Source organism: Vibrio sp. Y10_XG_PY6 (assembly GCF_024181795.1).
GTDB lineage: Bacteria > Pseudomonadota > Gammaproteobacteria > Enterobacterales > Vibrionaceae > Vibrio > Vibrio diabolicus.
Map to the genome: position 1 here is coordinate 230,687 of NZ_JAMZAQ010000001.1, position 198,316 is coordinate 429,002.

The 198,316-nt window shown below is 45.4% G+C and carries 172 protein-coding genes, 2 pseudogenes and 1 riboswitch (1 of these 175 only partly in view); of the genes and pseudogenes, 89 read left to right on the plus strand and 85 right to left on the minus strand.

Annotated features, from left to right (window positions below; genetic code table 11):
• The 5 genes from NL644_RS01040 to NL644_RS01060 all read left to right on the plus strand — a co-directional run.
• Positions 1 to 177, plus strand: the 3' portion of a protein-coding gene (locus NL644_RS01040; protein WP_006740823.1) for a maltoporin. The gene continues 1,095 nt to the left of window position 1, outside the view; the window shows 177 of its 1,272 coding nt (coding positions 1,096-1,272); its start codon lies beyond the left edge, outside the window; the stop codon is at positions 175 to 177.
• 100 nt (positions 178 to 277) lie between these two features.
• Entirely contained in the window at positions 278 to 1,087 is an 810-nt protein-coding gene (locus tag NL644_RS01045) for a MalM family protein (RefSeq protein WP_005398230.1), read from the plus strand.
• A 317-nt stretch (positions 1,088 to 1,404) separates the two neighbouring features.
• On the plus strand, positions 1,405 to 1,911 hold the full coding sequence (locus tag NL644_RS01050; protein ID WP_006740821.1) for a hypothetical protein: 507 nt from the start codon (positions 1,405 to 1,407) through the stop codon (positions 1,909 to 1,911).
• 120 nt (positions 1,912 to 2,031) lie between these two features.
• Entirely contained in the window at positions 2,032 to 3,645 is a 1,614-nt protein-coding gene (locus NL644_RS01055) for an alpha-amylase family glycosyl hydrolase (protein ID WP_253657874.1), read from the plus strand.
• Positions 3,646 to 3,977: 332 nt separating this feature from the next.
• Positions 3,978 to 5,594 (plus strand): endonuclease, encoded by a 1,617-nt coding sequence (locus NL644_RS01060; RefSeq protein ID WP_253657875.1) that lies wholly within the window; start codon positions 3,978 to 3,980, stop codon positions 5,592 to 5,594.
• Between the two features lie 99 nt (positions 5,595 to 5,693).
• On the opposite strand, the gene pulA is transcribed toward NL644_RS01060, so the two are convergent.
• On the minus strand, positions 5,694 to 9,683 hold the full coding sequence (gene pulA, locus NL644_RS01065) for a pullulanase-type alpha-1,6-glucosidase (RefSeq protein WP_253657876.1): 3,990 nt from the start codon (positions 9,681 to 9,683) through the stop codon (positions 5,694 to 5,696).
• Between the two features lie 546 nt (positions 9,684 to 10,229).
• On the opposite strand from pulA, the gene NL644_RS01070 reads away from it, so the two are divergent.
• The 6 genes from NL644_RS01070 to pdxY all read left to right on the plus strand — a co-directional run bounded on the left by NL644_RS01070 (position 10,230) and on the right by pdxY (position 17,681).
• The gene (locus NL644_RS01070; protein ID WP_253657877.1) at positions 10,230 to 11,426 is read left to right on the plus strand and encodes a tetratricopeptide repeat protein; all 1,197 of its coding nucleotides are present in this window, start codon (positions 10,230 to 10,232) and stop codon (positions 11,424 to 11,426) included.
• Positions 11,427 to 11,966: 540 nt separating this feature from the next.
• Positions 11,967 to 12,413: a helix-turn-helix transcriptional regulator gene (locus NL644_RS01075; protein WP_031780583.1), complete on the plus strand. Its 447-nt coding sequence runs from the start codon at positions 11,967 to 11,969 to the stop codon at positions 12,411 to 12,413.
• 408 nt (positions 12,414 to 12,821) lie between these two features.
• Positions 12,822 to 15,002, plus strand: coding sequence for an ornithine decarboxylase SpeF (gene speF, locus NL644_RS01080; protein WP_031780582.1), 2,181 nt, complete (start codon positions 12,822 to 12,824; stop codon positions 15,000 to 15,002).
• Between the two features lie 61 nt (positions 15,003 to 15,063).
• Positions 15,064 to 16,374: a putrescine-ornithine antiporter gene (gene potE, locus NL644_RS01085; protein WP_253657878.1), complete on the plus strand. Its 1,311-nt coding sequence runs from the start codon at positions 15,064 to 15,066 to the stop codon at positions 16,372 to 16,374.
• 147 nt (positions 16,375 to 16,521) lie between these two features.
• Positions 16,522 to 16,710, plus strand: a complete 189-nt coding sequence (locus NL644_RS01090; RefSeq protein ID WP_005396772.1) for an AbrB/MazE/SpoVT family DNA-binding domain-containing protein — start codon at positions 16,522 to 16,524, stop codon at positions 16,708 to 16,710.
• 101 nt (positions 16,711 to 16,811) lie between these two features.
• Positions 16,812 to 17,681 carry a pyridoxal kinase PdxY gene (gene pdxY, locus NL644_RS01095; protein ID WP_114322735.1) on the plus strand — a complete coding sequence of 290 codons (870 nt, stop codon included), beginning with the start codon at positions 16,812 to 16,814 and terminating at the stop codon, positions 17,679 to 17,681.
• A gap of 76 nt (positions 17,682 to 17,757) precedes the next feature.
• On the opposite strand, the gene sstT is transcribed toward pdxY, so the two are convergent.
• The 7 genes from sstT to malT all read right to left on the minus strand — a co-directional run bounded on the left by sstT (position 17,758) and on the right by malT (position 26,489).
• Positions 17,758 to 18,975, minus strand: a complete 1,218-nt coding sequence (gene sstT / locus NL644_RS01100; protein ID WP_005396770.1) for a serine/threonine transporter SstT — start codon at positions 18,973 to 18,975, stop codon at positions 17,758 to 17,760.
• 357 nt (positions 18,976 to 19,332) lie between these two features.
• The gene (gene rsgA / locus NL644_RS01105; RefSeq protein ID WP_114322736.1) at positions 19,333 to 20,409 is read right to left on the minus strand and encodes a ribosome small subunit-dependent GTPase A; all 1,077 of its coding nucleotides are present in this window, start codon (positions 20,407 to 20,409) and stop codon (positions 19,333 to 19,335) included.
• A 275-nt stretch (positions 20,410 to 20,684) separates the two neighbouring features.
• Positions 20,685 to 20,993: a PTS transporter subunit EIIB gene (locus NL644_RS01110; protein WP_046875700.1), complete on the minus strand. Its 309-nt coding sequence runs from the start codon at positions 20,991 to 20,993 to the stop codon at positions 20,685 to 20,687.
• Positions 20,983 to 21,597 carry an SCO family protein gene (locus NL644_RS01115; protein ID WP_114322737.1) on the minus strand — a complete coding sequence of 205 codons (615 nt, stop codon included), beginning with the start codon at positions 21,595 to 21,597 and terminating at the stop codon, positions 20,983 to 20,985. The genes NL644_RS01110 and NL644_RS01115 overlap by 11 nt, the downstream gene beginning before the upstream one ends.
• Before the next feature lie 9 nt (positions 21,598 to 21,606).
• The gene (locus tag NL644_RS01120) at positions 21,607 to 22,032 is read right to left on the minus strand and encodes a hypothetical protein (protein WP_053808243.1); all 426 of its coding nucleotides are present in this window, start codon (positions 22,030 to 22,032) and stop codon (positions 21,607 to 21,609) included.
• Positions 22,033 to 22,283: 251 nt separating this feature from the next.
• The gene (locus tag NL644_RS01125; protein ID WP_041853110.1) at positions 22,284 to 23,201 is read right to left on the minus strand and encodes a DUF368 domain-containing protein; all 918 of its coding nucleotides are present in this window, start codon (positions 23,199 to 23,201) and stop codon (positions 22,284 to 22,286) included.
• Positions 23,202 to 23,780: 579 nt separating this feature from the next.
• Positions 23,781 to 26,489, minus strand: a complete 2,709-nt coding sequence (gene malT / locus NL644_RS01130) for an HTH-type transcriptional regulator MalT (RefSeq protein WP_114322738.1) — start codon at positions 26,487 to 26,489, stop codon at positions 23,781 to 23,783.
• Positions 26,490 to 27,224: 735 nt separating this feature from the next.
• Between malT and NL644_RS01135 the strand changes: the two genes are divergently transcribed.
• From NL644_RS01135 to NL644_RS01155, 5 genes are all read left to right on the plus strand, one after another.
• Positions 27,225 to 29,678, plus strand: coding sequence for a glycogen/starch/alpha-glucan phosphorylase (locus NL644_RS01135; RefSeq protein ID WP_150917514.1), 2,454 nt, complete (start codon positions 27,225 to 27,227; stop codon positions 29,676 to 29,678).
• 117 nt (positions 29,679 to 29,795) lie between these two features.
• Positions 29,796 to 31,976 (plus strand): 4-alpha-glucanotransferase, encoded by a 2,181-nt coding sequence (malQ, locus tag NL644_RS01140; RefSeq protein WP_253657879.1) that lies wholly within the window; start codon positions 29,796 to 29,798, stop codon positions 31,974 to 31,976.
• Between the two features lie 231 nt (positions 31,977 to 32,207).
• Positions 32,208 to 34,454, plus strand: coding sequence for a 1,4-alpha-glucan branching protein GlgB (gene glgB / locus NL644_RS01145; RefSeq protein ID WP_181869470.1), 2,247 nt, complete (start codon positions 32,208 to 32,210; stop codon positions 34,452 to 34,454).
• Between the two features lie 151 nt (positions 34,455 to 34,605).
• Entirely contained in the window at positions 34,606 to 35,283 is a 678-nt protein-coding gene (mtgA, locus tag NL644_RS01150; protein WP_005396756.1) for a monofunctional biosynthetic peptidoglycan transglycosylase, read from the plus strand.
• Between the two features lie 180 nt (positions 35,284 to 35,463).
• A complete protein-coding gene (locus NL644_RS01155) occupies positions 35,464 to 37,524 on the plus strand; it encodes an alpha-amylase (protein WP_253657880.1) in 2,061 nt (686 codons plus the stop codon).
• Positions 37,525 to 37,591: 67 nt separating this feature from the next.
• On the opposite strand, the gene NL644_RS01160 is transcribed toward NL644_RS01155, so the two are convergent.
• The gene (locus tag NL644_RS01160; protein WP_253657881.1) at positions 37,592 to 38,308 is read right to left on the minus strand and encodes a DsbA family protein; all 717 of its coding nucleotides are present in this window, start codon (positions 38,306 to 38,308) and stop codon (positions 37,592 to 37,594) included.
• 96 nt (positions 38,309 to 38,404) lie between these two features.
• The gene (locus NL644_RS01165) at positions 38,405 to 38,692 is read right to left on the minus strand and encodes a hypothetical protein (RefSeq protein ID WP_164666039.1); all 288 of its coding nucleotides are present in this window, start codon (positions 38,690 to 38,692) and stop codon (positions 38,405 to 38,407) included.
• A 448-nt stretch (positions 38,693 to 39,140) separates the two neighbouring features.
• Here NL644_RS01165 and NL644_RS01170 point away from each other — a divergent pair, with 448 nt between their 5' ends.
• The 4 genes from NL644_RS01170 (at position 39,141) to NL644_RS01185 (ending at position 42,019) form a co-directional block, all read left to right on the plus strand.
• Positions 39,141 to 39,878 carry a nucleoside recognition domain-containing protein gene (locus NL644_RS01170; protein WP_104970429.1) on the plus strand — a complete coding sequence of 246 codons (738 nt, stop codon included), beginning with the start codon at positions 39,141 to 39,143 and terminating at the stop codon, positions 39,876 to 39,878.
• Positions 39,878 to 40,345 (plus strand): YjiG family protein, encoded by a 468-nt coding sequence (locus NL644_RS01175; protein WP_005458317.1) that lies wholly within the window; start codon positions 39,878 to 39,880, stop codon positions 40,343 to 40,345. The genes NL644_RS01170 and NL644_RS01175 overlap by 1 nt, the downstream gene beginning before the upstream one ends.
• A gap of 9 nt (positions 40,346 to 40,354) precedes the next feature.
• Positions 40,355 to 41,479 carry a M20 family metallopeptidase gene (locus NL644_RS01180; RefSeq protein WP_253657882.1) on the plus strand — a complete coding sequence of 375 codons (1,125 nt, stop codon included), beginning with the start codon at positions 40,355 to 40,357 and terminating at the stop codon, positions 41,477 to 41,479.
• A gap of 165 nt (positions 41,480 to 41,644) precedes the next feature.
• Positions 41,645 to 42,019: a YkvA family protein gene (locus NL644_RS01185; protein WP_074190348.1), complete on the plus strand. Its 375-nt coding sequence runs from the start codon at positions 41,645 to 41,647 to the stop codon at positions 42,017 to 42,019.
• Between the two features lie 104 nt (positions 42,020 to 42,123).
• Here the strand turns inward: NL644_RS01185 and NL644_RS01190 are convergent, their stop codons facing one another.
• The 5 genes from NL644_RS01190 to NL644_RS01210 form a co-directional block, all read right to left on the minus strand.
• Positions 42,124 to 43,428: a dicarboxylate/amino acid:cation symporter gene (locus tag NL644_RS01190; RefSeq protein WP_005397791.1), complete on the minus strand. Its 1,305-nt coding sequence runs from the start codon at positions 43,426 to 43,428 to the stop codon at positions 42,124 to 42,126.
• Between the two features lie 402 nt (positions 43,429 to 43,830).
• A complete protein-coding gene (locus tag NL644_RS01195; RefSeq protein WP_253657883.1) occupies positions 43,831 to 45,096 on the minus strand; it encodes a DUF1835 domain-containing protein in 1,266 nt (421 codons plus the stop codon).
• Between the two features lie 366 nt (positions 45,097 to 45,462).
• Positions 45,463 to 47,628, minus strand: coding sequence for a polysaccharide biosynthesis tyrosine autokinase (locus NL644_RS01200; protein WP_134646152.1), 2,166 nt, complete (start codon positions 47,626 to 47,628; stop codon positions 45,463 to 45,465).
• 55 nt (positions 47,629 to 47,683) lie between these two features.
• Positions 47,684 to 48,124, minus strand: a complete 441-nt coding sequence (locus NL644_RS01205) for a phosphotyrosine protein phosphatase (protein ID WP_047009636.1) — start codon at positions 48,122 to 48,124, stop codon at positions 47,684 to 47,686.
• 130 nt (positions 48,125 to 48,254) lie between these two features.
• The gene (locus tag NL644_RS01210; protein ID WP_006740798.1) at positions 48,255 to 49,373 is read right to left on the minus strand and encodes a polysaccharide export protein; all 1,119 of its coding nucleotides are present in this window, start codon (positions 49,371 to 49,373) and stop codon (positions 48,255 to 48,257) included.
• A gap of 458 nt (positions 49,374 to 49,831) precedes the next feature.
• Between NL644_RS01210 and NL644_RS01215 the strand changes: the two genes are divergently transcribed.
• Positions 49,832 to 50,731, plus strand: a complete 900-nt coding sequence (locus tag NL644_RS01215; protein WP_048625431.1) for a hypothetical protein — start codon at positions 49,832 to 49,834, stop codon at positions 50,729 to 50,731.
• Between the two features lie 68 nt (positions 50,732 to 50,799).
• Here the strand turns inward: NL644_RS01215 and nfsA are convergent, their stop codons facing one another.
• Positions 50,800 to 51,522, minus strand: coding sequence for an oxygen-insensitive NADPH nitroreductase (nfsA, locus tag NL644_RS01220; protein WP_006740796.1), 723 nt, complete (start codon positions 51,520 to 51,522; stop codon positions 50,800 to 50,802).
• Between the two features lie 195 nt (positions 51,523 to 51,717).
• Here nfsA and NL644_RS01225 point away from each other — a divergent pair, with 195 nt between their 5' ends.
• Together NL644_RS01225 and NL644_RS01230 are read left to right on the plus strand one after the other, a co-directional pair.
• Positions 51,718 to 52,359 carry a MarC family protein gene (locus NL644_RS01225; RefSeq protein WP_046875716.1) on the plus strand — a complete coding sequence of 214 codons (642 nt, stop codon included), beginning with the start codon at positions 51,718 to 51,720 and terminating at the stop codon, positions 52,357 to 52,359.
• A 178-nt stretch (positions 52,360 to 52,537) separates the two neighbouring features.
• Positions 52,538 to 53,410 (plus strand): patatin family protein, encoded by an 873-nt coding sequence (locus NL644_RS01230; RefSeq protein WP_253657884.1) that lies wholly within the window; start codon positions 52,538 to 52,540, stop codon positions 53,408 to 53,410.
• A gap of 53 nt (positions 53,411 to 53,463) precedes the next feature.
• Here the strand turns inward: NL644_RS01230 and gbpA are convergent, their stop codons facing one another.
• From gbpA to NL644_RS01245, 3 genes are all read right to left on the minus strand, one after another.
• Positions 53,464 to 54,927: an N-acetylglucosamine-binding protein GbpA gene (gene gbpA / locus NL644_RS01235; protein WP_253657885.1), complete on the minus strand. Its 1,464-nt coding sequence runs from the start codon at positions 54,925 to 54,927 to the stop codon at positions 53,464 to 53,466.
• A gap of 105 nt (positions 54,928 to 55,032) precedes the next feature.
• Positions 55,033 to 55,133, minus strand: a riboswitch (cyclic di-GMP riboswitch).
• Between the two features lie 273 nt (positions 55,134 to 55,406).
• Entirely contained in the window at positions 55,407 to 55,907 is a 501-nt protein-coding gene (locus NL644_RS01240; protein ID WP_253657886.1) for a fasciclin domain-containing protein, read from the minus strand.
• A gap of 80 nt (positions 55,908 to 55,987) precedes the next feature.
• Complete coding sequence (locus NL644_RS01245) at positions 55,988 to 57,469, minus strand: cryptochrome/deoxyribodipyrimidine photo-lyase family protein (protein ID WP_253657887.1); 1,482 nt, start codon at positions 57,467 to 57,469, stop codon at positions 55,988 to 55,990.
• A 108-nt stretch (positions 57,470 to 57,577) separates the two neighbouring features.
• On the opposite strand from NL644_RS01245, the gene NL644_RS01250 reads away from it, so the two are divergent.
• Positions 57,578 to 57,883: a DUF6482 family protein gene (locus NL644_RS01250; protein WP_134646142.1), complete on the plus strand. Its 306-nt coding sequence runs from the start codon at positions 57,578 to 57,580 to the stop codon at positions 57,881 to 57,883.
• Between the two features lie 70 nt (positions 57,884 to 57,953).
• Here NL644_RS01250 and NL644_RS01255 read toward each other — a convergent pair whose 3' ends face one another.
• Positions 57,954 to 58,934 (minus strand): rhodanese-related sulfurtransferase, encoded by a 981-nt coding sequence (locus tag NL644_RS01255; RefSeq protein WP_253657888.1) that lies wholly within the window; start codon positions 58,932 to 58,934, stop codon positions 57,954 to 57,956.
• 323 nt (positions 58,935 to 59,257) lie between these two features.
• Here NL644_RS01255 and NL644_RS01260 point away from each other — a divergent pair, with 323 nt between their 5' ends.
• Positions 59,258 to 59,749 carry a GNAT family N-acetyltransferase gene (locus tag NL644_RS01260; protein WP_253657889.1) on the plus strand — a complete coding sequence of 164 codons (492 nt, stop codon included), beginning with the start codon at positions 59,258 to 59,260 and terminating at the stop codon, positions 59,747 to 59,749.
• Positions 59,750 to 59,807: 58 nt separating this feature from the next.
• Here NL644_RS01260 and NL644_RS01265 read toward each other — a convergent pair whose 3' ends face one another.
• Positions 59,808 to 61,103: an alpha/beta fold hydrolase gene (locus NL644_RS01265; RefSeq protein WP_253657890.1), complete on the minus strand. Its 1,296-nt coding sequence runs from the start codon at positions 61,101 to 61,103 to the stop codon at positions 59,808 to 59,810.
• Positions 61,104 to 61,313: 210 nt separating this feature from the next.
• Here NL644_RS01265 and NL644_RS01270 point away from each other — a divergent pair, with 210 nt between their 5' ends.
• A complete protein-coding gene (locus NL644_RS01270; protein ID WP_164665922.1) occupies positions 61,314 to 62,471 on the plus strand; it encodes a D-alanyl-D-alanine carboxypeptidase family protein in 1,158 nt (385 codons plus the stop codon).
• A gap of 84 nt (positions 62,472 to 62,555) precedes the next feature.
• On the opposite strand, the gene NL644_RS01275 is transcribed toward NL644_RS01270, so the two are convergent.
• Both NL644_RS01275 and NL644_RS01280 read right to left on the minus strand, forming a co-directional pair.
• Complete coding sequence (locus NL644_RS01275; protein WP_253657891.1) at positions 62,556 to 65,213, minus strand: alpha-amylase family glycosyl hydrolase; 2,658 nt, start codon at positions 65,211 to 65,213, stop codon at positions 62,556 to 62,558.
• A 129-nt stretch (positions 65,214 to 65,342) separates the two neighbouring features.
• Complete coding sequence (locus tag NL644_RS01280; RefSeq protein WP_253658293.1) at positions 65,343 to 66,779, minus strand: AraC family transcriptional regulator; 1,437 nt, start codon at positions 66,777 to 66,779, stop codon at positions 65,343 to 65,345.
• 194 nt (positions 66,780 to 66,973) lie between these two features.
• Between NL644_RS01280 and NL644_RS01285 the strand changes: the two genes are divergently transcribed.
• Both NL644_RS01285 and NL644_RS01290 read left to right on the plus strand, forming a co-directional pair.
• Positions 66,974 to 67,627 carry an oxygen-insensitive NAD(P)H-dependent nitroreductase NfsB gene (locus NL644_RS01285; RefSeq protein WP_005480118.1) on the plus strand — a complete coding sequence of 218 codons (654 nt, stop codon included), beginning with the start codon at positions 66,974 to 66,976 and terminating at the stop codon, positions 67,625 to 67,627.
• 69 nt (positions 67,628 to 67,696) lie between these two features.
• Entirely contained in the window at positions 67,697 to 67,987 is a 291-nt protein-coding gene (locus NL644_RS01290) for a putative quinol monooxygenase (protein WP_017634435.1), read from the plus strand.
• Here the strand turns inward: NL644_RS01290 and NL644_RS01295 are convergent.
• On the minus strand, positions 67,984 to 68,907 hold the full coding sequence (locus NL644_RS01295) for a LysR family transcriptional regulator (protein ID WP_020838235.1): 924 nt from the start codon (positions 68,905 to 68,907) through the stop codon (positions 67,984 to 67,986). The genes NL644_RS01290 and NL644_RS01295 overlap by 4 nt on opposite strands.
• A 150-nt stretch (positions 68,908 to 69,057) precedes the next feature.
• On the opposite strand from NL644_RS01295, the gene NL644_RS01300 reads away from it, so the two are divergent.
• A complete protein-coding gene (locus NL644_RS01300) occupies positions 69,058 to 69,276 on the plus strand; it encodes a VF530 family DNA-binding protein (protein WP_005396617.1) in 219 nt (72 codons plus the stop codon).
• 436 nt (positions 69,277 to 69,712) lie between these two features.
• Here NL644_RS01300 and NL644_RS01305 read toward each other — a convergent pair whose 3' ends face one another.
• A complete protein-coding gene (locus tag NL644_RS01305; protein ID WP_005374933.1) occupies positions 69,713 to 70,165 on the minus strand; it encodes a thioesterase family protein in 453 nt (150 codons plus the stop codon).
• 210 nt (positions 70,166 to 70,375) lie between these two features.
• Between NL644_RS01305 and NL644_RS01310 the strand changes: the two genes are divergently transcribed.
• Entirely contained in the window at positions 70,376 to 71,140 is a 765-nt protein-coding gene (locus NL644_RS01310; protein ID WP_114322757.1) for a ferredoxin--NADP reductase, read from the plus strand.
• Between the two features lie 134 nt (positions 71,141 to 71,274).
• Here the strand turns inward: NL644_RS01310 and NL644_RS01315 are convergent, their stop codons facing one another.
• The 10 genes and pseudogenes from NL644_RS01315 to NL644_RS01360 form a co-directional block, all read right to left on the minus strand.
• A complete protein-coding gene (locus NL644_RS01315; RefSeq protein WP_114322758.1) occupies positions 71,275 to 71,946 on the minus strand; it encodes a DUF2057 domain-containing protein in 672 nt (223 codons plus the stop codon).
• Positions 71,947 to 72,162: 216 nt separating this feature from the next.
• Entirely contained in the window at positions 72,163 to 73,311 is a 1,149-nt protein-coding gene (locus tag NL644_RS01320) for an AI-2E family transporter (RefSeq protein ID WP_005396613.1), read from the minus strand.
• Positions 73,304 to 73,989, minus strand: a pseudogene (locus NL644_RS01325) (potassium channel family protein). The gene NL644_RS01320 and the pseudogene NL644_RS01325 overlap by 8 nt, the downstream one beginning before the upstream one ends.
• A gap of 16 nt (positions 73,990 to 74,005) precedes the next feature.
• The gene (locus NL644_RS01330; protein ID WP_006740779.1) at positions 74,006 to 74,896 is read right to left on the minus strand and encodes an HlyD family secretion protein; all 891 of its coding nucleotides are present in this window, start codon (positions 74,894 to 74,896) and stop codon (positions 74,006 to 74,008) included.
• A 12-nt stretch (positions 74,897 to 74,908) separates the two neighbouring features.
• Positions 74,909 to 75,112 carry a DUF1656 domain-containing protein gene (locus tag NL644_RS01335; protein WP_085342527.1) on the minus strand — a complete coding sequence of 68 codons (204 nt, stop codon included), beginning with the start codon at positions 75,110 to 75,112 and terminating at the stop codon, positions 74,909 to 74,911.
• Entirely contained in the window at positions 75,112 to 76,755 is a 1,644-nt protein-coding gene (locus tag NL644_RS01340) for a TolC family protein (RefSeq protein WP_114322759.1), read from the minus strand. The genes NL644_RS01335 and NL644_RS01340 overlap by 1 nt, the downstream gene beginning before the upstream one ends.
• Positions 76,756 to 76,765: 10 nt before the next feature.
• On the minus strand, positions 76,766 to 78,940 hold the full coding sequence (locus tag NL644_RS01345; RefSeq protein WP_114322760.1) for an FUSC family protein: 2,175 nt from the start codon (positions 78,938 to 78,940) through the stop codon (positions 76,766 to 76,768).
• A gap of 388 nt (positions 78,941 to 79,328) precedes the next feature.
• The gene (locus tag NL644_RS01350; protein ID WP_114322761.1) at positions 79,329 to 80,198 is read right to left on the minus strand and encodes a DMT family transporter; all 870 of its coding nucleotides are present in this window, start codon (positions 80,196 to 80,198) and stop codon (positions 79,329 to 79,331) included.
• A gap of 141 nt (positions 80,199 to 80,339) precedes the next feature.
• The gene (yidZ, locus tag NL644_RS01355; RefSeq protein ID WP_114322762.1) at positions 80,340 to 81,308 is read right to left on the minus strand and encodes an HTH-type transcriptional regulator YidZ; all 969 of its coding nucleotides are present in this window, start codon (positions 81,306 to 81,308) and stop codon (positions 80,340 to 80,342) included.
• Positions 81,283 to 82,473, minus strand: a complete 1,191-nt coding sequence (locus NL644_RS01360) for an MFS transporter (RefSeq protein WP_253657892.1) — start codon at positions 82,471 to 82,473, stop codon at positions 81,283 to 81,285. The genes yidZ and NL644_RS01360 overlap by 26 nt, the downstream gene beginning before the upstream one ends.
• 132 nt (positions 82,474 to 82,605) lie before the next feature.
• Between NL644_RS01360 and NL644_RS01365 the strand changes: the two genes are divergently transcribed.
• Complete coding sequence (locus NL644_RS01365) at positions 82,606 to 83,076, plus strand: GNAT family N-acetyltransferase (protein ID WP_253657893.1); 471 nt, start codon at positions 82,606 to 82,608, stop codon at positions 83,074 to 83,076.
• Between the two features lie 25 nt (positions 83,077 to 83,101).
• Positions 83,102 to 83,557, plus strand: coding sequence for a GNAT family N-acetyltransferase (locus NL644_RS01370; RefSeq protein WP_253657894.1), 456 nt, complete (start codon positions 83,102 to 83,104; stop codon positions 83,555 to 83,557).
• A 10-nt stretch (positions 83,558 to 83,567) separates the two neighbouring features.
• Here NL644_RS01370 and NL644_RS01375 read toward each other — a convergent pair whose 3' ends face one another.
• Both NL644_RS01375 and NL644_RS01380 read right to left on the minus strand, forming a co-directional pair.
• Positions 83,568 to 84,080: a DUF2799 domain-containing protein gene (locus tag NL644_RS01375; RefSeq protein WP_053808269.1), complete on the minus strand. Its 513-nt coding sequence runs from the start codon at positions 84,078 to 84,080 to the stop codon at positions 83,568 to 83,570.
• A gap of 343 nt (positions 84,081 to 84,423) precedes the next feature.
• Complete coding sequence (locus NL644_RS01380) at positions 84,424 to 85,098, minus strand: fructose-6-phosphate aldolase (protein ID WP_065770889.1); 675 nt, start codon at positions 85,096 to 85,098, stop codon at positions 84,424 to 84,426.
• 214 nt (positions 85,099 to 85,312) lie between these two features.
• Here NL644_RS01380 and NL644_RS01385 point away from each other — a divergent pair, with 214 nt between their 5' ends.
• A complete protein-coding gene (locus NL644_RS01385) occupies positions 85,313 to 86,242 on the plus strand; it encodes a glycyl-radical enzyme activating protein (RefSeq protein WP_048625408.1) in 930 nt (309 codons plus the stop codon).
• A gap of 2 nt (positions 86,243 to 86,244) precedes the next feature.
• Positions 86,245 to 88,668, plus strand: coding sequence for a formate C-acetyltransferase/glycerol dehydratase family glycyl radical enzyme (locus tag NL644_RS01390; protein ID WP_253657895.1), 2,424 nt, complete (start codon positions 86,245 to 86,247; stop codon positions 88,666 to 88,668).
• Between the two features lie 49 nt (positions 88,669 to 88,717).
• On the opposite strand, the gene NL644_RS01395 is transcribed toward NL644_RS01390, so the two are convergent.
• The 4 genes from NL644_RS01395 to NL644_RS01410 form a co-directional block, all read right to left on the minus strand.
• Complete coding sequence (locus NL644_RS01395; RefSeq protein ID WP_114322767.1) at positions 88,718 to 89,800, minus strand: trans-acting enoyl reductase family protein; 1,083 nt, start codon at positions 89,798 to 89,800, stop codon at positions 88,718 to 88,720.
• 24 nt (positions 89,801 to 89,824) lie between these two features.
• Positions 89,825 to 90,769 (minus strand): SDR family oxidoreductase, encoded by a 945-nt coding sequence (locus NL644_RS01400; RefSeq protein ID WP_253657896.1) that lies wholly within the window; start codon positions 90,767 to 90,769, stop codon positions 89,825 to 89,827.
• 253 nt (positions 90,770 to 91,022) lie between these two features.
• On the minus strand, positions 91,023 to 91,460 hold the full coding sequence (locus NL644_RS01405) for a MerR family DNA-binding transcriptional regulator (RefSeq protein ID WP_006741992.1): 438 nt from the start codon (positions 91,458 to 91,460) through the stop codon (positions 91,023 to 91,025).
• Positions 91,461 to 91,558: 98 nt separating this feature from the next.
• Complete coding sequence (locus tag NL644_RS01410) at positions 91,559 to 92,104, minus strand: TetR/AcrR family transcriptional regulator (protein ID WP_114322769.1); 546 nt, start codon at positions 92,102 to 92,104, stop codon at positions 91,559 to 91,561.
• Positions 92,105 to 92,202: 98 nt separating this feature from the next.
• Between NL644_RS01410 and NL644_RS01415 the strand changes: the two genes are divergently transcribed.
• From NL644_RS01415 to NL644_RS01430, 4 genes are all read left to right on the plus strand, one after another.
• A complete protein-coding gene (locus NL644_RS01415) occupies positions 92,203 to 92,676 on the plus strand; it encodes an HPP family protein (protein ID WP_005462762.1) in 474 nt (157 codons plus the stop codon).
• A gap of 139 nt (positions 92,677 to 92,815) precedes the next feature.
• On the plus strand, positions 92,816 to 93,031 hold the full coding sequence (locus tag NL644_RS01420; RefSeq protein ID WP_046875742.1) for a TIGR02450 family Trp-rich protein: 216 nt from the start codon (positions 92,816 to 92,818) through the stop codon (positions 93,029 to 93,031).
• Positions 93,032 to 93,149: 118 nt separating this feature from the next.
• Positions 93,150 to 93,527 carry a PH domain-containing protein gene (locus tag NL644_RS01425; protein WP_005396583.1) on the plus strand — a complete coding sequence of 126 codons (378 nt, stop codon included), beginning with the start codon at positions 93,150 to 93,152 and terminating at the stop codon, positions 93,525 to 93,527.
• A gap of 10 nt (positions 93,528 to 93,537) precedes the next feature.
• Positions 93,538 to 93,756 (plus strand): DUF6500 family protein, encoded by a 219-nt coding sequence (locus NL644_RS01430; protein WP_085342540.1) that lies wholly within the window; start codon positions 93,538 to 93,540, stop codon positions 93,754 to 93,756.
• Here NL644_RS01430 and NL644_RS01435 read toward each other — a convergent pair.
• From NL644_RS01435 to fliD, 9 genes are all read right to left on the minus strand, one after another.
• Positions 93,753 to 94,040 carry a hypothetical protein gene (locus tag NL644_RS01435; RefSeq protein ID WP_046875744.1) on the minus strand — a complete coding sequence of 96 codons (288 nt, stop codon included), beginning with the start codon at positions 94,038 to 94,040 and terminating at the stop codon, positions 93,753 to 93,755. The two genes, NL644_RS01430 and NL644_RS01435, sit on opposite strands and share 4 nt — an antisense overlap.
• Positions 94,041 to 94,118: 78 nt before the next feature.
• The gene (locus NL644_RS01440; protein WP_005396581.1) at positions 94,119 to 95,111 is read right to left on the minus strand and encodes a flagellar motor protein MotB; all 993 of its coding nucleotides are present in this window, start codon (positions 95,109 to 95,111) and stop codon (positions 94,119 to 94,121) included.
• On the minus strand, positions 95,111 to 95,968 hold the full coding sequence (gene motA / locus NL644_RS01445) for a flagellar motor stator protein MotA (RefSeq protein ID WP_005396580.1): 858 nt from the start codon (positions 95,966 to 95,968) through the stop codon (positions 95,111 to 95,113). The genes NL644_RS01440 and motA overlap by 1 nt, the downstream gene beginning before the upstream one ends.
• Before the next feature lie 10 nt (positions 95,969 to 95,978).
• A complete protein-coding gene (locus tag NL644_RS01450; RefSeq protein WP_005396579.1) occupies positions 95,979 to 96,707 on the minus strand; it encodes a FliA/WhiG family RNA polymerase sigma factor in 729 nt (242 codons plus the stop codon).
• A gap of 12 nt (positions 96,708 to 96,719) precedes the next feature.
• Positions 96,720 to 97,220 carry a flagellar basal body-associated protein FliL gene (fliL, locus tag NL644_RS01455; protein ID WP_253657897.1) on the minus strand — a complete coding sequence of 167 codons (501 nt, stop codon included), beginning with the start codon at positions 97,218 to 97,220 and terminating at the stop codon, positions 96,720 to 96,722.
• A gap of 22 nt (positions 97,221 to 97,242) precedes the next feature.
• Positions 97,243 to 98,316: a flagellar hook-length control protein FliK gene (locus NL644_RS01460; protein ID WP_253657898.1), complete on the minus strand. Its 1,074-nt coding sequence runs from the start codon at positions 98,314 to 98,316 to the stop codon at positions 97,243 to 97,245.
• Positions 98,313 to 98,633 carry a hypothetical protein gene (locus tag NL644_RS01465; protein ID WP_005398525.1) on the minus strand — a complete coding sequence of 107 codons (321 nt, stop codon included), beginning with the start codon at positions 98,631 to 98,633 and terminating at the stop codon, positions 98,313 to 98,315. Before NL644_RS01465 ends, NL644_RS01460 begins: the two co-directional genes overlap by 4 nt.
• Positions 98,617 to 99,003 carry a flagellar export chaperone FliS gene (gene fliS, locus NL644_RS01470; RefSeq protein ID WP_005375014.1) on the minus strand — a complete coding sequence of 129 codons (387 nt, stop codon included), beginning with the start codon at positions 99,001 to 99,003 and terminating at the stop codon, positions 98,617 to 98,619. The genes NL644_RS01465 and fliS overlap by 17 nt, the downstream gene beginning before the upstream one ends.
• A 19-nt stretch (positions 99,004 to 99,022) precedes the next feature.
• Complete coding sequence (gene fliD / locus NL644_RS01475; protein ID WP_104970451.1) at positions 99,023 to 100,360, minus strand: flagellar filament capping protein FliD; 1,338 nt, start codon at positions 100,358 to 100,360, stop codon at positions 99,023 to 99,025.
• Between the two features lie 414 nt (positions 100,361 to 100,774).
• Here fliD and NL644_RS01480 point away from each other — a divergent pair, with 414 nt between their 5' ends.
• Positions 100,775 to 101,062, plus strand: coding sequence for a hypothetical protein (locus tag NL644_RS01480; RefSeq protein WP_053807552.1), 288 nt, complete (start codon positions 100,775 to 100,777; stop codon positions 101,060 to 101,062).
• A 59-nt stretch (positions 101,063 to 101,121) separates the two neighbouring features.
• On the opposite strand, the gene lafA is transcribed toward NL644_RS01480, so the two are convergent.
• From lafA to NL644_RS01525, 9 genes are all read right to left on the minus strand, one after another.
• A complete protein-coding gene (gene lafA, locus NL644_RS01485) occupies positions 101,122 to 101,976 on the minus strand; it encodes a lateral flagellin LafA (RefSeq protein ID WP_053807553.1) in 855 nt (284 codons plus the stop codon).
• A gap of 304 nt (positions 101,977 to 102,280) precedes the next feature.
• Positions 102,281 to 103,051 carry an EAL domain-containing protein gene (locus NL644_RS01490; protein WP_181869489.1) on the minus strand — a complete coding sequence of 257 codons (771 nt, stop codon included), beginning with the start codon at positions 103,049 to 103,051 and terminating at the stop codon, positions 102,281 to 102,283.
• Positions 103,052 to 103,070: 19 nt separating this feature from the next.
• Positions 103,071 to 105,161, minus strand: a complete 2,091-nt coding sequence (gene flhA / locus NL644_RS01495) for a flagellar biosynthesis protein FlhA (protein WP_006741984.1) — start codon at positions 105,159 to 105,161, stop codon at positions 103,071 to 103,073.
• Positions 105,162 to 105,192: 31 nt separating this feature from the next.
• Positions 105,193 to 106,320 carry a flagellar biosynthesis protein FlhB gene (gene flhB, locus NL644_RS01500; RefSeq protein WP_006741983.1) on the minus strand — a complete coding sequence of 376 codons (1,128 nt, stop codon included), beginning with the start codon at positions 106,318 to 106,320 and terminating at the stop codon, positions 105,193 to 105,195.
• Positions 106,317 to 107,093 (minus strand): flagellar biosynthetic protein FliR, encoded by a 777-nt coding sequence (fliR, locus tag NL644_RS01505; protein ID WP_006741982.1) that lies wholly within the window; start codon positions 107,091 to 107,093, stop codon positions 106,317 to 106,319. Before fliR ends, flhB begins: the two co-directional genes overlap by 4 nt.
• A complete protein-coding gene (fliQ, locus tag NL644_RS01510; protein ID WP_005375036.1) occupies positions 107,093 to 107,362 on the minus strand; it encodes a flagellar biosynthesis protein FliQ in 270 nt (89 codons plus the stop codon). The genes fliR and fliQ overlap by 1 nt, the downstream gene beginning before the upstream one ends.
• Positions 107,363 to 107,375: 13 nt before the next feature.
• The gene (gene fliP / locus NL644_RS01515; RefSeq protein WP_253657899.1) at positions 107,376 to 108,134 is read right to left on the minus strand and encodes a flagellar type III secretion system pore protein FliP; all 759 of its coding nucleotides are present in this window, start codon (positions 108,132 to 108,134) and stop codon (positions 107,376 to 107,378) included.
• Between the two features lie 18 nt (positions 108,135 to 108,152).
• Complete coding sequence (fliN, locus tag NL644_RS01520) at positions 108,153 to 108,524, minus strand: flagellar motor switch protein FliN (RefSeq protein WP_005398044.1); 372 nt, start codon at positions 108,522 to 108,524, stop codon at positions 108,153 to 108,155.
• Positions 108,521 to 109,339 (minus strand): FliM/FliN family flagellar motor switch protein, encoded by an 819-nt coding sequence (locus tag NL644_RS01525; RefSeq protein WP_114322776.1) that lies wholly within the window; start codon positions 109,337 to 109,339, stop codon positions 108,521 to 108,523. The genes fliN and NL644_RS01525 overlap by 4 nt, the downstream gene beginning before the upstream one ends.
• Before the next feature lie 384 nt (positions 109,340 to 109,723).
• On the opposite strand from NL644_RS01525, the gene NL644_RS01530 reads away from it, so the two are divergent.
• The 8 genes from NL644_RS01530 to fliJ are packed head-to-tail and all read left to right on the plus strand — an operon-like array spanning position 109,724 to position 117,744.
• A complete protein-coding gene (locus NL644_RS01530; RefSeq protein ID WP_114322777.1) occupies positions 109,724 to 110,743 on the plus strand; it encodes an OmpA family protein in 1,020 nt (339 codons plus the stop codon).
• On the plus strand, positions 110,743 to 112,074 hold the full coding sequence (locus NL644_RS01535) for a sigma-54-dependent Fis family transcriptional regulator (RefSeq protein WP_253657900.1): 1,332 nt from the start codon (positions 110,743 to 110,745) through the stop codon (positions 112,072 to 112,074). The genes NL644_RS01530 and NL644_RS01535 overlap by 1 nt, the downstream gene beginning before the upstream one ends.
• A gap of 15 nt (positions 112,075 to 112,089) precedes the next feature.
• Positions 112,090 to 112,446 carry a flagellar hook-basal body complex protein FliE gene (fliE, locus tag NL644_RS01540; protein ID WP_005375045.1) on the plus strand — a complete coding sequence of 119 codons (357 nt, stop codon included), beginning with the start codon at positions 112,090 to 112,092 and terminating at the stop codon, positions 112,444 to 112,446.
• Between the two features lie 3 nt (positions 112,447 to 112,449).
• Positions 112,450 to 114,198 (plus strand): flagellar basal-body MS-ring/collar protein FliF, encoded by a 1,749-nt coding sequence (gene fliF, locus NL644_RS01545; RefSeq protein WP_031780427.1) that lies wholly within the window; start codon positions 112,450 to 112,452, stop codon positions 114,196 to 114,198.
• Positions 114,167 to 115,180: a flagellar motor switch protein FliG gene (locus NL644_RS01550; RefSeq protein ID WP_005394839.1), complete on the plus strand. Its 1,014-nt coding sequence runs from the start codon at positions 114,167 to 114,169 to the stop codon at positions 115,178 to 115,180. The genes fliF and NL644_RS01550 overlap by 32 nt, the downstream gene beginning before the upstream one ends.
• 4 nt (positions 115,181 to 115,184) lie before the next feature.
• Positions 115,185 to 115,940, plus strand: a complete 756-nt coding sequence (gene fliH, locus NL644_RS01555) for a flagellar assembly protein FliH (protein WP_005394841.1) — start codon at positions 115,185 to 115,187, stop codon at positions 115,938 to 115,940.
• Positions 115,933 to 117,279 carry a flagellar protein export ATPase FliI gene (gene fliI / locus NL644_RS01560; RefSeq protein ID WP_005394843.1) on the plus strand — a complete coding sequence of 449 codons (1,347 nt, stop codon included), beginning with the start codon at positions 115,933 to 115,935 and terminating at the stop codon, positions 117,277 to 117,279. Before fliH ends, fliI begins: the two co-directional genes overlap by 8 nt.
• A 24-nt stretch (positions 117,280 to 117,303) precedes the next feature.
• A complete protein-coding gene (fliJ, locus tag NL644_RS01565) occupies positions 117,304 to 117,744 on the plus strand; it encodes a flagellar export protein FliJ (protein ID WP_005394844.1) in 441 nt (146 codons plus the stop codon).
• Between the two features lie 4 nt (positions 117,745 to 117,748).
• Here the strand turns inward: fliJ and NL644_RS01570 are convergent, their stop codons facing one another.
• Together NL644_RS01570 and NL644_RS01575 are read right to left on the minus strand one after the other, a co-directional pair.
• Positions 117,749 to 118,762: a trypsin-like serine protease gene (locus NL644_RS01570; RefSeq protein WP_253657901.1), complete on the minus strand. Its 1,014-nt coding sequence runs from the start codon at positions 118,760 to 118,762 to the stop codon at positions 117,749 to 117,751.
• A 125-nt stretch (positions 118,763 to 118,887) separates the two neighbouring features.
• The gene (locus NL644_RS01575; RefSeq protein WP_006741976.1) at positions 118,888 to 119,778 is read right to left on the minus strand and encodes a LysR substrate-binding domain-containing protein; all 891 of its coding nucleotides are present in this window, start codon (positions 119,776 to 119,778) and stop codon (positions 118,888 to 118,890) included.
• A 129-nt stretch (positions 119,779 to 119,907) separates the two neighbouring features.
• On the opposite strand from NL644_RS01575, the gene NL644_RS01580 reads away from it, so the two are divergent.
• The 5 genes from NL644_RS01580 (at position 119,908) to NL644_RS01600 (ending at position 123,300) form a co-directional block, all read left to right on the plus strand.
• Positions 119,908 to 120,831 (plus strand): DMT family transporter, encoded by a 924-nt coding sequence (locus tag NL644_RS01580; RefSeq protein WP_114322781.1) that lies wholly within the window; start codon positions 119,908 to 119,910, stop codon positions 120,829 to 120,831.
• Between the two features lie 99 nt (positions 120,832 to 120,930).
• The gene (locus tag NL644_RS01585) at positions 120,931 to 121,377 is read left to right on the plus strand and encodes an SRPBCC domain-containing protein (RefSeq protein ID WP_114322782.1); all 447 of its coding nucleotides are present in this window, start codon (positions 120,931 to 120,933) and stop codon (positions 121,375 to 121,377) included.
• 83 nt (positions 121,378 to 121,460) lie between these two features.
• The gene (locus NL644_RS01590; protein WP_181869490.1) at positions 121,461 to 122,213 is read left to right on the plus strand and encodes a phosphatase; all 753 of its coding nucleotides are present in this window, start codon (positions 121,461 to 121,463) and stop codon (positions 122,211 to 122,213) included.
• 155 nt (positions 122,214 to 122,368) lie between these two features.
• Positions 122,369 to 122,758: a cytochrome b562 gene (locus tag NL644_RS01595; RefSeq protein ID WP_005394852.1), complete on the plus strand. Its 390-nt coding sequence runs from the start codon at positions 122,369 to 122,371 to the stop codon at positions 122,756 to 122,758.
• Positions 122,759 to 122,934: 176 nt separating this feature from the next.
• On the plus strand, positions 122,935 to 123,300 hold the full coding sequence (locus tag NL644_RS01600) for a hypothetical protein (RefSeq protein ID WP_104972915.1): 366 nt from the start codon (positions 122,935 to 122,937) through the stop codon (positions 123,298 to 123,300).
• On the opposite strand, the gene NL644_RS01605 is transcribed toward NL644_RS01600, so the two are convergent.
• The 3 genes from NL644_RS01605 to NL644_RS01615 form a co-directional block, all read right to left on the minus strand.
• Positions 123,280 to 123,663: a VOC family protein gene (locus tag NL644_RS01605; RefSeq protein WP_114322783.1), complete on the minus strand. Its 384-nt coding sequence runs from the start codon at positions 123,661 to 123,663 to the stop codon at positions 123,280 to 123,282. The genes NL644_RS01600 and NL644_RS01605 overlap by 21 nt on opposite strands.
• A 30-nt stretch (positions 123,664 to 123,693) precedes the next feature.
• Positions 123,694 to 124,623 (minus strand): LysR family transcriptional regulator, encoded by a 930-nt coding sequence (locus NL644_RS01610; protein WP_033906703.1) that lies wholly within the window; start codon positions 124,621 to 124,623, stop codon positions 123,694 to 123,696.
• A 77-nt stretch (positions 124,624 to 124,700) separates the two neighbouring features.
• Positions 124,701 to 125,174 carry a hypothetical protein gene (locus NL644_RS01615; protein WP_074190386.1) on the minus strand — a complete coding sequence of 158 codons (474 nt, stop codon included), beginning with the start codon at positions 125,172 to 125,174 and terminating at the stop codon, positions 124,701 to 124,703.
• A 288-nt stretch (positions 125,175 to 125,462) separates the two neighbouring features.
• On the opposite strand from NL644_RS01615, the gene NL644_RS01620 reads away from it, so the two are divergent.
• From NL644_RS01620 to NL644_RS01635, 4 genes are all read left to right on the plus strand, one after another.
• Positions 125,463 to 126,146 carry a spondin domain-containing protein gene (locus tag NL644_RS01620; RefSeq protein WP_085342552.1) on the plus strand — a complete coding sequence of 228 codons (684 nt, stop codon included), beginning with the start codon at positions 125,463 to 125,465 and terminating at the stop codon, positions 126,144 to 126,146.
• Between the two features lie 9 nt (positions 126,147 to 126,155).
• Complete coding sequence (locus NL644_RS01625) at positions 126,156 to 126,851, plus strand: spondin domain-containing protein (protein WP_114322784.1); 696 nt, start codon at positions 126,156 to 126,158, stop codon at positions 126,849 to 126,851.
• A gap of 142 nt (positions 126,852 to 126,993) precedes the next feature.
• Positions 126,994 to 127,725: a response regulator transcription factor gene (locus NL644_RS01630; RefSeq protein ID WP_171058453.1), complete on the plus strand. Its 732-nt coding sequence runs from the start codon at positions 126,994 to 126,996 to the stop codon at positions 127,723 to 127,725.
• A 115-nt stretch (positions 127,726 to 127,840) separates the two neighbouring features.
• The gene (locus NL644_RS01635; protein ID WP_114322785.1) at positions 127,841 to 129,214 is read left to right on the plus strand and encodes a sensor histidine kinase KdpD; all 1,374 of its coding nucleotides are present in this window, start codon (positions 127,841 to 127,843) and stop codon (positions 129,212 to 129,214) included.
• A 30-nt stretch (positions 129,215 to 129,244) separates the two neighbouring features.
• On the opposite strand, the gene NL644_RS01640 is transcribed toward NL644_RS01635, so the two are convergent.
• On the minus strand, positions 129,245 to 129,760 hold the full coding sequence (locus NL644_RS01640; RefSeq protein WP_114322786.1) for a superoxide dismutase family protein: 516 nt from the start codon (positions 129,758 to 129,760) through the stop codon (positions 129,245 to 129,247).
• Positions 129,761 to 130,301: 541 nt separating this feature from the next.
• On the opposite strand from NL644_RS01640, the gene NL644_RS01645 reads away from it, so the two are divergent.
• The 6 genes from NL644_RS01645 to NL644_RS01670 all read left to right on the plus strand — a co-directional run bounded on the left by NL644_RS01645 (position 130,302) and on the right by NL644_RS01670 (position 138,630).
• Complete coding sequence (locus NL644_RS01645) at positions 130,302 to 131,711, plus strand: aminotransferase class V-fold PLP-dependent enzyme (RefSeq protein ID WP_006741963.1); 1,410 nt, start codon at positions 130,302 to 130,304, stop codon at positions 131,709 to 131,711.
• A gap of 62 nt (positions 131,712 to 131,773) precedes the next feature.
• Positions 131,774 to 132,706, plus strand: a complete 933-nt coding sequence (locus NL644_RS01650) for a transporter substrate-binding domain-containing protein (RefSeq protein ID WP_046875760.1) — start codon at positions 131,774 to 131,776, stop codon at positions 132,704 to 132,706.
• Positions 132,703 to 135,033 (plus strand): bifunctional diguanylate cyclase/phosphodiesterase, encoded by a 2,331-nt coding sequence (locus NL644_RS01655; RefSeq protein ID WP_065646219.1) that lies wholly within the window; start codon positions 132,703 to 132,705, stop codon positions 135,031 to 135,033. The genes NL644_RS01650 and NL644_RS01655 overlap by 4 nt, the downstream gene beginning before the upstream one ends.
• Positions 135,034 to 135,245: 212 nt before the next feature.
• Complete coding sequence (locus NL644_RS01660) at positions 135,246 to 136,439, plus strand: glycine C-acetyltransferase (protein WP_114322788.1); 1,194 nt, start codon at positions 135,246 to 135,248, stop codon at positions 136,437 to 136,439.
• A 44-nt stretch (positions 136,440 to 136,483) separates the two neighbouring features.
• Positions 136,484 to 137,515 (plus strand): L-threonine 3-dehydrogenase, encoded by a 1,032-nt coding sequence (tdh, locus tag NL644_RS01665; RefSeq protein WP_005394871.1) that lies wholly within the window; start codon positions 136,484 to 136,486, stop codon positions 137,513 to 137,515.
• A 395-nt stretch (positions 137,516 to 137,910) separates the two neighbouring features.
• Positions 137,911 to 138,630: a carbonic anhydrase gene (locus NL644_RS01670; protein ID WP_114322789.1), complete on the plus strand. Its 720-nt coding sequence runs from the start codon at positions 137,911 to 137,913 to the stop codon at positions 138,628 to 138,630.
• A 71-nt stretch (positions 138,631 to 138,701) separates the two neighbouring features.
• Here NL644_RS01670 and NL644_RS01675 read toward each other — a convergent pair whose 3' ends face one another.
• On the minus strand, positions 138,702 to 139,805 hold the full coding sequence (locus NL644_RS01675) for a mechanosensitive ion channel family protein (protein WP_046875767.1): 1,104 nt from the start codon (positions 139,803 to 139,805) through the stop codon (positions 138,702 to 138,704).
• A 300-nt stretch (positions 139,806 to 140,105) separates the two neighbouring features.
• Here NL644_RS01675 and NL644_RS01680 point away from each other — a divergent pair, with 300 nt between their 5' ends.
• Positions 140,106 to 140,453, plus strand: coding sequence for a helix-turn-helix transcriptional regulator (locus NL644_RS01680; RefSeq protein ID WP_005375109.1), 348 nt, complete (start codon positions 140,106 to 140,108; stop codon positions 140,451 to 140,453).
• Positions 140,454 to 140,543: 90 nt separating this feature from the next.
• Here the strand turns inward: NL644_RS01680 and lldD are convergent, their stop codons facing one another.
• Positions 140,544 to 141,683, minus strand: a complete 1,140-nt coding sequence (gene lldD, locus NL644_RS01685) for an FMN-dependent L-lactate dehydrogenase LldD (protein WP_005383962.1) — start codon at positions 141,681 to 141,683, stop codon at positions 140,544 to 140,546.
• A 315-nt stretch (positions 141,684 to 141,998) separates the two neighbouring features.
• Entirely contained in the window at positions 141,999 to 143,690 is a 1,692-nt protein-coding gene (locus NL644_RS01690) for an L-lactate permease (RefSeq protein ID WP_253657902.1), read from the minus strand.
• A gap of 162 nt (positions 143,691 to 143,852) precedes the next feature.
• Here NL644_RS01690 and NL644_RS01695 point away from each other — a divergent pair, with 162 nt between their 5' ends.
• The gene (locus NL644_RS01695; protein WP_005375112.1) at positions 143,853 to 144,752 is read left to right on the plus strand and encodes a LysR family transcriptional regulator; all 900 of its coding nucleotides are present in this window, start codon (positions 143,853 to 143,855) and stop codon (positions 144,750 to 144,752) included.
• 121 nt (positions 144,753 to 144,873) lie between these two features.
• A complete protein-coding gene (locus NL644_RS01700) occupies positions 144,874 to 146,907 on the plus strand; it encodes a prolyl oligopeptidase family protein (RefSeq protein ID WP_047009584.1) in 2,034 nt (677 codons plus the stop codon).
• 241 nt (positions 146,908 to 147,148) lie between these two features.
• Here the strand turns inward: NL644_RS01700 and NL644_RS01705 are convergent, their stop codons facing one another.
• Both NL644_RS01705 and NL644_RS01710 read right to left on the minus strand, forming a co-directional pair.
• Positions 147,149 to 148,780, minus strand: coding sequence for an ABC transporter ATP-binding protein (locus NL644_RS01705; protein ID WP_253657903.1), 1,632 nt, complete (start codon positions 148,778 to 148,780; stop codon positions 147,149 to 147,151).
• An 85-nt stretch (positions 148,781 to 148,865) separates the two neighbouring features.
• Positions 148,866 to 149,363, minus strand: coding sequence for a hypothetical protein (locus tag NL644_RS01710; RefSeq protein WP_054866850.1), 498 nt, complete (start codon positions 149,361 to 149,363; stop codon positions 148,866 to 148,868).
• A 187-nt stretch (positions 149,364 to 149,550) separates the two neighbouring features.
• Here NL644_RS01710 and NL644_RS01715 point away from each other — a divergent pair, with 187 nt between their 5' ends.
• From NL644_RS01715 to NL644_RS01725, 3 genes are all read left to right on the plus strand, one after another.
• Positions 149,551 to 151,911 (plus strand): Lon protease family protein, encoded by a 2,361-nt coding sequence (locus NL644_RS01715; RefSeq protein ID WP_005394880.1) that lies wholly within the window; start codon positions 149,551 to 149,553, stop codon positions 151,909 to 151,911.
• Between the two features lie 294 nt (positions 151,912 to 152,205).
• Positions 152,206 to 153,834, plus strand: coding sequence for a methyl-accepting chemotaxis protein (locus NL644_RS01720; RefSeq protein ID WP_005394881.1), 1,629 nt, complete (start codon positions 152,206 to 152,208; stop codon positions 153,832 to 153,834).
• Positions 153,835 to 154,232: 398 nt separating this feature from the next.
• The gene (locus NL644_RS01725) at positions 154,233 to 155,192 is read left to right on the plus strand and encodes a porin (protein WP_005394882.1); all 960 of its coding nucleotides are present in this window, start codon (positions 154,233 to 154,235) and stop codon (positions 155,190 to 155,192) included.
• Positions 155,193 to 155,314: 122 nt separating this feature from the next.
• Here NL644_RS01725 and NL644_RS01730 read toward each other — a convergent pair whose 3' ends face one another.
• Positions 155,315 to 156,052, minus strand: coding sequence for a flagellar brake protein (locus NL644_RS01730; protein ID WP_041853113.1), 738 nt, complete (start codon positions 156,050 to 156,052; stop codon positions 155,315 to 155,317).
• 136 nt (positions 156,053 to 156,188) lie between these two features.
• Between NL644_RS01730 and NL644_RS01735 the strand changes: the two genes are divergently transcribed.
• A complete protein-coding gene (locus NL644_RS01735) occupies positions 156,189 to 156,464 on the plus strand; it encodes a GNAT family N-acetyltransferase (protein WP_006741945.1) in 276 nt (91 codons plus the stop codon).
• Positions 156,464 to 157,441 (plus strand): ecdysteroid 22-kinase family protein, encoded by a 978-nt coding sequence (locus NL644_RS01740; protein WP_253658294.1) that lies wholly within the window; start codon positions 156,464 to 156,466, stop codon positions 157,439 to 157,441. The genes NL644_RS01735 and NL644_RS01740 overlap by 1 nt, the downstream gene beginning before the upstream one ends.
• Positions 157,442 to 157,484: 43 nt before the next feature.
• Here the strand turns inward: NL644_RS01740 and NL644_RS01745 are convergent, their stop codons facing one another.
• A complete protein-coding gene (locus tag NL644_RS01745) occupies positions 157,485 to 157,985 on the minus strand; it encodes a GNAT family N-acetyltransferase (protein ID WP_006741943.1) in 501 nt (166 codons plus the stop codon).
• Between the two features lie 395 nt (positions 157,986 to 158,380).
• On the opposite strand from NL644_RS01745, the gene napG reads away from it, so the two are divergent.
• From napG to NL644_RS01765, 4 genes are all read left to right on the plus strand, one after another.
• A complete protein-coding gene (gene napG / locus NL644_RS01750) occupies positions 158,381 to 159,151 on the plus strand; it encodes a ferredoxin-type protein NapG (protein WP_253657904.1) in 771 nt (256 codons plus the stop codon).
• Positions 159,151 to 160,005 (plus strand): quinol dehydrogenase ferredoxin subunit NapH, encoded by an 855-nt coding sequence (gene napH, locus NL644_RS01755; RefSeq protein WP_114322793.1) that lies wholly within the window; start codon positions 159,151 to 159,153, stop codon positions 160,003 to 160,005. Before napG ends, napH begins: the two co-directional genes overlap by 1 nt.
• 204 nt (positions 160,006 to 160,209) lie before the next feature.
• Positions 160,210 to 161,391, plus strand: a complete 1,182-nt coding sequence (locus NL644_RS01760) for an MFS transporter (protein ID WP_005394895.1) — start codon at positions 160,210 to 160,212, stop codon at positions 161,389 to 161,391.
• 171 nt (positions 161,392 to 161,562) lie between these two features.
• Positions 161,563 to 161,874, plus strand: a complete 312-nt coding sequence (locus NL644_RS01765; protein ID WP_043884592.1) for a YrhK family protein — start codon at positions 161,563 to 161,565, stop codon at positions 161,872 to 161,874.
• 124 nt (positions 161,875 to 161,998) lie between these two features.
• Here NL644_RS01765 and NL644_RS01770 read toward each other — a convergent pair whose 3' ends face one another.
• The 9 genes from NL644_RS01770 to deoD form a co-directional block, all read right to left on the minus strand.
• Positions 161,999 to 162,838 carry an energy-coupling factor transporter transmembrane protein EcfT gene (locus NL644_RS01770; protein ID WP_114322794.1) on the minus strand — a complete coding sequence of 280 codons (840 nt, stop codon included), beginning with the start codon at positions 162,836 to 162,838 and terminating at the stop codon, positions 161,999 to 162,001.
• Positions 162,835 to 164,574 (minus strand): ABC transporter ATP-binding protein, encoded by a 1,740-nt coding sequence (locus NL644_RS01775; RefSeq protein ID WP_114322795.1) that lies wholly within the window; start codon positions 164,572 to 164,574, stop codon positions 162,835 to 162,837. The genes NL644_RS01770 and NL644_RS01775 overlap by 4 nt, the downstream gene beginning before the upstream one ends.
• 6 nt (positions 164,575 to 164,580) lie before the next feature.
• A complete protein-coding gene (locus NL644_RS01780; protein ID WP_005375133.1) occupies positions 164,581 to 165,129 on the minus strand; it encodes an ECF-type riboflavin transporter substrate-binding protein in 549 nt (182 codons plus the stop codon).
• Positions 165,130 to 165,466: 337 nt separating this feature from the next.
• Entirely contained in the window at positions 165,467 to 166,597 is a 1,131-nt protein-coding gene (locus NL644_RS01785; RefSeq protein WP_253657905.1) for an HlyD family secretion protein, read from the minus strand.
• A complete protein-coding gene (locus tag NL644_RS01790; protein ID WP_253657906.1) occupies positions 166,597 to 166,977 on the minus strand; it encodes a DUF3302 domain-containing protein in 381 nt (126 codons plus the stop codon). Before NL644_RS01790 ends, NL644_RS01785 begins: the two co-directional genes overlap by 1 nt.
• A 243-nt stretch (positions 166,978 to 167,220) precedes the next feature.
• Positions 167,221 to 168,804, minus strand: a complete 1,584-nt coding sequence (locus NL644_RS01795) for a diguanylate cyclase (RefSeq protein ID WP_006741935.1) — start codon at positions 168,802 to 168,804, stop codon at positions 167,221 to 167,223.
• Entirely contained in the window at positions 168,788 to 170,272 is a 1,485-nt protein-coding gene (locus tag NL644_RS01800) for a lipopolysaccharide assembly protein LapB (protein ID WP_253657907.1), read from the minus strand. The genes NL644_RS01795 and NL644_RS01800 overlap by 17 nt, the downstream gene beginning before the upstream one ends.
• 160 nt (positions 170,273 to 170,432) lie before the next feature.
• Positions 170,433 to 171,902: a hypothetical protein gene (locus NL644_RS01805; RefSeq protein WP_005394913.1), complete on the minus strand. Its 1,470-nt coding sequence runs from the start codon at positions 171,900 to 171,902 to the stop codon at positions 170,433 to 170,435.
• Between the two features lie 71 nt (positions 171,903 to 171,973).
• Positions 171,974 to 172,684 carry a purine-nucleoside phosphorylase gene (gene deoD, locus NL644_RS01810; protein ID WP_005394915.1) on the minus strand — a complete coding sequence of 237 codons (711 nt, stop codon included), beginning with the start codon at positions 172,682 to 172,684 and terminating at the stop codon, positions 171,974 to 171,976.
• Between the two features lie 397 nt (positions 172,685 to 173,081).
• Between deoD and NL644_RS01815 the strand changes: the two genes are divergently transcribed.
• From NL644_RS01815 to NL644_RS01830, 4 genes are read left to right on the plus strand one after another with little or no spacing between them, the layout of a single operon-like run.
• Positions 173,082 to 174,032, plus strand: a complete 951-nt coding sequence (locus NL644_RS01815; protein ID WP_046875782.1) for a DUF523 and DUF1722 domain-containing protein — start codon at positions 173,082 to 173,084, stop codon at positions 174,030 to 174,032.
• Positions 174,022 to 174,825, plus strand: a complete 804-nt coding sequence (locus NL644_RS01820) for a MerR family transcriptional regulator (RefSeq protein ID WP_047009571.1) — start codon at positions 174,022 to 174,024, stop codon at positions 174,823 to 174,825. Before NL644_RS01815 ends, NL644_RS01820 begins: the two co-directional genes overlap by 11 nt.
• Positions 174,826 to 174,844: 19 nt before the next feature.
• Complete coding sequence (gene phrB, locus NL644_RS01825) at positions 174,845 to 176,260, plus strand: deoxyribodipyrimidine photo-lyase (RefSeq protein ID WP_253657908.1); 1,416 nt, start codon at positions 174,845 to 174,847, stop codon at positions 176,258 to 176,260.
• Positions 176,261 to 176,266: 6 nt separating this feature from the next.
• The gene (locus NL644_RS01830; RefSeq protein ID WP_005394922.1) at positions 176,267 to 177,193 is read left to right on the plus strand and encodes a L,D-transpeptidase family protein; all 927 of its coding nucleotides are present in this window, start codon (positions 176,267 to 176,269) and stop codon (positions 177,191 to 177,193) included.
• 26 nt (positions 177,194 to 177,219) lie between these two features.
• Here the strand turns inward: NL644_RS01830 and NL644_RS01835 are convergent, their stop codons facing one another.
• Positions 177,220 to 177,474, minus strand: coding sequence for an Lpp/OprI family alanine-zipper lipoprotein (locus tag NL644_RS01835; RefSeq protein ID WP_005375145.1), 255 nt, complete (start codon positions 177,472 to 177,474; stop codon positions 177,220 to 177,222).
• A 552-nt stretch (positions 177,475 to 178,026) separates the two neighbouring features.
• On the opposite strand from NL644_RS01835, the gene NL644_RS01840 reads away from it, so the two are divergent.
• The 6 genes from NL644_RS01840 (at position 178,027) to NL644_RS01865 (ending at position 188,152) form a co-directional block, all read left to right on the plus strand.
• On the plus strand, positions 178,027 to 179,370 hold the full coding sequence (locus tag NL644_RS01840) for a DEAD/DEAH box helicase (RefSeq protein ID WP_047009779.1): 1,344 nt from the start codon (positions 178,027 to 178,029) through the stop codon (positions 179,368 to 179,370).
• A gap of 326 nt (positions 179,371 to 179,696) precedes the next feature.
• The gene (locus NL644_RS01845) at positions 179,697 to 181,694 is read left to right on the plus strand and encodes a prolyl oligopeptidase family serine peptidase (RefSeq protein WP_253657909.1); all 1,998 of its coding nucleotides are present in this window, start codon (positions 179,697 to 179,699) and stop codon (positions 181,692 to 181,694) included.
• On the plus strand, positions 181,695 to 183,833 hold the full coding sequence (locus NL644_RS01850; RefSeq protein ID WP_104973085.1) for a TonB-dependent hemoglobin/transferrin/lactoferrin family receptor: 2,139 nt from the start codon (positions 181,695 to 181,697) through the stop codon (positions 183,831 to 183,833).
• 12 nt (positions 183,834 to 183,845) lie between these two features.
• Positions 183,846 to 186,098, plus strand: coding sequence for a proprotein convertase P-domain-containing protein (locus tag NL644_RS01855; RefSeq protein WP_253657910.1), 2,253 nt, complete (start codon positions 183,846 to 183,848; stop codon positions 186,096 to 186,098).
• Between the two features lie 25 nt (positions 186,099 to 186,123).
• Entirely contained in the window at positions 186,124 to 187,575 is a 1,452-nt protein-coding gene (locus NL644_RS01860) for a DUF1566 domain-containing protein (protein WP_109169202.1), read from the plus strand.
• 1 nt (position 187,576) lies between these two features.
• On the plus strand, positions 187,577 to 188,152 hold the full coding sequence (locus NL644_RS01865) for a DUF1566 domain-containing protein (RefSeq protein ID WP_114322802.1): 576 nt from the start codon (positions 187,577 to 187,579) through the stop codon (positions 188,150 to 188,152).
• A 109-nt stretch (positions 188,153 to 188,261) separates the two neighbouring features.
• On the opposite strand, the gene NL644_RS01870 is transcribed toward NL644_RS01865, so the two are convergent.
• Positions 188,262 to 189,905: a methyl-accepting chemotaxis protein gene (locus tag NL644_RS01870; RefSeq protein WP_114323003.1), complete on the minus strand. Its 1,644-nt coding sequence runs from the start codon at positions 189,903 to 189,905 to the stop codon at positions 188,262 to 188,264.
• Between the two features lie 328 nt (positions 189,906 to 190,233).
• Between NL644_RS01870 and NL644_RS01875 the strand changes: the two genes are divergently transcribed.
• From NL644_RS01875 to NL644_RS01895, 5 genes are all read left to right on the plus strand, one after another.
• Complete coding sequence (locus tag NL644_RS01875; RefSeq protein ID WP_005397879.1) at positions 190,234 to 191,055, plus strand: phosphate ABC transporter substrate-binding protein; 822 nt, start codon at positions 190,234 to 190,236, stop codon at positions 191,053 to 191,055.
• Between the two features lie 103 nt (positions 191,056 to 191,158).
• Positions 191,159 to 192,091: a phosphate ABC transporter permease subunit PstC gene (gene pstC, locus NL644_RS01880; protein WP_006741921.1), complete on the plus strand. Its 933-nt coding sequence runs from the start codon at positions 191,159 to 191,161 to the stop codon at positions 192,089 to 192,091.
• A gap of 22 nt (positions 192,092 to 192,113) precedes the next feature.
• Positions 192,114 to 192,977, plus strand: coding sequence for a phosphate ABC transporter permease PstA (gene pstA, locus NL644_RS01885; protein WP_005397882.1), 864 nt, complete (start codon positions 192,114 to 192,116; stop codon positions 192,975 to 192,977).
• A 60-nt stretch (positions 192,978 to 193,037) separates the two neighbouring features.
• Positions 193,038 to 193,787 (plus strand): phosphate ABC transporter ATP-binding protein PstB, encoded by a 750-nt coding sequence (gene pstB / locus NL644_RS01890; RefSeq protein WP_005397884.1) that lies wholly within the window; start codon positions 193,038 to 193,040, stop codon positions 193,785 to 193,787.
• Positions 193,788 to 194,113: 326 nt separating this feature from the next.
• Entirely contained in the window at positions 194,114 to 196,237 is a 2,124-nt protein-coding gene (locus NL644_RS01895) for a GGDEF domain-containing protein (protein ID WP_114322803.1), read from the plus strand.
• Between the two features lie 116 nt (positions 196,238 to 196,353).
• On the opposite strand, the gene NL644_RS01900 is transcribed toward NL644_RS01895, so the two are convergent.
• Together NL644_RS01900 and NL644_RS01905 are read right to left on the minus strand one after the other, a co-directional pair.
• Positions 196,354 to 198,000 carry a BatD family protein gene (locus tag NL644_RS01900; RefSeq protein ID WP_181869473.1) on the minus strand — a complete coding sequence of 549 codons (1,647 nt, stop codon included), beginning with the start codon at positions 197,998 to 198,000 and terminating at the stop codon, positions 196,354 to 196,356.
• Between the two features lie 4 nt (positions 198,001 to 198,004).
• Positions 198,005 to 198,316, minus strand: a pseudogene (locus tag NL644_RS01905) (hypothetical protein); the annotation flags it as partial.

Below are 198,316 nucleotides of genomic sequence, written 5' to 3' on the forward strand. Positions count from 1 at the left end.
GGTAAGCTAACTGTTGCTCAAGCATGGTCTGCTGGTTCTAGCTTCTGGGCTCGTCCTGAAATCCGTGTTTACGCTTCTTACCTAACGGCTGACAAAGAAGACAACTCTAACACATTTGACAACGGTCGTTCAGACGATACGTTCCAATTCGGTGTACAAGCTGAAGCTTGGTGGTAATCATCTAACCACTAAGTCCTAAATTGTCCTAGAATGATACAGCCAGAACTTATCTGGCTGTATTTATTTAAAAAACAATAAAGAGTCGAGGTAGACAGTAATGAAAAAATGGCTTGCTCCCGTACTGCTGGGCATGTTGGCTACTGGTTGTGCGTCTGTAGAACAAGTAGAGATGAGTCCAAAAGGTCAGCAACAAGTGATCACTCAATCGGGTGATATTCAATGGGTAACGGTTGATGTACCTGTGGTTACTGAATTCGCTTTGACTGATAAAAGCCAAATGCTGTTGGATGGTAACAGTGCTGGCGCTATTGCAGCGTTTGCTCTTCCGGGCAACCGTGGCAGTCTCGATATCAAATTAGAGACATTCGTAAGTAAAGAACTTCAATTTTATGCTCCTAATGTCGCAGTGATGAACTCGGCAGGAGAAACCATTTACCAAGCAGATTTCTCAAAGTTTAAGTACGAACCAGCAAAACTGTTGGACAACGATAAATTCGTACTTGATCTCAATGTGATTCCAGACATGACAGGTAACGATCTGCATGTATTGGTGTACACGACTTCCGCTGATCTAAAAGGCAGTACGCAAGTTCTGCATCCTGCAAAAGCCTTCGCCATGGCGCGCCACACTCAGCCGCCAGATATTGCAGACCCTTTAGCGAAACACAGCCCACTGGGTCAGTTCCGTTTGTCGGTATCCGCAAATGATATCGTGAATACCAAGATTGTTGCGAAAAACGACAACATTCCTCAAGGTACGGATCTCACTAGCTACTATCACAGCTCAATTGAAGCGGCAGTCGCAGCGAACGATATTCCTAAAGCACTCACCTTGCTCGATGAAGCAAAAGAACTGGGTATTGAAGGTGCGCAACAAGTGTTTGTGAAAGCCGTAAATAAAAAATAATTGAATATAAAAGGCCAGCAAAATGCTGGCCTTTTTTCATAGAATATAAACCAATAAAAATACCCCTACATAGAGTTATCTTATTCACATAATTATTTTTATTGTTTTGTTTTTTATATTGGTTAGATCAATAATTATTGACAGTTCCTAACTTATTTTTTGTACTTAGGAAATAAATTAACTTCTCGAAGTAATTTAAATTCGCAATCCGACGCTATTTATTTAGCGTTTGATATTTCCATTTTAATAACGATTAATATTTCTTTTAAACGTTGAGTTTATTTTGCTTTGGATATACTAAAAAGGAATTACGTGAAATGAACATGATGAAGACCTCTCTTGCTGCTGCCCTACTTGTTGCCTTAGTGGGTTGTCAATCGACAGCAGAACCAGAAGCAGCCGCAGAGCCTGTTGTGAATATGTCTCAAGACGAAGTGGTTGCTTTCATGAAAGCGTGTGACAACCCAGATAGCACGGCGAAAGGACCAATTTCTAAACCATTGTTTGTGGTGGGTACGTTTGCGGATTCCGACTGGAAACACGTGCCTCAACGTCAATACACCTACAAAGGAAATAACTTCTACCAAGCTGTGGTTCAGGAAAAAGTAGGTTCCTACAAAATGCAGTATGCGACCGAATTGTGGTTCCCACAATTTACCGCAAAAGGCAATCGAATGAACGTTGGAGAATTAACACCATTAACATTTGGTGGTTACGGTACAGATACTTCAGTTGATATTAAAGAAGACGGGAAATATGTTTGGAGCCTTCAATTTGAAGGAAAAGGCAAACCTCTTCATGTTATGGTAAATAAGTGTCAATAATATTCCATTCAGTTATTTAAAATCTATTTTTATTTATTAACCTCTACATGGGAAGCATGTTGGGGTTAATTTTATTACTCAAATGTTTTTATTTAATTTGAGTAAGTTAGGGAGAGTAAAATGCGTAACGTCCGACGTAACCATCGCCTGTATCGATCGCTGCTTGCGTTAAGTGTGATTGGTGCTTTATCTGCGTGTAATTCTTCTGGTGGTGGCGATACTAATAGCAGCACTCCGCTACCGGATACCAGTTATGCTTGCCAAGCCAATGTCATGGCGCAAAGTAACCAACTTCGTACTTATCAAATCATGGTCGAGAGTTTTGTGGATGGCGATGCGAGCATTGGTCACGGTACGGGCTATGGCACCAGTCATCATAATGGCGATTTGCAAGGGGTGATTGATTCACTCGATTACATCCAAGATTTAGGGATGAACGCGATTTGGTTGACGCCAGTTTTTGAGTCTGAAGCGATAGCAGGACAAGATCACTGGGCCGATCGTTTGGATGCCACGGGCTATTTTGCGACAGATTACTTTAAGATCGACCCAAAATTTGGTGATTTAGCGACCGCGAAAACCCTAGTTGAAGAAGCACACAAACGTGGTTTGTACGTATTTTTTGATGGCGTATTTGGTCATCACAAAGATGGCTTGATCAAACCCTCACCTTCCGGTTTGCTGCCATCTGGATCAAGCAACCCCGTTGATTATCCGGCCAGTCTCGATTTCTACAAAGAAGTGGCGACGTATTGGATCAAAGAGCTCAAGATTGACGGCTGGCGTTTAGATCAAGCCTATCAAGTTCCGACAGACGCTTGGACACAACTTCGTAAAGCTGTCGATGAAGCCTCACAAAGTGTGACGTACACCAATAGCAAAGGTGAACAAGTGAATCCGTTGGGTTACATGGTGGCAGAGATTTGGAAAGGGGAGTCTGAGATCGCGAATGAGGCGTATGGATCGAACAGCGATCCAGCATTGTGCTCTGCATTTGACTTCCCGATGCGCTATCGCATCGTAGAAACTTTGGCCGTGAATGAGAGCGGCGTGGGTGGTCGCGGTGTGGATTGGCTAGACAACGGCTACAGTACACACCACCAATATCCAACGCATGCGCAGCCGAATTTGATGATCGGCAACCATGATTTAGTGCGCTTTGGTGACTTGTTGCAACGTGGAAACTTGGCGGATGTGAATGATGCAGAATATTGGTTACGCCATAAAGCCGCGTTTGCCTTCCAAGCTGCGTACACCGGGCCAATCACGTTGTTCTACGGTGATGAAATCGGGGATCAAGTGGATGGTTTTGCCGCAAAAGAAGACAACAACATCTGCGCCATTCAAGGTTTGTGCGATGATCACGTTGCGCGCAGCAGTGCGAAAATTGAAGGTGTGACGGCGACGCTTGATGCAAACCAAGCCGATCTCAAAGCTTACGTGAAATCGCTGATGACGATGCGCAGTGCGCACCCAGCATTGTATCAGGGGTCACGCACGAATTTAGTTGCGAGTAACGGCAGTTATGTGGACTTGAAACAAGCTGGTTCGGACAAAGTATTGTTTGCGCTAAATACCTTAGAGAGCGCTAAAAGCGTCACTCTTGCTCAGGAGAATGTTGGCACAGGTGAGTTGGTGGATTTGCTCACGAATGAAAAAATTACGCCAAGCAATGGTCAATATCAAATTCCGATGTCGCCATTACAAGGTCGATTCTTTGCGGTTACACCCTAAGGAAATATCCGGAATCACCGCTCATCAGTTGAGCTGACCAGAAGGTTTTCTCATACACAAGCCAAGTGTTGTTGCTGACCCCCATAGGCGCACACTTGGCTTTTTTCCGTCCGTTTTACTTTTCCCTTAATGGTTTTCCAACGATGTAGCCAACAGGTTGCTTCGCTTTTTGCATTGGCGTTTGTTTTCGGCAGGTAGATATTTGTGAGATAAGCTGCACATTAAAAAGTAAATTAACACTTGTGCAACGTAAAAGTGTGACCGAAGGATTACTTATGCCTTACTAATATGTTTATCGTGTTTGGGATTTACATAACTAATGGAAAATTATAATGAAATCCATAACGAAACCCCTCTGTCTTCTTGCTGTTATTAGCTCTCCGCTTGCATATAGCCAAATTCTCAATGGTGACTTTGAACAGTGGAATGGCAGTGCGCCTACGCAGTGGTCAGTGATTGACGCTGGCATCGCGGTGTCGCCAAGCAGCGAACAAATCAAATCGGGCGGCCTGGCTGCTCAAGTCGTCGTGAATACAGGTACCCAAAGCAACACTGACCTTTTGCAAACCATTAATGTGGAGCAAGGGAAAACCTATCCGTTTTCTGTCTCGGTTTATCACACCGAAGGAAATGTAAAAGCACGTCTGGTGGTTGATGGTTATCACAATTACTCAGATCCGCAGCAGGTAAACCAGTGGCAAGAGCTGGCGCATAACTATACTGCGAGTTCGAACAAGACCATCAATGTCGGGTTGCGTTTTTATGATGAGGCCGGGTTTGACGGCTCAGAAGTTGTCTACATCGATAATTTTCAACCGACCGAGACAAGTACACAACCTCCTGTAGAAAGTTGTAGTGATCATGAAGTGCTTCTTACACTCACGACGGACAACTATGGCTCAGAAACTAGCTGGGAGTTGAAAAATAGCCAAGCGCAAGTGCTTTTCTCTGGTCAGGGGTATGAGTCGTCAACCACTGTTGAAAAGACCATGTGTTTAGCCGATGGTAACTACCAATTTACGATTCAAGACAGCTATGGCGACGGCATTTGCTGTGGCAATGGTTCGGGGTCTTACGCGTTGAAGGTGGGAGATAAGACCCTTGCTTCTGGCGCTGAATTCTCGAAAAGCGAAACCACCGACTTTACGTTAGGTGACTCAACCTCAACCCCACCAGTGGTTGATGGTTACTACCAAGCGGCGTCTGGCAAGACGGGCTACGCTCTAAAAACGGCGCTGTTTAACATCATCAACAACCACACTAGCCGAGGTTATTCTGCGGTGTGGACCTTGGTAAAAGATGCCGATATTGATCGTTATTACGAAAATGATGGCTCTATTCTCGATATGTATTCAGAGAAACCTGCGGGCAGTGATGCTATCAGCTTCACGAAAGTGACAGACCAATGTGGTCAATATAGCCAAGAAGGGGATTGCTACAACCGTGAACACTCGTTCCCGAAAAGCTGGTTTGGCGGCAAAGTTGAGCCGATGAACTCAGACGGTCATCATTTGTTTGCAACCGATGGTTATGTAAACGCCAAACGTAGCAACTGGCCATTTGGTGAAGTGGGCACCGCGACCTACGTGTCTAGTAATGGCTCTAAACTTGGTCAAGCAAGCACAGGCCTAGGTTATTCCGGTACGGTGTTTGAGCCGATCGATGAGTTTAAAGGCGATTTTGCTCGTGCCTATTTCTACATGGCAACCCGCTATGAAAATGTTGTAGGTAACTGGGAAGGCAATTCAAGCAATGCGGATGCTGTCCTTGATGGTTCAAGTTCAACGGTTTTTGAACCTTGGATGTTAAACATGCTGAAACGTTGGCACAAAAATGATCCCGTTAGTGAAAAAGAACAAAACCGCAATCAACAAGTGTTTGAGTTTCAGGGCAATCGTAATCCATTCATTGATCATCCTGAGTTTGTTGAACAGATTTGGGGAAACTAATACCTTCTTGATTTTGGTATCCACCATTTAGTGACGCCAACAAAACAAAGGGGAAGCGTGATGCTTCCCCTTTTTCATTACGGATGTTTTTAAATGAAACTAGTTTTTCGTTACCGTCACGATTGGCGCCGACTTGTTAGCCGCGTTGAAGTGGAAGTTGTAATTTCCTGCTTCTGCAATCGCAATTTTCAGGTTTGCACTACCGCCACCGACTTCCATCGTTAGCGCTTTACCAAGCTCAACACTGCCTTCGCCACCGAAGTTGGTGTCTGCTGCCCAGTCTGCGCTCGCAACTTTCATCTCGTAGTTGCCCGCCGCTAGGTCAATGTCTAGCGAGTAAACGTCATTTGCTACATAGCTGAACTTCGCAGTTGAGTCTTGCGCTGGAGTGTCCCATGTGGTGATAGTGCCACGTAGGTAAAGTGCTGTTTCACCGAACGTTGGTGCATCTGCTGACTTCGTCACTGAAACGACAGGTTTTTCTACGCTTTCATCTTGAGCATGTAACGCGTTCAGAGTGAAGTTGTACTTACCAGTTTCAGCGACAGACAACGTACAGTTCCCCGCAGAGCCTAAGTCTAGTGAGCCAGAAGCCAAATCCGCAGCATCACAACCGATGTTTGGATTTGCCCATCCTGAGTCCGCAAATTTGAACTCGTGTTCACCTGCTTCAAGAACGCCTGTTACAGAGTACATGCCGTTGCCAATAAAGGTCATCGCCCAGTCACTGCTATCTGACCACTCGTTCATGGTGCCTTTGACGTAAACCACAGTTTCGCCGTAAGGAGGAATGCTCGATACGTCTTTATCGTCCGTGTTTACTGGTAGGCCTGCACCTTGCGCGCCGTCTTGTGGCTGTACGAATACCGCTGTTGTCAGTGCTGGTACTGTGAACGTTTCATTGGCGAAGCTTGCACCTTTCACGATGTCATCCGCAGAGTTTTGTTGAACTTCATGCAGCTCGAAACCAGTTGCGCCAGCAACTTTGAAAGATTTCTCAGTTGATGTTGAGTTCACAACGGCCACGATTGCATCGTAGTTCGAATCCAAATCGGCACCTGCTGATGTGCCATCGTCGATAGACATCACAATCAAGCCTTCTACTTGGTCTTGGCCCACGTTGCGGAAATCAACACGATTCATCACTTCTTGCGCGGTGTCTAAGCGGAACAGTTCGCTTGTACTACGGATTTTTAGTAGCTCTAGGAATTGTTGCTTCGTCAGCTCGATGTCTGTTGAGTCTGGTTTCGCCGTGCTGTCACCGACGATGTTTTTGATCAACTCCCAGTTTGCACCGTCTTTGTCTTCACGTGGTAGACCAACGTTCCAGTTATTGTCGCTTCCATCGAAGAATACACGGTTGAACCAGTCACCAGAATCGTACGAGTCACGCTGCATTGACTTAGAGCGCAATAGCTCAGAACCCATGTGAATGAACGGAATACCTTGACCTAGCATCACCGTTGATAGTGATACAGACTGCATTCGTGCGCGCTCAGCAGATGAAGTACCTGTCGCAATCTTGTAAGCGTTGTTGTCCCACAACGTTTGGTTATCGTGCTTAGACACGTAGGAAATGTTCTCTGATGGCACTTTTGTGTAGCCTGCTGGAGCACCATTGTAATCAACATTCTTACCAAGTTTGGTTTCGCCTTTGTAATCCAGAAGGACGTAGTCAGCTAAGTTGCCTGCCATACCTAGACGGACCAGATCTTGGTTGTGTAGGCGGCCATTCACAGATTCTGCATCAGTTTTAGTTTCTTCGTTCGCGTAAGCGGCGTTACCAAAGCCTTGGTTGAAGCGAAGTGGGTGCTTACCTTCTGAATCTACACCGCCATCAAACGGGCTTCCGCCACGAACTGCGTCACGCAGACGGTCAGAGAAAGTACCGATTTCTGTCCCCGCCATGTTGACTTGTGTCGCTTGATCGAAGCGAGCGTTTTGCGCGACTTCACCGAAGTCCCAGCCTTCGCCGTAGAATAAAGTATTCGGATCAATTTCACGGACTTTTTCAAGTGCGTAAACCATGACATCTTTCGGCTGGTGGCCCATAAGGTCAAAACGGAAACCATCGACTTTATAGTCATCCGCCCACACCATCAATGAGTCAACCATCAGTTTACCCATCATTAGGTTTTCGGTGGCGGTGTTATCACAACAGGTTGAGTTTTCTACGCCGCCAGTGTTGACGTTTAGGCGGTGGTAGTACCCAGGGACAATTTTATCCAGTACTGATTTTTCGTTCACACCAGATGCATTCGTGTGGTTGTACACGACGTCCATGACCAGTTTCAGATCCATTTTATGCGTCGCTTGCACCATTTCGCGGAACTCAAGGATACGTTTAGACCCGTTAGGATCGGTCGCATAACTGCCTTCTGGTACAGTGTAGTGGTATGGGTCGTAACCCCAGTTGAAGCTGTCTAGCATGCGAAGATCGTTCATCAACGCTTGTGCTTTGCCCGTTGTTGGGTCGTAGCTATTTAATACCTCTTCAATCACTTTGCCGTCATCTTCGGTCTCACAAATGGAGGCTTCTGGCTTGATGCCACAAAGTTTACCCACGGTGTCGGTGATATCGACTCGCTGGTCAGCGTCTTCATCCACGGTTGCAATATCAAATGCTGGCAGGATATGTAGCGTTGTTAGGCCAGCATCTTTTAAAGCTTGTAAGTGAGATACAGACTCACGCTCAGGTTCTGTAAGCGCCAGATATTTGCCATCAAGACTTGGTGTGCCTTTGCTGTCGTTAAAGCTGAAATCACGAATGTGTGACTCGTAAAGGACGTGGTCTTCGTCTTTTTTAACCGTTGGGCGTGCGTAGTTTTTCCAATCTTGAGGCATTAAGCTTGGATCATCTAAATCAACCACTTGCGAGTATCGTGAGTTCTTAGACAAGCTCATTGAATATGGGTCTGTTACCAAACGCGTTTCAACGACGCCAGTTGTTGGGTGGTATACCTTAACTTGGTAGCGATAGTATTTGTTGACAACGTTGCTTTGTGCCTCAGAAGCCCAGATACCTGTTGCTGGATCTTCTGTCATTGCAACGGTAGCTTCTTCCGCTAAGTTTTCATCGTAGATAATAAGATCAACATCTTGAGCAGTTGGTGCCCATAGCTTGAAGGTTGCAGCACCGCCTTCCACAATCGCGCCGAGCTCTTGACCAATCGCGTTACCTGCCTTGGAATCGGCAAATACTGCATCAAGAACCCCCGGCTTTTGCACTTCAGTTGCAGAAATGACGTCACCATTTGCGTTGTAAGCTACCATAACGATTTGTGACTTCAGGATCGTGCGTAGGGTCGCGTCATCGACATCAATGCCTGCAGCTTGGAGGCTAGCAAGGTGACGGAAGCGTGATTTCAGACCATCAGATAAATCACCTGCTTTCGTCAACTCAACCGCCGTGCCACCAGAGATTTGCTTGTCTTCATCCATTTTAATGTCGTTGCTGAGGCTGTAGAACAGCTTCATGGAATCCGCATTGGCCGCCGCTTCCCACGCGATGGTGTTGGCATCTAGCCAATGCGCTTTTTGACCATCAATATCAACAGGGCGTTCTTCGATTGGCTCGTAGTAAAGCTCACTGCTGCCGTGGAAGCCAAACAACCCTTTAGATTCGCCGATTTTCGTCAGCTCCACTTTTGAGTTTGCACTGCCGAATGCTTTCTCATCACCTTTGTGCAGAATGAAGTTCATGCATTCGTGTGGGTCAGAGGCATCTGGGTTCACTTTCAGTACGTAGTAAGCACCGTAGGTGTCGTTGATGCCATCGAATGGATGCGGTGCCGACCAATCCGTTCCTGTGCCAGGAATGCCCATTGCGTCTAAATCTGTGCTGGTACAGCCTTCACCGTTCCACAGGTGCAAGCCCCAACCTTCGTAGTCGCTGGCCGTTGAAGCGGACGCCACATCGCGTTTGTAATAAATGACGACCTCGTTCTCTCCCGCAGGGTACAAGCTTGAGCCTGGGTTCGTCGTATCTTCGTTCGTGCTATCACTACCACAACCGCTGATGACTGCGACGGAAATCAAAGGCAGTACGGTTTTGGCAATTGTTGATAATTTAAATGTCTTATTGTCCACGTTTACAAATCCATTGTTATTGAATTGATATTGAGCTGCGCGCTGCCTTCGCTGACTCAGTCATCAAGAAGGTTTCGCACACGCTAGAAAGGCAGATGCCGAAAAAGGAAATGTTCAACTAGATGCTAATACACTGAATCATCAGCAAAATGTGAGAGCAGGCAGTTAAGTTTTTTACAAGTGAAAATTTTCTGTCACAGTCGATTTTGTTCACAAATTAAATAATAAAACAGACGCATAGTGAGAGCTTCTGCACATCATTAAAATGTAAATTTTTATAGGAGGAGTAAGGGGGGATGATAGGGGAGGAGAATATCTCAGCCCCAAAACCGTGATTAAGTTCTATAAAAATCACAGTGATATTTTTCAATTAAAAATAAGTTGCAGTGATATTGCATAAAATACCGCCATTAAGTCTTGGCAAGCTTCAGATTTTCGCTAAGTGGTCGTTATATAATGAAGGTAGTCGGCGTTATGTCGGCGCGTAATCTTAAGATTTCCCTGAGAGGGAGATGAATTGGGCCCTGAAACCAAAAGAGGCTATTTATGAGTAGTATGGGCATTGCCATTGCGGCAACTGGCCTTTCACTCGTCCTGATATTTGTGTGGATGATCTCGTTGTCGATGCGGAAACAGAGACTCGAGGCAGAGAGGAAAGCTCGCGAAGCCGCTTATCGAAAGGCGATGCAAAAAGCGCGAGAGCAAGAGCGTAAAGAGCGTGAGTTCAAAGCAGAAACCGGACATATCCCCACCATTTTATTTCTAGCGAAAGAAGCTGAGAAGGACAACATTCGTCAAGCGCTTTATTGGTATGATAAAGCCGCTAAGTTGGACAATGTGACGGGAATGTACGGTATTGTTCGCTTGAGTGAGCGCATGCGTGAAGATGTGATTTTAAAAGAGCAGGCAAACTTTTGGCGTACCGCCATTGCCGGAATGGAAGGGGATACCGAAGCGAAATTTGCGACAGGCAAAGCGTTGGTTTTTGGCCGCGGAACGGAAAAAAATATTCCCAAAGGTAACCAACTGATTGAAACTGCAGCCGAAGAAGGCTGCATTGATGCCATGCTTTACATGGGTGAATGGCAACTTTCACCAGACAATAGTGCAGGACGCAGTGCAGATGCGCTTTATTGGTTTATGAAAGCGGCTGAAAAAGACAGCGCGGACGGAAAGATCCAAGTTGGCTTATGTTACCTAAATGGTGTTGGTACAGAAAAAAGCATGGTCAAAGGCTGCTATTGGCTTGAAAGAGCCGCAGAAGGTGGTAGCGCCGAGGCGATGTATCATGCTGGCGAAGCGTGGAAGGACAAAGGTAAAACAGGCAATGCGATTGCTTATGTTTGGTTGTTTCTTGCTGCCAATATGGGGTATCAGCCAGCGCGTACGTTGCGTGACGAAGTGGCGACCAATATTGGTGTTGACGTCGTCGTTGGATTGCAATCTATAGCGAAACCGTTGCAAAGGAAGCTGGCGTCAGGGATGGTAAGAAAGCATTCCATTATTCGGGCGCTGAACAAGGTGTACAAACGCGAAGCGTATTTTCCTGCAGAGGAGGAACTTAACGCGGTGTTGAGTGACGAAAATAAAGACGATGCTAACGCATGGGATGAAGCATCGGCGCCGAACTTCCAGCCTGACATGACGACCTCAACGACGGAAGGGCAGACAACCACATCGTCTACCGAAAAAAAGCTCTCTAAAGAGGCGCTCGATTTCACGCAGAATTTCCTTCAACCATAATTTATCTTATCCATAAGCCTCATAATTGAGGCTTTTCTTTTGCCTTTCTGTCTCAGTATCTCTGTCGATCACAATTACAGACTGTAAACTTATCTAAGCGATTTATTTACTTGATTGCATACTATTTATTCGATTTTTCAACACATTTTTAGTACTTCGCTAAGGCGGGATATGTTTATCTTCAAATAGAGGGATTTCCCTCTTTATCTACTTCTCCTGTTGGGCTCAAATCAAGTCTCTTCAATTGATAGTAATAATGATTGAAGATCAATACTTGATGCCCAGAGTAATAGATGAATAGTATTCATTACTTTATCTAATAATGTAAATTAAAAATTGTATTATAAATCTTAAATTGTGTTTTTATATTTAGGCATGGATTATTGATTTTATAATTAATTAGGCGCAAGATGACGTACAAAATAAAATAGCATAGATAATATGCAGAATTACACTAGGAAGTAACTTTTTCATTACATGTTTCAGCAGAAATGGAGCGAATTAGTTTGCTCTGTTTTTATTTCTATTAGAGATTTGTGTATGTTGAGAATCATTAGTGCAGATAAATTCATCTCTTCAAGATTTATCTTAGAGTACAGTAAGGCTGAGTTCGCTTCTTTATTAGGCGTTTCCGTTGCTAAGATAAGTAATATTGAAAGTGGAAAATCTTCAATCCCCCCGGTGTACGATTACGCCATTAATTATTTACTTAGTGAGCATCCTTTTAAAGATAGTGCTGTTGACGCTTTATGCTCTCACGAAACGTTAAACTTTGCTCGGCGTATTGACGTCAACACCAAAGTAAAGCGCCTGTCCTGCAAGCGCTGCGATAGCCGAAGGCTGCACGTTATGGCAGGAATGAGTGGGTTGTATTTTGTTGAGTGTATGGATTGTAAACATACCATGTACTCGTCAGGCATGTCTGTAAAGCGTTATCAGCAATGGTCGAATGGTGGAGTCAAGCTAGATAGTCATTTATTCAATTAAGTTGTTTTTTCTTTATATCCAAAGTAAAGAGCCATCAATACATGTGTTGATGGCTCTTTTATTATGTGTTTAAATTTGGTTAAAAGTGGAGTGTTTTAAACTGCAATAATATAATTTAACTTATTATATAGTGATGAAAATCTCAAAACTTTATTTTCTTATAATAACCTTCTTTTTAATAATGGTCGTTGTCACATAATTATTGAAGGTTCTTTCCTTTTAGGTGCGTTTCAATATCATTGAGATAGAAACTGGAAAGTGATGAAAGTCTCTAAATTTTAATTCGATAAAATAAGTCTTTTAAATATGAAAATTTAATCACGAAATTTGTAATTTGAATTTTAAATAAATATTTCGTTTGTAATATCTGTCCTTGTCATTTTTAAAGAACAAAAAGAGATATTTCAAATGAAACGTTTAATTATAGGTGTTAGTAATTACATGCCTGAAGACTTTAGCTTATTAGCTGAATCTTTAGATGAACAATTTAATCGTCACTTACTGCCTTTAGAACAAGTTGAATTAACCGACGTTGGTGCGGCTATTATTACGTCAGCAGACATTAAAGCGGGTCTGCACAGAATGATTTCGGAAACAGGGTACGGAATTCCTGTTTTCTTAGTGACCGATGAAACTCCAGTTTCGGCAGAAGATTACGTTTGGTTAACGGGTGTTATTGATTTAGAAAGACAATCTATCGATTACTACTGCCGTCAAATTAATGAAGCCGTGACTAAATATGAGTGTCGTCTGCTCCCTCCTTTCTTCAAGCAATTAACGCACTACGTTGAGATGGGTAACTCGGCGTTTGACTGTCCAGGGCACCAAGGTGGTCAGTTCTTCAAAAAACACCCTGCTGGTAAACAATTCTACGATTTCTTTGGCGAAAACCTATTCCGTAGCGACTTGTGTAACGCGGACGTGGACTTAGGTGACTTACTGATCCACGAAGGTTCTGCACACCAAGCGCAAGCACACGCTGCAAAAGTATTTAACGCTGACAAAACTTACTTCGTACTTAACGGTACTTCTGCTTCAAATAAAGTGGTGTGTAATGCGCTAGTAACTGAAGGTGATTTGGTATTGTTCGACCGCAATAACCACAAGTCGAATCACCACGGCGCGCTAATCCAAGCGGGTGGTATGCCAGTTTATCTAGAAACGGCGCGTAACCCTTGGGGCTTCATTGGTGGTATGGATGAGCACTGTTTCGATGAAGAGTATATTCGTGCTCAAATCGCGAAAGTATCTCCAGAGCGTGCACGAGATGAACGTCCGTTCCGCCTGGCCATCATCCAGTTGGGGACTTACGACGGTACAATTTATAACGCTCGTTACGTCATGGATAAGATCGGCCACCTTTGTGACTACATCTTGTTTGACTCGGCATGGGTAGGCTATGAGCAGTTCATCCCTATGATGAAAGATTGTTCGCCACTGCTACTGGATCTGAAACCAGAAGATGCGGGTGTGATCGTGACTCAGTCTGTTCACAAACAACAAGCTGGTTTCTCTCAAACGTCGCAAATCCACAAAAAAGACCGCCATATCAAAGGCCAAGCTCGTTACTGCAATCACAAACGCTTTAACAACGCGTTTATGATGCACGCATCGACATCTCCTTTCTATGCGTTGTTTGCTGCATTGGATGTGAACGCGAAGATCCACGATGGTGAAGCAGGCTTACGTTTATGGAGCGACGCGGTTAAGACAGGTATTGAAGCGCGTAAAGAAATTCTCAAAAGTTGTGAGTTAATTCGTCCGTTCATTCCAAATGAAATTGAAGGTCAACCTTGGGGCAGTTACGACACGGATGTGATCGCGACCAACAAGAAGTTCTTCATGTTCGAGCCAGATGCAAACTGGCACAAGTTTGAAGGTTATGGCGAAGGTCAATACTTTGTTGACCCATGTAAATTGTTGCTAACCACGGCAGGCATTGCCGAAGACGGCAGCTACGCAGATTTCGGTATTCCGGCAACACTATTGGCGAACTTCCTTCGCGAAAACGGCATCATCCCTGAGAAGTGTGACTTGAACTCCATCTTGTTCCTACTCACTCCAGCGGAAGATATGGGTAAGATCCGTCACCTTGTCGCGCAAATCAACCGATTTGAAAAATTCATTCGTGATGATGCACCTCTCAGTATCGTGCTACCAGGCGTCTACGAAGCGAACAAAGAGCGCTACCGTGGTTACACCATCCGTCAGCTATGTCAGGAAATGCATGACATGTACAAAGAGCTGAACGTGAAACAGCTACAAAAAGCGATGTTCCGCAGTGAATACTTCCCACAAATGGTTCACAAACCAGACGTGGCAACACGTAAATACTTCCGCGGTGAATGCGATTATCTACCACTTAAAGAGGCCGTCGGCCGCGTAGCCGCCGAAGGTGCACTGCCTTACCCTCCAGGCATTATCTGTGTGATCACTGGTGAAATCTGGACTCAACAGGTGGTGGATTACTTCTTATCTCTAGAAGAAGGCATCAACCGATTCCCAGGCTTCGCGCCAGAAATTCAAGGTGTGTACCTTGAAGATGTCGACGGTCGCACTACCGCACATTGCTATGTCCTAAAAGATTAATCTACCCGTTCGCACCACGCTCCGGCGTCGGTGCGAACCGCTTATTCGTGGAGAATAATTTATGAGTACTGAAACTAAAAAAATGTCGGTGGTGCAGTTAACCATTCTGACGTTCATCAACATGGCTGGCTCCGGTATCATTATGCTGCCAAGTAAACTGGCGCAAGTGGGCACCATTTCTGTGTTATCTTGGCTGATCACGGCAGCGGGCTCTTTGGCGTTGGCTTATGTGTTTGCAAAATGTGGTCGCTTTAGTAAACGTGACGGCGGTATGAACGGTTACGCGTCTTACGCATTCGGTAAATCGGGTGCGTTTATGGCGGGCTGGACTTACGGTTTGTCGCTCCTTATTGCGAATATTGCGATAGCGATTACCTGTGTGGGTTACGGCTCCGCATTTTTTGAAGTGACCCTATCTCCGGTCGAAACCTGTTTGTACACCATCGCCATTCTTTGGATTTGTACTTTCGCTAACTTCGGTGGTGCGAAAATTACAGGTCAAATCGGCACCTTCACGGTATGGGGTGTGATCCTACCGGTATGTTCGCTAGGTATTGTTGGTTGGTTCTGGTTTAACCCAACCATGTACATCGAAGCTTGGAACCCACACCACCTGCCATTTGGTGAAGCTGTGAGCGCTTCTATTGCCATGACACTATGGGCGTTTCTTGGTCTTGAATCAGCTTGTGCGAACTCTGAAGCAGTAGAAAACCCAGAGAAGAACGTACCAATCGCAGTATTGGGCGGTACGTTGATTGCTGCGGTGGTTTACATTGTATCGACAAACATCTGTTCTGGTATCGTTGCAAACTCTGAGCTTGCCGCTTCTACCGCGCCATTCTCAACCGTATGGTCTGTGATGCTTGGCTCAGCAGCAGGTAAAGCGGTTGCTGGTATGGCGGTATTGGCTTGTGCGGGTTCTCTATTAGGTTGGCAGTTCACTATCGCGTCAGTGTTCAAATCATCTTCTGATGCGGGCTTCTTCCCTAAATTGTTCTCTCAAGTGGACAAACGTGGTACGCCAACCAAAGGTATGGTGGCCATCACGGTTATCCAATCGGTGCTGTCTTTAATGACTATTTCTCCAACGCTGAACGAGCAGTTCGAAGCGCTGGTTAACCTAGCGGTAGTAACGAACGTAATTCCTTACATCCTATGTATGGGCGCAATTTTCATCATGCAGCAAGTGGCGCACGTGCCAGAGCGCGAGATGAAAACCACCAACATTATCGCTCTGATTGGTTCCCTATACAGCTTCTACGCGCTATATGGTTCCGGCTACGAAGCGATGATGTGGGGCTCAATCGTAACCTTCCTAGGTTGGAGTGCTTACGGTCTGATTGCTGCCAAGCATGAGCCTTTAGCAAATTAAAAAATAATAATGAAAGAGCCTTCCCAAACGCGGTGTGGAAGGCTCTTTGTTTTTAGGCGCTTATGCCAAGCCCAAGTCAGAACAAGGCTCTTGGGAATAAATATCCAATGATGTGAAAACTCATTTTCGACATTTGGAGGACGAAAGATGATAAGTCAACCTGTTAAAATCGGTGACGATACCGCCGTAGTCATTCCAAGCGTAATCCTGACTCAACTCGGGATAAGGGAAGGAGATACCCTAGAAATCGCACTGAATAAAGACAAAATGGAAATCAAGAAGATGGTGTTGAAAACCAGCGCTCCAACTTACTCTGAAGAAGTTAACGAGAATTGAGTTAGAGAATCTTGGTTTGTCGGATACACTACTGGTTTCGCAAAACTGGCGCTTGCCGCTGTCTTTGAACTATCGATAACAACAATAAGAGGTAAGGTACTATGCAAGGTATCCTCTCTATACAATCTCATGTTTCTTTTGGTCATGCTGGTAACAGCAGTGCCGTTTTCCCAATGCAACGCATGGGCTTCGAAGTATGGCCGATTCATACCGTTCAATTTTCTAACCACACGCAGTATCAAGAAGGTTGGACTGGGCGAGCGTTTGCGGCTGAAGACATTAGCGAGTTAGTGCGTGGTCTTAGTAACATCGGTGCATTGGAAAAGTGCCAAGCGGTGTTGACGGGCTACCAAGGCAGCGCAGAGCAGTGCCTTGCTGTTGAAGATACCGTGACGAAAGTGAAGCAAGCGAATCCGAAGGCACTTTATGTTTGCGACCCTGTGATGGGCGCGCCAGACAAAGGCTGTATTGTGGCGCCGGGTATTGCAGAAAACTTGTTAAACCGTCTGATGCCAATGGCAGATGTGATCGTGCCTAACCAGTTCGAGCTAAGCCAATTTGCAGAGATGGAAATCCACTCGTTAGACGATGCGATCACGGCATGCCAACGTGCACTAGCGAAAGGTCCAAAAATAGTGCTAGTGAAGCACCTTTACTGCCTAGAGAATGGCAGCTTCAACATGTTACTGGCAACGCAAGAAGGCATTTACTTAGCGAAGCGTCCTCAGTTTGAGTTTGCCAAACAGCCTGTGGGTGTGGGTGATCTTATTTCGGCTATCTTCACCGCTGGATTATTGAAGGGGTGGTCTCCTAAGCAAGCTTTCCAACACTGCCATGACGCGTGCTACGGGGTATTAAGCGCCACTTACCATGCTGGGGAGTGGGAGCTGCAAACTATCGCGGCACAGCAAGAATTTGTTGAGCCAAGTAAGCATTTCTCAATTGAAGAGGTGGCTCTGGCCACCGCGTAATTGAGCGCAAAGCATCCGTACTTAAACAAAAAAGGGGAGCCATCATCGGCTCCCCTTTCTATTTGTTCTGTCAGTCTTACTGAGCTTTTTGCTGTTCTGACTTACAAACTGCTGCAGTGAAGACAACGTCTGTTGAACTGTTTAGTGCAGTTTCAGCAGAGTCTTGAATCACGCCGATGATGAAGCCAACCGCTACAACCTGCATTGCTACGTCGTTTGAGATACCAAACAGACCACACGCAAGTGGGATAAGTAGTAGCGAGCCACCTGCAACACCTGATGCGCCACATGCAGAAACCGCAGCCACAATACTTAGCAGTAGTGCAGTCAGTAGATCAACTTCAATACCCATAGTGTGCACAGCTGCAAGCGTTAGCGTTGTGATAGTGATTGCAGCACCAGCCATGTTAATGGTCGCACCTAGAGGGATAGATACTGAGTATGTATCTTCGTCCAGTTTTAGCTTCTCACATAGTGCCATGTTTACTGGGATATTCGCCGCACTTGAACGAGTGAAGAACGCGGTTACACCACTTTCACGTAGGCAACGGAATACAAGTGGGTAAGGGTTTTGCTTAGTTTTAACGAACACGATCGCCGGGTTTACAACGAGTGCGATGATCATCATAGCGCCAAGAAGAACCGCCAGAAGGTGTGCGTAGCTTGCTAGTGCGCTAAAGCCTGTTGTTGCGAACGTTGAAGCAACTAGGCCAAAGATACCAAATGGTGCAAGACGAATGATAAAGCGAACAATGTGAGACACGCTGTGGCTGAGATCTTCAAACACGGCTTTCGTTGTTGCAGATGCGTGGTGTAGCGCAAGACCCAGACCCACACCCCAAGCAAGAATGCCGATGTAGTTTGCTTCTACTAGTGCATTTACTGGGTTGTCGACCAGTTTAAACAACAGTGTGCGTAGAATTTCAGCAATACCTTGAGGCGGCGTTGCACCTTCAGCGCCGGTGACAAGCGTTAAATTGGTCGGGAAAAGGAAGCTTAGAACCACTGCTGATAGCGCCGCGAAGAACGTACCCATCAGGTACAGTACAACGATTGGACGCATGTACGTGTGCTGGTTTTTCTTTTGGTTCGCAATTGAAGCGGCAACCAAAATAAACACAAGGATTGGCGCGATCGCTTTAAGAGCACCAACAAAAAGGCTACCAATTAATCCTGCACTTTCGGCATGGCTTGGGGAAATTGTGGCGAGCAAAATACCAAAGACAATACCGACAAGGATCTGGACGACGAGGTTACCACGAGCAAATCGGGCAACGAGGCTGTTGTGTTGCATACATCATTCCTGCAATTTTATGCCAGAGCGAGCAGGGCAATAGTCCATCATTACACGGCGATAATGCCCTTGTATTGCAAGGGGTGAGCATTGCTTCTGGTCACTAAGACACATGATTATCAATTATCCTGTTTTTATAAATTCAGCCATTTTCTTGCTGAATATCACATATCTTAGCTTGGTAATATTTTGTGTCTAGTTTTAGTTTGTTTTTGGATTAAATGTTTGCTCAATGTTATTTAAATAAGACTTTTATGTTGAAAATTATCATTAGTTATGAGTAATGGTTTTTAATAAAGTTGTTAAAAAGGAGACTTTCGTCTCCTTTGATTTTATTGACAACTCAAACGTAACAAATCAATAACTTTGTTGGCGCCTGCGCTTATCACTCATGGCATTTCGAGTGAGTTTCCCGAACTGTCGACTTTGAGCTCGTTGTTCTGCCAAAGTCGCGCCGTTAAAGGCTTGTTCTCGCAATAGTTTTTGATAGTTATTGAAACGACGAACCTCCAGTGTGCCATTTTCAATCGCAGCTTGAACTGCGCAACCCGGCTCAGTTTGATGCTGGCAATCACCAAAGCGACAACGTTGAGCGAGACCCTCAATGTCAGAAAATGCTTCACTGACGCCCACTTCGCAGTCTGCTAGTTGAAGCTCGCGCATTCCCGGAGTATCAATCAAGATGCCGCCATCAGGTAATAGATGGATAGAGCGCGATGTGGTTGTATGTCGCCCTTTGCTATCGTCTTCACGAATATGCCCAGTCGCCTGTTCTTGCTGCCCGAGTAATGCATTCACAAGAGTTGATTTGCCAACGCCTGAAGAACCGATAAAAGCGACGGATTGTCCTTCTTCGCACCAGCTCATGAGTTTAGAAGCACTCTCTGTTTCTAAGCCGTTGACTGTCTCTATGACTAATAGAGGGTCGAGCTTCTGTACTTGGCTTTTTAGTTCATCAATGTTGCCACACAAATCGGCTTTGGAAAGCACGATGACGGGTTCGACTTCGGCTTCATGAGCCAAGGCGAGATAGCGTTCAATACGACTTAAATTGAAGTCGTCGTTAAGGGAACAGACGATAAAAACGGTATCCACATTTGCGGCGATGAGCTGCTCTGCCACTTTGCTGCCTGCTGCTTTGCGGCTAAAGAGGCTCAAGCGATCCAGTAAGCGAACAAATTGCTGATCGTCATTTAAGATAACCCAGTCTCCGACGGTCATATTGGGTAGAGATTGATGGGCATTGAGGTGAACTTGCCCCATTTCTGTCGCCAATAGGTAACCACTTCGGTGATGCGCAATCACACGTGCAAAGATAGTGTTGTCGTAATCGTCTAGTGTCAGTTGTTGCTGAAAAAATGGTTTCCAACCCAATCGTTTTAGTGGGTTTGAAGTTGAAATTAATGTGTCACAAAAAGTATGTGTTTGATTCATTGTTGAATTATCCCAGACGCAAAAAAGCGCCTTAATACAAATCGCATTAGGGTCTAATTCGGATAGAGTTGACCCCGGTGAAGACCGGGCAGAGAAGGGGAGTTGTGGCTATGCCACGCAATTGGTGCGGTTAGGGTTACCCTTGCGATGCCCAGTTAGTGTTATTCAATACAATCATCATGTGTCCTCTTCGTTGGTTAATAAATAAGTGAATTAATTAAGCCAAGAGAGTATAGCCGCCCTTTTTCTTAGAGGGTAGCTATACTGCGAAAATATTAGCTTTGTTTGTTGATGCGCTCTTCCATTATCTGCGAATACGTGTTGGCTTTTAAGCCGTATATGATTTGGACATGACGCTCATCCAATATCACGACGCCATGTGCGCCATGATTTTTGAGTGCATTTTTATCTATGATGGACGTCGTTCTGAGGGTAAGACGCAGCCGAGTCGCGCATGCTCCGGTTTCTAGCAGGTTTTCTATCCCCCCAATGGCGTCAATGATCGTATCGACGTCTTGTTCGACATTGGGGTTGGTTTGAGTTAGGAAACTGAAAAACTGTTTCAGCACTGACTTAACTGTCATTTGAGGAGCCTTCAGTCGTCAGTTTTGAAATGGCTTCAACAATCGGTGCCGGCGAGAGTGTATGCGGTACCTTGGTTATTAACGTGCCATCCGGCTTCAAGAAGTAAAAGTAAGAGCTGTGATCAAGCGTGTATTTGAGCTCCGAGCCTTCCAATTCGGTTTTTCGGAAAATAACACCATAGTTGTGTGCCAAAGGTGTGGTTACATCAAGCGGTGCCGATAGGCCTTCAATCATTGGATGGAAGTAATGGGCATATTTCGCCGAGGCATCGGCCTCATCACGCTCTGGATCTAAAGAAATGAACATTGGGCGCAGTTGTGCTTTTTGCGTTTCATCGATTTGATTCAGGGCTCCTGCCAGCATAGCAAGCGAAGTTGGGCAAACATCTGGGCAGCGAGTAAAACCAAAATAGACGACTCGAATGCGAGGGTCATTCACATCGAAGATATTGACGGCTTGGTTATTTTCCCCAAACAATACCGTTTGTTGAGAGGTGGAACTATCCACTTGCTCTGGCTTCGTTTTCTGATTATCTAAATAGCTCTTTACGCCAAACCCGAGGGCGAAAGCAACTACGAGAAATAGGGACCAATTGCGGCTCATAATGATTCCTTATCTTTGCATTTTTATAGCAGGGTAAACGGTATTCTCTCCATCACTGAGTTCACCAACCCAGGTCATGGCGTCTTGAGTGCAAACCGGCAGAATGATGTCACCTTGATATTGACCGGGAGTGACTTGCTTCAGTAAAAACTTGGGTTCTCCCATCTCCATTTCTCTTCCTGAAAGGCTTAGGACGAGTTGCTCAGCATCGCTTGTGTGCCACTCAACATTCAGAGTAGTGGGTACCAAGGGTTGAGCAGTATCTGCGTTGAGCGTCATCGTAACATTCTCTTGAACGCACGAGACAGTAGAGAGAAAGCAATACTCATCTATCGGTTTGATCGGAGTGGATGAAGAAAAGCTTTTTAGTAACGTCGGGGCATAAAATCCCGCAACCAGTGCGGCTGAAACAGCGGCGATTTGTAACACTTTCATTAAGGTTCAGCATTTATCACTTAACATTATCTGCATCGTAGCACAGAAGCGTCATTCGCCAACTCGTGGCCTAGATAAATTGTGCGTTGTGCCTCGATGACAGAGATCAAAATAACCGCGCGGCTTAGGGGCTGTTGAATCAAGCCCATAAAGATTTTCAATTGCGATGATTTTCTCTTAGCCAACAAACAAAAACGAAGCCAATTGGCTCCGTTATTGTTTGTTGATTCCGTATTGATTTGATACCGCAGTTACTTGTCTGAATCTGCGAATTTTTCGAGACTCAAAACCAGCGCAATGGCAGCAAGCATCATCACAACGGCAAGCACTAACTGAGAAGGTTGTGACGTCACGTGTTCAAATTCAAATGGTGATAGGTTGTGCTGTAGCAAGGGCACTTGCTCACCCTTTGAATTGGTGCGCCAAGTGATGGTTTCTTTCCAAGGCCAAATCTTTGGTAACGTACCAATCATTAAGCCTGTCAAAAACATCAGAGTGAAATCGCGGAACTTGCGTAGTAACCACGACAATAGATGCGAAAAGGACAGCAAACCAATCACACAACCTGACAAAAACAGCGCCAATGTATCGACTTGGAAACCTTTCACGGCGGCTAATACAGGTGCATACATCCCAATCAATAACAAGATAAAGCTGCCAGAGATGCCCGGTAAGATCATCGCGCAAATCGCGATAGCACCAGCGAACAATGTGTTAATAGCCGTTGGTTCCATGTGCAGAGGTTTAAGCACGGTGATGCTGTACGCAAATCCGACACCAACGAGTAAAGTCACGAAGCGGATAAGATCACGTTGTTCAACCTGACGAATAATGTGATAGACCGATACCAAAATCAGACCAAAGAAAAATGACCAAAGTGGGATCGGGTGTGTGTCAAGAAGCCAAGTGATCAACTTTGCTAGCGTAGCAATGCTGGTGAAAATACCGGCAAACAGAGCGATAAGGAAGAAACCGTTGATGTGATTAAAGGCGGCTTTAACCCCTTTTTTTCGCCAAATAGAGAAAAGTGATGGGTTAATGCGTCGAATGCTCTCAAGCAGAGTATCGTAAATGCCGGTGATAAACGCGATGGTGCCGCCTGATACGCCAGGAACAACATCTGCTGCGCCCATGGCGATTCCTTTGAAGAAAGTAATTAAGTAGTTCATTGCTCTAATGCTAAGTCGTTTCGATGGCACAGAGTATACAAACATTGCGACGAAAAAAGTATGAAATAGTGCTGTAGCTACTGGGTTTTATATCCAAGTAATTGCTTATTTTTGTTACAGGTTATGAGGTGATTCTAATACAACGATCTCTTAATATTTGGTTTACATTATTGAGATGATTAACTGTACTATCAATGGCTACGTTTGTTGCATTATGCAAATGCAATTTGATAATTTAATTTGCGTTTTGCTATATTTTATATAGGCAAATTCACTTTATATGAGATCCTGTACCCAAAAATAAGTCTTTGCATTTTGGCATGATTAATGCATAATACTGCTCGACCCTTCTTAAGCCGAGGGTCACCTAGCCAACTGACGTTGTTAGTGAATACAATTTGTTCACACTAAATATAAGCCAATCGCGATTATTGCGGTTGGCTATTTTTTTATATGAACAACGTTACTTACGTGCTTTGCAAATTGCACCTCCCTCGTTCTAGACTCATAAAAAGGGCTGACGCATCACGCCAACCCCTTGTATTTCACTTTAGGTTTTAATCTGTTTTCTTGAGCTGATCAGTACCCCATCAACTGGAGTAAATTTTCAGCTGTCACAATGGCCTCTTTACGATTGGCGATATTGAGCTTTTGGTACAAGTTGCGAATGTGGGTTTTAATCGTGGTGCCTGCCACATCAAGCTCTTGCGCGATTTGCTCATTACTGAAACCAGAATAAATCAAACCAAGCACCTGCCACTCACGTTGAGTCAGTGGGCTTGTGCGAACCAGTTCCGGTACGTTAGGGTGGTTTACCAGCTTCTCAATGAAGTCTTCATCAAAGTGAATAGAGCGGCTGCGCTGATTGGAGGAAATATCCTTCATCAATTGTTGAGCGCGGTGACGTTCTAGATCGCCTAGCTCATGGCGTAGGCTTAACTTCTCCAGTAGCCCGCCAATGGTGGCGCCATCAATGAGGAAATTACCTACCATCCCCGTCTGGTTTGTCATCACTAACGCTTCTTTTAGCAAAGCTTTTGCTTGCTCTTCGTCTTTTTGACGAGCAGCAAACACCGCTTCGACCACTAAGTTGCGATTAGTATCTGTGATCAGGTTGGTTCGACGAGCTTCACTTTGGAGGAAATCCAATGCTGCGCGCGCTTCGGTATATTGACCTAAGTTGATGTGCGCGCGTGCAATGTTGCGCCATTGCAATTGTGAAAAGTGGTTGCATGCCGATTCAGGACGAACTGCAGTGTTGAGCCATTCTTGCATTGCATCGGTATTCCCGCGCGCTTGCCAAAACAGGATCAACGATAGTGAGGCGTTTGCTGTCCAATCTACGTGGTAAGTCGACTGCTTCATCAAATGTTGAATGTGCTCAATGAATTTACCGGCTTTGTCTAGCTCGCCACGGCCAACCGCAATACGCGCCAGCATCGAGTAGCTGTGTAAGTGCTTACTTGGCGAATGGTTTTCGAGAATTTGTAGACCTCGGTAGGCACATTCTTCTGCTTCATCAAGTCGGTTCCAGCACCAAAGCACTTGCGCTCGAATACGCAGCAAAAACTCGTGCAGAGGAACATGTTGAAGTTGCTGATCTTCAATCAGGCGGAATGCGGAATCTTGCAGCTCAAAGGCGGCTTGTACGTAACCTTGCGCAATCAAAATCTCGCTTTGTTGTAAAATCGCCCATAACGCTTGGTGGTAAACTTGGTACTGACGCGCCAATTTTTCGGTTTGTTGCATCATCGGTAACGCGCGGTCGAGTTTACCTAGCACGTGGTTAACTTCGCCAACAACCGAAGTTGCCACAATGCGGCTACGGTAAATCGTGTTATCAAGTTGGCTAAGTGCTAGCTCCGCTAATTCGAGTGCTTTCTCTGGTTGGTTGCTGTTGATAGCTACTTGAGCAAGCAGCGCGTTTGCTTGACCTTGATAATGAATATCTAACTCGATGTTACGCTTTTTATGCTCCTCTTCCGCTTCTTCAAGCAGGTGGCCTACTTGGTTATAACGGTGCTGACTTTGAGCCAACCAAGCTCGGAGCATCGTAAGTTTTGGGTGGCTGAACAGAAGCTCAGCATCCAACTTATTAATTGAGCTTTCCAGTGTGCTGAGCTCGCCTTGGTTAAACATCTTCCAGCCGAATTCGTTTAGAATTTCTACCACCAAGTCTTTATCGTTCGACTTTTGTGCATGGTGAATCGCTTGGTGCGGTGCTTTTTGTTGTAACCAGGCAACAGCTGCATTGCGGTGAAGATCTTTTTCTTGCTGAGGAATACGCGCTTGGCGCTCATGAGACAAAAACTCGCCAAATAAGTTATGGAATCGGAACCAGTTTTGCTCCCCTTCGAGTGGGTAGATGAATAAGCCGTAGCGGTTTAATGATTCGATCAAACCAAGCGCATCTTCGCGTTGGGTGAGGGCAAACACCAACTCATCATTGAAGTGGTCAAGCACGGAAACTTGCATCAAGAAATGACGAGTTTCGTGATCGAGTAGGTCAAATACTTCTTCGACCAGATAATCCCACAAATGCGCGTGATTGAACTGTGATACTGACTCTACGGTTTGCGCCAATGTGCGGTTTTGATGTTGCGCTTGCAATGCGATCAACTGCATCGCCGATGGCCAACCTTCCACATAGGTTCTGAGGCTGTTTGCCATGTCTTCGTCGATGCCATCGGCAATACGCTGATTAAAGAAGCGAGTTGTTTCTTCGGTATCGAACGCCAACATCTCGTTACCGATTTCGATCATTAAATCACGAACACGTAAGTTTGCAGTACCCAGAGGCGGCGCTGCACGACTTGTTACCACAACGGTGAGGTTGTCTGGCATGTGTTTTAAGAAGAAACGCATGGATTCATGGATTTCATCGTTGGTGATCAAGTGATAGTCATCCAGCACTACGTAGCACTCTTGATGAAAATCAGCCATTTCCGAGAACACTTCGCTGAATAAAGAACGTAGAGAAGAGATCTGGCGTTTTTCCGCCAGTTTTTGTGCGTTAGAGCAACTGAAGTTGGTGGCTTTGTTTAATGCTTGAAGCAGGTAGTTCACAAAACGAAAGCCGTCGTTATCGCTGTCATCAATGCTGTACCAACCGACGTTTGGTTTATCGGATAGCCACTGCGCTGCCATGGTGGTTTTTCCGTAACCTGCAGGGGAGCGGAATAAAACCAATTTGTAGTAAGGCGCTTGCTGTAGTAAGTCCAACACTCGTGGGCGCACGATGGCATTGTGCAGGCGTCCTGGTCGAGTAAGCTTAGATGGAATCCACATTAGTAATTATGTCCTTATTTATGTATACCCAAGTGATTGCGACATCATCATTTCAGTAAGGCCCCCTCGAAAGCTTCGTCTTACTGAATGATGTCATCAGCATCAAAAACTGCTTGAATGCCGGTTGATGTCGCCTCTTGTTGGGGCTTGCATCCGTCTGAAAAACCATTCCATACGGTCACTTAGATATAAAAGCTAGCGAAAACTAGAAATAACTCACACCGCCTAATTCTAGTTTGTATAAAAAGCGTACAATCCTGTGAGCCGTGTGGGATGTTACGACATCAGAAATGTCCGTTACTTTGATCCACTTCCTAATTCTCAAGGGTTGATGGATTTACCATCAACTACGCCCTTTATTTGTGATTCTTGTCACTTAAATATCTTTTGTGTCGAGTGTATTAAGATCTCGTTGCACATCGATTATGAAAAATCTTTCCATGTTAACCAAGTTAATGTGACCAATATTACAATTTTCACATCATCAGATGAGTGGGCTATAAAAAGAGTCATGAGCGGGTTTTAACCTTTCTCATATTCCATTGTGATCAAAATCACTAAGAACTGGAGCAAAGCTCACTTTGTTGAGATTTGGATCACTAACCTAGCAATGGTACCCCCTCTACGCCCTCAGCCCTCCTCCTTCAAAGGATGAGAATTAGGAGGATGTTTATTCACAGAGGTAAATGCACGATGTATGGCAGATGAATTACCAAAAGACGTGAGAATTTCGTAATGAAACCTACTCAACAAAAACAATTTGACAAGAAGTCGTTCCAAGAAAGCGTAAAGAAACACCTATCTGTAACTTACGCTCACACGATTGAAAACGCAGACAGCCGCGCTTGGTACCTAGCAATGGGTCATGCACTGGCTGAGTTCACTACTCTAGATTTGCTTGCTACTGAAGAAGATCCGCGCATTAAAAGTGCGAAGAGCGTTAACTACCTTTCGCTAGAGTTCCTTATCGGTCGTTTGACGGGTAACAACCTAATCAGCATGGGTCTGTACGAACAAGTAACAGAAGCAATGGCTGAACTGGGTTACAACCTAACTGACCTGCTAGAAGAAGAACGTGACCCATCATTGGGTAACGGTGGTCTTGGTCGTCTAGCGGCATGTTTCATGGATTCATGTGCGGCACAAGAATTCCCAACCGTCGGTTACGGCTTGCACTACGAATACGGTTTGTTCAAACAGTCTTTCAAAGATGGTCGCCAGCAAGAAGCACCTGACGCATGGCGTGGTGTAGAAGGCTACCCTTGGGAAATTGCTCGTCCAGAACTTGCACAAGAGATCGGTTTCTACGGTCACGTTGAAGTGGTTAACGAGAACGGTAAAGAAGTTCGCAAATGGGTTCCTGGCATGTCTGTAAGAGCAATGCCTTGGGATCTACCAATCGTGGGTTACGAATCAGACACGGTTTACCCGCTACGACTTTGGGAATGTCAGGCAATTGCACCATTCTCGCTAGCAAGTTTTAACAACGGTGACTACTTCGAAGCGCAGCACGCACTGATCGACGCGGGCAACATCACTAAAGTGCTTTACCCGAACGACAACCACGAGAAAGGTAAAACACTTCGTCTAATGCAACAGTACTTCCACTCAGCTGCGTCTGTACGTGACATCCTACGTCGCCACGAAGCAGCTGGCTACTCGCTAGCGGATCTACCGAAGCAAGAGACTATTCAGCTTAACGATACGCACCCAACGATTGCGATTCCTGAGCTAATGCGCATCCTGATGGACGAAAAAGGTCTAACTTGGGAAGCGGCTTGGGAAATCAGCTCTCAAACATTCGCGTACACAAACCACACGCTACTTCCAGAAGCACTAGAGACATGGCCAGAGTCGCTAATTCAGCACCTACTACCACGTCACATGGAGATCATTTACGAGATCAACCACCGCTTCCTACAAGACGTACGTGCAATGTGGCCGGGTGATGTCGCGAAACAACAGAAGCTTTCTATCATCGAAGAAGGTTTCCATCGCATGGTTCGCATGGCAAACCTATGTGTAATTGGCTCTTACGCAGTAAACGGTGTAGCGGCGCTTCACTCTGAATTGGTTAAGAAAGACCTATTCCCAGAGTTCCACGAAATGTACCCAACACGTCTACACAACGTAACGAACGGTATTACGCCACGTCGTTGGTTGAAGTTCTGTAACCCAGGTCTTTCTAAGCTAATCACAGAGAAAGTCGGTCCAGAATGGCCTGCGAAACTAGAGCAACTAGAAGGCATCGCTAAGTACGCCACTGACGAGAAATTCCAGAAAGAATTCATGGCAGTGAAGAAAGAGAACAAAGAACGCCTAGCTAACTGGGTGAAAGAGAACATGGGTATCGAACTCGATACTAATGCGATCTTCGATGTTCAAATCAAGCGTCTGCACGAGTACAAGCGCCAGCATCTAGACTTGCTACACGTACTGTCTCTGTACCATCGCATTATTAGCGAACCAGGCTTCGAATGTGTGCCTCGCGTTGTGTTCTTCGCAGCGAAAGCGGCACCGGGTTACCACCTAGCGAAAGAAATCATTTTCGCTATTAACAAGATTGCTGAGAAAGTGAACAACGACCCTCGCATCGGCAACAAGCTGAAAGTGGTCTTCATTCCTGATTACCGTGTGAGCATGGCTGAAATTATTATTCCTGCGGCGGACGTATCACAACAAATTTCACTTGCGGGTAAAGAAGCATCAGGTACTGGTAACATGAAGATGGCGCTTAACGGTGCCCTAACGATCGGTACGATGGATGGTGCTAACGTTGAGATTCGTGAAGAAGTAGGCGATGAGAACATCTACATCTTCGGTCTAGACGTTGAAGGTGTGAAAGCGCTGAAAGCTCAAGGTTACAACCCATTTGATTACTACAATGCGGATCACCTACTCAAAGCGTCTATGGACCTGCTACTGGGTGAAGAATTCACTCCAGGTCAACCAGGCTTACTGCGTGCAACGTACGACAGCCTACTAGACGGCGGTGACCCGTACTTATGTCTGGCGGACTTCGCATCTTACGTGAAAGCGCACGAAGACATGAGCGAACAATACAAAGACCAAGCTGGCTGGGCGAAGAAAGCCATTCTTAATACCGCCCTTGTCGGCAAGTTCACCTCAGATCGCTCAATTCGCGACTATGTGAACAACATCTGGAAACTAAAAGCGGTTCACCGTTAATAGAACAGAGTTAAGACCAAGGTAGCCAAGCGCTACCTTTGGTCATTTTCCAAAAGAAGTTATTGATAACAATAAAACCCTACATGGAAGGTGTTGGTATTACCTTCGGAGAAAGCGATGAAAGAACAAACAGCATTAAAGAAAGTCGCGGAAATGGCGAGATTGGCTGATAGCTATGTCAGTGCTTGGGGAGATGAGGCAAAAGTGTCTGAGGAGACGCTACGCCGCTTGCTCGCTTCGCTTGGCTACGATACTAGCAGCGATGAAAAACTATTGGCTTCTGCTGAAAAGAAACATAAAAAAGACGTACTAGCCCCTGTTCTTGTTTTACGCGACGGCGAACCAGTCGAAGTGGAACTAAACCTAGGTACGAGTGCTCGTGAGAGTGAATTCAGCTGGCGTTTAGAAACAGAACAAGGAGAGGTACTTGAAGGCTATCTTCAGTCCCAAATTGTTCGTGATGAGCGTGCTGAGGGTGGCCCTCTAGTGTTTGCATTGCCAAAGAACTTGGCTTGGGGTTATCACAAATTGATTGTCAGCCGTAAGCGTCGTAAAACGCCTTACGAGATGTCATTGATCATCACGCCGAAAGCGTGTTTCAAACAAGACGATCTAAACCAACATAAAAAGCTATGGGGTCCTAGTATCCAGCTTTACACACTGCGTACTCAGCACAACTGGGGTATCGGTGATTTTGGTGACCTAAAACAGTTGGTGAGCGATATCGCTTCTCGTGGCGGTGACTTCATTGGTTTGAACCCGATTCACTCACTGTTCCCAGCGAACCCAGAAGGCGCGAGCCCATACAGCCCGTCTTCTCGTCGTTGGTTGAATATCATGTACATCGACGTAAGTTCTGTACCTGAATTCGCACTGAGTGCTGAAGCTCAGCAACGTGTTGGCAGTGCAGAGTTTCAACAGCGTCTACAAAAAGCACGTGACTCTCATTGGGTGAACTACACAGAAGTTTCGCAACTGAAAATGAGCGTTCTTCCGCTGCTGTTTCGTGAGTTTAAAGCTCGCCATTTAGACAAAAACACCGACCGCGCTCGTGCATTCTTGGATTTTGTAGAAAAAGGCGGCGATAGCTTGTTACACCAAGCTGCATTCGATGCTCTTCATGCGGATTTACACGCAGAAGATTCAAACATGTGGGGTTGGCCTGTATTCCCTGAGAAATACCGCACATTCGACGCAGCCGGCACTCAGAAATACATCAAAGACAATCAAGACCGCGTTCACTTGTACATGTACCTACAGTGGATCGCAGACGATCAAATCAAAGAAGCGCAGTCACTGGCAGAAGAAAAAGGCATGGCTGTGGGCTTGTACCGTGACCTTGCTGTCGGTGTTGCCGACTCAGGTAGTGAAACTTGGGCCGACGACGGTAACTTAGTGTTAGACGCCAGCATCGGTGCGCCGCCGGATGTACTTGGTCCTCTGGGTCAAAACTGGGGTCTGCCTCCGCTTAACCCTCAAGTTTTAGAAGCGACTGGCTACGACGCGTACATCAAGTTGCTACGTGCCAACATGAAGCACTGTGGTGCATTGCGTATCGACCACGTACTTGGCCTACTTCGCCTTTGGTGGATTCCAAAAGGCGAGAAAGCGACAGAAGGCGCTTACTTGTACTACCCAGTGGAAGATATGCTCGCAATCCTAGCGCTTGAGTCGCACCGTCATCAGTGCTCTGTGATTGGTGAAGACTTAGGTACTGTGCCAGATGAAATCGTCGATATCCTACGCGATGCAGGTGTGCACTCATACAAAGTGTTCTTCTTCGAAACTTCGAAAGAAGACGGTGGGTTCATTTCTCCGAAGCACTACGCAGAGCAATCGATGGCGGCACTGTGTACGCATGACATGCCAACCCTGCGTGGTTTCTGGCACTGCGATGATTTGAAAATGGGTCGTGAGATTGGCCTTTACCCAGATGAAAAACAGTTGGAAGGCTTATTTGCTGATCGCTTGAAGTGCAAGCAAGGTATCTTAGACAGCGTTCGCTGGCACGGCTATTTGCCAGAAGGCATTGGTCATGATGCTCAGTACGTACCGATGGACTCGTACCTAAGCGAAGCGCTGCAACTGCACGTAGCTGCGGGTGACTCTGCACTGCTTAGCGTTCAGCTTGAAGACTGGCTAGAAATGGATCAACCGGTCAACATTCCTGGCACGGTGGATGAGTATCCAAACTGGCGTCGTAAGTTGTCGATGAACCTAGATGAAATCTTCAGCCGTGAAGATGTGAATCGCATTTCCAAACGCCTCACTGAAGTTCGCGCACAGGCGAGCAAATAAGATGCGTAGAGTGACGTAGATGAATGAGCGGATTACCAATTTTGTTAGCTCAGAGGTACGAAAGTTCCGTCTAGGTCACTCATTCCGAAAACACAATCCGTTAGGATGAAGTACCGTTATTATGCCCGCGACAATAGCGGGCATTTTTTGTTTTTGACATCGCTTGATGCATACATGTTTTAAGCGAAGTCTTTTGTGAGTTCACAACGTTGGCTGTGGAGAAACCGATGTTTGATTCAGATTTCTGGTCTTGAAAAGGATATTGGCTCTAGGGAGAAAGATTTGAAAACCACCAAAACCAAGAAAATAAAGAAACAACACGAACGCGCATATGAACTGCTTGCTGAGGCGGCTTACTCAGACCCATTTTCGGCGTTGGGGCCATTCATTGATGATGGCGAAGGATCGCTGCGAGTGTGGATGCCGGGCGCAAACAAGGTTGAACTGCTTGTTAATGGCGAACCTCGCGTGGCGCTTGAGCGTGATGGTGACAGCGGTTTTATCTTAAAAGAACAACGCGATTTACACCTGACCCACTACCTTTTGGCGGTCGATTGGAATGGTGTTGAACAAATTATTGATGACCCGTACCAGTACCACAATATTTACCAAGAGTACGAGCATCTGCATACGCCCAAAGACATGTATCACTATATGGGCGCACACTTTGTCACGCTAGAACGTGGCGGTGAAAACATCTCCGGTGTTCGCTTCCTTGTCTACGCACCGCATGCATCGGCTGTTAGCCTTGTGGGTTGCTTCAACCAATGGGACGGTCGTCGTCACCCAATGCAACGTTTAGATTATGGCATTTGGGGCTTGTTCATTCCTGGCTTAGAAGAAGGCGTTCAGTACAAATTTGAGCTCAAAGGGCCAAATGGGGAAGGGCTGCCACACAAACAAGACCCTTGGGGCTTTTACTCTGAGCAGTACCCATCGTTCGCATCCATTACTTACGATCACAAGCGTTACCAATGGCAAGATGCGAAATGGCAAAATCGCGCAGTGACACAAAAGCGTGATGAAGCGTTATCGTTTTATGAGCTGCATGCTGGGTCATGGAAGCGCAACGAGAAAGGCGATTTCCTCAACTACCGCGAACTCGCGGAGCAGTTGGTGCCATACCTTGTGGATATGGGCTACACCCACGTTGAGCTGATGCCTGTGTCTGAGCATCCATTCTACGGTTCATGGGGCTATCAACCCGTTGGCTTGTTTGCGCCAACCAGCCGTTTTGGCTCACCTGATGATTTCAAATTCTTCGTGGATACATGTCACCAAGCTGGTATCGGTGTGGTGCTGGATTGGGTTCCGGCGCACTTCCCATCGGATGACCACGGTTTAGCAAACTTTGACGGCACACCGCTGTTCCACGACCCGGATCCGCGTCGCGGTTGGCACCAAGATTGGAACTCATACATCTATGATTTAGGCCGTGAGCATGTGCGTCGCTTCCTTGTATCGAATGCGCTGTATTGGTTTGAACAATTCCATATTGATGGCATTCGCGTGGACGCAGTCGCATCGATGCTCTATCTCGATTATTCACGTAGCCACGATCAGTGGGTACCGAACGTCGACGGTGGCAACGAAAACTACGACGCAATCGCAACCTTAAAATGGATGAACGAAGAAGTGTACAAGCACTTCCCGAATGCGATGACGATTGCGGAAGAGTCAACGGCGTTTCCGGGGGTGTCTGCGCCAACCTTTATGGGTGGTTTAGGTTTTGGCTTCAAGTGGAATATGGGGTGGATGCACGACAGTCTTTCATACATCAAAGAAGATCCTGTTCACCGCAAATACCACCACAATACCATCACATTCCCGCTGGTTTATGCGCACAGCGAAAACTACGTCTTGTCTCTCTCTCACGATGAGGTGGTGTACGGAAAAGGCTCTATCCATAACAAGATGCCAGGTGATGAATGGCAGCAAACCGCAAACCTACGTGCATACTACGGTTATATGTATGGTCAACCGGGCAAAAAGCTGAACTTCATGGGCGCGGAAATCGGCCAAACGGCGGAGTGGAACCACGATGATCAGTTGCAATGGTTCTTGCTGGAATATGAGCGTCATCAAGGTGTCCAAAAGCTGATGCGAGATTTGAACCACTTGTACCGAAATGAAGCGGCGATGCACGATCAAGATTGTGTTCCTGCTGGTTTTGAGTGGCGTCTACAAGACGAAGCAGATGCGAGTATCCTAGCGCACGAGCGTATCAGTAAAGATGGTGAGCGCATTCTTATCATCACTAACTTTACGCCCGTACCACACGAGCGTTTCCGTTTAGGTGTTCCAAATGCAGGTCAATACGAACTACTGCTGAACACGGACGACAGCAAATACGGCGGTAGCGATTTTAAAGTGCTGACCAGTGTGAAAACGGAAAAAGTCGAAAGTGAATCACTGCCTCAATCACTTGAGCTTCGTTTGCCTCCACTTTCAACCGTGTTCTACAAGCTGAATAAATAATTCAGTCTAATCAAATTCTAAGCCCGTTTTACATTGTAAATCGGGCTTTTTTTGACCTATTTTTTACCTCAAAAACTTGTTGTTCCTGATTGAATCAGGCAAGCTCGCTGGTTTGTTTATCATCAATCGCTAATGCATTGGGGAACCACACATGTTGAAAAGGCTTAAGTCATTTCTATTTAAAATGGTGTTGATATTGCTGATCGCCCCAGTCGTTTTGGTTGGTGTGGTGAAATATGTCGATCCGCCAATATGGGGATGGAAGCTAAGCCGCATTGTTGTGCCACCAAAGAACTATCCAGACAGCAGCCAACACGAATGGGTACCCTTGTCGCGTATTTCAAAAAATATGCAGTTAGCGGTGATTGCGACCGAAGACCAAAAATTCCCTCATCACTATGGATTGGACTTCGAATCGCTATTCGACGTGATTGCCGAGGCAGGTGACAATGGCCCGTCGAGAGGCGCGAGCACGATTACCCAACAAGCCGCGAAAAATGTGTTTTTGTTTCCTTCTCACTCCTACGCTCGCAAGGCTTACGAGCTTTACTTTGCTTTGCTGATGGAGCTGATGTGGAGTAAAGAGCGCATTCTCGAAGTGTATCTAAATGTGGTTGAATTTGGTCCCGGTATTTACGGTGCAGAAGCGGCGGCGCAGAATTATTTTGGTGTCAGTGCAAAGCAACTCTCGAAGTGGCAAGCAGCGCGTTTAGCCGTGGTGTTGCCAAACCCATATCGAATCAAAGTCTATCCGCAAAGTGATTACACCGCTCGCCGCACAAGATGGGCGATGAACCAAATGAGCAATCTTGGCAGCGTGCAACTTTAAGTCCCTCAATACATTGCGCTTAAATAGAACTACGCCCCTATATCAATAAAATGTGAAGCGTCACAACCTTTGGGGCGTAGGCAATTAGAATGATGTGTTCAGTTTCTTATCTAGGCACAATTAGTGTGAATAAAACTAATAAATGTGCATGGTTACCATGTGCTGCCAATGGACTGAACGATGAAACTGAACCTGATTACCACTACTTTACTGCTTGCGTCGGCAAGTGCCATCGCCGAGCCTAACATCACCATTTCTACCACGACCAACAGCCGTGACTTCCCGCTAAGTGCAGAGCAGCCTTTGGTTGTGCCTCTAACCAAAGACGGATACACGCTTAAAATCACGGGCGTTGAAGGTGATTGCGTTGCACCCGATGGTCAGAAAGTGAAGTTCAACAAACCTCTTGCGCTGAACTGCGGAAAACCAACGGAACTGCCGTTAAAAATCCGCTTTACCGGCGATTACTCTTTTGCTTTTGATGCGGAAGCCAAAACACTGCGTTTTAAGCGTGAACCTAAGAAAGCCGCCAAAACTGAATTCAAACGCCCAATCCCACAAGTGCAATGTGAGGTTTACCAAGGCGGTGAAGTGACGATCGATCTGGGGGATAGCTTTCCTGAAGGCACCAAGTTACGAGATGCTTATTCAGGTCAAATGGTTGAAGTGAAAGAACAGAAAGTATCACTGACGCCAAGTAAAGACTCTGGCGGCCTAGTGCTGCTAGAGCCTGTACAGAAAACCAAAGAAGCGGTGCCATTTGATTACCGAAACGCGAACATTTACTTCGTGATGGTTGACCGTTTCAACAATGCCGATACGAGCAATGACAACAGCTATGGACGCAAGAAAGACGGCAAAGAAGAGATCGGTACTTTCCACGGCGGTGACCTTAAAGGCGTGATTGAAAAACTGGATTACATTAAGAGCCTAGGTACAGACGCGATTTGGTTGTCGCCAATCGTTGAGCAAGTGCACGGCTTTGTCGGTGGTGGCGATAGTGGTTCATTTCCGTTTTATGCATACCACGGCTACTGGACGCGCGATTTCACCAAGATTGATGAGAACTTCGGTAACGAAGAAGATTTAAAAACGCTGGTGGAAGAGGCGCACAAACGAGGCCTCAAAGTCTTGATGGATGCGGTTATCAACCATTCTGGTTACTCAACGTTAACCGATTTGCAATTTGACGGTATTGAGGTGTTAAAGCCTAATGCCGATCTGCCCAAGAAATGGGGCGACTGGCAACCAAAAGCGGGTGAAAGTTGGCATAGCTATCACCAGAATATTGATTATCAGAGTCCGAACTGGGCGAAATGGTGGGGCGGTGACTGGGTAAGAACAGGTCTACCGGGATACCCAGCTCCGGGTAGCAGTGATATCACTATGTCATTGGCGGGTTTGCCTGACTTTATCACCGAATCAGACAAAACCGTGAAGCCAGCGCAATGGTTATTGGATAACCCTGGTACTCGCGTAAAGGCGCGTGACAATTACACCGTCTCGGATTATCTAATTGAGTGGCAAACTGATTGGGTGAAACGCTTTGGCATTGATGGCTATCGCGTCGATACGGTGAAGCACGTTGAAGGTGATGTGTGGAAACGCTTGAAAGAAGAGGCATCAAGCAGTCTTGAACAGTGGCGTAAAGAAAATGGCAAATCAGGTCAGCCGTTCTGGATGATGGGCGAAGTCTGGGGACACACCGCGTATCGCAGCCCTTATTTCGATGATGGTTTTGACGCGTTGATCAACTTCGATATGCAGAAGAAGCTAGACAAAGGCGCGGCGTGCTTTAGCCAAATGGCAGAAACTTACCAAAGCTATGCGGAAACTATCGCGAACGAGAAAGACTTCAACCCAGTCAGTTACATGTCTTCTCACGATACGGAGTTGTTCTTCTCTCGCTTCAAAGACTACGGCATGCAGCGTAACGCCGCGAATGCACTGCTTCTGAGCCCAGGTGCGGTTCAGGTTTATTATGGTGATGAAGTAGGTCGTAACATTGGTCCTTACGCGGATGATTTCCACCAAGGCACACGTTCAGACATGGTTTGGAAACTATCGGATGAGAAGCAAGCGCTGCTCAAACATTGGCAAACCCTTGGTCAGTTCCGTCAAGCACACCCTGCCATTGGCGCAGGTCAGCATCGAGTGATTGAACAGGAAGGTGCGTACGTTTTCTCTCGTTCGCTTGGCAATGACAAAGTCGTCGTGGCGTTTGTAGGACGTGATAAGTAACTAAACGCTCTTTATGTCGATAAATAAAAAGCCCTTCCTTGAGTTATCAAGGAAGGGCTTTGTTGTTTTAGTTCGCCAGTTCTTGGTCGATGACTTTTTCTAGCTCGTCAAACGGCACATAGCCAGGAATAACTTGATCATTAATGATCAACGCAGGCGTGCCGCGTAAACCAAGTTGCGTGAAATACTGATAGTTCTTATCAAGCAGTGCTTTGGTCTCTTTGTCGTCGACAAGCTGCGCTTCTGTCCCCGTTTTTTTCGCGATTTGTTTTAACGAACGTGCATCATGTGCGCCCGGTTTTTTCACCAGTAACTCATGCACTTGTTCGTACTTATCTCGCTGGTTTTGCCAAACATTTAATGCGTAACTTGCCGAGTTGTAGCCGTTTTTCTCGTATTGTTCTTTAAAAGAGACATTGAGGTTAAGCACTTTTATCTGCGGATATTCTTTGCCAACTTTGACCAGTTCTCCTTCTAAACGTTTACAAAAAGGGCAACTGTAGTCCGTTACGTTAATAATGGTTAACTCAGGGTTTTCAGCTCCAAAAGAGGAATGTTTGCCATCACTTAGATAGTTACGAACCTCCTTCAAGGTATCTCCAAATGACTGTTGATACGCAATGTACTCTTGAAGGTTTTGGTGTAATGAATCAAGAATTTGAGGATTCTCTTTTAGTATCTGAGTAACTTCCTCTAGCTTTTGTTCTGCGGTCTTTTCTGATGCGAAAGATACGGCAGGTACGATAGCCATCATTAACGTCAAAAGTGTACGAGTGAATGTCATAATATTTCCTAAAACTTTTAGATTTCGTTGTTTGTTATGTGAAGTGAATAAAATACGTACAAAAGTCAGGCGAGAAGGTCTCTCGCCTTGCTAGGTTTATTCTCTAAACACACAAAGTTTTAGGTGAACCCGACACTTTTCCGGTATCGGTTCTGTGTATTCCAGATAACGAATTGCTGTGGATGCCATCGGCAGCGCCACAATCAAAGCAAACAGAAAAAATGGAATAAGAATATGATCAAACTGGTGTTGGTACGCTTGAACCAGCTTCTCTGAAAGGTCGCAAGATGGTGATAAATTCACGCTTTCATCTTGCTGACTCTGTATTTGGTGAGCCTTAGGGCAGCTTTTCGAGAAGCCGGAGTTTTGGCTTAAACATACCATCACCACCCAAAACACGAGGGCGAGTGTCCACTTGGCTATTTTAGGTTGTGAGCGTAACAATGGGCTGCCTAGTCCTGTTGATTCTGGTTTATGCCGTTTGCATATGACCGGACAATCCTAACCTAAATTTCATTATGGAATGTTACTTTCGAGTTAATCGATATCGCCTCAATGCCAAAGTATGAAGTACGTCATGAATGTTGTAGAAAGCAATATTCGTCAGAATCATTGGTCGGGTTGATGAAGAAGTCCTGAGGTATCGATATAGATTAATATACCTAATTGTTAGCACAAATTTTTATTATCTTTCAAATGTGATTAAAATCATAAAACAAAACTTCATAACTGAGTCGCTAGAATGTTCGGCAGGCGGATTGATTTTGATCATCTCTCTAGCACATTATTCGAGTGAACATATGTGTCCTGTCCCACATGTGTAGGTAATGTTATGAAAAATCCTGTTCAAACCGAGCGCAAGGTTACGCTGGGGTGCTACGTTGCACTGGCGTTTGCGGTCGTCTTCTTTTCTGGTCTCATGCAATCGAATGAATGGTATGGCGTATTTGATTTCACCACGTTGAATGGCTCTTTCGGCAAGGTGGCTTATGGCGTCACCGAAACGGCTGACGGTGTGCAAGTTGCAACAACGTCGCTTCGTGGTACTGGTGGTAGCGGTGCACGTGACGGTTTCATTTTTGCACTTACTTTGATTCCTACCGTTATGTTCGCACTGGGTATGATCAATGTACTTGAGCACTATGGTGCGCTTGAAGCAGCTCGTAAGCTTCTTACTCCTCTTCTACGTCCTCTAATGGGCATCCCAGGTAACTCTGGTTTGGCTCTTATCGCTTCGCTGCAAAGTACCGACGCAGGTGCGGCGATGACTCGTCAGCTTAAAGATGAAGGTCACCTCACCAAACGCGAAACCGATGTGTTCACTATGTTCCAGTTCACCGCTGGTGCCACCATTGTTAATTTTTTTTCCTCAGGTGCGGTGCTGTTTACGCTGACGATGGCGGATGGTTCGCTTGCCGTAACGTCTTCTATTGGTTTGGCGGTTGTGGTGATGTTCTTGTTTAAAATTGTGGGCGCGAACTTATTCCGTATCTACCTAAACATCACAGAAGGTAAAGAAGACAAGCAAGAGCAAAACAAATCTGAGAACTTAAAAGAGGAGACGGCGTAATGAGTGATGTAAAAGTAAGTAAGCCGATGGTGACGGATATTTTCGTTGAAGGCGCTAAAAAAGGCTGGGTTATTGCGACAACATCAACCGTGCCTAACGTTCTTATGGCGTTTGTCATCATTAAAGCGTTGCAGATTACTGGCGCGTTGGATTTGATGGGCTCGGTATTTTCTCCAGTAATGGCGGTTTTTGGTTTGCCAGGTGAAGCGGCTGCGGTGCTGATTGGTGCTTGGATGTCGATGGGCGGCGCAGTTGGCGTGGTTATCACATTGTTTGACCAAGGCATCTTGAACGGTACGCACATTGCGATTCTTGCACCTGCAATTTACCTAATGGGCTCACAGGTTCAGTACATGGGGCGAATTATGGGACCTATCGGTACTGAAGGTCGTTATATCCCAATTATGATTGCGATTTCCGTATTGAACGCATTTGGCGCAATGCTAGTCATGAACTTGTTTGTTTAGGGGGCAATCATGCAGTTTTCTCTCAATGAATATCTCGAAGAACTTCGTCCTCTCATCAATGTCGATTGTGGCACGTACACCACTGATGGCATTGAGTTCATCGCTTCTCAATTTGAAGGGAAGTACCAAGCGATGTCAGGTTGGAGCGTAAAACGCATCGACTGTGGCAGAGCGGGTATCGGTCTTGAAGTTCGAAACAAGCCTGAGGCTGAGCAAGTTGACGTGATGCTGATTGGTCACATGGACACAGTGTTCCCTGTCGGTACCGCTGGATTACGTCCTATGTCTCAAGACCCTGACAAAGCGTACGGTCCGGGTGTGTCGGACATGAAATCTGGCTTGCTGAATATTGTGTACGCGATGCGTAACCTCGACCAAGCGGTGTTGGATAAACTGTCTATTTGTATCTGCATGAACCCAGACGAAGAAACCGGTTCGTTAGATTCGGTCGACTGGATTCAATCTGTTGCAAAAAATGCGAAGAACGTATTGGTGGCAGAAGCAGCACGTGCAGACGGCGGTTTAGTCAAAGCGCGCAAAGGCATGGCGCGTTACAAAATCACGTTTAATGGCATTGCAGCCCACGCTGGCAACGAGCCAGAAAATGGCCGCAGTGCAATTACCGAGATGGCGAACTGGATTCTCGCAATCAATGCCATGACGAACTTCGAATCTGGCACCACATTAAACGTGGGTATTGTGTCTGGCGGTAACGGCGCAAACATCGTCCCTGAGCACGCTGAAGCGATCGTGGATGTGCGTTTCTGGAGTAATGAAGAATACGATGATGTCGATAGCAAGCTAAACGGCATGCTGGAAACACCATTCGTTGATGGCGTTAGCATCGAGTTGGTTCGTGAAGCTTACAAACCTTCTATGGTGCCAAGCGCGCAAACCGAAAGCCTGATGGCATTAGTTGAAGACGCAGCAAGTGAACTGGCTATCGACATCAACTGGAAAGAAGTGGGTGGCGGCTCTGATGCAAACAATACGGCAATTCTTGGCGTTCCAACTTTGGATGGTCTAGGACCTATCGGTGCAGGTTTCCACAGTGACCAAGAGTACTTGTTGCTTGAGTCTATCGAACCACGTATCAAAATGCTGATGCGTGTACTGGAGAAGATAGCTCAGTAGCGAACTCGACAACTTAGTTCCCAACATCACGATCCCCAGACTTCGGTTTGGGGATTTTTCTATCTGTGTTTTTGTTTCACTTTACTATCATTTCTTGTTATTAATCTTGCGTTCAGGTTCGATTTATTAATATGTTGGCCACAGTCATAAATTTCGGAGGCAACGATGAGCACAACAATGTCTGTAAAATCGGCGCCGAAAGACGCCAAAGATCAAACGATGCAAGCGCCAGATGAGAAAACATTCTGGCGCAAAATGAAAGGGTCGGTTAAGAAAGCGGGTGAAGAAATTGCCGTAATGGGCATAAAATCATGGCTCGCGATGACAGATTCCAACACCGCCGTTCGCCATAAGGCGATTTTAGGTGGCGCATTGGCTTACTTCGTATTACCCACCGATATGGTGCCAGATGTGTTAGCAGGCGTCGGCTTTACCGATGACATGGCAGCGCTTACCTTAGCCGCTAACTCAGTCGGCAATGCTATTACTGAAGAACACGAAGAACGAGCCAGAGAAAAATTGAATTCGATGGCGGATTAGAAAGAGCGTTTCTAGACGCGGAGAAAATAAAAGCCCCGATGTTTCCATCGGGGCTTTCTTTTAGACAGGACTATATAATTTCAGAATGGTAATCGTAGAACGATTTAGGCGTCAGCGCGTTTAAGATGCACTTCTTCTTCGGCAACGCCTGCCATTGGGTCGTTGAAGCGAGCTTCATCCAATGCACCTTCTGATTTTGCGACAATGACGGTAACTGCACTGTCACCAGTAATGTTTACCGCAGTACGAATCATATCAAGTAGACGGTCAACGCCCATGATGAGCGCGATACCTTCAAGCGGCAGACCAACTTGGTTCAATACCATGGCTAGCATTACAAGGCCAACACCAGGGACACCCGCAGTACCGATAGATGCCAATGTAGCTGTCATGATTACCATGAGGTAATCGCCCATAGTTAAATCAATATTGAAGGCTTGAGCAATAAAGGCGGTTGCGACACCTTGCATGATCGCCGTACCGTCCATGTTCACGGTTGCACCAAGTGGTACTGTGAACGATGATACGCGGTTCTCAACCCCCATACGGTGCTTAGCCGTTTCCATTGTCACTGGAATCGTCGCGTTTGATGATGCGGTCGAGAAAGCAAACATGATCGCGTCTTCCATCTTACGTAGGAACGTAATTGGATTTAGACCAGTGAAACCTTTTAACATTAAGCTGTAAGTGACTAGGCCGTGCAGGACAAGCGTACCCGCCAGTACTAAGAAGTACTCTGCCAGATTGACGATCGCGCCCAGACCAAGGCCTGTAAATAGCTTCGCCATTAAGAAGAACACACCATAAGGCGCCAAGTTCATCAAAATCGCAACCAGTTTCATGATCACTTCATTCAGATCAGAGAAGAACGCTGCAATACGTTCACCAGGTTTGCCTGCTGCGCTGATCGCGATACCAAATAGCACCGCAAACACAATAACTTGCAGGGTTTTACCTTCAGCCATCGCACTGATAGGGTTGGTTGGGAACATATCGATGATCACCTGACCCAAAGATGGTGCTTCTGCTGATTTGAATGAACTTGCTGCGGTTAGGTCAGCGCCAGCACCTGGCTGGAACAGAGTACCCATAGTTAGAGCAAGCGTAATCGCGATAGCCGTTGTCGTAACGTAGAAAGCGAGGGTTTTACCACCCATGCGACCCAGTGTAGAAAGGTCTTTGAGGGAGCTAGTACCACAAACTAGTGAAACAAACACTAGAGGGACTACGAGCATTTTTAAGCTGGCGACGAAGATCTGTCCACCAACTTCAAATAATCCATTAACAATGTATGCGTCGACAAATCCGTTGCCGGCAAAAAGTGTGCGAATTGCAAATCCTGTCAAGATACCCGCTACCATACCCAAAATTACGCGGCTGGTTAGCGACATCGGTTTCTTGGTATTCATGAGAACACTCCTTATAGTTATGCACCTTGAGTTCACTTCAAAGCGGCGAGCAGAGTAGCAGTGGAGTGAGAAAATACGAAAGAATAATCCTCTAAATGGTTAATAGATGTGAACTTTATCACTAATAAAAATAGAGTTTTAACCAAATCTTAACTATTTGACTGGTCGAAAAATTTGTATTTTAACACTTTTATCGAACATACAACCGATAAGAAGGAGTGTTTACATTTATTTTTGGTAGTAAATGGAGTGCATATTACCTTTAAGGAGTGTTGCTCTTGCATAACTATCTAGATTTTATTCAGGCTAGAAGCCGTCTCTTTTTGACTGTTTTTGTATTGGGCTGAACACAAGGGGCTAACGAGCCGTCTATGCCCCTGCTTATGTTACCTATCCGCTGAATCAATGATGGTTGGTCAATGTAGATAATTGGAGGTGATCCCAACTCCAATAATTCTGATTGGTATTGCTAATACCCCCAACCCAATAGCATTGCTTCGCTAGCATGAAGCCTTCCAAACAATGCTGACCAGCCTCAGTGATATGGACGCTCTGTTCCCACCAGTCCCTTTCACGTGACTCAATCGTGATTAAAGGCGTTTGACATTGTGCTAGAGGGAGGAGTAAGGCGTAAAACATCACATCGCCCAAGTAAGGTAGAGGTTCACGTTGTTGATATTGCTCAAACCAATCTTTGATGAGAATTGAACGATTTTGAGAACTTAGGACCTCTAATGCAATCTGCTGAGTCAAGCTTAATCCTGTTTGTGAATGAGGTAACTCTTGCATATGGCGTATTAGCACGTTGAGCATATTGGGTAAGCAATCTAGATCATGCTGCTCGATCAAATTAACCATAGAGATGGGGGTCGGTGATGTGACAGCGTGCCAGGAATGTTTAGCCTGACTGAATAATTTGGCTGTCACGGGTTTACGGTATTGCCAACAAGCGCGAATAGCCTCTTTAGGCAACTGCCCTAAACCGATGAATCGCTCAGTGCCAGGGAACTGGTTCAATTCAATGATCTCTATCACCTTGTTTTCTACATTCTCTAACAACGTTAGGGCACGAATCAGCATTAATTGGTCATAGCTGTCATGCTCGACCCAAAAGACGATTCGTTCAAATGTATCACTGAGTAGCGTATCAATATTAGCTTGCTCAAATTTGACAATATCTTGCACTGAGTCTTCACGCTTCATCACGGGCAGCAGAGTCTCTAAGACATATTGGGCACGAATGGCAAGGAAGTTTTGTGGTGTTGCTGGTATGGGGCCAATACAAAGCGGATCTATTAGGGCTAAAAATGTCCCCTCGAATCCGCTGTCTTTATGCCGTTGCTGAATATCATGCCCACAGCGGACATGGAGCGTTTTTAGTTCGCTATCAAGAGGAGGGAAGTGATTTTTGATGGCGTCTTTGTGAGCTTCTAACTCTTCGACATGCGCTTTTAATTTACTCCAACTTGGTAAACCTAATTCTCTGGCTAGCGAATGTTGAACGTCAGCTAATTGAATTGTATTGGGAGCTAATGATTCTGGTTTGGAGTGAAATCGCTTAACTCGATCCAACATCTCATCATCGTGTTGACGTATAGCTTTGAGCCTTTTTTTAGCAACGGATTTTTGTTGGTTAATGTTGATTAAGAAGCTATTTGTAGAGTTCATTTTTCACCTTTCTTATCTCTTCCACACTCGCCTAAATAGAAGCTAAAAAGAAGGTAAAAACAGGTTGTTCCTGCTATACAGAGCAGGGTGGAAGAGTTGCCGTGAACCAAGTTCTTTCCGCGAGTGTTGGGGGCTTTAGGCGTGAGCAGACTGATAGTAGGGTTTCACAATCCATCATGCAACTATTCATGAGAGAACCGCATCACAAAATATCAGCCCCATTAAAGAAGTGCTGAATAGTTTGACAGCCAATGCCTATGTAGATGTTAAAGACCATCCGTTTTCTAGTAGATATGCATTACAGGATCCAGTAATAAAAAAGCCCTGCTAGGTCTAGCAGGGCTTTGTAATACATGTAGATATTAATTACTCGCTCTTGTAAGCGTAGTTATAGTAACCGTAACCATATCCGTATGAGTTTGACGCTTTCTTCTCTACGGCGTTTAGAATCACGCCTTTTACTTCCACGCCGGATTGTTCAAAGCGGCCTTGTGCGACTTCAATTTCCTTCAAAGTCGTTTGATCAAAACGAGCTACCATCAGTGTTGTTCCTGCGATTGCACCAACAATGCTTGGGTCGGTAACCGCGAGTACAGGCGGCGTATCGATGATCACAAGATCGTACTGCGCCGACATTTCGTCAACAAAGCTCTTAAAGCGAGGATGCATCAAAAGCTCTGACGGGTTTGGTGGTACTTGGCCACGAGTAACCACATCTAGATTGTCGATGGATGTTGATTTAATAATATTGCTATGGGATGTCTTGCCGCTCAAATAATCAGAAAGGCCGTTATCCCAACGTAAACCAAAACATTGCTGCAAATAACCTTTACGCATATCCGCATCGATAAGCAGTACTTTCTGACCTGTTTTCGCAGCGACGGCTGCAAAGTTTGTCGATACGAACGTTTTACCGATAGATGGTGCTGGACCTGAAATCATAAGAACATTGTTCTTCGCTTCCATCATCGCAAAGTGCAGGCTAGTACGAAGACTACGCAGGGCCTCGATGGAAAGATCGGCCGGGTTAGCTTCAGCAAGAAGGACTAGCTCATCGTTGCTGCCTTTGTTTCGTTTAAGCTTGTTTGCAAATTCCAGTTGTTGAATAGATTTTGGAACGCTAGCGTAAACAGGCATACCAATCTGCTCAATTTGATCTGGTGTTTCTACACCACGGTGGAATGCCGCACGAATTAATACGAAAGCCACGCCTGCCATGCCGCCAAGCAGTGTTGCTAGCACAACGATAAGCGCTTTTTTCGGCTTGATTGGCTTCGAGAACGATTGAGCGTTATCTAAGATTCGAACGTTGCCAACGGTTCCTGCTTTAATGATGTTGAGCTCTTGAACCTTGTTCAATAGCTGGATGTAGATTTGTTGGTTTACTTCTACATCGCGCGTCATGCGTAGAACTTCACGCTGTGTTTTCGGTAACTTTTGAACTTGTTTATTAAGACGCTCTTTCTCTTTGAGTAGCGTCTCACGTTTATCAAGCAGAGACTTATAAGCCGGGTGATCTTGTGTAAAGCGCTGGCTGATTTCACTCTCTTTGAATGTCAGCTCATTTAACTGCGCTTCTAATTCAACCATCACTTTCAGCGTTGATTGAGCTTCAAGGCCTAAGTCGATAGATTCATTTTCTTGACGGAATCGATTTAAAACGTCTTCAGAAGCGGTCAGTTTTGTTTTGATGTCAGGAAGGTGGCCTTTCAAGAACTCGAGACTTTGTTCTGCCTCTGCTGAGTTTCTTTGAACGTTTTGCAAGAAGTAGTTCTGGCTAATGTCGTTCAAGATAGCTTGAATCTTAGCGCGATCTTCACCAGAGAAGCTTAAAGAAATAATCCCGGTTTGCTTACCACGTTCGCTAATCGATAAGTTTTGTTGCAGTGCATTGATTGCATCTAATTTGCTGATTTTACTCACGGTAAACGAAGCGCCTTCCTGCGCTATCATTTCTGTAGCTAAGAATTGATAGCCGTTCTTTTCAATGAGCTCGCCAACCTTACCTTCTAAAATGACGTTATTGTTATCTTCTATAAGTTTGAACGTCTGTTTTTCAGAATCAATAACTTCGAGAGTTAGAGGAATTCCAACTGCGTAAGAAGGGGTATTAAATCGTGAAACGCTCAGACTGATTTGTTCGCCTTGCAGTCGAGCTAAGCCCTTACCGATGATAGGCATGTAATTCGGAGAGACGACCGTGGTTAAGTTGAACTTATCAACTGTACCACCCAAAATCATACGAGATTTAATGATCTCAATTTCTGTTGTCGCTGATGACTCTGCTGAAAACAGCTCTCCCATATCACCAACCATCGCTGAAATACCACCGGAGCTCTTACTTTCAATTTGGATAAGAGCGTCAGCTTTGTAGATAGGTGTTGATAGAATGGCAACGCCGACGCCTATAATTGAAAATAGGACTACGGTACATAGAATGAGCCATTTGGCATCAAGAATGATCCCAAATAACTTTCCCAAATCGATCTCATCGTCGGCTTGACGTGATTGCTTAATAGTTTGTGTTGTCATTACTTTAACTTCTTAAATACCTTGCCATTGGCGTTTATTTATTTAGCCTTGCGGCTTATAGTTTTTGAGACCACGCTTTTGCTGCTTTTTCTATAAGCGTATAAGCATGTTCGAAGGCTTCTCTACTTTGTCTGTATGGATCAGGGATGTTTTTTTCATTTATCCATTGTCCAAACAGCATCGTTTTGCCTCGTGCCTCAGGAGCGACTTTGGTTAAGGCTTCTAAATGACCTTTTTCCATAACCAATATCAGATCGTATTGAGCGCAAAGCTCAGGTGTTAATTGTCGTGCTTCGTGTCCATCTAAGCTTACGCCATGTTCGTTCGCGATGGTGGTTGCCATATCATCAGCAGCTTTTCCTGTTAAATGACTTTTATCCACCGCGATTCCCGCTGACGCGACATGTTTGTTTGGTAGTAAAGACTGCAAAAGCCGCTCTCCTGTTGGAGAGCGGCAAATATTACCTACACAGACGACAAGAATATTAGAAAACAAATGCTTACCCTATTTTAAATTGTATGCCTATGATCCCAACTGAATTGCTTGCTTCTTTATATTGCACAATTGAGCTACGTAACTATTGAATGCGTACCGCAAGAGATAACTTTCTTGCTGCATGTCGTTTTTACGGCCAAGTGCGTACTCGTAGTACACCTTCGGTTAATTCGTTAAAGCCGGAAATGGTTGGAACAAGTTGAGCAATAACGCGGTTCCAACGGCTAACAGGCGCGGCTGTTACATAGACTATGTCGTATGGGTTGAGATCAAACTCTGTTCCAATCACCAAAGCAGAAGCATCAGAAACATCTAACTGATAGATGTCCGCCATTTTAGCTTCTTCTTTTGAACGTCTGATGACGAAAACGCCAGTAGCATCGGCGGAGATTTCATTAATACCACCAACGCTACTTAGAGCCTCAGTAAGGCTCATACCGCTGCGATCAATTTTGAGTAGTTTTGGATCGTTAACTTCGCCCATAACAAATACTTTTTGTGCATCGTTACGGGGAATATGAACAATATCACCGGGCTTTAGAAGACGGTTTTGAGTTAAGTCGCCTTGTTGCATCAGAGCGTATAAAGATACATTTTCAACCACACCGTTTCGCGTCAGTGTTGCATTACGCCAATCGGCTTCGGCTGCCAGTCCGCCTGCTCTATTTACGGCATCAAGAAGTGTAAGAGGAATGTTTGTGATTGGTTGTTGCCCAGGCTTGTTCACTTCGCCAGTCACATAAGTCTTTTTAGAACGAAAAGCTGCAACGCTTACATCGACTTGCGGGCTCTCAATGTATTTTGCAAGACGGTTGGCAATGTCTGCACGAATTTGGCGAACGTTTTTACCTTCAACGTGTACAACGCCAATGTAAGGGTAGAAGATCGTGCCATCCGAATGCACCCAGTTACCTGCTTCGGCTGAACTACGATATGAGCCAGCTGGGATCGTGAGCTCTGGGTGGTCCCAAATAGTAATATTTAAGATATCGCCAGGTCCTACTTCGTATTCATACTTGGCGATTTCAATATCTAACTCTGGATTTGGCTTTGAAAAAGGATCTATTGAATTTAAAGAGGTCACTCGCTCCAAAGTTAAAGGATAAACCGTAACCTGCGATTCTATATCACTCGATTCAGTGCTCATTACTGTTTTGTCACTGACCGAAAGGTGGCTACCAGGCAGAGTACACCCTGTAAGAAGGATAGGAAGTACTGATATCCCCAAAAATTTATTAAATGTGTTCATTGGTTTATAACTACCGAAAGAAAGTTTGCCGACTGAAATTGGTTCATTCTAATTGAACTGCATTTCATCAATGTTGACGATTTACTGCAGTTTTAAGCCTTTAGAAAGCGAGTCCATTCAGAATTATTTGTGTAATAAACACTCCAAATGGCTGCTAGCGACTTAGAGCTCTTAGTTTCATTAATGAAGGTGTAAAAATCTGACCCACAAAAAATAGTCAACTATTATCCATCTGGTTGCAATAAAGGCAACAAGATACTTAAAAAAATACTGACGAATACATGACAAAATTGTGTCTATTTAACGTTATTGAGATGAATGCATGATTTTGCACAAGTAAACAGGCGGGAATGTGAAAAAACTCATGCCAAAGTTGTATGTATACTATTTACACCATATGCAACTGCCGTTATGCTTCCTGTTGCGGTCGGATATAACAACAAATATTGGAGCTAATTTTGAAAATCAAACTTTTAACGGCAAGTGTGGCAGCAGTCCTACTAGCAGGTTGTGGTAGTGACAGCGATCCTGAGGTAAAAACATACTCAGTACAGGCTTATGACCCAGCTGTTATCGGCATGAAGGTTCAAGCTGTATGTGGTGGTGAAACATACGACGCGATTGAAAATACAACAAACTATGAAGGTATGGTTGGTGAAGCGCGTTTTGAAAATATCAATGTCGTAAATGCGCCAGGTGACTGTGCTTTCGTATTGACGCATACTGATGAGAGTAAAGACGCATCAAATGGCAAACCTATTACATCTGACTACAAAATCCCTCAAGGCTTAGCGCAGGCGGATTCATTAGTAACAGGCTCTCCATTTACGACTTTGGTTTCTAACTCTTTGAAAGAAGGTGAGGTTTACTCTTCTGATATCGCCGAAAAAGTATTCGAGAACTTAGGTATTGATATCAATGCAAGTGGTAAAACGGTTGATGAAATCCTTCGTGATACAGAGTCAGTAGTTGAAGATCTTCAAGGTGAAGGCGGTAATAGTGAACTTGCTACGAAGTTAGTTGCTACAGCGAACGTTGTATCGGATATCATTAAAGCAACCCCAACAGCTGCACCTGAAGCTGTAGCAGTTGCTGCAAAATCGATTACCGAAGAAGTGATTGCGAAGAATCCACATTACCCTAAAGCTAGCGCGGGTTCTGATGAAGTGATTTACGTAGAGATTTCTGAAGAAGATACAAAGAACGTTGTTGAGCAGGTTGAAAAAGATATCGCTGAAGGTAAACCTGTAGATCAAATTAAACCAACTGTTCCTACCATTCCTGAAGCGAAACCTGGTAAGCCAATTAAACCAGAACCACAACCTGGAGATGGCACTGGCGCGACAGGCGGTAACTAAGCGAGTTTTTGCTGATAAATTCTAAAGGCCTCTCAGAGGCCTTTTTTGATCCTATTGTACTGTGTTCATCACCTTTTAGTGAGCCCTTTACTGTTTAAGTAAGGCAGGATGTGCGGACGTGATTCGCCAGCTAGTTTACTGGTGACTTCTTGTGACCAAGTGCTTTGTTTTTGATTGCTCGAACGGTTTGCATAGTAGTTTTGCATGGTTTGGTCATAAGCCTGAATATCATCCAAATTTAGGTCTTGATACTGATTTTCATGCACCACGACATGAGCAGGTAGACGTGGCTTAACTTCAGGGGCTTGATCTGGATGACCAAGACACATACCAAATAAAATGGCTGTATTTTTAGGTAAGCCTAGTAACTCGTCGACTTTTTGAGCATTGTTTCGTAAGCCACCAATATACACGCCTCCTAGTCCCATAGACTCTGCCGCAAGTAAGCAGTTTTGTGCCATGATGCCAGAATCAACAGCACCGATAAGTGTTAACTCGGTGAAATCAGCTTGCACATCAGGATTGATACTGGCGTGGCGCTGGTAATCAATGCAAAACACCAAAAACTCAGCAGCGCTTTCAACGTACCCTTGATTCCCCGCATATTGTGCCAATAGCGTACGCTTTTCTTTATCGGTCACGCGGATAATTGAGACGACTTGCAACATACTTGATGAAGACGCCGCAAGGCCAGCTTGTAGAATCGTTTCTAATTGTTCGCTTTCAATAGGTTGCGAGGTGAACTTTCGAATTGAGCGGTGATTGAGAATTGTTTGTATCGTACTGTTCATGGTGACTTAACATCCCCTGTTACATGTAAAGGCTGAAGCCTCACCTTAGCGATATTTGATGAGTCGGTAAACTATCTCAAAAGAAAAACAATGCTTAGCGCATAAGTGTGAAGATGAATAGAGAATACATCACTCGTTCTGCTTGAGAGCGTATATACTGTTTTTAGAATCAACAATTTAACTGCAGTGGAAAATATGAAAGAACTCATCGTTCATACAGTCACGGTGTTTATGGGCTTCTTTGCGATCATGAACCCCATCGCCAATATTCCTATCTTTTTGAGTTTAACGGCTGATGAGGATAGGGAAACCGTACGTTCCATGGCGCTTCGTTCGGTTTTTATTGCATTTGTCATCATTGCGATATTTTCGATCGCCGGTAAATTAATTTTTGATTTGTTTGGTATCACGCTGTACGCCTTGCGAATAACGGGCGGTATCTTGGTGTTTTTGATCGGTTTTAATATGCTTCAAGGTGATTCGACGCATCAGAAAACTAAAGAGAAAGCGTATTCTCCAGCGCAGCAGCAGGCGGCGTTGAGCATTGCCGTTTCTCCACTTGCAATGCCGATATTAGCAGGGCCTGGAACGATTGCTACCGCGATGAACTTTGCTACGGCGGGTGGTTTTGATCAAACCATTATTACCATCGTTTCTTTTGCTGTGTTGTGTGTTATTACCTATATACTGTTTTTATTTGGAGACAAATTGGTCAAAGCAGTTGGACCGAGTGCTCTGAACGTCGTGACGAAAATGATGGGCTTAATCCTAGCGGTTATCGGTACTCAAATGTTTATTGATGGCGCGGGCGAAGCCTATAAAACTGTTTTCTCATAGGCGTCTCCATCTCTCTAAATCCACACCTACATTTCTAGCTGGTGTGGATTTTTTGAACTTTAGTTTTCACTTTCTAAGAAAGAAATAAATAGACTTCACCTATTTCAATAATAAGAATATTCAATTGTTTTGATTGCACGAATTTCATTACTCTTTTGGCAAGAATAATGGGGGAAATATGGCAACAAAAGCAATTGTAGTGGAAGGTGGCGCGATGCGAGGTGTCTTCGCAAGCGGAGTGCTAGATGCGTTTTTAGAGCAGAGTTATAAACCGTTTGATTTTGCCATTGGTGTATCTGCTGGCGCATCAAACTTGATTGGTTATTTGACCGACTATCCACATCGCAGCATTAATGTCATTACTAAGCTGGCAACGAGTAAACGCTTTTTTGATCCGACTCGATTCGTTAAAGGTGGGGATCTCATTGATGTGAAGTGGCTGTTTGAAGAGTCTAATCGTTTGTATCCCGTCGATGAAAATAAACTGTTTAATGGTATTCCTTTTCTGGCAGCGACGACGAATGTAGATACAGGACAGGCAGACTATTATCGCGTGACGCGTGATAATTTTCATCATGCGATTGAAGCGACAACAGCGTTACCCATTGCATACAAGCACACCCCTTGCTTTTCTGGAGGCTGCTATACCGATGGTGGGGTTGCAGATTCTATCCCGGTGCGTGAGGCTTATCGTCGCGGAGCTCGCGACATAACCGTTGTGCTTTCTCACGCGCTAAATTATGCCAAGAAGCCAGTAAAAACCACATGGCTGATGAAGAAGTTATTTGCCGAACATCCTAAAATGGCGGACGCGATGTTAAGACGTGCAGATAACTACAATCAATCGTTGGAATTTATTCGTAACCCTCCACCGGGAACGCATGTCAGAGTGATTGCACCACCAGATAATTTTCCTGTTCAGCGCTTATCAATGCGGCAAACCGTTCTATTGGAAGGTTATGAAATGGGGCTGATAGAAGGGCGGGCTCATTTGGCTAATTTGTCAGGTGTTCATGGTTTAGATCGGGAAAACTGCCATTTTTGCGTTTGATAATGAAAGAGCCTCATAGCGAGGCTCTTTTTACTTAACGTTCAAAGGGCGATTTAGTTGACTTTATCCCAAGCCATTTCCCAGTGCGAACCTGTTCCTGGTTCGTATTGGTTTGCGCTTTCTTTCCACTGTACACAGTAACCAGAGTATGGGAAGGGTTTACATTGGTAAATGGCACCGTCGCTTGCAAGCACTTTTGTGCCCGCCGTGTAGCTAGATAGCCCTTCAGGGAAGACAAAATCGTACTCGCCAGATGGTGGTGGCGTTACTGACTCTTCTTTTAAGTGAAAGTCGAGCGTTTGCTGATCCACCAAGTTGCCATCTTTGTCTTTAATACGAGTCACGAGCATATGGTGGCCAGGCTCTGATTTGCTTAAAGCGAGCGATACAGCCTCCACCGAGCCGTCTTTCATTTCGTCTGCCCAGCTTGAAAGTGGCTCACGGTGGTGATTGTACACGGTGAGTTCTGCGTTTAAATCGCCTTCAGCAGTTAGTGTCAGATCCAAAGTTGTCGTTGTTGACTCAATGATATACTCGTCTGCTAAGCCATCTACTGTGAGTGAGTACTCTGGAGCGGGAGTTTCTATCTTGTAGCCGACTTCTACACGCTCAAGGCCGCTATTAGCTTGCAGGTACACCGGGTTAGTACCATAAACAGGAGTGAATTTATCCTCGGCATACTGTCCAGCTTGCAGTTTAGTTTGCTCTTGGTTGATCTTCGTTGCTAGAGCGTAAGACCAGTTTTTCGCTTTGCCCATGACTGCATCGGTAATTTCTAGCTCGGTTCGATAAGCTATGTTTTCACCCGCCTGATCAAATACGCGTGTATAAACCGAATCTCCAACATTTAAATCCATCGTCGGAATAATTTGACCGCCTTGCGTCCAATCTGGAATGACTGGACTGTCACCATCAAATTTCACATCGATCACGTTATAAAATGAAGCCGCTGTGTCACCAACATCCCATACCGCCAGAATGACGTGATACCCCTCTCGCGTAGGCACATTACATTGATGGCTCACCTGTTTTGGAGGTTGAACCATATTGCCGTCGACTACACAGAAAGGAGTCAGATCAAACGAGTCGCGTGATAGTGAGGCATTTGGGTTCCAATCAGGTTTGGTGATGTAATATTTCCAGTCACGCGTCACATGGTTAGCTGTAAATGTCCATTCAAAAGTCTGTGTACCTGATTGAATAGGACGTTTAACCCAGCGGTCGGCAGTTTGTTCATCAAGAGCGGCAGCTAGAGCGGTTTCGGCACTTGCTATTTTTCCATCGCGAGGCCCTGTTTGTGGAAAACCATCAGGACCTTCAACACTTTGTGGCTCGTATTGAATGGCACCGCAGTTATTATTTTTTTCGTTGGTATCAGGTGTTGGATACTTACATAGTGCCGCGCGACTTGCAGCGACACCATCATTGGTTTCTGATACGTAGCCGTGAGCCGCAGCACTTGAGCTAATGCTTGCAAGTGCTAATGCAAGTACGGATTTGGTTGGGAAGGATTTCATCACATGTCCTCTGTTATGGCTGACAAATTAATGTCACACCTCGGCGCATGCTGAGCATGAAGCAACGCTGCATGAATCCATACTTTGGATAATGTAGTGTTGCAACATGGCAACCCCGCTATCATGAGCATTACTTTTGATGATGGAATGCTGACAGACCGGAAGCTTTGCGTCCCACCCTTTCGAATGGTTTGCCGAAATGTGATTGAGCAGCCAAAATTTAGCTCAAGAATTTACATGTGGAAAAGTAAACGACACTGACATGGAATCATGTTCTCAAATTGAAAGGTAACGGTACGCCAACCTCATTGATATTGTGCTTTTTTGTTTCTAAGGTATTGGTTTTGATGTTGTTTTTGTCTTTTTAATAGTTGGAGTGAATGAGTGATTGGTTGTTGGGTCGAAGGTAGGGAAGGGGCAGTATTAAGGATAGAAGAAGCACCGTTTAAAGGGCGGAATATACCGCCCTCTGAATCATGTTATTTAGGCATAATGACGGTATCAATAACATGAATGACGTCGTTTTTAGCTTTCACATCGGTTGCCATTACATTTGCATCGTTGACCATGACTTTGTCGCCCATGGTTTTAATCATCACGTCTTGCCCCTGAACCGTAGTTGCTTTGTCTAGCTTAACAACATCGGCAGCCATTACTTTCCCTGGGACGACGTGATAAGTCAAAATGGATACTAACTTGTCTTTGTTTTCCGGCATTAAGAGCATATCGATTGTACCGTCAGGCAGTTTTGCAAAAGCGTCATCCGTTGGTGCAAAAACAGTAAATGGGCCTTCTCCTTTGAGTGTATCGACTAGATCAGCCGCTTTCACTGCAGCGACAAGTGTATTGAAAGAGCCGTTTTCTGTGGCAACGTCGACAATATCAGCCTTCATCATGCCATGCTCATGAGCCTTGACGGGAAGCATAAAAGATAAAGTCGCCATCAATGTAGCCGTGATAACCAAGATACGTTTAAACATAATGTGTTCCTTACGAGTTGAGGGTACAACGGTTTCCCTAGAGAATGTCTTCGTTTGTACGCATCTAAATGAAGAGATGATCAACGAGCCCTGCTTTCTTTCGATGGCCTCACGTGTCGCGTTAAAATCCGTTTGCCTTCTTGTTTTACATCGGCCCGTTTCCGCCATGCCCATAGACGCTCCCTTGCGTCTTTAGCTGCGCTATTTAGGTCGACAATAGGCGCTAGGTAACGGCTATCCGGTTTCAAGTGGTACATGACGGTTTCCATCTGTGTCATTGTCCAGGGCTCGAACAATAGTGGGGTGGGGACCATTTGCAATTCAGGCACCCATTTATAGATGAACGCGCCATCAGGGTCATGTTCTTGGGCTTGCTTAACCGGGTTGTAAATCCGGATTGTATTGGTCCCAGTTACCCCGGCTTGCATTTGGAATTGTGGGTAATGAATACCAGGCTCAAAGTCGAGGAATAGTTGCGCTAAATGCGTCACGCCAGTTCGCCAATCCATGTTCATGTGATGAGTGAGAAAACTAACCAGCATGGCACGCATGCGAAAGTTTATATAGCCAGTCTGATGCAAACAGCGCATACAGGCATCGATCAAAGGTATGCCTGTATATCCAGATTTCCATGCTGCTAACTTTTCTTCATCGAAAGTGCTACTTTGTTTAATCAACGATTCGTAAGCCCGGTTAACACAGTAAAACTCCATGTCGTATTCCGACTCGAATTTCTGTATGAAATGGCAGTGCCAATGCAGCCGTGAAGACAACGCAATTAAGCTGCGACGAAACCCAGCAACTTGCCAGTGTTTCAATAGGTACTGATAAACTTCACGCAAGGATATATTACCCCAAGCGAGGTATGGAGAAAGGCGAGTACAGGCTGTACGTGAGGCCTTAGGATTAGAGATGCTTCGATAATAATCGCGACCTCGTCGATTGAAAAAGTCCTCCAGTGTTTTCCAAGCGAGTTGGCTTCCTCCCGTTTGCATTCCTTTGCATTTTGATAGCCAGGATGAAGGTGGCGAAAACGCGCAGCCGAGTGATTCTGCATCCAATGAATGCAACAAGTTGGTTTGCAGCTCAAGAGGGCTTATGGAGGATCTCATGACCAAATCCCAATGTTTGTCCCAACCCTGCCGGTCTTTTGCTCCTCTAATAACAGCACCGTGCTCGAACTCAAACCACGTGATGTTCTGCTCATGCAGCCAGTCGGCAATTTGCTTATCGCGCTCAAAGGTGCAGTTGAGCCCTATTTCCTGATGAGAAAACACAGCGTTGATTTGATATTGCATTTGAATTGATTGAAAACATGCTAAGGCATCGCCAAACAGAACCGTGATGCGGTGTCCATAGGCTTTGAGCGTCTCATTCATGTCTTGCAATGATTGCCAAACAAATCGCCAGTGACGCTCAGAATAGTGAGGGTTGTTTAACAGCAACGGTTCAACAATATATAAAAGTACCGTTGGGTGCTTTGACGACAATGCTTGTGTTAAGGGCTGGTGGTCAGTCAGTCTTAAATCTCGTTTTAACCACACGACATTGATTGTTTGCATCGGAATCCTCTTTGTTTCCGATGTTGTACGCAAATGACCCGAAGAGATCTCACCTAATGATCGGTTTTGTTCATTAAAACGTAGAGGTTGCTCACAAGGAGGTGAGACATGTCGATACCACTGAGTAAGTTAGAAAAGTTCTTCTACGTAGATAAATTGATCATTCACTCGCTTGATCTCGCATTGTATCAAGCATCTGTCGTAGTTGATGGAAAAGCGCAATTCATCACTGACGACAACGGTATCTTTTTGAGGGCTCATTCCCTTATCGAGATGCAAAAGAAGTGCAAGAATATCAAAGCAAATAAGCAGGTTTTAGTACATCAAAGTGCTTATGATGAGATGGTGGGGCTACCCGAAGGCAAAAGAGACAATCAACTAGAGGTTTTGGTGAAGGATACAAAATTGTATTGAAAGAGTGTTGGTGCATAGTAAAAGCGAACCACCTTACGGCAGCTCGCTTAAAATAGAATTAGAGTCGAGCTTAGTCTTGTTTACGCTGAGCTTCTTTTTGTGCGTACTTAGCGGCACGTCGAGCTTCTCTTTGCTTGGCACTTTCGCCACCAACATGCTGCTCGCCTCGTTGTTCTGCAAGAACAATTTGTTTTTCACGTTCGCGGAATCGAGCAATTTGTTCTTCTGAGTGTGTGCCGTGACATTTCGGGCAGCTCACGCCTTGCTCGAACAAATCAGACTGTTTGTCTTCTTCAGTGATCGGTAGACGACAAGCGTTACATAAGTCGTAATCTGCTTTTTCTAGCTGGTGGTTTACTGCAACACGACCGTCAAACACGTAACAATCGCCTTCCCACATGCTCTCTTCTTGAGGAACTTCTTCAAGATACTTTAGAATGCCGCCTTCTAAGTGGTAGACCTCATCAAAGCCCTGTTCTTTCATGTAAGCGGTAGATTTCTCACAGCGGATGCCACCGGTACAGAACATCGCGACTTTCTTGTGTTTTGTCGGATCCATGTTTTCTTTTACATAGTCTGGGAATTCACGAAAGGTTTCAGTATTTGGGTTTACAGCGCCTTTGAATGTGCCGATCTCGATTTCGTAATCATTACGTGTATCGACAACAAACACTTCAGGATCAGCAATAAGATCGTTCCACTCTTGAGGTTTCACGTAAGTACCCACTACGTGGCGAGGGTCTATGCCTTCAACACCTAATGTTACGATCTCTTTTTTCAGTTTCACTTTGGTGCGATTGAATGGCTGGGTCTCAGAGTACGACTCTTTGTATACGGTGCCTGTCAAACGAGGCTCGTTGTTTAGCCACTCCAGTAGCGTATCAATACCTGCACGATCAGAGGCAACAGTGCCGTTGATGCCTTCACTTGCCAGCAGTAATGTCCCGCGAATATGGTGTTTTTCCATCAACGCAAGTAATGGCTCGCGTAGTTCTTGATAGTTATTCAGCTCAACAAACTTGTACAGCGCACAAACTACATACTGACTCATGAGGTTTCCTTTAAAAATACAGGTGGTCAACGACCTTAAAATTTTAGCGGCACGAAGTATACCTGACTAAATTAGTCGGAAATACGGACAAATTATGCGGATATTATGGCTAGGCAGGATGTAGCGGTGTTTTGATGCGGCATAGCGTCACGCGGGTAAAATCGCTATGTGTTCAAATTATAAGCATAAACTGTAGAGAACAAGGTAAGTTGAACTCGACACTCTTGGTTTAAATTTGTACTGTGATTCCTTCTTCGGTCCTTCATTAAAGTTGTGCGCAAGAGCTACAAAATAATAATCGGATCAGTTGGCAAGGAAAGGACATGCAGCAGTTTTATATCAGGCGGCTGAGGGAAGAAGATGTTCCCTTGCTCAAACAATTACTCGTTGAACTCGATACATCGCACTATGAAGCTGAACCGAACTTCTATCGTCCACCCAAGGAATTGGCGCAACTAAGAGAATCATATGGGACCTTCGAAAAGTATTTTGACGGGAGCGTGAGCGCTTTTATTGCTTGTTCGCAAAGAAAGGTCGTCGGTTTTATCTCTGGTTCGGTTCGTAACGTTCAGTCGCTGATTTCACCAGAAAAACGCGTTGGCTTTATTCATGAGCTTATTGTTTCAGAGAACCATCGAAACTTAGGAATAGGTTTATCGCTGATGGATAAGATGGAAAGTGATTTGTGTGCTCAAGGAATAGAAGAAATCGGCTTAACCGTGGCGTCATTTAACCATGAAGGTGAGGAGTTCTATCATAAAATGGGCTACCGGGTGATGACGAAACGTATGACCAAGCGCGTAAGAGATTCGTAAAAACAAGATGGTAGGAATGAAACGCCTCTTACCTCTAGAAGAGGCGTTTTTATAGTATTTATTTCAAATTAGCGGCGGTTTGATTCCCCATCGCAATTAACTTATCTAAAACGCGCTCACCGTCGGCACGTAAACCGTTGTGCTCGTACTCGTTAGTGATCCACGCTTTTGAGTTTGGGATTAGCGCGAGCGTTTCTCGGCTGATATCCATTTCCACAAACATATCATCGGCGTAAACGGCGCAACTGACAGGCACTTTGTTTTGAGCCAGTTGTGTTTGATCGTACAGCGCAGTCCAATCTTCTTTCGCGGCCAATATTTCAGCGGCATCTTTTAGTGGCTTGAGGTTGACGTATTGATCGAACATCCATGGGAAGACCATTTCCCCCGTAAAGTAAAATGGCTTGCCAGGTCCATAATTAAACTCTGAACGGCTTTGGCGAACACGGTGAGCGCTCCAATTCGACGCAAAACCTTGGCAATAAATCGATTCATGCAAAATGGCGTAAATCGGGTTGGTTTGGAAGTTTTGTTGCGCCAACATATCGTTCAAGAACTCATAGCGAAGTTGTGGTTTGCCGTTCACTTCAATCAATGCACTTTCTAGCCAATAGTAAGTTGGCAAGAAAGTATCACTCACACCAAAGTTGATGCCGATTTGTTGAAATTGTTCCACCGTGAAGCGTTGACCATTTGGTAGATACTCTTCATTTTCCAGCAAGTGATTCGCAATGTTTTGGCAAAGTTGTTGCGCACTTGGAAATTGTTGGAAGAACGCTTGGTTTTTCTCCATGGTGCGTTTGAAGGTGGCTTCATACACATCGTCGGCATGACGCGAGACTGATGGCACGCCACCCGTGATGTAGCTTTGCAGCAAGCTGTCTGGGAACAAAGACAAATAGGTGAGGGAGCAAAACCCCCCAAAGCTTTGACCTAAGATCGCCCATTTTTCGACGCCAAATTGCTCACGAATGTACTCCGCGTCGCGCACGATGTTATCCGCTCGGAAGTGGCTTAAGTACTCGGCCTGTTGTTGCGGCGTGAAATGAGCCAGAGTCTGATGATTAACCATCGAACTATTGCCCGTACCGCGCTGGTCGAGAAGCAAAACTCGGTACTCTTGCAGCGCGCGTTTTACCCAGCCGTTATTGCCGTTTTGACGCGGAGAGGGAAAGCCCGGTCCGCCCTGAAAGTAAACCAACCAAGGTTTGGTCGATTCTTCATCGCCAACTAGGCAAACCGCACGGGCGAAGACTTCAATGGTGCCTTTGCTCGCGTCTTGGTAATCCAGAGGAACGGTAAAACTGTGGGGAGTGTAATGCAATCCTGCGTCGATAAATGATTGAGCGTTCATTGTTATCTTTATTTCCTTATTGAGGGGTAGCGCTACTTTACTGCGAATGGCGTGAAGAACCAATGCTATTTCCAAATCGCTTCGTCAGTTCTATACCTTGGTCAAATCAATGTAAGTTCAAGAAAATGAAACGATTAGCGACTGGTGCAACTGGTTGAGTGAGCTATGCTCAATAGAGTTGCGACAAAGTGAGAGCATGGAGGAAGTCGGATGAAAGTGTCACTGGCTCGATGGATTATTGTGACTTGTTTAATAAGCGTACCTACTTTTGCCGTTGTTACGCCCAACCCACCTCAATTAAAGGCGAAAGGTTACGTATTAATGGACTTTCAATCCGGTGCCATTATTGCCGAGCATAACGGGCGAGCAGGCCTTGCTCCGGCTAGTTTAACCAAGTTGATGACCGCTTACGTCGTTGGACAAGAAATCAAAGCGGGGCGTTTGAAATGGGATGATGTTGTCACCGTGAGCGAAAACGCGTGGTCGGCCAAGTTTCCCGGATCTTCTAAAATGTTCATCAAACCGAAAGATGAAATTAGTGTTGCGAACTTAATGCGCGGTGTGATCATCCAATCGGGTAATGACGCGTGCGTTGCACTGGCTGAGCACGTTGCTGGCAGTGAACGCGGCTTTGTCGCATTGATGAATGGTTGGGCGGAGAAGTTAGGGCTGCAAGACACTTATTTTGTAAACTCCCATGGTCTCGATAGTGAAGGCATCCAAACCTCACCCACCGATATGGCAAAACTCATGCAGTCGATCATCAACGATGTTCCCGCTGTGTATGCGCTATATAGTGAGAAAGTCTTCAAGTGGAACGACATTACGCAGTACAACCGCAATAAATTACTGTGGGACAATTCCATTGACGTCGACGGGGGCAAAACCGGTTACACCAGCAATGCGGGATACAGTTTGGTGAGCTCCGCCAAAGAAGGGAAAATGCGGTTGATTTCGGTAGTGATGGGCACGCCAAGTAAACAGGCTCGAACGAGCCAATCCAAGAATTTGCTCAGTTATGGTTTTCGTTTTTATGACACCAAACAAGTTGCCAAACAAGGGCAGGTTGAGTCTAAAGTTCGCGTTTGGAAGGGAAATGACAATCAAGTTGAGGCGATCTTCGCCAAAGATGCCTATCTCACTCTGCCTCGTTCTATGACGGCTGGGCTTGATAAGAGTGTGGTGTTAAATGAACCGTTGATTGCGCCGCTCGCGCAAGGAGATGAAATTGGTAAGGTCGTTTGGAAAAGCGATGACAGTACCGTGGCGAGTTATCCCCTGGTCAGCAGCCAAGCGGTAGAAGAGGGCTCGTGGTTCGGTCAGCTTTGGGACAGTCTGGTGCTGTGGGTGAAATCGTTCTTTAACTAGAATAAAAACGAGCAGAAGTGTCTTTCTGCATTCTTTTGTTGATGGCCGCCCAGCTAAACGCTGGACGGTGTCTTATTTAACGGTTTATTCAGACAAGGTGATGATTGGTAAGTCATCCCAAATCTTGCTCTCATCCGATGCGCCACCGGAGAAGTTCCAAGGGCCTTTGTTTTGTTCCAGTGGACGGTAAGTGGCAGACAATCCATCCAAGTCCCAAGTTGTCACATAGAATCGAATGCCATCCAGTGAATCAGGTCGACCCAGCGCGTCACTCGCAAAGTCCATCGAAATAGTGTTATTGGCTTTGTCTACTGTCACTGTTGGTGCTGGCGTGACCGCTTCTCCCCATGTCGTCGCATTTGCTCCTTTGGTGTTGTAAATCGAGCTTTGCCAGCCAAAAACAACCGCATTACGACTCCAGGTTCCGCTTGGCATAGAAGCGTTGATCTTCGGTAGCTCAGACAAGTTAGTTGCGGCTTCTTCAGGTAAATCAATAAAGATGGTGAAACCCACGTGGTCGAAGCCGTTTGGTGGCAACCAAGTGTCGGTGATTTTGTCCATGGTGAAGGTCAAACGTACGTTACTGCCAACGGTAAACACCTCTGTTTTGTTGATTGCGAGTTGGCTGTTGTCTTTGTCGAACGTTGGATCGGTTGGTAATGAGTAGTTACCGTTAGGACCCCCAGTGCCGTCTTGCGCATCACCTGCATCATCAATGGTGTCATCCGGTGTGTTTGACCAGTTTAGGTTCGAGACAAAATTCACGTCCTCGATGCCTGCTTTTTTCTCGGTGGAATAAATCGCGAAGCGGTGCTGTTGCTCGCCAATCGCAAAATGACGAGTTGACAGCGTGACGCTAAACTGACCATCAGCGCCAACCTCGATTGCTTGCGCTGTTTCCAAGTTACCGTCGACGACAAGGTTCAACTTTTCGTTTGCATTAGCAGTACCAGCAATCACGATGTCATCTGTGATGGTTTGCCCTTCCCAATCCTGCGCTAGTTGGATGTTGAGGTCTGGTGTATCTACCGATTGGGTGTCGTTAGTTTTCGAGTAAATCACGGCAGATTTGGCTGGTAGCTCAAGGGTTACGTGACCGTTTTCATCTGCGATTAGCTTCTCCGGAGCGTCTGCCCAGTTCGACATGATTTGTTGTTGGAAAACAGTGCCGCCCGCTTGCTCTACATCGAGTTGGTTCATCAACATCGGGGAATTCGATGTGTTCATTACCACTAAGACTTCGTCGTTATCCAACGTTCGGGTAAAAGCGAACACACCGGCGCCGGCTTTATCGCTGCCAATCACTTTCATTTCGCCGCGTGTCATGACTTTGTTTTCGGTACGTAACTTAGCAAGCTCTTGGATGAACAAGTACATCTCGCTGTTTTGGTCGAATGAGTCTACGTAGTCGCCGTCTTCACGGTAGCCGCCAGCAAACATCGCATCGCGCGCTGCTGACATCGCCTGTTCAGTACCTTGGTAAATTACAGGGATGCCCGGCACTGCCATCATTGTGATCAGCGCTTGCTTCATATCGTTGACACTGCCTTGCGATAGAAAACGTGGCATATCGTGGTTATCAATGAAGTTCGGCATGATGTATGGATTCGGGAACATCTCCATCATCTTCTCAAGACGGAAGCGTAAGTAATCGGTCGGTTGCCCTGATGCAAATACGCGCGTCATGGTCGCTTGCAATGGGAAGTTCAGTACCGAGGTTAGCTGTTTCGGCGAGCCACTTTCACCGATGTAAGTCAGCATCTTCTTTTCGCCTTCAGTGTTGTATGGCGTAGATGTTTCGAATACTTCACCAAAAGTGAGGAAGTTGTTACGACCGGTATCAACCGCTTGCGTCATCACACCATCGTTGGCGTGTAGGAAGTCGTTCCAGAAATCGTGTTCAACAAACTTCACCGTATCGATACGGAATCCGTCGACGCCGACTTCGCGAATCCATTTTCGGTAGCTCTCTTTTAGATAAGCGCGTACTTCAGGATCGGACGTATTGAGGTCATCCAAATCAGAGAGCTGCCAGGTTTTTTCTTGTACCGGATCGTTGTGGTCGGTGATGGTTGGCGTCCAGTGGTAGCTGCCTGTGCCGTCTGTTTTACACTCGTTCATGTTGAGTGGGTACGGCAGCTCTTGTCCGGCGGGTAGTGCATTTTTAATCAAACGGAAGCCTTGGCAAGGTAGGCTTGGATCATAACTGTAAGGATCATCGTATGTGAAGAAGTTGCCTACATGGTTGGTCACGATGTCCTGAATTAAGAACATGTTACGCGCATGCACTTCGCGTGCTAACGCTTGGTAGCTTTCCATGTCACCAAAGTGTTCATCCACTTTTTGAAAATCGCGCTCCCAGTACCCGTGGTAGCCGCCGTAGTTTTGCTCTGCATCCCACCATTGGTTAGCAACTGGCGGAGTAATCCAGATCGATGTGGCACCGAGATCTTCGATGTAGCTTAACTTATCACTCACGCCAACGAGGTCGCCGCCGCTGAATTTTTTATCCGACGTCGGATCGAATTCGTTTTGCCCTTGATCATTGAGAGCGCTGTCGCCGTCGTTAAAACGGTCAATCATCAGGAAGTAAATGATTTGATCTTGCCAATCAGGAGATGCCACGTGGCTGCCTGTATCGATTGGTGTGGTTTCGTCGCTTCCACAGCCAGAAAGAGCAAGTGCGATCGCTAAAGGAAGTATTTTTATTTTATTCATTGAGTTAGGTAGAGTTTCAAACACGGTCTTTGCCTCCGTTATGCAGCAATGCAGAAACGATAAAGCAAAGGTTTGAAATTGAGAGTGTCATTTCACGCCAAAAAAGACGTGAAATGATGTCACGAAGAGACGATTTTGATCTGACCGACAGTTTTAATTGAGCGGTTGCACAATAGGATATTGTATCGGGTAATGCTCTTTCGCGAGCTCGTTGTCGGATTCATCATAAAGGCGGAAACGGCACTGCTTTGCAGTTTGAGTGAGCGATAATTGCAGCACCCAACAAGCATAATGTAGCGAGTGTTGGGTCAAGCGCATTGCGTGAGGTGTGGGGTCATCATCGACGTAACAGTCAATCCTCGCAACGTTTTCAAGTCGGCATGCCAGTTCGATAAAGAGCGTGTATTGCGCCCCAATATTAATAAGCTGCCGAGTCGGGACAATGTATTCCGTTGCGCCAATTAAAAGCCCTTTAGAAACCACATAGTCACGCTGGTGGTTATTCTCAATGTAACGTTCCCCATCGACTTCATAACACAGGCGAAAGGTAAGGGGATGCGCTACCGGAAGTTCGGTCGTTGCCCAGAGTTCGGTGCCATGACTTAAAAAACGCTCGAAGAAGGCGGGGTAGCGCCGCCATGCGCCATCACGGTCACGGCATTCTACCGAGACCACTTTCTCAAACGCAATATTGTCCACTTCCATCCAGATTTTGCCGACAGGTTGGTCGATGTGGTTATCGTCGAAGGTATTGGCTTTGGCGTAGTACAAGCGGATCGGTTGCTGATTTAGCTGAGTTCGGTTATCCAAACATTGTTGGCGATACTGCATGGGTGAAAACGGATACCAACGACGAAAAGTGCGGTGAAAGTTCGATGGTTCTTCGTAACCAAGTTGATAGGCGATTTGCTGCGTCGTGAGTTGGGTGTCGGCGAGCAAAGTGAGTGCTTGCTTTCTTTTAGCGAAATCAACGCATTGAGAGTAGCTCATTTGTTTTTCTTGTAGTCGACGTTGCAAGGTGCGTTTGGAGACGCCCAGTTGCCTTGCCGCTTGCTCTAACTTGAGCGCGTAATTGCTGTTTTTGATGAACAAGGCGTTCAAAACACTCAGCAATTCTGGTTGTTCAATTGGCTGGTGAGAAAGCAGCAAATAAACATGTTTCACCAAGTCAAACACGCTTGAACTCGTTTTAGAATCTCGCGTTTCCCCTAGAAAAATATCGGCCGCGAGTGGATTGTTGGCGTGAACCTGTACCTGTATTGATTCGCTTAGCTCAAGCATTTCCAACTGCATTTTGAGCAAGCCAAACACCGACTCCGCCCAATTTGGCATATCGGCCGTTCTGCATTCTACTTGCAGATGGATTTGGGCATCACCATGTTGAAATGTGACGTACAAACGGCGGTCGAATAATGAAACACTTTTACTCCACCACAGCAGGCCTTCTTGGAGGTCAGGCGCTTCCTTCAACATCATGCATTGCAAGGCAACCAACTTCTCAATGTGCCAATATTCGCCGGCAATTCTCAGGTGATTGTGACCGAGCTTTTTACACAGAAAGGATGTAATAACGTTATCTTGAGGCTGCATGAGTTGAGTTTGGTTGCGAGCAAACAAGCATTATTGCCGAAAAGATGAAGAAGTTCAGTGAGAACGCTCAAAGCCTTTCTTATCGTTTTATTTTCAAATTTATTTTGAAAATGTTTTTAATCGAAATCGGTTTTTCCCTTTATCTCATGAGGTTATGCTGTTACACAGCTTAAATTCATTAATTGGAGAACCTCATGGATATCGTACAAGCTGCAAAATCTCGTTACTCAACGAAAGTGTTTGACCCAACGCGCAAGCTACCTCAAGAAAAAATCGACGCAGTTAAAGAGCTGATTCGTTTTAGTCCATCGAGTGTGAACTCCCAGCCTTGGCATTTCATTCTGGCAAGCACAGAAGAAGGCAAACAGCGCATCGCTAAAGCGGCGCAAGAGAACTACGCGTTTAACGCGGCGAAGATTCTCAACGCTTCTCACGTATTGGTGTTTTGTGCGAAAACAGGCATTGATAACGACTACATTGAAGCGCTAATGGCGCAAGAAGAAAAAGATGGCCGATTCCCAACCGAAGAAGCGAAAGCGGCTGTGCGTGGTGGTCGTAGCTACTTTGTGAACATGCACCGCTTTGATCTGAAAGATGCGAATCATTGGATGGAGAAACAAGTTTACCTCAACGTGGGTACGTTGTTGTTGGGTGCTTCGACGCTAGAAATTGATGCAGTGCCAATTGAAGGGTTTGATCCCAAAGTGCTGGATGAAGAATTTGGCTTGCGTGAAAAAGGTTACACCAGCGTTGTGATCGTGCCGCTGGGCTACCACGCGGAAGATGACTTCAACGCGAAAACGCCAAAGTCTCGCTGGGACGCAGAAACCGTATTCACCGAGATCTAATTCGAGCTTACTTGCTGGTTACGTAGAACCCTGTAATCAATATATAAATCGCAAAAGGGTGATAAAACGATGATCCACTTAGTTGCAGAAGTGAAAGCCTATCCAGACAGCAAGGATCAGGTGGTGAATTTGCTTGCTGGTTTACTAGAGCCAACTCGTCAAGAAGAAGGCTGTTGCCAATACGAGTTGTATCTCGACGAAAAAGTTGATGGCCTATTTATGTTCCAAGAAATTTGGGCATCGCAAGAGGCCTTGGATAAGCATTTGCAAAGCCCACACATGGCGACGTTTCTTGAAACATTGGAAGAGAACGATTGGGTTGAGTATACCCAGATTCGTCCTCTACGATTTATCGCCTAATGACAGAAGGTTGCCAGCACGTTGGCGCGTTGCTGGCAGCATTTTTGTTGGATAAAGTCGCGGAAAGTCCGAATCGTTGGCGTTAGTAACCGACGATCGGCGCACACCATGTAGAGCGGTACTGGGCCGCAATCCCACTCTGGTAACACTCGCACCAATCTTCCCTCGATTAAGTCTCGGCTGATGTCCATCAACGATTTATTCGCAATGCCTTTGCCTTTGATCGCTAACCGATGTGGCAAGTCACTATCGTTGCTCATCAAGTTACCGCTGACCACGACTTGTTCTTTCTCACCGTCACGCGTGAGCGTCCATTTGTTGTAGACCGAATCCGCGACCATATAGCACAAACAGTTGTGTTGCGTTAAATCGGCAGGAGAGGTGAGTTCTGGATGTGTAGCTACGTACTCTGGCGATGCACATAAGATCCGCTCGTTTGCCCCACACAAAGCCAACACGACCAGATTGGAGTCGGCCGGCTCGCCGTAGCGAATCGCAATATCGACAGGCTTGGTGTACATATCCGTCAAGCTATCGGACAGCTCTAGTTTGATGGAAACATTTGGGTAGAGATCGATGAACTCATCCACCCAATCGAGCAACATATTGCGACCAAAATCGGAGGGCGCAGTAATGTGCAGTTGACCAGATAACTCACCACGCGCACTTGAGATCTGATCCAACCCCTCTTGCAATGTTGCCAACGCTTGCGTGGTTTTGTCTAAAAACAGTTCGCCCTCTGAGGTTAAACGCAGGCTTCGGGTGGAACGCACAAACAGCGGGAAACCGATTTGCCCTTCAAGACGCTTAATCGATGCGCTAATGGCGGCAGGTGTCATGTCCATGCTGTTAGCGGCTTTTGAAAAGCTGCCTTGGCGCGCTGTTTCGACAAAAATATTGAGGTCGTTGAGGGCTTTCATCGTGAAAAGGATGTTTGTGAAGTTTGAGCTACTATAGGGGAGATGAGCAAAGTAATTCAAGCTAAACGCCTTTGAAGGTGAAAACATTAGGTTAAGTGGTCACTTTGAGTTAGATTAGCCCGCCACTTACATCGTTACTGGATCAACAACATGAGCAACGAACAGCCGAATAACCCTCTGCATGGGTTGAGTTTAGAAAAAATCGTCACCCGACTAGTTGAACACTTTGGTTGGAATGGCCTGTATGAGCGCGTTCGAGTGAACTGTTTTAAGAAAGATCCGTCGATCAAATCTTCTCTGAAGTTTTTGCGTAAAACGCAATGGGCAAGAGACAAAGTCGAAGCGCTGTATATCGAGACGTTTTGCTAATCGCTCTATGGCCTGCAGCTAGCCGTAAGTAGATTCTTAGTCTCGCTATGGCTCGCTAGAATGACGCAGTTTTTCTTATCGCGTAGGCTAGAAGAGTAGCCCTGCTATCAAGTCTAAAGCGAGATTCCGGATGACTCGCTTGTGCTCGTCCGGGATGGTTTTCTTAGATAGTGTTATAGAGTCAGAACCTAAACGAGGTTCGTCATTCTGAACCGCCAGGAACGAGCGTGATTCAGAATCTACTCTCAGATTGTATTGAGTAGATTCATCGCTCTAGGGTCTGCAGCAAGCGGTAAGTAGATTCTTAGTCTCGCTATGGCTTGCTAGAATGACGCAGCTTTTCTTATCGCGTAGGCTGGAATGGTATCTCAGCATCATTCCCGATAGCGATGAAGAAGCGCTGTAGGGAACCTCGCCTTTGATCTCTCGTTTCTTGCTACTCTAAATGATGCGTGCTACCCACAGTTCCTTCCAAGTCTAAAATCGACTGGCGAACGTGGTCTGGAATCGCCGCTTTTACGTTGTTCTTAAAATCAAACATCACACCAGTGGCGGTCGCGATGGTCGCAATCTTACCCCACTTCTTACTCAGCACTTGGTATTCCATCGTGATTCGATCTTCTTGCATGTCGATTACGCGCGAGCCGACTAATAACGTGTCTGGGTAAGTGACAGGAAGCTTGTAGCGGCATTGCGTCTCGCTCAGTACTGGCCCAATTTGCGAGGTTTGCAGGTCGACTAGCAGATTAATTTTGTTGAAGTAATCTAAACGCGCCGTCTCAAAGTAGCGAAAATAGACCACGTTATTGACGTGTTGCAGAGCATCCATCTCACCCCATGCGACTTTGATCTCTGTGATAACGGGAAAGTCCTTTAACAGTGTGTCCATTTTTAGTGCTCCTTTTTCATCTGCATTGCCACGAATTGCGACGCGACTTATCACTTTGAGCATTTATTCTAGATGTAATCATTTAATATGTAATAAAATTGTTTTTAAAATGTGAAATGAAATAGTGGTTTGATTATGTAAACTAGAAACTTTACATAATCGAGTTGAAGGCGTAAGTTTAACTAAGAGTAACCAGGTAGGAGGTGTCTCATGATTGAACTCAAAGGTTTCAACCTCGCAAGAGTTGAGAAACGCATTGATTGGACAGGTGAGTTGTTCAGTTTGAGAATATCTGGCGCGCCTCTTTCCTTCAAAGCTGGTCAGTTCACCAAGCTTGCTTTGCTTGATGATGAAGGCAAGCTGATAAGTCGTGCTTACTCTGTGGTTAATGCACCAAGTGAACAGTTCGATTGGTTGGAGTTCCTAATAGTAGCGGACCCTCAAGGACAACTTTCCCCAAGGCTCCAAAAGCTTAAATCTGGTGATAGTATTTATGTTGGTGAGACCGCACATGGTGACTTAATCCACGATTCTATTCCTAAACAGGCTCATGATCTGTGGCTGCTATCTACAGGTACAGGTATTGGACCGTTTTTATCGCTACTGGATGATATAAACTTACCACCTCATAATGAGCGAATTGTGCTTGTTCATGCGGTTCGCTACGAAAAAGATCTGGTCTACAAATATCTGATTGAGCAACTACAGCAACGATATGAAGGCAGATTAAAGTACATCCCGATAGTCAGTAGGGAAGTGGTGGATGGTCAGTTACAAGGTCGAATTCCCGAACTCATCGAATCGGGTAGACTGTCCAACGCTGCTGATGTGCCATTCTCTGCTCAAAGTAGTTTTGTCATGATGTGTGGGAACCCGCAGATGATCAAAGATACCTTGCCAGTCTTACAAGGGCTTGGGTTGGAAAAGTATCGTCCTAAAACAGGAGGCAATATCATCTATGAGCGTTACTGGTAGCGTTTGGTTAAATTGATATAACCATATTGAACACATGATGATCACCAATACCAAAGTCGTTCAAACGTCCTAGCTTGTTCGATCAAAAAAGCCACATGAAGTGGCTTTTTTAATATCGATAGAGTTAATCAGACTTATTGTTGATTAACGTACGCTTTAAAGCGAGCTTTGGTTTCTGCGTCTGCTTTTTGGTACCAGAAGTGCAGCATCTCTTCTGCTGTCGAATCTGATTTAACCGCAGTCGCTCTCGCTTGTTTCATATCTTCAGGAATCTTTGCTGGTAGTGTGACTGGTTGAGCAACGGCTGCACCAGCAACAGCGATAGCAGCAACGCCGCCTGTTTTGTTGTAGCTTTCCACTTCACGCACGTAATCACGACCGATTTGCATACCCGGTTTGATCAATTTGTCTTGCTCAACAGTGACGGTGTTGCCTGAATCATCAACCAGTTTCCAATCTAAGTCCTTGATCTTTTCTTCCGCGTCGCGAAGGTTGCGGTATTCTGGCATTTGTAGCGTCAGCTCGGCATTGGCAGCGTCAAATCGTGTAACGATAACATCGCTTTCAACACTTAAACGGTCATTGCCTTGGTTAAAGTAAGGGGCGAAGCGAAATACGACTTGGTTAACGCCATCAGGTAACGTTAGTGTTCTTTCCGAGGCGAAAAAACCACCCGAAAGGTCTGCTTTTTCACCGTTAGCCGCTAATACTGAAACGTTGTCAGGAACACTCACGGTTACATCTGCGAATGCCATGCCACTCATTGCGAGAGCAAGCGCACAAGTTAAAGGCTTGATCAATTTCATTGTTTTTATCCTAAGCAAATTAGTGGTCATCGAGAGTGCATCGTTCATTGCCCGATTGCAACTCCCAAGTGTAAGAAGTATGAAAATTTAACAAGAACGTCATTTTTATCGCATTTATTACGGGGAAACTGTGATCCAAATAGAATCAAACCGCTGCAATAGAGCGGTTTGATATCATAAGTTATAGATTAAATTTCTTTCTAACCTATTGATTTATTAAATGCCTGCACCGTGTCCAGGCTCTGATTGGTCATCAGAAGCGTCTTGTTGTTCTGCCATTTCTTCTTGCTGTTGTGCTTTCTCAATGCTCAACCACCAAACAAATAACTCATACCAAATCGCCAGGATAACAGCACCTAAGAACAGACCAACGATGCCGTAGAAAAGCATACCACCGATGGCACCGAGCAGAATCACAGGCATTGGTACGTCGACACCACGTCCCATTAACATTGGTTTGAACAGGTTTTCAGAAAGAGCTGCAACTACTACCCAGACAGTAAACATGGTGGCTGTCGTTGTATCTTGAGTCATGTACATAAAGCCGATCACTGGTAGTACGGCAAGCAGCGCTGGTAGCTGAGCGATACACAAGATCATCAGAATCAGAGTGAGCAAACCAGCTGCTGGAACGCCAAATACAAAGAAACCAGCACCGATCAATAGGGCTTGAATCGCCGCCACACCGACTACGCCAAGCAGTACGCTTTTAATGGTTGCTGCGATAAGCGTGGTCCAGCTTTTAGCGTTTTCACCAGCGGTACGAATAGCGATGGTTCTTAGCCCTGATGCTGCAGATTCAGAGTACGTCATAAAACCTGCTGCAATCGCAAGTGACAAGATTGAAAGCAGTAAACTGCCCAATACACCGCCAAGTGTGCCTAGCAAAGAAGTGAGCGCGGACTTTATCTGCGGCATAAAGGTTTGAATCGCTTGTTCAAGGTTAGTCGCGAATAGGGTCCACACCTCATAGAGCTTATCACCTACGACAGGCCAATCCGCAACGGAAGGTTTTGGACCTGGGATCTTCACTTGCCCGTTTTGCAATACTTCAAGCGCATGCGTTGCACCATCCACAATGGAACCTGACACCATAACAAGTGGTGTGACTAAGAGTGCAATACCAAGTAAAGCAATCGTCGTGGCTGCCAGGCCTCTGCGACCGCCATATGCACGCTCCAGCTTTTTTGTAAGTGGCATTAAAGCGACGGCTATAATTGCACCCCAAATAACGGGAAGAATGAAGGGTTTGATGATGTCGTACGTAAACATCAGCAAGACGAAGATCAAGCCAATGCGTATTGCTGACTCCACCATATTACTGATGAAAAGCTTACTGTCGATTTTTACCGATTGTTTATCCATTTTTGTTTACCTGATGATCAATGTTAGAACTGACGAGACTTGAAACAACAATCGCCATATAGAAAACACCTGTAATGGCCTCTAAATACACCACGACTTGAGCCAATGGCGTTAGAGGGCTGATATCGCCATAACCAAGCGTGGTTAAGGTGACGAAACTAAAATACGCCGCATTAGAGAAATTCTGCCCCAAGAAATGGCTTCCATCCCAGTGAATGAGGTTGGCGAGAACTCTAGAAGAATGAGATAGGCAATTGCCCACATCAGACCAAGCAGTAAGAAAAGCGCGACTGAGCCAATGACTTTGTTGCTATTGACGTGGCCAGTGAAAAGAATCTGCCTTGCGATGGATTTAAAAGTGCCGAAAAAGAATGCGAAGGTGAGGGCAAGCATCACTACATTCATCTCTCGGATGTTGAAAACGGTCTTGATAACAATCACAAGAACCCAAACGCCAAACAGGGTATAGAGGAAACGAGACCACATTTTGTCAAAGCGAAGGCTGGCAAAACAGACAATGAACGTGAGAACCGTGAATGCCTGCAGTATGTGTTCAATCGTCCCTTCGCCCACCACTTGTGCCATCGCACTCCCTAGCAACAAAATCACCAGCGCTAAAGTTAGATAGAAGAAGTTGTTTTCTTCATTAATGTTTTTGAGTTTTTTACCAATGACCATGGTTCTTCTCACTTAGTTACTGTTCATTTTCTGCTGATGAATCTTTCATCACCATGATGGACGCAGAAAGCCCGAATCGAAGATCAACATCTTCTGGAAGTTCTTGGATTGAGATTCGCACCGGAATACGTTGTGCCAAGCGAATCCATTGAAAAACAGGGTTTACGTTTGGAAGAAGGTTGTAGCCGACCGTGCCGTCTTTCGGCGCAATACCCCAACCGATAGAGTCAACCGTTGCGTCAATTGGCGTGTCTGGGTGAGACATCAAAGTGACACGTGCTTGGCTACCCGGTTCGATTTGCGCGAGTTGGTTTTCACGGAAGAAACCAAACACCCAGAAACTGTTCTTGTCGATCAGCGCCAGCAGTGGCTGGTTTGCGACCGCTTGCGTACCGTTTCGGATATCGAGGTTAGACACAAAACCATCGACGGTCGCATAAACTTTGGTGAAGCTGAGGTTAAGGCGCGCTGACTTTAATTGCTCTTCTGCAGATTTGATTTGCAGTAGCGATTCTTCGTAAGCGATTTCACGACGAATCAGATCCTTGTGAGAAACTGCGCCGCGGTCTTTCGCGCGAATATCTTTAAGGCGGTCGTATTCGATTTTTTTACCGCGAGAGCTAACAATGGCGCGTTCTAGTGCCACTTCGGCTTGAGACAAAGCAACTTCGTAAGTCGCTGGGTCGATTTCAAACAGTAAATCGCCTGTTTTCACTTCTTGGTTGTCTTGCACCGCGACATTTACAATTGGGCCTGATACACGAGGAGCTACTTTGATGACGTTCGCGCGCACTTGGCCGTCGCGTGTCCAAGGGTTATTAAAATACTCTTCAAATTTTTGATAGCCGAGCCAAGCTGCGCCACCAAGAATGACAAGATTGAGTGCGATTACGAATAGTTTTTTCATCTTGTTTGGCACCTAAAATTGAATATAAAAGCTGTCGATGGCCACCACATAACCGACCATGATGGCAATAAACGTCAGAGACGGAAAAGCAATGAAGCGAGACAGACGTGTCTTGTTCAATATCATCACCGTTATCCACGTTGCCGTGACGGCGAGAAAGAGCACCAGTAACGTGGGAGAAAAGTAAATGTCTCCCAAAGAAAGTTCATGAGGCATTAGAGATCCTCCGTTTTGTTTTCATCACTGGTCTCATCCGGAGTTTCGAGGCGCAAAGGCGGCAATACACGGTTTTCTTCATTTAAATAACCATCCCAGTCAGTTCGTTCTGTCATTTGCTTGGCAATAGATTCACTGAGGAAGGGTTTGCCTGTTTGGGTTTGCCAGCCTCCACCTAGGGCTTTGTAGAGCGCTACAACTTGGTTCGCGACGTTCCCTTTGATCGTTGCGTAGCTGTCTTCCGCACGGGTCATTTTCTCTACCGAGTTGAGCAGACGTTCAAAAGAAATTTGGCCGTTTTCGTACTGCGTCATGGAGATGTTGAATGCACGAATGGAAGAGTTGACTGATTGCAAACGTAAATCTTTTTGCTGTAAATACAGGTCATACGCTTCGATCGCATTGGTGACTTCATTAACGGCTTGCAGCACTTTTTTGTTGTAGTTGGTCAGCGTTTCTTGGAAGCGAGCATCTTCGAAACGAATGTTATTTTTCACGCGTCCGTATTGGAAAATATTCCAACTGAACGTTGGGCCAACCACCATGGTGAGCGAATCGCTAAAACTGAAACTGCTGCCATCGGGAACCGTACTGTCGATACCGATGGAACCGAATAGTGAAAAGCTTGGGTAAAGAGCGGTTTCCGCCACGCCAATTTGCGCACTCTGCGCGCGAGCTTGCATCTCAGAGACTTGCAAATCCGGACGTCGCATCACTAAGTTTGCGTCCACTTGGGTATCCAACAGAGGTGGACGCGGCACAATGGAGCGCTCGTCGGTGCCCGATAACGCCGATTTTCTGCCTGTCGATTTGAACTGTTTTTCGTAGTCAGCAATTTGCTTATGCATTCCATCTGATTGCAGCAGCTCGTCTACTTCTTCCGGTAATGCACCTAGTAATAACGCCAACGCGGTACGTGATTGTTTCATCGCAACTTCGAGACTCGGTAATGCCGCTTTGGTAGTATAGAGTTGGTTTTTCGCCTGCTGAACGTCCAATTCTGTAACGTTGCCAGAGTCGAACTGCACCTGTGTAATGCGGACGACACGCTCTTGAATTTCGATGTTGCGACGAGACAGCAAAATGCGCTCTTGGAACGTGCGATAGTTAATGTAGTTACGCGCCACTTCTGCGGTGATGGTGACCATTATGTCGTGATACGACGCGATGGATGCGTAATAACCGGCTTCTGCCGACTCAATACCGCGAGCATACTTGCCCCAAATATCCATTTCCCACGCAGCATCAAACGACAGAGCGGCGTTGTTTACACCCTGATCATTCACGTAGGCACGCGCTAGATTTCCTGACACGGTTTGAACTTGCGGGTATTGCAAGCCAGTCGAAATGCCAAGCAATGAACGAGCTTGGACAATGCGCAGTCCCGCGGCTTCTAAATCGAGGTTTTGTTTGCTCGCCAACTCAACCAGCTGATTGAGAGTGGAGTCATTAAATTGCTGCCACCATTGTTGTAGCTGTTGCTTTGATTGCTGCGTATCTTTGGCTGCTTTTTGCACCGACCAGTCACTTGGCATTGGCGCCTGCTTTGGATGAACATAGTCTGGCCCCACAGTGGTACACGCACTGAGCCCGAGCAGGGAAAGTATGGCGAGGCTTGGTTTGGTTAGTTTTGGAAGCATCATATCCCCACCTTTAAAACCGCTTTTGTTGTAAGTTCACCCAATCGATATCCTCGTAGGTTTGCTTGCAATGCTTGATTGCTTCGAACACGTTCCGTTTTAAATTCAGCAAGATATAAAAACCGGCTATCTCAGAATAAGCGTAGTCAGATAAATCCAACTCACTAAAAAAATCTTCCAGTTTATCTTCGAATGATTGGTAATCCTGACTGTATTGGTCGAATACGGAATCGAGTTCTTGTGTTGCTTGATGGCTGGCTAAAGCGCCCGCCATCAAAGGAATGATGGAATCGCGGTGTTGTTGACGAAGTTGAGTGATCAGCGGATTGGTCAGCAACTTTTTCTCGGCGGCCATTAAGATGTTGATGTGATTACTGAGTACATCACACGCTTTGCTAAACGCGCCAATCGCTTCTGGCGTGGTTTTGTCAAAGTGTTTGTGGTTGATTTTCGAACCCCACACCTTGAGCTTTTTCGATGAGACATTGAGCGTCACCAAGTGCAAGGCCCGTTTGAGCGGCGTAATAACCGAGCTAGACTGCTGTTGATAGGTAGTGAACAGCTCTCGGGTATGTCGGAAGTAGCGTTCTTTTATGGTCAAAAAGAGGTGTTCTGGTCGTGAGCTAAACGGGAAGTAGTGCGCGAAAATAATCATGAACACCACCATGTAGAACAACAGCATGATCGTCATGAGGATCCCGAAATGATAAAACATGTTGTTGTCTAAACCGAGAACAAACAAGCCAATCATATAGAAAATCGTCACTGGCCCGTTAAACAGATAAAAGCCGATAAAGGTGTAGATAAAGATAAACAGGCCAAGTTCTAATCCGAGATCCAATTGCGGAAGAATGAAGACGTAAGAAGGCACCGCGAACAAGAAGCCGAAAGTGAACAGCACAAGCAACAAAATCGGGTGCACAGGCACGAACGACAGCAAAGACATAAACATGGTCGAGAAGACCACGAACGAGTAGCCGCCTGGTGGATTGAAATAAATCCAAATCAGTCCTGCAACCCAATAGGTGACAAAGGTCTTGACCGCGGTTTTAAAGTTTTCTGCGTCCCACCATAGAAACTTGCCTTTCGGTTTCGGCAGTGGCACGTCAAAGGAGACATTGTTCGTCACAGAGTCAATGCAGCTAATGCTCTCCGCCAAACGCGACAAGTTTTGATGCATGAGCCCCAAGAGGTGCCCCAGCATAAGCGCAGAGCCTTTCTCTAGGTGAGCTGCGTCTTCAAGCAACGCTTGGTTGTATTCGACTTTGAACTCTTGAGCACGAAAAGCGGGCTCTTTTTCGTCCCAGACTTGTTGGCAGGTATCAAATAGCGCGTCAATTTCCGCAACGGCTTGATCAAAGTTGCTGATGCTTTCACGGTCTTGCTGGTGGCTAAAGTGGCTGTGCGCCGCAACGGTCAATTGTTGCGTTACCTGTTTGTTCAAATGAACCGCCAAGCGCCACTCTTTCATGTAGGCCGACACGTCGCTGCATTCCACACTGACTGTGGCAAAACGCTGTTCGAGCGCATTTTGGGCGGCAAACATCTGTTCGATAAGAGAATCCACGCTAGGTTGTGGCTCTCCTGCTTCTAGATTTTCTTCTCCCTCTTGTTGAGGAGAGACTTGCCCTGCCGATTTTTGCTCGAAATTTTGCAAGATAGCGGTGAACAACGCGCGTTGTGCTTGGTTGAGTTTTTCGATGAGCTGTCTTAGATTTTGTTCTGTTTTGGTCGGGAATAAGAAAGTCCCCACGAGCGTGTAAACCACTACCCCAAACACCGTCATATAAGCGCGGTCAACGCCATAAAGAAACGCACCTTCTGCGTCACCGCCATTGGACATCATCAGCGTCATCACACCGGTCAGCATGAGTAACGTTGGATCTTTTTGATAGGCATTACGGAAGTAAAAAATGAAAGAGACCACAACCGACACGCTCAGCATGTACAGCAAGCGGTCTTGAGCAAACAATCCCACCAGTAACAAGCCAACGACGGCGCCAACCAACGTACCGAACACGCGTAAGGTACCTTTGGCGAGTGATTCACGACGACTGCCTGTGGATGCAATCAGCATCACTGTGGTTGCGGCCGTCGATGCTTGCGGCCAACCCATGGCAAACGGGATCAGATAAGCCAGAGTCAGGCTAAGCGATACTTTAATAGCGAATTTTATTTTGTCGTTCATAGTGTCAAAGTTTGCTCAGGCTTATCGTTATAAGTTGATGAATTTCTTATGTGAATAATCAGAATCTTGTTCTGAATAAATTCGGGGGGCGGAATATAGCGGGTGAAAAAGTGTGCTTTGTAAACCCTTTGTCAAAACACAAAGTGCGTATTTGGCTCGATCTCGCGCTAGCCCTTGGCGTTATTGACGAAACGGCTAAAACGAGCAAAATCTCGATCTGTGACGATTCTCACTTTTGAAACAAAATCGTTGTGTTGTGTGAGCCAATTCTCACCTTATATCCTTCGCCTGATACTAAAGCAGGCCACTCGTACCATCTGCAATGAGCTTTGCTGCTTTAAAAAGCATAGATGATGAATGGGTATTTGAGAGGGAAAGTTATTATTTTCTATCGGCTTGCCGATTGTTCGCTTGCTTTTTTGGATCGAGATAAAAAAACCAAAGCGATGCCACCAAGAATGATGCCACTGGTTAAAAGTGTGTGTAGTGAAAGAGGCTCGTGGAGTACGACGGTACCTAGCAGCAAAGCAATGGCTGGTACGGAAAGTTGACTGACTGCGGCTTGAAGTAAAGAGAGCTTACGCATGACTTGATACCAAAGCGTATAACCAAGGCCAGATGCAATGGCGCCAGACGTGATAGCGAGCAAGATTCCACTCAGAGAGAGATGGATTGAGGACAGCATCAACGGCGATAGCAGTATGCCAATCATAGATGCAGCGATAAATCCCCACGTGATGCCACTACTTGGAGAAGGGGCTTGTTTACCGAGCGCAGTAAACGCAGCCCAACAAACGCCAGAAATCAACATGAGAAGTGCAGAACTGATATCGGGGCGCGTGGCAGATGGCAACATTAACCAAACAAAGCCAACAATCGAAAGGCCGATACCGATGATTTCGAGAAACTGAAAGCGCTCACCTTGCCACCAATAGATTGCCAGTAATGTAAGTTGCACGGCACCAAACAAAAGCAAAGCACCAGTTCCTGTCGCCAGTTGTAAGTACGCGAAAGAAAAAAGGGCAGCATAACCAAATAACGCCACGCCAGCAAAAAAGCGAAAGCGAGAAGTTGGCCGATCGGCTTTCCACTGACCTCTCACGACAAGCAATGCGATTAAGGTAATCGCGCCAGATATCAATCGGACGAGAGTGAAGCTTCCTGCATCAATTAACCCTTCGGCCAATGCAAGTCGGCACAATAATGAATTGGCGGCGAACGCCAGCATCGTAATAGCAGTGAGTAAAAAGGTCGACATCCTTGGCCCTTAACGCAGAAATATGGATTGAGTGTAGCGTCAAACGACCTTTTTCATTAGTTGATAAAGTGATTAGTTATAGCAGTCAGAGCGAGAAAACCATCAAAAATCACCAAAGAAAACCTGACCTTAGCCTGAGTGTTACTGTGGTAGGGATGGTTGTTCATACAATGACTTGATGGTGTTTTTCAACCATAGCAATTTGGGATTGTACGCATTGCGTTTATGCCAAATCATAGTAAATGGAATCAGTAACTTGTCTTGTTGAGCTTGGTCTAACGGAATTGGCAAGCACACCAAATCGAGATGCAGCTTTTCTGTGTAGCTTTTGCAATAGTGCGGCGCGGTGGTGATCATGCCATGAGTCGGCTGCGCTGCCATAAAAAGGGATTGCTCAAAGTTGGACATCGTCAGCCCGATAGAGCGCTGTAGCCCTAGTTCCGTTAACACTTCATCCAACGCCCAAGTTTCACTTTTTTCCCAAACAATATTGATGTGTTGGTAGCTCAGAAAGGTCTCGAGATTCCACTCTTGCTGTAATGCCGGATGATTTTTATGTAAATACACCATCGGCAGGTCATAAAATAGAATCTCAAAATCCAAGAAATATGGCAGAAGATCCAACGACTCTTTCGATCTCGGGTGACTTTCTCGGCCGGTAAAACCGATATCCGCCTCGCCTCGAATGATGGCGTCGAGTGAATCGTAATCCCAGTTACTGGTTTTTACTTTCGCTTCAGGGTATCGCTGGTGGATAGCGATGATGAGTCTGTCCAGCACCGTGAGCACTAATGGCGACTCAATCGTGATATCAAAACGCACTCCTTTAGGCGTAATATCGCTGCGTTTTTCTGCAATCTGGCTGCCAATTTGCAGCCATTCTGCAAGATCTTGCTCCATGCTTTGTGCCAAAGGCGTTGGCGCAAGACCTTTAGGTGTTTTGACAAACAAAGGATCATCGAACCAATGACGAAGTTTGTTGAGCGACTTACTTACGGTAGAGGGCGTAACGTTCAGCTTTTTCGAGGCTCTCGAGACGCTTTGCTCTTGCAGCAATAATTGCAGAGTGAACAGTAAGTTTAAATCAAGTCGCGCTAGGGATTTCTTCATAATGGGTATCGTGAACAGGCTTTGGAATCAATAGTATTAGAGCAAGGCTGATTACGCTACCTAACACTAAGATAAACACCAACATATTCAGAGCACTAACGCCGATGAAACCCATAAACCAAATATAGAACGCGGAACTACAAACTTGAGCAATGCCCAGTAACGAGCTTGCCACGCCAGCTTGTTGAGAGAATGGGCTGAGCGCTTGGCTCATGGCCACGCCAAAGCCACAAGCGAAGCCAGCGCAAATCAGCCCAAGTCCGAATACATAGTAAAGAGATTGTCCATCATGGAAATGGGCAGCACTGAGTACTATGGCTGCACAAGCGAGCAATACTTGAGAGGTGATCATTAAGGTTCGCTGCTTAAAAATCCCCAATGCCAATGGCGCCGAGAACGAAATCAACATGCTGATCGTCGCAGTCCCTGCCATGATGGAAGAATAGCCGCCGCGATCAAAACCAAGCATGCTCATCACGACAATTGGTGAAGCGTTAACAAAGGTCAGAATGGTGGTCACTCCAAGTGCAGTAATGATCAGCCTACTGATAAAAAATCGCTCGAAGAAAGTCTCTTGATGGCTCTCTGGCGTTGTCTGTTCTTCACCTTGTTGGCTGGGTAGTGATTCCTTGAGAACAAAAATGGCCAATACACTGACGAGAATGCCCATTCCTGCCATTGTGGTAAACAAACTCGGCCAAGGAAATTTCAGCATAATCAAGTGACCAATCACGGGTGCGATCACTGGAATGATACAGGTGATGCCATTGAGCATCGACAATACTTTCGCGCGGCGTTCATCGTCTAACGTGTCGCGTAAAATCGCGAATGCGACGACATAGCAAGATCCAGCTCCGATGCCTTGGCAAAAGCGAGCAATCAAGAAAGTGTTTGGTTGCTCAGCCATCCCGCCGAGAAAAGACGCGAGCACGAAGATCATCGCGCCGACGACGGCAACAGGCTTTCGTCCCACAGAGTCTGCAACTTTCCCCGCGAATAACATGGTGGTAGCCATGCCAGCTAAATAGATCGAAAACGCAATATGCAACTGAGATTCACTGGCGTTGATATCTGACGCAATTTGAGGCAAACCAACAAGATACAAATCAATGGCAGTAGGGTAGAGTAAAACGAGTGCAAAACTACAAAGTAAAAAACGGGACATGGAAACCTCTCTATCGAATGGCGAGGATAATAGAGTGCTAAACGTTTGCCTGCGAGTGGGAAATACGACACTAGGTATTTCTATTTACGACATACCCTGTATGAATTGAGCATAAAAACAACAAGGAAGATTATGATTACCATTGAAAAGTATTCGCCTGAGCGACATGAACAAACTTGCGAACTTAGCGTGCTAGAAGAGCAATCGCAGTTTACGGTCGCGGATGTGGGTGAAATGCTGACACGTCTTAAACCTACAGAACTTCCGCATCTGATTTTGGCAGACGATGACGTTGTTGGTTTTTTTCTGTTCGATGCTGCTTACAGCGAGAAATACGATTTTTGCCCGAAAAACAGCTTAGGCGTACGTGCTTTGCTGGTGGATCACCGTCATCAAGGCAAAGGCATCGCCAAGCAAGCCATTCAACAGTTTGCCGATTTCGCCAAACGCCATTATCCCGAGTTTGATGCGCTTTATCTCACCGTGAATTGCCGCAACATACCTGCTTATCAGTGCTATTTAAAATCAGGGTTTGAAGATACCAATGAGCTTCACCACGGCGGCCCCGTTGGACCGCAGCACATTATGAGACAGCCGCTTTAACTAGGAAAACACCAAGGATGGAAATATGAGAATTGAAATTGACGATTTAGAACGGCCGCAGGTGATTGCGTTGTTGGAAGAGCATTTACAGGACATGTACGCTACATCGCCACCAGAGAGCGTGCATGTGTTAGATGTAAGCGAGTTGAAGTTGCCTTCAATCACGTTTTGGACGGGGTGGGATGGTGAGCAGCTATTGGGATGTGTGGCAATGAGCCAACTAGAAGATGGTCACGCAGAGTTGAAATCGATGCGTACGACGCCGTCGGCGAGAAAACAGGGTGTGGCATCCCGTTTACTCAATCACGTGATTGAGCAAGCGAAACATCAGGGGATACAACATCTAAGTTTGGAAACTGGGTCGATGGCATTTTTTGAACCCGCGCATCGCCTGTATGAAAAACATGGCTTCGCGTACTGCGAGCCGTTTGGCGACTATCAACCTGATCCAAACAGCCGCTTTATGACCCTAGCGTTGTAGCCCGTTGCGACTAAAAGTTAAAGTAGTAATTAGCTCCTGGCGAAATGAGTGATGCACGCTCACGCGCCAGTTGTTTTCTTCTCTCTCTAATACGCTTCGCGTTGTCTTTATCTAAGTTTGCATCCAATTGATGATCAAGGCGTGATATCTCCGCATCTAACGCATTAATGCGTTGTTGACGCTGATATTCTTGATGGCCTAACTGATAGTTTTTAAGGAAAAGATCGTTAGAGCAAACGCCATAGTAGGTTTTTCCTTCTACACCCACCGTGTAACCATTGTCTGGCGAACAGTAAAGAATGGTGCCTTTATCAAAACCGTCTTGCCACTCAACGTGATTTGGCGTTACGCCTGCTTCGCGACAGTCTTTAATGTATTCGTACAAAATGTTTGGGTTGTTGCCTGATCGGCCATCTTGGTAGCCGACGCGATACCAGTCTGCGGTTTGGCATTGTTCTGGCGACATGCTGCTACAACCAGAAAGTAATGCAAATATGGCAAAGAGAAGCGCAATGCGTTTCATGAAGTGGATTCCTTGTTACTGCGTTAGGTTCGCTGATTATAAATGAACAGTGTTCATTTCCAATAGATAAAATTAATAATTACCGAGTTATTGATGCGTTTCGCTTGTGAGTTTGTCGGCTTGAAGCAAAAATTTTTTGCTTGTGGAACGAGCGTTGTTCGTCAGTAGTGATGTTACGAATAGAGTAGTTTGCGTGAAGGTAGAGGCGAGATTAGTGAGGTGGGAATCTCTTCGTAAGCCGCATCTATAAACAGTTGCCTGCGCGAATGTTACTTTCTCTCAGAGATTCCCATATCAAAAGCCCCTCGATCGAGGAGGAACGGGACTTTCGATAATTTTATGCTTAACTTTCAAATGAAAGTTTGTTGCCAAATGCGGATTTCCAGTCTTTATCAAATTGATCGACAGCCGGCTGAACTGCTGGATGAGAAAACATCTGCGCGGCCACATCGACAGGCAAGGTGATCGCTTCAATGCCTAACTTCATCACTTCCATCGCTTGTTGGGTATTTTTAAAACTCGCTGCCAAAATTTTTGTAGGAAGTTGGTTTTGATCCAGTAGCAATTGCAGGTCTGCGACCACTTCTACACCGTTTCCGTTCATCGCATCAATACGGTTCACATAAGGCGCAAGATAGTCAGCGCCGCACAATGCCGCAAGGAAACCTTGCTGAGCAGAGTAAATAGCAGTGGCGAGTACTTGAATTCCCTCTTTTTTCATTAACTTAATTGCCGATAAGCCCGTTTCGGTTGCTGGCACTTTGACGACCATATCATAAGGTAATTCATGGATTTGGCGCGCTTCTTCTACCATGCCTTCTACAGTTGTGCTCACCACTTGAGCATGGAAACGGGGTGTGCCCCCTAACGCTTCTTGCATGCCAGCTAAGGTTTGGTTCAAGCCTTGTTTTGACTTCGCCAAAATACTTGGATTTGTGGTTACCCCTTTCAGAGGTAGGCATTGGTTAAAGCGTTTTACTTCTGCCACGTCAGCTGTATCTAAATAGAGTTCGATCATGGGTTCTACCTTATACAAAATCTTCGTTTTGATGATGGGATCACTATAGATCTGACAATCCGATGAGATCTTGATTTTGATCAATTGTAATTTCAATTGAAACTATAATAATTTCACAAATCGAAAGTTAAGTGCCAATATTTCATTATCAAATGAAGCTTTCAGAAAAAGAAAAGCGTGAAAAGTAGAAGAGCAAACCAAGAGGCGGACAGTAATGTATTTCAATATTCAGAGGTTCTCGACCCACGATGGTGATGGTATTCGCACCATTCTGTTTCTGAAGGGATGCAGTCTGTCCTGTCCTTGGTGCCAAAACCCAGAAAGCCGCAGTGAAAAGCACTCTCTGCTGTTTGATGAGCGCAGTTGTATGGCGGACTGCCAGCTTTGTGTGTCGGCTTATAAACAAACCGTAAACGGCGACATGGCGAGCGATGGTATCCGACGCATTGACGATCAAATCATCATCAATCGAAAAGCCATGAGCGAAGCGCAGATCATAGCGCTGCGAAACGTATGTCCAACACAAGCGCTCAGCATATGTGGAGAAGCGGCGAAATCAGACGACTTGTTTGAAGTGTTGATGAAAGACAAGCCTTTTTACGATCAAAGCCAAGGTGGCGTGACGTTCTCTGGTGGCGAGCCGCTGATGCAGCCAAGTCTTGTGGCAGAACTTGCCGAACGTTTGCATCAAAACCATGTGTCTACGGCGGTGGAGTCGTGCATGCATGTTCCGTGGAAAAACGTAGAAAAAGTCGCGCCGTATATTGATTGCTGGTTAGCGGATCTTAAACATACCGACGAAGAAAAGTTTCTCCGCTGGGCGAAGGGATCGTTAAAACGCGTCAAAGACAATTTTAGAAAATTGGCACCGATTGCCAAACGCATTGTGATTCGCGTGCCGGTTGTGCCGGGCTTCAATGACACCATTGATGAGCTCAAAGCGATCATTGATTTCGCTGCTTCTTTAGAAAGCTGTCAAGAACTCCACTTGTTGCCGTACCACACCCTCGGCATCAATAAATACCGTTTGCTCGATATGCCTTACGAGTGTTCTGACAAACCATTAAATAATCCAGAACTGCTAGAAAACGCAATGCAATACGCAAGCGAACATACTCAACTTAACGTGATTGTTAGAGGTTAACCATGGACCTACATACCCTTCCAGAGCGAATCAAAGCCCATAAATCGGCACTGGTCAACATCGTAACGCCGCCTATCTGTACCGAGCGCGCAGAGGCTTACACTCGGGCGTATCAGGCAAATGAAGACAAACCTGTGATTGTGCAACGAGCACTGGCGTTACAAGAACACTTACGCACTCGTACCATTTGGATTAAGCACGACGAGCTGATTGTCGGTAACCAAGCGAGCAAAGTACGCGCTGCGCCGATCTTCCCTGAATACACGGTGCGTTGGATTGAAGCGGAAATCGACGAACTGGCCGACCGACCTGGGGCTGGTTTTGCGGTAAGTGAAGAAGACAAACAAATCATTCACGCCATTACGCCATACTGGCGTGGTAAAACGGTTCAAGATCGCTGCTATGGACTTTTTACCGACGAGCAACAAGAGATCCTAGCCAGCACTATCATTAAAGCCGAGGGCAACATGACTTCGGGCGACGCGCACCTTGCGGTGGATAACGAAAAAATCCTGAAGATCGGTATGAACGGTCTGCTGGATGAGGTTCGTCAGCATCGCGCTAATAACGACGTGTCGACGTATGAAGGGTTGAAGAAAGAGCAGTTTTATAAGTCCGTCGAAATTGTCTTGCTTGCGATTCAGGAGCACATGGTGAGTTACGCCGATCTCGCTCTGGAAATGGCACAAAACGAAACTCGACCAGAGAGGAAAGCAGAACTGGAGACAATCGCAGAAAACTGTCGTCATGTGGCTTTCCATGCGCCAACCAACTTCTGGCAAGCTCTGCAACTGAGCTATTTTGTGCAGTTGATGCTGCAAATAGAATCGAATGGCCACTCTGTTTCATTCGGTCGGATGGACCAGTTCCTAAACGACTACTACGTGCGTGATCTTGAAAGTGGCACGATGAACAAAGCGTTCGCCCTTGAGTTATTGCAAAGCTGTTGGTTGAAATTGCTTGAAGTAAACAAGATTCGCTCTGGTGCGCACTCAAAAGCATCGGCAGGTTCTCCGTTGTATCAAAACGTCTGTATCGGTGGACAAAAGCTGAATGAGAATGGAGAACCTGAAGACGCCGTAAATCCGCTATCTTGGGCGATTTTAGAGTCTTGTGGTCAGCTACGTTCCACGCAACCGAACTTGAGTGTTCGCTATCATGAAGGTCTGAATCAAGAGTTCTTGATGGGCTGTATTGAAGTGATCAAATGCGGATTCGGTATGCCTGCATTCAACAACGATGAAATCGTCATTCCAGAATTCATCAAGCTAGGTGTCGAGAAAGAAGACGCTTACAACTACGCGTCTATTGGCTGTATTGAAACCGCTGTTCCAGGCAAGTGGGGTTACCGTTGCACGGGCATGAGCTTCATTAACTTTGCGCGTATTTTACTGGCTGCGCTTAACGAAGGTGTGGATGCAACCACGGGCAAAGCCTTCTTGCCGCATGATAAGTCGTTGTCAAAAGGCAACTTCGAGAGTTTTGATCAAGTCACCGCTTCTTGGGCGGAGCAAATTCGCTACTACACACGTAAATCGATTGAGATCGATACCGTAGTCGACAGCGTGCTTGAGCAGCAAGCGCAAGATATTTTCTGCTCATCGCTGGTGGATGACTGTTTGGCGAGTGGTAAAACCGTAAAAGAAGGCGGAGCGAAATACGATTGGGTATCTGGCCTGCAAGTGGGCATCGCCAATTTAGGTAACAGTTTGGCGGCGATCAAACATTTGGTGTTTGAAGAAGCGCAAATCAGCCAAACGGAACTGGCAAAAGCATTAGAAGAAGACTTCGATGGTATTGAGAACGAACAACTTCGCCAACGTTTAATCAACTTCGCGCCAAAATACGGCAATGACGACGATTATGTCGACCAATTGCTGGCTGATGCTTACCAAGTTTATATCGATGAGTTGGCGCAATTTGTCAACACACGTCATGGGCGCGGACCAATTGGTGGTGGCTACTACGCGGGAACATCGAGCATCTCTGCCAACGTGCCATTTGGCGCATCCACGATGGCAACACCAGATGGTCGAAAAGCGAAAACGCCACTGGCGGAAGGCGCAAGTCCAGCATCGGGCTCTGACCGTTTGGGACCAACGGCGGTGTACAACTCAGTCGGTAAAATTCAAGCCAATAAAATCTTGGGTGGTGTGCTGCTTAACCAGAAGTTAAGCCCAGCGGCTGTCGCTTCAGAAGGGGATAAGCTCAAGCTTTCAATGCTGATTCGTACCTTCTTTAATCACCACAAAGGTTGGCACGTGCAGTACAACATCGTCTCTCGTAAAACCTTGCTGGCAGCGAAGAAGAACCCTGAGCAATATCGTGACCTTGTCGTACGAGTCGCGGGCTATTCAGCTTTCTTTACCGCGCTATCACCAGACGCGCAGGATGACATCATCGCCCGTACCGAACACGAGTTGTGATGGTCTCAACCCCTGTAAATGCAGAAGGCACCGATTGGTGCCTTTTGGTTTACTCTTCAATGGTTATGCCACTAGAGCCGGGAAGCTGCGACACAAAATTGGAGCCCATGAGCTTAGAGGGTGTGTATACACCGGCTTCAGGCTTTGTATGTAGCAGGTGTTCTACAATCGCCAGAGACCCCGTTACGGTTAAGCTGTAGCCATTGGCCGTTTGTACTCGTGCTGTTTTGCTTTGTCCGAGTTTGTTGCTTGCTTTACCCCACACATATGTGGGTAATTGGTTTCTTTGCTCCTCATTTGGTCCTTTTACGGTTCTTTCAATACGGCTTTTTATGAGGCTTTGTACCCAGGTTATGCCGAGAAGGGGGCGAACCCAATTCGCTCGTTTAGCGTTTTTTATCATGTTCGGCGATCCGGGAATAAAAACATCAATATTCTCAATCCCCGTGGTGTAATAGGCGGTTGAAACATCGCCCCACGGAATGGTCATAGCAAGTTTTTCGCCGTCACCAAAATCAATGTTGCGAACTTTATACGCTAGCGGAACGGTGGTGATTTTTCCGTTAAGTCGCACTTTTCCGCCTTGAGCCAAACCTTCGACAGACGTTTTCGCCGTGCCCGGAGAAAAACCAGAGCGAGAGTCAAAACCGAGAGACAAGTGTGTTGCATCTGGTAGCGCAGCTTTCAATGTGGCTGCAATGCAATCCGTTGGAATAACATCAAAACCAACACCGGAGCACAATACGACACTAGCTTCCTTTGCTTGTGATTGCAGCGTTTGTGCAAACTCAAACACAGAGATCTCACCTGTAATATCGAGGTAATGTGCGCCTGCTTCTAGGCACGCTTTCATCATCGGTTTGGCCGTCGAAGAAAAGGGGCCTGCGCAGTTTAATACCAGTGATGAACCCGAAATATGTTGGACCGCGCTGCTTTTATCCTCAAGAGAAAAAGCAAGACTTTGCAGCCCTAGTTCAGCCGCTAAGCTTTGTACTTTCTCTAAACTTCTACCTGCAAGGATTGGGTGGTGACCCCGTTTTACGGCCTCTCTCGCAATCAGCTCGCCTGTATAACCATTGGCTCCGTAGATGATCCAACGATCTGGGGATGGTGCCGGTGTGTTATCTTTCATCAAAAAGCTCCTATCAATGCCTGCTTAAAGAGGTTTCTGGTCATTGGCTTTTTCTTGTTGAATTGTGGTCAAGCCTTGTTCGAATGTGGTGATTTTAAAATCTGGAAAACGAGTCTGAAACTTATCCGAAACAAAAAGGTTGTCAGATTCGTAGCGAGGCAAAAGCTCGGCTGCATCTCGAATGGTTTGATTAAATCGCCCAGCTAGCCACAATTGCCAGCGCTTGATGACTTTGTATTTCGGTTGAACGTTAAAAACCTTTGCTGCAACAGCGATAAACTCCCGATACGTCAGTCGACGATCATCGCAAGGCAAATGCCAAGTTTGTCCGTAAGCATCGGGCGTATTCCCAATTCGCGCCATGGCTCGGCTTGCGTCTGGCGTATAAATTAAGCTGCGTTTGGTGTCATCACGTAAAAACACCTTTGCGCTCTTTTGGTTAAGTAGATTATCGATAATGGCGGAATTAGTGATGCTTTGCGTTTTCCCCGGGCCGTAAAACTCCGGAGCACGACAGATAACGGCTTCGATTTCTCCTTTATTCATCGATTCTAGCAGCATGTCAGTAATGACCGCACGAATTCGACCTTTTTCTCCATTGGGCTGAAATGGTGCATCTTCTTGTTGAGGCGTATCCGTTTGCGGGTACATGTAGGTATTATCAAAGTAAACAAGCTTTGCTTGATGAGTTTTACATGCGGCGATGACATTACGCATCATTGTTGGCCACTGTTCCACCCACAGTTGAGTATCCATTGGTAGCCCTGCAGTAAGGTAAACGATACTAGAACCTTTTACGGCATCTGATGTTTGTTTCGCGTCGAGCAAGTCCGCTTTTACCAGTTGATCCATCTCGTTGACTCGATGCGGATTGCGGCTCACCAATCGGATGTCGCTCATAAAGTCTCGTTTTAGGCTTAATGCCAGCTCACGGCCAATTTGCCCACTTGCACCCAATATCGTTTGCATTCACCAATCTCCTGCTGTGTTGCTTTGATATTCATCCTAACGTTAAAGTTAGGTTTAAGGTCAACCCACATTTTGAAGATAAATTGGATTGATTTTTTATTGATTATAGAAACAAGGAGGCGGTACACCTGAGCTAAGAGCGAATGGTTTTTACAGACTCAATTTAGTGGCTAGCAGGGGAATTGGCGAATCTCTAACCCAACATCAAGAGTAAAGCTTCGCTTGTTAACATTGCTTTGATTTGCTGACGGCTTTACTTTTTATTTGACGGGTTTTCTTTGGTCAGAATCGTTTGACCAAGTTGAGACATGACGCGTTTTGCATTCATTGCACAGTCCATGTCATCTGGCTTAGCTTCAATCTCTTTAAGTACTTCTTTTAACTTGCTTTTACTCTGCGCGATTTTTCGCTCAAGCTCGTCGAGCTCTTGGACTTTTTGCTGCAAGGTCGTCAATAACTGGTGATGATCCCAGTTAGAAAGGTCGGATGGCAGTAACGCACTTAGTTCATCCAAACTGAATCCAGCTTGCTGACCCGTTGTGATCATGTCCAGAATCATTAATGCTTCTTGCGGATACTCGCGGTACCCGTTGGCTTTACGGGTCACGGTTTTTAGCAGCCCGATGCGCTCGTAAAATCGAATACGCGAGGGAGCAAGGCCAGTTTTTTGCGCCAGTTCGCCAATTTTCATATCAAGCGTGTCTCATTAGGTGGATAAAATAACCTTACCATTTCTGAATATTCTCGCCAGTTTGGTGCTCGGTCGATTCGTTTCTTGCTTTCTTACCGTTACAGCTTATGCAAAATTTCCACGCATTTCTTTGTGACGTCGTCGTACTCTTTTGTCATGTAAGCGGTGGTGATGGCACCTTCTTTCATGATGCAAATGGCATCGAGTAATGATGTGTTGTCTGATTTGAGATAGCGTTGAATTAGCTCACGAACCTGTTGTTTATGGTGGCGGCAATACGTTGCAATCTCGCCGCGGTCGTCACTGAATTCGGCGGACGTGTTGATGAAAAAACAGCCGCGAAACTCGCCCAATTTTTCCTCAGAACCATGAAACCAGCCGTTAAGCGCGGTAAACAACTGGTCGATCACGTCTGTGCTCGATTGTGCTGGTGATAGTTTCTCCTCTAGCCACGCCATGAAGATTTGGTGGCGTTGTTCTAGTGCGGCAAGGATGAGCGCTTCTTTGCTTTCAAAATGGCTGTACAGCGTGCGTTTAGCCACGCCAGATACTTTAAGGACTTCATTGATGCCAATGGAGTTGATGCCCTGTTTGTAAAACAGCGACAACGCGGTGTCGATCAATAACTGTTTCTTTTTGTTCATAACTACGTCCTCAAAAAGTTCTACAAACACATATTGACAAAGGTAGACAGGTTTGTCTATTTTAATTTGTAGACAATTCGGTCTACTTTGAGGTGTTTATGAATAATTTAATTTTATCTTTGGTCGCGGGGCTTGGTGCGACATTGGCTATTGGTGTGTTGTCTTACGCCGAGGTATCTCTTACTGAGGTTGTACTTCTTATGGCGCCATTTGGTGCTACTGCGGTGTTGGTGTTTGGGGTGCCTAGCAGCCCTCTCGCTCAACCAAAAAACGTGATCATTGGTCACTTCATTACGGCATCTATCGGTATTGCGTTTAGCCAATATGTTGAGATCACGCCAATCACCCTCGCGATTGCGACTGGGTTAGGAGTGTCAGCAATGCTGATTACGAAGACAACGCATCCACCTGCGGGCGCAAATCCAATCTTGATCATGGCATCTGGGCAGGGGTGGAGTTTTCTGTTCACGCCAGTACTGATCGGCGCGGTGGTGATTGTGCTGGTTGGTAAGGCGTTGCAGTTGCTACAGAGTCAGTACTTAAACCCTCGTTTGAACGGTCAAAAGACCTAATTGGGTTGCAAGTAAGGCCGCATTAGGGGATGACCTCTTTTGCGGCTTTTTCTTTTCGTGGATGCTTAAAAATAAAATCTGATTCTCTCTTGGTATTCAGTCGTATACATAAAGATGCTAGTTAAATTGGTATACCACTATGAATAAAATTCACCCCAAGAAGCTATTGCACAGCAAATGGACGGCGACGTCACCTAAAAATAAAGAGAAGCACTTTGTCGTAACTGAAATGGAACTGGATGAAGACGGCAATGTTGTGAAATGTGTCATTGAGGCGGTTATGAGTAAACGTGAGCAAGAGATGAACTGGCAAGAGCTGAAAGACCCAGAGCTATGGCGGCAGGGCTGGAAGTAATGCACTTTGTTGAATTTTTTCCTAGGTTTGAAATCGAAAGATGGTACTTAGCTGATAGGCAACGGTCTGTGTATCTGCTACGTTGAGTTTGTTCGCTATCAACTAAAAAGGAATGACTATGATCGATTTCGACAATTCATCAGTGTTTAAGCTTAAACCCATTGAGGTATCAAAAGTTAGGGAAGATTTTCACAAGTTTCTTATTGATGGCGAGTCGGTATTTGCGGGCTTTAAAACGGTTCGCGACCAAGTTGTGTTTACCAACAAGCGAGTGATTGCGGCGAATGTGCAAGGGATTACGGGCTCAAAAGTGGATTACACGTCGCTGCCTTATAGCAAGATCAATGCATTTTCTATCGAGACGTCTGGTACTTTTGACTTAGATTGTGAAATTGAGTTCTTCATGAGTGAGGTGGGAAGAGTACGTTTTGAAATTAAAGGTTCGTTTGATCTGATTTCTTTCAACCGTATGGTTAGCGAGTATGTACTAGCGTAAGGGAATAGAAATGAGAGCTTCATTGAGAGACAAAATAATAGAGGTCTGTGACAAAAAGATCGAAAGCAAAGGTGAGCAGGTTGGGCTCTCATTTTATGCGTTTTTCGCCAACAAAAATGATGATCCTGAACAGTTGATGGAGGCAGCTACGTGGTGGATTCAGACCCATCGGCTCGACCACTTCGAAAAAGCATTAAAAATCAAATCAATGGTGGAGTCTGGTATCTAAATTAAAAAAAAGAAATAAAGAAAGCAGACAAATGCCAACAACGTCGCGGATAAAACAGGGTAGATAATATAAGAGTCCTGTTTATTGGTTCTTTGAAAGCACAGAGAAACGAGTAAGACGTTGTAGACGACGAGCAGCATACTAATCATGGTCCCACTGTTAAGCGTTAAACTGGACAGCTGAGTTAAGAAAAACGCCAATAAAAGGTAGTCGAAGATAATTAACCATAAAAAGGCTTTCTTCAACAGATCGCGTTTTTTGTTTTCGGAAGGTGTTATGTGCATATAGAACTCAACTAAAAAGTCACAGTAACAGAGGTTTCAGTTAGAAAGGTCACCATCAGGCGAGGTGACCTTTTGAGGTTATAATTCTTGAATATTTACTTCGTTGGTGGCCGTATCACCCGAGTAATTGATGACTTCTTGTCGAATGACTGGTTGGTTAAATTCGGCTTTATCTTTCGCTTTTTGCAGTTCACTTTCTTGGTGGTTACCAAAAAGAGTTTCGAGTACTTTGGCTGCTGGCGTCGTTAAAACGAACAGCTCGATACGGCGGTTTTCGCTTGAATCTGGTTCATCAGGGTTAAGCAGTGCTCTATCCGACATGCCTGTGACTTGCATGACGCGATCATCCGGCATGCCACCTTCAACCAGCGTATTTCTTGCGACATCAGCTCGAGATGCAGATAACGCCCAGTTTGATTGACGACCAAAGCGTTTTTTAAATGGAATCGCATCCGTATGTCCGCTGATGATCAGTGGGTTGTTCACACGCTGAAATACAGGCGCAAGTGCAAGTAATAAGTCTTCGAAGAAAGGGGTCAGCTCTGCGCCACCACGACTGAACATATGCTGTTTGTAATCATCTTGAAGGACGATACGTAAGCCTTGTGGGGTCACGGTGACGTTGACATTTCCTTGTGCGTTAATCTGAGCGGTCATTCGTTCAATGACTTTCGCCAGCGCTGCAAGTTGCTCCTGAGTATCGAAGTTACCAGGAATCAACGAGTCGATTTCTGGCCCATCGCCGTCACCTCGAAAGTATGAGCTTACCACGTGGTTGGAATTGTGTTTACTTGGCACAGAAGAGTCCTGTGCCAAGTCAATAGGAGAGATACTTTGTGAAGTATCAAATGGATTACCGTAACTCTTGTCGAATACGCTTGAGCTATGTAAGTGGGCAACAATTGCTTTACGCTCTTCTTTGTCTACCACCTGCATAACCCAAAGCACAAGAAACAGCGCCATTAGGGCGATCATGAAGTCAGCAAACGCGACTTTCCACGCGCCGCCATGAGGTTCATCATGGCTGTGTGCTTTGGCACGTTTGAACACTACATGCTCTTGTTTTTGCATTATCCCTCCTGTTCAGCTAACCACTTCTCCATTTGGTTGAATGTTGGTTTGATGTCTAGCTGAATATGTTTACGACCAGCGTCAATGGCGAGCAATGTCGGCTTCTTCGCTACGTAGGCAACCAAGGTTGCGCGTACGCATTCAAAAGCAGTCATATTACGTTTTACTCGCTGAGCCATGGCGTTACTTAGTGGGTCTAAACCACAGTAACAACCGAAAATACCAATGAATGTACCTACGAGAGCTGCTGCAACGTGATAACCAATCATAGCGATTGAGCCATCAATGGCCTGCATGGTGATAATGATGCCACCAACTGCTGCAAGAATACCGAAGCCAGGTAGTGCTTCTGCTGTACGCTGTAGTGAGCGTGAAGGCAAAAGCATTTCGTTTTGGATAGCTTCAATTTCTTGCTCTAGCAGTCCCTCTAATTCATGAGGCGACATTTGTCCCATTGCCATTAAACGTAAATTATCAGTAATGAAAGAAATTAGGCGATGATCCTCAGCAATCGTCGGGTAAGCGAGAAACATAGAGCTCTGTTCTGGCGACTCAATGTGAGAGTCGAGAAACTTATAACCACGGTTGCGCGCTGTCTCAAGCAAGTTATTGAGTAGCGCCATTAACTCCATGTAGTACTCATGCTCTTCTGTCGGGCCTTTAATGGTCGCAGGCACTTGGCGACGCATTTCTTTCAGTACGTGAGGTGGGTTACCGATGATCAAAGAACCAGCAGCAGCGCCAATGATGATAAGGAATTCGGCTGGTTGCCAGATAGCGCCTAAGTTACCGCCGGCCCACATGTATCCACCGAAGACGCACACCAGGATAGTGAGGACTCCAAAAAACTTTTGCATCTTGTGACTCCTAAGAGGACATTAATTGGTTGAGTTGTTTCAGCGCTTGTTTGTGAAGCTGACATATACGAGGTGGTGTCAGATCCAATACCAGAGCTATTTCGTGTAAGTTGAGTTCATGTTGATAGAACAGAGTAAGCAGCAATTGATCACGCTTCGGCAATTTGCCTAAAGCGCTATCTAAACTACGACGAATATGCTCATGTTCCATGCCATCATATTGCCCGCCAATATAGCTATCACCACTGCTTTCCATCAGTTGGTCAAGGCTTTGCATCTCTCCCGCAAGGGCGGCATTTTGGCGGTTGTAATAGTCCTGCTCATTCGTCCCCAAGGCTTGGATGATTTCTGCATCCGTAGGCATCCGACCTAAAGAGCGTGTGAGATCTCGAGTCACGTCGTTGAGTTCGTGAGCCTGTTGGCGAGTTTTACGTGAGCGCCAATCTAACCGGCGTAATTCGTCTAAAATTGCACCTCGAACGCGACACACGGCAAAGGCAGGGAAATGAGGATCGTCAACATCGCCGTATCGGCGTCCAGCTTCAACTAGAGCGATAAGGCCAATTTGCTGCATATCTTCAATACTACAGTGAGAAGTGGCATGAACACGTAGCTGGTTAACGACGCGTTTCACCATAACTTGATGACGTTGCAGCAGTGCATTTTCGTCAATTGGGCGTGATGGCGTCGTCACTTCCTCTTCTGTGGTATAGGTGTCTTGTATATTCATGTCTAACATGGTTGTGCTCCGTTATTGCACAACATATTTAGTCAACAAAACATCGTCGATTTCGCGAACGATGTCTGTCTTAGCAAAAGCCAGTAAAAGCGTTTGTTTTACTTCGTTTTGCAGAATATCAATGGCACCCGCTTGCTGTAACTCATCAAATGTTTTCTCGCTAAACAATTTTAATAATGAGTTTTGTACCATTGGCATGTATTCATCAATGTCTTTGATACGCTCAGGACGGCGTGTTTCAATTGCTAGTTCTAGCATGACAAAGTGAGTTTGCTTTTTACCTTTTACGGTTAAAACGACTTTGTCTAAAGGATGGAAGCTAGGACCTTTGCTTGTCGGTTCTTCTGTGACTAAAAATGACAATGGAGAATCATCGATCAAGGAACCAGAGTCAGGTGACTCTTGAGCGTGTTTGTTTAAGTACCAGATTCCACCCATAATCGTGGCGGCCGAAACGAGGGCGCTGGTGATGATCATGGCGATAAACAGGGCGATCATTTGTTGTTTGGTCATAACCTTTTTCCTCGAGGATTAACTAGGCTTGAGTGTTCAGCCAGTGTTCTGAATAGTTTGTTGTTGTAGTTTGGAATGCACCAGATTCTCGTGCTGCGAAAATAGTGGCGTCTTCTTCATTTGTATGTTGGTCATTGCGACTCTGACTTTGATCAGAGCCCACGTTGACATCGACATGGACGAAGTTCTGCTCTTGCAGTTCTGTGCGTAGACGCTCAGACACTTGCATTAAAGCTTCTCGTGTTGCGGCTGCATTGGCATTGATGTGCACGCTTAGTCGGTCGCCTTCAACGCGTACAAGTAAATCCAGCTTACCTAAATCCGGTGGGTCGAGGCGGATTTTGGCTTCTTGTACATTTTGTTGCGCTTGAAGAGTCACACGGTCATGCAGAACTTGCATCATTTGCTCTCCCCATTTCCCAGCACTGGTGTCAACGCGCACAGCTGCCCATTCAGAGCCTTGAGTTTGAATATGACTCGTGGCAACGGCGGTGTTCGGGGCTTGTGGCGTTGGTGTTTGTCCTTGGAGTGGTGAGGCCGTTGGTTGCCCTTGAGCTGGTTGACTCAATAGGGTCTGAAAGTCGGCACTGGAGATTGATAGACGCGAGTTCGATGACATCGGTTGGCTTTGTTGCACCTCTTGTTGCTTTGGAGAGGTGTTTAGCAAGGCGTTATTTGAGTCTTGTGTTGCAGACTTAACGTCGTTAGCTACCGCTAAAGGCGGAGTTTTTCCGAACTGACCCGGCTGCTTTTCGGCCATAGTGAGCATACTCTGGGTTAGAGCCTGAGCTTGCATAGCAAGATCAGGTGATTCTGTTGAACCCAGTGTACTTGTCAGGTGAGCATCTGCTTCAGAAGCCGAGTGTTCGTCAGTATCCGAACCACGATCATACGCCTTTTCTTCGCTGTCCAAAGCTGGAGCGGTAAGATGAAAACTCGGCACGGTTGCAGCTGAGGCGAAACCTTGGCCGTCATACTGGCTATGTTCAGACATAGGGTTATGAGAAAAACCGTGTACAGCTCTTGCTTGTTTTATGTTGCCTTCATGGCCAGGTGATGAATTGCCGGGTATTTGAGTTGAAGGAGATACGATCATTGAGTTAGCTCCATGGTCATCGCTAATTGATAGGCCATAGCGCGCTCTTGATGGTCATTGACCATATTCATCTCTTTTTCTAACTCGTTCTTCGACTTTTCTAATCTAGCGAATGCATCTGCATGAACGGTTTTGGCACGTTGAATTTCAGGTGCAAGCTTAGGATCCTTCAAAAAAGGTTTGTGACTGATCAATAGCTCTCGCAACTGCAAGTCATAGCGCTTAAGCGCATGCCAATCTGCTGTTTTTGTAGCGAATTGGATGAGCTGAGATAAATGACGAAATCGCTCTGGCGACACTTTATGCTTGTTGTCCAAAATTCATCCAACCTTCACGAATGTTACCCATTACACGCTCGACATTAACCAAGCGATTCGCATCGTTCTGCACGCTGGCGTAATAAAGCTCAACTTGGCAGAAGTCATACAGCTGGCGTAAGTTTTCAGCAATTTCGCCACCATTCTCATCATCTAGAGCGCTTGTGAGCCCAATCAAGATGTTCATGCATTTGTTGATTCCGTTACCTTTCTCAGCCAAGCGATTCGCAGCCAAATGGCCACGAATACGTTCAACTTCATCAAGTAAGCCATCGATCAACATAATGACTAATTGGTGTGGGTTTGCTGCTGCCGCTTGCGCGTCGAGATCGACTTGTTGGTACGAGTCATAGCCAGAGTCCATAAGCATGAGATATTCTCCTAAAGCCTTAGCCAAACATTGACATGGTTTGGTTCATTTGGGTCATTAATGTATTCATTTGAGTGAACTGTTTTAGGTAACGCTTGTACGACATGTCGTATTTACGCTCTAAAGTAGTTTGTTTATCTGAGATGCGATCAATGTTTGCTTGTAGCGATTCTTTACGAGATTTGAACGCTCCAGAAGAGAATTTGAGGAATGGTTCGACCATAGCATCAATAGAGTCGAGTAAAGCGCCGTCGCCATTGAACATCGCTTCCAAGCCCGCACCGTTGTTTTTTTGTGCCTCGGCAAACTTTTCTTGGTCCACTTTCATTTTGCCATTGCGGTCCAATGTCACACCGATTTCGCTCAAGCGCATGCCGCCGTGCTCACCTCGAACCAGGCTGGTTAACTGGCTTTCAATCGAACGCATAGTTGGATCGCTTGCCAAAGCGCCTCGCTTTTTATCTTCGCCGCCGATTTGCGTGTGCTCATCAATCGCAGATATCAATGTGTTGTAGGCTTCTACGAACTTATTGAGCTGCTCTTTTGTTGCTTCGTCGTCAGCTCCGATACCTAAACCAATAGCGGTTTCTCCTGAGGTTTGAGCCTTGGTAACGGTAATATCTACGCCATCGATAACACCTTCAAACGTATTGCTTGAGTTTGTTAGTTTTAGCCCTGTTCCTTCTGCTCCTAACCAAATCACAGCATCCTGTGGAGCACTTATCTGATTGAGGTTTGTGAATGCATCTTCAAACCAGGCTTGGCCAGTACCAGACGCCGATACGTTGATTTGGTTAGCAACACCAGTTTCAGTGCTTGAAAGCATAAAGTGAGTCTGGCCGTTTGAGCGCACTAAGGTTGCATTTACACCTGGGTTATCGCTGTCGTTATTAATTGCAGTCGCTAAGTCACTTATTGTTGCTGTACCATCACCGTCGGTATCGACTGTTGATAGATCAAGTGTCATCGTTTCACCGTTGATGGTGAATTCGAGAGTTCCTGAAGTCGGAACCTCTGTAGTGGCGTCAAGGTCTGCAGGCATGCCTGTAGAGACTTGATGTGATGTTGCAACTTGTTCAACGAAAATCTGGTAGCTACCGGATAGCGCTTTTGCGTCAGCATTAGCTGTAAAGTAACCTTCTTGAGAAATGCTTGTTGAGTTTTTAATGATGCTGCTAGTACTGCTGTTCATCTCTTTGAGAGCAGTTCGGAACTCACGCATTGCACTTTCAACTTTGCCCAAGGCAGATAACTGAGATTGGTATTTATCGGCTTGTAGCTGATAGCGCTGTTTAAATGGTTGAACGTCGTACGTAGCCAACTTAGTTGCCATGGATATTGGATCTAATGAACTCACGAGCTTATTCCCTCTCTCATCGGTAATTGGCGTAACTCTATGCCTGGAATATATGTCTTATCGCAAGATACGTGCCCAATTGAAATGAGCTTTTAAAACATAAGCTTACGATGTTATCTGGATTTGAGAGGAAGTAGATTTTCCACCTAGTGTGTTCCGCCTTCCTCTAGAAAACATCTAGTGTTTCCTTATAAGACAAGGCGACTAAAAAACTAAATTATTTAATCCACTTTAGGGGGGAGGGGATTTAAGTAAACTATCAATAGTGCGGTATTTTAGGTTCTTCCTGCTATTTTATTGGGACTATTCCTACATAGTGGGATGTCGCTTTTTGGTATCTTTAACTTGGTATGTATTTGGTGTTTGAAGATATTTTTCCAACGTTAGTTTAACACTTAGATAAGAACGGCAGAAATGAATGAATTTGTTTTGCGACTGATGAAATGTGCTCGATCTTACGAAACGTTTATTAGTGCTAAGTTACTGAGCAAACAAAATATTAATTCAGATGAACTAGCAAGTATCCTACAAGAAGCGATATCCAAGTTCCCTGAGTTGAAAACATATCAGCAAGGACAGGGAAGCGAGACAGTTGAGTTGGAGCTATTTAATAAAGTGCTTCATAATATAATGCGGAAAATAGGTTTTAGAGTACCGGAAGAGCAACGTGGGAATAAAAGCTATATTTATATTCGCAGGTGATAAAAAAGCCTCCCATAGGGAGGCTTTTTATTTTGGTATATTTTATTTCTAGTTCGTTATTAACGAAGTAGAGACATTGCCATACCAGGTAGCTGGTTAGTTTGAGACAGAACTGTCGTACCAGCTTGCATTAGCATTTGGTTCTTAGTCATGTTTGAAGATTCTACAGCGAAATCTGCGTCCATGATACGGCCTTTAGCAGCAGAAGTATTCTCAACCATGTTACCCAGGTTAGTCATAGTGTGCTCAAGACGGTTGATGTTCGCACCAAATTGAGCACGAGTAGCACCGATATCTTCCACTAGACCAGCTGCGCCACTGATTTTATCAAGAGCTGCTTTCGCTTTAGTTGTATCACCGATACCGTCTGTGATTGCTGCGTCAGCAAGAGTCGCTGCAACTTTCTGGATGCTTGCAGATGCGTCAACATCTAGAGTTTCAGCAGAAGAAGCACCGATTTGGAAGGTAACTGCACCAGCTTCAAAACCACCACCAGTTGCTAGTAGTTTTTGGCCACCAAAAGAGGTGTTGTCCACGATGTTCTTTAGTTCAGCTGTAAGCTGTTTAAATTCTGCGTCCATTGCCGCGCGGTCTTTATCGCTGTTTGAACCGTTCAAAGACTGTGTTGCTAGGTCGTTCATACGGTATGTGATGTTAGTCATCTCATCCATTGCGCCTTCAGCTGTTTGCATCATAGAGATGCCGTCTTGAGCGTTACGCATTGCTACTGACATACCACGCGTTTGTGCTTCTAGACGGTTAGCAATTTGAAGACCAGCAGCGTCATCTGCAGCTGAGTTTACACGGTAGCCTGTGCTTAGACGTTCCATTGCGGTGTTTAGAAGACCGCTTGTGTTGTTCAGAGTGTTTTGAGTTACAAGCGATGCGTAGTTAGTGTGCATTGATAAAGCCATCTTAGTCTCCTTAGTTAGTCACTATATCTTTCAGGCCTCGGGATATTCCCTAGTCACTAACTAGAGGCGGTCGGTCAGCTTTAATGATTAATTTGAAAATTAAAAAATTCCTAAAAAAGATCAAAATTGATGATTTTTAGTGACTTGTATTCCATGAAAATACAGATATAACATCAAATAACCTGAATAAGCCTGACTTAATCAGGGAAGCAGTCATCTATCAATATTGTCGTTCTTCGTTATAAATAAAAAAACAGCGCGAATAATTCGCGCTGTTTTATAAAGATTAATAGTTAGGATTCTGTCATTCCTCACCAAAAGATTGAAAAGAGAGGGAGGTCGGGATGTCACTGAAATAACCAAAGTAATAATTAGCCCCTAACAAGCGGTAGCGGTTTAGCTCTGTTTGGCTCGCTACCCGCCCGGCTACCCAAGGGTATTTGTGCTTTCTTAAGAACTTAGCAATCGGTAGGAAAGCATGTCTTTCTTCTTTATCCTCTAATGTGACCGATAGTTTGATCATATCGGGGCTAAAGTCAGCGACTCGTTCGAAGTTCACTTGTGATGTCGCGACTTCAAACCAAAGTGAGTAGGCGTTTTCTTTTAACTTCTCTATCAGCGCTGAGACTTTATCATAGGCGCATAGCGTTTTGTCTGCTTGAAGAGAAGGAATCACATGTTGAAAAGCGGAAGAGTGAAACTGAATCATCTGTTCGAGAAAGTATATACCTGGTTCCCAGAGTAATGCGTCAATTCTTATCGGCACGACGACGTTACTGATTAAGTCGGGGTGAAAGGCTTCTAACTGAAACTGTGTTTGTCGCAATGCGAGATAAAGACTGAACAAATCTAGGCAGTACTGCATTTGTTCAGAGAGTTCGAATTGATAGACGCTTTGTTCTCCACGCGTGCCAAATCTCAACGTCAGGTGTTGGAATTCTACCTCTCCTGATTGAGTCTCGCGAATGGCTTGGCACGCGTGTTGAATGTCATTGTGCTTTAAAGCATCAAATACTAATTGATCGTCATCCGTGACGATATGTTGTACTGCGAGACCAACCAAATGTTCGTACATCGCATGTGTTGAAATAAGATTAACCAAGGTTTCCTACCACATTGATTTGTTTGTTTTCTGGAATTTCGTTGTAAGACAATACTGCCAGTCCTTGCGTAAATGTGCGTGCGTAACGAGCCAAAAGTGGACGTAACTGAGGCATAACGAGAAGAATCGGAGGTAATCCCTGTTGTTTGAGCTGTTGTCTTATCAGTGGCAAGTTTTGTTGGAACTGACCAAGAATATTCGGCTCAATTGGGAAGCTGTCTAACATTACTGTACCAGAAGATTGTGCTTGTTGTAGCGAAGTCAGTAGCATTTGTTCTAGTTCATCAGAGAGAGCATAGACATTTAATTCGTTTTTCTGTCCCGCAATCAGGTTTACGAGCGTGCGTTTTAGTGCGCAACGCACATCAGATGCCAGTAAAATCGGGTCTTTAGTGTTTTCCGCGGATTCCAACATTGTGTTAGCAATCGTACGAATATCTTTTAGTGGCACTTGGTCTAGTAACAACTGGCGATATACTTTGAGTTGCTGCGCAGGGTTAAGTGCTGCGGCTAGGGCTTCGGCTAACTTCGGTGCTTGCTGTGTCAAACGTTGCGTCATGGCTTCAACATCGTCGTGCGTAAACAACTCAGCAAGGTTTGTTTTCATTATCTTGCTAATATGAGTCGCGATGACCGTGCCATCATCGACCACTTGATAACCCATGTTCAGCGCTTTCGCTTTGTCTTGATGTTCAATCCACACTGCTGGTAATTGGTAAGCAGGATCACTGCCCAAAATACCATCTACTTCACCGTACGTTTCGCCGACTGCAATCGCCATCAAACGTTCTGGCTCGATAAAGCCTTGTTCGATCACTTCGCCATTGAGAGAAATTGTATACTGATTCGGCTTAAGGCTTAGGTTGTCTCGAATGCGCACCTCTGGTAATAAAAAGCCGACTTGTTCAGATAGGTTACGGCGCACACCGCGAATACGCTGTGATAAAGGTGCACCTTGTTCTTTGTTGACTAGGTGGACGAGACGGTAACCCAGGGAAAGCGACAACGTTTGAACATGAGGAATGTCTTCCCACGTAAGTGGTGTATCGTCCTCTTGCATGGCTTGTGAAAGTGCTTCGACCTCCTCGATTTGGGAGTCTTGCACGGGCTTTTTCGTTTGACGCCAACCCGCGAAAGCTAAAGCACCCGCGAAAGCAAAAAAGGCCAAATGTGGCATGCCTGGTACCATGCCTATCACAGCCATGATGCCTGCGACGGTAAACAGTGTCGCCGGGGTTGCCAGCAATTGTTTTTGCATGGTTTCCGACATGCCATTATCGCTATCATTAATTCGCGTAACGATAATCGCTGCAGCCGTTGCCAATAGAAGTGACGGAATTTGAGCTACTAAGCCATCACCGATTGTAAGTAGTGCGTATGTTTTAAAGGCGTCAGATGCTGCGAGTCCATGCTCAAAGACGCCGATGCTGATACCACCAATGATGTTGATAAACAGAATCAGCAAACCAGCGATAGCATCGCCTCGCACAAACTTTGAGGCACCGTCCATCGAGCCATGGAAATCGGCTTCGTTAGCGACTTCTTTACGACGCAATCGAGCGGTTTCCTGATCGATAAGACCGGCATTTAAGTCGGCGTCAATCGCCATCTGTTTGCCCGGTAAGGCATCCAAAGTAAAGCGCGCTGACACCTCAGAGATACGTTCGCCCCCTTTGGTAATTACGACGAAGTTGATGATCATCAAGATAACAAACACCACCATACCAACGACGTAGTTACCGCCAATAACGACTTCACCGAACGCTTGGATGACTTTACCTGCCGCATCCCCCCCATTATGTCCTTCTAGGAGTACGATTCGTGTGGAAGCGACGTTCAGTGTAAGACGTAATAATGTCGCGACTAACAAAATCGTTGGAAAAACTGAGAAGTCTAATGGTCGCTTTGCGGTAGTACTGACCAGCAATACTAGGATTGCCAAGACGATATTGAAGGTAAACAACGCATCCAATAGCAGGGGAGGCAAAGGTAAAATCACCATTGCCAAAATCATTAGCAAGACAATTGGAATGCCAATGTAGCCTTTGGTTGATGTTTGAAGTTGTTTTAACCGGTTAAGCATACTTTCGTGTCCTTGGATAAACGCGGGTTAATCAGTGCTGCAAATGTTTTGGAATCGAAAAATGAGGCAAAGGAGTTGGCTCTTTTCCTTCACCTTTACGGAAGGCTTTCAATTGCAAAACGTAAGTAAGAATATGTGCCACGGCAATGTACAGTTGGCTTGGGATTGCTTGTTCAATCGCCGTGGTGTGATAGATCGAACGAGTCAACGGTGGTGAGTTGATGATCTCCACCTTGTTTTCTCGGGCGATTCGTTGAATGTGCATGGCTGTTTCGTCTACGCCTTTTGCAACCACAAATGGAGCATCAGAAAGTGAAGGTTCGTACTTCAGAGCGACAGCGTAGTGAGTTGGGTTAGTGATGATTACGTCAGCCGTTGGTACCATCTTATCGATTTTACGGCGTGCAAACTGCTGTTGAATTTGACGGATTCGCTGCTTTACTTCTGGGCGGCCCTCGTTGTTCTTGAATTCCTCCTTCAGCTCTTGTTTGGTCATACGCAGCTCTTTTAGGTGCTCCCAACGTTGGTAGGGAATGTCTACAACACCAAATAACAACAACGCAAACCCCATCAACAATAAGCCTTCAAAGAGAATAGACATCACGAGGGAAAAGCCTTGGCTTAAAGGTAAGTTTTGCATACCTAGCAGAGGCTGTAAGTGGTTGTCTAAATAGCCATATAAGATGCCGAAAATAACGGCTACTTTGAATGTGGACTTTAAGAGCTCAACCACTGAGCGTGTCGAAAAAATGCGCTTTATCCCACTTAAAGGATTAATTTTGCTCAGCTTTGGCATCACGTTCGCCGGACGGAACATCCAACCGCCTAGTACAAGGCTGCTACCACAGGTCACGATAATAATGACGGTAAACAACGGTAATAACATGTCGATGATTACCGCTAAACTTTGTCCTAATTGCTCGACAAGCTGTTTAGGGTTTTCTAGGTCGGCTCGCGTCAGCATCATGTTGTAGCGAAAAATACCTGACATACTTTCCCAAATGCTATTGAGCTGAGAGTAAAAGTAGAGCGCTACCGCTAGAAATATCACCGCAGTAGTAAACTCTTTTGCTCGAGGAATTTGTCCTTCCTGACGTGCTTTTTTTACTTTCTGCGGCGAGGCTTTTTCAGTTTTGTCCTGAGACGATTGATCGCTCATGCGCCCCCCAACATAAAGTTACTCAAGTGTCTGATGGTGTCGTGCACAAGCGCGGTGTAGCGACCCGGCACACCAGATACTGAAATTAATACGCTGAACAGGCCAAGAAGCATCGTCATTGGAAAGCCTAACGCATACACGTTGAGTGAGGGGGCGGCGCGATTCATCACACCAAAACTGATGTTGGCTAAGAGCATTGAAACAATAGCAGGCAACGCTAGTGCTAAAGCAGAGGCAAACATCCAACCGAAAATATTTACAACGCCTTGCAGAGAAAGCGATGTGATGCCAGAACCGACCGGCCACACGACAAAACTTTGAATCACGATATCAATGACGAGCAAGTGTCCTTCTAGCGCGAGAAATAACAAGGTTGAAAATATAAGAAATATGCGGCCCAAAATGGCGACAGAAAGTCCGTTGATAGGATCATTCATCATTGCCATACCCAATCCCATTTGCAGAGAAACGACCTGACCAAGCATGGTGAAAACGTTAAAGAGCATGTGCAAAATTAGCCCAAACATCACGCCCCAAATCGCTTGCTCAAAAGCAAGGAATAGAGACGTCATGGAGAATAATTCGACTTGTGGCATTGGTGGCATCAATGGTGCGGTAATCACGACGATCGAAAGTGCCAGTAAGGTACGGATCCAAACGGGAATGATTGCATCACCAAAGAAGGGCATCGAAATAAATACGGCTCCCACACGAAAAAACGGCCACCAGAGTTGACCGAGTATCGCTGAGAGCTCTGCAAATGTGATGGCCATTAGCCAATCATCCCTGGTATGTTGTGGAATAAGAAATCAAACAGTTCCATGATTTTTCGGAGCATCCAATGACCCGCAAAAATCACCATCAATAGCGTAACGAGCAAACGTGGTAAAAAGCTGAGTGTTTGCTCGTTGATTTGTGTGGCGGCCTGGAAAACGGCGATACACAAACCGACAATTAGGCCAGGAACAACCAGTACCGCAACCATCAGAATGATCAGCCATACTGCATCGGAAAATAACGTTACGGTTAGTTCAGGGGTCATAGCATGCTCCTATTTAACCGAAACTGGCAGATAACGTGCCAACCGTCATTGCCCAGCCATCCACGAGTACAAACACCACCAGTTTAAAAGGGAGTGAAACAATCAAAGGTGATAGCATCATCATACCCATTGCCATGAGCACACTGGCGACAACTAAGTCGATAACCAAGAAGGGGATGAAGAGCATAAAGCCAATTTGAAAGGCGGTTTTTAGTTCACTGATGACAAACGCAGGCAAGACAACCGCAAACGAAATATCTTCAACCTTTTGGTCGAGCGGTTCATTGGCAATACGCAGCATTTGCTCAAGAGAGCTTTGATGAGTTTGTGCCAGCATGAACTCTCTCACTGGTTTCTCTGCTACAGAGAATGCTTGTATTAGCGTGATTTCACCATTGTCATACGGTTGAAATGCATTTTCATGAATATCGCTCCAAACAGGTCGCATGATCAGCAAGGTCAATGTCAAAGCAATCCCAACCAATACGCGGTTAGGAGGACTTTGTTGAAGACCAAGGGCTTGGCGCAAAATCGCGAGGACGACGATAATCCGAGTAAAGCTCGTTGCCATCAGAATGAATGCTGGAAGAAAACTGAGCGCCGTCATCAACAACAGAATTTGCAATTTAACGCTGTATTCTTGCTGTGTGTCGCCATCAGAAACGGACAAGATAGTTAAGCCGTTGTCTGCCGCCATGGTTGGGAAAGCAAACAAAAGTGACACCAGTACCAAAAGAGGTAACCAACGGTGCCAAGCGCTCAGATTTTTCATTGTGATGCCTACCTAAGATTATTGACCAACGCCACTCAATGCAGAGTCATGTACATCGATCAGACGAAGTCCGTACTTATCATTAACGACGACGACTTCAGCGTGACCCATTAGAGAGCCGTTTACCTTTACGTCTAAAGGCTCACCATTGAGCTTTTCAAGTTCGATAACCGTGCCTTCTCCGGCTTTCATTAAGTCCCCAAGTGGGATTTCTTTGCTTGCAACTTCCAGCGTGACAGTGACGGGAATACTTTTGAAAAAGCTAAGATCACGTTCCGCAGTTGCTGGTTCTTGTTGGAGCGTACTTTCAGCTTCAAAGTCTTCTAATTGAAAGTCGTCAAAGTTCAATTCTTCTGCGTCGAATGCATTCGTTTCTGGCGCTTCGCTCATCGCTGCGGTTCCTTATCAGGGTTAAAGATCAAAACAAGTTGGCCGTCTTGCTCAGCAATACGACCTGTAAATAAAGATTGGTTACCAATGCTGACTGGAACCGTATTAAGAAGCTCAATTGGTAAAATATCGTTAGGTTGTAAGCCAACAACGTCGCTCAACGGCATCTTCTTTTTACTTAAAACAACATTCAGTCGAACAGGCGTTGTCTCTAAAGAGCGACAGAATGGTTGGTGCAAATCCGTATCGGGCTGCAGTTCAAGCTGCTCGATCAGTGTTTGAATAAGGTGGCTATCTAGTTTGAGATGAATTGAGCCTTGGTGATCGTCAAACGCGATGTTTAATTGCACGTTAATTCCAATCCCTCGGGGCGCTTCGTACTCACCCATTTCCCACATCTCACCTGGTGCAAGCCAACCAATAATGATACGACTGATTCGCTCTTGTAAGCGGAGGTCACTTGCTGTCAGTGTTGTTGCTGAACGCTCAGTGCTGGCACCATAGAACCGATCCGCCAGTTTTATTAACGTGTGAGCATCTCCATGAACAAATACCATGCCGCCCTCTTGGTGTTGATAGGTTGACGTTTGGTCTTTATCCATTTTTATCGGTGTAAAGCGATGCAAGTCTACAGAGGTTAAGCTAGCTTCCACTTTACTCGTACTGAGCCAATTTTGTAATTCAATCGTAAGGCTGGAACAAGACTCTGAAATCAAGCCTTCAAGCTTTTCACGAATGATATGAATAGGTTTGCCTAATAATTCTACATCAAGTAGTTGAATATCAGAAATAGGCTCGCTAACTCTATTTTCCATTTATATTTTACCGTGCGTTAACAATCGAAACTGTTTTAACTTAATGGCGTGTAGTCTACACAGAAATTTTAATGATCTTTTAGTTTCAAACTCTAAGATTGTGACTTTAGTTCACATGTTGCCTTGAGCATATAGTCTTAATCTTTTAATAAAATTTAAAAAGGGTTAGTTTCCTTTATAAATTGCTTAATAAGAAAATATAAAAATATTAAGCGTTTTTAGTTGTTATTAACTTTTTAAAACCATCTTCATGGTGTAACGGCTAATTTAGATAATTAAAATATAAGACATTGTTTTTAAAGCTTAAATCTTGATTTTAAAGATTTGGCTATGCTCTTGTGAGTATTTTGTAACCAGTTTCAATATTCAGAATAGGTAATTAACATGATTAGCTATGCCAGTTATCACGGCTTAGTGGCATATTTAATTAAATTGATAAGGTCATGGAATTGTAAGATATACATGAGCCCTAACGGTTTAATAAATTGTAAAATATTTATTTTTGTCAGTTTGCTAGTGTCTAAGGTGACATATTCAGGTGAGGTTGTGACCATCCCCATGGACCTTTCAAAGTGGACATATAAAGGAAACAACTTTGAATGCAACTTATTGCACTCAAGAACGCCGTATGGGAAGTTTTATTTCCGTTCGGAACCTAACAATAAAACTTATTTTATTTCCGATATACATTATGAAAATAATAAATGGAAAACGATTGCTCTAATAAGTCAAAGTGCCCCATGGTCTAGTGAGCTTTATAGAAAAGAGTTTGCCACCCTTGATTTTACTAAGCCATCCCAACGATTTGTCTTCAGCAAAGGTGCTGATGAACTCATGGATTCAATTGCTACTGGTAATTGGGTGACGTTGTCACTAAAGGGAAGTAATGCTTCCTCTTTGTCGGAGGTTGTGATTCCGACTATTCAAATTCAAAACGCGCTCAAGTCATTTAATGCCTGTCGAGCGCGTTTGCCTAAGCTTTCGTTTTCAGAGGCACGAAATCTTGTTCTGTCTTTTGACTTTGGTCAGAAGGCGCTAAGTCGTAAGCAGCAAGAAACGCTCGCAGCGTTAAATAGCTATGTATCTGTTGATGATCGTGTGACCAAGATTTTAATTGATGGCCACACCGATAACGTTGGTTCTAGTTTGGCGAACCTTTCAGTATCACGTACTAGAGCAGAGCAAGTTGCCGAGGCCTTAGTTGAACTTGGTATTGATAAATCGATGCTCGAAACAAGAGCGCATGGTTCTCGTTACCCAATTGCCAGCAATAGTTCGACGAAGGGCCAAGCGAAAAATCGACGTGTAACGTTGCGCCTAGTTAGAGATAACGAGCGAACGGCAGTGAAACACCACCCTGATGTACAACAACAAAATCAACAAACGAAAGTTAAGGTTCAATGATGACGAAAACGAAAATTTTGTTGGTTGAGCCGAATGAAGCTCTTGCTCAACCAGTATTGGATGTGTTGAAAAATGCAGGTTACACCGCAAAACACACTCGTACTGGCCGAGGCGCATTACTTGAAGAGCGAGCAGAAATCACTCTTGTGAGCTCTACTTTACCGGACATGTGTGTCCGCGAGTTTGTTGCTTGCCACCAAAAGCAACGTAACTCTGGTGTTGTTATCGCTATTGTCGATCAAGAGCAGGGAATCTTGGCGGCTGAGACGATGAAATCGGGAGCAACCGATTATCTATTACGCCCATTTGAAGCGAATCAGCTGCTTAATTTACTGAAGCGCGTTGAAGCGTTAGGTAAGCCAATGGCCAACATTGTTGCGGAATCTTGGCGAAGCAAGCAGGTACTGCAATTGGCGCATCGTGCCGCTTGCACCAGCGCCAGTGTGTTAATTACAGGCGAATCGGGAACGGGTAAAGAAGTGCTGGCTCGATATGTGCATGAGCACTCTCCACGTATTGATGGTCCATTTGTGGCGGTTAACTGCGCCGCCATTCCAGAGTCGATGCTAGAAGCGGTTCTATTTGGTCATGTCAAAGGTGCCTTCACAGGAGCGACTAACTCTCAAAGCGGTAAGTTTGAAGAAGCGAATGGCGGGACGATTTTGCTAGATGAAATCGGTGAAATGTCCCCTGCAGTTCAAGCCAAGTTATTACGCGTTCTTCAAGAGCGTGAAGTGGAACGCGTAGGCAGCCACAAGGCGGTGAAGCTTGATATTCGTGTTATTGCGGCAACCAATAAAGACTTACGTGAAGAAGTTCAAAAAGGCGCATTCCGTGAAGACCTTTATTATCGATTGGATGTTTTGCCTCTGCACTGGCCGCCTTTGCGTGAAAGAAAAGAAGACATTTTACCGATCAGCCAATTCTTTATTGAAAAGTATCAAGATAGCAGTCGCTGTCATCTATCCCAAGATGCGATCAGTGCACTGAGTCAGTATCACTGGCCAGGCAATATTCGCGAGTTGGAAAATGTCATTCAGCGTGCATTGGTCATGCGTCATGGTGACTACATTACTGCCCATGATCTGATGCTACCTATTGAACTTGTTGCGCCAGTTCCATCCGCTGAGCCAGCTTCAAGCTTTGGTCATGTAGAAGCGAAGAAGCAGGCCGAATATCAATTTATTTTAGAAAAATTACGTCAGTTTGGTGGAAACCGAACGAAAACCGCAAACGCGCTTGGAGTCTCTACTCGAGCGCTACGCTACAAGCTCGCAGCCATGCGAGAACATGGTATTGATTTACAGTCGGCACTAGGCTCGGCTGCCTAATAGGAGAAAAAATAGATGGCAAGTCAACCTACTCATGCGGTCTCGGCAGAGCAACTTATGTTGTCAAAAATGCAGGCGATGCAGGCACAAGTGCAGCCGCCAGAGTTTATCGTGAGTGCAAATCCTTTAGATCAACAATCACTAAACGCACCATTATCGTTCTCACAAGCGATGACAAATGTGTTGGATACAGTGAATCAACATCAATCAGTGGCTAGTCAAAAAATGACGGCCGTAGAAACAGGAAAAAGTGATGACCTAGTTGGTGCGATGGTCGCTAGCCAAAAAGCCAGCTTATCATTTAATGCTTTGATGCAAGTGCGCAACAAAGTCGTGACCTCATTTGAAGATATTATGAAGATGCCGGTGTAATTCATGTCAGAACTAACCCCCCAAGTCGCCGGAAATACAGCCATGACCTCCGGCTCAGCACAGACATTTTCTACTGCGAATAGCATGGACGATGTAACAACGAAGCTGAAGCAAATCTGGTCGAGTAGCCAGAGAAACCTAGTGTTATCTGCCGTACTCGCTGCGATTGTTGCGGCAATCATTGTGGTCGCTCTTTGGAGTTCCTCACAAAGCTTCCGTCCACTGTATAGCCAACAAGAACGTTTTGATATCGGAGAGATTGTCTCGGTATTAGAAAGTGAAGGTGTGAGCTACCGTATGCAAGAGCAAAATGGCCAAGTTCTTGTGCCAGAAGGCGAAGTTGCGAAAGTTCGCATGTTGCTTGCGTCAAAAGGTGTTAAAGCCAAACTGCCGACAGGTTTGGATTCGCTTAAAGAAGACAGCTCTCTCGGTACAAGCCAATTTATGGAAACGGCGCGTTACCGTCATGGTTTAGAAGGTGAGTTAGTACGCACTATCATGTCTCTGAATTCAGTGGCGAATGCGCGTGTTCACTTAGCTATTCCTCGTCAAACCTTATTTGTTCGTCAAAACAGCGAGAACCCTTCAGCGTCAGTGATGCTTGAGCTGAAACCTGGCGAAGACCTCAAGTCTGAGCAAGTTGAAGCAATCATCAACTTAGTGGTTGGTAGCGTGACGGCGATGAAGCCTGAATTTGTATCTGTTATCGACCAATATGGCCGTTTACTCAGTGCTGATGTTGCTTCGGCGGAAGCAGGTAAAGTCAACGCAAAATATCTTGAATATCAAAAGAACGTTGAGAAGCAGATCATTCAACGCGCAGCAGACATGCTTACGCCAATTGTGGGTCCGAGTAACTTCCGTGTGCAAGTCGCTGCTGATATGGACTTTAGCCAAGTTGAAGAAACGCAAGAGATTTTGGATAACGCACCTGTCGTACGTAACGAGCACACCATTCACAACAACTCAGTTGACCAAATTGCGCTAGGCGTACCAGGTTCTCTAAGCAACCAACCGCCGGTAACTGGTGAAGAAGTAGAAACGAACGACAGCCAAAACACCAACGCACGCTCTGAAGTAAACCGTCAGTATGCAGTGGGGAGTAGTGTTCGTCGTACTCAATACCAACAAGGTCAAATTGAGAAAATGAGCGTGTCGGTACTGTTGAACTCGAAAGCCTCTCCGGATGGTGTTGCTTGGAGTGAAGCAGATAAAGAGCAGATTTCAAATATGATCATGGATGCTGTCGGTATTTCTGCGGCACGAGGCGACAGCTTAAGCTTGATGAGTTTCAACTTTACTCCAATTGAAATTGATGCGCCTCCTGCGCTGCCGTGGTGGCAAGACCCCACAGTACAGCAGCCAATACGTTACGTTATCGGTGGTTTGTTAGGCTTGGCGATGATCTTCTTCGTACTACGCCCATTGATCATGCACCTCACAGGCGTTGATAAGCCAGTACCAGAGTTAGACTTTGCAGAGCCGCAAGAAGAGCCTGATTACGACAACCTGCAAACGCGTGAAGAGCGTGAGCATGAAGAAGTGCTTGATCGCCGTCTATCAGAAAAAGGTATCTCAGCCTCTTCCGGTTTAGATGTAAACAGCGACATGCTGCCTCCAGCCGGTTCGCCACTAGAGATTCAATTGAAACACCTACAGCTTATTGCCAATGAAGAGCCAGAGCGCGTAGCCGAAATACTGAAACAATGGGTAAACATCAATGAACACAGTTCCATCAAAGCAGACGCTTAGTTATGTAGAACAAACCGCGCTCGTGCTATTAGGCATGGGCGAGGATGCCGCTGCGAAGGTTTTACAGCACTTTAGCCGTGATGAAACCCAGCGGGTGACTCGTGCAATGGCGAAGTTGAATGGCATTAAGAGCGATTCCGCTCGCGGCGTTATTCAAACTTTCTTTGAAGACTTTCGTGAGCACAGTGGCATTCGTGGAGCTTCTAAAGAATATTTGTCCAATACACTACGTAAAGCATTGGGTAATGATTTGGCAAAAGGGCTGCTGAATACGCTGTATGGTGATGAAATTCGCAACAATATGCAGCGCTTACAGTGGGTGGAAGCAGAAACGCTTGCTCGTTTCATTGTGAATGAGCACCCGCAAATGCAAGCGATTTTTCTTGCCTATTTGCCAGCCGATAGCTCTTCAGCGGTGTTGAAGCACCTGCCACAAGATTACCATGACGAAATCTTGTTCCGAATTGCTCAGCTGCAAGACATCGATCATCAAGTTGCTATTGATTTGCACGAGCTCGTTGAGCGCTGCATTGAAAAAGTATCTGCGAGCCAAAGCACACCGCTATCTGGTGTCAAGCAAGCTGCTGACATCATTAACCGCTTTGAAGGTGATCGCGGGTCGTTGATGGAAATGCTGAAGTTGCATGATGAAGATGTCGTTAATGCCATTGAAGAGAATATGTTCGACTTTATGGTTCTTGGTCGTCAGCGTGAAGAAACCATGGACATGCTGGTGCAGCAGATCCCACTAGAATTGTGGGCAGTTGCACTTAAAGGTTCAGAAATTACGTTACAGCAAGCCATTAAACGTTCTATGCCTCAGCGTATGGTGAAAGCACTGGAAGACGATATGGAAGCGCGCGGGGCTGTTGCGCTAAGTCGTGTTCAAAAAGCGCGTCAAGACATCATGCAAATGGTGCGTGAATTGGATGAATCTGGTGAAGTTCAGTTGCTTCTTTATGAAGAGCCAACGGTGGAGTAACGTCATGGTAGAGACAAAATCAAGTACGATGCGACTGCCGCCGAGTGGATACCGTTTGCACCGTTTTCCGCCTTTGGCGCAGCCTAAGGCTATAGAAGACGAATTCGGGCTAGATAACCAAGGTTGGCAAGAGCCGCAAGTTGATATTCAACAGCAGCTTGAAGCCGGTTTTCAACAAGGTTTACAACAAGGGCATGAGGAAGGCTTACGTCAAGGTATCGAGCAGGGTAAGCAACAAGGTCTACTAGATGGGCAAAAAGAAGGCTTCCAAAAAGGCTTTGTGTCTGGTGAGCAGTCAGGAAAACAGAGTTTTCTAGAGGCGGCGAAACCCGTGAACGAGCTCTTTCATGCGCTGTCTCGCTGGCAAGACGAAAAAGAGCAACAGCAACGCCATATGATTTGTGAGCTGGTACAAAAAGTGGCTCAGCAAGTGATTCGTGCTGAGCTCACTTTAATGCCTCAACAGATCCTTGCCTTGGTGGATGAGACATTGTCTGCCATGCCAGGCAAAGCGGAAACCGTAACCGTGCATTTAAATCCGCAGGATTTAGAACGAATTACTCACATTAATGCTGATCTGCCACAATCTTGGAAGCTGGTGGCTAATACGGAACTTCCGATTGGTGGCTGCCAACTAGTGACCGATGATGCAGAGGCGGATGCAAGTTGCGACTCTCGTTTAGAAGCCTGTATGGACAATGTAAAACAACACCTTTTGGATGAAGTTAGTATTCCGCAGGTAGAATCAGAGCATGAGTAATACCTTAAGCCATGAGCTATTGAGTGAGCGTTTGAGCGAAGCATTGGCTTCGCTCGATTCAATCCCTGTTGCTCGCGTGACAGGGCGCTTGATTAAAGTAAACGGCTTAATGTTACAAGCCGTTGGGTGCCGGTTTAAACTGGAGCAGCGCTGTCTCGTAGAAACCGCAGAAGGCGACATGATCGAAGCGCAAGTGGTGGGCTTTGAGCACACTATTGCTTACCTAATGCCTATTCGGCGCTTAGGTGGCTTATTTGCTGGTGCGAAAGTTATTCCTCTGGACGGTGACAGTACCGTGCAGTTAAGTGCTCAGTGGTTAGGGCGAGTGCTGAATGGTTTAGGTGAGCCGTTGGATGACGGGGCACCGCTTAAAGGGGGAGATCGTGTTTCACTTGAACCAAAACCGATTAACCCATTGAAGCGACGTCCTGTTGATACCCCACTCAACGTTGGGGTGCGCGCAATCAATGGACTCTTGACCGTCGGAAAAGGTCAACGCATTGGCTTAATGGCGGGCAGTGGTGTCGGTAAAAGTGTTTTAATGGGGATGATCACCAAAAACACCGAAGCCGATGTGATTGTGGTCGGTCTTATTGGTGAGCGAGGCCGAGAGGTACGCGAGTTCATCGAACGAAACTTAACCCCAGAGGCGCGCAAGAAGGCGATTATCATCGCAGCTCCTGCTGATGAATCCCCGCTGATGAGGTTAAGAGCCACACTGCTTTGTCATCGCGTTTCCGAGTATTTTCGAGACCAAGGCAAAGATGTTCTGTTGTTGATGGACTCTCTCACTCGATACGCCATGGCACAGCGTGAAATCGCTCTTTCGCTTGGCGAGCCTCCGGCATCTCGCGGTTATCCGCCCTCTGTCTTCAGCGTGTTACCGCAACTCCTTGAGCGTGCGGGCAACAGTGAAAATCAGCACGGTAGCCTAACCGCAATTTATACCGTGTTGGCGGAAGGGGACGACCAGCAAGATCCTGTCGTGGATTCTGCGCGTGCTATCTTAGATGGGCACGTTGTATTATCGCGTCAACTTGCCGAGCAAGGGCACTATCCTGCCATTGATATTAATGCGTCTATCAGCCGTTGTATGAGTACCTGTACACAGGAGGCGCATAGCACGATCGCGAATAATTTCCGCCAGATGTACTCCAACTATCTTCAGGTGAAAGAACTGCTGCCGTTAGGAGGCTATCAACCGGGGCAAGATCCTGAATTAGATCAATCTGTTGCTATGTATCCAAACTTACGTGCGTATTTACAACAAGCAGCCAATGAGTCAGTGGATTACCCAACCAGTTTGACCGAGCTCGCGCAGCTTTTTCAAAGTGCTTAACCAAATGGGAGTGGTATCGTTGAGATGAAATCCAAGTTAAAAGCAGTGGGTAAGCTGCAACAAATGGAAGAAAAGCAACGTGATCGTGTGGGTCAACAACTTGATGCCATGCGTCAACGTCACTCCCATCTTTCAATGCAGTTGGAACAATTGTCAGCATTGAAAGGCCATGCGGGACAATCAACCAGAACTGTTCCAACACTGACAAGCGCAGCGCTGATGAACTTTAATCGTGTCGATCAAATGCTGCAAAAAATGCTTCGCCACCATGAGCATGAACAAGCCGTCATGCAAGCGGAATGCGCGTCTGTACAAAAAACGCTGGAGCACAAACACGCTCGTGTTCAAGGGTTAGAAAAAGTGCTCGAACGATGGCGTACTAAGCAAAATTATGAAAAAGCGAAAAAAGAGCAAAAAATAATAGAAGACATCATCAACTCTCGTGTTAAGCGCAAGATATTATGATGTCTTATCGAAGCTCTTTGGAGCGCGAATAATTTCTGCGGCGTCTTAGCCAACCAAACCAGCCTCCAAGTATGATCATCCCTGCGCCAAGTGCGCCACCACTACTGCCATTATCCTCAAAGCCAGATGTGTTGGTATCTTCTGGTTCAAAGCCGGAATCACCTTCACTATGATAATCTTCTGTGCTTGCTAAGAGAGCATTGTAACGCGTTTTCACTCCCGAGCTGGTTTGGGCTTCAATCCATGTTGTGTAATTTAGAACCTCAGTAAACACACTCGGAATCGCAGCGGATTCACAAACAGAAGAACCATAGCTTACAATACCGATTTGTTGATACATTCCGTTGTTGTCTTGATAGGTGAGAGGGCCACCAGAGTCACCGCTGCAAATACCGGTATAACTGCGCTCAGGAAACCCATTGGCACATAAGCTTTCTTGAGCATTAAACCCCGTCACTAAAGAAGCACATTGCGCATCGGTGAGTGGTTTTACTTCCGCCCATCGCAAATAGTTTGGTCCATTTTCATCGTTGGTCGAGGTTTGCCCTAAACCGAATATCTGATAAACCGATTGGCTGCTGTAATCACCAAAATCTTGCGGCAACGTAATGGATTGAACGTTGTCGGTGATCGGGTGGGTAAGTTCAAGTACGGCGATATCATTAATCCATAAATCACTAGGCTCGTAATTTGGATGAATAGTGATAGAGCGAACATCTTTGAATTCCTCAACAAACACATCGTTCATTGTCGGGTTTTTTACTAAGACTCGCAGATCATTGATTGTCCATCCGTCAGAAAAAACACTCGGCTCTACACAGTGAGCGGCGGTTAAAATGAAGCGGTCATTAACAATCGTGCCGCCACAGATGTTGGCAAATTGATTAGCGCCAGTTTTGTGTAGAATGAGTCGTGCGAAAAAGGGCAATTGATTTTGAGTGGCTTGCTGGCCGCCTATGATTGCCGTTGAGATGCCTTGCTCTGAATGAGCGTCTTCACTTTCAGCGACTGCACTCATGGGTACTGCGAGGCAGAGTACGCTTAACCATATTTGATACCGCTTCATAAACCATCCTTGGATGAAAAGTGCTCTTTCTAACTTTATACTAATTTTTCAATGAATGTGCTTAACAAAAGGTTTCTTTAATTGAATGATTGTTGCAACCACGAGCGCAGAAGGTGAAACGATTCCAGCTTTAGCTTGTGTGGTGGGCAAACAAAGTAAAACTGTTGGTTAGGATTAATGACGGGTTTACCCAGCTCGATTAACTGGCCATATTTGATGTCATCTTTCACAAACAAGCGATGAGTCACCAATAAGCCTAAACGACGAGTCGTCGCCTGCACGGCTTGTATCGACATATTAAAAGTGATTGGTTTTTTGCTTTTAGGTCGCAGGATGCCAGTCGCATTCTGCCACACGTTCCAGTCATTTTTTCTTCGTTCGTTAGTGACTTCAATGATGGGATACTGCTTTAACAGTTGAGCGATATTTGAGTCATTCGTCTTAGCTATCAATTCAGGGCTACACACCAAAACCAGTTCATCTTCACTGAGCTTTTCACAGTAATAATCTTGCCATTCCTCGGTGTTTCCATGCACGAGTGCTGCGTCGATGCCTTCTTGTTCTAGATTAAACCTGCCAGACAGGTTGGATAAACGAACGTCTAATTGCGGAGCAAAGTCCTGTAAACTCGACATTCGCGGAATCCACCAATGCAGCGCCAAGGAATTCACCATATTAAGCGTAATACGTTGCAAGTTTTGGTCTTGGATTAGCGCTTCTGTGGCATCGACAATTTGTTCTAAAGCTGGCGCAACCTTTCGATAATATTTTTTACCGTCAGCATTAAGTTGAACTTGTCTGCCTACGCGATCAAACAGAGGTTTGTTGACCTGAGTCTCCAGTGATTTTATCGCCTGACTCACCGCCGAATGACTCACACTTAATATCTGCGCTGCTTCTGTCATGCTGCCAGATTCCGCCACAGCGACAAATGCATAGATGGATTTTAGAGGGACTAATTTACGCATATTTTAGAAACCATAACATGATGAGAGATAAGTTAGCCTGTAAGTTTTTCTTACATTAATGGTTAATATTACTCGCTATTTACAATAAGTGATATCTCATAAAATACTCCATATATTAAGGAGTATCGAATGAATGCAGTAAATAAATCTATTCTTTTCATGCTGATGTCTACGTTAAGCTTATCTGTTACTGGGTTGTTAGCAAAGCAGTTGACAGGTGAACTTTCCGTCACACTGTTTAGTTTCTTACGCTTTTTGGCTCCTGCACTTATTTTGCTTGTCTTACTTCGTTTCAAAAATCTTACCTTTCCTAAAGCGGGGACGTTAAAACCGATTTTGCTTCGCGCCTTCTGTATCGGCTTATCACAGTTGTGTTTCATCGCGTCACTACAAACGTTAACGCTGGTAGAAGGGGTGGTATTGTTTGCCACTGGCCCATTATTTATTCCTTTGGTTGAAAAGCTGTTTATGGGAGGCCACATTCGCGTTTCAACATTGGCGGCTTTAGTAATGGCGTTTACTGGAGTGGTTATGTTGGCGGGAGTTGGTGGGGAGTTTACTTGGCGCTCGGATTTATTACTCGGTCTAGCTGGTGGACTCTTCAATTCCGGCTCTCAGCTTACGCTATATAAAGTGAGTAAAACTGATATGTCGCCATTAGAAATCAACTTTTGGGCGTTTGGGTTTGCTGCCGTATTTCTGTTACCGCTAACGTTGTTTAACGACATCGATGTTTTCCTCAAAGCCAATGTGATGGAATCTACTGTTTCTTCTAATATGCTGTGGCTCGGTGTGATGTCCCTGATGATCATTAACACCCAAGTTTTCCGCTCCAAAGCGTATCAACTGGCAAGCAGCGGCTCTCAACTTGCACCACTTATTTTTACTAACCTACTGTTCACCGCGGTTTGGCAGAGTGCGTTTTTCGATGACCGAATGAGTCAAAGCCAAATTATCGGGATGAGTTTAATCGTGCTCGCAACCATACTGAACACATGTTGGGTTCGCTTTACGGCGCATCGTGGTGGTAGGTTACAAGCGAGAACTTCTTAGCCTGTCGGAAAATAGAGGATTAAGTAAGGCAAATCAGAGGTGAGGTTTGATTTTTTCTGACAATGAACTAGCGTCAAGAAAGGTTCAGGGAGAGAAATAATGCTTACGCTAAATTATTACGTTGAGATTTCAGCTACACCGCAACGGGTGTGGGAAGTGCTAACCGATGCTGAGTTATACAAACGCTGGGCACAGGCTTTCTCACCCCAGTCTCAATTTGATGGGATATGGGAAGAAGGGCAAGACATCACTTTTTTTGATCCCGATATGGGCGGAACGCGAGCGACTATCGATATCGTGCAACCGCAACAGCATCTTGAATTTCATCACATTGCCATTTTTAATCCGGATAATAGGCAGCAATTGGATGGAGATTTAGCATCTAAATGGATTGGATCACGAGAGATCTATCAGATCGACACCAACAGTGATCGTTTGTTACTCAATGTCACCATTTATACGCACAGCGACTTTGTTTCTATGTTTAATCACGGATGGGAAAAAGCGTTGCCCCTAATAAAAGCCATCAGTGAGGAGCAAGCTTAAGTCTGATACTCATCTTGGGCTGACGGTACGTCACGTGTAGGTATACAATAGCACGCAAGATAGCGCACCTAAGAGAGTGGATGATGGAATTTAAAGTTGATACCCATACACATACGTACGCCAGTGGTCATGCGTACAGCACCTTGATTGAAAATGCAAAATTGGCGAAAGAGAACGGCTTGGATATGTTCTGTACGACCGATCACGCAGAATCAATGCCGGGCGCGCCGCATTACTGGTTTTTCTCCAACCAAAAAATCCTGCCTCGATTTTTAGACGGTATCGCGATCATTCGGGGTGTGGAATCCAACATTCTTAATACCGAAGGCGACATCGATATTCCGCTGAGTGTCGATCGTAACCTAGATTGGGTTATTGCAAGTTTCCATGAACCTGTTTTTCGTCCTGCAAACAAAGAAACTCATACGGAAGCGCTCATTAATGTGATTCAAAGCGGTCGTATTGATGCGCTTGGCCATCTTGGGAATCCAAATTTCGACTTTGATTTTCAGGCCGTTTTAACGTGCGCGAAAGAGCATAATGTTGCGATTGAAATCAATAACACCACGCTAAAAGGGAATAGCCGAGTGGGTAGCGTAGACCGTTGCCACGAGATTGCACAAATCGGTAAAGATCTCGGTGTCTTCTTCACAACGGGAAGTGATGCGCATTTCTGTCATGATGTTGGTAATCTGGATTTGGTTGGAGAGCTAATGGATAAAGTGGGTATCGATAGCAAAAAAGTGATTACTCACACCGCTCAGCAGTTTTTGTCTTTCTTAGCTCTGAGAGGCCGTAAGCCAATTCCAGAGTATGACGACATTCGCAACGCATAAACTTGATTACATTTTAGGTATGCACCTGGCGTAAGATTGCTTTACACTGAGACCCGGAAATACTCAACTAAGCTAGTTTGTCGCCTTTTATGGCGTGGGTTACTTGGGTAAATAAAGCCGACACAGAATTCGGCACTATAAATGGAGAAGTGAAAATGTTACGTCCTTTAGTCCTAGGGTGTGCGATTGCGTTTGGCTCAACATACGCAATGGCAGAAGCGGTTGACTTAAAACAAAACATGAAGCAGATGAAGATGGAATTCAAACAGGCGGCAGAAGCGTCGGATGTTGAAACCATGAAGTCTGCAATTGATAGCTTGCAAGCAATCGTCGAGCAATCTAAGCGCGGCAACTATCCACCAGAGAAATTCGATACCTACTTAGAAGGCTTTAATAAACTAACGGTAACGTTAGACAAGATTGAGGCAGACTTAGACGCTGGTAACCTGCAAGACGCGAAAGCACAATTACGTGAAATTGATAGCCTACGTGAAGAATACCACGACAAGCGTAACCCAAGTATTTGGAGTAAGCTGTTCGGCTAATCGCGATAAAAGCTGACAATAGAATATGAAAATAGCCTGCCGTTTTGGTGGGCTTTTTTGTGTCTGTCAATTGCGTTATTGAAGAAAAGCTGTGAGGTGGCAACCACTTATTGATCCTGTTTTTGAGCTAGCACTCAGAATTAGTTACGCTGAATTAAATTTGTTAAGTCACCGTTATGCGTAGATTAATTCCTTTTTATCGCTCCATGCTATTTGCTAGTGCTCTAAGTTGGGTGCTAGTGACGCTGATGCCTGTTATCAATGCTCATGGTAACAGCATGGGCGTGTGGGCGACGCTATGTACGCTTAATGGTTTTGAATTGGTTCAAATCGAAGAAAGTGACAATGCCGTCAGCCATAAAGGCAAACCTTGTCCTTTTAGCCACTTTTCGACTTTTCATCATGATTCACTTCCAACTACACCAATACTTCCACAACTGAGCTTGGTCATTTCTGAAAGCTACACTTTTTTGGCTCTAAGTGTACGATTTGAAACGCCAGTTCCTCGTGCCCCACCAAAGTTAGCGTTGATAAACCTCTAGCGGCAAGCCATCTGGATCTTTGAAAAAGGTAAACGCTTTGCCTGTAAATTCATCGATGCGAATGGGCTCTACCTCAATTTCTCTCGCCTCTAAATATTCTTTAACATGCTCGACATCATCCACTTGAAAAGCAAGGTGGCGTAACCCCTGAGCTTCAGGAAAGCTCGGTCTCTCTGGTGCGTCCGGAAAGCTAAATAGTTCAACTTGGCTACCGTCAGGCAGAGCAAGGTCAAGTTTGTACGAGTCTTTGGCTTTACGATAATTTTCAGCAATGACTTTTAGCCCTAACAATTCGGTGTAAAAGCGTTTTGACCTTGGATAATCACTGCAAATGATCGCGACGTGATGAATGGCATTAAACATGGTTAGCCTCTTCAAACATGGTTAGTATCCTCAAGCATGGTTAGTGTCCTCGGAGACTAAATGCTCCTTAACGAAGTCGATAAACACGCGCAGACGAGCAGGCATGTATTTGGTTTGCGCATACTGCATCGCGATAGCGCCGTGGTAGTTACTCTTTATCATCCAATCCGGTAGCACCTCTACCACTTCTCCTTGCTCTAACGCGTCTTTGATCACGAAGTCATGGAAGATCCCAATTCCCAAGCCAGACTTAACCCCGTTCAAGCGCATTTGAGAATGGTTGACGGCGTAACGCCCGCTCACTGCAATGGAGTGGAATGCTTCCTCTTTAAAGAACGACCAGATGTTGTCTTTGTCGTTCTCGGCAAGGTAAATACAGTCGTGTTGCTCAAGCTCGGTTGGGTGCTCAGGCATACCGTGTTTGGCAAGGTAATCTGGAGAGGCACACAAAACAAGATTGGTCTTGCTGATCTCTTTGAGTACCAGATTCTCATCGGGTTTGTCGGTGAGCTTAAATGCGACATCAATACCTTGGCGGAAAAGATCAATCTCACCATCTGCTGCACGCAGCTTAAGCTGAATATTTGGATAACGCTCTAGGAATGGCAACACAAATGGTTGAAGCACCGAGTTAAGAAACGCTTCGGGTGCAGCCACTGTGAGTGCACCCGTGGGCTCGGCATGATCTTCAGCCGATAATTCAACCGCTTGCTGCGCCGCATTCACCATGGCGATGCTTTGGTCGTAAACCTTTTGCCCGGCTTGAGTGATGATCAACTTGCGAGTCGTTCGCTCGAACAGTTTCACTGAGAGGGCTTGTTCTAACCGTGTGATCAACTTACTTAAAGCCGATGGCGTCACGCCAAGCTGTTTGGCTGCAGCGGTAAAACTGCCCTCGTTTACCACTAAGATAAACGAAGCAAGATCAGGAAGTAAGGCAATGAGTTTTGGATTAACCATAATTGTTCAGTTCTGCGCAGCGGAATAACGATATTGTCTGGTACGGTTTCACGAGGTTCAAGTGTCACCGTCTCGCTTTAACGATATTTTGCCAAAAATGCATTGAGTGCAGGCAAGCCAGATTCACCAGTATGGTATTGCTGCCAACAGTGATAAATGGCCGTTTCGTGGTCTGCAATCAACTCGATAGCTTCTCGTTCAGCGATTGAATACTGCTGTGAAGCTTTCACTTCTTCATGCCACTCTCGATACTTGACCTCATAAGGTTCTACCCATTTCAGAAGAGTCGCCACCAACTCTTGCCATGGCAAACCAATCCACTTGGTTGCATCTGCCAAGCCTTTATCCAGCATCTCTTGGTGTCGACTTTCGATATCCATGCCATTTGTCAGCAGTACAGGTTTGAGCTTTTCTGCGGTGAGCTTTTCCACTTCAATCAAGGTTTGCCACAGCGTTTGTTGTTCACTTTGGGCGTAATGGTTCAAGTAGTGGTTGAAAAAAGCGATGCCGTAGATTTCGCCATAGTAGGCAGACAGAACGTTATGAATCATGGTGAGAATCGTGATTTAAACAGGGAATACCGCATTGTAGGAGGGGAAAGCGCGAAGTGTAAACTCCTGATTAAGAGTAAAAAAGTGCTGCTGACAGAATTCGTACAGAACTTGTGAGAATTTTATGAGAATTCGATGAAGTTGCTGATAGATTTGCTCGTCATTCTTAGAGGCAAGAACGCAAAACGTTCGAAACGTAATGCTTAACCTACTCAAGTCACGAACAAAGAAGTAAAGCCGTACACATGGGCTTGGGTAGTTCAACCCTCATTAAAGGATGGAATCACAATGAAAAAACGTACCCAACTCGGACTCGTCATGACTTCAGTCGCTATGGCGCTAGGCTCTGCATCAGTGAATGCGGCGGAATTGGAAATCACCGTGACAAACGCAACCAAAGGCATCTACTTTACGCCTCTTATTGTTGCCGCACATGGTTCTGAGCTTCAAATGTTCAGAACGGGTCAAGCAGCAACGCCAGAACTAGAAGCAATGGCAGAAGGCGGTGATATCTCTGGTCTTGCTAGTGTGATTGGTAACGCAGGTGGTGCGGTGGTTGAGAATCCTGCTGGTGGCATTTTGAATCCGGGTGTTGCAACCACCTTCACCTTGGACAGTGGCGACCACGGTTATCTTTCTCTGAGCGCTATGTTGCTGCCAACCAATGACGGTTTCGTCGGTCTAGATAGCTGGAAGATTCCAACGGAAGCGGGTACATACCGAGCAACGCTAAGAAGTTACGATGCTGGTACAGAAGCGAACGATGAGCTTGCGTCTAGCATGCCAAACCCACCTTTCATTACCTTTGGTACTGGCGGCACAGGCGTTGAAGCAACGGTAACTAACGATAAAGTCCACGTGCATCCGGGTAACCTTGGTGATAGCGACCCAACTGGCGGCATCAGTGACCTAGACAGCAGCAGCCATCGTTGGTTAAACCCAGTCGCAACCATCACAATCGTTGTGAAGTAAGGGGGATGTATGAAAGTCAGAATCTTACTAGTAGCAGCTTCAGTCGGCTTGCTCGCCGGTTGTCCAAGCGATGATGATAACGACGTAGTGAAATCGTACCGCTACACTGTCAACGTGGCGAACTTGACTGCGAATCAACCAATGTCTCCGCTCGCTGTACTCACTCACAATGGTGACTACCAACTGTTTGAAATTGGCCAAGCCGCATCTGTTGAACTTGAGCACCTTGCCGAAGGCGGTAGTAACGCTGAGCTGATTGAGTTGATGAACAGCAATGACAGTGTTTACCAAGGTATTTCGGGCAATGGATTGGTGTTGCCGGGTGCATCGGACGAAGTCACCATCACGGTTGACCCAAGTCGTTACGGTTACTTGTCTGTGGCGTCTATGTTCGTGAATACCAACGATGCCTTTGTTGGCGAAACGGGGCTATCGCTCAAATCGCTCGCAGTGGGTGAAAGCTATGAAATGAGCATGAACGTTTGGGATTCTGGCACGGAACTGAACGATGAACTTGCCGCAACCATTCCGGGCCCAGCAGGTGGCGGTGAGGGCTTCAATGCCGCTCGTAATGACAGCAGTGACGTTGTTGCATTCCATGCCGGTGTTGTTAGCCACGATGATGGATTAGCAAACTCAGCACTTTCTGCGAACCATCGCTTCTTGAACCCTGGTGCGAAAGTCACCATCACTCGAGTCGAATAAAACAGGCTCCGATGACGTCTCCTTTCCAAAGTGCTTGTACTAAGCGCATCCCTCATGGCGTCATCGGAACCTTTTTTGAAAGGATTTCTGACCTGTTCCGGTCATGTGCAAAGTGAGGATACTTGAAGGCAAGGAAAGGACCATGGAACAACAGGCAATCAATTTAGTCGCGAACATCTTGCTGGTGGAAGATGACGATGATTTGGCAGAACTGGTTCAGATGCATCTCAAGTTTCAAGGACACCAAGTATCGCGAGCCACAAATGTCGCCGATGCTAAAACGCAATATCAGCAACACCCCTTTGATTTATTGATCCTTGACCGAGGTTTGCCAGATGGTGATGGCCTAGACATCTGCCATTATTTGCGTCAGCAACAAGATTGGAGCCCAGTGCTTATGTTGACAGCAAGAGACGGCGAAATGGACAAGGTTGACGGTTTAGAAGCGGGCGTTGATGACTACATCACTAAGCCATTTAGCGTATTAGAGTTCCAAGCGCGAGTACGTAACGTGCTGCGCCGAGTCAGTCAAACCGCAGAGGCCAAAGTAGCAAATGAAGTCCTCGACGAAGCGATGGATTTTGGTCCGCTAAGAATCATTCCGGAGTTGCACCAAGTATCCCTAAACGACAAGGATGTCACTCTTACCGCGACAGAGTTTACTTTGCTGCAGTTTCTCGCGACTCGTCCGGGCAGAGTCTACAGTAAAGATGAATTGCTCGATCACGTATGGAACACCAGTCATTCTGGTTATCACCACACGGTGTGTAGCACCATTAACCGTTTACGCAGCAAATTGTCTTTGTCTGATTCAGATCATCACTTCATCCAAACCGTGTGGGGCGTTGGGTATAAGTTTCAACCAAGACACTAATGCAAAAAAGCAAGTCAAAACATCAAGCCAAGACAGTAAGTCGGCAGTTGTTTCACCATCATTGTTCAATCATTACGGTTGTTTCAAAAACATCGCTGTTTAAGGAGGCGATAGGATGAGCTTCAAATCTCGCTTAGTGGTATTTACCAGCTTGTGGTTTTGCCTCGCGGCGGTGGTGATTGCACTGACTTACAATTGGCAAAAAGAGACCATTGAGTTACGCACTAAGCAAAGCCTGCATAAAGAACTAGCCAGCCACATGCGTGACGATAATCCGCTGATGATCGGGACGGATTACAACCCTAAAGCGCTTAAGTCGATCTTTCATACGCTCATGTTGATCGGCCCTGATTTTGAAATCTATTTCCTCGATAGCCAAGGCAATATTACCACCCATGCTGCGCCAGATGGTGCAAAGCTTATGGACTCGGTGGATCTGAACCCCATTCAGCAATTCTTAACCAACGAACCGCTTCCCATATTAGGCGAAGATCCTCGTAATCGCGGTGAACACAAAGTGTTTTCTGTTGCGGCGATAGAGGAATTAGGCTCTACGGTCGGTTATCTCTATGTGGTGATTGGCAGTACCCGACATGACGCCATTGCCAATGCGCAAGTCGATACCCCTTACATCGCGCTGGCAGGATTGGTCTTAGTGTCCATTTTAGGCTTTGCTCTCGGGGCTTATGTGCTGGTCAAACGTAGCCTCTTGAACCCGATTGAGCGTGTGACCAAGCAACTTCAACAGCAAGCCGAACATGATTTTCACCTGCAACCTGACTTTACTGACCAAGTGCCGGAGCTCGTGCCGATTGCGCACTCTTATCAGATGATGGCGAAGCACATTCAGCAGCAGTTTTTACAGTTGGAGTATCAGTCTTCTCATCGCCGTCAAAGCTTATTGCAGCTCAGTCATGATTTAAAAACGCCGTTATCGAGCGTGCTTGGCTATCTGGAAACGTGGCGTTTGCAGCATCCGGGATCCGATCCGCTGATTGATATCGCGTTCCGAAATTGTGAGAAGCTCTCAACTCAATTGCACTCTTTATTAGACGCCGCGCGTAAAGAGGAACCAATGCCAAACTATGAGTACCGCCCCATAGATCTTGGCGCGTTGATGGCAGAATGTGCCGAGACGATGCAGAGCCAGTTTTCTCGTAAAGAAGTGGTGTTGAAAGTGGATATGGATAGCAAGATCCAAACTGTGGGTGACAAAGGACTCTTAGAGCGGTTGGTATTGAACCTGCTTGAAAATGCGTTGCGTCACAGCCCAATCGGCTCGGAAGTGCATTGCCAAGCGCATTTGAGTGAGGATAAGTCGCGAATCCTGTTCACTTTTGTCAATCGAATTGATAAAGATGCCGTCGGGGGCGCATTAGGAATTGGTACAAAGATAGTGCAGTCAATTTTAATGTTGCACCACAGCTACTTAGAGACGTGCGAGACGGACACTGAGTATCAACAAAAATTCGCACTTCTCGCTACTTGAGGAGAAGCGCGAATTTGGCTTATCGAATGACTACTTAATAACGCCACATACAACGCGCGCACCGCCGCCGCCTAATTTAGCAGGATGGTCGGAATGATTGTCACCACCAGCATGAATCATTAATGCTCGGCCTTTTAAATCTGATAATTTTAGGCGAGGCGCGACAACGGGCTGATTAGCATTGCCATGCATGTCCACGTAGAGTGGAGGCAGGTCGCCTAAATGATTGTCATCGGTCCAAGGGTAGCCATGTTTCCCTGTGTTGCTGGGGTCATAGTGACCACCTGCTGCACCGCCAAGGACGGTTTTGCCATTCTTCTCCGCGCTATCGCACGATGGATTGGTGTGAACATGGAAACCGTGCACCCCTGATGACAAACCTGATAACTGAGGCATAAATACCACGCCATAGTCACTTTGTGAAATCTCAATGGTGCCAGCGCTCTTCTTGCTGTTGAGATCGGTCATCGCGACAGTCTGCGCAAGTACATTAGGAGCGGCTACGAGAGTGGCAGCAACTGAAATGCATAGCAATCCTTTTAACATGGGACTTCCTTCTTTTTGGTTGTACGCTCAAGCACATATTAGTGAAAACTTCTCTTCCTTATGTCTGTTGAGCGGTGGGTTTATGTCAGAGAGTGATGTGTCTCACTCTATGGTCTTAAACTGGTATCTATCTGCGAAACCAGTTCTCCTTTATTAAGACTTAACATATTGAGATTGTTCAGATATAAAAAGAATAGACGTCAATCAAAAAATAGCCTGAATATTTTTAAATTAACGCAAAGTTAAATTTTTAATGACTTTATAACAAAGCTCATAATTGTTTTATAAAGAAGTTGTCGGAATTGTCTTCTATAAAAAATAATCAATTTAATGAATATTTTAATGTGAATATGGTTGTTTATAGGTTTGTGGTCAAACTGTTGCTTATATCATCAAATAAGATAAAAAATTGGAACTAAAGTCACTTAATGGCAGAGGAAAAAATTAAACTCTGGTTTTAATGGGTAATAATGTTTTAGTAACAGATAGTTACGCACTTAAAATTAATAATATGGCTAATTTCCGACAAGGATTGAAAAAGATGAAAGACAAGGAATCTATTCAGACTAATAGCAGCCGCCGTAATTTTCTGAAAGGCGCAACAGGAGCTGTTGTTGCTGGTGTGAGTGCTTCCGCTTTCTCGGGCGCAGTTCAAGCACGAGAACAGAAAATTGATTGGAGCAGCCGCGGGCTAGGTAGAAAACACGATAAGCGCTTTTGGCGTAAAGTGCAACGACAGTTCGTTTTGGATAAACGTACGACTTACATGAACATTGGCACAACGGGTTCTATGCCAAGACAAGTTCTTCAAGATTACGAGCATAACAACAAGTTGGTGGCTAAGTATCCTTGGGATATGAAGGGCAAGTTTGGCTCTTGGCCTTATGTCTCTGAGATGGTTCAAGAAGTAGCGCCTGGCTTTGGTGCTAACCCAGAAGAAATCATTCTCAGCCGCAATACTACTGATGGTCTATGTTCGATCATTAACGGCTTACACTTTGAACCAGGTGATGTGATTTTAACGACGCACCATGAGCATATGGCAGCGACATCACCGATGAACGTCGCAAAACATCGTTTTGGCGTCGATGTTGTTGAAATTCAACTACCAGTATTTACCGGTACTGAAGACGTTTCTGAACAAGATTACATCCAAGCTTTCCGCGACGCGCTTGATGCGCATCAAAACGTTCGCCTCATCATGTTCTCTCATATCACCTATAAAACGGGAACGGCGTTACCAGCCAAAGCCATTTGTGCTTTAGCGAAAGAATATGGTGTGCCTACGCTTGTAGATGGAGCGCATACTGTCGGTATGTTTGACCTCGATTTCCATGATATGGATTGTGATTTCTATGCAGGTTCTGGTCACAAATGGCAGTGTGGTCCTGGCGCAACCGGTATTTTGTACGTACGTGATAACGCCAATCGCTTGAATGAGTATTGGAGTGATCGTGAAAACCCGTTGTGGTTGATCAACTCTTCACTTTCTCATGCTGATTACTTAGGCAAACAATTACAGATGCAGTACATCGGGAACGACAACTATCCTGCGAAACAAGCGTTAGTTGATAGCTGCAAAATGTGGGATGAGATTGGTCGTGACCGCATTGAGGAACGTGTTCTAAGTCTTGGTAGTTTGTGTAAAACCTTACTACAAGAGTACTTGCCACAAGCCCAAATGTACTCGCCAAACGTGGAAGGTTTAACGAGTGGCTTAACCACAGTTAACCCATTCTCTGATGTGACGAATGAAGACATATTGACTGAATTCAGAGATCGTCTGCGTGAAGAATATGGCTACATCATTCGAACAACCAGCTTTAAGCTGCATAAAGATGATGACTTTGATACTTACGCACTCCGTATCTCCACGCACTTGTTCCATGACGAGCAGGATGTTGAAGGGCTCGTGGTGGCGATGACGAATTTGTATTACTCGTCGTTCTAACATCGTTGTTTATCACTCAAGCGCCCGTTATTGGGCGCTTTGTGAAAGGTAAGGATATTATTATGTCAGTCAAAACATTCAAAAGAACTTTAGCGGCGATGGCGCTTATGGCGGCCTCTGTTATGTCCTCTTCCGCTTGGTCAGACGACTTACAACAGATTCGTGATCGCGGAGTGTTGCGCCATATTGGTGTGCCGTACGCTAACTTCGTTTCTTATATTGAACAAGGTGAAGTGGAAACCTTGACTGGCTTAGATGTAGAGATAGTAAAAGGCTTTGCCAAGTCGTTGGGCGTTAAGTACCAATATGTTCCAGCTCAGTGGAGCGATATGGTCGGTAAGCTGACGGGCCAAGATGTTCAATACCATAATAAGCAAGCCGTCGTGGGAGAAAGTGTTCCAATCGAGGGGGACTTGATCGCAAATGGCGTTACCATTCTTGACTGGCGTTCTGAAGTTTTAGACTTTTCACAAGATTACTTCCCGTCAGGCGTTTGGTTAGTTTCCAGAACAGATTCCACGCTGAGTCCGATTAAACCCAGTGGTTCGGTTGATGAAGATGTAAAAACCGTCAAGCAGCTTATTCATGGTCGCGAAGTGTTAGCGTTGGAGCACTCTTGCTTGGACCCTAACCTTTATGACTTATATGACACGGGCGCAAAAGTCATACTGCCTGATGGGGCTCGTCTTCTTAATGAGATGGTGCCAGCGATAATGAAAAATGATGCGGAAAGCACATTACTAGACGTCGCCGATACGTTAATTGCATTAGAAAAATGGCCAGGTGAAATAAAAGTCATTGGTCCAGTATCCGAAAATCAGAAAATGGCTGTTGCATTCCGGAAAAACTCGCCGGAATTACGCAAAGCATTTGATCGTTATTTAGATTCAATAAAGAAAGATGGAACCTACGAAAAATTAGTAAAAAAATACTATCCATCTATTTACTACTTTTATAACGATTACTTCATAGAAGATAGTAAGAAAATCCGATGAAAAAGGCCGTTAAAAAAATATCCAGTAAAAAATTTATTGCAATAAGCGCAATATTAGTCTCTATTTATTTAGCTATGCTTATTGTTGTGACAAGTTTGGGACAAAATAAATTAAAAGAATCCCAGCATAGGGAACTCGGTTTAAAAGTAAAAAGTTACGCAAGCACACTCGATAATTTATTTACCATTGCCAGTGAGGATGTTGATAATTTATCTACAGATAAAACAGTACAAACATTCTTTGCTAATTTAGCCTCTGGCATGTCGATGGAGTACGGATTAGGAGCGAGTTTAATTAACTTGAAGCGTCGTTTCGATGAAAAGATAGATGGTAAGTTAATTAATAGCAGCCAAATCTATAAAAAGCTCACACTGGTAGGCAGTGATGGCACAACGATTGTCACGACAGGCTATGAAGACAACACAGAGCAGAAGGTGGATATCCAAACCTTAATGACTCAACATGGGCATCCCGAAGAGGTTTGTGCAACTCGATATAACGACGACGTGCGTATTCAAGTCATCAAGCAAGTTAAGTTTTCTGGAAAGCCAGTTGCCTTTCTAATTGCAGATCTCAATAAAAACATTGTTATTGATCAGCTCACTAATCAAGAGCACGAAGACAGTTATAGCCGGATGGTGCTCAAAATAAAAGACGTTGAGATGGTCGTATGGGATACAATAAATAAAACGTCTTCTCATAATAAAGATGAGAATTATTTAATATCTGAAGCCGTTGATGGAAAGATATATTTTGAAGTGCCTGTTGAAAAGCATCACTTCAAACTTATGGCTTGGTTTGAGCCTTTGAGTGAGCGAGATATTTTTACATCACGGATCTTCATTCTCGGTTTGAGTATTCTTGCTGTTATGGTTGTTATTGCGCTGTGTTATGCGTTCATCACAAACAATAATAGAATTGAGTTGAAAATTAAACTTGAAGAAGAGAAAAAGCGAAAAGACATACTTTCTCAACAGAACCGAAAACTAACTAACGAAATTGAACGCCGAAAAGCGTCTGAAAAAGAACTCGCCTTCCAAGCTAAATACGATACGTTGACTAACTTGCCTAATCGCAGCTACGGTTCTGAGAGACTGGCTTTGGAGTTGATTAGAGCGTCACGTAGTGGCTCAAAAGTATTGGTCATGTTTATTGATTTAGACCACTTTAAGCAGATTAACGATTCAATGGGTCACTTTGTTGGCGACGAGATCCTTAAACTTAGTGCTCAACGACTGCATCAAGTCGCGAGAAAAACAGACTTACTGGCGAGAATTGGTGGGGATGAGTTTTTATTAGTGATTCCTGACTTGCCTGATAATGACACCGCGAAGCGCGTTGCTTCAAGCGTGCTTTCGGCGTTTAACGATCCATTTGTATGGAACAACCATGAATTCTTCTTGAGTAGCAGCGTCGGAATGTCTGTATTTCCGGATGATGGAGATAATGCCGAGCAGCTCCTCGCCTGTGCTGACATGGCGATGTATCGCGTGAAGCAAGATGGACGCGATGCCTTCTGCTTTTATAACCACAATATGAACCAAGACTTGCAACGCTATTTGGATTTGGAAAATCGACTAAGAAATGCCATCTCCAGCCAATTACTAGAGTTGTATTATCAACCTATTATTGATCTGAGCAGTGGTAAAATTGTTGGCGCAGAAGCGTTAATGCGTTGGAATGATGAGAAGTACGGATTCGTAAATCCTGAAGAGTTTATCTCTATTGCTGAGAAAAATGGCTTGATTCATCAAATTGGTGAATTCGCTATCCAGCAAGCGTGCCGCCAAGCGGCGCAATGGCAAAGTCTGACGCCGCTGTTTGTTTCTGTGAATTTCTCCAGTGTTCAATTTAGGTATTGTGATCGCTTACTTGCGTTTATTAAGAAGAGCCTTGAGGAATCTGGTCTTCCATCAGATAAGTTCGATATTGAGGTGACAGAGAGCCTTCTCTTTAACCACGACTCAGAGCTATTAGACATGCTCAATAACTTAAGAGCGTTAGGCACTAAGCTTACCATCGATGACTTTGGTACTGGCTATTCTGCGTTGAGTTACTTACAGAAATTTCCGTTCGATCGCCTTAAGATTGATCGCAGCTTTATGCAAAATATGTTCGAAAACGACTCCGATCGTGAGCTCGTCAACGTGATCATTGCAATGGCGAAAGCGCTGAACCTTAAGATTGTTGCTGAAGGCATTGAAGAACAGCGTCATGTCGATTATCTAAAAGACTTAAACTGTGAGTTCGGGCAAGGTTTCCACTATAGCCGCCCGTTACCAGCCAAAGACTTTGAAGCACTACTTAAACAACCAACTGGGCTATAACTCCTTTTATTACAATATCATAGGAAAGCATTAATTAAATTCGTGCCTTGGATTCATTAATGCTTTTCCACCTTAAGGGATAATCCTTCTTCCTTCCTTGAATTACACTACAATTAATTGATGAGTGATAGCCCGTGATGCCCGTCACATAAAGGCTCAACCTAATTCTAAACGAGTAAATACTCGCCAAAATAACCAGGAAGGAATTTCAAATGTCTTCTGCATTCTACCAACAGATTCAGCAGCAAATTGAAGATGTGAAGACTGAAGGTCTTTACAAATCAGAGCGCGTAATCACGTCTCAGCAGCAAGCGGCTGTTAAAATCTCTACCGGTGAAGAAGTATTAAACTTCTGTGCAAACAACTACCTTGGTCTTGCTAACCATCCTGCGCTAATTGAAGCGGGTAAAGCGGGCATGGACGAGCACGGCTTTGGTATGGCTTCAGTACGTTTCATCTGTGGTACTCAAGACATCCACAAAGAGCTTGAACAGAAGTTGTCTAAGTTCCTAGGTAAAGAAGATACGATTCTTTACACCTCTTGCTTCGATGCAAACGCAGGTCTGTTTGAAACCATTCTCGGTAAAGAAGACGCAATTATTTCAGACGCACTAAACCACGCGTCAATCATCGACGGTGTTCGTCTATGTAAAGCAATGCGCTTCCGTTACTCAAACAACAACATGGAAGAGCTAGAGCAACAACTGATTGCTGCGAAAGAAGCAGGCGCACGCCACATTCTTATCGTTACTGACGGTGTGTTCTCAATGGATGGCGTAGTGGCGAACCTTCCGGCTATTTGTGACCTAGCTGAAAAATACGGCGCACTGACCATGGTTGATGACTCTCACGCGGTTGGCTTCATGGGTAAAACGGGTGCAGGTACGCACGAATACCACAACGTGGTTGACCGTATCGACATCATTACAGGTACGCTAGGTAAAGCAATGGGTGGCGCTTCAGGCGGTTACACGTCTGGTAAAGCGGAAGTGATCGACTGGTTACGTCAGCGCTCTCGTCCATACCTATTCTCTAACTCTGTTGCACCAGCAATCGTAAGCGCTTCTATCCGAGTTCTAGATCTACTAGAAGAGAGCGGTGACCTACGTGACCGTCTATGGGAAAACGCAGCACACTTCCGCGCACGTATGGAAGCTGCTGGTTTCACAATGGGCGGCGCTGACCATGCGATCATTCCAATCATGCTAGGTGATGCGAAAGTGGCAGCAGAATTTGCTGAACGAGCACTAGAGAAAGGCATCTACGTAATCGGCTTCTCATTCCCTGTGGTACCAAAAGGCCAAGCGCGTATCCGTACTCAAATGTCAGCTGCGCATTCTCGTGAGCAGCTAGATCGTGCAATTGATGCGTTCATCGAAGTTGGTAAGGACATGGGTCTTATTTAAGACTCTAGGTCCTAGATAATAGGGCCTTTAATTAAGGTTACATTATGAAAATTAAAGCATTATCAAAGCTAAAGCCTGAAGAAGGCATCTGGATGACTGAGGTTGATAAACCTGAAGTTGGCCATAACGATATTCTGATCAAAATTAAGAAAACCGCTATCTGTGGTACTGACGTACACATCTACAACTGGGACGAATGGTCACAAAAGACAATTCCAGTGCCTATGGTTGTCGGTCACGAATACGTGGGTGAAGTGGTTGCGATTGGTCAGGAAGTTCGTGGCTTTGAAATCGGTGACCGCGTATCTGGTGAAGGTCACATCACTTGTGGTCACTGCCGTAACTGTCGTGGCGGTCGTACTCACTTGTGTCGCAACACGATCGGTGTGGGTGTAAACCGTGAAGGCGCATTTGCAGAATACCTAGTGATTCCTGCATTTAACGCGTTTAAGATCCCTGACGAGATTTCTGACGATCTAGCATCGATCTTCGACCCGTTCGGTAACGCGGTACACACTGCGCTTTCTTTCGATCTAGTCGGTGAAGACGTGCTCATCACTGGTGCTGGCCCAATCGGCATCATGGCCGCTGCAGTTGCGAAACACGTCGGCGCTCGTCATGTGGTTATCACAGACGTAAACGAGTACCGTTTAGAGCTAGCTCGTAAAATGGGTGTAACACGCGCAGTAAATGTTGCTGAAGAGAAGCTTGAAGATGTAATGGCTGAACTAGGCATGACAGAAGGCTTTGACGTAGGCCTAGAAATGTCTGGTAACCCAGCGGCATTCAACTCAATGCTAACCACAATGAACCACGGTGGTCGTATTGCATTACTCGGTATTCCACCATCAGATATGGGCATTGATTGGAACCAAGTGATCTTCAAAGGCCTAGTTATCAAAGGCATCTATGGTCGTGAAATGTTCGAAACATGGTACAAGATGGCTTCACTGATTCAATCTGGTTTGGATCTATCACCAATTATCACGCACCACTACAAGATTGATGACTTCCAAGAAGGCTTCGATGTCATGCGTTCAGGCATGTCTGGCAAAGTTATCCTTGATTGGGAATAATCTGCTCAAATAAGAAAGCGCTCCGAAAGGGGCGTTTTTTTTTAGCGATATGTTGTAAACATAAGCGGTAACATAGAACACATAGCCCTCATTTTACAAATGTCCATAGTCTTTTTTCTAGATCATGCACAGCAACATTTCCAGCCTGAAGTTCCAAGTGATTTAGGGCAATACCACAAATCTTTCTTGTACAAAAAAACACCCCACCAGCTGGCACTTATACCGACTCGATAATCGTTGATGTTCAATTTTGAGCATCATATCAATTGCATAACTAGAGGCATCTATTCCAAAAAACTTTTGTAATCATAGTTTTCACTCTATTCCCGCTTAATTCTGTGCGATTAGTATGGTTTTGTTTTCACAACATTTAACTTGAAGGAATAAGGAAAACTATGAAGAAGTCACTGGCAGCTCTAGGTTTGGCGTTGGTATTTACAGGAACAGCTTACGCAGCAAGCTGGGGTTACGAGGGGAGTCACGGGCCTGAGCATTGGGGCGAGTTTGCGTCTGAATGTTCCAAAGGTCAAAACCAAAGCCCAATTAATATTGTCTCCGCAGCAGAAGCGAAGTTAGACAAATTGCAGTTCGACTACCATGGCAAAGCAATCTCATTGCTCAATAACGGCCACACATTACAAACCAGCCTAGAGGGTGACAACACACTGTTGATTGATGGTAATGTATTCACGTTAAAGCAGTTCCACTTCCATACCCCGTCAGAAAACCATGTGGATGGCAAAGAATACCCATTAGAAGCGCATTTTGTGCATGCTGATACAACTGGCCATTTGGCGGTTGTGGCTGTGTTTTTTCAATCCGGAAAAGCGAACCCAGATTTAGCGAAGTTACTGGCAAACATACCAAGTAAAGATCAAGGTGTAGAGATTAAATTGCCATTTGAAGCTGATGCGTTGCTTCCAAAAGACAAAGCGTATTATCGCTTTAATGGCTCACTAACGACACCACCATGCTCTGAAGGGGTACGTTGGTTAGTGATGAAAGAAGCACAAACCATTTCCCCTGAGCAGATTAAAGCGTTTACGAAAGTGATGGGGAAAAACAATCGTCCTATCCAACCATTGAATGCTCGTATGGTGTTAATGCAACACTAACCAATCCAAGCAAATAAAAATGAAAAAGCCCGCTTGAATAAAGCGGGCTTTGTTATTGGTATTAATGGAAATTAGAAGCCGTGATCTTCTTGCTCCTCAGCTTTTATCATTTGAACTGGGTCGAGCTTGAGTGTTTGAGTTGGGAAGGCGATATCTGCTTCGTGTTCTTTAATGATGTTAATTACTTGAAGAAGAACATCCTGTTTAACCTCATGGTATCTCACCCAATTCACGGTTTTTGTGAAGGTATAAATGAAGAAATGCAGTGACGATGGACCGAACGTATCGAAGTTGACGATAAGCGTTTGGCGTGCATCAATATCTTTGTGATTCTTAAGCATCTCTTTCACCGCTGTAATGATTTGCGGCATTTTTTCGGCGTCGTCGTAACGAAGTCCAATTTTTTCGTAGATGCGTCGGTTTAGCATGCGAGATGGGTTTTCTACGACTATGTTGCTAAACACAGAGTTTGGCACATAAAGAGGGCGCTTGTCGAAAGTTCGTATGATGGTCATTCTCCAGCCAATTCGCTCTACCGTACCTTCAATTTGGCGATCTGGAGAGCGGATCCAGTCGCCAACTTTAAACGGACGATCGAAGTAGATCATAAGGCCACCAAAGAAGTTCGACAGCAGATCTTTCGCCGCTAAACCAACGATTAAACCACCGACACCACCAAAGGTGAGCAATCCTGACAGTGACAAGCCAAACGCCTGCATCACAGTGAGAATTCCGACGGTAATAAAGAACAAGCGCGCGACTTTAGCTATCGCTTGCACTGTGGTTTCATCTCGGTTTTTTTGTTCTAGGACGTACTCTTCAACATTGGTGATGAGTCGCATAACGGTCCAGACGAAGATACTGATCACCAAAATCAGTTTCAGCGTGCTTAACCAGTTTATTTTATCGTTGAGCTCGCTCTCTAATATGATGCCGATAGAGACGGTTGCAGGCCAACACCAAATGAGTGTACTGACTGGCGCTTTTAGCGCGTCAAGCAGCATGTCATCCCAGTGGAAAGGGGTTTTCTCTACTAGTACTGCGAGACGAGAGCGGATCAGTCGCCAAGCTATCCAAGCAATAAAGCTGGCGAGTGTAATGAAAAGGACACTCCCACTCCAATCTTGATGAGATGTTTCAATATAGCTTTGCAAATCGGTAAACCACTGTGACATATGTAACTTCTTTCTAGTGAACCATGGAAGGAAAGGTAGCAGATATTACTCCTTCACCCCAGTGATTTCCTTTAAATCATTTACTTATGTTTAAATCGCCTGAGGTAGGCTAGTTCGTGAGGTGAAAAGTGAGTGGTCGAAACTGGGTGATGAGCCGCCGTTCCATTCGTGCGCGGAGCTTCATCATCTCCGATATGCGTTGATATTTGAACGATCAATTATAACTTCTCTGACTTATCGCTAACATTTATCTTAAGTAAGTGTGAGAGTGTATTGGCTCTTGAATTAGCGGAGGCAGATATGGAATTTACAGAGCTGGATCGAAACGCGCTCTACGACATCTGGATGTCACAAAAAGCCAAAATGCACATCACTCAAATGGAAATGGCGAAGCGCCTTGGTTTGAGTCTACACGAGTTTTCTGGCTTGTTACGTGGTAATTCTCCACTGACGCTAGGTTTTGTAAAACAGCTATGCGAGCAGCTACATGTACGTCCTGGTCAGGTGATTCCGTCTTTGACGGAGCGTGATCTATCTGCATCTGGTACGGTTTATTTACAAAATCGTGTAACGGTGGATGGTGATATCAGTAACGTGTTTATCGACGGCAACCAAGTCGTGATTGAGTACGTTCACCAAGTCAGCTAGCTTGCTCGTCAAATTATCGGGTTGAAGAGCAATAAAAAACGAGCCAATTTTGGCTCGTTTTTTCGTTTCTGTTTTGCTCGCTTGCAAAGATTATGGGATTTTCACCAAGGAATCGCGAGAAAGATCCGCGATAGACTTCGCGCCTGTAAGCGTCATAGCTACACGCATTTCTTTGTCGTACAGATCCAGTAGGTTTTCAACGCCTGCGCCGCCTTGTGCAGCCAATGCGTACACAAATGAACGACCAAGCAGTGTGCAGTCAGCACCCAGCGCGAGCATACGAACCACATCAAGACCAGTACGGATACCAGAGTCAACAAAGATCTTAAGATCGCCTTTTACCGCATCTGCAATGCTTGGTAGTGCTTTAGCACTTGAAAGCACGCCATCTAACTGACGACCACCATGGTTAGATACTACAATGCCATCCGCGCCGAAACGTACCGCATCTTTTGCATCTTCTTCGTCGAGGATGCCTTTGATGACCATAGGGCCATCCCAAAAGTCACGAATCCACTCAAGATCTTTCCAGGAGATAGACGGGTCGAAGTTTGCGCCTAACCAGCCGATGTAATCTTCTAGTTTTGTTGGTTCGCCGCGATACGTTGAGATGTTACCTAAGTCGTGCGGCTTACCAAGTAGACCCACATCCAGTGCCCAGCTTGGGTGGCGCATCGCCTGGAACACACGACGCATGGCTGCGTTAGGGCCACTCATGCCTGAGTGCATGTCACGGTAACGCGCGCCAGGAACTGGCATATCAACGGTAAACACCAGCGTTGTGACGCCCGCAGCTTTTGCACGCTCAAGCACGTTCTTCATAAAGCCACGGTCTTTAAGCACGTAAAGCTGGAACCACATTGGACGTTCAATTGCAGGTGCGACTTCTTCAATAGGACAAACCGAAACGGTCGACATAGTAAACGGGATGCCTTTCTTCTCGGCCGCTTTTGCTGCTTGAACTTCGCCTCGGCGCGCGTACATACCAGTTAGACCAACAGGAGCTAGCGCGATTGGCATTGCCAGTTTCTCACCGAAGATCTCGGTTTCTAGGCTCAAATCTGTCATATCGCGTAGGACGCGTTGGCGAAGAGCGACATCACCTAAATCGTCAGTATTACGCTTCAGCGTGCGTTCGTCGTAAGAACCGCCATCAATATAATGGAATAGAAACGGAGGAAGCTTGGCTTTCGCGGCAGCGCGGTAGTCAGTAGAAGCTGAGATAATCATAATGGTGTCCTAGCGGTTATTCTAAGCAAAGTTGTGGAGCAATTTGCTCTTTCGTTGAGCCTTCATCGCAAAGCAGTGAAGGCATCAAAATGAGTATAGTTACCTATGGTTCACTTACGTTTGAACTGGTGATGTTGGTAACTCATTTACATAATTGATTGAAAAATTTTGTTAAATCACTCAATCAGTTATACAAATTGGAAAGGATGACACAGCTGCCGGGGGGATTGATGTAGCAAGCTAAATCAACATGTCGGGGTAGTAGTGCTGACAGCTGTGTCAAATTAGGCAGGGCTACAAACCCTGCGTTTCGCGTTACTTCATCAAGACATCCGTCATTTGGAGGCCGTAAATCAACACCAAACCAATAATGCCCGTCATTACAATGTAGTAGAACGTAGGGATAATCGTCTTACGTAATGTTGCGCCTTCACGGCCAAGTAAGCCTACGGTGGCTGATGCGGCAACAACGTTGTGAATCGCAATCATGTTACCTGCGGCTGCGCCAACGGCTTGAAGCGACACAACAATCACACTCGAAATAGATAGTGTTTGTGCCACTTCGAATTGGAACTGGCTGAACATCATGTTTGAAACCGTATTTGAGCCAGCGATGAACGCACCCAGCGCACCAACGGTGGCACTCAGTGCTGGGAACGCAGAACCGACAAGGTCAGAGGCAAAGTTCGCTGTTGTAACCGGCATACTTGCTAGGTCAGCGCCGTTAATACCAGAGTTGATGAAGATACGAACCATCGGGATGGTAAATACCAAGACAAACCCCGCGCCAATCAGTGTTTTGCTTGACTCGCCAAACGCTTCACGCAATGGTTTTACGCTGCCACTTTGTAACATTGCGGCAAGCAGTGCGACAAACACGAGGATGCCACCTGGCAGGTACAACGGCTGAATAGCGGCACTCACACCAGTCTCACCAAGAATATTGCTGAACGACAAACTTACGCTTTGTACAAAGCCTTTCAGTTCCGGACTTACGCGGCTTGCGACGAGAATTACCGCCAGCATTACATATGGTACCCAAGCTTTTACGATGCTCATTGGTTTGCCTGGATTGTCGTTTAGATCGACTTTTAGCGAGCCCAGCCATTCAACAGGCCATTTGTCTTCGCTTTCGAAATCCCACTTAGTCTTTGGTACTAAGAAGCCTTTTTTCGCTGCGGTAACAACAATAGAAAGACCAACCAAACCACCGATTAGTGAAGGGAATTCTGCACCCAAGAACACACCAGTTAATGCGTATGGCACAGTGAAAGAGACACCTGCGAATAAAGCAAATGGTAGAATATCCAGACCTTCACTCCAGCTTCTGTTCTTGCCGAAGAAACGTGTTAACATCATCGCCATTAATACAGGGATCATCGTACCTACAACAGCGTGAATCACAGCAACGTGCGCGGTGATATCTTGCAGGTACATTTCCCATGTTGCGCCTTGTGCAGCCAAAGACTCACTGATGTTATGGGTGTCTAAACCTTTGTTTACACCCACGATGATTGGCGTACCCACCGCACCGAATGAAACAGGCGTTGACTGAATCATCATGCCCATTAGGACAGCGGCTAGCGCAGGGAAGCCGATTGCAACCAGTAGTGGCGCAGCAATTGCTGCCGGGGTACCGAACCCTGATGCACCTTCAATGAATGAGCCAAAACACCAAGCAATGATGATGGCTTGCACACGGCGGTCAGCTGAAATATCGGTAAATCCATTACGGATAGTGGTGATCGCTCCAGTGTGTTTTAAAGTGTTGAGCAAGAAGATGGCACCAAACACGATCCATAGAACAGAGACAGTAATGCCTAGCCCTTGGAATACAGAAGCCAGTACGCGATTGGCTGACATATCCCAAAACATTAGGGCAATAGCGACGGTTAAACCGAACGCAACAGGCATGGCTTTTTTAGCAGGCCAGTTGAGACCAACCAATAAGATGGCGGCAACAACAATTGGCGAAAATGCCACTAGGGCAAGTAGGGTTTCACTCATTTGTACATCCTTCGTACGCTGACTTCTCGAACGGTGTCAATCCGCTGTAGAGGTGACTTTTTGTTGTAATGGTTTTGTTAATTTGGCGTGAATTTACTCCTTTATTTTTTGTTGATATAGGGAAATAATGAAAATAATTAATTCCAAAAGTGACATAATCGTATGAGAGCAGACGACTTAATCCTATTTTCTCAAGTAATCGAACTGGGCAGTTTTAGTAAGGTTGCAGAAGCAAATAACCTTACAAATTCGGTAGTTAGTAAAAGAATGGCAAGGTTGGAGGAAGAGATAGGGGCGCAGCTATTATATCGAACAACGCGTAAATTGACCTTAACCGAAGCAGGTAAGGTGTTACTCCACAGTGCTAAAAATGTGAAGCAGGCCACTCAGGAGGCTATGGACGCTGTTGCAGGCTTTGGAGAGAATGTGAGCGGTCACATAAAAATGTCCGTGCCTTGTATCTCTGGAGATTTGATACTTGCTGATGCCGTTGCGGAATTTTGTAACCTTCATCCGGGTCTGACCGTGGACATGTCATTGGATAACCGCTTTGTCGATTTGGTGGCTGATGGTTACGATTTAGTCATTCGAACTGGCTACCTAGCCGATTCCAGTTTGATCGCACGACATATTCTCGATTCCCAATGGGTGGTATGCGCGTCCCCTTCATATATCGCTAAAAATGGGAAGCCGATCGAGCCGATTGATCTCACCACGCACAATTGTCTGCAATACGCTTACCAAACCACAGGTGCAACAGACTGGGAGTTTAAAGGCGAAGATGGTAATTACATCGTCAAAGTATCGGGCTGCTTTTCTACTGATAACGCGACCGCATTACGTAAAGCCGCTCTGGGCGGCCATGGTATAGCTTACGTCCCGCGATGCTTGGTGTATCACGATATTCGCAATGGTCAACTGGTGGATATTTTTCCTGAACTAGTGGGTAAAAAGTTGGGTATCTATGCGGTGTACCCGTTTACTCGTCAACCACCGAATAAAGTGAAACTGCTTATTGAGCACATTCGTGATCGTTACTTAACGATATCTCATTATTTCTAGTCCCTTCATAGATTTAAAACAATGTCGTTGAAATCAATATTGGGTGCTCTAAGGTAATCACCGCAATAAAACGATATGAAAATAAACAACTTAATAAAAGCAACGGAGTAACACGGACGTTATGCATTACCCAAAAACACGTAAAGATTCTGTCGTGGACACTTATTTTGGTCACGACATTGCCGACCCTTATCGTTGGTTAGAAGATGATCGCAGCGAAGAAACCGCACAATGGGTTTCGGGACAAAACTCGGTAACATTCGATTTTCTTGGTCAGATCCCGTATCGCCAACAGATTCGTGACTTGGTCGCAAACAGTCAAAATTATGAGAAATACTCTCAGCCATTTGTGCGCGGTGATTATACTTACTTTTACAAAAACGACGGTTTGCAAAACCAAAGCGTGCTGTATCGCCATAAAGGGGAGGGAGAAGCCGAGGTTTTCCTTGATCCAAATACGTTCTCTGAAGAGGGCACGACCTCTCTTGGCGAAGTCAGCTTCTCTAAAGACTATCGTTTGGTCGCGTATTCCATCTCGGAAGGGGGCAGTGACTGGCGCAAGATCTTTGTTATTGATGCCGAAACCAAAGAACAGTTAGAGCCTGAGATTGTGGATGCGAAGTTTACGTCGATTTCTTGGCTGGGCAGCAAAGGCTTCTATTACTCAAGCTATGATAAGCCGCAAGGCAGTGAGTTATCTGCGCGAACTGAACATCACAAGCTTTATTATCATGAACTTGGTACACCTCAGTCTGAAGATAAAGTGATTTTCGGTGAGTTGGATACGCAGGTTCACCGTTATGTGTCTGGTACCACGACGACGGACGATCGCTTCCTCATTATTTCTGGCGCAGAATCCACATCGGGTAATCGTCTGTTTTATATCGATTTACAGTCTGAGTCCCAAGCGATTGTGACCCTTCGTGATACAACGCAAGGCGACACCTACTTGATTGATAGCCAAGACGAAACCTTGCTGCTTTACACCAACCTAGATGCGCCGAATGGCAAAGTTGTCAGCTACAACACCCGAACAGCGCAATGGATGGATGTGATTGCTGAACAAGAACAGCCGTTAGAAATCAGCAAAGGTGGCGGTTATCTGTTTGCGACTTATATGGTGGATGTACTTTCTAAAGTGCAGCAGTTTAACTACCAAGGTGAATGGATTCGAGATGTTGAACTGCCGGGAGAGGGTACGGCTTATGGTCTAGCGGGTAAAAAAGAAGAAACCACGCTGTATTACACCTTTACTAACTACGTGACGCCACCGACGATCTTCTCATTTGATGTTGAGTCTGGTGAATCGACGCTGTTTCAAGAATCAAAAGCGCCATTCGATCGCAGTGAGTATGAATCAAAACAGGTGTTCTACACCTCAAAAGATGGCACGCAAGTTCCGATGATCATCTCATACAAGAAGGGCATCGCGCTTGATGGCAGTGCGCCAACCATGCTGTATGGTTACGGCGGTTTTAACATCAGCCTCACTCCGATGTTTTCTGGCAATGTGGCCAACTGGCTGGAATTGGGTGGTATTTACGCTGTAGCCAACATGCGAGGCGGCGGTGAGTACGGTAAAGCTTGGCACAACGCAGGCACTCAGCAGCAAAAGCAAAACGTATTTGATGACTTTATTGCGGCGGCGGAATACCTGATTGAAAACGACTACACTAGCTCCGAGCGCCTAGCGATTCGTGGTGGTTCAAATGGCGGCTTGTTGGTTGGTGCGTGTATGACGCAACGTCCTGAGTTATTTAAGGTGGCGCTGCCAGCCGTAGGTGTGCTTGATATGCTCCGTTACCACACGTTTACGTCTGGAGAAGGCTGGAAGTATGACTATGGCACGTCTGAGCAAAGCGAAGCGATGTTCCAATACTTGCTTGGCTACTCTCCTGTTCACAATGTAAAAGAAGGCGTGCAGTATCCTGCGACATTGGTGACAACCGCCGATCACGACGATCGTGTGGTTCCAGCACATTCGTACAAGTTTATTGCGGAACTGCAAGACAAACAGCAAGGTGCTAATCCAGTATTGATACGCATTGATGTCAATGCTGGTCATGGTGCAGGAATGCCGCTGAGTAAGCAAATTGACCTCACCACAGACGTGTATGCATTTACGTTATACAATATGGGTATTGAGTCGATTTAATGCCTTAGTTGCTCTCAGCTTCTGAGAATAAAAAATGCCGCGACTCTGTCGCGGCATTTTTCATGGTTGGGGGAACTCAATTCATACTGTTTACCAGTATTTGAGCCAGGTTGACTAAGTCTGACTCTTGAACCAACCAGTCTCGGCGGCCAAACCGAAAGGCAGCTACGCCATTCTTAAGACAAGATGAAATCATCACCTTTTCTTAATCCTAGTTTATGAATATGAAACTGTGATGAACCTAAGCCGCATTGTGCTGATTTTCACTGCTTTCAAGATCAAATGAGGCATCTATCAGTTTTTTCGTGTAGTCATTTTTAGGGTTTTGGAAAATATTTTCGGCCGTATCTTGTTCCATGACCTCGCCCTTTTGCATGACAAGAACACGATGAGAAAGGGCTTTGACGACTGATAGATCGTGGCTAATAAACAAGTAGCCAATGTTATGCTTTTTCTGCAAATCTTTCAGGAGATCAATCACAGTCAGTTGAACCGAGCGGTCCAATGCAGAGGTCGGCTCATCAAGCAAAATAAACGAAGGTTCAAGGATCAGTGCTCGCGCGATAGCAATACGCTGACGCTGGCCTCCTGAAAACTCGTGCGGATAGCGGTTGATGGACGCGGGATCTAAGCGAACCTCTCGAAGCACGTCGCGTGCTTTCTGCATACGTTCTTTTTTACTCAACGTTGGCTGGTGGACAGTTAATCCTTCAGTGATGATCTCGCCGATAGTCATACGAGGAGAAAGCGAACCATAAGGGTCTTGGAACACCATCTGAACGTCTTTTTTCAGCTCAAAACGTTCTTTGTTTGTCAGCAAAGCCATATCTTGGCCTTTGTATTCGATTTTACCTGTGGATGGCAGGAGGCCTATCAGTGCGCGGCCGAGGGTAGACTTGCCTGAACCGGATTCCCCAACAATCCCGAGTGTTTCCCCTTGTTTGAGCTCAAGAGAAATGCCTTTTACGGCTTCGAAGTACTCATTTTTACTGGCAATAAAATGCGACTTTATCAAGAATTTGACTCGTATATCGTCAGCTTTTAATAGTTGTGTAGCACTCTCGCTAATAGGGTCCTTACTGCCTTTTGGAATCGAGTTGATCAGCATACGTGTGTATTCGTGCTTTGGGTCTTCGAAGAGTGTTTGCGTTTCGCCTTCTTCGACGACTTCCCCTTTACACATCACAATGACACGGTCGGCAAAGTGTTTTACGACGCCTAAATCATGAGTAATAAATAGGATTGCCATGCCCATCTGAGCCTGAATTTCTTTAATCAGGTGCAGCACTTCTGCTTGAACCGTGACATCTAACGCGGTGGTTGGTTCGTCGGCAATTAAAATATCGGGTTCGTTAATCAATGCCATTGCAATCATGATGCGTTGCAACTGACCACCAGAAAACTCGTGCGGATATTTGCTGTACGCTTTCTCTGGCTCTGGCATGTGAACCAGTTCAAACAGCTCTAACACTCTCGCTTTGGCTTTCCGTCTATCCACTGGACGGTGGCACATGATGGCCTCAGCAACTTGGATCCCCACCCGCATGTATGGGTTCAGTGAGGTCATCGGCTCCTGAAAAATCATACCGATACGATCACCGCGAACGCTTTGCATTTCACGCTCCGTTTTATCCAAGATGGAGCTACCCTCAAACATGATGGATGAGTTCGTATGCAAAATAGCGTTGTCTGGCAATAGTTTCATCAGTGCATTGGTTGATACTGACTTGCCAGACCCAGACTCGCCAACGATGGAAAGCGTCTCGCCTGCTTTTAAATCGAAGCTAACATTCTTTACTGCATCGACGATCCCATCGTTTGTCGTAAAGCTGACCGATAGGTTACTCACCGAAAGAATGGTTTTAGAAGACATCACAGATCCTTGTGGTTGGTAAAGCAAATGATACTCAAGCAATGGACAGCACAAACCTAGCTGGCCTAAATGCTTGGGCTTTAGATTAATTATAAAGGTGAGAAGGCGAAGACTTTGCCGAACTCATCGCTTGCAAATGCAAAAACTGCTCATGTGCGCGCGTTACATGGTCTAGCTCAATCATCCATTGAGCATTGCGTTGAGCAGAGCAAAATGCCGCCATATGAGCTAACAAGTCTTCACTTTGTTGACCAAGTAAATGACCCACACGCTCAATAAGTTCATGATTCTCTAATTGCAAGAATTGGAATAGTGCGTACGTTTGATTGAGTGTTGAAAAAGCATCGCGCTGTAATCCGAGTTTGTTGAGAATCTCCGATTGTGCGACGCACGCATCTCTAAGCCCGGTGATAAGACAGACAAACTGACAAGGTTTGGTTTGAGCATTTTCGAGCGCCGAATGAATGTGGTTCGGTAGATTGCTGAGTACATCGTCGTATAAACGATGTGCCTCGGGCCAGTGGCCTTGTTCCATCAATTGCTCTGCTTTCAAGTAGCGCATCCAGCATTGCTCAATATTCATGTCCATCTCCACAAGAGTTGATTTGTTTTGATATTAAATGAAATTGATTATCAATTGCAAGTGAGTGTTGATATCACTTTTATGCTCATAAAACGTCCAATCAAACTAGGGTGGAAGGTAAATCACTTAAAATTAAGCAAATAATCTCTACACTCAAATGACGAAAATAAGAAAAAAGGAAGTGGATATGGCAATACTAAGATTGGAAGCTAAGCAGCTATATTCTGTAGCAGATCTAGAGAATATGCCATGTAAGTCGACCAAGGAGTTACCTCCAATTGATGAGATTGTGGGCCAAGAGCGCGCGCAAAAAGCGGTCGAGTTTGCGATGTCCATCAAAGAGAAAGGGTATAACATCTACGCCATTGGTCAGAATGGGCTAGGTAAACGCACCATGATCCTGCGCTATCTGAATCGTCACCAGCACGATGCAGCAGCCTTGTTTGATTGGTGTTACGTTGCGAACTTTGAAGATACCCGCACACCCAAGGTTTTGAAGCTGCCTTGTGGTATCGGGAATAAGTTACGTGTTGATATTGAAGCCTTAATGGGCAAACTACTGAATGCTTTACCCCTAGCGTTCGACAATGAAATGTACTTTAGCCGCGCTGAGCGATTAAAAAATCAATTGGCAGCGAAGCAACAAAACGAGCTGGACCGCATTAGCCGAGAGGCAAAAGAGAAAGGCATTAGCTTGACGCTTACCACACAAGGCGATTATCAGTTTGTCGCCATGAATGGTGACGAGCTTCATACGGAAGAGTCTTTTGATGCACTAAGTAAGAAAGAGCAAGAGCAGTTCAGCGATGCTATTGATGAACTCGAAGTGCGATTACGCTCGATGGTTCGTGAGCTCACGGAGTGGGAAGAGACGTACAGCGATAAAATCAAAAAGCTTAATGATGAAGTGACGCTTGATGTGATTACTCACTTCATCAAAAAACTCAAAGTGGATTACGCGGAATATTCTGAAATCAAAACGTACTTAACTGAGCTGCAAAAAGATATTGTTGAAAACGCAGATATCTTCCTTGATCAAAGTGGTGAGCAAGGCGAAATTGCGACGGCGTCGTTGGATAAAAAATTACCACGTCGTTATAAAGTGAACGTATTGGTAAGCCGCAACAGCAGTGACTTTCCTATCGTTGTTGAAGAAAACCCTAATTACCATTCGCTCTTCGGTTCGATTGAGACAGCCACTTTCAAGGGAACCGTGTTTACCGACTTTTCGCTGATTCGTGCGGGGAGTTTGCATAAGGCGAATGGCGGCGTTCTGTTAATGGATGCACAGAAAGTGCTTGAACAGCCTTACGTTTGGGATGGTTTGAAGCGCGCACTGCGCGCTCGTCAATTGAGCTTTACCTCCCTAGAAAAAGAAGTGACATTGACAGGGGCGGTATCACTCGATCCCGAGCCTATCCCGCTCGATATTAAAATCATTCTGTTTGGTGACTACCGAACTTATCAATTGCTGCAGCATTACGATCCAGAGTTCAGTGAATTGTTCCGAGTGACAGCGGATTTTGAAGATGAGATGAAGCGAACGCCAGAGTCGGAACTGCACTATGCGCGCTTTATTTCTAGCGTCGTGAACGATAACAACATGCTGCACTGTGATAGAAAGTCCATGGGACGGATTATCGAATACAGTTCACGCTTGTCTGGTGATCAAACCAAGCTATCACTCCACTCTGCCAATATTGCGAATTTATTACGTGAGTCAAACTACGTTGCTCGTCAAGCCAACTCCAACATGATCCGTATCGGTCATGTGGAAGAGGCGCTCAAGAACCAAGAAATGCGAGTGAGCCGATTACGCGACAACGTGATGGAAACGTTTGTTAACGGTACAACCTTGATTCGCACTGAAGGAAAGGCTATCGGTCAAGTGAATGCCCTCTCGGTATTAAGTACCAGCGACTACATGTTTGGTGCGCCGAATCGCATCACCGCGACGACGTGTTACGGCGATGGGGATGTTATCGATATCGAACGCAGTGTGGATTTGGGCGGCAGTATTCACTCTAAAGGCGTGATGATTCTATCGGCCTACTTGTCTTCCGTGTTTGGTAAAACGGCGCGAGTACCATTAACCACAACGATTACGTTTGAGCAATCTTATGGTGGTGTCGACGGTGATAGTGCCAGCATGGCAGAGCTATGTGCTGTGGTGTCTGCTTTTTCAAAGCAACCAAACCGACAAGACATTGCGATTACAGGCTCGATGAATCAGTTTGGTGAAGCTCAGCCGATTGGTGGTGTGAACGAAAAAATTGAAGGCTTTTACGATGTGTGTGTGATTAAAGGTCGTCATGAAGGGCAGGGGGTCATTATCCCGCAATCTAACGTTCACAACTTGATGCTCCGTTCCGACATCGTGAAAGCAGTAGAAAAAGGTGAGTTTAATATTTGGGCGATTGATCATGTCACTGAAGCCATCGAACTGTTCACGGGGAAAGTCGCCGGTGAGCCAACCGATGAAGGCTCTTATCCAATAGATACGATTTTTGGCCTTGCTCAAGCTAAGCTCAATTCGTTGAGAAAGTAGCCTAAAACCGCCCTAAATGTGAATGTATCTCATCATAAGTGATCACAATTTATCATAACGACAATATCCCGACACTACTGTCGGGATGTTGTCAATAACAGATTGAAAATGGGGACTTTTTGTACTAGACAAAAGTGTGATCGACCTCTAATATTCGCCACTTGTTTATTCGTCTGGGAACTTTCCCGTCGCAAGGAAGCATAGATATTCAAATAACCGAAATGCAGCTTCAGTATTGATAGTTGCTTGAGTTCGTTTGGATATAGGCATCACGCATACAACTGAGGTCCAGTCATGCAGTTATCACTGAAAAATTTGTCAGTACGAACGCAAATTTTGGTTCCGGTATTATTTACCGCGATTGTTTTGTTTATTGCTTTGTGGATTACTAAAAACAATCTTCAAGCTGAGCAAGATGTTATTGCTTCCAACCAAGAGTCTTTGGTTTTCCATAAAGACACTTTGGCGCGTATTGACGATGAAATTTATCCACTTCGTATTACAGCGGTTTACGCTATCTACGACGCTTCCCGTCGTGAAAATTTTCTTAATGAATTGAAAGAAGGCTTAAAGCAGGTTGAAGCTGATTTAAGTGCGATTGAAGCTCGTAATCTGTTTCGTGAAGATGCGATTAAAGTTCGCCAAGCGATCGAAGCCTATGTTCGATATTCAGAGCGCTCAGTGGCTTTCTTTAACCAGTACGATCAAGGCTTGAAATCGGACAGTGAGTACCGTGCATTCATTAAAGAGTACCGTAATGTTGGCCGAGAAATGGTTCAACAAATCAATACTCTGTCGAAGCATGTGAATGACCAAGCAGAGCAGTCAACCATAAGAAGCCATCAACAGAATGAGCGTGTACAAAACAACGCTATGCTGACAGTTCTTGCGGTATTTGCGTTCTCATTGGTGGGGGCGTGGATCTTATCAGGCATGATTGTTACGCCTATTCAAAAACTTCAAGAAGTGATGCGTCAGTTGGCAATGGGCAACTTATCAGTTCGCGCAGATGTAGATGGTGATAACGAAATTGCGAAGCTGAGCAAAGATGTTAACCAAACAGCAGAACAGCTTTATAACACGGTCGACCAGCTAACTCGCATCAGTGAAGAGGTTGCATCGGCATCGACTGAGCTTGCCGCCGTAATGACGCAAGCAGAAGCGAATGCTCAGCTAGAGCTCGCTGAGATCGAACAAGTTGCATCGGCTGTTAATGAACTTGCTAGCACGGCAAACAACGTGAGCGATAACGCAACGTCTGCGGATTCGACAGCTCGCGAAGCTGATGGTCTTGCGCAATCAGGTCTGGCTATCTTCCAAGAGAGCGCAGAAGCAAGCGCACAGATGTCTCAGGCATTGAACGATGCAGCGCAAGTGGTACTGCGTTTAAAAGAGCAGTCGGTTCAGATCAACGACGTTATCGAAGTGATTCGCGGTGTCTCTGAGCAGACCAACTTACTCGCATTGAACGCTGCGATTGAAGCAGCGCGTGCTGGTGAGTCTGGTCGTGGTTTTGCGGTTGTTGCGGATGAAGTACGCATGCTCGCGGCACGCACGCAAGACTCGACTCAAGAGATCCAAACGATTATTGAAGAACTTCAAGCGCAGTCTGGGCTTGCGAATGACAGCATGCAAGTCAGCCTTGATATGCTCAGTCGTAACAACGAACTGACGCAACAAGCGAATGAGGCATTGGTTGGTATTACCGAGTCGGTAGCCAACATTAACGATTCAAACACGCAAGTGGCAACCGCAGCCGAAGAGCAGTCTCAAGTCACTCAAGACATCAACCGGAACGTGGTTAACATGTCTGAACTCGTTAACCAGAATGTGGCGGGTATTAGTCAAAGCGCAAGCGCGAGTACTGAGCTTTCATTACTTGCAGAGAAGCAGAAAGAGCAATTGAGCTTCTTTAAGCTTTAATTCGCTATTCGCCTAACAAAATGTATAAATCCCTGAGCTATTGCTTGGGGATTTTTTTGTTTGTGAGAAACTGATTTAAAATCAGGAAGTCTATCTAAAACAGTCATTTAGTGAAAATATTTTGCGAGCAAAATCACATATAGTGAGATTATTTTTACATTTTTTGCGTCAAAATTTTTTTGACGCGAACGATTTTTTTACCTCAACCGATAACTTGATTGTTGAGAGGTATTCATATCGTCATTTTACTTGGTGTTTTCTTCTATAAGTGCTGTTTATTCAACGCGTTGCGTGAAAAATAACAGCTGCTACTATGCCGCCAGTTTTCTCGTTGGTACAGAAAAGTCCTGTTTTTCTGGTGAGAAAACACATATAAAACAATGATATGGAAAATAACAATGAAATTAAAAACTTTAGCTGTAGCAGTGGCGCTAATGGCATCAGGATCTCAAGTTGTCGCTTCAGAACTATACAACCAAGATGGCACTTCTCTTGAGATGGGCGGCCGCGCTGAAGCGCGTCTTTCTATGATGGATGGTAAGGCAAAAGACCGTACTCGCATCCGTCTTAACTTCCTAGGCAAACAGGAAATCAATGAAAACCTATACGGTGTTGGTTTTTGGGAAGGTGAGTTCGAAACAAAAGAAGAAGGTGCCGTAGATAACAACAGTGATCTTGAAACTCGTTACGCTTACGCAGGCCTAGGCGGTAAATACGGTGAAGTAACTTACGGTAAAAACGACGGTGCATTATTCGTTCTTACTGACTTTACCGATATTATGGCTTACCACGGTAACACTGCAGCACTTAAGCTGCCTGTATCTGACCGTACAGATAACATGCTTTCTTACAAAGGCCAATTCGAGCAACTAGCTGTACGTGCTAGCTACCGCTTTGCTGATCGCACAACAGATGCAAAAGGTTTTACAGACAACGAGGAAGATGGCTTCTCTCTATCTGGTATTTACGCATTTGCTAATACTGGTATTGAACTAGGTGCTGGTTATGCAGACCAAAACGATAGTGATGAGTTCATGCTTGCTGCTGCATACTCTGTAGGTGATTTCTACTTCGCTGGTAACTACACAGGCGCAGACGTGGATGTTGCAGGTGAGTCTGCGGATTACAAAGGCTACGAACTAGCTGCATCATACACTATGGGTCAAACTGTATTTACTTCTACGTTCAACAAAGGTGAGCTAGAAGATGCTGATACTGTAGAAAACCTAGCTGTTGATGTTACTTACTACTTCAAGCCTAACTTCCGTGGCTACGCATCATACAACTTCGATCTAATGGATAACGAAGGCGCTGATGAAAAAGATGAACTAGCGCTAGGTCTACGTTACGACTTCTAAGTCGAAACTGTTATCTAAGATACTGCCTTATTCTTAGTAAACAAAACCCCTTACTTTACAGTAAGGGGTTTCTTGTTTTCCGGGTATCAAAACTGGCCGCTACTTGGTGCTCATTATCAAAGCTACCTTTTTAGTGTGAGTTTAGTCCCATCAAATTTTAGGTGACTCAGGAGACTTTTAGCGTTGGTTTTACCAACCTCATCAAACTCCATTCCATAGCGAGCATGGTGTGTCGATTTTTGTAAGTTACAAATACGACCTCGCAATGGCGCGAGCATGTGGCTTTCACCGGGCATGGTTAGGTCCAATGAAACGCGATCACCAACCTGAAGTGGTCGGCTCATTGGTGATGTCACAAAGCGGCAGCCACTACGAGATAAATCTCTTATCTCGCATTCAGTTCGATAGGCTTCTAAACAAACGCGCGCCCTCAAATTCACTTCGTAACGTACTTCTTTACGAAGCTGAAAGACCTGCATGGTGTTAGGTAGACTTAGCACTAAAATTGGATATGGGTCGCCGAGTCGGTGCTGCAATTGCGCCCGAAATGGAATGACAGCACCTTCCCCTCGATGAGAGTACGCTTTTACATTGATCCAAAAGCCTTCTTGAAAATAGAATTTCAAGTCCTCATCGGAGATGTTCGGAACCTCTATCAATGCGGTATTATTTGAGTGACAGCCGACAAATGTGCTGGTTGTAATAAACTTGGTACCAACAGGTGTCGTGACGTTTAAACTTACTTCACTGCCATGTTCGACCATTGCCATTGCATCGGTGCTATTTAGTGTACTTGCCTGACGTTCGGGTGCCTTCTTGCTTTGCAGAGGTAGTTTGCCGTCTCTGGCAATAGGGCTCATATTTCTCATTATTATTGTCGTACCTGATTTGAGAAGGTAATGGCGTGAAGTGACAGAGCACTTCCGCATGGTGTTGATTCTATTCAGTGATATAGTTTGATTCAATCAATCCGTAACAAAAATTAGAGAGCAAGATATGCATAAAGTAACTCATGAAGTTGAAAACAACACATTTTGGGTTGATTTAGAACAAGGTTATAAAGCCAAGGTGGTTTATCAGCTTGAGAATAATGTCATGCACATCACATCAACCGTAGTTCCTGAAGCATTACGAGGTAAAGGGTACGGAAAAGTGATGATGGAAGCGGTATTGCCAGAAATTGAGGCACTCGGTTATCAAATCAAACCAGTCTGTCCATATGTCATTCATTATATGGAGAAAAACCAAGCGTGGTCACATCTGCTTGCATGATGATGAACGACAACCACCAACGTTACCAAAGCATTGGCCAGGAGCTAAAGCTCGGGAATTATCAATCGGTAGAAGTCATACAATCGCTATGGGGAGGCTATGGTGAGTTAGTCCGAGTTACTTATTCAACTTGTTCGGTGATCATTAAGCATGTAAAACTCCCTAAGCCTTCAGAGCATCCAAGAGGTTGGAATACTGACCGATCTCACCAAAGAAAGCTGCACTCTTATCAGGTGGAAGTGAATTGGTATACGCATTTTTCCAGAGAGGTGAGCACTCGCTGCCGAGTACCACAAGGTCTAAAAACATTCCAATCGGAGAATGAATGGCTAATTGTGATGGAAGACCTCGCCGAGGCGGGCTTTCCAAAAGTCATCACCGATGCAAAGCTAGAGCATCTACGAGCCTGCCTTGCTTGGGTGGCGAACTTTCATGCGCGTTACATCGGTGTTCGCTCGGATAAGCTGTGGCATATCGGCACGTATTGGCACTTGGCAACCAGACCTGATGAGCTTGAGGCGCTGCAAGACACCGAGCTAAAAAATGCCGCTCAATTGATTGATCAAACGCTTTCGCAAGCCAAGTTCAAGACGCTTGTACACGGTGATGCCAAATTGGCTAACTTCTGTTTTGATCGAGAAGAATCAAGCGTTGCTGCGGTCGACTTTCAATACGTTGGACATGGTTGTGCGATGAAAGACGTAGCACTGTTCATGAGCAGCGCCGTCAAGCCAGAACGTTGTGCAGAGATGGAAGTTTGGGTTTTGGACACGTATTTTGCTCAGTTGCAACAGGCGTTAATGGTTTATCAGCCGAATCTCGACCCCAATGAAGTCGAGCGCGAATGGCGTCCTTTGTTTGCGGTTGCGTGGGCTGACTTTCAACGATTTGTGAAAGGTTGGAGCCCCGATCACTGGAAGATCAATCCTTACACAGAAGCATTGACTCGCAGAGCGCTGGCTCACTTACGAAAGTGAGTAGGAGTTTAAAAAGAAAAGCCTCCAATTAGGAGGCTTTGATTTACTTTTTACTTGGCCTGATACGTGCCATGTAATAGGTATTGATGAACTCGCCATCTCGGAAGGAGCCATCAATCGCTTCGCCCTCAATTTGAAATCCATGTTTTTTGTACAGCCCAATGGCGGCGTCATTATCGGCGTTGACTTCTATTTGAATTCTTCTCACGTTTAGCCAGTTATCCGCCAGTTCAGTGACTGTTTCAATCAACTTGCTACCAATACCCAGCCCATGGAAGCTGTCATGCACTCCGATGCCAAATGATGCTGTGTGCATTGTTCTCGGACGCTGCGAGTGGTGAAAGCCAATGTTACCCACTACTTTACCATCGATTTCAGCGACGTAGCTATAAACGCCTGCGGGCATATTTGACAATCGTTCTACCCACATTGCGAGCGAAGGTTTTGGGAGTTGCAGGGTTTCACGTTGTGCTTTTGGTTGTGAATAGATTTCTACGAGTGCCGCTGCGTCTTCAACGGTTGTTGGACGTACGATAATTTCCATGCTTCTCTCCTTCGCTTTTTAGTATTAATTTTCAATCTAACCACAGTTCCTTATTTTGGATAGTATTTTTTGAGGTTTGAGAGATAAACACCTTTTAAATTAGGTTGTTATAGCGATGTTTTTCTAAATTTTAGTAGTCATTTATCTTTGAATTTAGCGAATAGATTGCAAAGGTGTTGAATTATTGTACTGAAAATGGCGTGCACGGCAGAGTATCGTGGTGAATTTCATGTTGGAGGAAATAAATGGAATTATTCAAACTGTGACGACGGCACTGTACATCAGTTGACTTGAATCAATTGAGGGTGGAGTTACCTCTTATGAGGTATGGGGAAGAGGTACGTTTAGCGCTATTTATGCTTAACTTGATAAAGGAGTTTCGTTGAGGAAATAGCATGAAATCCTCTCAGTCTAAAACATCGCAAAGTCGGCGTCGATTTTTGCGTGATACTGTCCGAACTGCGGCAGGCGTTGGCGCAGCGGCGTGTGTGTTGGGCTTACAATCGCTGCAAAGCCAAGCTCGAGAAACGAAAGGTGTGCCTATTCGCCCACCCGGTGCTTTGCCAGAAGGCGACTTCGAATCAGCCTGTATTCGATGTGGCTTGTGTGTTCAAGCATGCCCTTACGAAACATTGAAACTTGCGACATTACTTTCACCCGTCGCGACTGGCTCACCTTACTTTACTGCACGCGATATTCCCTGCGAAATGTGCAAAGACATTCCTTGTGTTGTCGCTTGTCCGAGTGGGGCGCTGGATCCGAAACTAACCGATATTGATGATGCTCGAATGGGTACAGCGGTTCTTATTGACCATGAAACTTGCCTTAACTGGCAAGGATTACGATGCGACGTTTGTTATCGCGTTTGTCCGCTGATTGATGAAGCCATCACGTTAGAGATGGTTCACAACGACCGAACCGGTTATCACGCCAAACTTATCCCAACAGTGAATTCCGAAGTGTGTACTGGGTGCGGTAAGTGCGAACAAGCGTGCGTGTTGGATGTCGCTGCTATTAAAGTTGTCCCGACGGATTTGGCGAAAGGCAAAGTGGGCAGTCACTACAATTTTGGTTGGAAAGAGATCGACAAACCACTCGAAAATATCCTCCCTAGTGAGACGCCTGTGCCGGAAGGTGCGCTTGAATCGCTAAAAGGAGGTAAGTAATGGCAAAGAACTTAGCTCAAAATGCTGGCAAAGAAGCGGTTGAAAAGCTTGGCTGGTGGCGCGCGCATCGGTTTTTGATTTTACGCAGACTATGCCAGCTCACCATCATTGCGCTGTTTATGGCTGGGCCGACATTAGGGGCTCTAACTGGTAACCTCTCATCGAGTATGTTGCTCGATGCAGTGCCGTTAAGTGACCCGTTAATTTTGCTTCAAGCTTTGGCGACAGGGCATGTTCCGGAGTTTAATGCGCTGTTAGGCGTAGTGATTGTCGTGGTGTTCTACGCGATTTTAGCACCGCGCGCATTTTGTGCGTGGGTGTGCCCGTTAAATGTCGTGACAGATTTGGCGGCTTGGCTGCGCAGAAAGCTCAACATTAAAGCGAGCTATCGTTGGTCTCCTGCTATTCGCTATTGGCTGATCCCTGTTTTGATGTTGGGCAGCGCGCTGTCTGGCGCAATTCTTTGGACTTGGTTAGATCCAGTGGCGGCACTGCATCGCGGATTGGTGTTTGGTATGGGCGCAGGTTGGGTGCTGATCGCACAGGTGTTCGTGCTGGACTTACTCTTGGTTGAGCATGGGTGGTGTGGGCACTTATGTCCACTGGGAGCTACCTATGGCGTGATAGGCCGAAAAAGCCTGTTGCGCGTTACCGCTGTTCGCCGCGAGGATTGCACGAAATGCATGGATTGCTTTTACGTTTGCCCAGAACCAGAGGTGCTTCGACAGCCATTGAAAGAGGGAGATCGTCGAGTTATGGAGCAAAACTGCATTAGCTGTGGCCGCTGTTTGGATGTGTGTCCAGAACATGTGTTTGAATTTAAGAATCGTCTAACAGTAAAGAATATCGATTAAGTTACTGAGCCTCATCACTGGCGTTTTTACCTATTTCTCTCGATATTTCAACATCGCGCTTAACCAAGGAATTGAGTGCGATGTTTATTTTCATAACAATATCTCTACACCGTATCTGCTTGGCCAGGGTTGAAAATAATAATGATATTGCGAATTTGTTACATTTGAAGCTATGATGATGCCTTCATATTTAAAGGAAACATCATGACTACCTCATCGCAAGGCTGGAGAACGCCGCAAAATTTCCTCCTGTTAATTTCCATTATCGTGCCCATTGCTTTTTCTACCTGGATGGCGTTGTTGAACAACTTCGTTATCGAGAAAGCGAACTTTGATGGCGCTGATATCGGTTTACTTCAAAGTGTTAGAGAAGTACCTGGCTTTCTCGCTTTCACCGCGGTATTCGTTTTACTTTTTATCCGTGAACAACGCTTTATGCTCGTCTCTTTGGCGATGCTTACGCTTGGTACGGCATTAACTGGTTATTTTCCCACTTTATACGGTCTACTTTTTACCACCTTGTTAATGTCCACCGGTTTCCACTACTTTGAAACACTAAAGCAGTCTTTGTCTTTACAATGGCTATCGAAAGAAGAAGCCCCGGAAATGCTGGGTAAATTTATTTCTGTTGGGGCTTTGGCTTCTCTGTTTACCTACGGCGCCATTTGGGTTTCGCTCGAACAGCTCAAACTTGATTTTAAAACGGTCTATCTAATGGCAGGTGGTTTAGGTTTTGTGCTTATTTTGGTGATGGCATTTGCTTTCCCTCAATTTAAAACAAAAGTGCCTCAAAACAAGAAACTCATTCTGCGTAAACGTTACTGGTTGTACTACGCGCTCACGTTTATGAGTGGTGCTCGCCGTCAGATTTTCACTGTTTTTGCTGGGTTCTTGATGGTAGAGAAGTTTGGCTACTCTGCCGCAGACATTACCTTGCTGTTTTTGATCAACTATGTCTTTAACTTCTTGTTTGCGAAGCGAATCGGCCGCTTCATCGGCGTTGTTGGTGAGCGTAAAGCGCTGATGTTTGAGTACGTCGGTTTGATCTTCGTATTCGTCGGTTATGGTTTGGTGCAAACCGCGGAGTGGGCTGCTGCATTGTATGTTGTCGACCATTTGTTCTTCGCGCTAGCGCTTGCTATCAAAACCTACTTCCAAAAAATTGCTGATCCTGCCGATATGGCGTCGACCGCTGGGGTTGCGTTTACTATTAACCATATTGCGGCGGTTGTGATACCCGTTACGTTTGGTGTGATTTGGCTGGTTTCTCCTGCTAGCGTATTTTACATCGGTGCAGGTATGGCGGCTGTGAGCTTACTGCTGTCACTCAATATTCCAGCGAAGCCAGAAGAGGGCAATGAGACCCGCTTATTAAAGTGGAGCTAAGTTGGTACTTACTATCTAGTAATAGAAGTTAATTACTGTTAATAGCTTCATTGAATTGGGTGCTTAGGCACCCCTTTCTTTATCTTCATGTTGTTTCCTCTATGGTTGTACATATCTATTGAGTCCGTTAGGGTTTTATACCTAAGTATGTTGAAATTACTCGGGTACAACATGAGTCGAAACACTAAGGAGGGTTTTACAGTGCAGGTACATGGCAGGGAGTTGGATTTAGATCTAGGAAACCGTCACGTCGTTATTCAACGTCGCTATGAGGCGTTAGGTGCTGCCAACGATCTGCTCATAGCTATTTGGTTTTTAATTGGTAGCTTTTTCTTTTTGAATGATTCGTTGATTGAAAGCGGGACTTGGCTGTTCATCGTCGGTAGTGCGCAGTTGATCATTAAGCCCCTGATAAAACTGATGAGTTTAGTTCATGTTGGTCGTTTAAATAAGCAACTTTCTGGCACATCAACGAGCCGCTGAGATTACACGCCTATTTTGAGCACCTGCAAGCAAGAGTCCAATGAGCGGGTTATCGAGGAGAAATAGGGAAAGATAACGTGGTCACAACACTAACCACGTTATGTTCAGTTTGAAGCTTCAGAATTTAAAACGGATACCAGAACAGTTGTGTGTCCATAACACGCTTGCTGATCGCAGCAATCACTATCACCGCAATCCCCGCCATGCAGATCATATCGGCTTTGGTCAGGGGGTTTAGGCTGTACCAAGTGCGAGATGAGTGACGGCCAAAACCACGTAGCGTCATCGCGTTTGAGATTTGGTCTGCTCTGTCCAAACTAGAGAAAATCAGAGGGCCAAGAATCTTCGCCACGTTTTTCATGCGAGTGAATAACGGAGCCTTCTTACTCAGTTCTACTCCGCGTGCTTGTTGCGCGTGCATGATGTTAACAAAGTCCTTTTTCACTTCCGGCAAGTAGCGCAGCGTTAAGCTCACGGCATAGGCGATTTTGTAAGGCACACCTAAGCGGTTCAAGCTGGCTGAAAACTCCGTCGGGTGAGTGGTAAATACAAACACCAACGCGATTGGGAACATGCTGAAGTATTTCAACGTCACTGTTACTAAGTAAAACAACGTCTCTTGAGTGAGCGAGTAATTACCGGGTAACGAGAGTAAAACCGTTGATGAGCCCATGAACTCAGTACCTTGTTGCGGCGCTAACGCGAACATAAACAGGGCATTGATCAGCAATACCGTACCTGTACCCAGTAAAAGCGGTTTGTAGACATGAAATGGCACTTTGGTCATTTTCAATAAGCCTAAACCGAGCACGATCAACAGCGCGATGATTCGCAAGTCAAATGTGGTCAACACCACCGTTACCCAAGCAATGAAAAGCAAGAACTTAGTAATGCCATTCAACTTATGAAGTGGCGATTGGGTATCGATGTAGTTGATACCAAACTTCATCTTATTGTCTTTCATGCCACTGCTTTCTCTGGTTGGTTTACTTCGCCGCTTTTTTGTTGGCGGTGCGCTTTTTCTACATTGATAAAATGCTGCATAAAGCCGTTGGTGTCTTCGATGCCAACTTTCGTAGCCAACTCAAACAGACTTGTTGTGGTGAGGTTCGCTTGGTCTAGTAGCTCTGGACTGCTGAATACCTGCGTCATTGGTGCATCCGCGACTAATTTACTGTCTGCAATCACGATAGAGCGCGTAGTGTATTCCAGCACTAAATGCATGTCATGAGAGATGATCATCACGGTTACGCCCAACTCGCGATTGAGCTTTTCGATGAAACTCAGCATAGACGTGTAGTTCCGGTAGTCCTGACCTGCCGTCGGTTCATCAAGGATCAGAAGCTCTGGTTCCAAGACCAAAATTGACGCAATGGTTACGCGCTTTTTCTGGCCGTAGCTCAATGCTTCGATTGGCCAGTGACGGTATTTGCTCAAACCGCACAGCTCAAGGACTTCAAGTACTTTAGCTTCGATTTGTTTCTCTTCAACGCCACGATTACGGAGGCCGAAGGCCACTTCGTCGAAAATCATGTGATGGGAAATCATGTGATTCGGGTTTTGCATCACCACGCCCACTTTCTGGCTGCGCTCGAAGATGGTCAGTTCGTTTAGATCTTGACCATTCATGCTCATTGAGCCGCTATCCGCTTCAATAACGCCCATAATCAGTTTGGTGATGGTCGATTTACCCGAGCCATTTTTGCCAAGTACAGAGACAAACTCGCCACGCTTGATGTCAAAACTCACGTCTTCTAGCGCGTTTTTCTCACCGTCGTAAGAATAGGTGAGGCCACAGACTTCAAGCAAAGTCTCGGCTGGCGTTTTAGGTCGTTGTGCTGTTGAACCATCAAACCATGCTTGTACTGCTGGTTTATATTGCTCTAACGGTAAGGTGGTTAAGCTAGAAGGTTTTGCATCGCCCTCAATCGCGCAGCCTGCTTCTTTCAGAGCCGAAATATAAAGCGGTTCGCGGATGCCGTAATCTTCTAGCAGAGGTGACGCTAAAATTTCATCTGGCGTTGTATCGGCAATGATTTCGCCGCTTTCCATCAAGATAATACGGTCAACGGAGCGATGCAGAACGTCCTCAAGACGATGCTCAATGATTACGATGGTTTTGCCCGTTTCGCGGTGTAGATCATCGATGATCTCGATGGTTTTTTTCCCCGTTTTAGGGTCAAGCGCAGCTAGTGGTTCATCAAACAAAAGGATATCGACGTCATCGACGAGAATGCCCGCCAAAGAAACACGCTGTTTCTGCCCGCCAGATAAATCGTGGGGAGAGCGATCTAACATCTGTTCCAAGTCGACCATTTTGGCCGTGGCTTTGACCAATGGGTACATGTCGATGTTAGAAGTTAGCTGGTTTTCCAGCGCAAATGCGATGTCTTCGCCAATGCTCAAACCGACAAATTGGCTGTCCGTATCTTGCAGTACGGTGCCAACTTGCTCAGTGTATTGGTGCATGTCGAAAGGGGCTGTGTCTTGACCATTGATGGTCAGTGTTCCACTGGTTTCCCCTTTGATTGCGTGTGGGATCAGTCCGTTAAGACATTGCCCAAGGGTAGATTTACCACTACCACTTGGACCGATAATGACGATTTTCTCTCCTTTCTCTATCCTTAGATTGATATTTTTTAGCGTCGGTTTGTCCAGCGACTCATATCTAAAAGAGAAGTTAGAAAATTCGATTGTCATTCGACATTAAGCCTCTGTTAAGTTACGGCTTTGCTTGTTACGTTTAGCGACAGACTTAAGAATGAAGAAGCCAACAATAGCAATAAGAATGGTGTTACCGATCGCGATAATAGAAAGCTGGGTAAACACTTTAGTGAACGGTTCTGCGTATAAAATCGTGTCGAGGAATGCAGAGCAACCGTAACCAAATACGTTGCCTAATAGCGCAAGTACTACGAATAACGCGAAGTCTTTCATATTGAAATCGCCTTTCTCTAAACGGTAGCGCGTTAGAGAAGGGAATAGACCGATAATCAAACCAACAATACCTGAACCAAGTACCCAAGTGAGCCATACGCCCCAACCTGCGAATAGGTCAGTGACCCAGTGGCCAATAAAACCAACCAAAAAGCCAACAAGTGGGCCAAATAGTACTGAGAACAATGCTAATACTGCCATTGCTGGTTTTAGCGTTGTGTTCGCAAACACAGGGATGCCAAACATAGGTAAGCCACCGATGCCGTAAAGAGCAGCACCAATTGCAATAACCACAACGGTTTTAGCAGAAAGATTCATAGATAACCTCAGTTCAATTGTCGATTTTAAAGAACGTTCATTTATATTGTTGGAAAGCATTGGTTATTTGATTGTGTAACATATATCCAAAACAACCAAGCTGCTTATTGTTCGCTCTATTTTTCTTCAGGAAATGTGTGATTTGATTCACGTATCCCTTTGACTGGCTTTGTTTTTTAGCAAGCATTAAAAATAAGGCGCGCATTATACAGAATATTGATAAAAGTGGGAATGCTATCTGTCTGGATGGCTAGAATGAAATCGGAGGCTGATTGTCAGCCCCCGATTACACTTTTTGATGCTATTTTCATCGATAAATGAATGAGCTAGCAGTTCATTAATGGTCTAGGTACAAATAGTTCTGCCAGCTCTTCATACGAATAAGCACTTTGCGCATTACTGATACGTGAGTAAAGCTGTCTGAGTAAACTGCGACTTCAACCGCAGTACCCATTGGCAGGTGGTATTCGCTCAAATCGTCCGTGATTTTTAGCTTCGCAAATACACGTCCGCTAGTGCGCAAGGCATCGGTACCTAGTAGAGCACCTCTGGCTTGAATTTGACTTTCACCAATGGCCGGAATCACGTCAATGACTTCGCCACGGAACACTTTGCCCGGAATTGCGCGGAACATAAATTCAGCTTCAAAGCCCGGCTTCAAACGTTGTAGCGAGTTTTGTCTGAACGCAGCGGTGTACGTAATGTCTTCGGTATGTACGAAGGTCATTGCAGGAGCAAGCGGTAATGGCACAGCCATCACACCAGGACGCAAAGCCAATTGCGTAACGTAACCATCGGTTGGCGCACGAACGACGGTTTGCTTAAGGTTGAACTCTGCTTTACGTAGCTCAGCGAGTAGTTGCGCGACTTGGGTATTCTCACCGCCGATTTCCGACTCTAATGCGATTTGTGCTTGTTCTTGTTGCAAAATCGCAACGTCTAGCATGGCTTCTGCCGCTTTGTACGCTTGGCGTCGAGTATCTAAATCTTGTTCCGTAAACGCGCCGCGATCAAAGCCCCTTTGATATCGGCTAAATTCTCTTTGTGCTTTATCTCTATCGGCTTGCGCTTTCAAAACCGCCGCTTCTGCTTCTCTCAAGTCAGACTCTAAACCCAACGCACCTTGGCTTGCTTCTTTCACTTTCGCTTCAAGGCGTGCGACTTCCGCTTCAAAAGGCACAGGGTCGATTTTGAAAAGAATATCGCCGGTTTTGAGCGGTTGGTTCGCTTGAACGGGCACTTCCACAACGCGGCCACGTACACCAGAGACGATAGGCGTAGTTGGGAACACTTGGTTACCTAGTTGAGTAAATGGGTGGTTGTAGTTCATAAGAAGGACGAGTGTGCCCACCAACACTACGCCGCCAAGTACGGCTGTAGGTACGGTCCATTTGTTCAAAGGAATATTAAAGACTTTAAAAATGGCGATGCAAAGGGCTGTGTAAGTCAGAATCAGCAATAAATCCATTATTCGTCCTCTTTACTTTGTTCAGTCAAAGGCCTTTGCTGAATCTTTTGTTGTTTCAACATCGATACTTCGTTTTTGAGTTCGTTGACTTCGTCGATGAGCTCTTCAAGGCGGTGATGAATGTCGTGCGTTTCTTGCTCAAGTTGTTTGAAGCCCCAGCCTCGCTCCTTGCGCCACAATGTTGCCCATATCCATAAAAATGGCCACAGTGCATGTAAAGTGAAAAGGCTAATCCAGCCTGCGTAATGAATTGCGTCTTGATGAGGGTGTTCGCGTTCTTTAGCAATTTCATACGGAATATCATGAATAACGATAATCCCGTAGAAGATCACTAAAGCAACGAAGATGAGTAACCCAAGTGCAAAATAGTCTAGAAACATCTTACCTGCCTGTGCTTGTTACCTAATGGAAAATCTTACGTAAATGAACAGTTTAAGTATTTGTCTTAACTATCGTTCAATCAAGTTATTTTGTACTTGAATTATGTTTATGCGATATCCGTATCGATTGCTATTCGGGGACAATAAGAAGTGAAGGCGACTATATTCAAACTAAGTAGTAATAAAGGAAGGAATGGAGAATAAAAGCCACGGTTATGCCCCAAGTGAAGATTGGGGCATGGTTTAAAGTTCGGTACAGACTTGGTTTCGGCCATTGGCTTTGGCGCGGTACAAGGCTTTGTCGGCGCGATAGAAGGTACGTTGGGTATTCTCTCCTTCTCGATGTAAGGTAATCCCGATCGATACGGTCAACCCCCGCTCGCCAAGAATATCGTCCCAACCATATTGATAAATGCGTTCGCGGTAATTCTCGGCATGCATTTCTGCCCGCTCTAGATTGCTATTCTCTAGAATGACAAGAAACTCTTCACCGCCAAAGCGAACGCAAGAAGCGCCTTTAAATTTGAAGTATCCTGCTAATTCTTGAGACACACGTTTAATCGCTTTGTCTCCAACAAGGTGACTGAGCTCGTCATTGATGGACTTAAAGTGGTCAATATCGATGACCATCAACGCAAATTCAGTATCGTGCAAAAGCAGGTCTTTGAGTTTGACTTCTAACCAACGTCGGTTGTGCAAAGAGGTTAGCGGGTCAGTAAAGACATCTTGCTGTAGTTGAGCGACCGTATTCTTATGTTGTTTGGTGGTTTCCTTGAGTTCTTTGTTTTCAAGTTCTGACAAAATGAGTTTGAGCTGTAGCTCAAAACGAGAAAGTCGACGTAATTGAGTAGAACCCAATTCACCAATTGGAATGTGTTTGACAAGGTCAGATTCAATGCGAAACGCTTTTTTTTCACAGTTTAATGCTTTCTGAAATAACCCTTGAGAAGCGTAAACTTGACTCATTGCGTTGTAAAAATGCTGAGCGACAAGAGGAGAAGAGTGCTTCTGAATTCGTTTACCGATAGAGTCCAACACTAAGTTGGCTAAAGAGATGTGTCCGACACCGTTTAGACAATATGCGGTCTCGATTTTGACCATTGTGGACAACCAGTACGTGGTAGCACTGCCAGTCGTATACTGAACATTCGAGATAGCAAGCAATGCGTTAGGATAATCCTCTTGCAAACGATGCAGTTTGGCTCGGTAGAGATGAATTTGCGCAGCAAGGTTTTTATCACTGACGAGGATACTTAGCTCTTCACATTCACTCAATAATTCTTGTGCGTCTGCGGTACGGTTCAAACTGATGTAACAGGCAAGCATGTAAAGTTTGTAGCGCAGACGTAGGGAGCGACTGCTAATGGCGTGGTCGATCGCATCGATTTTTTGGTAATAACGCAAGGCGCGATGGTGATCCCCATAGGCATCGCACAAATTGCCCATTCCAATAATAGCCAGTACGTACTCATCAATATAGCCATATTCGACGGCGATATTCGTTGCAGCAACATACTCGGTTAATGCCGCGTTGTAGTCACCTACTTCTACTAAACGATCACTCAAGCTTGCTTTTACAGACAGAATATCTTCTACATCGTCGGGTAAAACGAGCAATTCAAGGGCTTGTCGTAGTTCTTCGATGCTGTCGTTGAGCTGTTTAATTTCTCGTCGATACTCGGCACTAATGATATAGCAATGTGCTTTTTCTCGGTTCGTGGATGCAATATGTAACCCGATGTGCTCCCACAGCGTAATCGCTTCTTCACCAGAGACGGAAGAAGGATCGATGCCTGCGTCAGTAACCTTGCTAAGCAGTTGTTCCATGCTTCATTACCTCAATATAGCTTTCTTCGAGTTGCTCTAAAGTGAATGGGAAGGTCAGGATATCTTGCAAATACAGTATCGGTTTGGGACCTTTCAGCCCGCGACGTTTCCATGGATAGATGTCTAACATTGCCTGAACCGTACGATAGACATCTTCTGCTGCTTGACCTTTCTCTGCAATTAACATAGCTAGTCTGTCACTGGAAATTCGTGAGATGAGATCACTTGAGGTCGTCAATGCATGAACTAGCTCAGTACAAACATCGAGAAATTCGGGGTTTGCATGCTGAATCATAATGATCGCGTGGTTGGAGCGTTTGAGCTCTGTTTTAAACAGAACTAACTGTTCCCACCAGTAGGTCTCGGACACAACATTAGAAAACTGTTTTTCAGGGTCATATTCATGTTGGGAACGGATACGATTAATCAGCTTACGCGCTCGTTGCTCTAGCTGGCGTTTGGAGCCGCGTGCTTTATCCATACTGACTCGATGAGTCTGTTCTTTGAGCATTTTAAGTGCATGTTTACGGTATTTTTTAAACGCGTTAAACGCTGATTCAAAATCACCTTGCTCTTCAGCGACTCGAGATTGCTGAAAGCAGATCTGACTTAGTAGCTCGCCGTTGTCAAAACTAAGCGCGGACTCTTCTGCTGCGAGTAGTAACTTTGCTGCACTATCCGTATTTTTGCGTAAGAGTTCGAGCCTTGCGCGGCTAATAAACGAGTGTGCCTTCATCCAAATGAGATCATGTTCAATAGCGAGTTTATGGGCCTTTTGTGTGGCTTCTTCTGCGGCATCAAGGCGTTCTAGCCCAAGTAGCGCTAAGCCTTTAAAGTCCCAGATCTCTGCTTGCCATGTGCTGTCATCATGATCTTTTAGTACTTCGGTTGCACCATCCAGCACAGTGAGCATTTCGACAAATTTATTCAGTAAGTAATAGTCCCAAGCCAACAGGATACGAGCTTTGCCTTCCAACCAAGCAATACGGACGTTGTTTGCCACTTTAACGGCCAACTCATGAGTGGAAGCGGCAAGTTGATGCTCATTTGTGATACGCCATACGTTGCCAAGCCCAATTAGAGATTCGATTTGAATTTCAATATCATCAACGAGGGCAGATTGTTCGAGTGCATTAATCCAATATTGTTGGGCTGAGTAATACTTTGCTTGTCCCCAATATTGAAGAGCAAACAAATGAAGAATTTCGGGCAGGTGGTCGTCGGTTTCAAGTTGGGTTTGCTTGCTGTAGGCGTCTTTGACTAGCTTTAAGCCTTGTCGGTAATCCATTAGGCACCAACAGCACTGCGCCATTATCAGCAATGCTCTGATTTCACCATCCACAAATAAAATTTGCTCCGCGCGGATACGGTATTGCTGCGCAATACAGAAGGTGTGTTCAGGGGCCGTTTTTATTTGGCCTTTAAGCTTTTTGAGCTCATCTTCTAGCTGAATTTGGTTTTTATCCAACGTTCACATCCATGACTATCGAACTGGAATTCACACCTAATATTAAGTGGTTAGATGCATGTTTTATTACCAAAACGATGCGGATAACGCTTTGGTAAACGATTAGGTGCCGTAATGTATACTGTCACAGCCCCTAATTACTACATCTAAATGCCAATAGTTACGATAGGAGCTGTTTGATGGTCAAAGGAGCATCAGTGACTTCTAGCCTTTGTGCGGCGGTAAGACCCTGCTTATCCTGATAGCACAAATTATGCCAAGCTCTGAATATATCTAAAAGAGGTAAAATTCCAGCAGGTCGTAATTTGCGACGTGGCTCGTTAATGAAGCTTTCGAAAAGGATCTGGAAGCGATTTTGATAGAACTGCACATGGCGAGTTGTTGCAACGTTAAACCATTTCTCGGGCTCATTTCTATCACCTGCAAGGTAGCAAATGCCTTTGTGGCTTTCGTCTTGAGTGGAGATCGCCCAGCGATCTCGCCACCAGCTCATATAGGCGATATCGACCTTGCCAAAAGGTGTGCTCATGTCCCAATTTGCGTCTTCTTCTACGTACATCAAGTCGACATTTTTCTCTTTAATTCGAGACAAACAAACGCTCAGTGCTGCCGAACGTAGTAGGGGGTCTTGAGGCATATATAGAGATACACGTTTGTTGGGGCAACACATATCAAGTACATGCAGGTAATGAGCGTATGATGTGTAAGGCGGACGAACTAATGCCCCTTTAGATGGGTAATGGAATACGGAAAGATTACCAAGAGGATCTTCCACGTTACCGCGAGCCAAAATGGTTTGGTATTTTTGGTCAATACGCTCACGCAGGAGGTTCGAAGGTTCCGCTGGCGGTTCACTTGCTTCCGCTGTGTACTCTTGGGAAACAAAACGAGAGACCTCGTCGTACGGGTTATGGTCTAGCGTGGCGATTGGCTCTTCATCAGCAGAATAGTTCACATGTTGACAAAGAATATAGCCTGAGTGGGCTTCACCGGAAACAATCCAGTAGACACCATTATTGCTGTTTGGCTGCAATGCAACATAGTTTGAGGCCAATTCATAGTGCGTTGCGTGGTTTACCCAACGAGCATCAATAGTGGCTAATTTACGGCGACAGCGACTCGCAATATGATCAACATGGTCGTAAAAGGTTTTCGGGTTGATACTGAGTTTTCGGCAGATCTCGCGTACAGAGTAACCAGTAAACAATAAGCCCATTAAATTCTCTTGGAATTGTAGCTTTTTGTTCGCGCCTGACCATTTATCAACAAAGGTACTTTGACACGCTTTACAACGGTAACGTTGACGATCACCACTGTAACCGAAAGCGTGGTAGAGGTGTTTATGTGTGTGGACGGATAGTCCAAAGTTCTCGCAATCATCATTGCGGCACGCAGGCAACCCGTCACTGTGGACGTGTCGCAGGCGATGAAGTTCGTTCACGACATCGCGATTGTTAAGTAAGGGGGGGAAAGCTCCACATTCACGGCATACCATCGCCGGACGTTTAGGGTTAGCATGTTGCAGAACGTAACGCTTTGCATCACTCAATCCAAAGTTGTCACACGCCAATGTTTTACAAAAGTTGAGTTGTAACCCATCTGCGTCTTTTGGCAGTTCGCCGTTAGACACAATCGCCCCCTCGGGATAATTCGGGCAGCCAGCAATAACTCTGGCTGCAAATTATTACTTACTACTTGTTCTTAGATGTTGATTGCGGTTTCTAGCGCAACTTTCATCATGTCGTTGAACGACTTTTGACGCTCTTCTGAGCTTAGTTTTTCGCCACGGATGATGTGGTCAGAAACCGTTAGGATAGTTAACGCCTTCGCACCTAGGTCTGCAGCAACACCGTAGATACCAGCCGCTTCCATGTCTACACCTAGGATGCCTAGTTTTTCCATCTTCTCGAAGATGTCAGCTTCTGGTGTGTAGAACAGGTCTGCAGAGAATACGTTACCAACTTTAACTGGTACTTGTTGAGCACGCGCTTGGTTTACCGCTTCTTCTAGAAGGCCGTAGTCAGCGATTGCAGCGAAGTCGTGGTTGTTGAAACGGATACGGTTTACTTTAGAGTCTGTAGAAGCACCCATACCGATAACAACGTCCATTAGGTTAACGTCGTCACGTACCGCACCACAGCTACCTACACGGATTACGTTTTTCACACCGTATTCTGCGATTAGCTCGTGTACGTAGATACAGCAAGAAGGGATACCCATGCCGTGACCCATAACAGACACTTTTTTGCCTTTGTAAGTGCCAGTAAAGCCGAACATGTTACGAACGTCACAAACTTGCTTCACATCTTCAAGAAACGTTTCTGCGATGTATTTAGCACGTAAAGGGTCGCCTGGCATTAGAACCGTTTCAGCGAAATCACCTGGTTGTGCATTGATGTGTGGGGTTGCCATAAGTGCTCTCCAAAGTTTTGTTTTGATAAAACGCCTCTAGTATAGAACGCTATTACCAATTCTGTTGAACTTGTTCGTTTTCGTTGAAGCAATAATATCGGGACGTACAGTGGCCCCTTGAGAGCTTAGTCACAAAAACCACGCTTTTAGAAACCATGAACATCATTGATAACTAAATCTGTTGAAAGCAAAAGAGCAATCGATTCGCTTTTGAGCGATTTGTCGATTGCGCGCACAAAATGGACATTGAGAACATAAAAAACTTTTGAGAAAGCGCTGATCGAAATGCTCTTGAGAAAAGTAAAACGATTAAATTGTACAGTTTATTTTCTTGTACAATCTAAAAAGCCTTGCTATAAGTTATACAACAAAACATTTTGTATAGGGATGCGTCATCATGGAATCTTCAATCAAAGTAGGTATCAGTTCTTGTGTTTTGGGTGAACGGGTTCGTTTTGACTCTGGTCATAAAGTAAGTAACTTTGTGACTAAAGAGCTCAGCCCGTATTTTGACTTTGTTTCGGTATGTCCCGAAGTGGGCGTCGGAATGCCAGTGCCGCGACCAACAATTCGTTTGATTTCCGAAGAAGAGCGTGTGGCGCTGGTAGAAACTAAAAATCCAGAAAATGACCATACCGATAATATGCTTGCTTACTCTGCTAACAAAGTGGAGGAGCTACAAAGCGAGCAACTTTGTGGTTACATCGTCTGTGCCAAGTCTCCAACTTGCGGTATGGAGCGCGTCAAGGTTTATAGCAAAAATAACGCAGCGAAAGAAGGCGTCGGCTTGTACACACAAACGCTGATGAAAAAAATGCCTTGGTTGCCCGTCGAAGAGGATGGCCGACTCAACGATCCTGTATTAAAAGAAAACTTTATTACCCGAGTATTTTGCTTGAACGACTTTTATGACTCGATGGACGGAGAGCCAACTCGAGGCAAAATTATCGATTTTCATTCGCGCTATAAGTTGACCTTGATGGCGCATCACCCTGAGTCATACCGCTCTCTTGGTCGTTTAGTTGCCGATGTCGCTAGCTATGAAATCGAAGAATTCTATCAAGAGTATCGCTTAGGTCTTATGAAGGCACTTGCGAATCGTGCTAGCCGAAAAAACAACACTAACGTACTAATGCATTTACAAGGGTATTTTAAGCGCGCTTTAACTAAAGACGAAAAAGAAGAATTAGCAACAGTAATTCATGACTACCGCACTGGTACATTGCCATTATTAGCACCGTTGACATTGATTAAACACTACTTAAACACTTACCCAGATGAGTATTTAGCAAAACAGAAGTTTTTAGAACCGTATCCGCAGGAGATGAGATTACGCTATGGTTTGTAGTTCAGAAGAAAAACTATACGCGATCCGAGACGTCGCAGAAATCACGGGTGTGAAGCCAGTTACGCTGAGAGCTTGGCAGAGAAGATACAATTTGATCCAGCCTCAGCGAACAGAAAAAGGGCACAGACTTTATCGACAGCAAGATCTCGATACGATTCGTGAAGTCCAGAGTTGGCTCGCGAAGGGGATTGCAATCGGTAAAGTAAAGGGACTTTTGGGAAAAAGTGCAGACGTAGAAGTCAACAATGAAGTTCGTACTCTCGAAGAAGTAGAAACCATGTTATCAGCACTTTCGAAACTGAATCGAGGAAAAGCGGAGAGCTTACTTGCTTCTGTTCTCAAAGAGTATCCATTGAACTTGGTTATTGAACAGTTTATTGACCCTGTATTTGACGCGCTGGAGATGGTCAAAGGATCGCTGAGATCGTTGCAGATGGGGTTATTTCAAACTTGTTTGATCACTCGTCTTGCCCTTGTTATCGACTCTGAAAACAAAGCCGCTTCCAAAGGGAAGTGCTTGCTTATCAGCTTTGAACAACATAGGGAAGCAGAGAGCTGGATTCAAGCGGCGAAGTTGTGTGAGCAAGGGTATCACACAACGTTGATCGACAAAGTTGATGATGTCTCTGGTTTACTGGAGCACGAAGTTGTTGATAGCTACTCGCTCATTTACCTGTTTTCCAATAAAGCGCTGGCAGCTAAGCAAGTGGAGTCCATCAAAATGCTTCAAACACGTTTTGGAGAACGTATTGGATGTTCTGAAGTGATTGAGAAACTGCACCTAACAGAGTAGACGAAACTAAGGAGACACCATGATCTTAGTATGGTTTCGACGTGATTTACGAACGTTAGACCACACCGCACTTAAGGCGGCGTTAGATTCAGGTCAGCCTGTTGTCGCTTGTTTTATCGCGACGCCAGAGCAGTGGCGAGAACACCACATGGCACCGATGCAGGCGGATCTCATTGCTCGTCGTTTAGAGTATCTCAACGACGAGTTGGAAAGCCTGAATGTGCCTTTTTTATATAAAGAGGTGCCGTCGTTTTCTGATTGTACCGAAGTGATTAGTGGATGGGCGAAAACACTTGAAGCAACGTCTGTTATGGCGAATATTCAATATGAAGTGAATGAACGAGAGCTCGATGCACAAGTGAGTGAGGCGCTAGCTTCCCATGATATCGACTTTAAACTGTTCCACGACAAATGTGTGCACCCACCAACGACGGTTCTCAATAAGCAAGGTGAGTATTTTAAGGTATTTACACCATTCAAACGTGCTTGGTTGACGCAGTTTCAAATGCCAGCGGTAACAAAGCCTCAAGAACAAGCGCCGCTAAGCAGCAAAATATTGGAACAATTAGAGCCGATTCGATTTAGTTCAGACTTCACGTTTAGCTATCCTCGAGAGTCCAGCGAGGATTGGTTTGCTTCGACCAATGATGTTTTAAAGCAGCTTAGGGAATTTGCTCGTGAGCGCAGTGATGCTTACAAGGAAGATCGAGATTTTCCGGCTATTGATGGCACCAGTCAACTGTCTCCCTATCTTGCGATTGGTGCGTTGTCACCAAGGCAATGTATTGCTCGCTTGTATGCTGAAAACCAACAAAATGACCTAACAGAAGGAAAAGCAACTTGGTTGAGTGAGATCATTTGGCGTGAGTTTTATCAGCATCTGTTGGTTTTCGAACCAAAGCTCGTTAAAGGCAAAGGCTTTATCGACTGGGAGGATAAAATTCAGTGGTCTTATGATGAGCAGGCTTTTGAGCGATGGAAGGCTGGAGCGACAGGGTACCCGATCGTCGATGCAGCAATGCGTCAGCTCAACCAAACAGGCTGGATGCATAACAGGCTTCGTATGGTTGTCGCGAGCTTTCTCACCAAGGATTTACACATTGACTGGCGTTGGGGCGAAGCGTACTTCATGAGTAAGCTGGTGGACGGCGATTTCGCAGCAAACAATGGTGGTTGGCAGTGGTCTGCATCGACGGGTTGTGATGGGCAGCCGTACTTCCGTATTTTCAACCCGATAAGCCAAGGTGAGAAGTTTGACTCTGATGGTCAATTCGTGCGCCACTGGGTGCCTGAACTCAAAAGTGTGCCAAACAAATACATCCATAAACCTTGGACTTGGGAGGGATTTTCTTTACTGGAATATCACAAGCCGATGGTTGATCACAAGACAGAAAGAGAGATAACCTTACGGCTCTTTAAAAGTGCCAAGGAATAAAGTGAAATGCTTAGCAAAAAGCGATCAATGAGTTTCGCAAAACGTACGCTGTTATCTGTATCGTTATCTTTAGCGAGTGGTTTGTCATTCGCTAAAATGTACGAGCTACCAGAGGATGGCAGTCGTTTAATTGGTCGCCTTGAAAACCACGTCGTGCAAGAAGGTGAAACTATGGCAAATATTGCTAAGCACTACGATGTCGGGATGCTAGGTTTAATGGCGGCAAATAAAGGCGTGGATCCCTTCTTGCCAGAAGAGGGACACGTTCTTACTATTCCAACACAACTGATCCTCCCAGATGTACCCCACAAAGGCATTGTCATCAATTTAGCGGAATTGCGCTTATACTATTTCCCGAAAGGGGAAGATATTGTGCATGTATTCCCCGTGGGAATCGGGCGAATTGGGCGAGACACCCCGGTGATGACAACGCGTATTAGCCAAAAGCGTCCAAACCCTACGTGGACGCCGCCAGCCTCGATTCGTGCCGAGTACAAAGCGAAGGGCATTGACTTGCCAACCGTTGTACCTGCCGGTCCAGACAACCCGCTGGGCATGTTTGCATTGCGTTTAGCCTACGGAAATGGTGAATACCTTATTCACGGTACCAACAAAGACTTTGGCATCGGTATGCGAGTCAGCGCGGGTTGTATTCGTATGGACCCGAGCGACATTGAATGGTTGTTTGAAAAAGTTCGTAACGGTGAAGAAGTGAATATCATTAACCAACCAGTGAAAGTATCACTAGAGCCGGACAGAAGTGTATTTTTAGAGGCACATGAGCCATTGACTCGCAGCAATGGTGAGAAAGATCACCTACAGGTACCAAAAGAGTTAAAGTGGTGGCTGGATGAGTTCGGACTGAAAAATGTGAAGGCTAAAGCAGCGATTGCCGCACAAAATGGGGTTCCTGTCGAAATAACCGCGCCTTAACAGGCGTTAAGACGCGGTATCAAATCTTACTTAGTGTAAGACTGAGCGATGTTATCGATACGCTCGTTAGCTCGCTCAGCTTCTTCTTGAGCAGCCATTGCTGCTGCACCTGATTTTTGAACGTCAGATTGAAGAGCTTGTACGTCTTGGCTTAGTTGGCTAACTTGGTTGCTTAGTTCGTCTAGTTTTGCTGCATTTGCTGTTGCTGCGTCATCAGAAGAAGCACAACCTGCTAGTAGAAGTACTGAAGTTGCTGCAGCTGCGATCAACGTTTTGTTCATATAAGAACTCCTTGCTTATAGTGAAAGTCTCGCTACCAACTATTATTTTATACAGCAGCGAGGTTAAATGTGGATACATTTTATCAGTACATGATGTAGCAAAAGTCAAAAAAACCCAAGAATTTCATGGAGTACCTGACGTCAACTTTTACCTGAGCTTAACAAAGGTGAGTGAATTATCATCTCCCTTATTCCCACAACAGTTCTCATAGCAGGTGTTTTTGCCACGTTCCTGATATCAATAATTTAGACGATATTGACACAAATGAAAGTTTCTCGGCGCAAATAACTGCCATTTACGCAGTTTTATTGGAGAACGAGAGGCACACCTTGAGCTCGCTTTTCTCTAAATCTTAAGCCAAGCAGCTGACCAATAAAGCGAGGGTTTGTTCTTAATTGAGCCGCAAATGATGTTTTGTTTTCATCCGTGGGAATTAGTTTGTGTGATCTCTATCTATACTCCTATGATTTGCGGTATTATACCGAGCTTTATTTTTTTGCTGCGTTAGAGCGGAAACGACATTACAGAGCGCTCAGACGCTGACTGATTTATTGGAGAATACTTTGCAATTTAAAGATCTAGGCCTAGACAACCGATTGTTGAAGAACCTAAAACACTACGATTTTAAAAAACCAACTGACATTCAAAAGCAGGCTATTCCTGTTGCGATTGCAGGCAAGGATTTATTGGCATCTTCGAAAACGGGTTCGGGCAAGACTTTGGCGTTTGTATTACCAATGCTTCACAAGTCTTTAAAGACAAAATCGTTTTCTGCCAAAGACCCTCGCGCAGTTATTCTTGCTCCCACTCGTGAGCTAGCGAAACAAGTGTATGGTGAGCTTCGCTCTATGCTTGCTGGCCTATCTTATGAAGCTGCATTGATTTTGGGTGGTGAGAACTTTAATGATCAAGTGAAAGCACTGCGCCGTTACCCGAAATTCATCGTGGCGACACCAGGACGTCTGGCTGACCACTTAGAGCACCGCTCGCTTTACCTTGAAGGTTTGGAAACGCTGATCCTTGATGAAGCAGACCGTATGCTGGATTTGGGCTTTGCACCAGAGCTTCGTCGTATCCATAAGGCAGCTAAGCATCGTCGCCGTCAAACATTAATGTTCTCTGCGACGTTGGATCACGCAGACGTAAATGACATTGCGGCTGAAATGCTTAATGCTCCGAAACGTATTGCTATCGGTGTTTCTAACGAAGAACACAAAGATATCACGCAAAAATTCTACTTGTGTGATCATCTTGATCATAAAGAGGCGATTCTAGATCGCGTACTTTCAGAAGCAGAATATCGCCAAGTTATCATCTTTACGGCGACGCGCGATGATACAGAACGCCTAACAGCGAAGCTAAACGAGAAGAAACTGAAGGCCGTAGCACTGAGTGGTAACTTGAACCAGACTCAACGCAATACGATCATGAGCCAGTTTGAGCGAGCGGTATTCAAGATCCTAGTGACAACAGATGTTGCGTCTCGTGGCTTGGATATTGCGACAGTGACACACGTCATTAACTTTGATATGCCAAAGCATACTGAAGAATATGTACACCGTGTTGGCCGTACGGGCCGTGCTGGCAACAAGGGTGATGCGATTTCTCTTGTTGGTCCAAAAGACTGGGATAGCTTTAAACGTGTAGAAGCTTACCTACAACAAGATCTTGAGTTTTCAGTATTCGAAGATCTGAAAGGTAAGTTTAAAGGCCTGAAGCCACCTAAGCCAGATTTCCGTAACAAGAAAGCGACAGCTAAGAAATCACGCCCTCAAGCGAAGAAGTCGGCTAAGAAACCTGTTAAACGTGACAAGAGTTTCTACAAAAACGTATCAGTGGGTGATGATGTGTTCATCCCGAAGAAAAAGCCAGCGGCACCAAACTCTGAAGAGTAAAAGTCGCTCCAGTTTTCAACTGATTTTAGTTTTTCAAAACCCGAGTGTTCGCACTCGGGTTTTTTTATGCTTATCTCCAGGCGAAATGATGTCTTTCTATACTAACGTGTTTGCTAGGCCTTTATATTTATCTGGTTTTATATAAACAGCATAGATCGCTAATTTAGAGAGGTATTAAGTTTTATCACCTCGGTCCAAGCAAACGTTTTTCCTCACATACTAGATAAAAATTTCATATGATTATGAAAATGATAATTGATCTCATTTTTATTTAAGGGCAGAATACGCGCCATTGTATTAATCCTATAAATGAATTTGCTCTCTATATGAAATTTACTCATGTTTTTTTAGGGCTCATAATTACCTCTAGTTCTTGCTTTGCTGTTAATGACTTTAATTGGTTGCGAGATGACGCTCGTAAAGATGAGCGAGTTCTTACCTACCTAACAGAGCAGAACCGTAAGACTGAACAGCATCAAAAAAAATATCAGACGTTGACGCAAGATCTGCTCGCGCAGTGGGAAGCCATGGTGGCAGATAAAGGTGATAAACCATGGTCGATCGTAAATGGACGCGAATGGACGTTAACGCGTCGTGACAGTGGTTATGTGTTGCTATCACGTTCGAACCAGTATGCACAAGAGAACACAGTATTTGATTTCTCTGAACGTCAATCTGCATATCCGTATTATCAAGTAGGGCAGTGGCAAGTAAGCGGAGACACGTTGCTTTTCACTGAAGATATTGATGGAAGCGAGCAATATCGCGCCGTGGTTGTTGATTTACTCTCTGGCCAATCTACGGAGCTGGCAACGCACGTCGATAGCGGTGTATTGCTTTCACCTGATGGTAAGATGGCTTACCTCGTTTCGAAGGAAATGCGTACACAGCGACCTCATCAGATCCTACGCATCTCCACTGAATCTTCGGCTAAAACCGTTGTATGGCACGAATACAAATCAGATTGGTTACTTTCTTTCTACCGTGCGGCAGATAGCCGTTACGTGGTGCTGCAAAGCAACAACGAGTCAACCACAGAGCAGAAGCTTGTTGATCTAGAAACGGGCACCGTAAGCGATTCACTGAGAGTGCCGGAAGCGGGCGTGGAATATTACGCGGATGTGGCGAAAGGGCGCGTTTACATCAACAGCAATCTTGAAGGTACATTTGCACTTTATCAAACCGATCTAGCACCTCTTAGCGCAACATGGCAACGCTTTACGACCCCTCGTGAACCGCTTGGCCAGTTCTACCTTTATGATGCAGGAGTTGTGGCACTCAGTAAGCCGAACAACGTAGCGACATTGACGGTGTATTCATACCAAGGTCAGGAAAAAGTGATATTGCCATTAGAACAGGATGGCAATGTCGCTTGGTTGAGCACGTTGGGCGATTTTGAATCAAACAAGATTCGTATACGAAGTATGTCGATGACTACGCCTCCTCAGTGGGAAGAGTTCGATGTAAAAACGCTGACTAAAACCTTGTATTCTCAAGATGCTTACCAAGATTTTGATAGCCAACGTTATGTCTCCCAACGCATTTTTATCAAGCACGATGGTGTTTCTGTCCCGGTCTCTTTAGCGTATCGCAAAGACAAATTACACGCGCAATCACCTGTGATGATTTACGGCTATGGCGCATACGGTTTTACGATGAAGCCCTACTTTATGCCTCAAGTCATAAGCTTACTCGACCAAGGCGTGATTTACGCTATCGCTCATGTTCGCGGTGGTGGGTACTTTGGCGATGAGTGGCACGAGCAGGGCCGTGGTGTGCGCAAAGCCAATTCTATTGGTGATTTTGTCGCGGCGGCTAAGGCGCTGCAAACATTCGAACGTGGCAATAGAGAGATTTTTGCCATCGGTTCAAGTGCTGGTGGCACGTTGGTCGCAGGAGCGGTTAATCAAGACCCTAAATTATTTTCAGGTGTCGTGCTTAAAGTACCTTTTGTTGATGTGGTAGCAAGCATGTCGGATACCTCACTTCCGCTGACCACACAGCAGTATGGCGAATGGGGTAACCCAACCAAATCTGAGCAACTGGCGCTAATGAAAGCGTACGATCCAATTCTCAACATTCATAAAGACGCTTACCCACCCATGCTGGTTCAAGTCGGTTTGATCGACCAGCGCGTGCCTTATTGGGAAGGCGCCAAGTATCTCGCCAAGGTTTCCGCGCTAAGTGAGCGCGACGGGCCGTACTTGTTGCAGACCGATTTTAATTCGGGCCACCAAATGGACCCACGACAAGCGCAAGAACAACAAGCAAAAGAATACGCCTTTCTTTTATCACTAATTAAAACATCTAAAGCGGAGCAGTAAATGAAGCTTACCCCAGTGTCAGCGGCAGTACTTTCGGTACTAGCTGCCAGCCAAGTGCACGCCAAATCTGACGTTTTCTCTATGGAAGAGGTCGTGGTGACGGCGAATCGGATTGAACAACCAATGTCTGAATTAGCAGGCAGCGTCGCAGTTGTCACTAGCGAAGAGATTGAACAAAAGGGCGAAACAGAGCTTTATGATGCGCTGCGTCATGAACCTGGGGTAAGTGTGTCGGGCGGCGCTGGGCGTCCACAAAACATCACGATTCGAGGCATGACGGGTAACCGCATTATGATCATTCGTGACGGTATTCGCTCAGCAGACGGTTTTGGTGCGAATGACAGCAATGACAAAGTGGGCCGCGATACGTTTGATCTTTCTAATCTTGAATCATTAGAAGTAGTGAAAGGGGCGAGCTCATCAGTCTTAGGTTCTGGTGCTATCGGTGGCGCTGTGATTCTAAAATCCAAACAGCCTGGCGAGTTTTTAAAAGATCGTGACTTTTATGTTGATGCCACGGGCACGTACACGGGGATCAGCAATAAATACAAAGGCGCGAGCAATCTGGCATTTCGTTCTGGCGACACGGAAAGCTTAGTCAACGCGGCGTATTGGCAAGGTGAAGAGACGCGTAACTTCAGCCAAGATTTGTACAACCGCGATTTGGATGGTTACAGCGCGTCATACGCCATCAATCATTTCTTCAATGATGAAGTGATGGTCAAAGCGCGTGCCGAACTTTATCGGCAAGACCAACAACGCCTGGAAGGTTCGCCATCTATACAGAAGGATGGCAAATGGCATATCGAAGACTTCGCAGAAGATGAATCGACAAAAGAGTACAGCGCTTACATTGGTGCAGAGGTTACACCGATTAATCCAACTTGGTTCGAAGAGTTAGATACAAAGGTCTACTGGCGCCACACCGAAGTGGTGGAAGACACGAATCGTTTAATGAGACAAGTTGACCACAATGGTTTGACTGTTAGACGTCGCGAGCTAGAACACAAAACCTTCATTGACGAAACAATTGGCTTCCGTGGTGATTTCACCAATACGATTTATGCTGCAAATGCTGAGCACCAATTGGCTTACGGTATCGAGCTTTCTACTGACTATTATGAACGCACAGATAGCGATTCCAAGATTGATTGGAACGGGGTAACGCCTTCGACCAAACAACCTTTCGCTCCTGCTCGCGCTTATAACATTGGTCTGTACGTTCGAGACATGGTGGAGCTGGATAAATGGACCATTACAGGCGGCCTGCGCTTTGATGCGCATCGTCTAACACCGGACGGTGAGGGTGAAGTGGGCGGCTTCCCATTAAAAGACATGGATAGCTCAGAGGTATCTCCAAGCCTATCGATTTCTCGTGAAGTGTTTGCCAATAACATCGCTTATGTATCTTATAACCACGGTTATCGTGCTCCGGAATACGACAAAGCGTATGGCTTCGTAAACCATGACTTTGTGCCGCTAACGCCGTTTGTCATTGCACCGAACATGGACCTAGAGGCTGAAACTTCGGACTCCTTTGAAATCGGTAACAAATTCGATAATGGCCGCGCGCAACTTTACGTTTCTGCGTTTTACAACAAGTTCCAAAACTTCATCGATGTTGTTACCACAGGGCAAGATAACTTCGGTAACTACATCAAGCAATACCAAAACTTACACGGCGTTGAAACCTACGGCGCCGAGCTTTCTGCTGCGTATGCTTTCACATCGTCTTGGAAGCTAAGTACCAAGCTTGGTTATGTTGACGGAAAGGACGCCGAAGGCGAGTACGTTCGTAGCATCACACCTTTCGAGGGCAATGTTGGGCTGAGCTATCAGCAGCAAGACTTTAATGCGTTCGCGACGTGGAACTGGGCTGGTTCGATGGATCGTGTGCCGAGTTGCCAAACGTCACTTGGACAAAAAACCGAATGCGCACAAACAGAGGCATGGAACACGCTCGATTTGGGGGCAAGTTACCAAATCACCAAAGATTTTCGTTTGAGTGCGACCATCATCAACCTGTTCGACAAAGAATACATTCGCTACCAAGACGTTGCTGGTATAGCAGATGAGAGCAAACGCTACTCAACGGAACCAGGTCGTTACTTTACGGTTAACGCGAAGTACATCTTTTAGTAGGAGCCCTGCATGAAACTCAAACTTTTGGCGCTTTCTCTTACGTTAGCAGGCGTTCAAGTGACGAACGCTGCCGAGTGGGATTACCCTAGCGCTGCCATTACGGTTACGAACCAAGCTGAAGCGCTGCGCTATTTACAAGCCAATTACGCTAGCGCTGGCGAACTTAAGTTTCGCTATCAAACTCGTTCTCAGCTCGGAGATCATTACAACTTTGATGTGTGGGTCGATGGGCAGTATCAACCGCAACGCACCATTGTGCTGTCGACTAACCAAGACAGCCAAGTCGAGCGTATTTTCAAAAGCCTTGAAGATACGGTGATTCGTAATGGCGAGGCGATGCCAGCCGGAGAACTGGAACTGCCTGTTCGCTTGGAAGTGACCGAGCCGCCAGCATTGAGCTCTGGTGAGTTAGTGACCGTTCCCGTCTCACTCTTTGATCCTGATTTACGTACAATGCAACAACAAGCTGCGCCTGATTCTGCGTGGAATTCGTTAGAGGATTATCCGCAGCCACTTCAATATGTTGAGAAGCAGATTCAAGTTTTGCAGTCCGGTGGCAAGTTCTACCTAGCTAACGAGCGCGTTAAACAGGTGGATGCACTTGCATTACTGTCTTCACCTGCGGTAGGTGCGGAGCCTGTGCGTGATACCAGCAGTATTTTGCCGCCTGAGGGGGTTCAATCTTTTGCGGATGTAAAAGCGATGCAAAGCGCTCAACTTGGCGACAATGCCTTTTTGCAGTTGATGGCGTTTTACCATCTTGATAGCTCACTGCAGTACTTATCGAGCTTGAGCTATGACTTATTTGAAGAACCGCTTCGTTTTGATGGGCGTGGTTTGGCGCTCGACAACTCTTCTTACTACACAGGTTCCCGTGCGTTGATGTTAGGCGTTGGCGGAATATCTCCAGATGCTGCGGATGCAGATGTGATTTTGCACGAGCTAGGACACGGGATTCACTATCAAATCGTTCCCGATTGGGCGTATGGCCACACTGGCGCGATTGGAGAAGGTGTTGGTGATTACTGGGCGGGCAGCGCGAGCTACCGAACACAGTATTTAGACGCAGCTCGCCGTGGCCAAGAATTCGAGTTAGATACGGTGTTCAACTGGGACGGTATGTTCGGAACACGCAAAACAACTCGTAGCTTATGGAACCAAAGAGCGCGTTACTTCGAGAGCTCAGAGTATCCAGCGCACGTCAGTGTGGGCGGTGAATTAGGCGACGAGCTATGGTCAACGCCACTGTTCCAAGCGCTTAAAGCATCGGTTGAACGATACGGTGATGATACCGATAACGTGTTCCGCGAGTTTGACGCCATTGTACTTGAAGGCATGTATGGTATTGGTCGTGGCGTGAAAATGCATGATCTTGCGGAATCCACCGTGTTTGCCGCAAGCACTTTGTTCCCAAATAAAGACTATGCCCAGTTCCTGACGGACAGCTTCAAAAAACACAACTTACTTAAGGCGCCTCTTCGTGTTCGCTATGACGCTCGATACATCGCACAAGGTCAAGAAGTGGGAGTGAACCTGAGCCAAACTGGCCGCGAAGCGAGCATCAAAGGGCAATGGCAGCTAAATAACGCATCCGTTTTCGACTTTGATGAAACGCTTTCTGACTCGACCTCAATGAAGGTGGCGTTACCAAGCGGTCTGACATGTGGCACGCAATTCGATTCCTCTATTTCATTGGATTACCAATTTGCTGAAGGCTTAAAGACTCACCAGTGGAGCGAAAAGGTGATGCTGGTTAATGGTACGCCAGAGCTCGATATCCAGCCTCAATCCGTGAATTCCGCTTTGCCGGAGCAGGGTGACAGATTGTTCTCTCAGACGCTATCGGACAAGTCACGCACGATTGATGATTCGTTTGCGGTTTACCTGAACATCGAACATGACTCACTGCAGGATCTGCAAGTGACGCTTGTGTCTCCACAAGGTAAATCGGTTGTGCTACTTAGCCATCAATCAAGCAATACCAATGGGTTTAAAGGTTACTTCACCGCTCAGTATGACGAGGAGTTACAAGCACTTGTCGGTCAACCGAGTTGGGGTACTTGGCGTCTCGAAGTATCTGACCGCGTGTCAGGGAACTCTGGGGTGTTGAAAGAGTGGGGTGTTAGTCACTTTGCTCAGTATCAGTGTAGTGCTGATACCACTAAAGAAAGCAGTGGTGGTGGTTCAGGTGGCAGTGGTTCGCCTTGGACCTTGGTAGGACTTTTCCTGCTTTCAATGGTGAGAGTGATTCGTTCTCGTTAATTAAAATCTAAAGAAGACAAAATTTATGAAGTTTCAATATTCTTTCGTTGCTATGTCACTAGCCCTAGCTGGTTGTGGCGGTGGTTCTGGTGGTGACACGTCAACACCGACCTATAATGTAGCTGGCACCATCGTTTCTGCAGGTACACTTCTTGATACGCCAGTATGTATCGATTTAAACCAGAACTACGTTTGTGATACTACTGAACCGAGTGCTAAAACGGATAATGCTGGTAAGTTCTCCCTGACGTCAAGTGACAAGAACATTTTGACTAGCACGATTCTTGCTCAAGTTGATCAAGGCTCAAACCAAACGTTGCGTCTTGCGGCTCCAGGCCAAAACTTAGCCACGGGTAACACAGTAAATGGTGTAACAACATTGCTCGCAGGTCTTGTGGTTGACGGTAAAACCGTTGCTCAAGCTGAAGAGATTGTTAAAGCGCAACTGGCTAGTGTAGGCGTTTCGCTGAATGGTTCGGTGATGTCTAACGCAGAAGCCAGCGAGCTGGACAAGCTAGAGCAAAACACGGTTGCGCTATTAGCTGCGATGCAACCACAACAAATGACCAAAGGCGTAGCGCTGCTTGCTCAAAGTCTTAGCTTCCAAGGTAAATCGCTAGCCTCTGATCTTCTGTCTGAAGCGGAAGTGAGTGCATTTGCTGAAGAGATTGCAGCGGTTGCTGAACAAACGGTTGGTAGTAACGATACGGGTGCCATTCTTCACTTTGCTGATGGCGCTGCAGACGTTGCAGAGGTCCAAGCTTCTTACCCTGGTCAAGATGCGGAATACGGCTTCGACAAACAGGACAAGCAAACGTCGACAGGCGCGGGCTTTAAGTTCGTTAAGCTAGATTCACAAGGCGCTGCTTTAGCTGCAGATGCCACTGAGTGGGCTTGCACTTTGGATGAGCGTACTGGTCTTGTTTGGGAAAACAAGAGTGCGGATGCGAGCTCTATTCAATTTAAAGACCGCCTATTTGCGTTTGAGTCTGAAACATTTAAGCCATTTAGCAAAGATGTAGATCTTGCGGGCTGTAAAGAGGTGGGCGATGAAATTTGTACTACGAGCCAATACGTTGAGTACATAAACAAACAATCGTTATGTGGAATCACTGGTTGGCGCCTGCCTACTTACCGTGAAACTTATGACTTACTAGATTTCGGTGAAAAGACACTATTTGCGCCGAGCACAGAATATGAACCGAACAATGTGTATGGTTTTAATGTCAAATACTTCCCACAGCAAACTTTAGGCAGCCCTTATTTAGAAAAAGGTGCGTTTTGGCATGATGGTTTTAGGTTTACGGAAACATCATCACAGCTCATGGATGGTGAGATTTATTTCCCCGCAATTGTCTCTCGGGGCGCAGATAGAGGGGCCACTTCATTCGTTGAGATTCGCTCAAGCAGTACAAGTGAAGATGCCTATGATTCCTACCAATTCCCAATCCGTCTAGTAGCAGTTAAGGGACAATAAGATGAAGAAACTAATGACCTCGCTATCTCTTGTGTTGGCTTCTCAAGTAGCAATGGCAGCACAAGAGTGTTCGACTGAGTTTGCTAAAACAGCACCTAATACACGTTACACTTATTCAGATAAGGGAACTGTAACTGACTTAAAAACAGGTCTTACATGGATGCGCTGTCCAGTCGGTATGAAATGGAATGCAGCAAACGAAGAATGCACCGGAACGCGAGCTACGATGTCATGGCAATTCGCGCTGTCTACGGCCCAACAAATTCGTAATCCGTCCGGTAACCACCCTCTACACAACTTTGCTGGCAAAAAGAATTGGCGACTAGCAAACATTAAAGAGTTGGTATCGTTAACGGAGCAAGCTTGCTATAGCCCAGCGATGAATGGTACAGGCTTTGCGAGCGGTTATACACTGACAGACAAGGACGATATTTTAGGACGTAATATCTGGAGTAACACACCTAATGGTGATGGTAAGCATGTTGCTACTCTTGATACGACTAATGGTGAGGTTTTCAATAGAGATCCATTAGACTCAAGTTTCAAAAGCTCTCTCTTGTTAGTGACAGATGAATAATACTTATTACGTTAATAAAGATTGATAGCTTTGCCTTTATAAAAAGCTCCGCCAGTGCGGAGCTTTTTTCTTTTCTAACCTTTGGCACTTATCGTGTTGAGCGGAATGTTTAAACTTGGAACTGCTTAAGTTGGTGCTTTTGGTTTTCCGCTAAGCCTGAAAGCTCTTGAGCGGCAGAGGCGGACTGCGTAATGCCAGTCACGTTCTGGCTCACTAGTTCATAGATGTTCGTTAAGTTGTTGTTGATATCAGCCGTGACCTGTTTCTGCTCTTCTGATGCGGTCGCCACTTGAGTGTTGATTGAGTTCAGATCGGCGATAGCGTTACTGATATTAGCAAGTGATTGGCTAACTTCTTGTGCCAGAGCTTGGTTGTCTGACAACATGGCTAAGCTAGAGTGCATGCTTTCATTTGCGTGACCCGATTGCTGCTGAAGCTCTTCGATGATGGTTTGGATCTCTTTCGTCGATTCCTGAGTTCGCGCCGCTAACATACGTACTTCATCGGCGACTACCGCAAAGCCTCGGCCACTTTCGCCCGCTCGTGCAGCCTCGATCGCTGCATTCAGTGCAAGCAAATTGGTTTGCTCAGAAATGCCTTCAATCACTTCGATCACGCGACCAATGTGTTCTGATTGATCTTTCAGCGATGTCACGACGGCTGCGGCTTCGTTGAGTTGTTCTGCCATTTTTTCGCTTGCGCGAGTGCTTTCCTCAAACATGCTCAGACTTTGTGAGGTAAGCGTGCGTGCTTGATTTGATGCGCTATCGGCTTCTTGTGCATTGGTCGACACTTCAGCTGCAGTCGATTCTAGTTGGTTGATTGCCGAAGCCACTTGCTCAACTTCTTGCTTTTCTTGATCTGAGTTAACGCTGCTTTGAGTCATAACAGTCGCTAACTCGGTCGATGCTGATGCCACATCTTCACTAATTCGAACTAATGCACTCACGGTTTCACGCAGTTTGTCGATGGTTTGGTTTACATCCTGAGCCAGTTGCGACACTTCGTTTTTTCCGATGGCTTCGGCTTTAACCAATAGATTTCCCTTCGCGACTTCTTGCATGGTTCCTTGAAGGCTACGAATCGGTGCAACGATATAGCTAGCTAGTATCCAACTAATAAGCGAAGCGGTACTCAAGATAACTGCAAGCGAGACCGCGCTGTAGGTGAGCGTGGTTGAATGCTGTTCGCCATTCGCTTCCACTTCATCGGTGACGATTTGATTCAATTGTTTAGACAGGTTGTCGATGGCGTTGATCATTGCTTCGCCAGCCAATCGATATTCTGCCATCGCAGATTCGTACTTTTGATTGAAATCGGATGTGGTGTAGCCAGAAGAGTGTTTGGTGGTGAGCAGAGGTGTCATGGTGACGCGCGTGAAATCAACATAGTGATCCATGGCTTTGCGCATAGCATTCACTTCGGTTTGAACGCCTGGGAGGCTATCGATGGAATTCAGAAAATCGCGGTTTTTGTTTTGTCGTTCAGACAGTTCTTGGTTGAGAGATTGGACATCTTCGGCTCTAAATAGACTGTAAATGGCTTTGATGCGCATAGCGTAGGCGTTGTCTACGATGGCGCTGAGTTCCTCTTTATGAATGATCAGCTTGTTGGTGGAAGTGGAAACCTTATTGAATGCTTGGTCGAGCTTGCCGATTCCGACGCTCAATCCAATGACGAGTAATACAACGGTGAATAGAACAGGTAAAAAGACCTGAAGTTTAATAGAAAGCGTACTAAGAAATTGACGCATGATTGACCCTCTATCGGTTTGATTATTATCTTTTTTATAAATAAGCATCTCGATTTTAATTGCCACATTCGTCAAATCAATGACTTACTCATATCCAATTGTTATGAAATGTACCAAAATCGATGGAGTTATCATTTTGAACGCGCGGCAATTTATAAAAGCGCTAAGCTAAAAACGGTAGAGGGATCAGTCGCGGAATTAATATACAGAAATGACAACGTGTCATAGAGGGTTCAACTAAGTGAAACACAACTGTCATATTCAAATTCTAAAGTGAGCACCGTTCAAGTGAAACACAACGGCAATAAAGCCACTTAAGGAAATTGTGATGAAAAAGACAGTAATCGGTGCAATCGCACTTCTAGGCGCAATGGCAGTGACTCCTGTTTCTGCTAAAGAAACTATCTCTGCAGTGGGTTCTAGCAGCGTAACTCCACTGATGGAAGTTTTCTCTGAAACGTACATGAAGAAGAACCCTAACGTATTTATCGAAGTTCAAGGCCCTGGTTCTTCAGCTGGTGTTAAAGCAGCAAAAAATGGTTCAGCAGACCTTGGTATGTCTTCTCGTAATCTAAAAGACTCTGAAAAAGAATCAACACTAATCGAAGAAGTGGTTGCTCGTGATGGTATCGCAGTGGTTGTTAACCCACAAAACAAACTGCCTGGCCTAACAGCAGAGCAAGTGACTGCAATCTACAAAGGCGAAGTATCAAACTGGAAAGAAGTCGGTGGTGCAGACAAGCCAATCGTAGCAATTACTCGTGACACGGCTTCAGGTACTCGTGGCGCATTTGAAGACATCATGTCTCTTAAAATGAAGATTTCTGGTAAGAAGGTATCAGCTATCTCTCAACGTGCTCAAGTTGCAAACGGTAACGGCGCACTCAAAACAATGGTTGCATCTAACCCATACGCAATCGGCTACATTTCACTAGGTACGGTAGACAACACAGTTAACGCTCTAGCAATCGACGGTGTTGATGCAACAGTGGCTAACGTGAAAAACGGTTCTTACAAAGTAGCTCGTCCATTCCTTGTTCTTTACAAAGAAGGCAAGCCATCAGCTGAAACGCAAAAATTCCTAGACTGGATGCTAACTGAAGATGCGCAAAAGCTAGTTGACCAAAACGGTTACATCTCAGTTCACTAATTTTATCGGGACTCTTAAGTTTGCTCAGCCCACCATTTAGGGCTGAGCCTTTTCTATCCATAGTGTTCACCGGCAAAACGCCCAGAACCGTGAGATTTTTTAAATGACCATCGCAACAAATAGTGAAAAGCTTATGAATACTGACGCTAAAGCTATCAGCAAGCCCGGCCTGCGCGAGAAACGTCGCGTAGACTGGAAAGAGCGTATCTTCCACGGCTTGTTCCTAACCAGTGCCGTTATCGGCATCGTCTCATTAGCCGTTATTGCATACTTCATTGTTCGAGAGAGTATCCCGGCATTCCAAGAAGCTGGTGTATCGGGCATCGTTCTTGGACAAAACTGGCTGCCGCCTGCACTTTACGGTGTTGCGACAATGATTGTTGCTTCTATTGTATCGACGGCAGGTGCGGTAATCGTCGGTGTGCCAATTGGTGTGCTGACGGCTATCTTCATTGCCGAAATCGCACCAAAGCGTCTTGCGGATATTATTCGTCCTGCAGTTGAGCTTTTGGCAGGTATCCCGTCTGTGGTTTATGGTTTCTTTGGTTTGGTCATCATCGTACCGCTGATTCAAAACATCTTTAATGTCCCTGCGGGTAACACGATTTTGGCAGGTATCATCGTGCTTGGTGTGATGATTCTACCGACCGTAATCACGGTATCTGAAACGTCTATTCGAGCTGTGCCTCGCGCATACAAAGAAGGTTCTTTGGCACTTGGCGCTTCGAAAATCTACACAATCTTCAAATTGCTCGTTCCAGCGGCTCGTTCAGGGATCATGACGGGTGTGATTTTGGGTATTGGCCGTGCTCTAGGTGAGACAATGGCGATCATCATGGTGATGGGTAACGCACCTGCTATGCCAGAAGGCATCCTAGATTCGGCACGTACGCTAACCGCAAACATCGCGATTGAAATGTCTTACGCAAGTGGTATTCACGCCAACGCTCTTTACGCCACTGGTGTTGTACTTCTGGTCTTCATCATGTCGTTGAACGCTGTACTTCTTTACCTAAACCGAGAAAAAGCGAAGTAATCGCTCGTTAAAGGTGACTATTATGGATCGCGCAAAACTAAAACAAGCTCGCCAGTTCAAAGATAACGTCTTTAACGCTTTGGTTTGGATTTCGGCAGCACTAACGGTAGGTTTTTTGTTCTGGATTATCTGGTACATCCTATCAAATGGTCTACAACACGTAGATTGGAACTTCATTACTGATAACTACACACGTACTGGTGAAGAGCACGGTATCTTCCCGATGATCGTCTCGACCATCTACATGGTTATCGCATCCATCGCGGTAGCGGCGCCACTGGGTATCATGACGGCAATCTACTTAACCGAATACGCGAAAGTCGGTAGCCGATTGGTAAAAATTATCCGATTCTGTACTGAGTCGTTGGCGGGTATCCCGTCGATCATCTTCGGTCTATTCGGTATGACGTTCTTCGTGGCAATTCTTGGTCTGGGCTTCTCGATTCTGTCGGGTGCACTGACTCTAAGTATTCTTATTCTGCCAGTGATCATCCGTACTACGGAAGAAGCACTGATGGCAGTGCCTCAAACGTATCGTGAAGGCTCTTACGGCCTTGGCGCTTCAAAAATTTACACTATCTGGCGTTTGATTCTTCCGAGCGCAATGCCAGGTATCTTAACCTCGGTCATTCTAAGTATTGGTCGTGTCATTGGTGAGTCTGCTCCTGTATTTCTGACAGCAGGCATGGTTGCTCGTATTCCAGATTCTCTGTTGGACTCCGGTCGTACATTAACCGTTCACCTATACAAACTGACTACCGAACTGTTTACCGTTGAAGAATGGAATCAGGCTTACGGTACCGCAACAGTGCTTATCGTGGTTGTTCTTCTGATCAACATGGTAACGAAACTGATTGCTAGACGTTTTAACACCGCAACTTACTAACAACACTAATTAAGAACGCACGTTAAAAGACACGAATTCAAGATTTAAGAGATTAAGAAAATGAACAAATTTGATATTGAAAACCTAGACTTATTCTACGGTGAAAACCAAGCACTGAAATCGATCAACCTACCAATTCCAGTTCGCCAAGTAACGGCACTTATCGGCCCGTCAGGTTGTGGTAAATCAACGCTTCTACGTTGTTTGAACCGCATGAACGACCTAATCGAAGGCGTGAAAATCACGGGTAAATTGGCGATGGACGGCGAAGACATTTACGGCAACATTGATGTCGCGGATCTTCGCATCAAGGTTGGCATGGTGTTCCAGAAGCCAAACCCATTCCCGATGAGCATCTACGAAAACGTGGCTTACGGCCTACGTGCTCAAGGTATCAAAGACAAGAAACACATTGACGAAGTGGTAGAGCGTTCACTACGTGGCGCAGCACTTTGGGATGAAGTGAAAGATCGCCTGAAGTCACACGCATTTGGTCTATCGGGTGGTCAGCAACAGCGTCTTTGTATCGCACGTACGATCGCGATGGAGCCGGATGTGATTCTGATGGATGAACCAACTTCGGCACTTGACCCAATTGCGACACATAAAATCGAAGAATTGATGGAAGAGCTGAAGAAGAACTACACCATCGTTATCGTGACTCACTCAATGCAACAGGCGCGTCGTATCTCTGACCGTACTGCGTTTTTCCTAATGGGTGAACTGGTTGAGCATAACGATACTCAAGTGATCTTCAGTAACCCTCAAGATGACCGTACTCAAGGCTACGTAAATGGTGATTTCGGTTAATTCGCCATATTTACAAGCATAACTAAATAACTATAAGCGATGGTAACTTTGCCCCTCTTTTTGAGGGGCCTTTTTCTTTTCAAGCTGCAGATTTATAACACCAACCTATACCAATAATTCTTGCAAGGAAGCACAAATACCCCCTTTTTATAGAACATGTAACTTATGTGAAATACGGTTATAAAAGTGCTGAAGAGCTCTCGAATGTGAAACTAAGTCTGATAATTTTGCGAATGACTTAACAGCTCAAATTTGATTGTATTGATTGCATATGATGGCCTAAGTAGTTTTTTATCGAGAATAAAAAAGTAGATTAGGTTGGTAGGGTGAGTTTAAGAAGTTTTACAAGAAAAGTGTCTTCAACGAGGGATCATCGGTTATTAGCGGAGGCGATATTTGATCATTTAGAGAGTTTGCTCTCCCCTCAAGCCTTAGCCATTTTTGAAGATCCTTCAATTAATCCCCGTTATTCTGTGAGTTTCTCTCGCGGGGAGCTTTACCCAATCCAAAGCTATCCTGACAGCTTCTGGGAGTGGGCAAGTCAGTTTGACACTTCTGAAAGCATCATTCCTCTGGCGATCAATACTTGTAACTGGAATCACACCCAAGATTTAGGTGGAGATAGTTACATAATGATGCTCGATAACACGCCTATCAAACGCACCTACCTACTGATTCAATCTGTTCATGCTCGCACGGCACACAATATCTATGAAGAAAGCTATGATGCAATGCAGCTTGCAGCGGCGCGTTGGCAGTGCATTCGCGCCGAGAAAAATGCGTCGCAAGAGATGAGACACAGAGACATTCGTGAAGCGCAATATGTCGATGAAATTAACCAACGCGAGCGCTTTATCGAGAACATGAAGTTAGTTCAGCAAGTTGCTCTCGAGATCTCCAACCCTGATTCCTTAAAAGATTTGTATTACAAAGCCGTCGAAGCGCTACGTCAACGGTTGGGGTTTGACCGCACCACACTGATGCTGCTGGACATGAAAAAGCGAAGTTTCAGCGGTACATACGGCACGGATGAGTCTGGTATTACGATCGATGAATTCCACACGCAGTACGACCTTCATCAACTGAGTGAGGAATACATCGCTGCGCTGTCGAGCCTTGAGAGCAATTTAGTGATCGTGGAAGATGCGCCGATATACACGGCAGGTAAAGTGGTTGGGCAGGGGTGGAACGCGATGTTGATTCTACGTGATGGCAATGAGCCATTTGGTTGGTTCGCGCTTGATAACTTTATTCATCGCAAGCCGATAACAGCGTATCAAAAACAGATGTTGGACTCGTTTGGCTCCCTTTTCTCACAAATTTACATTCGAAAGCGCCAAGAGCAGAACGTGCGTATGTTGCATTCAAGCATGGTTGAGCTATCACGCTGTACAACCGTCAGTGATGTATGTAAATCGGCCGTCACTTTTGCCATCAAAAATCTTGGTATTGATCGGATGGCGGTGTTTTTGACCGATGAAAATTGCTCATACATGCAAGGCACTTGGGGGACTGACATTCAAGGCAATGTGGTGGATGAGTCTTATTTCTTTGGTGAGACACAAGACTTTTCGTTGATCAATTTAGCTCGCGCCGTACCTAGTGAAGTGGCATTTGAGGAATCCGTTCCTATTTATCATGACTGTAATATTGTCGGCTTTGGCTGGGCTGCGATGACGGTTTTGACTTCGAACAGCAGCGGGCCCATCGCCTTTATTGCTGTTGATAACTTATTGACGCGCGCGCCGCTGACTTCTCAGCTACGTGAAGTGATTCGTATGTTCGCTTCCAGTCTAGCGGAGGTTTTGCAGCGCACTCAAGCGCAAGAGGCGATTCGCGGATTAAACGAAAACCTGGAGTTAGAAGTACAGAACCGAACCAAAGAGTTGGAAGAAGCCAACCGACAGCTTGAGGTGCTTTCTAAACTTGACCCTCTGACACGTCTTGGCAATCGCCGTATGTTAGAACATGTGATGCAGAAATATTGCGCGCTAGAGTGTGAGGAAGCGATGTTCTTTGGTCTTATCCTGATTGATATTGATCACTTTGGCTTGTTTAACAATCACTATGGCCATCTCGAAGGGGATATCGCACTAATGCGCGTGGGTCATATCTTGGATCATCATACCAAAGGTGAAGACGAGGTTTTCTGTCGCATTGGTGGAGAAGAGTTTGTGTTACTAATGATCGGCTCTGATCAAGAGGCGGTAAAGCAGAGAGCGGAACGTATTCGTCAATGCATTGAAGATGAAGGCATCAAACACCAACACAACCCAGAAGGGGAGTTGCTCACTGTGTCAGTCGGTTATTCTTGCTACAAAACGAAAGGCAAAGACTTTAATTTCGACCATCTTTACCAGTTGTCGGATAAGGCTCTCTATCAAGCGAAGAGCCATGGTCGAAATTGCGTAAGGCGATATGAGTACGAGCATCAAGCTTTTGTTGAATAAGTGATGCTCATAACATCAAAGTTACTGAGACAGTTTGGTTGATTTTTAGATAAAACTGTTAAAGTGTGTTTGGTCGCACAAGAAAAATGGCAGCTCTCGTGAGCTGCCATTTTGCTTTATAGTTTTTCTAGCTGGTGGTCGGTTTTCGTTACGTTTGCTTTGCCAAGGTTTTGAATTTTTGCCAGTAGCGAGTCTGGATGCCAAGGTTGTTGATTGGCACTAAAACGCGCTTGGTTCATGGCGTCAAGTTCTTGTTTTACGGCTTGCGCATCACCAGGGCTTAACCTGTCTCGGTGAGTGTTTAGATACTCGTTTACTGAGCGTTCAATTTTAGCAGCGTCCCCTTCATTGATGACTTTTTTCAACGCATCAACGCAAAGAGGTTGCTCGGTATTCGAAACCGTTTTACTCGCCGTCATAGGACGCTTCTTCCATGCCCAAATCGCGATTCCTAACGTCGCCACCCAAAGTCCAGCGAAAACAAAGGTCAGGGTTTGCCAGAGACTGCTCACTCCACCGTTTGGTTCGGGACTGATGGCTGACTCAGGTGGTGTTGGCAGAGGCGATTCCGGCAATGTGATAAGCCCGGTGTCACTTTGCTCTATTTCTAATTGTAGCTCTGGTAACGTCGCTTTTTTCGCTTCATCATTTTGGCTGTCCCACCAGTTCAAATGGTATCCCGGCAAGGTATATGACCCAGCCTCAGTGGGGATAATGACTTGCTTCACTGTCATGATAACGGTGCCATCTCTCGCGCTGTCGAATTGAGGCTGTTCTGGGTAGACCCGCAGCGAACTTGGATAATCAATACTTACTCGTGGAAGGTATTCGGCTTGTGTTCCGCGAGCTTTAATTTGAATGGTTCGAGTGAGTGAAGAGCCCTGTTTGACAGTGTTGAGCGCATTAACCGACAGTGGATTACCTTGATCGTCTTGCCAGCTCTGCGTCATTTCTAACGCTGAAGCTGGAAGCCATTCCCCTTCAAATTCGCTTGGGATTGGTTTTACCTCGATAGGCATTTGCTCAGCTTTGGTGTTGATTGGCATGATCTTGGTAGAGCCCGTCAAGCTGTCGCCATAAATGTAAGAGCCTGTCAGTCTAGGACCTATCAAGGTGTAAGTACCCGGCTGATTCGCCGTTAAGCGAAACGACTGTTCAATGACCGCTACTTCTAATCCATTTAAGATCTTTTGCCCCTGCTGTAAGCCACCAATCGCTTCAAGCTTCATGCCTTCAATCTGTGGAGGCACAATTTGTGGGTTATCAAGACGGCGGGTATCTGCTTTGATCAAAAGCTGCATACGTAATGTCGCAGATTGCTGAGGGTACAGCGTGCTGTTGTCGACACTGATATTAAAGCTAAATAGGTTATCGAGATTGGGTTCAGCTTGGCTTGCGGTGACACGAAGCTTTATTGGCTCCGTTCTCATACCATCTGCGGAAAAGCTCGGAATAGTCAGAACACCTTCTTTCATCGGCGCAATCGAGATACTCCACTCAGTACGTACAGATTTTCTTCCGTTAATGTTATTGCTGGAGCGCCCATAACGAGGTTGACCCAAGAAAAAGTCGTTCTCAAGTACATTAAAGTCAATTGCATCTGAGCTGAGCTCAGTATCTGCCATGATTCTGAGGTTGATCACTTCATTCTTAGCAACTTGTGTTTTATTGACGCTTGCTTGAAGCGTCTGTGCCATCACCGAGAAGCTGGATAATAGGCTGGCCACAAGAATAAAGATCAGTTGTACGCCTTTGTTCATCACGGGCTTACCACTCCTTTTGAGATTGTTGTGGAGGTTGTTTTTGTTGAGCTTGAAGCTGCATTTGTGCACGAATCAAAAAGCTTGGATCGCGAGCGCTTTCGACTGCTTCTAGACGACGGAATTCAGGATCATCCCGATGCGTGTTTTTTGGCTGCATTTGAGCCTGCATTGGCTCACCTTGTTCCTGAGCCTGCTTTTCACCTCGTTTCGGTCGATGTTGCTCTGTTTTTTGCTTTTCTGTTTTATTTTCAGATTCTTGCTGATTTTGTGACTGTTGTCCTTGCTCTTCCTTCTCACCGTCTTGAGACTTTTGTTG

Coding starts and splice junctions, on each gene's coding strand:
- NL644_RS01045 (WP_005398230.1), top strand. CDS start 278: ATGAAAAAATGGCTTGCTCCCGTACTGCTGGGCATGTTGGCTACTGGT.
- NL644_RS01050 (WP_006740821.1), top strand. CDS start 1,405: ATGAACATGATGAAGACCTCTCTTGCTGCTGCCCTACTTGTTGCCTTA.
- NL644_RS01055 (WP_253657874.1), top strand. CDS start 2,032: ATGCGTAACGTCCGACGTAACCATCGCCTGTATCGATCGCTGCTTGCG.
- NL644_RS01060 (WP_253657875.1), top strand. CDS start 3,978: ATGAAATCCATAACGAAACCCCTCTGTCTTCTTGCTGTTATTAGCTCT.
- NL644_RS01070 (WP_253657877.1), top strand. CDS start 10,230: ATGAGTAGTATGGGCATTGCCATTGCGGCAACTGGCCTTTCACTCGTC.
- NL644_RS01075 (WP_031780583.1), top strand. CDS start 11,967: ATGTTGAGAATCATTAGTGCAGATAAATTCATCTCTTCAAGATTTATC.
- speF (WP_031780582.1), top strand. CDS start 12,822: ATGAAACGTTTAATTATAGGTGTTAGTAATTACATGCCTGAAGACTTT.
- potE (WP_253657878.1), top strand. CDS start 15,064: ATGAGTACTGAAACTAAAAAAATGTCGGTGGTGCAGTTAACCATTCTG.
- NL644_RS01090 (WP_005396772.1), top strand. CDS start 16,522: ATGATAAGTCAACCTGTTAAAATCGGTGACGATACCGCCGTAGTCATT.
- pdxY (WP_114322735.1), top strand. CDS start 16,812: ATGCAAGGTATCCTCTCTATACAATCTCATGTTTCTTTTGGTCATGCT.
- sstT (WP_005396770.1), bottom strand. CDS start 18,975: ATGCAACACAACAGCCTCGTTGCCCGATTTGCTCGTGGTAACCTCGTC.
- rsgA (WP_114322736.1), bottom strand. CDS start 20,409: ATGAATCAAACACATACTTTTTGTGACACATTAATTTCAACTTCAAAC.
- NL644_RS01110 (WP_046875700.1), bottom strand. CDS start 20,993: ATGACAGTTAAGTCAGTGCTGAAACAGTTTTTCAGTTTCCTAACTCAA.
- NL644_RS01115 (WP_114322737.1), bottom strand. CDS start 21,597: ATGAGCCGCAATTGGTCCCTATTTCTCGTAGTTGCTTTCGCCCTCGGG.
- NL644_RS01120 (WP_053808243.1), bottom strand. CDS start 22,032: ATGAAAGTGTTACAAATCGCCGCTGTTTCAGCCGCACTGGTTGCGGGA.
- NL644_RS01125 (WP_041853110.1), bottom strand. CDS start 23,201: ATGAACTACTTAATTACTTTCTTCAAAGGAATCGCCATGGGCGCAGCA.
- malT (WP_114322738.1), bottom strand. CDS start 26,489: ATGTGGATTCCATCTAAGCTTACTCGACCAGGACGCCTGCACAATGCC.
- NL644_RS01135 (WP_150917514.1), top strand. CDS start 27,225: ATGAAACCTACTCAACAAAAACAATTTGACAAGAAGTCGTTCCAAGAA.
- malQ (WP_253657879.1), top strand. CDS start 29,796: ATGAAAGAACAAACAGCATTAAAGAAAGTCGCGGAAATGGCGAGATTG.
- mtgA (WP_005396756.1), top strand. CDS start 34,606: ATGTTGAAAAGGCTTAAGTCATTTCTATTTAAAATGGTGTTGATATTG.
- NL644_RS01155 (WP_253657880.1), top strand. CDS start 35,464: ATGAAACTGAACCTGATTACCACTACTTTACTGCTTGCGTCGGCAAGT.
- NL644_RS01160 (WP_253657881.1), bottom strand. CDS start 38,308: ATGACATTCACTCGTACACTTTTGACGTTAATGATGGCTATCGTACCT.
- NL644_RS01165 (WP_164666039.1), bottom strand. CDS start 38,692: ATGGTATGTTTAAGCCAAAACTCCGGCTTCTCGAAAAGCTGCCCTAAG.
- NL644_RS01170 (WP_104970429.1), top strand. CDS start 39,141: ATGAAAAATCCTGTTCAAACCGAGCGCAAGGTTACGCTGGGGTGCTAC.
- NL644_RS01175 (WP_005458317.1), top strand. CDS start 39,878: ATGAGTGATGTAAAAGTAAGTAAGCCGATGGTGACGGATATTTTCGTT.
- NL644_RS01180 (WP_253657882.1), top strand. CDS start 40,355: ATGCAGTTTTCTCTCAATGAATATCTCGAAGAACTTCGTCCTCTCATC.
- NL644_RS01185 (WP_074190348.1), top strand. CDS start 41,645: ATGAGCACAACAATGTCTGTAAAATCGGCGCCGAAAGACGCCAAAGAT.
- NL644_RS01190 (WP_005397791.1), bottom strand. CDS start 43,428: ATGAATACCAAGAAACCGATGTCGCTAACCAGCCGCGTAATTTTGGGT.
- NL644_RS01195 (WP_253657883.1), bottom strand. CDS start 45,096: ATGAACTCTACAAATAGCTTCTTAATCAACATTAACCAACAAAAATCC.
- NL644_RS01200 (WP_134646152.1), bottom strand. CDS start 47,628: ATGACAACACAAACTATTAAGCAATCACGTCAAGCCGACGATGAGATC.
- NL644_RS01210 (WP_006740798.1), bottom strand. CDS start 49,373: ATGAACACATTTAATAAATTTTTGGGGATATCAGTACTTCCTATCCTT.
- nfsA (WP_006740796.1), bottom strand. CDS start 51,522: ATGAACAGTACGATACAAACAATTCTCAATCACCGCTCAATTCGAAAG.
- NL644_RS01225 (WP_046875716.1), top strand. CDS start 51,718: ATGAAAGAACTCATCGTTCATACAGTCACGGTGTTTATGGGCTTCTTT.
- NL644_RS01230 (WP_253657884.1), top strand. CDS start 52,538: ATGGCAACAAAAGCAATTGTAGTGGAAGGTGGCGCGATGCGAGGTGTC.
- gbpA (WP_253657885.1), bottom strand. CDS start 54,927: ATGAAATCCTTCCCAACCAAATCCGTACTTGCATTAGCACTTGCAAGC.
- NL644_RS01240 (WP_253657886.1), bottom strand. CDS start 55,907: ATGTTTAAACGTATCTTGGTTATCACGGCTACATTGATGGCGACTTTA.
- NL644_RS01245 (WP_253657887.1), bottom strand. CDS start 57,469: ATGCAAACAATCAATGTCGTGTGGTTAAAACGAGATTTAAGACTGACT.
- NL644_RS01250 (WP_134646142.1), top strand. CDS start 57,578: ATGTCGATACCACTGAGTAAGTTAGAAAAGTTCTTCTACGTAGATAAA.
- NL644_RS01255 (WP_253657888.1), bottom strand. CDS start 58,934: ATGAGTCAGTATGTAGTTTGTGCGCTGTACAAGTTTGTTGAGCTGAAT.
- NL644_RS01260 (WP_253657889.1), top strand. CDS start 59,258: ATGCAGCAGTTTTATATCAGGCGGCTGAGGGAAGAAGATGTTCCCTTG.
- NL644_RS01265 (WP_253657890.1), bottom strand. CDS start 61,103: ATGAACGCTCAATCATTTATCGACGCAGGATTGCATTACACTCCCCAC.
- NL644_RS01270 (WP_164665922.1), top strand. CDS start 61,314: ATGAAAGTGTCACTGGCTCGATGGATTATTGTGACTTGTTTAATAAGC.
- NL644_RS01280 (WP_253658293.1), bottom strand. CDS start 66,779: ATGCAGCCTCAAGATAACGTTATTACATCCTTTCTGTGTAAAAAGCTC.
- NL644_RS01285 (WP_005480118.1), top strand. CDS start 66,974: ATGGATATCGTACAAGCTGCAAAATCTCGTTACTCAACGAAAGTGTTT.
- NL644_RS01290 (WP_017634435.1), top strand. CDS start 67,697: ATGATCCACTTAGTTGCAGAAGTGAAAGCCTATCCAGACAGCAAGGAT.
- NL644_RS01295 (WP_020838235.1), bottom strand. CDS start 68,907: ATGAAAGCCCTCAACGACCTCAATATTTTTGTCGAAACAGCGCGCCAA.
- NL644_RS01300 (WP_005396617.1), top strand. CDS start 69,058: ATGAGCAACGAACAGCCGAATAACCCTCTGCATGGGTTGAGTTTAGAA.
- NL644_RS01305 (WP_005374933.1), bottom strand. CDS start 70,165: ATGGACACACTGTTAAAGGACTTTCCCGTTATCACAGAGATCAAAGTC.
- NL644_RS01310 (WP_114322757.1), top strand. CDS start 70,376: ATGATTGAACTCAAAGGTTTCAACCTCGCAAGAGTTGAGAAACGCATT.
- NL644_RS01315 (WP_114322758.1), bottom strand. CDS start 71,946: ATGAAATTGATCAAGCCTTTAACTTGTGCGCTTGCTCTCGCAATGAGT.
- NL644_RS01320 (WP_005396613.1), bottom strand. CDS start 73,311: ATGGATAAACAATCGGTAAAAATCGACAGTAAGCTTTTCATCAGTAAT.
- NL644_RS01330 (WP_006740779.1), bottom strand. CDS start 74,896: ATGAAAAAACTATTCGTAATCGCACTCAATCTTGTCATTCTTGGTGGC.
- NL644_RS01335 (WP_085342527.1), bottom strand. CDS start 75,112: ATGCCTCATGAACTTTCTTTGGGAGACATTTACTTTTCTCCCACGTTA.
- NL644_RS01340 (WP_114322759.1), bottom strand. CDS start 76,755: ATGATGCTTCCAAAACTAACCAAACCAAGCCTCGCCATACTTTCCCTG.
- NL644_RS01345 (WP_114322760.1), bottom strand. CDS start 78,940: ATGAACGACAAAATAAAATTCGCTATTAAAGTATCGCTTAGCCTGACT.
- NL644_RS01350 (WP_114322761.1), bottom strand. CDS start 80,198: ATGTCGACCTTTTTACTCACTGCTATTACGATGCTGGCGTTCGCCGCC.
- yidZ (WP_114322762.1), bottom strand. CDS start 81,308: ATGAAGAAATCCCTAGCGCGACTTGATTTAAACTTACTGTTCACTCTG.
- NL644_RS01360 (WP_253657892.1), bottom strand. CDS start 82,473: ATGTCCCGTTTTTTACTTTGTAGTTTTGCACTCGTTTTACTCTACCCT.
- NL644_RS01365 (WP_253657893.1), top strand. CDS start 82,606: ATGATTACCATTGAAAAGTATTCGCCTGAGCGACATGAACAAACTTGC.
- NL644_RS01370 (WP_253657894.1), top strand. CDS start 83,102: ATGAGAATTGAAATTGACGATTTAGAACGGCCGCAGGTGATTGCGTTG.
- NL644_RS01375 (WP_053808269.1), bottom strand. CDS start 84,080: ATGAAACGCATTGCGCTTCTCTTTGCCATATTTGCATTACTTTCTGGT.
- NL644_RS01380 (WP_065770889.1), bottom strand. CDS start 85,098: ATGATCGAACTCTATTTAGATACAGCTGACGTGGCAGAAGTAAAACGC.
- NL644_RS01385 (WP_048625408.1), top strand. CDS start 85,313: ATGTATTTCAATATTCAGAGGTTCTCGACCCACGATGGTGATGGTATT.
- NL644_RS01390 (WP_253657895.1), top strand. CDS start 86,245: ATGGACCTACATACCCTTCCAGAGCGAATCAAAGCCCATAAATCGGCA.
- NL644_RS01395 (WP_114322767.1), bottom strand. CDS start 89,800: ATGAAAGATAACACACCGGCACCATCCCCAGATCGTTGGATCATCTAC.
- NL644_RS01400 (WP_253657896.1), bottom strand. CDS start 90,769: ATGCAAACGATATTGGGTGCAAGTGGGCAAATTGGCCGTGAGCTGGCA.
- NL644_RS01405 (WP_006741992.1), bottom strand. CDS start 91,460: ATGAAAATTGGCGAACTGGCGCAAAAAACTGGCCTTGCTCCCTCGCGT.
- NL644_RS01410 (WP_114322769.1), bottom strand. CDS start 92,104: ATGAACAAAAAGAAACAGTTATTGATCGACACCGCGTTGTCGCTGTTT.
- NL644_RS01415 (WP_005462762.1), top strand. CDS start 92,203: ATGAATAATTTAATTTTATCTTTGGTCGCGGGGCTTGGTGCGACATTG.
- NL644_RS01420 (WP_046875742.1), top strand. CDS start 92,816: ATGAATAAAATTCACCCCAAGAAGCTATTGCACAGCAAATGGACGGCG.
- NL644_RS01425 (WP_005396583.1), top strand. CDS start 93,150: ATGATCGATTTCGACAATTCATCAGTGTTTAAGCTTAAACCCATTGAG.
- NL644_RS01430 (WP_085342540.1), top strand. CDS start 93,538: ATGAGAGCTTCATTGAGAGACAAAATAATAGAGGTCTGTGACAAAAAG.
- NL644_RS01435 (WP_046875744.1), bottom strand. CDS start 94,040: ATGCACATAACACCTTCCGAAAACAAAAAACGCGATCTGTTGAAGAAA.
- NL644_RS01440 (WP_005396581.1), bottom strand. CDS start 95,111: ATGCAAAAACAAGAGCATGTAGTGTTCAAACGTGCCAAAGCACACAGC.
- motA (WP_005396580.1), bottom strand. CDS start 95,968: ATGCAAAAGTTTTTTGGAGTCCTCACTATCCTGGTGTGCGTCTTCGGT.
- NL644_RS01450 (WP_005396579.1), bottom strand. CDS start 96,707: ATGTTAGACATGAATATACAAGACACCTATACCACAGAAGAGGAAGTG.
- fliL (WP_253657897.1), bottom strand. CDS start 97,220: ATGACCAAACAACAAATGATCGCCCTGTTTATCGCCATGATCATCACC.
- NL644_RS01460 (WP_253657898.1), bottom strand. CDS start 98,316: ATGATCGTATCTCCTTCAACTCAAATACCCGGCAATTCATCACCTGGC.
- fliS (WP_005375014.1), bottom strand. CDS start 99,003: ATGCTTATGGACTCTGGCTATGACTCGTACCAACAAGTCGATCTCGAC.
- NL644_RS01480 (WP_053807552.1), top strand. CDS start 100,775: ATGAATGAATTTGTTTTGCGACTGATGAAATGTGCTCGATCTTACGAA.
- lafA (WP_053807553.1), bottom strand. CDS start 101,976: ATGGCTTTATCAATGCACACTAACTACGCATCGCTTGTAACTCAAAAC.
- NL644_RS01490 (WP_181869489.1), bottom strand. CDS start 103,051: ATGTACGAACATTTGGTTGGTCTCGCAGTACAACATATCGTCACGGAT.
- flhA (WP_006741984.1), bottom strand. CDS start 105,161: ATGCTTAACCGGTTAAAACAACTTCAAACATCAACCAAAGGCTACATT.
- flhB (WP_006741983.1), bottom strand. CDS start 106,320: ATGAGCGATCAATCGTCTCAGGACAAAACTGAAAAAGCCTCGCCGCAG.
- fliR (WP_006741982.1), bottom strand. CDS start 107,093: ATGGCCATCACATTTGCAGAGCTCTCAGCGATACTCGGTCAACTCTGG.
- fliQ (WP_005375036.1), bottom strand. CDS start 107,362: ATGACCCCTGAACTAACCGTAACGTTATTTTCCGATGCAGTATGGCTG.
- fliP (WP_253657899.1), bottom strand. CDS start 108,134: ATGAAAAATCTGAGCGCTTGGCACCGTTGGTTACCTCTTTTGGTACTG.
- fliN (WP_005398044.1), bottom strand. CDS start 108,524: ATGAGCGAAGCGCCAGAAACGAATGCATTCGACGCAGAAGAATTGAAC.
- NL644_RS01525 (WP_114322776.1), bottom strand. CDS start 109,339: ATGGAAAATAGAGTTAGCGAGCCTATTTCTGATATTCAACTACTTGAT.
- NL644_RS01530 (WP_114322777.1), top strand. CDS start 109,724: ATGATTAGCTATGCCAGTTATCACGGCTTAGTGGCATATTTAATTAAA.
- NL644_RS01535 (WP_253657900.1), top strand. CDS start 110,743: ATGACGAAAACGAAAATTTTGTTGGTTGAGCCGAATGAAGCTCTTGCT.
- fliE (WP_005375045.1), top strand. CDS start 112,090: ATGGCAAGTCAACCTACTCATGCGGTCTCGGCAGAGCAACTTATGTTG.
- fliF (WP_031780427.1), top strand. CDS start 112,450: ATGTCAGAACTAACCCCCCAAGTCGCCGGAAATACAGCCATGACCTCC.
- NL644_RS01550 (WP_005394839.1), top strand. CDS start 114,167: ATGAACACAGTTCCATCAAAGCAGACGCTTAGTTATGTAGAACAAACC.
- fliH (WP_005394841.1), top strand. CDS start 115,185: ATGGTAGAGACAAAATCAAGTACGATGCGACTGCCGCCGAGTGGATAC.
- fliI (WP_005394843.1), top strand. CDS start 115,933: ATGAGTAATACCTTAAGCCATGAGCTATTGAGTGAGCGTTTGAGCGAA.
- fliJ (WP_005394844.1), top strand. CDS start 117,304: ATGAAATCCAAGTTAAAAGCAGTGGGTAAGCTGCAACAAATGGAAGAA.
- NL644_RS01570 (WP_253657901.1), bottom strand. CDS start 118,762: ATGAGTGCAGTCGCTGAAAGTGAAGACGCTCATTCAGAGCAAGGCATC.
- NL644_RS01575 (WP_006741976.1), bottom strand. CDS start 119,778: ATGCGTAAATTAGTCCCTCTAAAATCCATCTATGCATTTGTCGCTGTG.
- NL644_RS01580 (WP_114322781.1), top strand. CDS start 119,908: ATGAATGCAGTAAATAAATCTATTCTTTTCATGCTGATGTCTACGTTA.
- NL644_RS01585 (WP_114322782.1), top strand. CDS start 120,931: ATGCTTACGCTAAATTATTACGTTGAGATTTCAGCTACACCGCAACGG.
- NL644_RS01590 (WP_181869490.1), top strand. CDS start 121,461: ATGGAATTTAAAGTTGATACCCATACACATACGTACGCCAGTGGTCAT.
- NL644_RS01595 (WP_005394852.1), top strand. CDS start 122,369: ATGTTACGTCCTTTAGTCCTAGGGTGTGCGATTGCGTTTGGCTCAACA.
- NL644_RS01600 (WP_104972915.1), top strand. CDS start 122,935: ATGCGTAGATTAATTCCTTTTTATCGCTCCATGCTATTTGCTAGTGCT.
- NL644_RS01605 (WP_114322783.1), bottom strand. CDS start 123,663: ATGTTTAATGCCATTCATCACGTCGCGATCATTTGCAGTGATTATCCA.
- NL644_RS01610 (WP_033906703.1), bottom strand. CDS start 124,623: ATGGTTAATCCAAAACTCATTGCCTTACTTCCTGATCTTGCTTCGTTT.
- NL644_RS01615 (WP_074190386.1), bottom strand. CDS start 125,174: ATGATTCATAACGTTCTGTCTGCCTACTATGGCGAAATCTACGGCATC.
- NL644_RS01620 (WP_085342552.1), top strand. CDS start 125,463: ATGAAAAAACGTACCCAACTCGGACTCGTCATGACTTCAGTCGCTATG.
- NL644_RS01625 (WP_114322784.1), top strand. CDS start 126,156: ATGAAAGTCAGAATCTTACTAGTAGCAGCTTCAGTCGGCTTGCTCGCC.
- NL644_RS01630 (WP_171058453.1), top strand. CDS start 126,994: ATGGAACAACAGGCAATCAATTTAGTCGCGAACATCTTGCTGGTGGAA.
- NL644_RS01635 (WP_114322785.1), top strand. CDS start 127,841: ATGAGCTTCAAATCTCGCTTAGTGGTATTTACCAGCTTGTGGTTTTGC.
- NL644_RS01640 (WP_114322786.1), bottom strand. CDS start 129,760: ATGTTAAAAGGATTGCTATGCATTTCAGTTGCTGCCACTCTCGTAGCC.
- NL644_RS01645 (WP_006741963.1), top strand. CDS start 130,302: ATGAAAGACAAGGAATCTATTCAGACTAATAGCAGCCGCCGTAATTTT.
- NL644_RS01650 (WP_046875760.1), top strand. CDS start 131,774: ATGTCAGTCAAAACATTCAAAAGAACTTTAGCGGCGATGGCGCTTATG.
- NL644_RS01655 (WP_065646219.1), top strand. CDS start 132,703: ATGAAAAAGGCCGTTAAAAAAATATCCAGTAAAAAATTTATTGCAATA.
- NL644_RS01660 (WP_114322788.1), top strand. CDS start 135,246: ATGTCTTCTGCATTCTACCAACAGATTCAGCAGCAAATTGAAGATGTG.
- tdh (WP_005394871.1), top strand. CDS start 136,484: ATGAAAATTAAAGCATTATCAAAGCTAAAGCCTGAAGAAGGCATCTGG.
- NL644_RS01670 (WP_114322789.1), top strand. CDS start 137,911: ATGAAGAAGTCACTGGCAGCTCTAGGTTTGGCGTTGGTATTTACAGGA.
- NL644_RS01675 (WP_046875767.1), bottom strand. CDS start 139,805: ATGTCACAGTGGTTTACCGATTTGCAAAGCTATATTGAAACATCTCAT.
- NL644_RS01680 (WP_005375109.1), top strand. CDS start 140,106: ATGGAATTTACAGAGCTGGATCGAAACGCGCTCTACGACATCTGGATG.
- lldD (WP_005383962.1), bottom strand. CDS start 141,683: ATGATTATCTCAGCTTCTACTGACTACCGCGCTGCCGCGAAAGCCAAG.
- NL644_RS01690 (WP_253657902.1), bottom strand. CDS start 143,690: ATGAGTGAAACCCTACTTGCCCTAGTGGCATTTTCGCCAATTGTTGTT.
- NL644_RS01695 (WP_005375112.1), top strand. CDS start 143,853: ATGAGAGCAGACGACTTAATCCTATTTTCTCAAGTAATCGAACTGGGC.
- NL644_RS01700 (WP_047009584.1), top strand. CDS start 144,874: ATGCATTACCCAAAAACACGTAAAGATTCTGTCGTGGACACTTATTTT.
- NL644_RS01705 (WP_253657903.1), bottom strand. CDS start 148,780: ATGTCTTCTAAAACCATTCTTTCGGTGAGTAACCTATCGGTCAGCTTT.
- NL644_RS01710 (WP_054866850.1), bottom strand. CDS start 149,363: ATGAATATTGAGCAATGCTGGATGCGCTACTTGAAAGCAGAGCAATTG.
- NL644_RS01715 (WP_005394880.1), top strand. CDS start 149,551: ATGGCAATACTAAGATTGGAAGCTAAGCAGCTATATTCTGTAGCAGAT.
- NL644_RS01720 (WP_005394881.1), top strand. CDS start 152,206: ATGCAGTTATCACTGAAAAATTTGTCAGTACGAACGCAAATTTTGGTT.
- NL644_RS01725 (WP_005394882.1), top strand. CDS start 154,233: ATGAAATTAAAAACTTTAGCTGTAGCAGTGGCGCTAATGGCATCAGGA.
- NL644_RS01730 (WP_041853113.1), bottom strand. CDS start 156,052: ATGAGCCCTATTGCCAGAGACGGCAAACTACCTCTGCAAAGCAAGAAG.
- NL644_RS01735 (WP_006741945.1), top strand. CDS start 156,189: ATGCATAAAGTAACTCATGAAGTTGAAAACAACACATTTTGGGTTGAT.
- NL644_RS01740 (WP_253658294.1), top strand. CDS start 156,464: ATGATGAACGACAACCACCAACGTTACCAAAGCATTGGCCAGGAGCTA.
- NL644_RS01745 (WP_006741943.1), bottom strand. CDS start 157,985: ATGGAAATTATCGTACGTCCAACAACCGTTGAAGACGCAGCGGCACTC.
- napG (WP_253657904.1), top strand. CDS start 158,381: ATGAAATCCTCTCAGTCTAAAACATCGCAAAGTCGGCGTCGATTTTTG.
- napH (WP_114322793.1), top strand. CDS start 159,151: ATGGCAAAGAACTTAGCTCAAAATGCTGGCAAAGAAGCGGTTGAAAAG.
- NL644_RS01760 (WP_005394895.1), top strand. CDS start 160,210: ATGACTACCTCATCGCAAGGCTGGAGAACGCCGCAAAATTTCCTCCTG.
- NL644_RS01765 (WP_043884592.1), top strand. CDS start 161,563: ATGAGTCGAAACACTAAGGAGGGTTTTACAGTGCAGGTACATGGCAGG.
- NL644_RS01770 (WP_114322794.1), bottom strand. CDS start 162,838: ATGAAAGACAATAAGATGAAGTTTGGTATCAACTACATCGATACCCAA.
- NL644_RS01775 (WP_114322795.1), bottom strand. CDS start 164,574: ATGACAATCGAATTTTCTAACTTCTCTTTTAGATATGAGTCGCTGGAC.
- NL644_RS01780 (WP_005375133.1), bottom strand. CDS start 165,129: ATGAATCTTTCTGCTAAAACCGTTGTGGTTATTGCAATTGGTGCTGCT.
- NL644_RS01785 (WP_253657905.1), bottom strand. CDS start 166,597: ATGGATTTATTGCTGATTCTGACTTACACAGCCCTTTGCATCGCCATT.
- NL644_RS01790 (WP_253657906.1), bottom strand. CDS start 166,977: ATGTTTCTAGACTATTTTGCACTTGGGTTACTCATCTTCGTTGCTTTA.
- NL644_RS01795 (WP_006741935.1), bottom strand. CDS start 168,804: ATGGAACAACTGCTTAGCAAGGTTACTGACGCAGGCATCGATCCTTCT.
- deoD (WP_005394915.1), bottom strand. CDS start 172,684: ATGGCAACCCCACACATCAATGCACAACCAGGTGATTTCGCTGAAACG.
- NL644_RS01815 (WP_046875782.1), top strand. CDS start 173,082: ATGGAATCTTCAATCAAAGTAGGTATCAGTTCTTGTGTTTTGGGTGAA.
- NL644_RS01820 (WP_047009571.1), top strand. CDS start 174,022: ATGGTTTGTAGTTCAGAAGAAAAACTATACGCGATCCGAGACGTCGCA.
- phrB (WP_253657908.1), top strand. CDS start 174,845: ATGATCTTAGTATGGTTTCGACGTGATTTACGAACGTTAGACCACACC.
- NL644_RS01830 (WP_005394922.1), top strand. CDS start 176,267: ATGCTTAGCAAAAAGCGATCAATGAGTTTCGCAAAACGTACGCTGTTA.
- NL644_RS01835 (WP_005375145.1), bottom strand. CDS start 177,474: ATGAACAAAACGTTGATCGCAGCTGCAGCAACTTCAGTACTTCTACTA.
- NL644_RS01845 (WP_253657909.1), top strand. CDS start 179,697: ATGAAATTTACTCATGTTTTTTTAGGGCTCATAATTACCTCTAGTTCT.
- NL644_RS01850 (WP_104973085.1), top strand. CDS start 181,695: ATGAAGCTTACCCCAGTGTCAGCGGCAGTACTTTCGGTACTAGCTGCC.
- NL644_RS01855 (WP_253657910.1), top strand. CDS start 183,846: ATGAAACTCAAACTTTTGGCGCTTTCTCTTACGTTAGCAGGCGTTCAA.
- NL644_RS01860 (WP_109169202.1), top strand. CDS start 186,124: ATGAAGTTTCAATATTCTTTCGTTGCTATGTCACTAGCCCTAGCTGGT.
- NL644_RS01865 (WP_114322802.1), top strand. CDS start 187,577: ATGAAGAAACTAATGACCTCGCTATCTCTTGTGTTGGCTTCTCAAGTA.
- NL644_RS01870 (WP_114323003.1), bottom strand. CDS start 189,905: ATGCGTCAATTTCTTAGTACGCTTTCTATTAAACTTCAGGTCTTTTTA.
- NL644_RS01875 (WP_005397879.1), top strand. CDS start 190,234: ATGAAAAAGACAGTAATCGGTGCAATCGCACTTCTAGGCGCAATGGCA.
- pstC (WP_006741921.1), top strand. CDS start 191,159: ATGACCATCGCAACAAATAGTGAAAAGCTTATGAATACTGACGCTAAA.
- pstA (WP_005397882.1), top strand. CDS start 192,114: ATGGATCGCGCAAAACTAAAACAAGCTCGCCAGTTCAAAGATAACGTC.
- pstB (WP_005397884.1), top strand. CDS start 193,038: ATGAACAAATTTGATATTGAAAACCTAGACTTATTCTACGGTGAAAAC.